This is a genomic window from Prosthecobacter sp., assembly GCF_044226605.1.
GTDB lineage: Bacteria > Verrucomicrobiota > Verrucomicrobiia > Verrucomicrobiales > Verrucomicrobiaceae > Prosthecobacter.
Genome location: NZ_JBGAGS010000014.1, coordinates 1 through 226,803, shown reverse-complemented (window position 1 = coordinate 226,803; position 226,803 = coordinate 1). Strand labels below are relative to the sequence as shown.

At 60.7% G+C, this 226,803-nt stretch carries 205 protein-coding genes, 1 tRNA gene and 3 pseudogenes (1 of these 209 only partly in view); 127 read left to right on the top strand and 82 right to left on the bottom strand.

The window, feature by feature from the left end; translation table 11 throughout:
- The 44 genes from ACILSO_RS20530 to ACILSO_RS20315 form a co-directional block, all read left to right on the top strand.
- Positions 1 to 482, top strand: the 3' portion of a protein-coding gene (locus ACILSO_RS20530) for a hypothetical protein (protein WP_395739338.1). The gene continues 121 nt to the left of window position 1, outside the view; the window shows 482 of its 603 coding nt (coding positions 122–603); its start codon lies beyond the left edge, outside the window; the stop codon is at positions 480 to 482.
- Positions 482 to 1,177 carry a hypothetical protein gene (locus ACILSO_RS20525; RefSeq protein ID WP_395739320.1) on the top strand — a complete coding sequence of 232 codons (696 nt, stop codon included), beginning with the start codon at positions 482 to 484 and terminating at the stop codon, positions 1,175 to 1,177. The genes ACILSO_RS20530 and ACILSO_RS20525 overlap by 1 nt, the downstream gene beginning before the upstream one ends.
- Before the next feature lie 14 nt (positions 1,178 to 1,191).
- Positions 1,192 to 1,644: a hypothetical protein gene (locus tag ACILSO_RS20520; protein ID WP_395739319.1), complete on the top strand. Its 453-nt coding sequence runs from the start codon at positions 1,192 to 1,194 to the stop codon at positions 1,642 to 1,644.
- Between the two features lie 232 nt (positions 1,645 to 1,876).
- Positions 1,877 to 3,250 carry a hypothetical protein gene (locus ACILSO_RS20515; RefSeq protein WP_395739318.1) on the top strand — a complete coding sequence of 458 codons (1,374 nt, stop codon included), beginning with the start codon at positions 1,877 to 1,879 and terminating at the stop codon, positions 3,248 to 3,250.
- A gap of 48 nt (positions 3,251 to 3,298) precedes the next feature.
- Positions 3,299 to 3,931: a J domain-containing protein gene (locus ACILSO_RS20510; protein ID WP_395739317.1), complete on the top strand. Its 633-nt coding sequence runs from the start codon at positions 3,299 to 3,301 to the stop codon at positions 3,929 to 3,931.
- Positions 3,932 to 3,967: 36 nt separating this feature from the next.
- The gene (locus ACILSO_RS20505) at positions 3,968 to 5,200 is read left to right on the top strand and encodes a CHC2 zinc finger domain-containing protein (RefSeq protein WP_395739316.1); all 1,233 of its coding nucleotides are present in this window, start codon (positions 3,968 to 3,970) and stop codon (positions 5,198 to 5,200) included.
- A gap of 55 nt (positions 5,201 to 5,255) precedes the next feature.
- Positions 5,256 to 6,296, top strand: coding sequence for a phage Gp37/Gp68 family protein (locus ACILSO_RS20500; RefSeq protein ID WP_395739315.1), 1,041 nt, complete (start codon positions 5,256 to 5,258; stop codon positions 6,294 to 6,296).
- Between the two features lie 34 nt (positions 6,297 to 6,330).
- Positions 6,331 to 8,523, top strand: coding sequence for a DNA methyltransferase (locus ACILSO_RS20495; RefSeq protein ID WP_395739314.1), 2,193 nt, complete (start codon positions 6,331 to 6,333; stop codon positions 8,521 to 8,523).
- A 42-nt stretch (positions 8,524 to 8,565) separates the two neighbouring features.
- The gene (locus ACILSO_RS20490; RefSeq protein WP_395739313.1) at positions 8,566 to 10,179 is read left to right on the top strand and encodes a hypothetical protein; all 1,614 of its coding nucleotides are present in this window, start codon (positions 8,566 to 8,568) and stop codon (positions 10,177 to 10,179) included.
- A 597-nt stretch (positions 10,180 to 10,776) separates the two neighbouring features.
- Positions 10,777 to 11,472: a hypothetical protein gene (locus tag ACILSO_RS20485; protein WP_395739312.1), complete on the top strand. Its 696-nt coding sequence runs from the start codon at positions 10,777 to 10,779 to the stop codon at positions 11,470 to 11,472.
- On the top strand, positions 11,469 to 11,705 hold the full coding sequence (locus ACILSO_RS20480) for a hypothetical protein (protein ID WP_395739311.1): 237 nt from the start codon (positions 11,469 to 11,471) through the stop codon (positions 11,703 to 11,705). The genes ACILSO_RS20485 and ACILSO_RS20480 overlap by 4 nt, the downstream gene beginning before the upstream one ends.
- Positions 11,702 to 13,573, top strand: a complete 1,872-nt coding sequence (locus tag ACILSO_RS20475; protein ID WP_395739310.1) for a terminase gpA endonuclease subunit — start codon at positions 11,702 to 11,704, stop codon at positions 13,571 to 13,573. The genes ACILSO_RS20480 and ACILSO_RS20475 overlap by 4 nt, the downstream gene beginning before the upstream one ends.
- Before the next feature lie 16 nt (positions 13,574 to 13,589).
- Positions 13,590 to 14,084 carry a hypothetical protein gene (locus ACILSO_RS20470; RefSeq protein WP_395739309.1) on the top strand — a complete coding sequence of 165 codons (495 nt, stop codon included), beginning with the start codon at positions 13,590 to 13,592 and terminating at the stop codon, positions 14,082 to 14,084.
- Positions 14,085 to 14,166: 82 nt separating this feature from the next.
- Complete coding sequence (locus ACILSO_RS20465; RefSeq protein WP_395739308.1) at positions 14,167 to 14,469, top strand: hypothetical protein; 303 nt, start codon at positions 14,167 to 14,169, stop codon at positions 14,467 to 14,469.
- 15 nt (positions 14,470 to 14,484) lie between these two features.
- Positions 14,485 to 16,113: a phage portal protein gene (locus ACILSO_RS20460; RefSeq protein WP_395739307.1), complete on the top strand. Its 1,629-nt coding sequence runs from the start codon at positions 14,485 to 14,487 to the stop codon at positions 16,111 to 16,113.
- The gene (locus ACILSO_RS20455) at positions 16,110 to 17,009 is read left to right on the top strand and encodes a S49 family peptidase (RefSeq protein WP_395739306.1); all 900 of its coding nucleotides are present in this window, start codon (positions 16,110 to 16,112) and stop codon (positions 17,007 to 17,009) included. The genes ACILSO_RS20460 and ACILSO_RS20455 overlap by 4 nt, the downstream gene beginning before the upstream one ends.
- Before the next feature lie 237 nt (positions 17,010 to 17,246).
- Complete coding sequence (locus ACILSO_RS20450) at positions 17,247 to 17,879, top strand: hypothetical protein (protein ID WP_395739305.1); 633 nt, start codon at positions 17,247 to 17,249, stop codon at positions 17,877 to 17,879.
- 57 nt (positions 17,880 to 17,936) lie between these two features.
- A complete protein-coding gene (locus tag ACILSO_RS20445; RefSeq protein ID WP_395739304.1) occupies positions 17,937 to 19,274 on the top strand; it encodes a hypothetical protein in 1,338 nt (445 codons plus the stop codon).
- Positions 19,275 to 19,389: 115 nt separating this feature from the next.
- Positions 19,390 to 19,809, top strand: a complete 420-nt coding sequence (locus tag ACILSO_RS20440) for a hypothetical protein (protein ID WP_395739303.1) — start codon at positions 19,390 to 19,392, stop codon at positions 19,807 to 19,809.
- 43 nt (positions 19,810 to 19,852) lie between these two features.
- The gene (locus tag ACILSO_RS20435) at positions 19,853 to 20,221 is read left to right on the top strand and encodes a hypothetical protein (RefSeq protein WP_395739302.1); all 369 of its coding nucleotides are present in this window, start codon (positions 19,853 to 19,855) and stop codon (positions 20,219 to 20,221) included.
- A gap of 106 nt (positions 20,222 to 20,327) precedes the next feature.
- The gene (locus ACILSO_RS20430) at positions 20,328 to 20,678 is read left to right on the top strand and encodes a hypothetical protein (protein WP_395739301.1); all 351 of its coding nucleotides are present in this window, start codon (positions 20,328 to 20,330) and stop codon (positions 20,676 to 20,678) included.
- Between the two features lie 9 nt (positions 20,679 to 20,687).
- Complete coding sequence (locus tag ACILSO_RS20425) at positions 20,688 to 21,236, top strand: hypothetical protein (protein WP_395739300.1); 549 nt, start codon at positions 20,688 to 20,690, stop codon at positions 21,234 to 21,236.
- A 55-nt stretch (positions 21,237 to 21,291) separates the two neighbouring features.
- The gene (locus tag ACILSO_RS20420) at positions 21,292 to 21,882 is read left to right on the top strand and encodes a hypothetical protein (RefSeq protein WP_395739299.1); all 591 of its coding nucleotides are present in this window, start codon (positions 21,292 to 21,294) and stop codon (positions 21,880 to 21,882) included.
- 48 nt (positions 21,883 to 21,930) lie between these two features.
- Positions 21,931 to 22,380 (top strand): hypothetical protein, encoded by a 450-nt coding sequence (locus tag ACILSO_RS20415; RefSeq protein WP_395739298.1) that lies wholly within the window; start codon positions 21,931 to 21,933, stop codon positions 22,378 to 22,380.
- Positions 22,381 to 22,515: 135 nt separating this feature from the next.
- Entirely contained in the window at positions 22,516 to 22,749 is a 234-nt protein-coding gene (locus ACILSO_RS20410; protein ID WP_395739297.1) for a hypothetical protein, read from the top strand.
- 47 nt (positions 22,750 to 22,796) lie between these two features.
- Complete coding sequence (locus ACILSO_RS20405) at positions 22,797 to 23,588, top strand: hypothetical protein (RefSeq protein ID WP_395739296.1); 792 nt, start codon at positions 22,797 to 22,799, stop codon at positions 23,586 to 23,588.
- The gene (locus ACILSO_RS20400) at positions 23,585 to 23,830 is read left to right on the top strand and encodes a hypothetical protein (RefSeq protein WP_395739295.1); all 246 of its coding nucleotides are present in this window, start codon (positions 23,585 to 23,587) and stop codon (positions 23,828 to 23,830) included. The genes ACILSO_RS20405 and ACILSO_RS20400 overlap by 4 nt, the downstream gene beginning before the upstream one ends.
- A 131-nt stretch (positions 23,831 to 23,961) precedes the next feature.
- Positions 23,962 to 24,618: a hypothetical protein gene (locus tag ACILSO_RS20395; protein WP_395739294.1), complete on the top strand. Its 657-nt coding sequence runs from the start codon at positions 23,962 to 23,964 to the stop codon at positions 24,616 to 24,618.
- Between the two features lie 272 nt (positions 24,619 to 24,890).
- On the top strand, positions 24,891 to 25,676 hold the full coding sequence (locus ACILSO_RS20390; protein WP_395739293.1) for a hypothetical protein: 786 nt from the start codon (positions 24,891 to 24,893) through the stop codon (positions 25,674 to 25,676).
- Between the two features lie 357 nt (positions 25,677 to 26,033).
- Positions 26,034 to 27,521, top strand: coding sequence for a hypothetical protein (locus ACILSO_RS20385; RefSeq protein WP_395739292.1), 1,488 nt, complete (start codon positions 26,034 to 26,036; stop codon positions 27,519 to 27,521).
- Between the two features lie 9 nt (positions 27,522 to 27,530).
- The gene (locus ACILSO_RS20380; protein ID WP_395739291.1) at positions 27,531 to 28,685 is read left to right on the top strand and encodes a hypothetical protein; all 1,155 of its coding nucleotides are present in this window, start codon (positions 27,531 to 27,533) and stop codon (positions 28,683 to 28,685) included.
- A 17-nt stretch (positions 28,686 to 28,702) separates the two neighbouring features.
- The gene (locus ACILSO_RS20375) at positions 28,703 to 29,062 is read left to right on the top strand and encodes a hypothetical protein (RefSeq protein WP_395739290.1); all 360 of its coding nucleotides are present in this window, start codon (positions 28,703 to 28,705) and stop codon (positions 29,060 to 29,062) included.
- Positions 29,063 to 29,090: 28 nt separating this feature from the next.
- The gene (locus ACILSO_RS20370) at positions 29,091 to 29,528 is read left to right on the top strand and encodes a hypothetical protein (RefSeq protein WP_395739289.1); all 438 of its coding nucleotides are present in this window, start codon (positions 29,091 to 29,093) and stop codon (positions 29,526 to 29,528) included.
- Between the two features lie 37 nt (positions 29,529 to 29,565).
- Positions 29,566 to 30,198 carry a hypothetical protein gene (locus ACILSO_RS20365; RefSeq protein ID WP_395739288.1) on the top strand — a complete coding sequence of 211 codons (633 nt, stop codon included), beginning with the start codon at positions 29,566 to 29,568 and terminating at the stop codon, positions 30,196 to 30,198.
- A gap of 6 nt (positions 30,199 to 30,204) precedes the next feature.
- A complete protein-coding gene (locus ACILSO_RS20360) occupies positions 30,205 to 30,612 on the top strand; it encodes a hypothetical protein (RefSeq protein ID WP_395739287.1) in 408 nt (135 codons plus the stop codon).
- A gap of 32 nt (positions 30,613 to 30,644) precedes the next feature.
- A complete protein-coding gene (locus ACILSO_RS20355) occupies positions 30,645 to 31,181 on the top strand; it encodes a hypothetical protein (RefSeq protein WP_395739286.1) in 537 nt (178 codons plus the stop codon).
- A 26-nt stretch (positions 31,182 to 31,207) separates the two neighbouring features.
- On the top strand, positions 31,208 to 32,824 hold the full coding sequence (locus tag ACILSO_RS20350; protein ID WP_395739285.1) for a hypothetical protein: 1,617 nt from the start codon (positions 31,208 to 31,210) through the stop codon (positions 32,822 to 32,824).
- 13 nt (positions 32,825 to 32,837) lie between these two features.
- Positions 32,838 to 33,236: a hypothetical protein gene (locus ACILSO_RS20345; RefSeq protein ID WP_395739284.1), complete on the top strand. Its 399-nt coding sequence runs from the start codon at positions 32,838 to 32,840 to the stop codon at positions 33,234 to 33,236.
- Positions 33,237 to 33,246: 10 nt separating this feature from the next.
- Complete coding sequence (locus ACILSO_RS20340) at positions 33,247 to 33,528, top strand: hypothetical protein (RefSeq protein WP_395739283.1); 282 nt, start codon at positions 33,247 to 33,249, stop codon at positions 33,526 to 33,528.
- Positions 33,529 to 33,557: 29 nt separating this feature from the next.
- Positions 33,558 to 33,971 carry a hypothetical protein gene (locus ACILSO_RS20335; RefSeq protein ID WP_395739282.1) on the top strand — a complete coding sequence of 138 codons (414 nt, stop codon included), beginning with the start codon at positions 33,558 to 33,560 and terminating at the stop codon, positions 33,969 to 33,971.
- Positions 33,972 to 34,096: 125 nt separating this feature from the next.
- Positions 34,097 to 34,681 (top strand): hypothetical protein, encoded by a 585-nt coding sequence (locus ACILSO_RS20330; protein WP_395739281.1) that lies wholly within the window; start codon positions 34,097 to 34,099, stop codon positions 34,679 to 34,681.
- Positions 34,682 to 34,727: 46 nt separating this feature from the next.
- Positions 34,728 to 34,922: a YHYH domain-containing protein gene (locus tag ACILSO_RS20325; protein WP_395739280.1), complete on the top strand. Its 195-nt coding sequence runs from the start codon at positions 34,728 to 34,730 to the stop codon at positions 34,920 to 34,922.
- Positions 34,923 to 35,331: 409 nt separating this feature from the next.
- Entirely contained in the window at positions 35,332 to 40,983 is a 5,652-nt protein-coding gene (locus tag ACILSO_RS20320; RefSeq protein ID WP_395739279.1) for an IPT/TIG domain-containing protein, read from the top strand.
- A tRNA-Ser gene (locus ACILSO_RS20315) sits at positions 40,978 to 41,059 on the top strand. The genes ACILSO_RS20320 and ACILSO_RS20315 overlap by 6 nt, the downstream gene beginning before the upstream one ends.
- A gap of 27 nt (positions 41,060 to 41,086) precedes the next feature.
- Here ACILSO_RS20315 and ACILSO_RS20310 read toward each other — a convergent pair.
- The gene (locus tag ACILSO_RS20310; protein WP_395739278.1) at positions 41,087 to 42,301 is read right to left on the bottom strand and encodes an MFS transporter; all 1,215 of its coding nucleotides are present in this window, start codon (positions 42,299 to 42,301) and stop codon (positions 41,087 to 41,089) included.
- 22 nt (positions 42,302 to 42,323) lie between these two features.
- Complete coding sequence (locus ACILSO_RS20305) at positions 42,324 to 44,444, bottom strand: acetylxylan esterase (RefSeq protein WP_395739277.1); 2,121 nt, start codon at positions 44,442 to 44,444, stop codon at positions 42,324 to 42,326.
- 57 nt (positions 44,445 to 44,501) lie between these two features.
- Here ACILSO_RS20305 and ACILSO_RS20300 point away from each other — a divergent pair, with 57 nt between their 5' ends.
- Both ACILSO_RS20300 and ACILSO_RS20295 read left to right on the top strand, forming a co-directional pair.
- Positions 44,502 to 45,785, top strand: a complete 1,284-nt coding sequence (locus ACILSO_RS20300; RefSeq protein WP_395739276.1) for a Gfo/Idh/MocA family protein — start codon at positions 44,502 to 44,504, stop codon at positions 45,783 to 45,785.
- A gap of 103 nt (positions 45,786 to 45,888) precedes the next feature.
- Positions 45,889 to 46,839: a hypothetical protein gene (locus ACILSO_RS20295; RefSeq protein WP_395739275.1), complete on the top strand. Its 951-nt coding sequence runs from the start codon at positions 45,889 to 45,891 to the stop codon at positions 46,837 to 46,839.
- Between the two features lie 66 nt (positions 46,840 to 46,905).
- On the opposite strand, the gene ACILSO_RS20290 is transcribed toward ACILSO_RS20295, so the two are convergent.
- Positions 46,906 to 47,094 carry a hypothetical protein gene (locus ACILSO_RS20290; protein ID WP_395739274.1) on the bottom strand — a complete coding sequence of 63 codons (189 nt, stop codon included), beginning with the start codon at positions 47,092 to 47,094 and terminating at the stop codon, positions 46,906 to 46,908.
- Positions 47,095 to 47,647: 553 nt separating this feature from the next.
- Between ACILSO_RS20290 and ACILSO_RS20285 the strand changes: the two genes are divergently transcribed.
- On the top strand, positions 47,648 to 47,929 hold the full coding sequence (locus ACILSO_RS20285) for a hypothetical protein (protein ID WP_395739273.1): 282 nt from the start codon (positions 47,648 to 47,650) through the stop codon (positions 47,927 to 47,929).
- A 202-nt stretch (positions 47,930 to 48,131) separates the two neighbouring features.
- Here ACILSO_RS20285 and ACILSO_RS20280 read toward each other — a convergent pair whose 3' ends face one another.
- Both ACILSO_RS20280 and ACILSO_RS20275 read right to left on the bottom strand, forming a co-directional pair.
- Entirely contained in the window at positions 48,132 to 48,917 is a 786-nt protein-coding gene (locus ACILSO_RS20280) for a DUF3313 family protein (RefSeq protein ID WP_395739272.1), read from the bottom strand.
- Positions 48,918 to 49,030: 113 nt separating this feature from the next.
- On the bottom strand, positions 49,031 to 49,537 hold the full coding sequence (locus ACILSO_RS20275) for a hypothetical protein (protein WP_395739271.1): 507 nt from the start codon (positions 49,535 to 49,537) through the stop codon (positions 49,031 to 49,033).
- Between the two features lie 85 nt (positions 49,538 to 49,622).
- Here ACILSO_RS20275 and ACILSO_RS20270 point away from each other — a divergent pair, with 85 nt between their 5' ends.
- Positions 49,623 to 50,816 (top strand): L,D-transpeptidase, encoded by a 1,194-nt coding sequence (locus ACILSO_RS20270; protein ID WP_395739270.1) that lies wholly within the window; start codon positions 49,623 to 49,625, stop codon positions 50,814 to 50,816.
- Between the two features lie 163 nt (positions 50,817 to 50,979).
- Complete coding sequence (locus ACILSO_RS20265) at positions 50,980 to 51,501, top strand: hypothetical protein (RefSeq protein WP_395739269.1); 522 nt, start codon at positions 50,980 to 50,982, stop codon at positions 51,499 to 51,501.
- A 121-nt stretch (positions 51,502 to 51,622) separates the two neighbouring features.
- On the opposite strand, the gene ACILSO_RS20260 is transcribed toward ACILSO_RS20265, so the two are convergent.
- Positions 51,623 to 52,042, bottom strand: coding sequence for an HD domain-containing protein (locus ACILSO_RS20260; protein ID WP_395739268.1), 420 nt, complete (start codon positions 52,040 to 52,042; stop codon positions 51,623 to 51,625).
- 124 nt (positions 52,043 to 52,166) lie between these two features.
- On the opposite strand from ACILSO_RS20260, the gene ACILSO_RS20255 reads away from it, so the two are divergent.
- The 7 genes from ACILSO_RS20255 to ACILSO_RS20225 all read left to right on the top strand — a co-directional run bounded on the left by ACILSO_RS20255 (position 52,167) and on the right by ACILSO_RS20225 (position 57,364).
- On the top strand, positions 52,167 to 52,457 hold the full coding sequence (locus ACILSO_RS20255; protein ID WP_395739267.1) for a hypothetical protein: 291 nt from the start codon (positions 52,167 to 52,169) through the stop codon (positions 52,455 to 52,457).
- Positions 52,458 to 52,649: 192 nt separating this feature from the next.
- A complete protein-coding gene (locus ACILSO_RS20250; RefSeq protein ID WP_395739266.1) occupies positions 52,650 to 53,105 on the top strand; it encodes a hypothetical protein in 456 nt (151 codons plus the stop codon).
- Positions 53,106 to 53,293: 188 nt separating this feature from the next.
- Positions 53,294 to 53,734 (top strand): hypothetical protein, encoded by a 441-nt coding sequence (locus ACILSO_RS20245; RefSeq protein ID WP_395739265.1) that lies wholly within the window; start codon positions 53,294 to 53,296, stop codon positions 53,732 to 53,734.
- An 18-nt stretch (positions 53,735 to 53,752) separates the two neighbouring features.
- On the top strand, positions 53,753 to 54,466 hold the full coding sequence (locus ACILSO_RS20240) for a hypothetical protein (protein WP_395739264.1): 714 nt from the start codon (positions 53,753 to 53,755) through the stop codon (positions 54,464 to 54,466).
- Positions 54,467 to 54,754: 288 nt separating this feature from the next.
- Entirely contained in the window at positions 54,755 to 55,072 is a 318-nt protein-coding gene (locus tag ACILSO_RS20235; RefSeq protein WP_395739263.1) for a hypothetical protein, read from the top strand.
- Between the two features lie 116 nt (positions 55,073 to 55,188).
- Positions 55,189 to 55,674 (top strand): hypothetical protein, encoded by a 486-nt coding sequence (locus ACILSO_RS20230; RefSeq protein ID WP_395739262.1) that lies wholly within the window; start codon positions 55,189 to 55,191, stop codon positions 55,672 to 55,674.
- A gap of 1,093 nt (positions 55,675 to 56,767) precedes the next feature.
- Positions 56,768 to 57,364, top strand: coding sequence for a hypothetical protein (locus ACILSO_RS20225; RefSeq protein ID WP_395739261.1), 597 nt, complete (start codon positions 56,768 to 56,770; stop codon positions 57,362 to 57,364).
- Between the two features lie 144 nt (positions 57,365 to 57,508).
- Here the strand turns inward: ACILSO_RS20225 and ACILSO_RS20220 are convergent.
- From ACILSO_RS20220 to ACILSO_RS20190, 7 genes and pseudogenes are all read right to left on the bottom strand, one after another.
- Positions 57,509 to 58,048: pseudogene (locus tag ACILSO_RS20220) on the bottom strand (IS630 family transposase); the annotation flags it as partial.
- The gene (locus ACILSO_RS20215) at positions 58,030 to 58,446 is read right to left on the bottom strand and encodes a hypothetical protein (protein ID WP_395739260.1); all 417 of its coding nucleotides are present in this window, start codon (positions 58,444 to 58,446) and stop codon (positions 58,030 to 58,032) included. The pseudogene ACILSO_RS20220 and the gene ACILSO_RS20215, both read right to left, overlap by 19 nt.
- 135 nt (positions 58,447 to 58,581) lie before the next feature.
- On the bottom strand, positions 58,582 to 61,266 hold the full coding sequence (locus ACILSO_RS20210; RefSeq protein ID WP_395739259.1) for a cation-translocating P-type ATPase: 2,685 nt from the start codon (positions 61,264 to 61,266) through the stop codon (positions 58,582 to 58,584).
- A 79-nt stretch (positions 61,267 to 61,345) separates the two neighbouring features.
- Complete coding sequence (locus tag ACILSO_RS20205; RefSeq protein ID WP_395739258.1) at positions 61,346 to 62,743, bottom strand: N,N-dimethylformamidase beta subunit family domain-containing protein; 1,398 nt, start codon at positions 62,741 to 62,743, stop codon at positions 61,346 to 61,348.
- Between the two features lie 7 nt (positions 62,744 to 62,750).
- Positions 62,751 to 63,248 carry a hypothetical protein gene (locus ACILSO_RS20200; RefSeq protein WP_395739257.1) on the bottom strand — a complete coding sequence of 166 codons (498 nt, stop codon included), beginning with the start codon at positions 63,246 to 63,248 and terminating at the stop codon, positions 62,751 to 62,753.
- 271 nt (positions 63,249 to 63,519) lie between these two features.
- Positions 63,520 to 64,041, bottom strand: coding sequence for a hypothetical protein (locus tag ACILSO_RS20195; protein ID WP_395739256.1), 522 nt, complete (start codon positions 64,039 to 64,041; stop codon positions 63,520 to 63,522).
- A gap of 57 nt (positions 64,042 to 64,098) precedes the next feature.
- Positions 64,099 to 64,773 (bottom strand): sigma-70 family RNA polymerase sigma factor, encoded by a 675-nt coding sequence (locus tag ACILSO_RS20190; RefSeq protein WP_395739255.1) that lies wholly within the window; start codon positions 64,771 to 64,773, stop codon positions 64,099 to 64,101.
- Between the two features lie 150 nt (positions 64,774 to 64,923).
- On the opposite strand from ACILSO_RS20190, the gene ACILSO_RS20185 reads away from it, so the two are divergent.
- The 6 genes from ACILSO_RS20185 to ACILSO_RS20160 all read left to right on the top strand — a co-directional run bounded on the left by ACILSO_RS20185 (position 64,924) and on the right by ACILSO_RS20160 (position 70,913).
- Positions 64,924 to 66,612 carry a TolC family protein gene (locus ACILSO_RS20185; protein WP_395739254.1) on the top strand — a complete coding sequence of 563 codons (1,689 nt, stop codon included), beginning with the start codon at positions 64,924 to 64,926 and terminating at the stop codon, positions 66,610 to 66,612.
- On the top strand, positions 66,609 to 68,435 hold the full coding sequence (locus ACILSO_RS20180; protein ID WP_395739253.1) for an efflux RND transporter periplasmic adaptor subunit: 1,827 nt from the start codon (positions 66,609 to 66,611) through the stop codon (positions 68,433 to 68,435). The genes ACILSO_RS20185 and ACILSO_RS20180 overlap by 4 nt, the downstream gene beginning before the upstream one ends.
- Entirely contained in the window at positions 68,435 to 69,187 is a 753-nt protein-coding gene (locus ACILSO_RS20175) for an ABC transporter ATP-binding protein (protein ID WP_395739337.1), read from the top strand. The genes ACILSO_RS20180 and ACILSO_RS20175 overlap by 1 nt, the downstream gene beginning before the upstream one ends.
- A gap of 231 nt (positions 69,188 to 69,418) precedes the next feature.
- On the top strand, positions 69,419 to 69,814 hold the full coding sequence (locus ACILSO_RS20170; RefSeq protein WP_395739252.1) for a VOC family protein: 396 nt from the start codon (positions 69,419 to 69,421) through the stop codon (positions 69,812 to 69,814).
- Positions 69,815 to 69,830: 16 nt separating this feature from the next.
- Positions 69,831 to 70,262 carry an ExbD/TolR family protein gene (locus tag ACILSO_RS20165; RefSeq protein ID WP_395739251.1) on the top strand — a complete coding sequence of 144 codons (432 nt, stop codon included), beginning with the start codon at positions 69,831 to 69,833 and terminating at the stop codon, positions 70,260 to 70,262.
- A 264-nt stretch (positions 70,263 to 70,526) separates the two neighbouring features.
- Complete coding sequence (locus ACILSO_RS20160) at positions 70,527 to 70,913, top strand: hypothetical protein (RefSeq protein ID WP_395739250.1); 387 nt, start codon at positions 70,527 to 70,529, stop codon at positions 70,911 to 70,913.
- A 17-nt stretch (positions 70,914 to 70,930) separates the two neighbouring features.
- Here the strand turns inward: ACILSO_RS20160 and ACILSO_RS20155 are convergent.
- Positions 70,931 to 71,464: pseudogene (locus ACILSO_RS20155) on the bottom strand (IS630 family transposase); the annotation flags it as partial.
- A complete protein-coding gene (locus ACILSO_RS20150) occupies positions 71,452 to 71,868 on the bottom strand; it encodes a hypothetical protein (RefSeq protein WP_395736237.1) in 417 nt (138 codons plus the stop codon). The gene ACILSO_RS20150 and the pseudogene ACILSO_RS20155, both read right to left, overlap by 13 nt.
- 878 nt (positions 71,869 to 72,746) lie before the next feature.
- Here ACILSO_RS20150 and ACILSO_RS20145 point away from each other — a divergent pair.
- The 3 genes from ACILSO_RS20145 to ACILSO_RS20135 all read left to right on the top strand — a co-directional run bounded on the left by ACILSO_RS20145 (position 72,747) and on the right by ACILSO_RS20135 (position 74,494).
- Positions 72,747 to 73,031, top strand: a complete 285-nt coding sequence (locus ACILSO_RS20145; RefSeq protein ID WP_395739249.1) for a hypothetical protein — start codon at positions 72,747 to 72,749, stop codon at positions 73,029 to 73,031.
- A complete protein-coding gene (locus ACILSO_RS20140; RefSeq protein WP_395739248.1) occupies positions 73,028 to 73,417 on the top strand; it encodes a hypothetical protein in 390 nt (129 codons plus the stop codon). Before ACILSO_RS20145 ends, ACILSO_RS20140 begins: the two co-directional genes overlap by 4 nt.
- A gap of 426 nt (positions 73,418 to 73,843) precedes the next feature.
- A complete protein-coding gene (locus ACILSO_RS20135) occupies positions 73,844 to 74,494 on the top strand; it encodes a LysM peptidoglycan-binding domain-containing protein (protein WP_395739247.1) in 651 nt (216 codons plus the stop codon).
- Between the two features lie 309 nt (positions 74,495 to 74,803).
- Here ACILSO_RS20135 and ACILSO_RS20130 read toward each other — a convergent pair whose 3' ends face one another.
- The 7 genes from ACILSO_RS20130 to ACILSO_RS20100 form a co-directional block, all read right to left on the bottom strand.
- On the bottom strand, positions 74,804 to 75,916 hold the full coding sequence (locus ACILSO_RS20130; RefSeq protein WP_395739246.1) for a hypothetical protein: 1,113 nt from the start codon (positions 75,914 to 75,916) through the stop codon (positions 74,804 to 74,806).
- A 76-nt stretch (positions 75,917 to 75,992) separates the two neighbouring features.
- A complete protein-coding gene (locus ACILSO_RS20125; RefSeq protein WP_395739245.1) occupies positions 75,993 to 78,722 on the bottom strand; it encodes a PVC-type heme-binding CxxCH protein in 2,730 nt (909 codons plus the stop codon).
- A 93-nt stretch (positions 78,723 to 78,815) separates the two neighbouring features.
- Complete coding sequence (locus tag ACILSO_RS20120; RefSeq protein WP_395739244.1) at positions 78,816 to 79,262, bottom strand: OmpA family protein; 447 nt, start codon at positions 79,260 to 79,262, stop codon at positions 78,816 to 78,818.
- A 78-nt stretch (positions 79,263 to 79,340) separates the two neighbouring features.
- Positions 79,341 to 80,558, bottom strand: a complete 1,218-nt coding sequence (locus tag ACILSO_RS20115) for a hypothetical protein (RefSeq protein WP_395739243.1) — start codon at positions 80,556 to 80,558, stop codon at positions 79,341 to 79,343.
- A gap of 7 nt (positions 80,559 to 80,565) precedes the next feature.
- The gene (locus ACILSO_RS20110; RefSeq protein ID WP_395739242.1) at positions 80,566 to 81,438 is read right to left on the bottom strand and encodes a TonB C-terminal domain-containing protein; all 873 of its coding nucleotides are present in this window, start codon (positions 81,436 to 81,438) and stop codon (positions 80,566 to 80,568) included.
- Positions 81,439 to 81,444: 6 nt separating this feature from the next.
- Positions 81,445 to 81,879: an ExbD/TolR family protein gene (locus tag ACILSO_RS20105; protein WP_395739241.1), complete on the bottom strand. Its 435-nt coding sequence runs from the start codon at positions 81,877 to 81,879 to the stop codon at positions 81,445 to 81,447.
- On the bottom strand, positions 81,876 to 82,718 hold the full coding sequence (locus ACILSO_RS20100) for a MotA/TolQ/ExbB proton channel family protein (RefSeq protein ID WP_395739240.1): 843 nt from the start codon (positions 82,716 to 82,718) through the stop codon (positions 81,876 to 81,878). The genes ACILSO_RS20105 and ACILSO_RS20100 overlap by 4 nt, the downstream gene beginning before the upstream one ends.
- A gap of 235 nt (positions 82,719 to 82,953) precedes the next feature.
- On the opposite strand from ACILSO_RS20100, the gene ACILSO_RS20095 reads away from it, so the two are divergent.
- The 3 genes from ACILSO_RS20095 to ACILSO_RS20085 all read left to right on the top strand — a co-directional run bounded on the left by ACILSO_RS20095 (position 82,954) and on the right by ACILSO_RS20085 (position 85,547).
- Positions 82,954 to 83,607, top strand: coding sequence for a lipid-binding SYLF domain-containing protein (locus ACILSO_RS20095; RefSeq protein WP_395739239.1), 654 nt, complete (start codon positions 82,954 to 82,956; stop codon positions 83,605 to 83,607).
- Positions 83,608 to 83,777: 170 nt separating this feature from the next.
- Positions 83,778 to 84,809 carry a class II fructose-bisphosphate aldolase gene (gene fbaA, locus ACILSO_RS20090; RefSeq protein WP_395739238.1) on the top strand — a complete coding sequence of 344 codons (1,032 nt, stop codon included), beginning with the start codon at positions 83,778 to 83,780 and terminating at the stop codon, positions 84,807 to 84,809.
- An 84-nt stretch (positions 84,810 to 84,893) separates the two neighbouring features.
- Positions 84,894 to 85,547, top strand: a complete 654-nt coding sequence (locus tag ACILSO_RS20085) for a histidine phosphatase family protein (protein ID WP_395739237.1) — start codon at positions 84,894 to 84,896, stop codon at positions 85,545 to 85,547.
- A 1,205-nt stretch (positions 85,548 to 86,752) separates the two neighbouring features.
- Here the strand turns inward: ACILSO_RS20085 and ACILSO_RS20080 are convergent.
- Complete coding sequence (locus ACILSO_RS20080; RefSeq protein ID WP_395739236.1) at positions 86,753 to 87,853, bottom strand: aminopeptidase; 1,101 nt, start codon at positions 87,851 to 87,853, stop codon at positions 86,753 to 86,755.
- A 68-nt stretch (positions 87,854 to 87,921) separates the two neighbouring features.
- Between ACILSO_RS20080 and ACILSO_RS20075 the strand changes: the two genes are divergently transcribed.
- Positions 87,922 to 88,785, top strand: a complete 864-nt coding sequence (locus ACILSO_RS20075) for a DUF3108 domain-containing protein (protein WP_395739235.1) — start codon at positions 87,922 to 87,924, stop codon at positions 88,783 to 88,785.
- Positions 88,786 to 88,877: 92 nt separating this feature from the next.
- Here ACILSO_RS20075 and ACILSO_RS20070 read toward each other — a convergent pair whose 3' ends face one another.
- The 7 genes from ACILSO_RS20070 to ACILSO_RS20040 all read right to left on the bottom strand — a co-directional run bounded on the left by ACILSO_RS20070 (position 88,878) and on the right by ACILSO_RS20040 (position 96,425).
- Complete coding sequence (locus ACILSO_RS20070) at positions 88,878 to 89,525, bottom strand: hypothetical protein (RefSeq protein WP_395739234.1); 648 nt, start codon at positions 89,523 to 89,525, stop codon at positions 88,878 to 88,880.
- A gap of 22 nt (positions 89,526 to 89,547) precedes the next feature.
- The gene (locus tag ACILSO_RS20065; protein WP_395739233.1) at positions 89,548 to 90,342 is read right to left on the bottom strand and encodes a class I fructose-bisphosphate aldolase; all 795 of its coding nucleotides are present in this window, start codon (positions 90,340 to 90,342) and stop codon (positions 89,548 to 89,550) included.
- Between the two features lie 85 nt (positions 90,343 to 90,427).
- The gene (locus tag ACILSO_RS20060) at positions 90,428 to 90,775 is read right to left on the bottom strand and encodes a hypothetical protein (protein ID WP_395739232.1); all 348 of its coding nucleotides are present in this window, start codon (positions 90,773 to 90,775) and stop codon (positions 90,428 to 90,430) included.
- Positions 90,776 to 90,841: 66 nt separating this feature from the next.
- Positions 90,842 to 91,576, bottom strand: coding sequence for a type II secretion system protein (locus ACILSO_RS20055; protein ID WP_395739231.1), 735 nt, complete (start codon positions 91,574 to 91,576; stop codon positions 90,842 to 90,844).
- A gap of 62 nt (positions 91,577 to 91,638) precedes the next feature.
- Positions 91,639 to 92,919 carry a type II secretion system F family protein gene (locus ACILSO_RS20050; protein WP_395739230.1) on the bottom strand — a complete coding sequence of 427 codons (1,281 nt, stop codon included), beginning with the start codon at positions 92,917 to 92,919 and terminating at the stop codon, positions 91,639 to 91,641.
- A 125-nt stretch (positions 92,920 to 93,044) separates the two neighbouring features.
- Positions 93,045 to 94,709, bottom strand: coding sequence for a GspE/PulE family protein (locus ACILSO_RS20045; protein ID WP_395739229.1), 1,665 nt, complete (start codon positions 94,707 to 94,709; stop codon positions 93,045 to 93,047).
- A 48-nt stretch (positions 94,710 to 94,757) separates the two neighbouring features.
- A complete protein-coding gene (locus ACILSO_RS20040; RefSeq protein WP_395739228.1) occupies positions 94,758 to 96,425 on the bottom strand; it encodes a GspE/PulE family protein in 1,668 nt (555 codons plus the stop codon).
- A 166-nt stretch (positions 96,426 to 96,591) separates the two neighbouring features.
- Here ACILSO_RS20040 and ACILSO_RS20035 point away from each other — a divergent pair, with 166 nt between their 5' ends.
- Both ACILSO_RS20035 and dnaA read left to right on the top strand, forming a co-directional pair.
- A complete protein-coding gene (locus ACILSO_RS20035) occupies positions 96,592 to 97,665 on the top strand; it encodes a DUF3500 domain-containing protein (RefSeq protein ID WP_395739227.1) in 1,074 nt (357 codons plus the stop codon).
- A gap of 350 nt (positions 97,666 to 98,015) precedes the next feature.
- The gene (gene dnaA / locus ACILSO_RS20030) at positions 98,016 to 99,449 is read left to right on the top strand and encodes a chromosomal replication initiator protein DnaA (protein WP_395739226.1); all 1,434 of its coding nucleotides are present in this window, start codon (positions 98,016 to 98,018) and stop codon (positions 99,447 to 99,449) included.
- Between the two features lie 362 nt (positions 99,450 to 99,811).
- Here the strand turns inward: dnaA and ACILSO_RS20025 are convergent, their stop codons facing one another.
- The gene (locus ACILSO_RS20025) at positions 99,812 to 103,759 is read right to left on the bottom strand and encodes a PVC-type heme-binding CxxCH protein (protein WP_395739225.1); all 3,948 of its coding nucleotides are present in this window, start codon (positions 103,757 to 103,759) and stop codon (positions 99,812 to 99,814) included.
- A gap of 132 nt (positions 103,760 to 103,891) precedes the next feature.
- Here ACILSO_RS20025 and ACILSO_RS20020 point away from each other — a divergent pair, with 132 nt between their 5' ends.
- From ACILSO_RS20020 to ACILSO_RS19995, 6 genes are all read left to right on the top strand, one after another.
- Positions 103,892 to 104,134, top strand: coding sequence for a hypothetical protein (locus ACILSO_RS20020; RefSeq protein ID WP_395739224.1), 243 nt, complete (start codon positions 103,892 to 103,894; stop codon positions 104,132 to 104,134).
- 147 nt (positions 104,135 to 104,281) lie between these two features.
- Positions 104,282 to 104,455 carry a hypothetical protein gene (locus ACILSO_RS20015; protein ID WP_395739223.1) on the top strand — a complete coding sequence of 58 codons (174 nt, stop codon included), beginning with the start codon at positions 104,282 to 104,284 and terminating at the stop codon, positions 104,453 to 104,455.
- 17 nt (positions 104,456 to 104,472) lie between these two features.
- Positions 104,473 to 105,690, top strand: coding sequence for a cysteine desulfurase (locus ACILSO_RS20010; RefSeq protein WP_395739222.1), 1,218 nt, complete (start codon positions 104,473 to 104,475; stop codon positions 105,688 to 105,690).
- Between the two features lie 36 nt (positions 105,691 to 105,726).
- Complete coding sequence (gene sufU, locus ACILSO_RS20005) at positions 105,727 to 106,164, top strand: Fe-S cluster assembly sulfur transfer protein SufU (protein WP_395739221.1); 438 nt, start codon at positions 105,727 to 105,729, stop codon at positions 106,162 to 106,164.
- A 3-nt stretch (positions 106,165 to 106,167) separates the two neighbouring features.
- Entirely contained in the window at positions 106,168 to 106,980 is an 813-nt protein-coding gene (gene mutM / locus ACILSO_RS20000; RefSeq protein WP_395739220.1) for a bifunctional DNA-formamidopyrimidine glycosylase/DNA-(apurinic or apyrimidinic site) lyase, read from the top strand.
- Between the two features lie 66 nt (positions 106,981 to 107,046).
- Complete coding sequence (locus ACILSO_RS19995) at positions 107,047 to 108,096, top strand: fructose-bisphosphatase class II family protein (RefSeq protein ID WP_395739219.1); 1,050 nt, start codon at positions 107,047 to 107,049, stop codon at positions 108,094 to 108,096.
- Here ACILSO_RS19995 and ACILSO_RS19990 read toward each other — a convergent pair.
- Together ACILSO_RS19990 and ACILSO_RS19985 are read right to left on the bottom strand one after the other, a co-directional pair.
- Positions 108,093 to 109,136: an SAM-dependent methyltransferase gene (locus ACILSO_RS19990; RefSeq protein WP_395739218.1), complete on the bottom strand. Its 1,044-nt coding sequence runs from the start codon at positions 109,134 to 109,136 to the stop codon at positions 108,093 to 108,095. The two genes, ACILSO_RS19995 and ACILSO_RS19990, sit on opposite strands and share 4 nt — an antisense overlap.
- Positions 109,137 to 109,203: 67 nt before the next feature.
- Positions 109,204 to 109,638: a c-type cytochrome domain-containing protein gene (locus ACILSO_RS19985; protein ID WP_395739217.1), complete on the bottom strand. Its 435-nt coding sequence runs from the start codon at positions 109,636 to 109,638 to the stop codon at positions 109,204 to 109,206.
- Positions 109,639 to 109,797: 159 nt separating this feature from the next.
- Between ACILSO_RS19985 and ACILSO_RS19980 the strand changes: the two genes are divergently transcribed.
- The 3 genes from ACILSO_RS19980 to ACILSO_RS19970 all read left to right on the top strand — a co-directional run bounded on the left by ACILSO_RS19980 (position 109,798) and on the right by ACILSO_RS19970 (position 114,181).
- Positions 109,798 to 112,494, top strand: coding sequence for a DNA translocase FtsK 4TM domain-containing protein (locus ACILSO_RS19980; RefSeq protein ID WP_395739216.1), 2,697 nt, complete (start codon positions 109,798 to 109,800; stop codon positions 112,492 to 112,494).
- Between the two features lie 230 nt (positions 112,495 to 112,724).
- Positions 112,725 to 113,714, top strand: a complete 990-nt coding sequence (locus ACILSO_RS19975) for an AAA family ATPase (protein WP_395739215.1) — start codon at positions 112,725 to 112,727, stop codon at positions 113,712 to 113,714.
- 17 nt (positions 113,715 to 113,731) lie between these two features.
- Entirely contained in the window at positions 113,732 to 114,181 is a 450-nt protein-coding gene (locus ACILSO_RS19970; RefSeq protein WP_395739214.1) for a hypothetical protein, read from the top strand.
- A 12-nt stretch (positions 114,182 to 114,193) separates the two neighbouring features.
- Here ACILSO_RS19970 and ACILSO_RS19965 read toward each other — a convergent pair whose 3' ends face one another.
- Positions 114,194 to 114,376, bottom strand: a complete 183-nt coding sequence (locus tag ACILSO_RS19965) for a hypothetical protein (RefSeq protein ID WP_395739213.1) — start codon at positions 114,374 to 114,376, stop codon at positions 114,194 to 114,196.
- A 331-nt stretch (positions 114,377 to 114,707) separates the two neighbouring features.
- On the opposite strand from ACILSO_RS19965, the gene ACILSO_RS19960 reads away from it, so the two are divergent.
- Positions 114,708 to 115,133, top strand: a complete 426-nt coding sequence (locus tag ACILSO_RS19960; RefSeq protein ID WP_395739212.1) for a hypothetical protein — start codon at positions 114,708 to 114,710, stop codon at positions 115,131 to 115,133.
- 75 nt (positions 115,134 to 115,208) lie between these two features.
- Here ACILSO_RS19960 and ACILSO_RS19955 read toward each other — a convergent pair whose 3' ends face one another.
- Positions 115,209 to 115,883, bottom strand: coding sequence for a hypothetical protein (locus tag ACILSO_RS19955; RefSeq protein WP_395739211.1), 675 nt, complete (start codon positions 115,881 to 115,883; stop codon positions 115,209 to 115,211).
- 226 nt (positions 115,884 to 116,109) lie between these two features.
- Between ACILSO_RS19955 and ACILSO_RS19950 the strand changes: the two genes are divergently transcribed.
- The 5 genes from ACILSO_RS19950 (at position 116,110) to ACILSO_RS19930 (ending at position 121,363) form a co-directional block, all read left to right on the top strand.
- Entirely contained in the window at positions 116,110 to 117,021 is a 912-nt protein-coding gene (locus tag ACILSO_RS19950) for a DUF58 domain-containing protein (RefSeq protein ID WP_395739210.1), read from the top strand.
- Between the two features lie 92 nt (positions 117,022 to 117,113).
- Positions 117,114 to 117,458, top strand: a complete 345-nt coding sequence (locus ACILSO_RS19945) for a DMT family protein (RefSeq protein ID WP_395739209.1) — start codon at positions 117,114 to 117,116, stop codon at positions 117,456 to 117,458.
- Between the two features lie 235 nt (positions 117,459 to 117,693).
- Positions 117,694 to 118,506, top strand: a complete 813-nt coding sequence (locus tag ACILSO_RS19940) for a hypothetical protein (protein WP_395739208.1) — start codon at positions 117,694 to 117,696, stop codon at positions 118,504 to 118,506.
- A gap of 42 nt (positions 118,507 to 118,548) precedes the next feature.
- Positions 118,549 to 119,892, top strand: a complete 1,344-nt coding sequence (gene xseA, locus ACILSO_RS19935) for an exodeoxyribonuclease VII large subunit (protein ID WP_395739207.1) — start codon at positions 118,549 to 118,551, stop codon at positions 119,890 to 119,892.
- A 37-nt stretch (positions 119,893 to 119,929) separates the two neighbouring features.
- Positions 119,930 to 121,363 (top strand): DUF1501 domain-containing protein, encoded by a 1,434-nt coding sequence (locus ACILSO_RS19930; protein WP_395739206.1) that lies wholly within the window; start codon positions 119,930 to 119,932, stop codon positions 121,361 to 121,363.
- 212 nt (positions 121,364 to 121,575) lie between these two features.
- On the opposite strand, the gene ligD (ACILSO_RS19925) is transcribed toward ACILSO_RS19930, so the two are convergent.
- From ligD (ACILSO_RS19925) to ACILSO_RS19915, 3 genes are read right to left on the bottom strand one after another with little or no spacing between them, the layout of a single operon-like run.
- On the bottom strand, positions 121,576 to 122,490 hold the full coding sequence (gene ligD, locus ACILSO_RS19925) for a non-homologous end-joining DNA ligase (RefSeq protein ID WP_395739205.1): 915 nt from the start codon (positions 122,488 to 122,490) through the stop codon (positions 121,576 to 121,578).
- On the bottom strand, positions 122,487 to 124,109 hold the full coding sequence (gene ligD, locus ACILSO_RS19920; protein ID WP_395739204.1) for a non-homologous end-joining DNA ligase: 1,623 nt from the start codon (positions 124,107 to 124,109) through the stop codon (positions 122,487 to 122,489). Before ligD (ACILSO_RS19920) ends, ligD (ACILSO_RS19925) begins: the two co-directional genes overlap by 4 nt.
- A gap of 9 nt (positions 124,110 to 124,118) precedes the next feature.
- Entirely contained in the window at positions 124,119 to 124,976 is an 858-nt protein-coding gene (locus tag ACILSO_RS19915; protein WP_395739203.1) for a Ku protein, read from the bottom strand.
- Positions 124,977 to 125,075: 99 nt separating this feature from the next.
- On the opposite strand from ACILSO_RS19915, the gene ACILSO_RS19910 reads away from it, so the two are divergent.
- Positions 125,076 to 125,273, top strand: coding sequence for a hypothetical protein (locus tag ACILSO_RS19910; RefSeq protein WP_395739202.1), 198 nt, complete (start codon positions 125,076 to 125,078; stop codon positions 125,271 to 125,273).
- Here the strand turns inward: ACILSO_RS19910 and ACILSO_RS19905 are convergent.
- The 5 genes from ACILSO_RS19905 to paoA all read right to left on the bottom strand — a co-directional run bounded on the left by ACILSO_RS19905 (position 125,267) and on the right by paoA (position 130,793).
- The gene (locus ACILSO_RS19905; RefSeq protein WP_395739201.1) at positions 125,267 to 125,863 is read right to left on the bottom strand and encodes an NTP transferase domain-containing protein; all 597 of its coding nucleotides are present in this window, start codon (positions 125,861 to 125,863) and stop codon (positions 125,267 to 125,269) included. The two genes, ACILSO_RS19910 and ACILSO_RS19905, sit on opposite strands and share 7 nt — an antisense overlap.
- The gene (locus ACILSO_RS19900) at positions 125,842 to 126,753 is read right to left on the bottom strand and encodes an XdhC family protein (protein WP_395739200.1); all 912 of its coding nucleotides are present in this window, start codon (positions 126,751 to 126,753) and stop codon (positions 125,842 to 125,844) included. The genes ACILSO_RS19905 and ACILSO_RS19900 overlap by 22 nt, the downstream gene beginning before the upstream one ends.
- Complete coding sequence (paoC, locus tag ACILSO_RS19895) at positions 126,750 to 128,960, bottom strand: aldehyde oxidoreductase molybdenum-binding subunit PaoC (RefSeq protein ID WP_395739199.1); 2,211 nt, start codon at positions 128,958 to 128,960, stop codon at positions 126,750 to 126,752. Before paoC ends, ACILSO_RS19900 begins: the two co-directional genes overlap by 4 nt.
- Positions 128,961 to 129,213: 253 nt before the next feature.
- Positions 129,214 to 130,173, bottom strand: coding sequence for an FAD binding domain-containing protein (locus ACILSO_RS19890; protein ID WP_395739198.1), 960 nt, complete (start codon positions 130,171 to 130,173; stop codon positions 129,214 to 129,216).
- The gene (gene paoA, locus ACILSO_RS19885) at positions 130,170 to 130,793 is read right to left on the bottom strand and encodes an aldehyde dehydrogenase iron-sulfur subunit PaoA (RefSeq protein ID WP_395739336.1); all 624 of its coding nucleotides are present in this window, start codon (positions 130,791 to 130,793) and stop codon (positions 130,170 to 130,172) included. The genes ACILSO_RS19890 and paoA overlap by 4 nt, the downstream gene beginning before the upstream one ends.
- Before the next feature lie 450 nt (positions 130,794 to 131,243).
- Between paoA and ACILSO_RS19880 the strand changes: the two genes are divergently transcribed.
- Both ACILSO_RS19880 and ACILSO_RS19875 read left to right on the top strand, forming a co-directional pair.
- Positions 131,244 to 131,417 (top strand): YetF domain-containing protein, encoded by a 174-nt coding sequence (locus ACILSO_RS19880; RefSeq protein ID WP_395739335.1) that lies wholly within the window; start codon positions 131,244 to 131,246, stop codon positions 131,415 to 131,417.
- 327 nt (positions 131,418 to 131,744) lie between these two features.
- On the top strand, positions 131,745 to 132,800 hold the full coding sequence (locus tag ACILSO_RS19875) for a fatty acid desaturase (RefSeq protein WP_395739197.1): 1,056 nt from the start codon (positions 131,745 to 131,747) through the stop codon (positions 132,798 to 132,800).
- A 20-nt stretch (positions 132,801 to 132,820) separates the two neighbouring features.
- On the opposite strand, the gene ACILSO_RS19870 is transcribed toward ACILSO_RS19875, so the two are convergent.
- Genes ACILSO_RS19870 through ACILSO_RS19835 form a run of 8 tightly spaced genes read right to left on the bottom strand, consistent with a single transcriptional unit; the run spans position 132,821 to position 146,948 of the window.
- Positions 132,821 to 133,741: a hypothetical protein gene (locus ACILSO_RS19870; protein ID WP_395739196.1), complete on the bottom strand. Its 921-nt coding sequence runs from the start codon at positions 133,739 to 133,741 to the stop codon at positions 132,821 to 132,823.
- Positions 133,742 to 133,747: 6 nt separating this feature from the next.
- Entirely contained in the window at positions 133,748 to 134,587 is an 840-nt protein-coding gene (locus ACILSO_RS19865; RefSeq protein ID WP_395739195.1) for a hypothetical protein, read from the bottom strand.
- A 12-nt stretch (positions 134,588 to 134,599) separates the two neighbouring features.
- Positions 134,600 to 135,502 carry a MotA/TolQ/ExbB proton channel family protein gene (locus ACILSO_RS19860; protein ID WP_395739194.1) on the bottom strand — a complete coding sequence of 301 codons (903 nt, stop codon included), beginning with the start codon at positions 135,500 to 135,502 and terminating at the stop codon, positions 134,600 to 134,602.
- A gap of 43 nt (positions 135,503 to 135,545) precedes the next feature.
- The gene (locus ACILSO_RS19855; RefSeq protein ID WP_395739193.1) at positions 135,546 to 137,309 is read right to left on the bottom strand and encodes a hypothetical protein; all 1,764 of its coding nucleotides are present in this window, start codon (positions 137,307 to 137,309) and stop codon (positions 135,546 to 135,548) included.
- 1 nt (position 137,310) lies between these two features.
- Positions 137,311 to 140,343, bottom strand: a complete 3,033-nt coding sequence (locus ACILSO_RS19850; protein ID WP_395739192.1) for a hypothetical protein — start codon at positions 140,341 to 140,343, stop codon at positions 137,311 to 137,313.
- Positions 140,340 to 142,325, bottom strand: a complete 1,986-nt coding sequence (locus tag ACILSO_RS19845) for a hypothetical protein (protein WP_395739191.1) — start codon at positions 142,323 to 142,325, stop codon at positions 140,340 to 140,342. The genes ACILSO_RS19850 and ACILSO_RS19845 overlap by 4 nt, the downstream gene beginning before the upstream one ends.
- Positions 142,322 to 145,096, bottom strand: coding sequence for a hypothetical protein (locus tag ACILSO_RS19840; RefSeq protein ID WP_395739190.1), 2,775 nt, complete (start codon positions 145,094 to 145,096; stop codon positions 142,322 to 142,324). Before ACILSO_RS19840 ends, ACILSO_RS19845 begins: the two co-directional genes overlap by 4 nt.
- Positions 145,097 to 145,100: 4 nt before the next feature.
- Positions 145,101 to 146,948, bottom strand: coding sequence for a hypothetical protein (locus tag ACILSO_RS19835; protein WP_395739189.1), 1,848 nt, complete (start codon positions 146,946 to 146,948; stop codon positions 145,101 to 145,103).
- 259 nt (positions 146,949 to 147,207) lie between these two features.
- Between ACILSO_RS19835 and ACILSO_RS19830 the strand changes: the two genes are divergently transcribed.
- A complete protein-coding gene (locus ACILSO_RS19830; protein WP_395739188.1) occupies positions 147,208 to 147,882 on the top strand; it encodes a hypothetical protein in 675 nt (224 codons plus the stop codon).
- 136 nt (positions 147,883 to 148,018) lie between these two features.
- Here the strand turns inward: ACILSO_RS19830 and ACILSO_RS19825 are convergent, their stop codons facing one another.
- Positions 148,019 to 149,032, bottom strand: a complete 1,014-nt coding sequence (locus ACILSO_RS19825) for a Kelch repeat-containing protein (protein ID WP_395739187.1) — start codon at positions 149,030 to 149,032, stop codon at positions 148,019 to 148,021.
- Positions 149,033 to 149,217: 185 nt separating this feature from the next.
- Between ACILSO_RS19825 and ACILSO_RS19820 the strand changes: the two genes are divergently transcribed.
- The 9 genes from ACILSO_RS19820 (at position 149,218) to ACILSO_RS19780 (ending at position 162,647) form a co-directional block, all read left to right on the top strand.
- Positions 149,218 to 150,342 carry a prenyltransferase/squalene oxidase repeat-containing protein gene (locus ACILSO_RS19820; RefSeq protein ID WP_395739186.1) on the top strand — a complete coding sequence of 375 codons (1,125 nt, stop codon included), beginning with the start codon at positions 149,218 to 149,220 and terminating at the stop codon, positions 150,340 to 150,342.
- A gap of 105 nt (positions 150,343 to 150,447) precedes the next feature.
- A complete protein-coding gene (locus tag ACILSO_RS19815; RefSeq protein WP_395739185.1) occupies positions 150,448 to 152,970 on the top strand; it encodes a PSD1 and planctomycete cytochrome C domain-containing protein in 2,523 nt (840 codons plus the stop codon).
- Between the two features lie 22 nt (positions 152,971 to 152,992).
- Positions 152,993 to 154,420, top strand: a complete 1,428-nt coding sequence (locus tag ACILSO_RS19810) for a DUF1501 domain-containing protein (protein WP_395739184.1) — start codon at positions 152,993 to 152,995, stop codon at positions 154,418 to 154,420.
- Between the two features lie 67 nt (positions 154,421 to 154,487).
- The gene (locus ACILSO_RS19805) at positions 154,488 to 156,032 is read left to right on the top strand and encodes a hypothetical protein (protein ID WP_395739183.1); all 1,545 of its coding nucleotides are present in this window, start codon (positions 154,488 to 154,490) and stop codon (positions 156,030 to 156,032) included.
- Between the two features lie 323 nt (positions 156,033 to 156,355).
- The gene (locus ACILSO_RS19800) at positions 156,356 to 158,806 is read left to right on the top strand and encodes a hypothetical protein (RefSeq protein WP_395739182.1); all 2,451 of its coding nucleotides are present in this window, start codon (positions 156,356 to 156,358) and stop codon (positions 158,804 to 158,806) included.
- Entirely contained in the window at positions 158,803 to 159,063 is a 261-nt protein-coding gene (locus ACILSO_RS19795; protein WP_395739181.1) for a hypothetical protein, read from the top strand. Before ACILSO_RS19800 ends, ACILSO_RS19795 begins: the two co-directional genes overlap by 4 nt.
- 9 nt (positions 159,064 to 159,072) lie before the next feature.
- The gene (locus ACILSO_RS19790; protein ID WP_395739180.1) at positions 159,073 to 160,488 is read left to right on the top strand and encodes a tubulin beta chain; all 1,416 of its coding nucleotides are present in this window, start codon (positions 159,073 to 159,075) and stop codon (positions 160,486 to 160,488) included.
- 52 nt (positions 160,489 to 160,540) lie between these two features.
- The gene (locus ACILSO_RS19785; RefSeq protein WP_395739179.1) at positions 160,541 to 161,818 is read left to right on the top strand and encodes a tubulin beta chain; all 1,278 of its coding nucleotides are present in this window, start codon (positions 160,541 to 160,543) and stop codon (positions 161,816 to 161,818) included.
- Between the two features lie 58 nt (positions 161,819 to 161,876).
- Positions 161,877 to 162,647: a tetratricopeptide repeat protein gene (locus tag ACILSO_RS19780; protein WP_395739178.1), complete on the top strand. Its 771-nt coding sequence runs from the start codon at positions 161,877 to 161,879 to the stop codon at positions 162,645 to 162,647.
- Positions 162,648 to 163,131: 484 nt separating this feature from the next.
- Here the strand turns inward: ACILSO_RS19780 and ACILSO_RS19775 are convergent, their stop codons facing one another.
- From ACILSO_RS19775 to thrH, 3 genes are all read right to left on the bottom strand, one after another.
- Complete coding sequence (locus tag ACILSO_RS19775) at positions 163,132 to 164,241, bottom strand: glycoside hydrolase family 3 N-terminal domain-containing protein (protein WP_395739177.1); 1,110 nt, start codon at positions 164,239 to 164,241, stop codon at positions 163,132 to 163,134.
- Positions 164,242 to 164,640: 399 nt separating this feature from the next.
- A complete protein-coding gene (gene trpE / locus ACILSO_RS19770; RefSeq protein WP_395739176.1) occupies positions 164,641 to 166,149 on the bottom strand; it encodes an anthranilate synthase component I in 1,509 nt (502 codons plus the stop codon).
- A gap of 59 nt (positions 166,150 to 166,208) precedes the next feature.
- Positions 166,209 to 166,817, bottom strand: coding sequence for a bifunctional phosphoserine phosphatase/homoserine phosphotransferase ThrH (gene thrH / locus ACILSO_RS19765; protein ID WP_395739175.1), 609 nt, complete (start codon positions 166,815 to 166,817; stop codon positions 166,209 to 166,211).
- A 115-nt stretch (positions 166,818 to 166,932) separates the two neighbouring features.
- On the opposite strand from thrH, the gene ACILSO_RS19760 reads away from it, so the two are divergent.
- The gene (locus tag ACILSO_RS19760) at positions 166,933 to 167,400 is read left to right on the top strand and encodes a pyridoxamine 5'-phosphate oxidase family protein (RefSeq protein WP_395739174.1); all 468 of its coding nucleotides are present in this window, start codon (positions 166,933 to 166,935) and stop codon (positions 167,398 to 167,400) included.
- A gap of 25 nt (positions 167,401 to 167,425) precedes the next feature.
- Here the strand turns inward: ACILSO_RS19760 and ACILSO_RS19755 are convergent, their stop codons facing one another.
- The 4 genes from ACILSO_RS19755 to ACILSO_RS19740 form a co-directional block, all read right to left on the bottom strand.
- Positions 167,426 to 168,481, bottom strand: a complete 1,056-nt coding sequence (locus ACILSO_RS19755; protein ID WP_395739173.1) for an MlaD family protein — start codon at positions 168,479 to 168,481, stop codon at positions 167,426 to 167,428.
- A complete protein-coding gene (locus tag ACILSO_RS19750; RefSeq protein ID WP_395739172.1) occupies positions 168,478 to 169,254 on the bottom strand; it encodes an ABC transporter ATP-binding protein in 777 nt (258 codons plus the stop codon). The genes ACILSO_RS19755 and ACILSO_RS19750 overlap by 4 nt, the downstream gene beginning before the upstream one ends.
- Positions 169,251 to 170,042, bottom strand: a complete 792-nt coding sequence (locus ACILSO_RS19745; protein WP_395739171.1) for an MlaE family ABC transporter permease — start codon at positions 170,040 to 170,042, stop codon at positions 169,251 to 169,253. The genes ACILSO_RS19750 and ACILSO_RS19745 overlap by 4 nt, the downstream gene beginning before the upstream one ends.
- 63 nt (positions 170,043 to 170,105) lie before the next feature.
- Positions 170,106 to 170,468 (bottom strand): YkgJ family cysteine cluster protein, encoded by a 363-nt coding sequence (locus ACILSO_RS19740; RefSeq protein WP_395739170.1) that lies wholly within the window; start codon positions 170,466 to 170,468, stop codon positions 170,106 to 170,108.
- 118 nt (positions 170,469 to 170,586) lie between these two features.
- Here ACILSO_RS19740 and ACILSO_RS19735 point away from each other — a divergent pair, with 118 nt between their 5' ends.
- A complete protein-coding gene (locus ACILSO_RS19735; protein ID WP_395739169.1) occupies positions 170,587 to 171,222 on the top strand; it encodes an urease accessory UreF family protein in 636 nt (211 codons plus the stop codon).
- Positions 171,223 to 171,509: 287 nt separating this feature from the next.
- Here ACILSO_RS19735 and ACILSO_RS19730 read toward each other — a convergent pair whose 3' ends face one another.
- From ACILSO_RS19730 to ACILSO_RS19700, 7 genes are all read right to left on the bottom strand, one after another.
- Positions 171,510 to 174,194 carry a beta strand repeat-containing protein gene (locus tag ACILSO_RS19730; RefSeq protein WP_395739168.1) on the bottom strand — a complete coding sequence of 895 codons (2,685 nt, stop codon included), beginning with the start codon at positions 174,192 to 174,194 and terminating at the stop codon, positions 171,510 to 171,512.
- 45 nt (positions 174,195 to 174,239) lie between these two features.
- Entirely contained in the window at positions 174,240 to 175,016 is a 777-nt protein-coding gene (locus ACILSO_RS19725) for a hypothetical protein (RefSeq protein ID WP_395739167.1), read from the bottom strand.
- A gap of 179 nt (positions 175,017 to 175,195) precedes the next feature.
- Positions 175,196 to 176,155: an acetyl-CoA carboxylase carboxyltransferase subunit alpha gene (locus ACILSO_RS19720; RefSeq protein ID WP_395739166.1), complete on the bottom strand. Its 960-nt coding sequence runs from the start codon at positions 176,153 to 176,155 to the stop codon at positions 175,196 to 175,198.
- A 31-nt stretch (positions 176,156 to 176,186) separates the two neighbouring features.
- Positions 176,187 to 177,146, bottom strand: a complete 960-nt coding sequence (locus tag ACILSO_RS19715) for a LysM peptidoglycan-binding domain-containing protein (protein ID WP_395739165.1) — start codon at positions 177,144 to 177,146, stop codon at positions 176,187 to 176,189.
- 23 nt (positions 177,147 to 177,169) lie between these two features.
- Positions 177,170 to 177,697 carry a hypothetical protein gene (locus tag ACILSO_RS19710; protein WP_395739164.1) on the bottom strand — a complete coding sequence of 176 codons (528 nt, stop codon included), beginning with the start codon at positions 177,695 to 177,697 and terminating at the stop codon, positions 177,170 to 177,172.
- Between the two features lie 95 nt (positions 177,698 to 177,792).
- A complete protein-coding gene (locus ACILSO_RS19705; protein ID WP_395739163.1) occupies positions 177,793 to 178,410 on the bottom strand; it encodes a 4'-phosphopantetheinyl transferase family protein in 618 nt (205 codons plus the stop codon).
- On the bottom strand, positions 178,407 to 182,423 hold the full coding sequence (locus ACILSO_RS19700; protein ID WP_395739162.1) for a Pls/PosA family non-ribosomal peptide synthetase: 4,017 nt from the start codon (positions 182,421 to 182,423) through the stop codon (positions 178,407 to 178,409). The genes ACILSO_RS19705 and ACILSO_RS19700 overlap by 4 nt, the downstream gene beginning before the upstream one ends.
- A 150-nt stretch (positions 182,424 to 182,573) precedes the next feature.
- Here ACILSO_RS19700 and ACILSO_RS19695 point away from each other — a divergent pair, with 150 nt between their 5' ends.
- Positions 182,574 to 183,857 (top strand): RsmB/NOP family class I SAM-dependent RNA methyltransferase, encoded by a 1,284-nt coding sequence (locus ACILSO_RS19695; protein WP_395739161.1) that lies wholly within the window; start codon positions 182,574 to 182,576, stop codon positions 183,855 to 183,857.
- Between the two features lie 337 nt (positions 183,858 to 184,194).
- On the opposite strand, the gene ACILSO_RS19690 is transcribed toward ACILSO_RS19695, so the two are convergent.
- From ACILSO_RS19690 to ACILSO_RS19665, 6 genes are all read right to left on the bottom strand, one after another.
- The gene (locus ACILSO_RS19690) at positions 184,195 to 184,740 is read right to left on the bottom strand and encodes a hypothetical protein (RefSeq protein WP_395739160.1); all 546 of its coding nucleotides are present in this window, start codon (positions 184,738 to 184,740) and stop codon (positions 184,195 to 184,197) included.
- Between the two features lie 245 nt (positions 184,741 to 184,985).
- Positions 184,986 to 185,216, bottom strand: a complete 231-nt coding sequence (locus ACILSO_RS19685) for a zinc ribbon domain-containing protein (RefSeq protein WP_395739159.1) — start codon at positions 185,214 to 185,216, stop codon at positions 184,986 to 184,988.
- Positions 185,217 to 185,325: 109 nt separating this feature from the next.
- On the bottom strand, positions 185,326 to 186,918 hold the full coding sequence (locus ACILSO_RS19680) for an MFS transporter (RefSeq protein ID WP_395739158.1): 1,593 nt from the start codon (positions 186,916 to 186,918) through the stop codon (positions 185,326 to 185,328).
- 119 nt (positions 186,919 to 187,037) lie between these two features.
- Entirely contained in the window at positions 187,038 to 188,621 is a 1,584-nt protein-coding gene (locus ACILSO_RS19675) for an MFS transporter (RefSeq protein WP_395739157.1), read from the bottom strand.
- A 198-nt stretch (positions 188,622 to 188,819) separates the two neighbouring features.
- Entirely contained in the window at positions 188,820 to 189,200 is a 381-nt protein-coding gene (locus ACILSO_RS19670) for a hypothetical protein (protein WP_395739156.1), read from the bottom strand.
- A gap of 62 nt (positions 189,201 to 189,262) precedes the next feature.
- The gene (locus ACILSO_RS19665) at positions 189,263 to 190,303 is read right to left on the bottom strand and encodes an aldo/keto reductase (RefSeq protein WP_395739155.1); all 1,041 of its coding nucleotides are present in this window, start codon (positions 190,301 to 190,303) and stop codon (positions 189,263 to 189,265) included.
- Between the two features lie 209 nt (positions 190,304 to 190,512).
- On the opposite strand from ACILSO_RS19665, the gene ACILSO_RS19660 reads away from it, so the two are divergent.
- From ACILSO_RS19660 to ACILSO_RS19630, 7 genes are all read left to right on the top strand, one after another.
- Positions 190,513 to 190,959, top strand: coding sequence for a hypothetical protein (locus ACILSO_RS19660; RefSeq protein WP_395739154.1), 447 nt, complete (start codon positions 190,513 to 190,515; stop codon positions 190,957 to 190,959).
- Between the two features lie 77 nt (positions 190,960 to 191,036).
- Positions 191,037 to 191,549: a hypothetical protein gene (locus ACILSO_RS19655; protein WP_395739153.1), complete on the top strand. Its 513-nt coding sequence runs from the start codon at positions 191,037 to 191,039 to the stop codon at positions 191,547 to 191,549.
- 199 nt (positions 191,550 to 191,748) lie between these two features.
- Positions 191,749 to 192,855: a serine hydrolase domain-containing protein gene (locus ACILSO_RS19650; protein WP_395739152.1), complete on the top strand. Its 1,107-nt coding sequence runs from the start codon at positions 191,749 to 191,751 to the stop codon at positions 192,853 to 192,855.
- A 99-nt stretch (positions 192,856 to 192,954) separates the two neighbouring features.
- A complete protein-coding gene (locus ACILSO_RS19645) occupies positions 192,955 to 193,488 on the top strand; it encodes a hypothetical protein (RefSeq protein ID WP_395739151.1) in 534 nt (177 codons plus the stop codon).
- 11 nt (positions 193,489 to 193,499) lie between these two features.
- On the top strand, positions 193,500 to 194,165 hold the full coding sequence (locus ACILSO_RS19640; RefSeq protein WP_395739150.1) for a tetratricopeptide repeat protein: 666 nt from the start codon (positions 193,500 to 193,502) through the stop codon (positions 194,163 to 194,165).
- A 41-nt stretch (positions 194,166 to 194,206) separates the two neighbouring features.
- The gene (locus ACILSO_RS19635) at positions 194,207 to 194,650 is read left to right on the top strand and encodes a hypothetical protein (RefSeq protein ID WP_395739149.1); all 444 of its coding nucleotides are present in this window, start codon (positions 194,207 to 194,209) and stop codon (positions 194,648 to 194,650) included.
- Positions 194,651 to 195,068: 418 nt separating this feature from the next.
- The gene (locus ACILSO_RS19630) at positions 195,069 to 195,392 is read left to right on the top strand and encodes a hypothetical protein (protein ID WP_395739148.1); all 324 of its coding nucleotides are present in this window, start codon (positions 195,069 to 195,071) and stop codon (positions 195,390 to 195,392) included.
- Positions 195,393 to 196,017: 625 nt separating this feature from the next.
- Here ACILSO_RS19630 and smpB read toward each other — a convergent pair.
- Entirely contained in the window at positions 196,018 to 196,479 is a 462-nt protein-coding gene (gene smpB / locus ACILSO_RS19625; RefSeq protein WP_395739147.1) for an SsrA-binding protein SmpB, read from the bottom strand.
- A gap of 69 nt (positions 196,480 to 196,548) precedes the next feature.
- Positions 196,549 to 196,752 (bottom strand): DNA-directed RNA polymerase subunit omega, encoded by a 204-nt coding sequence (locus tag ACILSO_RS19620; RefSeq protein WP_395739146.1) that lies wholly within the window; start codon positions 196,750 to 196,752, stop codon positions 196,549 to 196,551.
- A 131-nt stretch (positions 196,753 to 196,883) separates the two neighbouring features.
- Between ACILSO_RS19620 and gmd the strand changes: the two genes are divergently transcribed.
- Positions 196,884 to 197,906: a GDP-mannose 4,6-dehydratase gene (gmd, locus tag ACILSO_RS19615; RefSeq protein WP_395739145.1), complete on the top strand. Its 1,023-nt coding sequence runs from the start codon at positions 196,884 to 196,886 to the stop codon at positions 197,904 to 197,906.
- Positions 197,907 to 197,936: 30 nt separating this feature from the next.
- Positions 197,937 to 199,058 carry a Gfo/Idh/MocA family protein gene (locus ACILSO_RS19610; RefSeq protein WP_395739144.1) on the top strand — a complete coding sequence of 374 codons (1,122 nt, stop codon included), beginning with the start codon at positions 197,937 to 197,939 and terminating at the stop codon, positions 199,056 to 199,058.
- A gap of 4 nt (positions 199,059 to 199,062) precedes the next feature.
- On the opposite strand, the gene ACILSO_RS19605 is transcribed toward ACILSO_RS19610, so the two are convergent.
- Positions 199,063 to 199,476, bottom strand: coding sequence for a deoxycytidylate deaminase (locus ACILSO_RS19605; RefSeq protein ID WP_395739334.1), 414 nt, complete (start codon positions 199,474 to 199,476; stop codon positions 199,063 to 199,065).
- A 199-nt stretch (positions 199,477 to 199,675) separates the two neighbouring features.
- Here ACILSO_RS19605 and ACILSO_RS19600 point away from each other — a divergent pair, with 199 nt between their 5' ends.
- The 4 genes from ACILSO_RS19600 to ACILSO_RS19585 all read left to right on the top strand — a co-directional run bounded on the left by ACILSO_RS19600 (position 199,676) and on the right by ACILSO_RS19585 (position 204,932).
- Entirely contained in the window at positions 199,676 to 199,900 is a 225-nt protein-coding gene (locus tag ACILSO_RS19600) for a hypothetical protein (protein WP_395739143.1), read from the top strand.
- A gap of 131 nt (positions 199,901 to 200,031) precedes the next feature.
- Positions 200,032 to 201,744: an outer membrane beta-barrel protein gene (locus tag ACILSO_RS19595; RefSeq protein WP_395739142.1), complete on the top strand. Its 1,713-nt coding sequence runs from the start codon at positions 200,032 to 200,034 to the stop codon at positions 201,742 to 201,744.
- Between the two features lie 92 nt (positions 201,745 to 201,836).
- Positions 201,837 to 202,550 carry a polysaccharide biosynthesis/export family protein gene (locus ACILSO_RS19590; RefSeq protein WP_395739141.1) on the top strand — a complete coding sequence of 238 codons (714 nt, stop codon included), beginning with the start codon at positions 201,837 to 201,839 and terminating at the stop codon, positions 202,548 to 202,550.
- 192 nt (positions 202,551 to 202,742) lie between these two features.
- Positions 202,743 to 204,932 (top strand): polysaccharide biosynthesis tyrosine autokinase, encoded by a 2,190-nt coding sequence (locus tag ACILSO_RS19585; RefSeq protein WP_395739140.1) that lies wholly within the window; start codon positions 202,743 to 202,745, stop codon positions 204,930 to 204,932.
- A 21-nt stretch (positions 204,933 to 204,953) separates the two neighbouring features.
- On the opposite strand, the gene ACILSO_RS19580 is transcribed toward ACILSO_RS19585, so the two are convergent.
- Complete coding sequence (locus tag ACILSO_RS19580; RefSeq protein ID WP_395739139.1) at positions 204,954 to 205,841, bottom strand: LysR family transcriptional regulator; 888 nt, start codon at positions 205,839 to 205,841, stop codon at positions 204,954 to 204,956.
- Between the two features lie 83 nt (positions 205,842 to 205,924).
- Here ACILSO_RS19580 and ACILSO_RS19575 point away from each other — a divergent pair, with 83 nt between their 5' ends.
- Complete coding sequence (locus ACILSO_RS19575; protein ID WP_395739138.1) at positions 205,925 to 206,677, top strand: hypothetical protein; 753 nt, start codon at positions 205,925 to 205,927, stop codon at positions 206,675 to 206,677.
- 21 nt (positions 206,678 to 206,698) lie between these two features.
- On the opposite strand, the gene ACILSO_RS19570 is transcribed toward ACILSO_RS19575, so the two are convergent.
- On the bottom strand, positions 206,699 to 208,714 hold the full coding sequence (locus ACILSO_RS19570) for an SEL1-like repeat protein (RefSeq protein WP_395739137.1): 2,016 nt from the start codon (positions 208,712 to 208,714) through the stop codon (positions 206,699 to 206,701).
- A gap of 260 nt (positions 208,715 to 208,974) precedes the next feature.
- On the opposite strand from ACILSO_RS19570, the gene ACILSO_RS19565 reads away from it, so the two are divergent.
- The 8 genes from ACILSO_RS19565 to ACILSO_RS19530 all read left to right on the top strand — a co-directional run bounded on the left by ACILSO_RS19565 (position 208,975) and on the right by ACILSO_RS19530 (position 215,151).
- Positions 208,975 to 209,790, top strand: a complete 816-nt coding sequence (locus tag ACILSO_RS19565) for a sugar phosphate isomerase/epimerase family protein (RefSeq protein WP_395739136.1) — start codon at positions 208,975 to 208,977, stop codon at positions 209,788 to 209,790.
- Positions 209,787 to 210,419, top strand: coding sequence for a hypothetical protein (locus ACILSO_RS19560; RefSeq protein WP_395739135.1), 633 nt, complete (start codon positions 209,787 to 209,789; stop codon positions 210,417 to 210,419). The genes ACILSO_RS19565 and ACILSO_RS19560 overlap by 4 nt, the downstream gene beginning before the upstream one ends.
- A gap of 33 nt (positions 210,420 to 210,452) precedes the next feature.
- A complete protein-coding gene (locus ACILSO_RS19555; protein ID WP_395739134.1) occupies positions 210,453 to 211,604 on the top strand; it encodes a Gfo/Idh/MocA family protein in 1,152 nt (383 codons plus the stop codon).
- An 83-nt stretch (positions 211,605 to 211,687) separates the two neighbouring features.
- Positions 211,688 to 212,464, top strand: coding sequence for an MlaE family ABC transporter permease (locus tag ACILSO_RS19550; RefSeq protein ID WP_395739133.1), 777 nt, complete (start codon positions 211,688 to 211,690; stop codon positions 212,462 to 212,464).
- Between the two features lie 2 nt (positions 212,465 to 212,466).
- The gene (locus tag ACILSO_RS19545) at positions 212,467 to 213,273 is read left to right on the top strand and encodes an ABC transporter ATP-binding protein (protein WP_395739132.1); all 807 of its coding nucleotides are present in this window, start codon (positions 212,467 to 212,469) and stop codon (positions 213,271 to 213,273) included.
- Positions 213,270 to 213,749 (top strand): outer membrane lipid asymmetry maintenance protein MlaD, encoded by a 480-nt coding sequence (gene mlaD, locus ACILSO_RS19540; protein WP_395739131.1) that lies wholly within the window; start codon positions 213,270 to 213,272, stop codon positions 213,747 to 213,749. The genes ACILSO_RS19545 and mlaD overlap by 4 nt, the downstream gene beginning before the upstream one ends.
- Positions 213,746 to 214,324, top strand: a complete 579-nt coding sequence (locus ACILSO_RS19535) for an ABC transporter substrate-binding protein (protein WP_395739130.1) — start codon at positions 213,746 to 213,748, stop codon at positions 214,322 to 214,324. Before mlaD ends, ACILSO_RS19535 begins: the two co-directional genes overlap by 4 nt.
- Positions 214,321 to 215,151: a VacJ family lipoprotein gene (locus ACILSO_RS19530; protein ID WP_395739129.1), complete on the top strand. Its 831-nt coding sequence runs from the start codon at positions 214,321 to 214,323 to the stop codon at positions 215,149 to 215,151. The genes ACILSO_RS19535 and ACILSO_RS19530 overlap by 4 nt, the downstream gene beginning before the upstream one ends.
- 416 nt (positions 215,152 to 215,567) lie before the next feature.
- Here the strand turns inward: ACILSO_RS19530 and ACILSO_RS19525 are convergent, their stop codons facing one another.
- Entirely contained in the window at positions 215,568 to 217,922 is a 2,355-nt protein-coding gene (locus ACILSO_RS19525) for a secretin N-terminal domain-containing protein (RefSeq protein ID WP_395739128.1), read from the bottom strand.
- A 137-nt stretch (positions 217,923 to 218,059) separates the two neighbouring features.
- On the opposite strand from ACILSO_RS19525, the gene ACILSO_RS19520 reads away from it, so the two are divergent.
- From ACILSO_RS19520 to ligA, 3 genes are read left to right on the top strand one after another with little or no spacing between them, the layout of a single operon-like run.
- A complete protein-coding gene (locus ACILSO_RS19520; RefSeq protein ID WP_395739127.1) occupies positions 218,060 to 218,830 on the top strand; it encodes an ABC transporter ATP-binding protein in 771 nt (256 codons plus the stop codon).
- Complete coding sequence (locus ACILSO_RS19515; protein ID WP_395739126.1) at positions 218,827 to 220,458, top strand: hypothetical protein; 1,632 nt, start codon at positions 218,827 to 218,829, stop codon at positions 220,456 to 220,458. The genes ACILSO_RS19520 and ACILSO_RS19515 overlap by 4 nt, the downstream gene beginning before the upstream one ends.
- Before the next feature lie 49 nt (positions 220,459 to 220,507).
- Positions 220,508 to 222,493 (top strand): NAD-dependent DNA ligase LigA, encoded by a 1,986-nt coding sequence (gene ligA / locus ACILSO_RS19510; RefSeq protein ID WP_395739125.1) that lies wholly within the window; start codon positions 220,508 to 220,510, stop codon positions 222,491 to 222,493.
- Positions 222,494 to 222,653: 160 nt separating this feature from the next.
- Here ligA and ACILSO_RS19505 read toward each other — a convergent pair whose 3' ends face one another.
- From ACILSO_RS19505 to ACILSO_RS19490, 4 genes and pseudogenes are all read right to left on the bottom strand, one after another.
- Positions 222,654 to 225,314: an MGH1-like glycoside hydrolase domain-containing protein gene (locus tag ACILSO_RS19505; protein ID WP_395739124.1), complete on the bottom strand. Its 2,661-nt coding sequence runs from the start codon at positions 225,312 to 225,314 to the stop codon at positions 222,654 to 222,656.
- Positions 225,315 to 225,319: 5 nt separating this feature from the next.
- On the bottom strand, positions 225,320 to 225,817 hold the full coding sequence (rnhA, locus tag ACILSO_RS19500; RefSeq protein ID WP_395739123.1) for a ribonuclease HI: 498 nt from the start codon (positions 225,815 to 225,817) through the stop codon (positions 225,320 to 225,322).
- Positions 225,814 to 226,128 (bottom strand): DUF3817 domain-containing protein, encoded by a 315-nt coding sequence (locus ACILSO_RS19495; RefSeq protein ID WP_395739122.1) that lies wholly within the window; start codon positions 226,126 to 226,128, stop codon positions 225,814 to 225,816. The genes rnhA and ACILSO_RS19495 overlap by 4 nt, the downstream gene beginning before the upstream one ends.
- A 225-nt stretch (positions 226,129 to 226,353) precedes the next feature.
- Positions 226,354 to 226,803 (bottom strand): annotated as a pseudogene (locus ACILSO_RS19490) (3-hydroxy-5-phosphonooxypentane-2,4-dione thiolase LsrF); the annotation flags it as partial.

Here is a 226,803-nt window from a genome sequence, read left to right as displayed (position 1 = left end):
TGATGACTGATGGGAAGTGGCTTTTTTCTGGCTTGGGGCATGGCTGGAAATGCCCGTATGGGATACCTGGTGATCGGCTTTGGGTGCGGGAGACGTGGAGTCATACCGGAATTGCAGTATGGACTATTGAAGATGCACGTCGGGCTTCGGGAAATGGGCGAGTGATTTACCGAGCTACGGATGCGGAGCCATGTCCTGGTTGCTGGTGGCCATCCATCCACATGCCGCGGGAGTTTTCGCGCATCGCTTTGGAAGTGGTGGAAGTGCGGGTGGAGCGGCTGCAGGAGATTTCGGTGAAGGATGCGATCGCGGAGGGGTATCCGCATGTTGGAAAGCTGGGACGTGATGTTTATCACTGGGACCCGAGGGAGACGATCTTCTGGTATCGGGAACTGTGGGAGTCGATCAATGGAACGGGCTCATGGAAGGATAATCCATGGGTGTGGGTAGTGGAATTTCAACGGGTGGGAGGTGTGGCGTGATGAATGAGCAGCATGATGTGATCGTGCATGAGGGGGCGGTGGATCTGGACCATGATGTGGTGCATGGGCTGGCGCCGGATGAGTTGATCATGCGGATGGAGGATGGGGAGGAGATGCTGCGGCCAACGATGGCGGCGGCGCGGTGTTTGCTTTCGGTGCTGATGGCGATCTCGTGGCAGACGATTTCAGTGGGGCAGGTGCGGGATCGGCTGGCGGTGCTGGTGTCTCTGCGTGCTCCAGATCTCATCATGGGGGAGCATCTGTGGAAGGGGAAGGTGCAGTGGGGGGCGGTGCGGGAGCAGATGGCGATGTGCCCGCGTGTGGAGTGGCATGAGGAGTCGGGGCGTATCCTGGTGGCGCTGCTGATCGATGGGGGCTGGAGTGAGCGGGAGGTGGGGATGCGGGCGCTGTGCATGCTGTATGCGTTTCAGCCGAATCAGAATTCGAGGCCGGTGATCGCGCGGAGCTTTGCGTGCATCGGGAGGGCGGTGGGGCTGACGGATAGGAATCCGCGGAGCGGGGTGTGCGCGGCGATGAAGCGGACGGTGGGGGAGCTGATGCTGCGGATGGAGCGGCTGACGAGGGCGCGGGGGACGGGGGAGTTCTGGTTTAACAAGCGGCGGGGGTGCAAGGAGGCGCTGAGCAGGGCGATGATGGGGAAGAGGAATCGGGCGGGGAAGGGGAAGAAAGGATGAAGGATGAAGGATGAATGATGAAGCCGGAGAAATGCAGAGATGATTTTTTTATGAGAACGGAAGCGATCAACAATATGAAAATGAAATACTACATTGCGACGAAGTTAGAGAACCACGCGAAGCATAACCTTTTAATGCACAGCCTTTCAATGCTGGGGCATGAGTGCACTTATGACTGGACAAAACATGGTCCAGTCTACAGCCACGGGTTGCTTCGTGTGCGCGAGGTGGCGACGCTTGAGACTCAAGGTGTGCTTGATGCGGACATGGTGATCGTTCTTTGGCCATCAGGAAGAGGGACGCACGTTGAACTTGGCATTGCTCTTGGAGCTGGAATTCCAGTTCATTTCATTAGTGATGTGGATGGGCATCACGAAGCGACGGCGGAAACATGTGCTTTTTACCACCACCCTTTGGTCACTCGTCACAGGACCCAGATGGACTTCCTGGAAGCTATTACCGCGTAATTATTTCAAGCATTTTCTGAGATTAAATATTATGAAAACGGACACAACAGTAACAACGGCAACGGCAACGACGATGGTGGAGGGGAAGAGGGAGAGGATTGAGATTGGGTTGCTGGAGGGGTGGGGGGTGAATCCGCGGGGTGGGGTGTTGCGGGGGATTCTGGCTTTTGCGGGGCGGCTCTTGATTGAGGGGGTGAAGGAGGATATGCATGTGTTTCGGCTGAATGGGCGGATGACGATCATACAGGGGCATCGGCGGTTTGCGGCGTTGAAGGTGATCGCTGCGGCGGAGTGGAGGCACTTTCAAATGGCATGGTTCAAAGTGAAACTGAAGCTGGATGGTGAGGAGATGGTGGTGGAGACGTTTTTGAAGCCTGAGGATTTTCAGTCGGTGTGGTGCAAGGTTTATCCGTTTGATGAGAGGGAGGCGTTTCTGCATCTGCTGACGCTTCAAAACGGGTGTGATCCGTTTGATTCGCGGGAGCTGGCGAAGGCGGCGAGGGCGGCGGTGGAGCTGGACATTGATCTGGATAAACTGCCGGGGGTGATGCATCGGACGAAGGAGACGGTGCAGTTGTATCTGGACCTGGGGAAGCTGCCGCACCGGAGTCAGGAGGCGGTGTTTAATCGGGGGATGGCGCTGGAGACGGCTGGGCAGATGCTGCGGCTGATGGAGCTGACGGACAAGGAGACGGTGGAGGAGGCGACGCTGTTGGTGATGGACAATGCGATCACGGGTGAGCCGATGAGTGCGAAGCAGGCGGAGATCTATCTGCAGAATCATTACTTCAAGCCGTTGGAGTGGCAGCGGGCGTGGGTGAAGCTGGCGAAGGATCTTCAGAAGAGGAAGCACCTGGTGAGTGATGGGTTTAGTTATATCGATTGGGCGCAGCGGAAGGAGTTTGTGATGGAGGAGTCGCTGCCGCAGACGGCGTTTGCGCTGGCGGAGGAATACATTGATTCTGATGAGCTGGTGAATCCGCGGGAGCCGATGACGTGGGGGGCGCTGGCGAAGGTGCTGGGGGTGCCGGTGTTTGTGTGTCCGGCGCCGAGGAATGTGGAGAAGTATCTGCTGCTGGTGAAGCGTGCGGCGGTGCGGGATGGGGATAGTGTGAGTGATGTGCCGGTGCTGAGGGGGAAGGGTGATAAACGCAAGAAGCTTGAGAGGGAGTTTTTGGAGGGGCAGGGGGAAGCGGGGGATGAGTTTGAAGTTTCAGGTTTAAAGTCTCAAGTTGGGGATGTGGATGGTGCGGAGGGGGAGAGTGAGGCGGAGGTTTCCGGAGCGGCATGGGAGTGCCGCGCTCCCGGCCCGGAGTTTCCGATGGAGTTTTGGCGTGGGGTGCTGGCGAGGCTGATGGGGAAGCCGGAGGCGGTGATGCAGGATGGGCTGTGGCAGTCGATGATCGGGGCTGCGTGGAGGGCGGCGAAGGCTGTGGTGCCGGCGGAGGTGTATGTGAAGCTGCTGGGGGATGTGGATCGCGATGATGCGCGGCGTGGTGGTCTGCGCGGGGTGTTTATGGCGCTGCTGGCGTGCAGCCTGGCTCATGCTGATGAGGAGGATGAGGAGGCGATGGAGGATGTGAAGCGGGTGCTGGGGATGGAGTAGCCGGAGATTTACACCGCAGAGATTGGAACGCCGCAGAGATTTTTTTTTATGAGTGAAACCATTACATCTTATCCGCTGGTATGGCCGCGTGAATACAAGAGGTGTGCGAGTCCGCAGGATTCCAAGTTTGGGAAAGGCGTGCACCGTCGGCCTTCTGTGGCTGATGGTATTGCGCGAGTGCGTGAGCAGCTGGAGGCCTTTAACTCCAGGTGGACAACTCGGGTGAAGGATCTGGTGATTTCCACCAACATGCCTTTGCGTCTGGATGGCTGGCCGCGAAGTGATCGCAATGAGCCGCTAGACAGTGGGGTGGCAGTTTACTTCACGCTGGACAAGAAGAAGACGGTGCTGTGTTGCGATAAATGGCTGCGGGTGGGTGAGAATCTGGCGGCGATTGCTGCGACTCTGGAAGCGATGCGTGGTCTGGAGCGCTGGGGAGTGTCTGAAAGTGAGCGTGCTTTCACGGGTTTTGCAGCGTTACCGGCTCCCGGCCAAGTGATGGCGAGGACATGCTGGGAAGTTTTGGGCATCTCGGCAGTGAAGAGCAAAGGTGCTGTAGATAATGCTTGGAGGGCGCGCGCGAAAGTGTGTCATCCGGATGTTCCTGGAGGGAGTCATGATGCGATGACGGAGCTCAATACGGCGCGTGATCAGGCTTTGCTGACGGCAACGGAAGCATGAACAGCGAAGAAAACCGAGAACTAAAAACTTTAGAGCATGACTGACTGGGAGGACATTAAACGGGAGGTGATTGAGAGGGTGCCGATGAGGCGGGTGGTGGAGTGGTGTGGGATCGCGATGAGGAAGTCGGGGGCTTCGTCGTGGGTGTGTGTGTGTCCGTTTCATGCGGAGGGGACGCCTTCGTTTACGATTGGGGGGAGGAAGGGGATGGAGCATCGGGGGCATTGCTTTGGGTGTGGGTGGAGCGGGGATGTGTTTCAGTTTTGGCAGGAGCATCGTGGGGTGGATTTTAAGGTGGCGTTGAGGGATTTGGCTTCGCTGGCGGGGGTGCATTTCCCGGAGGCGGTGGAGTGGACGAGGCCGGAGGTGCGGAGGGTGCGTGCTCCGGAAAGGGGGCTTGTGTGTCCAGAGTATGTGGTGAAACCGTCATTGCCGCCATTGCGGCATATGCGGCGGGAGGAGTGTGCGGTGCTGGGGAAGGCGCGGGGGATCGATCCGGAGGCGGTGTGGGTGGCTGCAAGGGTGTTTAAGCGGGTGGCGTTTTCGATGTGGCCGATGTGGGAGGGGGATCGCGATGGGGTGTGGCGTGAGCGGACGGCGCGGAAGCCGGAGTCGGTGGCGTGCTGGCCTTCGTGGTGTGCGGTGGATGAGACGCGGAGCGGGGCGGAGTTTCGGAGGCTGGACAATGGGATGTATCCGAAGATGGATGGCGGGGAGATCAAGGCCTGGGGGATGAGGGGGAAGAACTGGCCGCTGGGGGCGGCGAGTCTGAATGGAAGAAAGCGGGTGCTGCTGGTGGAGGGTGGGCCGGATATGCTGGCGGCTTATGATCTCATCATGCGGTTTGGGATGCTGGAGAGTGTGGGGGTGGTGTGCATGCTGGGGGCGGGGAATCGGATCCGGGAGGAGGCGCTTTCGTTTTTTGCGGGGTGCCGGGTGCGGATCATGGTGGATGCGGATGCGCTGAAGGATGATGCGAATGCGGGGAGGCGGAAGGTGCCGGGGATGGAGGCGGCGCTGCGGTGGCAGGGTCAGCTGCAGGAGGCGGGGGCGGCGGTGGAGCCTTTTTGCGTGGGGCCGATCTATGATAAGGAGGATCTGAAGGCGTGGTATCGAGGGGAGTTGTCTGCCGATGAGGTGGGGATCGTGGAGGAGGGGTTGAAGGATCGGGAGGGGAAGGGGATCAAGGATGTGAATGATCTGATCCGATGTCCGGGGCTGCTGGAGCTGGAGGAGGTGAGGGCGGCGGTGAGGGCGTGGGATTTTTGAGATGGGAATGACTGAGAACTGAGAACTGAAAACTTTGAACCAATAGAAAAATTTTATGGCTGAGAACTCGAAGATTGAATGGACGGATCACACGTTTAATCCGTGGAGGGGCTGCACGAAGGTGTCGCCTGGGTGTGCGCATTGCTACGCGGAGACGCTGAGTAAACGGAATCCGAAGGTGTTGGGTGAATGGGGGCCGGGGAGGCCGCGGGTGCTGGCGTCTGAGGAGATGTGGAGGACGCCGCTGAAGTGGAACCGAGAGGCTGGAGTGCGTATGAACAATGCCGCTGTGATTCGCGGAAATGGCATTTCGTCGAATCGACTCGATGAACCTGAGAGGAGGCCGCGCGTGTTTTGTGCTTCGCTGGCGGACTGGCTGGATGAGGAGGTGCCGGTGAAGTGGTTGGCGAGGTTGTTGGGGCTGATCTATGAGACGCCGAATCTGGACTGGCTGCTGCTGACGAAGAGGCCGCAGAATTGGGAGGAGAGGCATGAACTCGCCACGAGTTATTTGATGCAGACTTCATCTGCCGCTGATTCGTGGGCTGTCGATTGGATGAATGGATATGCTCCGGAGAATGTGTGGATGGGGACGACGGTGGAGGATCAGGTGCGGGCGGATGAGCGGGTGCCTGAGTTGCTGAAGATTCCTGCGAGGGTGAGGTTTTTGAGTTGTGAGCCGTTGCTGGGGCCGGTGGATTTTGTGAAGGCGGGTGCGTTTTGGTCGGATTTGAATGGCGTGGTGAAGCCGGAATATCAGCAGACTCGAACGCACATTAACTGGGTGATCTGCGGCGGGGAGTCGGGGCCGAAGGCGAGGCCGATGCATCCGGACTGGGCGCGGGGGCTGCGGGATCAGTGCGCGGCGGCGGGGGTGCCGTTTTTGTTTAAGCAGTGGGGGGAGTGGGTGTATCCGCAGTATGCGGACCCCAGTGCTTCGTTTGATGATTTTCCGAAGGCGGCGCGTGGTCAGGTGTGGACGAGCACGGGCCCCGATTCACGAAAGGGCTATGACCTTCTGCGCCTGGGGAAGAAAGCGGCTGGCCGGCTTTTGGATGGTCGGGAGTGGAGTGAGTTCCCGAAGGTGAGGGGCTGAGGATATTTTTCAAACTTTGGAGACTGATCATTTTATGAAGAACAACGACTATGAGGCATTCATTGCGGCGAAGTTTCGCGTGCAAAGGGAGTGTGGATTTGAGCCGTATGAGATCGATGCGCCGCTGTTTGAGTGGCAGAAGATGATTGTGCGCTGGGCGATCAAGCAAGGCAGGGCGGCATTGTTTGAGGAGTGCGGTCTGGGCAAGACTCTGCAGCAGATCGAATGGGCGCGGCAGGTGAGCCTGCATACTTCGGGGGCGGTGCTGATTCTGTGCCCGCTGGCGGTGGCGGAGCAGACGGTGAACGAGGGAGAGAAGTTTGGCATCGAGATCAAGCATGTTCGGCAACCGGAGGAGATTGTGAAGGGGGTGAACATCACGAACTATGAGCGGCTGCATTTGTTTGATGAGGTGGCGTTCGCTGGGGTGGTGCTGGATGAGTCGAGCATTCTGAAGTCTTTCAATGGGAAGACGCGGCAGCAGTTGACGCAGCGGTTTACGGAGGTGGCTTTCCGGCTGTGCTGCACGGCGACGCCTTCGCCGAATGATTTTACGGAGCTGGGGCAGCATGCGGATTTCCTGGGCATCTGCTCTCCGGCGGAGATGCTGGCGACTTACTTTATCAATGATACTTTTGATACGGGGACGTGGAGACTGAAGGGGCACTCGCAGGAGACGTTTTGGCGGTGGGTGTCTTCATGGGCGGCGTGTGTTTCGAAGCCTTCGGACATTGGATTTGATGATGCGGGGTATGTGCTGCCGCCTTTGCACACGGAGGTGGTGACGGTGGCGGTGGATCATCGGGCGAAGGGTGGAGAGGAGCTTTTCCACCTGCCGAATACTTCGGCGACGAATCTTCACAGTGAGATGCGGCGGACGATGAAGGAGCGGGTGGAGGCGGCGGCGAAGATTGTGAATGGGACGGCGGAGCAGTTCATCGTGTGGACGGAGAGCAATGAGGAAAGCAATGAGCTGGCGCTGGCGATTCCGGATGCGGTGGAGGTGACGGGATCTGACAAGCCGGAGCACAAGGAAAAGAAGATGCGGCTTTTTGCGAGCGGTGAGGCGCGGGTGATTGTGACGAAGCCGAGCATCGCGGGTTTTGGGCTGAACTGGCAGCACTGCCGGAATGATATTTATGTGGGCATGACTCATTCGTTTGAGCGCTTTTACCAGGCGGGGAAGCGCATTCATCGCTTTGGGCAAACGCGGCCGGTGAACCGTTATATTGTGCAGGCGGACACGGAGAATGGCGTGATGACGGCGATCATGCGCAAGCAGGAGCAGCACGATACGATGCGTGAGCTGATGCGGTTCACGCGGGAAACTTTGGCAGGAAAATCAACCATTTCGATTATGAACTCAGGCATTCAAACAAAGGCGGAAAAGAACTGGACGATGCACCATGGCGACTGTGTGCGTGTGGCGCGAACGATGCAGAGCGAGAGTGTGGGATTTTCTGTTTTCTCGCCGCCGTTTGCGGATCTGTTTACTTACAGCTCGGACATTCAGGACATGGGCAACTGCGCGAGCATGGAGTCATTCATGAAGCAGTTTGAATTCCTGGTGGATGAGCTGATGAGGATCATGATGCCGGGGCGGGAGTGCGCGGTGCATTGCTGTGATCTGCTGGCAACGAAGTGGAAGGACGGGGACATCGAGTTTAAAGATTTCTCGGGAACGATTGCGCGATGCTTTCGTGAGCGCGGATGGCTGTTGCATTCGCGGGTTTGCATCTGGAAGGATCCGGTGACGGAGATGCAGAGAACGAAGGCGCATGGTCTGCTTTACAAGACGCTGCGGACGGACAGCAGCAAGAGCCGGGTTGGGAGTGCGGATTATCTGCTGGTGTTTCGGAAGCCGGGGGAGAATCCGAAGCCGATCACTCACACGGTGGAGACATTGCCGCTGGATCGCTGGCAGGAACTGGCATCGCCGGTCTGGATGACGGTGGATCAGGGGAAAGTCTTGAACGGGAAGATCGCGACGGAGGATAAGGATGAGAGGCACATCTGCCCGCTGCAGCTGGATGTGATCGAGCGGGCGCTGACGCTTTGGAGTGCGCCTGATGATGTGGTTTTCTCGCCGTTTGCCGGCATTGGCAGCGAGGGGTATTGCGCGCTGCAAATGGGCAGACGCTTTATCGGTGTGGAGCTGAAGGAGAGCTACTTCAAGGCGGCGTGCTGCAACTTGGAGAATGCGACGCAGCAGCCGGTGCTGTTTTGATATGAATCGTGAGGGGAGAGAAACAACCAACCGTTTTATTTTGTGGCTGAGAAGAAAACCAAAGGGGAGAAGAAAGCACCAAAGAATCCGCGCCGTGGGAAGATGGTGGCGGATGGGGAGGGGAAGGCGGTGTTTGAGAGTGGGGCTTCGGCGGCGGCGCCGAAGTTTTTTGATGCTGCGGCGGTGTGTGAGGAGCTGAGGCTGTGGTGGTATCCGGAGCATGGGGATGCGTTTGTGCGTCAGGGGCCGGATGGGCGATGGGCGCAGTGGACGAAGGATGCGGTGGTGGATGCGATGCGGGCGCTGCCGGGGCGGATGATCGCGATCAAGGCGCGGGAGAGTGAGATGCTTTCGGAGAGCAAGATGGTCTTAATGCATGCGCGGGAGCATCGTGCGCTGGATGCGGTGCTGCCGTCGCTGCCGGGCTACAAGAGCCGGATTCATACGCTGGACTCGGGGGAGAAGGTGGTGGTGAAGCATGAGCCGGTGCTGGTGGCGCCGGTGGAGCGGCCGTGGGAGAATGTGAAGCGGCTGATCGATGGTCTGCTGGACAGACGTGAGGAGGGTGGGGTGGATCAGGCGATTTATTTCCATGCGTGGTGCCAGGTGGCGGCGCGGGCGATTCGTGAGGGTGAGCCGGGGCACTGGAGGGCGGGGCATGCGCTGATTTTGACGGGGCCGGCGGGTTGCGGGAAGAATCGGCTGCAGGAGCAGATCATCACGCCGCTGCTGGGTGGCTATGGGAGGTTTGCGGACCCGGCGAAGTTTTTGTTTGAGAGTGATGAGTTCAATGGGGATGTGTTTGCGGCGGAGCATCTGATGCTGAGTGAGATCCCGCTGCCGAGTCAGCGGACGATGGACCGGACGAGCCTGGCGGAGAAGATCAAGCAGGTGGTGGCGAATCCGGCGCAGCGGATGCGTTTGATGAGGACGGAGCCGTGCTCGGTGAGTCCGTTTTGGCGACTGACGATTTCTGTGAATGATGATAAGGATAAGCTGCGCTCGCTGCCGCTGATCACGGGTGATTTTGGTGATAAGGTGCTGATTTTTCACTGCAAGAAGACGGTGCTGCCGATCATCGAGCGGGATTCGATCGAGAGTCAGAAGCGGTTTCGTGAGGTGATGGCGGAGGAGCTGCCGGGGTATCTGTGGTGGCTGCTGAATGAGTTCACGATTCCGGAGGAGATGCTGGTGTATGGGGATGGGCGGAGTGCGACGCGCTTTGGCTTCCGGGAGTATCATGCGCCGGTGATCAAGGAGGGGCTGTTTGATGATACGCCGCATGCGGAGATGCTGCGGCTGATCGATATGGCGGTGTTTACGCGGAAGGGCTGGGGCGAGTTTGGGGGTGAGGAGCCGATGGGGCTGCCGCTGTGGGATCTGCCTGGGGATAAGGAGCCGCTGGATGTGCGGACGGGTGAGAGGCTGCGGATGTGGTGGGGGAGGGCGGAGACGCTGCAGATGCTGCTGTGTAATGAGGACAAGGACTGGATGTGCTCGGTGGCGACGATGGCGAAGAAGCTTTTTCAGCATTCGAGCAAGTGTGGTGTGCTGCTGGGGAGGCTGTATGATGATGAGGTGGTGAGGAGCACGCGGATTGACAGGAAGAATACGACGCACTGGAAGGGATGGCTGATCGCGCCTCCAGGGGTGTGAGGTGATGGGGTGCGCGCTGCACGATTCGGCGCGGATGGGAAATGCGGCTTGTGACGGGTGCTGACGCACTTGGAAGCGTCACTCCGTCATTGTGGAACGCCTAATCTTCAAGCGTGGAACGTGGGCGTGACGGACTGTCGGCTTTCTGGAGGGGCTTGGCATGCACAACAAGCGGCGTTTCGTGATGTGGTGGAGCGTGGGGTGGAATGTGGGGTGATATGGAGATGAGGATGGGAAGTTAGCTGAAAGGGTAGTCAGTCCGTCAGGAGGGTGTTCTACGGTTGAGTTGGGCGTGTTCCACGATGACGGGGATGCCGTCATGGTGGGGAGTTGGGTGGCATGGCGCGGGCGTGAGCGCGAATGTGGGATAGAGGGTGGCGCGGGGCGGTATTCGCAGGCGAGAGGCTCAATTATGGGTCTCAAACGTGAAAAAATCGGAGGTGGGGTAAGGAATCTTTTTCCCAACCTGTGACCCAGTTGAGTTGTTTGTCTTAGCCCTTTTGCGTGAGCGGAAGCGCAAAAACCTTTACGCAATGGACCTGCGCAATGTTTGCGTTCCGGCGGTTGCGCTTTGCGTTTTGACACGCTTTCCGCAATGTGAAGCGCTCGCATGCTCAGTCTGGATTGATCAAGCTTTACGCTGCGGAGAAGGGCATTCCCCTCCGCACGGCGCAATATCACGCGCAAAAGCAATACCCCGACTACCTCGCCTTCGTCGCCCGCATGGGATCACAAGCCCTCAAGGCCGACACCCCCACGCAGCCGCAAAAACAAGCCCTCCTCGCCGTCGTCCAATCCGGCGCCGCCGATCCCGGCTCCGTCGCCAACAGAGCCGCCGCCGAATCCCACATCGCCCCGCCCGCCATGTCCATCCCCCGCGAGCGCTGGACCCCCGAGCAATACGCCGAGTGCGAAGCATGGATCGGCCTCGTCGAAGCAAACGCCCAGCGCAACGCCGCCCTCGCCCGCGGGGAGCCCATGGCCGCCCTCGGCTTCGTCAACCTCGCCGCCACCATGCTCAAAAGCTACCACCTCGCCCGCGCCAAACGCGTCGCCTCCGACATCGAAGCCGGACGCCTCAAGCCCATGTCCGCCTGGCAGTCCACCAAAGGCAGCATCAGCAAAGTCGTCGCCCTCCTCGCCGGACTCGAAGGCGAGCTCGCCCAGACCGCCAACCCCGACAACCCCCTCCACGCCCGCCGCGCCATCGCCCAATGGAAAGAGCGCAAATGGAACCCCGCCATCGAGTCCCTCCTCAGTGAACTCACCCAAGGCCACGGCCTCGCCGCATGAACTCCCCATCCGCCTTCTTCCTCCAAAAAATCGCGCGACAACTGGAGCTCCCACAAAGTGAATGGAGTGAAAACACAGTCCTGCAGGCCACTCAGGACTTGGTGCGTCGCTACAAACAAATCTGCAGCGCACTCCAGGGAGTCGTGAGCGAATACAAGCTCGGACTCGGCGGAGAAAAATGCGATGAACTCGTCATCGCCGAAATCCATCGGCTGCACGGCAAAAAGTCATGACCCCCCACGACGCCGAAGTCCAGGCCGAAATCCTCCGCCTCTTCCAGCTCACCCCGCACGCCGCCGTCGTCCCCTGGCTTGAGCAGCACATCGTCATTCCCGCGCGGATGTCCCCCAACTCCGCCGGACCCTTCCGCACCGCCCTCCGGCCCTTCATGCGGCCCATCCTTGAATGCTGGAATCCCGAATCCGGCGTCAACCACTGCGGCGTCTCCGGCGGCACCCAGCTCCTCAAGACCACCGTCCTCTGCCTCGGAGCCTCCTACCGCGTTTGCAACTCCCCACTCCCCGCCCTCATCGTCGGCAGTTCCAATAGCTGGACCAAAACCGAAATCAGCGAAAAGCGACTCCAGCCCCTTATCGACGAAAACCCCATCCTCGCCGCCGAAAAGCCCCACTCCTCAGATCAATACCGCGCCATGTCCATGGCCATGTCCGGCGGCCACATCAATCTCGTCGGCGGCAACTCCCCCGGCGCACTCTCCGGCGGATCGTATGGCATCGTCGCCATCGATGAAGCTTCAAAGCTCATCCACCAGGGCAGCGATCAGGCCCCCGAAGCCCACCCCTTCCTCCTCGCCGAAAAGCGCACCGACGGCTTCGGCGCCCTCGCCTTTCACTACCGATCCTCCACCCCCAACTCCCCCACTCACCCCTTCTGGCACTACATCCTCGCCGGAGACCAGACCCGCTTCCACGTCCCATGCCCACACTGCCATGAATGGTTCTACCTCGACTTCATCGGCCGCGTCGAAGACCGCGAAGAATACGCCACCAATCTCGGCATCACCCTCCCCAGCCACTACCAGTCCCTCATCTGGTCACCCGATGCCCGCGACAAATCCGGCCAGTGGAATGAAGACAAAGTCCGCGAGACCACCACCTACATCTGCCCCCACAACGGCTGCGAAATCCGCGAAGTCCACAAGCAGCCCATGATCGATGAATGCGCCGAAAAGCGTCACAACCACAACGCCGCCGCCAATCGCCGCTCCTTCATCATCCCCTCCTTCTACTCCCCCACCATGTCCTTCGGCGGCATGTCCTGGGCCTTCCTCGACTCCCTCAAAGACTTCTTCGGCCTCCAGGACTATCACAACTCCCGCCTCGCCCGCCCCTGGTCCGAGCAAGTCGCCAACGTCAAAACCGAAGACGTCCGCAAACTCCGCGACATCTCCCACTACCGCCGCGGCATCATCCCCTGCACCCCCGTCGCCCTCTTCTCCGGTTCCGATGTCGGAGACTACAAAACCCACTGGATCAACGCCGCCATCTTCGAAAACGACGAAATCGCCATCATCGACTGGGGCACCGTCCTCACCCCCGAAGACCTCATACCAGCCTCCACCACATGGAAATACCAAGTAGCCAATACCAGCACCACCCTGCAGGTATCCCGCGGACTCATTGACTCCGCCGACCAAAGCGTCCGCGTTTACAACATGTGCCAAGCCTCCCGCGGCTTCTGGTGGCCCGCCGCCGGTTCCGACTCCCGCTCCGGCAGCTGGGGCTTCACCCCCCTCAAAACCCACCAGCTCGATCGCTACACCTTCAACACCTTCCAGTTCAAAAAAGAACTCTACATCAACCTCATCCAAAAACAGAAATCCCCCCGTATCTACCTCCCCCAGGACGCCGACGAAGACCTCATCGCCGGACTCTCCGGCCAGCAGCTCATCACCGTCAAAGGCAAAGAAGAATTCAAAAAGATCCCCAACGACCACTACGGCGACTGCCTCCTCCGCATCCTCCTCGCCCGCATCATCTACCGCGCCGAGCACGGCCACGGCGCCCCCGACATCCCCCCCGAACCCGACCCATCAGACCCCACCCCCACCGGCCGCGACTACATCCTAAAACAACCATAAACCACCAGACAATGCTATGAACATCCCCACACCACCAGAAGGTTACACGCTTGTTATCGACCTTCAGCAAATCCCAAACACCAAAATCCCACCCGGATCTTTATACCAAACTCAACGGGACGATGAATGGCACTTTTCAACCGGGGCCACCGAAAACGAGTCGTTTGATACCGCAGGGAATGAGCCATATTTCTACGCTATACCCAAAGACAGAATGAACGGGTTGATTCCTTGGCGCCAAGAGAAAACCGAAACACAAATTCCACCCACTGACCTGCCCTCCATCACCCCACCCCGCTACAACAAAACCTTCCAAGGCGTCAAAATCGACCCCTACCGCATCCTCGTTTGCTACGGCATCACCCATCCCGCCCACCAGCACGCCATCAAAAAGCTCCTCCGCGCCGAGAACGATCCACACCAATCCCTCAGCGAAGACATCGACGAAGTCATCGGCGCTTTGACCCGGATGAAAGAAATGATCACCGAAGACACCTCCAAAAATTCATAAATCATAAATCCTTCATCCTTCCCCCCTCCTCGGCCCGGCGTCCCCAGACCCCGGGCCTTTTCTTTGACACCCGCCCTCCCCCGTGGACATCCAAAGCGCAACCATCCTCTCCCTCGTCGAATTCTACCCGGCGAACCAGATCCGCGCCATGTGGAAGCAAGCCATGGAGGCCCTCATCGCCCGCGCCACCAGCGTCACCATCATCACCAGCACCGGCTTCGATGGCCAGACCTCCAGTTCCATCGCACTCGCCAGCCCCGCCGAAATCGCCAACTTCATCGCCGCCTGCAGCACCGCCCTCAAAGAAAACGAAGGCGACACCACCGTCCATCCCTCCGAGCTCGGCACCCCCGTCAGCTTCGCCAACCGCGTCCTCACCGTTTAAACAACGCCCGCCGTCATGGGAAAAAAATACCGCCAGCCCCGCCAGCAAAACCCCGGACTGCAAAGCCCACGCGGCAACCGCGACCACGCCCTCGTAGACACCAGCGCCGGCTCCATGTTCTACCTCGCCAACAACGGCTTCCAGGCCGCCGGCACCTCCGCCTCCCGCGGATACATCTACTGGCCCACCACCGACACCCGCCGCCAGATCACCACCTGGACCCGTTGGGAAGTCGCCCGCAAGATCCAGTTCCTCTACAACCACTTCGGCTTCATCCGCCGCCTCGTCAACGGCATGGCCCGCATGCTCGGCTACCTCACCCCCCAGCCAGACACCTCAGACGAAGAATGGAACGAGCTCGCCTTCGAATCCTTCATGTCCATCGCCGGAGCCGCCCAGCTCTGGGACACCGCCGGAAAGTTCGACTTCTTCCTCGGCCAGATCATCGACAACCAGGCCATCTTCCGCGACGCAGACACCCTCTGCGTCAAAACCATGGGCCCCGCCGGACGCGCCCGCATGGCCTACTACGAAGCCCACCAGATCGCCAACCCCACCGGCTCCGCAGACGGCTGGACAGACGGCGTCAAAGTCAGCCGCGGCCGCCACATCGCCTACGGCATCAAAGACAGCGACAACCCCGGAGACATACAGGAAATCGAAGCCTGGAAATGCATCTACATGGCACGCTTCGAAAATCGCGGACAGGTCCGCCCACTCTCCATCCTCACCGCCGCCGTCCTCAACATGATCGACGTCCTCGAAGTCCGCGGCTTCAACAAGCAGAAGATCAAAAACTCCAGCCGCATGGGTCTCGCCATCGAGACCGACTACAACGCCCCGCCCCCGCCCCGCACCGGCGGCTTCGGCGGCGCCCAGGTCAAAGTAGACGCCCAGCTCCCCGACGGCACCACCCAGCCCCTCAACATGGAGCTCGTCATGAACGGCGGCATGACCCCCAACCTCGCCCCCGGCCAGAAAGTCAAAGTCATCACAGACGACAACCCCTCCCCCAACAACCGCGCCTTCGAAGAAGCCCTCCTCAAAGACTGCTGCGACGCCGCAGACATCAGCTACGAACGCCTCTGCAACATCGCCGGCATCACCGGCCCCGGCATCCGCGTCCTCAATGCCGACGACAAACGCTGGATCCTCCTCCATCATCAGGCCCAGGCCAAGCGCATCCATCAGCAGGTGATTTACACCCTCGCCATCGAGATGAACGCCGGACGCCTCCGCCAGCCAAAGCTCCGCCCCGGAGAACTCTGGACCACCCGCTTCCAATACATCGGCCTCGCCACCCCAGACATCGACGGCGGACGCACCGCCCAGGCCACCCTCTCAGACCTCCAGAGCGGACAAACCACCTGGCTCGAAACCTGGGGCCAGAAAGGCGTCTACTGGAAAAAAGCCATCCGCCAAAGCATCGCCGAAGTCATCTTCGCCGAAGTCGAATGCCGCCTCGGAGAAACCAAAGCCAAACTCCCACCCGGCACCATCACACCCGAACGCGTCTTCCCCGGCCGCTTCAGCATCACCTCCGCCACCGCACCCCCGCACGCCACCTCCGCCACCGCAGACCCGCAAACCCTCGACGGAGACGAACCCGACGCCGACAACCCACCGGAAGCCCCCACCGAATGAAGCCCGCCCTTCACGCCCACGCCCACGCACTCCCCCGCATCGCCGCCCGACTCTACGCCGAGCCCTGGCTCCTCCGCGATCTCTCCTACGCCTCCCTCCAGTCCCAGTTCCGCGCCGCCCTCCAGAACCGCAATCAGCCGAAGCTCGGCTACCTCAGCGAAGAAGACGACGACGAAGACGACGACTGCACCCCCACCAAACTCCAGCAGCAGGCAGACATGGACTGCCTCGCAGACATCATCATCTCCCAGGGCATCGCCATCGTCCCCATCACCGGCATTTTGGGAAAGCACCTCTCCCTCCTCGAAACCATGTGCGGCGGTTTCGATCTCGACGTCCTCAATGCCCAGTGCAACGCCCTCACCAACCGCGCCGACGTCCGCACCATCATTTTTCACTTCAACACCCCCGGCGGAGCCGCCGCCGGAGTCGCCGAAAGCGCCGAATGCATCCAATCCCTCACCGCCCACGGCAAGCATACCATCGCCTACTGTGACGAAGCATGCTCTGGTGGAATGTGGCTCGCCGCCGCCTGCGACGAAATCGTCTGCGGCCAGACCGCCGTCCTCGGCTCCATCTCCGCCCTTTGCGCCATCCTCGACGAATCCAAAGCCTTCGAAATGGAAGGCCTCCAGATGCAAGTCTTCACCGACGGAGCCTTCAAAGGCGCCGGCATCGAAGGCACCACCCTCACCGCCGCCCAGCGCGACGACATCCAGAACCGCGTCAACTACATCGGCGGCCAGTTCAAAACCTACATCACCACCCGCCGCCCTTCCGTAAAACCCGAAACCATGCAAGGCCAATGGTTCTACGGCCTCCAAGCCCAAGAATACGGCCTCGCCGACACCATCCTCCCCACCCTGGAACACTGCATCGCCGCCGCCATGATGTGAAGTAACGGGGGCATTCCTGCCCCCTCTGGAAACACCCCCGTTCCCCATCCTCCTCTTCCTCCCCCAATCTCCATAGCGGAGTCTCCACCTCCGGAGTCTTCACCACGATGATGATGCAGCGGCAGTGCACAAAGGCCGCTGCATCATCCTTTTCAAACTTGAAACCTGAAACTTCAAACTTGAAACTCCCGCCCTTAGCCTTTTGACACCCCACATCGTGCGTTCCCCACACGCACCATGTTCCTCCGCTACCTCCCACTCCTCGCGCTCTGCGCACCTGCTGGCGAAGCGCCAGAGTCCCACACCTCCGGCACCACCACAACACCGGAGACCCCCGAAGCCCCGCCTACAGGAACGCCTTTGGTCATCACTACTGATCCCGCTCCAGTAAAAGCGGAAGCCCCCAAGCCCGGCATCATGGCCCGCGCCGCCGCACTCCTCAACGGAGCCAATGGCAACGCCACCACCATCGCCACCCTCCGCGCCGATCTCGCCGCCCGCGACACCACCGTCGCCACCCTCACCGCCGATCTCGCCGCACGCGATCTCACCATCGCCGATCTCCGCTCCCAGATCGCCACCTACCAGGCACAGGAGACACAACTCCAGTCCGCCATCACCACCCTCGAAGCCCAGCGCCGCGACGTCCAGACCGAAGTCATCGCCCAGCTCGCCGCCTCCGGACTCCCCGAAGCATCCCTCCCCAAACCCGACGCCGGCACCACCTCCGCCGAAACCTACGGAGACCTCGTCGCCGCCGCCGAAGCCGAGACCGACCCACGCAAAAAAGGCGATCTCATGAACCGCGCCCTCGCCCTCCGCTCCAAAGAAAACGCCCGCAAAAACACCACCGCCCACGGCCTCAACTGATCCCTCGCCCCATCCCGCTCAGCCTCCCTTTTGACATCCCATTTCCATTACCCGCAAATGAAAACACTCCTCTTCTTCCTCCTCATCGCAGCCACCGCGCTCGTCTTCCGCACCCACGGCATCATCGCCGCCTCCGTCCTCTTCATGTTCGGCGGGTATTTGATCACACCATGGTCTGCCATGAAAGGCCAGCTCTGCGTCACCCTCACACCCACCGAGATCCTCGCCCTCCAGATCAAATCCTTCAAGAAGCGCGTCCCCGTCCTGCAGATGATGGGCACCGACTTCACCGGCATGAGCCTCCGTTACAATCAGAACGCCATCGCCCGCATCCGCACCCTCGGCACCGCCAGCACCTACAGCGCCAATTCCGGCGGTTATAAAAACGGCGCACAGTCCGGTCGCGGACTCCTCACAGACGTCCCCCTCGTCCTCGACCAGTGGGTCACCTACCCCATCCTCCTCGAGCACATCAATCACATCCAGGACGCCATCAATGACTACACCGGCGTCGTCGGAGACGGCGGTTACATCATCGGCAAAGGCATGGTCGACTACATCCTCGGCCTCGTCAGCTCCGCCCGCTTCAGCCAGGGCCAGACCATCGCCACCGCAGACTTCGACGTTGACGGACTCATCGCCGTCAACAAGTCCATGAACGCCGTCACCGAAGCCAACGACCGTTTCATGATCGTCAACTCCGACGTCGCCTCCACCCTCGCCGCAGACCAGCGCCTCATCAACAGCCAGTGGTTCGGCGAGAAGCAGGGTGGCGAGCCCATCCGCGTCTGGCGGAATGCCTACGGCTTCCGCGAGATCCGCGAATACGTCGACCTCCCCGCCGGCACCACACCCGCCCTCACCGGCGTCACCTGCACAGACACCGGCGACATCTTCACCAAGACCGCCCACGGCCTCGTCACCGGCCAGCGCGTCACCGCCGCCAGCTTCTCCGCCGGCTTCAGCAACAGCGGCAAGCTCTACGTCATCAAAGTCAGCGCAGACACCTTCCAGCTCGCCAGCTCCCTCGCCAACGCCGTCGCAGGCACCGCCCTCACCGTCTCCGCAGACGGCACCGGCGGCGTCGTCACCGGCGCCGAAAACATGTGCGCCTTCGCCTTCGAGCAGCGCGCCTTCGCCGTTCACGGCGGCGCTCCCGCCCCCGTCACCACCGAGCTCGCCGCCCAGTTCGGCATCCCCGTCTCCACCCTCGTGGACGCCATGTATGACTCCGAAACCCAGATCGCCATGGGGCAGGCACGCTGGCAGGAGCCCGGCACCGCAGACCTCTACATCTGCCCCACCATGATCTACGGCGCCAAAGTCGGCCGCAACGTCGGCACCGCCGCCGGTTCCGGACTCGACTACGCCGGACACATCATCCGCACCGCGTAATCCCCTCCGCAGCCGCTCCCCCTCACGAAGCCCGCGCCTCATCCCAGGCGCGGGCTTTTTCTTTGACACCACCCCATCATCGTTCCGCACCCATCCATTCATTCACATCATTCCCATGTCCCTCCGCATCCTCATCGCCCATTCACGCCCCGGCCAGCGGGGAGACGCCACCGCCATCTATTGCGGAGAATCCGGCAGCGATCTCGCCGCCGCCCAGTCCGCCGCCACCTGGGCGCCCAGCTTCTCCATCATCCATTCCCCCGACGCCATCCGCAAAAACAATCCCCTCTTCGATCCCAAGGCCCAGCCACCATCTTCCGCACCCGCCGCCCCCAAGATCGAACTCCCCGCCGATCTCAAAGGCCTCAAGAAAGAAGAGCTCGCCGCCGCCGCCCTCGCCGCCATCAATCGCATCGGCGAACTCGAAGCCACCATCGCCGAACTTCGCGGCAATCAGCAACAGCAGGAGCAGCAGCAGAACGAACCACCGCAGGACGAAAACAGCGATCCCAAGTCCAGCGAAGTCGCCGTCTGATTCCTCCGCCTTTGACTCCCGCCCCTAGTTTTCCCTCATTCCCATGAAAAAGCTCACCCTCCTCCTCGCCCTCATCGCCACCACCGCTTTCGCTGTCGATCACTTCGACATCATCGACAAGCCAAACGGCACCAAGTTCGGCGCGTCCGCCACGCAGAAATGCGCCTTCCACGGCGCCACACCCGTCGCCCAGCGTTCCGGCTCCGCACAGGCCGCCGTCACCAACACCGTCGGCGCCGCACTCGCCACCACCGCCGCCACCACCAGCACGCCCTACGGCTTCAGCCAGGCACAGGCAGACGGACTCATCGCCCGCGTCAATGCCCTCATCGTCGACAACGCCGCCCAGACCGTCCTCATCAACGAACTCCGCGCCGCCCTCGTCGAAAAAGGACTCGTCGCAGGCCAGTAGAAAAGATCACCGCAGGGTAACATCCCAGCGGTTTCATAGCACACACCACGCGCCGGAGCTTTTGGTTGGGGCTCCGGCGCGTCTGCTTTGACAGCACCTCCACAGCATGCCCAGCATCCAGGAGCAATTCGCCGCCCACGTCGCCCGCGCCCGCGCCGCCTCCCCGTTTGCCAACACCAGCGCCAAGCCCCTCATCTACCTCAAAGGCAGCACCCGCAAAACCCTCACCGGCTGTCTCGTCCGCCATCGCAGTTCCGGCGCACCCTTGGAAGAAACCGGACTCAAACCCGGACACACCCTCGAACTCCGCGTCCCCAAGACCCTCCTCCCCACCAAGCCCGACCACCAGCTCGACGCCTTCGAATACGACTCCCGCAGCTACACCTTCGATCCCGTCACCGGAGAAGAAACCCATCTCCCCGACTGGATCATCCGCGCCTTCAGCCCCCTCAAATAAAACACGTCGATGACCCTCGCAGAATCTACCATCGACTACTACTTCGCCGACATCATCCGCGGCTACCTCGCCCTCACGCATTCCGCCTGGATGGCACTCCTCGGCCGCACTCCAGACGAAGCCACCGCCGCGCGCGACATCCCAGACACCCTTCCACGCTACGGCATGGACGCCGGCAAAGACATCATCTATCCCTCCATCGTCATCGCCGCCAGGGAAGGGGACAACAACACCGGCATGCGCCGGCTCCTTCACGTCTCCTGCTATCTCCCCACCTGGCTCAAACCCGAAGACGCAGGAGCCGCCGAAGTCCCCGAGCAGCTCACCCGCGCCGAAGCCTCCGCCATCCAGATCGCCATCGAAACCCGCCTCCGCGATCGCGCCTCCTTCTACGCCTACCTCGCCACCCTCGACGCCGAGCGCCTCGAAGGCTGGCAGATAATGAGCCGCTTTCAAATCGCCACCGCCACCCCGCAGCGAAACCAAAAAGACCGCACCATCGACTACGCCACCACCATCACCGTCACCCTCGCCGTCGCCAGACTCGTCCCCGCCTGATTTGACACCCGCGCTCCATCGTCACGCCCCCACACTCTTCATCCACCTCCACTCCATGAAGTTCCTCCGCACACTCCTCGCCCTCACCCTCGCCTTCGCCTGCATCCCCGCAGCCCGCGCCACAGACCTCACCATCACCGCCGCCAGCGTCGTTCCCGGAGCACGCGCCAAGATCGATCACGGCACCGCAGGAGCCTCCATCACTCAAGGCCAGCTCCTCTACTACGACTCCTCCGCCGGCACCTACAAGCTCGCAGACGCCAACGCCTCCGCCACCACCGCCAACGTCGTCGGTTACGCCGCCAACGCCGCCTCCGCAGGCCAGCCCCTCTCCATCGTCACCGAAGACGACGACATGACCGTCGGCGCCACCCTCTCCATGTCCGCCCCCGTTTACGTCCTCAGCGCCACCGCCGGAGGCATCGCCCCATCCGCAGACCTCACCACCGGCTGGTATCCCATGGTCGTCCTCATCGCCAAAAGCACCACCAAGGCCTCCTTCAAGATCGTTCGCGGTTCCGCCGCCTGCGCCATGCTCCATCTCGATCTCCCCGCTTCCCGCATCGCCATGGCACCCACTGGTATCATCCACCAGTCCCGCTACCGGCGTGAAGACACCGAGCCCGCTCTCGCCCTCGCCGCCTGATCTCCCCGCCCATCCCGGACTCCATCACACCCTTCACCCTTTCCGCCCATGTCCGCCCCCTCCTTCGCCCCGGTCATCCGCACCGGCCCCCTCCCCGCCTACGATCTCGATGAAACCATCGAATCCGGACTCCTCACCGAAAGCGTGAAGTTCACCCCCATCGTCGACGTCCGGAAAAAGATGGCCCACGTCTCCGCCACCGCCATCGCCCAGACCGTCCAGACCCGCACCCTCAATCAAGGACTGCAGATCGACATCAAAGGCTCCATCATCCCAGACGCCAACGGCCTCGTCACCGGACGCGCCGCCGGCTTCGTCGGCGAGTGCATCACCTGCGCCCACTTCGCCTCCGCCTCCTCCGGCGCCATCATCCGCCACGGCTACACCCGCGACGACACCAAAGCCCTGCAGATTCAGGACATCTCCACCGACCTCGGCAACACCGACCCCGCCGACGTCTCCTTCAAAGCCGAATACCTGCCCTACGTCACCATCTAAGACAAAGCGCATCCGCCATCACATCGCTCCCGCCAGAGCCCCACCCCATTCTCTCCCCGCCCCCGCCGCGTGTCACGACTCCTCTCTCCAGTCTGACACGCGGCTTTGTTTTTTCCTCCATCAACCACTGCCGTCATGAATTTTTTTTACTGCTGGGTGGACTATCACCTCATGCCGCCGCGCCACATGGCATTTGCTTTTTACACGGCCCGCACAAACCGCGCTCTCTTCGTTCTTTTCCCATTTCATTATCTCATCGCGCTCGCGTGGTGGATTCAAGACAAATGGGCCAAAGCCGCTCTAGCGCCCTCCTGGATTGATCAGGAAGTAGAGCACCGCATGAAGCTCTACGACGCACTTAATCGCTGAATTCAGCATCCAGTTTCATCCTTCATCTTTCATCCTTTCCCCGCCCCATGTCTACCATCACCACCCCCTCCACCTTCAACACCAGCGACACCCGACTCGCCTCCACACTCGCCTATCTCGGCTATCCCGTGGAGTTCAAGCCCACCGTCCACGAAGCCACCCGGCAGAAGCACGTCCAGTTCTTCTTCGATCAGACCAGCATCCGCTTCACCACCCTCCCCACCCTCCACGAACTCCTCACCCAATACCGCAGCGACCAGATCACCGACGTCCACCATCTCATCAACGTCTGCGATCGCTCCCATCAGCGCTACGACGCCATCCTCCGCTGGCAGAAAGACCACACTCAGCAGCGTCTCCATCTCCACGAAAGCGCCAAAGCCTACACCTACAAAGCAGGCATACCACCGCCCACATCCGGTGCTTTGGAATACATCGATCACCTCCAGCTCGCCGCCGCCCTCGGAGAGATCGGCTTCCAGATCCACGACATCCGCGGCCCAGACCGCGCCCGCGAATACGCCCTCCCGTTCATCGGTCTCCCCATCATCGACTCCCACGGCGAAACCTTCTGCTATCGCCTCCTCGAAGTTACCCGCCTTTCCCCCACCAAAGAAGACCCACGCCGTCTCGCTCTCGAAGTCGAGCAGCCCATGCACCCCCTCGTCATCTCCTACAATCTCCTCCGCTGCCGCGCCCTTCTGAAAAAGCAGATCGAAGCCGCCCAGGCCAATCTCCTCATCGAAGACGGCCCCCGCCAGGCCCTCATCGCCCTCAATCCCAAAGGCCACGTCATGGACCACGTCACCGCCCACTTCAAAGCCCCGCCCCTCCCATGATCGAGCGCAAAGACAACTTCTTCACCCTCATCCAAGACCGCGACCTCCACGACAACGGCTTCTACTGCGCCAAGTATGCCCACAACGACCACATTGACATCACCATCCACAACAACGCCCACGCCCACCGCACCATCTCCCTCTGTGCCGGACGCTGTTATCAGTGGGGCCGCCGCCTCATCGCCTTCGCCCACGAAATCATCACCTCCCATCCCGACCGCGCCATCGACTACCAAATCTGACCACTCCCCACCCACCCACTGCTGCCGAAACATCCACTGCAGCTGCTGGAGCCAATAATCCATCCCACGCCACTCCAGCATCAAACCTGAAACTTTAAACTTCAAACTTTAAACTCTTTCCCCATTCCCCCATGTCCGATCCCCTCGCTGAAACCTTCACGGCTTACGAAGCCAGCGCCGAAGCCGCCCGCGCCGCCGCCCTCGCCCGGGACGTCACCGGCCACGTCTTCCAGAAACGCGTCCTCCAGCCCTGGACCGCCCGCCGCGACATCCTCTTCCAGTCCCTCGAAGCCCACGCCTGGGCCAGCAAAGACTTCGTCCAACAAATCGCCAACTCCATCGATCAGCTCGAATACATCCAGGCACAAATCCGCGACAAACGCGACATGGTGCAGGAAAAAATCGCCGAGCTGGAGCACGCATCCTCTGAACCACCGTCAACCACCGTCAACGCTCCGCAGGAGCCTTCAGCCACCGTCAACTCCGACACCGCCATCGCGATCCCCGACATCGACGCACTCACCAACTGGCACCGCTTCCTCCCCTCTGCCTCCCGCGTCCTCTGGCTCGCCTCCCACACCACCGCCGAATGGGCCCCGCTTCGCGGAGATCCCGACGCCTGGCTCCTCACCATTGAAGACTGGGCAGACGAAACCATCAGCCCCGAAGAAATACCCGGAGCCGTCCGCCTCGCCCATCTCCTCCGCACCGAGCACCGCCAGTTCCTCACCCTTCCACGACCCGACAAATCCAACCCCAAAGGCAAAGGCATCGACCCGGGAAACTAGCCCTGCCTGAGACCTGGGCATGGTATGAAGTCCAGCTCTCTCAGGCACTCCCCCACGCCAACCCCGAAGACATCTCCCTCGTCCGCGGCCACGCCGCCATCCTCGCCTGGAACATCATGCAAGGACATCCTCAGATCTGGCCAGACCCCCGGCTCTCCAAAATCGGCCGCCGCATGCTCCACGCCCAGCACATCATCCAAAACCCCGAAACCATCGAGTGCGATCTCTGATCCCGCTTTGACTCCCACGTCACAGCATCAGCCCCACTCCAGATGCCAGACGGACCCACCCTCAGCTTCGACCGTCACCAGACCGCCTTCGCGCGGATGGCCTCCACCTCCAAGAAAGACCTCGTCACCCTCTGGAGGCAGGAGGCCCGCATCTGTTTCGGCGGCACCGCCTCCATGCCCGGCGTCGCCGGCATCACCCCTCCTTATGGCGAAGGAAAGCTCCAGAACGCCTCCTCCGCCGAAAAGCACGCCAAAGCCAAAGTCGCCTCAGACATCCACGCCCTCTACGGCACCCCGTCGCAGGCCTACGACGCCATCCACGAAAAGAACCCCGCAGACGCAGACGCCTTCTGGTATCTCCGTCTTCACCACGACACCCGCGGCGCATCCGACATCCTCCGCCAAAACACCGGCTCCTGGCTCGCACCATTTGATGATGGGAAATACCACCGTCAAAACTTCCGCAAAAAGAACCGCCGCATCCGCTTCTACGTCACCGATCCCAAAGCCCTCAGCGACTACATCAAGCTCGAACAAGGCCTCATCTGGTGGCTCGCCTCCGGCTGGCACGAGCCTCTGGAAGCACTCGACGCCCGTCTCCCCGCCGGCATCAAACGCCACCCGTCCCCCGGCCATCTCGAAGTCAACATCACCGCCGACGACATCTCCATCTCCGCCGTCAACGAAGTCAGCTACGGCAGTTCCATCCGCGACATGAACCGCCGCCTCCAGACCGTCATGAACGACTACCGCGTCCAGCGTCTCGATCGCGCCTGGGAGCATTACCTCGACGTCCTCGCCAAACGCCACGGCCTCAAAAAAGAATAACCCCGGCCGCTCCGCTCCGGCTTCATCCCTCATCCTTCCCTTTTGACATCCCTCCTCCGCTAGCCCCGCCCCATCATGTCCGCCTCCCTCGTCGCCAAACTCCAGCTCGACATCGCAGGCTACCAGGCCGCCCTCGCACGCTCTGAAGCAGACATTCAGCGCTGGAAAGAACGCTCCAAGCAAGCCGCCAACGAAGTCGGCGCCGCCCACTCCGATCTCAATCGCAAAGCCGCAGGCGGTGGCTCCGGCGGCGGATCCCGAAACCTCGGCCAAGTCGCCATGCAGGCGCAGGACATCGCCGTCCAGCTCCAGATGGGAGCCAGCTACGCCACCGTCATCGGCCAGCAAGGCTCCCAGATGCTCTCCTCCTTCGGCACCGGCGGAGCCATCGCAGGCGGCGTCATCGCCATCGGCGCCGCATTTTTCACCATGGGGCAGAAGGCCAGCGAAGCCTTCAACAACGCCAAATCCGAAGCCGCCAAGCTCGACGCCGAACTCGCCCAGATCGCCGCCGGCACCCTACCCGAAATGGAAGGCGGCATCATCAAGATCGATGCCGCCACCAAGCACTGGACCGACGAACTCCAGAACCTCAGCGGACTCGCCATCGGCGCCAACATCGCCGACATCTTCGGCGGCCCCGGAGTCGAAGAGCGCATCCAGCTCGCCGCCGACATGCTCAACAAGCTCGGCACCCAGCGCGTCACCATGGCGAACAACATGCTCGATCTCTCCCAGAAAGAGCTCGCCATCGAAGTCGCACGCGCCAACAACGAAGAAGACAAGGCCGACTACCTCCAGCGCGAGCTCGATCTCGCCCGCGAATACGCCAAGATCCAGAACCTCCCGCTCCCCCGCAACGTCCGCAAAGAACTCCAGGACAACGCCTACAACAAAGACTTCGCCAAAGCCCAGCAGGAACAAAACAAAAAAGACGAAGCCGCCGCCAAGAAAGCCGAAGCCGCTGCGCAGGCCAAAGCCAAAAAAATCGAGAATGCTCAGGAGCGTCTGGCTGAAGCCAAAAAAGAATCCTCGATGGAGGAAATGACGCGGGAAGAAAAGATCGCTGCTTTGAGGCAGGAAATGGCTGACATCCAGCCAGATAAAAACGATGAACTTTCCAAGATCGAAGCCGAGACCAAACGGCTAGAGATCCAAAAAGAAATCAGCAGGCTCGTCAAAGAAGATAAAAAAGAAAAAGAAGCCGCCTCTAAAAATGCCGCAGATGAAGCCAGAAAAGTGGCGGAGCAGTCGAAAAAACGAAATTACGAGCGTGAACTATTTGCTTCTGAATTGGAAGTTCTGCGCCGCCGTGCTGCAGGCCAAGACAAACACGCGGACAATCTAGAACGCGAAATTCGCATTGAAGCTCAAGCTCGAAAAATCCACGAAGCTACACGCTGGAGTATTGAGCAATCCCGCAAGAGCGCTCGTAAAGCTGCAGACCTTGAGGATAAAATTGAGCGTCGCAGATCAGGGAAAGCAGCTCACATCGGCGGAGTCAAAAACCGGCATTACATGCCCGGAGCTGATCCCAACAAGACCGACCATGGGCTTGATCAATTTTATCGGAACCAACGCAAACGTGAACTTCGTCCTGGGGAAAAACCACCTCCTGGGGTGAAGCCTGGCGGACTTGTTCCAGAGTTTGATGATAGCCTTTCTGGGCGTGGACGCGCAGACCGCCGCGGCCGCTGGATGGGGGGAAGTGATCCAGGCTCTATTGCATGGAGAGCCTCAGAAGCGGTCAATAATAAAGATGCGGCAGCAGTCCAAAGTGGATTCGTGGATGAATTGGGTCAGGTGATCAAAATCCTCAATGATATTGCTGATTTGCTTAAATAATTTCACACCATGTCCGCCCCCGTCTTCGCCACCTGCATCATCACCGGACAACGCGGCACCTTCCAGCTCAGCGATCCCGCCCCGCGCTTCAGCTTCAACCGCACCGACGTCGACGAACTCGACGACTCCTGGCACTCCGACTATCTCGACAATGCCACCCTCACCGAAGGCAGGCCCCATCCCAAATATCCCGGCCTCATCCTCGACGTCGCCACGCCAACGCAGGAAGTCCCCGAGTTTGAAGTCGACGGCGCGACGGTCCCCGGCTCCTACACCTTCGCCTGCAAGTGGATCGGCGACGCACGCGGAAAGACGCCCACCAAATTCATCGGACGCAGCAGCACCCGCACCGTCGGCATCGGCTTCGATCAGTTCACCGAAAAATACATCTCCTGGAATGCCGAGCCCGCCGCCATCACCGGCACCGCATCCACCAAGCTCATCAACCATCCCGGCAACAACTTCAGCGACGGCCTCCGCATCTGCTTCCCATCATTGACCGGCGGCAGCGGCATCGCAGGCGGATCCATCACCGTCCTTCCCACCGTCTACTACGTCATCAATCGCACCGCCGACAACTACCAGATCGCCACCACCCTCGGCGGCACCGCCGTCGATCCCGTCACCAACATCACCGCAGGCTACGTCATCGACGCCCGCTTCTGCCCCGGCACCGTTCATCCGCTCTGGCCCGCGATGTATGTCACCGCCGTCAGCACCAGCGACAACTACACCGCCTGGAAAAACGTCGAAGTCACCTACAGCGGCAAACAGTTCGACCGTCCCTTCCATCGCATCGTCACCAGCGCCGGCGTGCAGATGTCCAGCAGCGCTCCGATTGCCTGGGACTTCCCCGACGGCTGGACCACCGAGCTCAACAGCAACGTGCAGATGCCCGAAATCGTCTGCACAGACACCTACCTCACCACCAACACCCTCGCCACCGACACCATCCCCGGCTCCAACTCCGAAGTCGGAGATCCGCCCAACGCACCCCTCATCCGCAGCGTCTTCATCTTCGGGGATGACACCACCATCATTTACAACTGGCCCAACGGCTGGAGCCGCCTCGGAGAAGACCACGTCGAAACCCTCAACTCCCAGATCAGCGTCCACATCAAAAAACGCGTCTCCCGCTACATCTGGCCCATCAGCCTCAAATAAAGAAAGCCGCATCCTCCATGACTCCCACCGCACTCAAGCTCGGCCTCACCCAATTCTGCGGACATCTCCTCTCCGCCCTCGGAGAACCCGTGCTCAAAGAACCGCACATCCTGCAGACAAAGCCCCTCAAAGTCCGCGTCGGCATCACCATCCCAGACGTCCCGCCGCAAACCGTCCTCGCCGCCTGCAGCATCAGTTCCGAACTTCACGCCGCCTGGCTCGCCGTCTGGCCCTACAACACCCCCGGCGGCTGCAATCCCAAATCCATCACCATCGCCGCCGACGGCGAAACCGTCATCTTCGATCTCACCTTCTTCGTCCCCTACGAAGCCGAAGACACCCTCCGCCCCGCCGAGCCCGCACCGCCCGCCGAGTGAAGCAATCATCTAAACTGAAAATCAAATTATGAAAACAGGGGTTGAACTCATTAAAGAGGAACGCCAACGCCAAATTAAAGAGGAAGGGTGGACACCCGAACATGATGATGGTCATGATTGCGGCCAAATGGGAAATGCTGCGGCCATATATGCGCTCGCGTCTTCTTATCTTTCTTCTGGAAACGATCTCAACGAAACATGGACCCAAATGATAGATGAAAGGCTAATGCGTTTTTGGCCATGGGAACCGGAATGGTTAAAAATAAGCCCTGACGCAGTTCGCAATCTCACCAAAGCAGGAGCACTTATTGTTGCTGAAATTGACCGCATCCAACGCCTTCAATCAAAGTCGTCACCTACAAAGCGTTGCGGCACATGCTTCGGCACCGGGCAGGTGGAAATTCAAAGCGGTCCTTATGAACGCCCTTGTCGCGAATGCGATGGGACGGGCGAAGTTGCAAAATGATCTTGCTTCGAAGGTGATACTTTAAAAACCGACAGCCATGCCCCTTTCCCAGAGCGCCGAATCACAACGCCGCCTCCGCATCCAGAAGCCACCGGGCACCAAGCAGCTCGTCAAGTGGTCCATCCTCACGCCTCTGCTTCAGACCCTGTTTCGACAGATCGGCTACCAGCTTCAAATCGACGGCGCCGAAAGCCTCCGCACCGACTCCAACGGCGGCATTCAGGCCAAGATCGTTCCCAGCACTACCACACCCGCCGTCGTCAATACCCACAACTGGACGCCCACCAAAGTCGACGCCACGCATCTCACCATCAGCGCCAGTTCCGCCGCCGGAGGGTATCCCACCATCGGCGGCACATCCATCGCCGCCGGCACACCACCGCAGCTCACGGTCAGTTCCTCCGCCCTCGTTTACGTCTATCTCAAAGTCACCTTCTCCCTCACCATCGATGCCTCCGGCTATGTCACCGGCTCCAGCGTCAGCAGCCGCGTCATCACCGCAGAAAGCACCACCAAAACCAGCAGCGGCACCGATCGCTACTTCCTCCTCTTCACCTGGCAGGCCGGAGCCATCGTCACACAGACCACGTTTTGGAACTTCGACATGGACGTCAAAGACGACGGCACCGCCACCAGCACCGCCGTCTATCGCGCCTGGATCAGCGCATAACGCGCCATGAGCAATCCCAAGCCAAACGTCAACGCCAGTCCCGCCACCGTCGCCGTCCCGCAGACGCGGGACATCTACATCGAAGCCACCTTCGGCCCCGGAGCCTTCGACAAAGCACCCACCACACTCACCGAACAGGACGCCCGGCTCGACTACAGCAGCGGCAAGCCCTGCGGAGGAAGCCAGGCCACCTGCGACCACACCACCGGACTCAGCTTCAAGATCCGCGACAACACCAACTTCTGGCCCGTGATGCTCGGCTTCCAAGTCGTCACTCGCACCGGCGGCGTCATCACCACCACACAAGGAACGCCCGTCCAGCTCTCCACCACCGCCACCACGTATCCCTGGGTGGATACCAGTTCCGGCACCTACACCTACAAGCAAAACTTCAAAGTCTGGCGCAAGCATTGATCATCCCGCGCTTTTGACACACGCGCTCCCGCGTGGAATTCGCCTTCTTTGTCAACACGCTCAAAAATCAGGCATGCAGATCTCTCACCGACTCCTCGCCGCCCCTCATCACACCCGTCGGGCAGACGCATCTTCGGCTGAAAGTCTCCTTCTTTGAAACCCCCGCCGCTGCCGCCCTTCTCGACGGCACTCCCACCTTCCGCGCCGCATTGGTGGACGTGAACGATACCACCAACGTCCTCGCCCTCCTCACCGCTCCCACAGACACCGGAGCAGATTATTACATCTTCGAATGGGCCTCGCTCAACCGCGCCTCCCTCATCACACTCCTCGGCAACGCTGAAAGCGTCGAAGCCAAACTCGTCATCGCCTGGATCATTGACGGCGTCACCGAGCGCGTCGTCATCCCCGTCACCATTCAAAACGGCTACCTGCAGGACAGCTCCACCGAGCCCGACTTCGCGCCCTTCCAGGTCCGCATCACATCGCTCGGCTTCCTCGAGATCGTCGACACCGCCGGCAACGTCTACAACCTCGGCCTCAACACCGGCGCCGCTCCCACGGTTTAACGCACCCACCTTTCACCGCCCCTTCCATGCTCCGCTTCCTCACCGCCCTCCTCCTCCTGCAGTCCTTCGCCCTGGCCCAAAGCATCGGCCAATACGAAATCCGCAAACGCACCAGCACCGGCTTCCAGCCTTTCGGCGTCACGCTAACCGATGGCCAGGTCATCGGCCAAAGCGGCGGCATTCCCGCCGCCATCACCCTCACCGGCGGAGTCTGGGGCAGCATCACCGGAACGCTTTCCTCTCAAACAGATCTGCAAACAGCACTCGACGCCAAGCTCTCCACCGCCGCCGCCGCACTCACGTATCAGCCGAAAAACGACAACCTCACCACCTACGCCGGCATCACTCCATCCGCCGACGTCCAGAGTTTGATGGCCGCCGCCAATTACACCGCGATGCGATCACTTCTCGGACTGGTGATCAACACCAACGTCCAGGCTTATGACAGCGATCTCACCACCTGGTCCAGCATCACCCCGTCAAGCAACGTTCAAACCTTCCTCAATGCCGGCACCTTCTCCAGCATGCGCTCCGCACTCGGAGTCGCCCTCGGCGTGAACGTTCAGCCCTACGATGCAGACCTCACCACCTATGCCAGCATCACACCTTCAGCCAACGTCCAAAGCGTTCTGGGCGCTGCCGATTACGCCGCCATCAAAACCTTGCTCAGTCTCGGCAGCGTCGAAAACACCGCCCTCTCCACCTGGATCGGAAGCACCAGCCTCACAACCCTCGGAACCATCAGCACCGGCACCTGGCACGGCACAGCCATCGGACTCTCTTACATCGCCCAGGGCGGAGCCACCAGCGGGCAGGCAATCGCATGGAACGGCAGCGCGTGGGCGCCCACGACCATCAGCTCAGGCATCACCATCGGCACCACCGCCACCAGTGGAGCAAGCGCAGGCGACATCCTCACCAGCGATGGAAGCAAAGCCACAAAGCTCACTCCCGGCACCGGCATCGCCACCTGGCTCGGCACACCCACCCTCGCCAATCTCCAGACAGCCATCAGCGCCACGCTTGTCACTCAGACAAGCAACGGAATTGCATGGACCTCCACAGATGCCGGAGGAAGCCTCGGGGTGATCCATGGATTTTATGGCGACATCTCCATAAGGACAGACGGCTCCGCCTCATTCAAGGTCAATCGTGACATTATCGCTGAAGACGCCGGGCTCGGCATCTCCGCCGCCTCTGGCACGCAAGGCGGGCGCTTTTACTCAGACAGCGCCCTTGGCGCTATCATGTTTCAGACTTCAACCACCGCATGCCGCTGGCGCGTTGCCAACACCTACACCAGTTCCAGCAACTGGGAAGCCGCCGTCCTCGACTGGAAAACCGAAAGCAACATCCTCCGCATCGGTTCCGATGTCGGACTCAGCGGTGGCACGGCTCGCGACGTAAAAATTGTTCGTGGAGGTGTCCCGATCGTCACCCTTGGAGCCACCACCACCGATTTCGCAAAACCCGTTCGCTTCCCGCATTGCACAGTCGCGGAACTCCCTTCCGCCGCAGACTGCCAGGACGCAGCCATCATCGTCACAGACGCCAACACGCCCGCCTGGGGAAACTCCGTTGTGGGAAGCGGCACAAGCCGGGCGCTCGTCATCAGCGACGGCGCCAGCTGGATCGTTCACTAATCGCATTCACCGCATGAAAGCCATCATCCTCATCGTCACCCTTTTCACTGTCAGCCTGCAGGCGCAGCTCATCGACTCGCCCAAGCCGCAACCCTCCACGGTGCAGCTTGCCGCACAAAGCATCGTCGATGCCGTGAATAACGAGATCGCACACCGCGTCGCCGTCCACCGCATCTGCTTTGAAACCCTCTGGCGCAATCCCCGCCCTGGCGTGACTCCCGCCGCCATCCTCTCCGAACTCGGCACGAAAGCCACACTCGTCTTTGCCTTCGCATCTGAAAACCTCGATCACATCGATCGCTGCGCTCGCATGGTCGGCAAAACACGCGCCGATTTTATCAGCGATGCCGACTGCACCCCGCCGCTCGCCTTCACAGCGCATGCTGATGGCACCGTGACGATCAACCCTTGATTACTGCCCCATGAGCATCAAAGACGGCAACGATAAAGACGTGGTCCGCTTCTCCGGACTTTGGGATCCGTTTGCCAAGTTTGCCCTCTCCCTTTCCGTTCCCAGCTTCTTCCTCGGCGTCAGCTGGGCCGTGTGGGTCACCAACACCAACTTCCGCCACGACTCCGAAATCGCCGTCCTCCATGCCAACATGGATGAAGTAAAATCCCGCCTCCATGGAGTCGCCTCCCAGATGGGAAAGCTCCCAGGGAAGGTGGCCACAGCGATCAAGAGTCCACCTTCCGACGACTGAAATAGAATTGACACCCGCGAAGCACTGTCATGAAAAACTACCGCACCACCATCGCAGGCGCACTCCTCGCCGCCGTTTCCTCCGTTGCTCTTTATCAAAACAACGGCGGCAACCTTTCCGACTGGAAGCTCTGGATCATTCCCGCGTTGATCGCCTTTTTGAGCTACCTCGCCAAAGACGCCGGAGTCTCCGGCACCATGAAGGCCATGCCATTCACGCTCGCTCTTTTCAGCCTCTTTACCCTCGCCAGCTGCGCCGATCCACAAACACCCGCCGAAGCCCTCAAACGCCAAAGAGAGCTCGCCATCGCCGACAAGCTCCTCACCCTCGGCACCACACGCGGCATCCTCACCCCGGATGAAGCCGCCACCATCCGCGACGTCGGCACCCTCGCCGTCCCAACCAATCCACCCGCCGCCATCGAAGTCACCAGCGGGAAGTAAAGTTTACCCCACACATAATGAGACAGAACGTGCCGTGAAGCGCGCCCCAAAAGCTAAGGCAGTATTCACAGCGCCCCGGTTCCCCAAAGGAGCCGGGGCGTTTTCTTTGACACCTTTTGAATGTCATGAAGTCCGGCCGTCCAGAATATCAAATCGCATACGGGAAATGGGTAGTGAACGCTGAAGCCAGGCGGGATAGTAAAGGCCGCATCCGCGTTTATCCACTGCCTGCGTCGGATGGTGGTGGCACCTATGAAGTAGCCGGCATCAATGATCGCTACGACCCCCAGATGGCCCCGCATCTGCGCAACCTGGTGCAACTAGGCCAGCAGGCGCAAGTGGAAATCGATGCGGCCGATTACATCCTCGGAAACACGGATGGGGTGCAGTCCTGGTCAAAGATCCCAGCCATCGAGATCTACCTCCGCGATTGCTGCTTTAATCGCGGCCTCGGCGGGGCATCGCAGATCCTGCAGATCGCTCTCGGACATGCTCACGCCGACGTGAAAGTGGATGGCCATGTGGGGCCGATAACGCTCGGTTATCTGAGCCAGGTCACGAACGTGAAAGAGTTCCTCGGCTTCCTCCGCTCTGCACGTGAGATCTATGAGCGCCGCGTCGCTCCCCCTGTAGGCAAGCGGGCAGAAATGTGGAATGGTTTGGTGAATCGCTGGAACAATAGCCTAGCGTTCGCTCTTAAGTTCGCTTGATTTTACCATTGACGATCTAAGGAGAATTCCATAGCATCGCCCCGCTATGAAGTCCCACACTCTCCTCATCCTCGTCCTCACCTTCTCCACCATCACCCTACAAGCCCATCCCGGCGGACTCGACAAAAACGGCGGCCACAAAGACAAAGACGGCAACTACCACTACCACAAGCCACAATCCAAAGAACCACCCAAAGCCCCCGCCAAAACCCCCACGAAAAAATCCTCCGCCAAAAAATAACTCCACCCCATCTCAATCCCCCCAAGCGCCCCGGCCATCCCGCCGGGGCGTTCTCATTTTCCCACAAGCACATTCCCATTAGCACACCTACCCCCATTCCCCTTCGCAAACCACCCCTAACCCTCCTTCATGGGGTGCAAGAGGTCGTGAGTTCGAATCTCGCCAGCCCGACCACGGTTAACGTCGTCCGACATCAAATTGCGGACGATCCCGAGGGGTTCCTTCGATGCCCCCACGCCCCTGCTTCGCCACTCGTTTTTCTTTGAAGAAAAAGCCACCAACCGGCAATTGACGCGGCAATGGCTCTACCCTAGGTGACATTGCTTTTTTGACGGGTCCCGCGCATCGCTGGGGTTTCCAAATAAGCGAGTCGCCTAAGTAACAGCTTATCCGATTCTTGTGCCACCCCATGAACTTTCCGTTCCCCCTCCTCTCCACGCGTCCGCCCACACGCCACAGCTGCGCGGACTCCGGTGCAGCCTTACCAGTCCTGCGTCATCTGCTGCTGACGGTACTCCTGCTGGGCTTGCTTGCCCAGTCGGCGAAGGCGGACATCGCACCTGCCATCACGCTTACTGGTCTCAACTCGCCACAGGCTCTGGCCTTTGACAGCTCAGGCAATCTTTTTGTGGCAAACCTCGGGTCCGGAACAGTGAGCAAGTTTGCGCCCGGAGCCACCACAGCCTCCGCCACCCTTACCGGTCTCAATCAGCCTTTTGCACTGGCCTTTGACGGCTCCGGCAACCTCTTTGTGGCCAACTCCGGTAACAACACCGTGAGCAAATTCGCGCCGGGAGCTACCACAGCAACAGCCACCCTCACCGGCCTCAGCGCACCGCAGGCCCTGGCCTTCGACAGTTCCGGCAATCTCTATGTGGCCAACAACTCCGGCGGCACCGTGAGCAAGTTTGCCCCCGGGGCCACCACGGCCACAGCCACGCTCACCGGCCTCAATGGGCCCGTCGCCCTGGCGTTTGACAAGTCCGGCAATCTTTTCGTGGCCAATTATTTTAACAGTACGATCAGCAAGTTCGCACCGGGAGCCACCACAGTTTCGGACATACTCTCCAATCTCAACAGCTTTGCCTACCCGTATGCCCTGGCCTTTGACAGTTCCGGCAACCTCTACGTGGCCAACAATGGCAGCACCGTGAGCAATGGAAACGATACGGTGGACAGGTATGCGCCGGGGGCCTACAGGCCTTCTGCTACTTTGACCGGGGTCTTTCATCCTTACGCCATGGTTTTTGACAGTGCCGGCAATCTCTATGTAGCCAATGGCGGCAGCACAGTGAGCAAGTTTGCGCCTGGCGACTCGGCGCCCTCCGCGACTCTCAGCGGCCTCAATCAGCCCCGCGCCCTTGCCTTTGACAGTGCCGGCCACCTCTTTGCGGCCAACTTCGGTGACACGACGGTCAGCGAGTTCATCCTCTCCGCCGCCCCGGTCGTTCTTGGCGTCAGCCCCGGCACGGGCAGCACCGCAGGCGGCACCAGCGTGACCATCACAGGGGTCAGCTTGGCTGGAGCCACTGGAGTGACGATCGGCGGGACGGCTGCAGTCCTTGGCACAAACACCGGCACCACGCTTGTGGTCACGACCGGTGCTCATGCACCGCAGGCTGGCGCCAGCGTGCTGGTCACCACACCCGGCGGAACGAATGCCGCGAACACCTTTTTTACCTACGCGGCACCGGCGACAATCGCCAGCAGCACCGCCAATCTGCTGAGCGATGCCACGACCCTGACCATTACCGGCACTGGTTTCGATGCCACAGTTCCCGGTCATAACACGGTGAGCTTTAACAATGGCACTGTGGGAGCCGTCACAGCGGCCACTGCCACCACGCTGACGGTAACGTTTTCCACGGCTCCCATCGCCACCGGGCCTCTGCTGGCCACTGTCACGGTGAATGGAGTCGCGGCCGTCTCCTCTGCCGTGCAGGTCGCCACGGTGGTGCCGGGCTACTCGGTCACGGCGCTGGGCGGTCTCACCATGCCCTATGCGCTGGCCTTTGACGGTTCCGGCAATCTCTTTGTGACGAATGCTGGCGACACGGCGGTGCGCAAGTTTGCGCCGGGAGGTACCACCGTGGCCGCCGTGCTCGTCGGCACCAGCGATCCTCGCGCGCTGGCTTTTGACAGCTCGGGCAACATCTTTGTGGCCAACTTCTCCGGCAGCACTGTGACCAAGTTTGAGCCGGGAGGCACCACCCCAGCCGCCACCCTGACGGGACTCAGCGGCCCTGCAGCGCTGGCATTTGACGGCTCCGACAACCTCTTTGTGGTCAACTCTGCCGCCAACACGGTGAGCAAGTTTGCACCGGGAGCCACCACGGCGACGGCGACGCTCACGGGGCTGAGCACCCCGCAGGCCCTGGCCTTTGACAGCGCGGGCAACCTCTTCGTGACAAACTTTGCCGCCAACACGGTGAGCAAGTTTGCGTCGGGAGCCACCACGCCTTCAGCCACGCTCACCGGCCTCAGCGGACCACGTGCCCTCGCTTTTGACGGCTCTGGCAATCTCTTCGTAGCAAACACCACCTCAAACACGGTGAGCAAGTTTGCACCCGGAGCCACCACGCCTTCAGCCACGCTCACCGGACTCACGTGGCCTTCGGCACTGGTCGCCGACAGCTCCGGCAATCTCTTTGTGGCGAATCGCGACGCCAACACCGTGAGCCTGTTTGCCCCGGGAGCCACCACACCCACCGCCACGCTCACGGGCCTCAGCTATCCTACGTCCCTGGCTGTTGACAGCTCTGGCACCCTTTTTGTGGCCAACTATACTGCGAATGTGGTGAGCAAATTCGTCTTTACCACGCTGCCGATCGTCTCCGGCATCACTCCCAGCCACGGCAGCATCGCAGGAGGCACCAGCGTGACCATTGCCGGCGTCAATCTCACCGGAGCCACCTCCGTGACCATCGGCGGCACGGCGGCATCCATCACCAGCAATACAGACACCACCCTCGTCGTCACAACCGGGGCGCATGCCGCGCAGGCAGGTGCCAGCGTGCTCGTCACCACTCCTGCCGGCACCAATGCGGGCAACACCCTGTTCACCTACGCCGTCCCTCCCACGGTCAACACCAGCACCGCGAATCTGTTCAACGACGCCACCACGCTTACCATCACAGGCACCGGCTTCGATGCCACCAAGCCGGGCAACAACACGGTGGTCTTTGACAACGGTGCGGTCGGGACCGTGACCACGGCCACGGCCACCTCGCTGACGGTGACGCTCACCACGCCGCCCAACACTCCGCCCAGCACGGCTGGAGCGTTGCTGGCCACCGTTTCAGTCAACACGGTCTCCGCAGGTGCGGCCGTTCAGGTGGCCACGCTGGTGCCGGACTACAGCGTGACTTCCTTTACCGGTCTCCGAAACACCACCGCCATCGCCCTCGACAGCTCAGGCGCCCTCTATGTGGCCAGCACCTGGGACAACACCGTGAACAAGTATGCGCCGGGATCCACCACGGCCACGCCCTACCTCACTGGCTGCAGCTCGCCCAATGCCCTGATCTTTGACAACGCGGGCAACCTCTACGTCTCCAACAACTCGGCCAACACCGTGACCAAGTATGCCCCAGGCTCCGCCACTCCTGCGGCGGTGCTCACCGGCCTGAGTTCGCCAGCCGCCCTAGCGCTCGACAGCTCCGGCAATCTCTATGTGGCCAACTACGTGGGCAATACCGTGAGCAAGTTTGCGCCTGGAGCCACCACGGCGACGGCCACACTCACCGGTCTTACCGCTCCCACGGCCCTGGCCTTTGACAGCACTGGCAATCTCTTCGTGGCCAACCTCACGGCCAACACGGTGAGCAAGTTCGCACCGGGCGCCACCACTGCTTCCGCCACGCTCACCGGCTTCAACGGGCCCTACGCCCTGGCTTGTGACAGCGGCGGCACTCTCTTTGTGACCAACAACGGCAGCAACACCGTGAGCAGGCTCGCCCCTGGAGAGACCACGGCCTCCGCCACGCTTACCGGCCTCGTCGCACCTCGGGCTCTGGCATTCGACAACAGCGGCAATCTCTTCGTGGCAAACGGCGGTGGCAGCACGGTCAGCAAGTTTTTGCCAGGAGCTTCCACGCCAGCCGCCACGCTCAGCGGCCTCCTCGGGCCTTACGCCCTGGCCTTCGACGGTTATGGCTGCCTCTTCGTGGCCAATGCCGGAGGCAATACGGTGACCGAGTATGTCCTCACAGCGCTGCCGATCATTTACAGCGTCAGCCCCGGCAAAGGCAGCACGGCAGGAGGCACGAGCGTGACCATCAGCGGGCACAATCTGTCCACCGCCACCGGCGTGAGCATCGGCGGCGCAGCGGCGGCGGTCGCCAGCAGCACGGACACCGCGCTCGTCGTCACCACAGGACCGCATGCCGCGCAAGCCGGGACCAGCGTGTCCGTCACCAACGCCGCAGGCAGCAATGCCGCAAACACGCTTTTCACCTATGTCACGCCGCCCACCGTTACCAGCAGCAGCGCGGCTCAGCTTGGCGATGCCACCACGCTCGTCATCACAGGCAGCGGTTTCGATGCCGTGACACCTGGCAACAACACGGTGGTCTTCAATAACGGTGCCGTCGGGGTCGTGACTGCAGCGACACCCACCACGCTGAAGGTGACCTTCACCACGCTTCCTGCCACGAACGGGGCTTTGCAGGCCACAGTCTCTGTCAATGGCATCCCGGCCGCCACGGTGCAGGTGGCCACCGTTTTGCAGGACTACACGGCGGGCATGCTCACCGGTTTCAGCGCCCCGGTGGACCTGGCATTTGACAGCGCGGGCAATCTCTTTGTGGCCAACCTCAATGGCAATACCGTGAGCATGTTTGCGCCCGGGGCCAGCACGCCTTCCGCCACGCTCACCGGTCTCAGCTCGCCGCAGGTTCTTGTCTTTGACGGTTCCGGCAATCTCTTTGTGATCAATGGCAACGCTGCCAACACGATCAGCAAATTTGCGCCCGGGGCCACCACCCCCACCGCCACGCTGACCGGCCTCAACGCGCCTTTCTCCATGGCCTTTGACAGCGCCGGCAATCTCTTCGTGAGCAATGTTGGAGACGGCACGGTGAGCAAGTTTGTGCCTGGGGCCACAACGCCCTCTGCCACGCTGACCGGCCTCAACGGGCCTTTCTGCATCACCTTTGACAGCAACGGCAATCTCTTGGCGGCCAACACCTTTGGCAGCACGGTGAGCCTGTTCGCACCGGGAGCCACCACGCCCTCCGCCACTCTAACCGGCCTTAACGCTCCCGCCGCCATGGCCTTTGACGGCGCGGGCAATCTCTTCGTGGCCAACAACAACGACGGCACGGTGTGCCGGTTTGCTCCAGGGGCCACCACACCCGCCGCCACGCTGTATGGCCTCAACGGCCCCGCCGACATGGCCTTTGACAGCGCAGGCAATCTCTATGTGACGAACTATTGGAACAACACCGTGAGCAGGTTCGCACCCGGAGCCATCACCCCCACCGCCACGCTTACGGGTCTCAACAATCCCCGCTCCCTGGCCTTCGACAGCTACGGCAGCCTCTTTGTGACCAATATGGGAAATGGCACAGTGAGCACATTCACCTTCACGCGAGGCATGCCAGATTTCACATCCTGGAGGTTCACCCACTTCGGCACCAACATCCTCTCCGGCAAATTCGCCGACACAGCTTCCTATACCGGCGATGGCATCCCCAACCTCCTGAAGTATGCGCTCGGTCGCAGCCCGCTGGTGGCTGCGCCTTCCTCCGTGCTGCCGGCCATCGTGCAAGGCTCCGGGCATCCGCTGCTCAGCGACCGGCTCTCCATCAGGTTCACCTTGCCCAATCCCTCCGCCAGCGATGTCACCTACACCGTCCAGGCCACGTCCGATCTGGTGAACTGGACCACCGTGGCCACCAAGCAGGGCACTGCTGCCTGGCAATGGAACACCGCCGCCGGAGGCAGCACTCCACACATCGTCGATCCCGGGACCAGCCCGGACACGGTGCAGATCGGCGACGTGGTGCCCTCCAGCGGCAATGGCTTGCGCATGATGCGCTTGAAGGTGTCGGGGCCGTGAGATGTGCGGGAGCAATCTGAGTAGAACGCTTGCTTTGGGAGCAAGAGGCCGTGAGTTCGAATCTCGCCATCATGGGCAAGCGGCTATGCCGCGCACCATAAGCTCACCTTTCAGAAACCTTCCGCGGCTCACGGAAAAAGACCACAAACACCACCAGCACCCCCACGGCGATCCAGGCAGGCGTGGCCCAGATGGCGGACCAGTCGTGGGCGATGCCGCCTTTGGGCTCGGCCAGTTTGTGCTGATCCATGAAGTAGCCGGCGAGGTAGGTGCCCACCAGGGAGCCGAAGCCCCAAAGGATGATGGCGATGAGTCCCTGCGCGGCTCCGCGAATGCGTTCGTTGGCTTCGCTATCGACGTAAAGCTGTCCGGCGATGAAGAGGAAATCATAGCACACGCCATGCAGCAGGATGGCTCCGTAGATGAGCAGCGTGCCAGTGTCCGTGCCGGAAGCGCTGGAGCTGAGCATGAAGTAGCGCGCGGCCCAGGAGAGGATGCCGATGAAGATCGTCTTTTTGTAGCCGAGCTTTTTCAGCATCAGCGGCAGCAGGATGAGGAAGAGAATATCCGAGACCTGCGCCAGCGTCATCTTCTGCGCCATGTCCTCCCACTTTAGCTGCGTCAGGTAGCTGCCCATGTTTACAAAGTAGAAGTAAAGCGGGATGCAGATGAGAAACATGCACAAGATGAAGATGGCAAAGGTGGGCTTCTTCAGCAACGCCAGCGCATCGAGGCCGAGGACTTCGCCCAGCGGCACATTCTGCCCCTTCTTCCTCGGAGGCGTGTGCGGCAGCGTCAGGGCAAACAGGCCAAACACCAGCGAGGTGCCGCCTGCCAGATAGTATTGCAGCGCGGACTGCTCGCCCTTCAACTGGCTGAGCACCACACCTCCGGCGATCCAACCCACGGCGGAGAAGATTTTCACGAAAGGAAAATCCTTCTTCGCGTCTGCCAGATGCGTCATGGAAATGGAGTTGCCCAGCGCCAGTGTGGGCGCATACAGCGTGCAGTACACGATGAGCGTGGGGTACACGCTGCCAAACGTCCTCAGCTGCGGAATGTAAAACATCACCAGCCCGCCCGCGATGCCGAGCACGGCGATGATTTTCTCCGAGGCAAAGAAGCGGTCGGCGATCAAGCCCACGATGAAGGGCGAGAGGATGGCGCCCCAGGCGAAGGCACCATACGACGCGCCGATCTCCGTGCCGCTGAAGTTCAGCGTGCCGAGGTAGCTGCCCAGCGTCATGTACCAGCAGCTCCAGATGAAGTACTGGAGAAACATGAAGAGGGAGAGCTTGATCTTGAGGGAGGATTGCATGTCGGGCGTGTGTGGAAAAATCTCATTTCATGCCATCTGCAGCGCCCCACGGCTCGATGAGCTGCAGGTTCTGGGCCTTGAGCGCCGCATAGCACTCCGGCAGGTCAAAATGCTGCAGCACCTGCGGCACCATCACGGCGGCGGGCCACTGCTGATCTTCATGGACAGCCAGCTCATGGAAGGAGCTGAGCGCATGCTTGAGCGTGACCTGCTTCACCTGCGGACTGAGCACGGCGGCAAAGGCGGCGGGCAGCGCACCCCAGCCCTGAGCAGCCAGATGAATCTCCGTGTGCCCCGCATCCGCCAGAAGCTGCAACACGCGCAGCACATCAAAGGCACGCTGCCCCGGCAGCGGGCGGTCGAGCATCTGGCTGAAAGCTGCATAAAAGTAGTGGCTGCCATAGCGGCCGAGGAACTGATTCGCGCCGCAGGTATCCGGCTGCGAGTCGCCCATGCCGCGCACATCGCAGGCGAAGACTGCGGCGTCGGGCGAGGCGGCGATAAGCTCCTGCACGAAGGGATCGCTGCGCAGTTCGGCATCGGCGGAGCGGTGGGAGATGTAGAGCACCGCCTTGCTTTGCCCACGAGGCAGGCGGGAGGTCAGCGCCTCATCGCTCAGGCGTGTGACCAGCGCGTGGATCAGCGGCTCCGTCTCCACCGCGTAGGTGCAATAGCCCTTGGCGGGATACTTGCGCTGACCGGCGCTGCGCAGGATGCGATAGTCCGGTGCGGTGTCTGCAACCGCGGGCAGCCGCAGCACCTGACGCACGGCTTTTCGCAATGCATCGCCAGTGAGCGGCTTGCGCCTGGCGGCCAGCGCTTCTGCTCTCTCCTTGGTAAAAGTCATGAGTGTGCGCGATCCCTCCTCCGCCACCTGCCCCTTCGGCGTGCAGAGCAGCTCCTCGTCTTTCTCGATGGTGAGCGCAGGCTCGGCAGCCACGGCGGGAATGCCGGTGGCCTTGCCAAAGAACTGGTACATGGCCTCGCGATTGGACTGTGTGTAACCGTGCGGATCCGGCCCGATGTGCAGCTGGATGTTCTCCGGCCTGCCGAGCAGCGTGTAGAGTTTCTTCAGCCGCTCGTAGCTTTCTGTGGAGCCGCGATTGTCAAAAAAGTCCTTCTCCTGCGCGAGGATGATCACCGGCTTCGGAGCCATGGCGGCGAGGAAATCGCAGTGGTCCAGGTCCTGCGCCAGCACACGCGGCGGGCACTGCTCCATGTCCTGCGGCAGTTCGTTTTCAGCATCGCGGCGGAAGGTGGTCACAAAGCAAGACGGTGCAGCCATCGTGAAGCGCGGCTCCATGCCGCACAGCCAAGTGGTCTGCGTGCCGCCGCCGGAGTTCCCGGTGATGCCGAGGTGCTTCGTGTCGATCTCCGGACGCGTGATCAGGTAGTCCAGCGCACGCATCGCATCCCACACAAACCAAGTCCCGAGAAATTCGCCCACCAGCGCCTGCGGCACGCCCATCTGGTTGTGCTCCGAGGTGCCGCCGCCGAGGCGTGAGCCAAGCTTTTCATTCAGATATTGAAAGCGCTCACCCTGGCCCACGGGATCGACCAGGAAGCAGGCCTGCCCCTGGCGGGCCAGACCCTGCGCAAAGCTTTGGTAAGCCTCGGCCGCCTTGCCATTGAGCGAGTGCCCGCACACGCCGATGACACCCGGCACCTTGCCTTTGCCCTTCGTCGGCAGGTAGAGATTTCCGGTGACCTTGTAGCCAGGCCTGCTCTCAAAAACCACGTTCTCGATGCGGTAGCCGTCGCGCTCCAGGGTCTTCGTCACCTGCGCGTTGAGCGGCGTCTTTTCCGGCAGCGGACCAAAGCATTCGCGGATGCGCTCCTGCGCGGACTTCACATAGGCCTCGGCATCCGCCTTGGTCTTCAAAGCTTCGCGTCTGGCATTCCCACGCGCCTCCGCCGCACGCACCTCCGCCACCAGCCAGTCCTGCAACATGCGCGGAAAACGGTTCAGGGCGGGCAGGGGGGCGGCAGCCGCACCGGCTCCCGCTTTGGTCGTAGGAGCCGCCGTTTGTGCCAGAACACTCTCCGCAGTGCCGAGCACCGACGACAGCAGCGGCCAGCCCATCAGGCCCAGGCCGGTGGTTTGCAGAAAGTCACGACGGCGGGGTAGGGGAGAAGGTTCCATGAATAAGGCGGGATAGGAGGAATGATGAATATCGGAAACAAGCGGCGTTTCTTTCCCATGCCCACGCCTGCTTCTCCCACTCGTCGTCAATTTCTCAGCACCGCCGTCCCCTTCATCGTCTCCGCCGCCACATTGGGGCGCGCGGGAGCGGTCTCTCCGAATGAGAAAGTACAGCTCGCCTGCATCGGCGTGGGTGGTCAGGGCACGAGCAATCTGCGTGCCCTTATGGCCGACGAGCGCGTGCAGATCGTCGCCATCTGCGACGTGGATTCCCAGCACGCCTCCGCTGCCGCCAAGCTGGCGGGACTGCCCGAGACCGCGGTCTTCAAAGACTTCCGCGAAGTGCTGGCCCGCAAAGATATCGATGCAGTGATGAACGCCACGCCCGACCACTGGCACTCGAATGTGGCCATCGCCGCCGCCAAGGCCGGGAAGGACCTGTATTCAGAAAAGCCCCTCGGTGCCAGCATCGTGGAAGGCCGTGCCATCTGCCGTGCGGTGGAGGAAAACAAGCGCGTGCTGCAGTGCGGCACCTGGCGGCGCTCCGGCCTGAAGGTGCGCATGGCCTGCGAGCGGGTGCGCAATGGCTACATCGGCCAGCTCAAAGAGATTGAAATCGGCGTGCCGGGGAAATTTGCCATTCGCGGCGGCCACACCGGGCTGGAGGCCACCGAGCCCGTGCCTGCCCACCTGGACTACGCCATGTGGCTGGGCCCTGCAGCGGAAAAGCCCTACACGGCGGCGCGCTGCCATTTTAACTTCCGCTGGATAGAGGAATACGCCCCCGGCTACATCACCGACTGGGGCGCGCACTTTCTGGACGTGGCCCAATGGGGTGCTGGCATGGACGAAACCACTCCCACCGAAGTCAGCGCCACCGAGGTCAAACGGCGTGACAAGGGGATCTACGACGCCGCCGAGAGCTTCCGCATCGAATACCACTACGCCAACGGCTTGCGCGTCGTCATGACCAGCACCGACGACAAGACGAAATGGGGCACCCGCTTTATGGGCAGCGAGGGCTGGATCTACACTGAGTCGGAGGTCCTCAAAGCGAGCAACGACGACATTCTCCGCGCCAAGCTCAAGGACAGCGACGTGAAGCTCTACGAGTCCAAGAATCACCACCGCAACTTCATCGACGCCGTCTATTCCCGCGGCTGCACCGCCGCCACGGCCGAGATCGCCCAGCGCGCCGCCACCACCTGCCACATCGGCGCCATCTCCGCCGCTCTCGGCCGCCCTCTCAAGTTTGACCCCAAGGCCGAGCGTTTCGAAAATGACGACGCCGCCAACCAGATGCTGCTGCGACCGATGAGAGAGGCCTGGAAGATTGCGTAAACCGCAACTCCTGGCTTGTTCGCCTCAAGAGCTATTGACGTGTTTTCTCTATTCGCCAATGCCGTCTTGACGAAAGACAGCGCCTGTGGTGCAGTGGCGCACTATGCGAACAATTCTTGCGGTGGTGTCGTTGTTTTCCTGCACACTGGCGGTCAAAGCTGCTGATGTCTATCCCCAGCTCAATACCTTGGATGGCAAGACCTTCACGCAGGTCAAGGTGATGAAGGTCTCGCCCACCGAGATCCGCATCATGCATTCGGATGGCTTTGCCACCATCACGCTTTCCAATCTGCCGCCGGATGTGCGCACGAAGTACGGTCAGGCCGACCCCGCCGCCGAGGCACAGGCCGAGCAGCAGCGGAAAGCAGGAAACGCTCAAGCGGCCATGCTGCAGCGTCAGGAACGGGAGGCCCTTCAGCTCATGGACCTCACCGGCCAGTCCCTCGCCACCCTCAAGCAGGCCATTGCCACCCGCGACTGGTGCCAGGCCAATCCCAACGGCGGCACTTTCAATGGTGCCGTCGTCACCCCCACAGGGCGCTCCAGCCTGCTCTCGCAGGCCATGGAGGTGCTCAATGCCCGTCGCGTCGCCGTCGTGGAGGCTCCCCCTGTGCCCATGCCCGGAGCGGTTCCTCCCGGTGCCGTCCCTCCGGGGGCCGTCCCACCCGGAGCCGTGCCACCCGGTGCCGCCCCCGCCGTCGCAGGAGGATTCATTCCCGGCACCATTCAGCTGATCAGTGCTCGCTACTCCCTGCCCAATGAAGCCGCCAGAAACGTGAAAAACCGCCTTGGCAAGCTGGTCCCCAGTGGAGTGATCAATGCCCCCGTCTCCATCCTCGTCACGGACCAGCTCAGCGATGCTGCTTTGGACCAAGGCAACTCCACTGTCGCCACCGGAGCCGCTGTCGCCGTCACAGATGGCACCACCACAGCGGGTGTGGCCCAAGTCGTCGTTCAGGAACAGGGGCGCAACATGCTCACCGTCGAATACATGTACAACGGGCAGAAGTACAAGAAGCAAGCCATCGAAGGCAGTTACCTCGTCCTACCATGAGGCTTGGGGGAGGGGCGGACCGCTCGTTTTGAACTACTTTGCGAGCCTTTCTCCCGCCGTCTGCACTCACTTGGCCGCCTCTCCAGGCTCATTGGGGAAGTCCCGCTCCTCGATCTTTTGCACCCAGGGCGCGGCAAATTCCGCGATCATCGAGCCGTCTCGATAAAACTTGAACCAGTCGCCATCCTTTTCCCAGCGATCCGCCGGGATAAAGGACGCGCCGCCGATATTGAGAAACACTTTATAGGTTTTCATGGGGTCTTTATCTCCTAACACCCTGAATTCGCAGCAGACGGCCTAGGTCAGCGGCTAAAAAATTTGCGAAAAGATCGAGCAAAAAGCGGATGTATCGATTTACAGAATCGTTCATCTGAACATTGAGGGCCGGTGGCAGGGAATCCGCCTTGCGCCGACGTCGGTTTTCTGCCGCCGCACCTGCTGCCGGTGTGCTCCGCTGTGGGACCGCCATAGGGGCATTGAGCGGCCTCAACGTCCCCGCCCGAATGTGACGCCTCGTTGCGCCGATGGTTCTGTTTCAGCGCTTCATCCATCTCATGACAAAGCATCCGTTGGCCCCGGAAAGCGCTGGTGACTTCCGCTGCCACTGCTGCTGCTGAGAGAGGCCGGATGGAAGCCGCATTCGAACCCGCCTCGATGCCTATCGACGCTCTGGGAGATCGCCACTTCCGCGCATTAGGTCATTTCTTTACGCTGTAAAGGTATTAAGCATGAGAGCGTATGATGAATACTTTGTCATCTCCGATTAAAACCTTGGTCTTAAAAATCCCCCGCTCAAACTAAACTCGCCATGCAGAAGGAGGCCGCCCTAGCAGCACTGAGAACGATCGATGTGAAGGTCTTTGCCAGCGAGTACCAGGATCTCACCTCGGAGGAGGTCGATCAGCTCAAGTCCGCTTGCAGCACCCTGATCAGCAGCATGAGCGACGACCACGCCGCCACCCGCAAAGCCGCTTCTCTGGTTGATCTCATCCTTGCTACGCTGGAAAAGCCTGGTCTCGCGAAAAGCACCCGCGGCATGATTTTGGAGCAAGGCATCTCACTCTCTCTCTACCTCCAGCAACTCCACTAGGGGCGGAAAAGGCCTCGGAATCGTTTTATCGAAAAAGCATAACATACCAGAATAAAGAATTCATATTGAGTCTATAAAGCGGTTTTATATTCACCAAAAAAGGTTCTTTTGTCACGGAACCTGCCGCTGCCGGCTTCCCGCCGTTCCAAAAGTTTTCTGCCCCCGCCTGGCCGAAGGGGCGAGCCGCACGCGACCGCCCGGCCTAATAATTGAAAAGCACCGCCGGCGAACTGTCCGCCACTCGTTCTCCGGCACGCGAGCGAAGCAGTTTTTCCAGCTGGGCGGCCCATTCCTTCACGGCAAAATGCGCCTGACCGTAGCGGCGAAAGTCCTGGATGGAGATCAGGATCACCACTTTTGCGTACTCCTTGTCGGCAAACTCAAACACCGGCTGCTTCGACTTCGGCTCCACCACCCGGCCCTCGATGGCCATGTAGCCCCGCGTGTTCCGCAGTGCCACCTCGCCCCCGACATTGAAGGTGAAAAAGTCCACCGCCTGCCGCGTGATCACCCCCGTGTAAGTGTTCGGCCCCCACTCCAGCAGGTTCAGTTCCAGCGTCAATGCATCCGCCGCCGGGGCCTGCACCACGGCATAGCGCGGTTCTTTGGCCTTGCTGAAAGCCGCCTCAAACTGGTCCTTCATGTAGCCCGCCAGCACCGGCAGACGGCGCCGCCTCCAGCCTGCGTCGTGCTCCACAGCCGCCACCAGCGTCTTGTCCGGCCGCACATTGGCGTACAACACCGGAGCCACGTAGATCTTCCGGCAGCGATCCGCTGCCGCAAGAACACTCTTGTCCCTGTTCCACCAGTTGCCAAGGAAAGGCGAGTGCTTGCGATCCTCCTTCAAGTCCTTCGCGTGGGTCAGAAAGCTCGAAGGCTGCACCTCCACGGCCTCCACCACGCTCTTCGCCGTGCGGCAGGAACTCAGCACCGCCGCCATGTTAGCCAGCAGCACCAGCGCAAGCCAGCGGGGAGGGGAGGCTTTCATGCCTGCAAGCTACCGAGGACCGGCCGCATTGCATTGGCAAATTGTCCTCCTGACCTGTCATCCCCCCTCTCTCGGGCCCACCAGTATCACGCCCGAATTTCCAACCGCCCCCCTCATCCTGCCCGCTTTCTCCCACGTGTCCCAATCCGCACCCCGCTGCCGACGATCTGATCCCGCAGCCGCTGCAGGCAAGCCTTCCAGGTGGCCTTGTCCAGCGGGATGTAGCGTTCCGTTCCATCCGGGAAAATGCGGACCTGGAAGAGATTGCTCGGCTGCTGGATCAGTTCTTCGTACAGGCCATGGATGAAAAAGGTGCGCATATCCGCGCCGTCCGGCCACGGGCTGGGGCGCCCCTCCGCCTCCTGCAGGGCGGCGTCCACCGCCGAGAGGATTTCCACCGGGTTCAAAACCACGTCGATATGCCTCCCGCCCTCGAGGTAGTCAGCCATGCTGCTGCTGATCCTCCCCAGCACTTCCGCCAGCTGTGCGGTATCAGCCTTGCCCTGGCCGGACATCAGTTTTCTCAGTTCACCTTCGCTGCGTAGCACTCCCGGCGGGGACACTGGATCGTAAGCGTCCGAAGGGTGGGGGACCGGGGTCTGGTTTGGGCGTCGCCGCATGATTCTCAAACTAAGTCCTTACGTCTCAGGCACCAGGCCAGGATTCACGCACAGCCGCAGAACCTCGCAGGGGCGAATGCTGGGCATGACTCTCTCCCTGCTCCGTGTGTTGTCAGCCCTCAGTCTGCTCGGAGGGCTGCCTCTTTCTGCCGCTGATTCCAAAGCAGCCACACTGCCCGCCAACCATGAAGCCGCCACCCGCCTTCAGGTCTTCCTCGACCGCGCCAACTTCGGCCCCGGCAAGATCGACGGGCGCTTCGGCGGCTTCTCCGAAAAGGCCCTGGGCCTCTACCGCGAAGCCCACGGGCTGCCTCCACTGCCCGCCCCGCCCGCTCCCACCAAGGAGGCAGGCCAGCACGAAAAAACCCTCCCGCTTCCCGATCTTTCCGACATGGATCTGAGCAGCGTGAAGGACGTTTTCACCACCTACACCGTCACCGAGGCCGACGTGCAAGCCACCGGAAAGCCGCCCGCCCAAGTGCCTGAGATGTCCCACCTGAAATGGCTGCCCTATGCCACTGTTGCCGAGGCCATTGCGGAGAGATTTCACGTGGATATCGACTATCTTAAAGAACTCAATCCAGGCAAGCTTGAAGCCCTCAAAGCCGGGGACAGCCTGCAGGTGCCGAACGTGGAGCCCTTCGACCTCGCCGCCGTGAAATCCCTGCCGTTGCTCGACCTTCAGGCCGAGAAGGCGGGAAAGGCAGCGCAGCATAAAAAGGGGAAGGGGAACCACCCACCCAAAGCCTCCACCACCCCCAAACAGCCCACCTCCAAGGACCAGAAAAAAGACAAGGCCACCGAAGCCAAAGCCGAGCCTCAGTCCGCCAAACAAGCCCCGGCACCCGCCGCTGCCGGCATTCTCTCCCCTGACCAGATCTCCATCAAAGTGGACACGAAGGACAACATGCTGCGCCTGTTTGAAAACGAAAAGCTCGTCGCCGCCTATCCCGTCACCATCGGTTCGGCGCAGACAGAGTCCCCCCTTGGCGAGTGGAAGGTCAAGGGCGTCGCCCTGCTGCCCGACTTCCGCTACGACCTCTCCTTCCTGAAAACCGGCGAGCGCGGGGACAGAACCTACCTCCTCCATCCCGGCCCGAACAACCCCGTCGGCGTCATCTGGGTGGCCCTCAACAAGCCCGGCATCGGCCTCCACGGCACCAATGACCCCGACGCCATCGGCCGCAGCGCCAGCCACGGCTGCGTCCGCCTCGCCAACTGGGACATCGCCCGCCTCGCCACCCACGTCCGCGCCGGCGCCGTGGTGTCCATTCATTGAGTCCTGTCAGACAGGCCGGTACGGCACGCCTGCGCTTCTGGCCGGAAAATGTTTCCATGTTTCCACCTATAGTGTTGGAAACATGGAAACATTTTTTCACCCCCCAGCGCAGGGTGGTAGCGCAGGCTTGACGTCCAGCACGCCCTGTGATGCACTTCGCCCCATGAGAAGAGCCATGGCCTTTCTTGCCTTGGGCACCTGCATACTCACCGCTCCCGATGCCGCAGCCGGCCCTTGGCTGCGCAGTCCGTTCCCCGCTGTCTATGAAGGTGGCTTGCACTGGGACACCTCTTTTCCCGTGTATGAGGTGGAAACCCGACTTGCAAGAATAAGAGACATTCAGGGTGTGGTGCTCTTGTCCACCTCCCAAACCTTGCGCCATCACCCCTTCACCATGGGCTACTTCTCAGCCTTCATGAGCAAGGTCACGGGGACGGGTTGGCCTCTCCGCGACACCCTGATCACGGACAGCCTCACCGCCCAGATGTCTGGCGACGGAAGAGCTGAAAGCCTCGCCCCCCTCACAGAGCCATACCTCGGTTACTACCGGAACGGTCTGTTTCACCAAATTGCCGACGAAAAGCGCCCCCGATCACATCATCTCGATATCATCTCCACCTTCGGCACTTTTCCAGCTCTGCTGCCCCCCAAGGGAAAACCAGGCAAAATCACAAAAAGGTACTGATACTAAAACCGCCAGCCCAGCAGCCCCCAGTGGCCGGACGGGAGCACCATATGCTTTTGGGAGATAACTGGCAGTCCGTGTGCGCCGTGGTCAAAGTGAATACCTGCCTGCGTAGAATAAGTCACACCGTTAGCAGCTGAATCAGCGACCCCGCATACTTCGCCACCTGCTTCGGCGACGGGCTGTCAGACAGATTCGCCAGATTGTCCGCCATCTTCACCTTCCGTGAAATCGGGTTCGCCTTCGCGCGCAGCACCGCCGTGGGGTAGTCCTCTCCCTCCGCATGCGTCAGCGCCTGCACCGCCTCCGCGATCTCCGGGCCAAACAGCTCCATCAGCCGCTCGTGTGTCATCTCCGTGTCCTCCACCGTGTCGTGCAGCCACGCCACGATGATCTCGGTCTCGCCGCCGCCCAGTTTCTCCACGATCTCCGCCACCTTCTCCGGGTGCACGATGTAAGGCGTCACCCCATCCCGCCGCGTCTGCCCCTCATGGCACTCCGTGGCGATTTTGCGGGCAAGTTCGGTGCGCTCTGTTTTCATATCGACATTCTGGTGAACTTTGCGCAAAATCGCAACTGATCCGTCGGCTTGTCGAGCTCGTCAGGACGAGCACCGCAAGTCTCCTCGACCGCCCCACTTCAGGCGGCAGCCCCATCACGAGATTATGAACACTCAACAGAAGACCCTGACCTATGTCGCGGTTGTGGCGATCGCACTCACATCGCTTTTCGCGGCGTGGGATCTGACTGGCAGCCCGAACCACATCAACGTCACCCGCTTCGCTCCCATCTTCGCTCCGCCAGACCTTGGCCCCTGGGCAAACCGCGAGCTGGCGAGCTCGGTGTTTTGGTCGTGGTTCGTCATTGGCGCCATGTATGCGCTGATGTTCACCGCACTGCGCACCCCAGCCACGCGGACCAGGAGACAAATGGAAGAGCAGACCTCAGCCGCCTGATCCTTCTCTGCAACGACCGTTCACCGCGCGCCGCCTGTTCGGGCGTCTTGGAGCCATGGCGATTTTACCGTCTGCAGGTGAGAATCACTTGCGGCGTGGTTCAGCGGCTAAAAATGAAACGTATCAGCTCCGAGATTCCCAATGAACGATGAACCCCAGTCTGAAATGCGACGCCGCTGGTTCCCGATCCACATGATCAAAACATCCGGCGGTGTGTTTGAGGTGACGATTGACGGATTTCCAGATGTGATGTGTTCCGCGCCGACCTCGGACGCGGCGCTTTCCCTGGCCGCCCAAGCGCTCCAGCGCCTGGAGAGCGAGGGGGCCGTTGTTCCCGACCGGGTGCGGTATCCGTGGGGTGACCAGGATCCGTGGGAGGAATACGTCATCAACAATTTGTGCCCGATGGGAAAAATGCCCTTTGCGGAACTGCCGACTGGCCAGCGCTTCCTGCGGCAGAATTTTCCCACCATGTGGGACAAGAGCTCCGCCACCACCGCCCATCCGCTGGCAGGTGCAGTCGCAGACACAGAAATCCCCGGCGAAGAGATCGTGTGGCACCATGTCTGGGCGCTGTCAGATGAACTTTCTCCCAGTGAAAGGCAGGAGCGCCTGGCATGGTCAGGTTATCCGGATCTGCATTTCTGACAGGGAGTCCATGCCGCCGGTTCCGAGGCTTCTGGCACTCGGTCGCGATCTGGCACCCTCTCTCACATTGCCCTGTTGTCATCTCCAAGCTCTTGGCAACCTTGCGCAATATCGGAAAAAGCCTTCAGCTTTAGTGCCATTGGCAAATGTCTCCATATCATCGCCCCCTGTCCAAGTGTTATACATCCATGAACGCCACAGAAGTCATTCAGTTGATTGAGGACGCCTGGCGTGACGCTGTGTATCCAGGAGACAGCAAGATTTTCACATCGGAGTCAAACGACGACGAAGACATCACTCGGTATTTTTGCGGGACGACGTGGCGCGGGCATGAGCCTTCCAATTTGCGGGCGCACAGTTCGGCGTTCACCTTCTTTACCCCGGAGGCATTCCACTACTGGCTGCCAGCATTTATGATTGCTGCGATCACGAGTCCTTGGGAAGCCGATGTCATCCTGCATTACATACCTCGGTCCGTGGGTGATGGGTATGCCGCTCAGCGCTTGCTGCTTTTCTCGCAAAATCAGAAGCTGGCGACGGCTGAATACATGCGCTGGCGGATTGAGCTCCGCCCAAATGGATCATACGATGAGCGCAAAGCACTTGCTGTTCTGGAGCGTTCAGCCTAGCCAACACCACCACCCCAAATGACCCGCATACGATATTTAGCCAGTTTGCTGCTCGGTATCTTCATCGGTGCGGGGTTCACCGCAGCTTACCTCAAGCAGCCTGGAGAGGGGACAAGGGCCCCATCCAAACACGCTGCAAACGATGCGCCCGGGGTGGTTTCAAAGGAGCCGCCCAAGGAGATGTCCAAGCGCCGTCAACTGGCCCTCAAAGTCTTCCACCCCCATCCCGCCGGGTGGCTGTTTCCGCCCGATTTCCACATCGAAGCCATCATCCCGGATGCTTCCGATCTCCAGGTGCTGCAGGCGCCGGACCGCGTCACCCTTCACCCGGTCTGCAAGGCGGATACCCCGGGTGCCATCACGATCGCGGGATTCCATTTTTCGCCTCAGGGCACGGCCCTTTCCGGCGACCCACGGTCGGACCTCCTTGAGGTGACACGGTCCCTCGGCGCCTATGGCCCGCCCTCCATGTGCTCGTTCCGCCCGGGTGTGCTGATGCACTGCGAGAGGAGCGGCCACGTCCTCGACCTGCTCTTTTGCTTCTCCTGCGACGACGTCTACGCCTTCAAAGGAGAGAAGCACGAGCGGGCCTTCGGCGCCGGCATGTCAGATCTCGGCCGCCGGCTCTTCCTGGAGCACTTCACGAAGGCCCTCCCGCAATTCACCGAACTGAAGGACCTTTACCAAGCCTACGACCTGCCAGCCAGCACACCACACGTGGAGCTGCGATGACCACGGGGCAGATGCCTCGGCACTGCCTCCTCCTGCGCTCCATTGCCACGACTGAAAAAGTTTCCAAGTTTCCATCGCTAAGCACGGAAACTTGGAAACTTTTTCAGGCCATGCCGCAGTTGAGTCGCGGGATCGGAATACCGCGCACGTCCCCGCGCGTCAGTTTGGGAGAACGCGAGGGCAGGGGACGCCCTTGGCTTCCGGCAGAACCTAGCCAAATCTTTAAAGCGTCGTGATAAAATCCACGACACACCTTCGTAGGTACCAGTACAACATCCGCCAAATCCCATGCGCTGGTGCCTGCTCATTCCGAACCTCTTTGTCCTGCTCATGCTGGGCATGGAGCAGTGCTGCTGGTCCGGCACCCCGGTGGCAAAGGACGCTTCCCACCTTGTCTGCGTCTTGGATGATGATGAATCTGAGCTCAAGCAGGGCCTGCCGCATGAGCAGGCTCTCTCAGAGTGCGACCTGCCACCCATGCTGGGCTGGCATGGGGAGACCCGGCTGGAGACTGCAGCCAGCCTTGCGCCTTTCATAGGAACTGAAAACGGGAGAACCCACCCCGGGATACGCCGACACCGCTGGCTGTGCCAGGAGCGCTGCTGAAGAGGCCACCTGCTTCCGCCTGCCAATCAGCGCGGCTGAGTTGATCCGATCTCGTCACCTCCTGCCGCCGTGTCTGTCAGCCCAAGTGAGGTCATCACTCCACACGTCCTGCTCCTATGAAAACTCGTCTTGCGATCCTATGCACCCTCCTGTTTGCCAGCGCCGCCATGGCTGGCTCCGTCACGGTCACCGTTAAGCCCGAAGTCGAAAAAAAATCCACCGACCTCGTCAAAGAAGAATACGTCACCGCGCACTGGCTCAGGGTGCGCATCACCAACTACACCGGCACCAAGCTCGAAGGCGTGACGCTGAAATGGGCCTTGTACGCCGCCAACCTCCGGCGCGGCGCAGACACCCTCGCCGTCGAGAAATCTGGCGAAATGACCGTCAGCGTGGACTCCAGCGGCCGCTACGTGGACATCGAAACTCCCAAGGTGGCATTTGACTACGTCCGCACGCACAGCGAGCGCTCAGGCCGGAGGAGCTACAAGCTCGTGGAAGAGTCAGGGAAGAAGTATCACGGCTTTCACGTGCAGGTGCTCAGCGGCAGCCAGGTGCTCGGAGAGGCTGTTAGCGAATCTGTCCGTAAACACCTCAAGTGATCCACGCTCTGTTCGAACCAGGTCTGTGAGTTCCTGCCCAAACTTCAAACAGGGGTGGCACAGGCTGGATCGGATCGTAGGACGGGCGTGGCGACAGCCCGCCCGTCTGCGAGCGTGCCGAAAGCACCGTTGCGCCCAAACCAAAAACCCTCGCGGCCGGTCGGTCGGTGTGGCGAATGCAGCGCAGGAGCTTGGGAGCACGTGACACCTGCTGCGGACGTGGAGTGCCCGTGCTCCAGCGGAGGCCCTACATTCCTCTTCCTGCGCTCCGTTGCCACGCCGCAAAATGTTTCCATGTTTCCACCCTATAGCATGGAAACATGGAAACATTTCTAGCCATTATGAAGATGACCGGGGCAGGGGAGATAGCCGCCCGCCAACCCCCAGCGCAGGTAGGGCGCTTGGTCCTCCAAGCGCCGTCCCTCTCAGGCTCACAGGCCCCCTCGATGCCGCAATGATACTCGACACCCCAACGCCCCCACGCGGCTGATTGAGGACAACAAGCCCTACCTACAAGCCCAGCGCAGGTAGGGCGCTTGGTCCTCCAAGCGCCGTCTCTCTCAGGCTCACAGGCCCCCTCGATGCCGCAATGATACTCGACACCCCAACGCCCCCACGCGGCTGATTGAGGACAACAAGCCCTACCTACCAGCCCAGCGCGGGTAGGGCGCTTGGTCCTCCAAGCGCCGTCTCTCGCAATCTCACTGGCTCCCTAGACACCCCATGCCCCTCGTGCTGGTTGGCGGCCTACGGAACACGCGGAACAAATGGAAAATCGGACAATCATCCAAGTTCTGATGCCTCATCTTTGGATTGTACTGCCTGGAAGGCTTCTTTCCGAGTATTCCGTGTGTTCCGTAGGCCATCAATTTCCCGTTTTCGGTTGAGGACCACCAGCCCTGCCAGCTTCCCACCACTTCCTCCTCCTGCGCTTCGTTGCCACTCCCCAAAAAGTTTCCAAGTTTCCACGCTTAGGGATGGAAACTTGGAAACTTTTCCCCACATCTCTCAAGCCCGCGCCTCCTCGTGATCCACGAGACCCGACGCCCTCTGAACGACGCCGAGAGGCGACTGCTCAAGAGGCCGTTCGGCCATGCCCAAGGAGGGCAGCGTTGACTGGATGCGGGACGAACGGCGTGCCGCTTTCGTGACCCTGGCCGTTTGCGCCGCGGTGGTTCTGATCGGCGTGATCACCCACCATCCCAAGGCCGGGGCAGTTGTTGCGGGAACGTTTGGGCTGATGCGCTTGAGTGGCTATCGGGACAGGCGTCGGCGGCTGCGGGACGCCCTGGCGCATCGCCAGAGGATCGCGGAGGAGCTGGAGGCTGGGCAGGTCCGAGTCATCCGCTGCCAGCCCACCCGCATCCTCGAGCGCGAGGAGTTCGAAGACGAGGGCGCCTTCTGGATCTTCGACGGCGGCGACGGCCACTATCTGGCGATCTGCGGCCAGGACTACCACGAAACCCCTCGGTTCCCATCCGCCGATTTCGAAGTCCTCATCACTCCACGCCACCGCCTGGTGTTGGGCATTCGATCGCGGGCACCGCGCATGCCGTCGACGCTGGTGGTCAAAGGCGAGGAGATTGAATGGGACAGTTTTCCCGAGCAGGAGATCACCGCCTTCTCAGCGGCGCCGAATGCCGAGGTGCCGGTGATTTTGGAGGCATTGGAGAACGCCTCGTCAGTCTGATGTTAGAGCGTTTTAAATAATACTATAGCCACAAGAGGCAAACCAGCCCGCGGCGTCTTTTTCTGTGATTTTTGAGAATGCCTGACTGATCGCCGCATCGAGCTCGGGTGGCGTGCGCGCCTCCGCAGTGCGCAGCAGAGCGTTTTAAATAATACTATAGCCACAAGAGGCAAACCAGCCCGCGGCGTCTTTTTCTGTGATTTTTGAGAATGCCTGACTGATCGCCGCATCGAGCTCGGGTGGCGTGCGCGCCTCCGCAGTGCGCAGCAGCGCTTTGATCTTGCTCCACATCTTCTCAATTGGGTTGAGGTCGGGCGAGTAGGCCGGCAGAAATCTCACCTCCGCTCCTGCACCTGCCACCAAGCGCTGCACTTCCGGGCTCTTGTGCACCGCGAGATTGTCCATCACCACGATGTCGCCCTGTTTCAGCGTGGGACAGAGCACCTGACCGATGTAGGCCACAAAGGCTGCTGTGTCCGCTGCTCCTGAGAGGTGCATGCAGGCCGTGGTGCCATCAAGCCGGATGGAGGAGATCATCGTGGTGCTCTGCCAGCGGCCGCAGGGAGCGGCGGCGTGCAGTCGCTTCCCGCGCGGCGCTCTGCCACGCAGGCGCGTCATGTTGGTCTTGGCGCCGCTTTCATCGAGAAAGACCAGCCGCCAGGGCTCTAATCCTCCTTGCTTGCGCTTCCAGCTGCGGCGTGCTTTGCGGACGTCCTCCCGGTCCTGCTCGGCGGCGCGGAGCGTCTTTTTTTATATGTCAGCCCCATGTCCGCAAGCACGTAGTGGATCGCCGGCAGCGTGCACTTCACCCCCAGGGCCTCGCGCAGTTCGGCCAGCGTCATGTCAGGCTTGCCCTTGAGATGCCGGCGCATGGCGATGCGATGCTCTGCCACGATGGTCTTCTTGCGTCCTGCAAGATGATGCCGGGACTTGATGCAGCCAGTCTTGCTGCGCTGCTGAAGCAGCTTTTTGACCATGCCCAGGGAGACGCGAAAGCGCCGCGCGATCTCATCACGGGTGCCTTCGCCTTTGTCATAGGCACTGACAATCCGTTCACGTAAATCCAGAGAGAGTGTTGCCATGCCGTTTGATAGCATGCCTTGATCCCCATGGCTATATAATTATTTAAATTGCTCTAGCGCCTGCTATCTCTCCAGCCTTGAGTGGGCACGAAGCCTCTCGCTGAGTTTTGTTGTTGTGCGTAGCATCGCTGGATCTCATTCCCGAGTCTTTGCCCTTCGAGCCATCCATTTCCGCGCTTCTTCTGCCCACAAAACGCTGCTGCCTGCGAGTCCCAGAAGGAGCATGTTTTTCAGGGGTATCGGGGTGGTGTGGAAGAATCGGTTCATCGCCTCTGTGTAGATCACCAGAAACTGCAGGACGATGCTCAGCCCGAGCCCGCCGATCAGCCATCGGTTCTTGAAAACATCGAGGCTGAAGGCGGACTTCAATGCGCTGCGGCAGTTGAGCAGGTTGAACCACTGGCAGATCACCACCAGCGTAAAGGTTTCGCTTTGCACCAGCGCAAAGGGCGCGGCGCTCGCCTGCCTCCAGACGAAGAACCCAAAAGTGACGATGATGGCCGTCGTGGCCATCAGTACAAGTCGGCGCAGCATCGGCCGGGTGATGAGCGCTTCATTCACCGGCGTGGGCTTTCGGCGCATCTCATCTCCTTCCGGCCCCTCCAGCACAAGGTTGATCGTCACCGTGCCTTCGGTGACCATGTTGATCCACAGGATCTGCACCGCGGCCAGGGGCAGGGGATAGCCGCATAGCAGGGCCAGCAGCAGCAAAAAGATCTCGTCAATCGATGTGGCGAACAAGAACAGGATGACCTTCTTGAGATTCTGATACACCAGCCGGCCTTCCGCGATCGCTTTGACAATGGTGGCAAAGTTGTCGTCCGTGAGGACGATCTTCGCCGCGCCTTTGGCCACCTCCGTTCCAGTGATCCCCATGGCCACGCCGACGTCAGCCGCCGCCAGCGCGGGTGCGTCATTCACTCCGTCTCCAGTCATGGCCACAACCTTGCGCCGTGACTGGAAGGCCGAAATGATGCGCAGCTTTTGCGTGGGATGCACGCGCGCAAAGACGGAGATGCGGTCCAGGCTGGCGCGCAGGTCCTGCTCCGGCATCCGCTCAAGTTCCTCTCCGTCCAGCGCAAGATCTCCCTCTTTGGCAATGCCCAGTTCGGACGCAATCGCGAGTCCTGTGGCCTTGTGGTCGCCTGTGACCATCACGGGACGGATGCCCGCTGCCAGGCATTCCGCCACGGCTCCGCGCACTTCATCGCGTGGAGGGTCCATCTGTCCGAGCAGGCCGAGAAATCGAATGCGCCCACGAAAGGGTTCGAAGCCCGCGCTCTCGTCCAGCACGGCGTTCCGCACCTCACCCACGGCAAGCACCCTCAAAGACTGCGCGGCAAGATCATTCGCCGCTTTCCGCACCTGCGCTGGATCAAAAGTTGCCGGGTCGCACAGATCGAGCAGCATTTCGGGAGCACCCTTGAAGAAGACGCGCCGGTCTGTACCGCTGTGGTGCAGCGTGGCCATCATCTTGGTGGCGGCATCAAACGGAATTTCTCCATGGCGCGGCCACCGGTGCCGCAGTGTTTGCGGCTCCACGCAGCCTTTGAGGGCCACCGTCAGCAGCGCCGCTTCGGTGGGATCTCCCAGCGCCCTCCAGCGGTCGTCTTCGGCATTCGGCGGCACCAGCTGTGCGTCGTTGCAGAGCACCACCGCCTCCAGCAGTGCGCGGAGCGCCTCATCCTCCTCCGCGGTGACTTCGGCATCCGCGGTTCGCAGTTTTCCTGACGGCGAATAACCGGCTCCGCTGACTCCGATCTGTCTGCCATCTGCCAGCAGAAGGGTTGTCACCGTCATCTCGTTTTTGGTGAGGGTGCCGGTCTTGTCGCTGCAGATGATGCTCGTCGCCCCGAGCGTCTCCACCGCGGCCAGGCGGCGCACAATGGCACCGCGCCGTGCCATGCGTTGCATGCCCACCGCCAGCGCGATGGTCATGGCCACCGGCAGCCCTTCAGGCACCATCGACACCAGCTCGCTGACCGCCACCATGAAGATTTGGGTGAAGGGAATGCCGCGCAGCAGGCCAAACGCCAGCATCACCCCAAACAGCAGCACCGCCGCCACCACCAGCCACTGGCCAAACTGCTGCAGGCGCAGTTCCAGTGGCGTTTTCGGCTCCTGCGCCGTCGCCGTGAGACCAGCGATCTTGCCCACCTCCGTCTGCAAGCCGGTCGCTATGACGACCGCCCTTCCGCGCCCTGCGGTGAAATGCGTTCCCGAGAAAATCATGTTCTTTCGGTCTCCCAGCGTTGTCTCTTCAGGCAGCACTTCGGTGTGTTTCAGCACTGGCAGGGACTCCCCGGTCAGCGCCGCCTCGGTGGCTTCCAGCGCAGTCGCCTCCACCAGCCGCGCATCCGCTCCCACCGCGTCTCCCGCGGCGAGGAGCAGGATGTCTCCCGGCACCAGATCGCTCGCCTCGATCACTGCTTCACGTCCCTCTCGGACAGTTCGCACAGTCAAGGCAGACATCGATCTCAGCTCGGCCATGGAATGCTCCGCACGTCCTTCCTGCACCGTGCCAATCACGGCGTTGACCAGGAGCACCGCCAGGATCACCACCGCATCGCTGGCATGCCCCATGGCGAACGAGATCAGCGCCGCCACCAGCAAAATGTAAATCAACGGGCTGGCAAACTGGCTGCCAAAAATCCGCCACAGCGCCTTGCGCGGAGCTTCAGGCAGCGTGTTCGGGCCAAACTGCGCGCGGCGCGCTGCCACCTCTGCCTGGCTCAAACCGCTCCGCACATCCGTCTGCCACGCATCGGCAGCAGTGCGGGCATCGGTGGCATGCCAGTTGAGCGAAGGATTCACAGGCATGATTCATCATAACGTTTGCGGCTCGCACGGCGACGCCGCCTTTGCCTTTTGATCATCGCTTTTGGCCCTGAACGGCCCGTCACTTGCCCAGGCGCTCGATGACATTCCGCGTGATCTTCATCACCGCTTCATCGCCGCCCATCAGTCCATGCGACCAGTCCGTCGTCGCAGCGGTAAAGACCGTGCCTCCACGCGTATACACACCCATGCAGGCCGCGCCAGTGCGCCCTTTCTCCCATTTCTCATACCACTCCGCATCATCGGGGTGCCAGCGCACCGGGCATGTGGCCAGCACTTCAAAGGTCTTCGGAGTTCCGTCTTTGCAAGTAGGGAAGGGGAGTCCGTTCCTCCATTCCAGTTCACAGCCGTCACACTCATAGCCCACCACGGTGTCCTTGCCGCCAAACTTGTCCCCGCGCTTAAGCCCCGTCCCCGCCAGCGCCCAGTGCTCGGGCCGGTGCACTTCATATTCCGCCGGATCCGTCATGAACTGCCCATGGCTCTTCCGGTAGCCTCCCCACAGGAATCCCACGCCCGTCATTTCATTCTCGGGCCTCTTCAGCAGCTCATGACTCCACAGCGTGCTCAGCGTTTTGAATTCACGCGCCGCAAACATCGGATCCAGGTGGTAGTTCTGTTTGCAGCACGTGAAGGCACGGCCGCCGTCCTCCGCCCTCACCTGCCAGCAGCACGTGTTTCCGCTGAAGAACGCCACATTCCCGCCCTTGCCGATCCACGCCTCCAGATTATCCCGCATCGGCGTGCTCCAGTACTCGTCATGCCCCACGCTCAGCACCAGCTTGTAGCTCGCTAAGATCTCCGGCCGAAACTCCAGGTCATCATTCGCCGCAAACTCCAGCGCATATCCGTTCTTTTCCGCCCATTGCACAAACGGCAGCTCCCACCGGCTGTACTGCGACGGCCCCGGCCTCTCAAAGCTCGCCCGGTGCCCCTGGTTGCTCGAAAGGCTGTTGTACGCATACACCGAAAATCCTCCCCAGTTGTTGTACGCATTGTACGTGTTCGTGCAAAGCTGCATCAGGATCTTCGAGCTCGTCCCCGGCTTGGCCTCCCTCACGATGAACCACGCGCTGCTCTCCGCCGTGCGTTTGCCACGGTGCGTCCATTTGCCGCCCACGTCCGCGGCACGGAATACCACTTCATAGTAGCCGCTCTTCCACTTCTCTCCGCACGGCACCCTCACGCTCTCCGGCCACCGGCATCCGTTTGCCGAAGCATCCTCCGGCACCGCATACGCCGCCCCGGGCACATCTGCCTTCTTCCACACCACCTCCCTCGTCACCCCCAGCCTCGCCACCTCGATCTCATACTTCGCCGCCGTCGTGCTTACATGCATCCCAATCTCCTCCCCCTGCGCAATGCTCCGCAAACTCGCATATCCTTCGATGAAAAGCGGCGTCGGCTCCGTCGCATACACGGCGGAAACAGTGAAAAGGAGTGCAAAGATGGAACGCATCACACCGTTACGGCGGAGATGGGGAGAGGCTTTCAGGCGCGATGGCCGGTGTGACGGCCGAAAGTCGCGGGTTGCAACGCAAATATTCTCGAAGGGCCGTTAAGGCGAATTCATTGAGATCACTCTCTGGCTGGGCGCTGAAATACCGAAGTTGATCGGAAACTTGGGTTGCAGCCCGCTTGTATTGGAGATGGGTGAGGCAGAATGCCGCAACACCGGCTCTTGCCGGCTTGCGCGATGCGACCGCATCCAGCAGGTAGGGAATGGCCTCATCACCATGCGCAATGACTGTCTTCATCTCGAGGGTGAGACGGATGCGGGGCGTTCCCAAATGGACCTCAACTCCAGGCCCCTGCCTGTCAAAAGACCGGATGCAAGTGGTCAGCACCACATTGGGCAGCAAGCTGGGGAACCGCTTCCTGACCAGTTCATAATTCAGAATGGCCATGAGAAGACACACAAATACCAGAGAAACGGTTAGCTTGGCGGCTGCGTTCGTATGCATGGTTGGTTGAACGTGCTTTCACAGTTGAAGTTGCAGCGGTCATTCGTCATTCGCCAGCCTTCCTCTACTCCTCCGCCTCGCGAGCCTCGCCACCTCAATCTCATACTTCGCCGCCGTCGTGCTCACATGGATCGGCACCTCCTCCCCCTGCGCAATGCTGCGCAAACCCAGTCACGTGATGTGACGCGTGTTGCGTCACCACACACACACCCTTTCCGCCCCATTCTCTTGCTCCTTCATTCCTTTGCCAAAAACAAAGCATCCTCTCGCCTCACCTCAGCAGCGGCACCACCCTCCCATCCTCCAGCTTCACCTTCGCCTGGGACAAATCTCGCAGCGTGCACCGCGCATGGATGACCTTGAAATCGACCGTCGGAAGATAAATGCCTGTCCCCCCAGTCACCAGGCCGATCATCTCCAGCGTGCCCTCCTTGCAAGCCAGCGGGTACATCTCGTCTTTGTCCTTTGCCACCTTCCTGGCATTTTTCTCCACCCGGTAGCACACCCGCAGCAGCAGATGAATCTGGGAGGGCTGGTACGCGGTGCCATCCCGGGTGAGTCCGGCACGGGTGTCGCGCAGCCAGTCCTGATACCCCTGCACAGCCGCCTTTCGCTCCGCCCCCGTCGCCGCCTGAAACTCCTGCGCACAGGCACCACACATGCGCCACTCCTCCAGCGTCCACAGCCGGTCAGACCTCCACAAAGGTGTACGCCGTATCGTCTCAACCAATCTCGCCACCACTTCCGCTGCAGCTTCGTCCTTCTCGGCCGCAGCCGCAAAGTTGAGTCCCATAAAAAAGACGGCTCATAAAACAAAAAGGCGCGTCTTCATGTTCTCATTCCAAAGCGGTTACTCCTCCGCTTCCGCCAGCTTCGCCGCTTCCCGCTTCAAGATCCGCCCCACGCGATGCTTCGCCAGATACACCTGCGCTGCATTCACACCCAGCTCTTTCTTCACACGCTCCGGGCTCCAGCCCTTCAGCACATAGCAGGAGAAAATCTGGAACTGTCTCGGCGACACAAGCGCGCGCACACGCCGCAGCGCGATGTCCATCACCTTGTCCTGCCACTCCTTCTCCCACAGCTTTTCCAGCGCCACGCCGTTCGGATCCGCGCAGCGGTCGATCGGCGCCGTGCGCCGCTCGTCCGTTTCATCCGCATAGAGGTTCGCCTCACGGCTCTGCTGCTTCTTGCGCCGGCGGAACTGGTCCAGAATGCGCCACCGCGCCTGGTTCAGCAGAAATGATTTAAAAGACCCCAGGCTCGTGTCGAATTTCTTCTTCTGCAGATTCTTCGCCACGCCGATGAACGTCTCCTGCACCACATCATTCGCCTCGTCATCGCTCAGGCCCGTCTTGCGTGCCACGTGAAACACAAAGCCTGAATACGTCCGGTAAAATTCATCCCAGCTCGCCCAGTCATCCCAGTTGTCCAGTTTTTCGATGAGCGTTTTCCGGGTCGGGGGCGATCCGGAGGTCTCCTTCAGGAGTTCTTCTGTTTCAGCGACTTTCGGGAGATCGGACATGCACGGTGGGAGGTCAATAGTAACGGCGCCTTCGTGGTAGGCAACGATGTTTTGTCATCCATTCGATAGATACTTGGCCAAAATGGCGTATTGCAAGGCCCCCCAAAACCAACCTTCCGGCCAACCACCCCAATGCCGGTCAGCCATCCCATGCCAAATCATCGCCCCTCCCAGCCCGCCATCGCGTTTCTCACGCTGCTGGCCCTGGGACTGAGCGCCTGCAGCACGGGCTTCTATAAGAAGTGGGCCGACAAGGAAACCTACGCCATCCTGCGCAAGAAGGCCAGCAAGGTGCCGAATGCCGGTCAGTCGTTTTTGGATATCTCCGTCCCTCCCCCCGTCCGCATGGAGGAACTCCGCAAGAGCATGCAAACCGAGGAGTTCCTCGGCGATCGCGCCTTCATCGAGAAAGACGCCCGCAAGATCAGCCTCGCCGAGGCCCTGAACTTCGCCGTCCACCGCAATCGTACCTACCTCACTCAAAAGGAGACCGTCTACCAGACAGCGCTGGGTCTCACCCTCACTCGCCAGCAGTACTCGCCCATCTTTGCCGGCACCGCCTCCGGCACCAAGGCCAGCACCGTTTCCCTGGCCGGGGTCAACAATCTCGTCCGCAGTTCCACCCAGACCACCACCTCCGGTCTCGGCGTCTCCGGGCTCACCCGCACCGGCGCGCAGATCGCCACCAATCTCACTACCAATTTCGTCCGCTTCCTCACCGGCGGCGGCAAGGACAATGGACTCTCCGCCCTCGGCTTCTCCCTCACCCAGCCCCTCCTCAGTGGCGCCGGTTATCTCTCCGCCTCGGAGGCCCTCACTCAGAGCGAGCGCAATGTCCTCTACGCCATCCGCACCTTCGCCCAGTATCGCAAGGCCTTCGCTGTAGACATCGCCTCCCAATACTTCGGCGTCATCCAGTCGCGCGAGACCGCCCGCAATGCCTACCTCGCCTTCAAGGCCTTCGATTTCGTCGTGGCACGCGAGACCGCCATGCAGAAGGAAAACGCTCCCGGCAGCACCAAATCCTCCGTCTTCCGTCTCGTCCAGTCCCGCATCGTCTTCGAGCGCGCTTGGTACAGCGCCATCCGCGACTACGAGCAGAACCTCGACGACCTCAAGGTCAATCTCGGCCTCCCCGTCACCGCACGCTTCGTCCTCGACTACAGGGACAAGGATGCCCTCCAGATCATCGACACCCCCGGCACCCTTGACGAAGCCATCACCGTCATGCTCAACAGCCGCCTCGATATCTTGAACCTTCGGGATCAGGTCGAAGACACCAGCCGTAAGGTCCTCATCGCAAAGCAGCAGGTCCTCCCCACCGTCAACGCCCTCGTCAATTACAACATCCTCGACAACCCCGACCGCCAGGACTTCGCCCTCAAGCCGGGCAATCGAAACTCCAGCATGGGCTTCAATGCCGACCTCAATCTCAATCAGAAGCCCGAGCGCAATGTCCTCCGTGCCTCCATCATCGCCGAGCAGCAGGCTCGCCGCGCTGCCGATCTCGCCGAAGAAAACGCCCGCAGCGATGTCCGCACCGGCTTCCGCGACCTCCAGCTCGCACGCAAGCAGTATGAACTCGCCAGGATAGGCATGGACATCAGCACCCAGCGTCTCGAAGTCGAAGAATCCTTCAATGCCGAAGGCCTCGGCACCGCCATCAACCTCGTCGACGCCCAGCGCGACATGAACACCACCCGAAACCTCATGGTTTCCACCACCATCAATCACACCCTCGTCCGTCTCCGCCTCTGGCGGGACATGGGAGTTCTCTTCATTGAGAAAGACGGCGGCTGGGTGGACGTATTGAACAAAGAGCAGCCACCAGGAGAATGAAGAAGGGAAAATCCAGCAAAGGACTTATCATCGCAGGCGTCAGCGTCCTCGCTGTCATCGCCTGGTGGAGCATGTCCGGCAGCACCACCACTGCGGAAAAGGTGCCCACCTTCATCGTCCAGCGCGGCCCGCTCGAGATCAATGTGCTTCAGGGCGGGGAAATCCGCGCCCTCCAGAACCACGAGGTGAAGAGCGAGATCGAGATCCCCACCAAAATCCTCAGCCTCATCCCCGAAGGCTATCTCATCACCGAAAACGACGTCAAGGACGGCAAGGTCCTCATTGAGCTCGACAGCACCGATCTCAAAACCAAGATCGAAAACCACGAGATCGAGTTTCAGACCACGGTTTCCAACTACATCGACGCAGACGAAAACCGCGAGATTCAGAAGAGCGAAAACCAGACCCTGGTGCGTGATGTAAAGCAGATCGCCATCTTCGCCCTCATGGATTTTGAAAAATACCTCGGTCGCGAGGTCACCGGCGCCATCCTCACCGCCGCCCATCTCCCCCCGGATGTCGAAGCCTTCGAAAAATTCGCCGATGTTCTCGAAACCCAGGCCAATGCGCAGGTCTCTTCCGAAGCCGCCATCGCCAAGCGCGGCACCACCACCGGCAAGGTTGGCGCTGCAGGCACCACCAAAAAGCCCGCCGCTCCTGCTCCCGAAAGCGAGATGATCGACTTCTCTCCTTTCCTCGAGCAGAAAGGCCAGAGCGATGGCGAAGCCCAGCAAAAGCTCCGCCAGCTTGAAGACGACCTCCTCCTCCATCGCTCCGAGCTCGCCCTCGCCAAGCAGAAGGCCGAATCCTCCAAGCGCCTCGCAGAGAAAAAATTCGTCACCGCCGCCCTTCTCGAAAACGACCTCGTCAGCTTCGATAAAGTGCAGCTCTCCGTCAAGACCTCGGAAACCGCCCTCGGCCTGTACAAAAAATACGAGTTCAGCAAGCAGTGCGCCACCTACCTCGCCGCCTACCGCGAAGCACTCAACAAGCTCCAGCGCACCATCCGCGCCAACCGCTCCCGCATGGCCCAGGCCGAAACCAGGTTCAGCACCGCCAAGCGTCGCTATGAAATGGAGCTCGCCCAGCGCGAAAACCTCGAGCTCCAGCTCAAGGCCTGCGTCATCAAGGCTCCCCAGGCCGGCCTCGTTGCCTACGGCGACTTGAACGCCAGCTCCTCCTACAATTACAACAACAGCATCGAAGAAGGCGCCACCGTCCGCCTCCGCCAGACCATGCTCACCATCCCGGACATGAGCCAGATGGGCGTGCGAGTAAACGTGCATGAATCCCAGATCAAAAAAGTCCGCATCGGCCAGCCCGTCAAAGTCCGCGTCGATGCCGAGCCCGGCAAGGAGCTCGACGGCCGCGTCGCCGAGCTCGCCGTCCTTCCAGACTCCAGCAGCAGCCGTTACACCCCCAATCTCAAAGTCTATCCCTGCACCATCCACATCAACGGCTACCACCCCTGGATGAAGCCCGGCATGAATGCCAAGGTCGAGATCATCGTCGACCAGCTTGCAGACGTCCTCTACGTCCCCGTCCAGTCCATTGAGGTCGAGCAGGACCATCACTTCTGCTACATCAGCAACAACGGCGCCCTCGAACGCCGCCAGATCAGCACCGGCCTCTTCAATGACGAATTCATCGAAGTCCGTGACGGCCTGAATGGCGGAGAAGCCGTCGCTCTCGCCCTGCCCAAGAAGGCCGAGGCAGACATCAGCGCACCCGGCAGCAGCAAGCCCGAGCAGCCAGAGGGCGGCGCCCCCAAGTCCAAACCTTCCAAGCCCAAGGAAAAAGCCGTGGCTGCCGCCAAACCGTGATGCCGCCAGACACTGCGCCCATCATCCAGCTGGTGGACATCTGCAAAAGCTACCAGATGGGAGAGACCCTCCAGCACGTCCTTCAGGGCGTCTCCCTCTCTATCTATCCCGGCGAGTACGTCTGCATCATGGGCCCCTCCGGCTGCGGCAAGTCCACCCTCCTCAATGTCCTCGGCTGCCTTGATCAGCCCACCTCAGGAGACTACTACCTCGGCGGCCTCAATGTCGCCCATCTCGAAGACGACGACCTCTCCGCCGCGAGAAACAAAAATCTCGGCTTCATCTTCCAGAGCTACAATCTCATCCAGCAGCTCTCCGTCATCGAAAACATCGCCATCCCCATGTACTACGGTGGCGCCAAGGAGTCAGACATGCTCGAGACCGGCACCCGCCTCGCCACCCAGGTCGGCCTGGAGCACCGCCTCCATCACAAGCCCACCGAACTCTCCGGTGGTCAGCAGCAGCGCGTCGCCATCGCCCGCGCCCTTTCAAACAGCCCCCTCGTCATTCTCGCAGACGAAGCCACCGGAAACCTCGACTCCAAGTCCGGCAAAGAAATCCTCGATCTCTTCGACGACCTCAATCAGCAGGGCAAGACCCTCGTCTTCGTCACCCATGACGAGCGCATGGTCCAGCGCTGCACCCGCATCATCCGCCTCCGCGACGGCGTCATCGAGCACGACCAGGCTGGCGCCAAAGCCGACCGCCTCCGCGGCAAAGTCATCGGCCAGCACTACGGCCTCGCCGCATAGTAGCCATCTCGCTTCGCGGGATGATCTCAGCGTTCCCGCCACCCCAAACAGAGACTCCAGCGATGCCCGCAGCGCATCCCTGTTCTCCAGCTTACCGCGTGACACAGGGCTGGGTCCAGATGAACAGTCCAGATGGGTCCTCTCCTTGGCCTTGATCGCGGCAGCGATCATAGCCGGGCACAGACTTGGATTCAGACCCGGCACACGCCCCATTTAAATTACCCCCCCACCATGACCCGCCAGATCTTCATCCATCTCTCCACCAAGGACGTCCCCAGAGCCCAGGCCTTCTACACCGCCCTCGGCTTCACCCTCAACCCAGGCTTCAGCGGAGAAAACCACATTTGCATCACCATCAGCGAAGCCATCCAGCTCATGCTCTCCGCAGAGTCCGCTTTCGCCACCTTCTCCCCACGCGCCATCTGCGATACCTCCCAGTTCCTCGAAGTCCTCAACTGCCTCACCTGCTCCAGCCGCGCCGAAGTGGACTCACTCATCCAGAAAGCCCTGCAAGCCGGAGGCACCACCGTCGAAGAAGCCGAAGACCACGGCTTCATGTACCAGCACAGCTTCCTCGACCCCGACGGCCACGCCTGGAACCTTTTTCACATGACCGGAACACTCTGACCAGCCTCTTGCCACCATGAAAGCCTCGCTCACCGTTTGGATCATCGTCCTTCTCGCGTGCCAGCACGCTCCAGCCGAAGACCGTGCCCCGTCCAAATCTGAAGTGCAGTTCCTTCGCGCGGACATCACCCGCCTCGAATCAAGAATCAAGGAGCTGGAGGCAATCCTGAAAGCGAAGGGTGTCCTGCCGCCACCCAAAGCCCAAAACCCGGAGGCGTGGACTGAGGTCGAAGCTCGCTTCGACAAAGACGGCAATCTCCAGCTGGACGGAAAGCCAGCCACCGACCAGGAATTGCGCCAGCGAATCGCCGCCATTTTCCAGTCCGGAAAGTTCCCCGAGGTCAGGATAGCTGCCCCGGCTGCAGTTTCCTTTCCAAAGATGCAAACCCTGCTCACCACACTGGGCGAGTTGGGCGTCCCCAATGTCTCCTTCGCAACCCGGGGGTGATCATGTCTCCCTGCAAGCCCACACTCCTGACCATCCGCGGTGCCAAAAGGCTCCGCAGTTACTGACTTGGCTTCACGACTCACCACAGCCATGAGTAACATCTTCAAATGGATATCCCTGCTTCTGTGCACCCTCACGCTAAGTGCCAAAGATCCTGACAAGGGGCTTTCAAAGTCTGTCTTGGAGCTGCCATTCACGTTATACGATGAGGTCCAGGTGCTGCGTGCAATCACAGCTTCTCACACCCCAAATTTGGAGAAGGCCATGAGCTTGGACTCTAAGGAGTTCGGCATGCGGCTGAAATGGCAGCAGCGTGTGACCTTGAAGGATGCTGCCGACCATGTTCTCTGCCTGTTCGACTCCCCCTTCCATGCTTTCCCCGGCAAAAATCCGCGGATTCTGATTCTGTTCACACTAAACTATGAAGTGGCCGCCTGGGGCTCCTTCACCTGTGAGCCCTTCTTTGAGCACGGCTCCATCCTCAACTCAAGCACACAGCCGGGCACACGCTTCATCACCATCAACTCTTCATTACGCTCCGGTGGCGCATTGTGGTTTGAGGAATACCTGATCTCCCCCAGGAAGATCGAAAAGCTCGGCGAGGGGCCACGCTACCCGGTCAAACCGGAGCAGCAATCCGGCACAAAATAGTCTCGTGCTAGAGCATATTAAAAAATACTATAGCCACAAGAGGCAAACCAACCCATGGCGTTTTTGGCCGTGATTTTTGAGAACGCCATGGTGATGGCTTCATCAAGCTGCGCGGGCGTGCGTGCCTCCGCGCTGCGCAACAGCCCCTTGATCTTGCTCCACATCTTCTCAATCGGGTTGAGATCCGGTGAGTAGGCCGGCAGGAACCGCACTTCAGCGCCAACCGCCCTCACCAGCTCCAAAACTACGGGACTTTTGTGCACCGCGAGGTTGTCCATCACAACGATGTCGCCCTGCCGCAACGTTGGGCAGAGCACCTGGCCGATGTAAGCCACGAAGGCGGCGGTGTCGGCCGCTCCAGAGAGGTGCATGCAAGCCGTGGTGCCATCGAGACGGATGGAGGAGATCATGGTGGTGCTCTGCCACCGGCCACACGGCGCTGCTGCATGCAGCCGATGACCGCGCGGAGCTCTGCCACGCAGGCGGGTCATGTTGGTCTTGGCACCGCTCTCGTCGAGAAAGACCAGCCGCCAAGGCTCTAGCCCGCCTTGCTTGCGCTTCCAGAGGCGGCGCGCTTTGCGGACGTCTTCGCGTTCTTGCTCGGCAGCGCGGAGCGTCTTTTTTTATATGTCAGCCCCATGTCCACGAGCACGTAGTGGATCGCGGGCAGGGTGCACTCCAGCCCCAATGCATCACGCAGTTCGGCCAGTGTCATGTCGGGCTTGCCCTTGAGATGCTGCCGAATGGCCATGCGGTGTGCGGCTACAATGAGCTTTTTGCGCCCGGCAAGGTGATGCCGTGGCTTGATGCATCCGGTGTGGCGCCGCTGCTGCAGGAGCTTTTTGACCATGCCAAGGGAGACCTGAAAGCGGTGCGCAATCTCATCGCGGCTGCCTTCGCCTTTGTCATAAGAACTCAGGATGCGTTCACGCAAATCAAGGGAGAGTGTGGCCATGTGCCTTCATAGCATGTCATCGCCACAATGGCTATATAATTATTTAAAATGCTCTAGTCTCCATCTTTGCATGATGACCGACATGAATGGCACTCGGTTAAGGCAGCTTCTCTTGCATTCCACAGTGCCAGAAACTCCGCGTGTTGTGGTTGGAGTGCCGTTCACATTTTGTCACTTCACTCCGCCATACATCAGCCCTGAAGGGGCTGCGGAATATAGCCCCGGGTCGCCGAGCCTCAGCGTGGCCACCCGGGGTTTTGCAGGCAATTCCGGGGAAGCAGACCCATCGCTTCGCCGGTGTTTGCCAGGTGCCAGCAGCCTGCCCTTCGTAGCACGCAGTGCGAAGAATGGGCGTCCGCAAAACGCCCCCGCCACACGCCTGGGTGCGACAGTGCTATCCCTCGTTTATCCGCCTTAACCACATGACATTGATGACCGATATATCCCCCATCATCTCAGAAATTGAGCAGCTGCCCCATTTCCGCACCTTCAAGTGCAGGGGTTGCTCAGAGCAGCTTCGAGTTCATGCGCTACAAATGGATGCACGATGTCCAAAGTGTGACGTTCAGTTTAAATGTCGCTCTTTCGGAGCTGTTGGCACCGAGTTGGAGGATGTCATAGACGCCGTTCTTGCATGGGCAGGTGAGGGTGAAAATTTTGAAGCCGTCATGAGACGGCGACAGGAAATTTTAGCCGGCCGAGATGACGATTGCGTCTAAACACCCACGCTGACCGCCGCCTACGGCGTGGCAGGCAAAGTTTCGCCTTGTGCTCTGCAGCCCAGCGCAGTGCCCGCCCCCGCGAACTTCCCCCTTGCACCGCCGAGCACGCTGACTGAGCCTTGACCCACTCCCGGCTCCACCCATTCCCATTCCACCATGATCCCATACATCATGCTAGTTTTGGCTCTCGCCGCACCCGTCCTCCTGCGCCTTCACGGAAAGCGTTGGCTCGGAGATCAGACCCATCCCGCAGCCATCTTCATTCTCGCCTGGATGGCCTGCGCCTTCTTGCTCGGCTCGGTCGATTTCATAACAGTTTCCAGCGGCGCTCTGGCGCTTGTCTGGGTGTCGATGATCTTCACCGGCTTCGCTCTTGCTGCCAGACCGCGGAAAAAATCGGCAGTGGAACCTCAGCCAGGTGAAGCCCCAAAAATTCCATGAACAACATAGAACAGTTCAAGATAGTGCTCGCTTCGTTGCTGACGCAACTGCCCATCCTCCTCGTTTCTCTGGTGGCCGTCATCATGGTGGTCACCAGATGGAATGAGTTGCCGAAAGCTTCCATGTGGGCGCTTCTCGGGTTCGGGCTCACCTTGCTGCTTTGCATCGTCATTCCAGTGGTTCAGAACAGCGTGCAGCATTGGGCCATTGAAAACCGCGATCTCTCCCATGATCAGCGTGCATCGATTTTTACCGGTCTTTCGATTCTCTGGTCCGTGCTCCGTGCTGTCTCGTATGCCCTGCTTCTGGCGGCGGTCTTCGCTGGACGCCGCGCTCCTCAGCCAGCTTTGGCTGCAGTCGATGTCCCCCGCCATCCAAATCCATAAAGAAGCGCTGAATCAAGCAACCCCACAAAACACGGAAAATCGCAGCGCTCTCACTCAAAAAGTACTCTCCTGAGTAACTGCGCTTCAAATCTGCAGCCATTCCTTTGCCAATCCATTCCTTTGCCAAAGAGCAGCGCACCTTCCTCACACAGCCTCCTCAGTTACTCCTCGTTTCACATTCAGCGCAGCGGAGTTCGGTTGCTTTCCAAATAACGTCCCCCGTTATTCTCATGTCTCCCCTCTGGAAAAATCATTTTACCCCCAATCATTTTACCATTCCTCAAGATGTCTGCCCTCATAACAGCAGCACGGTAGCAGCGGTCGAAGGGAAAGTCCCTCTTCCGTGTGTTCCGTAGGCCATCCCTCCTCATCTTTAAGCCAAAATCCCCCCTCGCTTTTCCCCCACCTCCACCCATCATCCCACCCATGGCTCAATACTCCGTCCGTTCCGGTGACAATCCTTCCAAGATCGCGGCAGCCTTTGGCATGACCCTCGATCAATTCCAAAACGCCAACCCCAACCTCGTCGAATGGGGCACCGGCAAATGGAAAGTCCTCTTTCCCGGCCAGCTCGTCAACGTGGACGACGCCGGTGCCGCCGGTCCCATCGAAGCCCCCGCGGAAAACGCGCCCCAAAACTTCGTCGCACCACCACCATGGATGCAGATCGCCATCATGGAAGTCGGCGTCCAGGAGTGGGCCCAGGGCGACAACCCCCGCATTCTCGAGTACCTGCAGAGCTGCGGCATCGGCGGAAATCTCCTCCACGACGAAACCGCCTGGTGCGCCGCCTTCGTCAACTGGTGCGTCCAGCGCGCCGGTTTCAAAGCGCAGCACAGCGCCCGCGTCTCCGACTGGTGGAGCTGGGGCCGCCCCGTCGTTCCCACCTACGGAGCCATCTGCATTTTGCAGCCCCTCACCGTCGATCAAGCCGGCAGCGGCCACATCGGCTTCCTCCACGCCGAAGACGACACCAACGTCTGGCTCCTCAGCGGCAACTCCCACAACCAAGTCCGCATCGCCCCCTACCCCAGAGCCAAGCTCATCCCCAACGCTCCCTTCCGCTGGCCGTTCTAAAAGTACGATAGACTCCAGTCTGTCGCCCGACCGCACGTCTCACCGCAAAAAAACACCACACCCCGCCGCGAACCCCGTCGCGTAGTGGTCCACACTCTCCGAGTGCGGTAGGTAGCCTCCCGCCCATCCAGCGCCGCCTTCCGGTCGTAGGTCGGTCGTGTTTGGCGTCGCAGACCTCGAGACACTCCACACCGCTCTCCGCCAAACCGCCCGACTGCGAGGACGTCCGGAACCCACAAACCCAGCCTTACGCCCACAGCCCTCTGGGAGCGCGGCACTCCGATCCGCAGCGCACCCATCCTCCCTGCCTCACTTCTCTGTCGGCGCCCTCATCAAATTTAGCAGCCGCGAACGGTCCACCGCAGGTGCCGGTGCAGCCTTGGGTTTCTCCGCGGGGGCAGCGCTCGGTTTCGCCGCAATCTTCGCCTTCGGTTGGGCATCGGCAGCCTGTTTCTTCTTCACAGCGCCGCTGCTCGACGAGGTCGTCGATTTCTTTTGCTTCGCCGCCGTCGCACCAGCCATCCGGCTGTGAGCTCTCTCGGCATCCCTCATTTCAGCTTCGGCTTCCGCCTTTTCCCTCTTCGCCGCCGCATCCATCTGGGCTCGTTCCGCAGTGGTTCTTGCTTCCGCATCTGCCTTCGCTTTGTCCGCCCTGGCCTTCTCCGCCAGCGTCTTTGCTTCCGCATCCGCCTTGGCCTGCGCCTTCGCTTCAGCCTTCAGCCGGGCTTCTTCTTCGCCCTTGGCTTTCGCCTCTGCCTTGGCCAGAGCCTTCGCATCCGCCTTCGCCTTCGCTTCCTCATCAGACTTCACGCGCGCCTCGGCCGCCGCTTTCGCCTTGGCCTCCTTGGCCTGCGCCAGTTCCGCAGCCCGCACTTCCGCCTCTTCAGCCGCCTTCACCTTGTCGGCCTCAGCCTTCGCTTTTGCCTCAGCCTTCGCCAGCTCCCTGGCTTCCGCCTGCTTCTTCGCTTCCGCAGCCGCTGCCTCATCAAGGATCCCACGCACCGCCACCGCGCCTTCCGGCACAACCGCGCCGCCATCGATGCGGATCTTCGCGGCTTCGTCCTGCCCAATGTAAAGCCGGTCGCCCTTTTTCACCGTGCCCTTGCCCAGCACATCCGAGTGGTCAGGCGTGATCGAAATGCGCGGCGCCATCGCATAGATCGGCGTCGAGGAATCCTTCACCAGCAGCGCTCCGCCGCTCGCCTCATGCGTCTCCCGGCCCCACTCGTCCTTCGTGCTCTTGATCTCCTGCGCATACAGCCGCACCACACCCGTCTTCCGCGTGGCGCGGTACTGCTTGCTCAGCGCCTCGGCCGAAAGCTTGAACTCCGCAGGCTCGGGGACGGTGGAAACGGTGCACTGGCTCAGGCTTAGAATCAGGCTGAGGGCGGCGGCAAATCTGCCGGGGCGAAAGAAGGTCATGGTAGGATTCAAAGAAACGTGGGACCGCGAAATCCTTCGTCGGAAAAGGCTTTCGGCGGGCACATATGTTCGCCGATTATTTCCCCGTACGCAAATACGCGACGATGTCCGCCACTTCTTGAGCGTTCAGTCCCAGTTGTGTAGCGCTCAGCATCATGCTGTGGTCGAGTTTTTTCCGGCTCTTGATCCGCGTTTTAGCCACGTACTGGTTCTGCCCGCCCATGCTGCGGATGATCATGATGTTGCCTTCGGTCAACACCATCCCGTGAATAGTCACGCCGTCCTTCGTCACGATCTCCTGCCCATCATACCCGTGCGCAATATCCTTGCTCGGTTCGATCAACGCCTGCGCGATGATCTCCCCCGGCTGGCTGCGGCCCCAGCCTTCCAGGTTCGGCCCAAACTCCACCCCCTGGCCGTTGATCTGGTGGCACATCACGCACCGCGTCACCAGTTGCGCGCCGTTCTTGGCATTGCCCTGCAGCTTCACCACATCCTCCAGCTTCACCGCGCTCGGGATCGCCGCCGGCGTCACGATGGTGATCAGCTTGGCGTTCTCAGGGTCGAAAATCCCTTCCTTTTTCAAATTCTCCGCGATGCCAAACGTCGCCCACTCATCCGTGCTGCGCTTGATCAGCCACCACAGGACGTCCGCATGGATCGGAGATTCCTTGTCCTTGGCCAGTTCCACCACCGCCGCCGCCGCACTGGCGTCCGGAATGAAGGCCAGCGTATCCAGCGCCAGCTTCCGCTGCTCCGCGCTCAGCTTGTTGTCCGCCACCCGGTTTTGCAGGTCCGGCACCGCCGCCACCGGATGCAGCCGCCAGGTGATGTGCGCAAAGTCATCGTTCCACGCACCCATCGGCTTCAGCGCCTTCCACACCGCCTCCTCCTTGCCCTCACACCCGATGCCCCAGGCCTCCAGCAGCGAGCGGTCTCCGCCATCGATGTGATGGCTCAGCTTCACCAGCAGCGGCACGCTCTGCACCGCCGGCACATCCCGCAGCGCCACCGCGATCTCGCTGCGCACCATCGGCGAGAGGTCCGTCGTCAGGTTGCTGTAAATGTCGATGCCATCATTCGTCGCAGCGCGGATCGCCCGCAGCGCCACCAGCCTCTTGGTTGCATCCTCAGACTCCAGCCAGATCCGCGCCGTGATCAGCCCCTGCTCTCCCAGCTGCGCCATCAGCCACACCGCACGCGCCGCGACGTACGGATTCGCATGCTCGCGCAGCTTCAGCAGCGCCGGCATGTTCACATCTCCCGCCGCCTTCAGCCGCGTAAAGGCCACCTGCCGCACATTCGTGGCGGGCGATTGCAGCGCCGCCAGCTGCCCCTCCACCGTGTCCAGCTTGTACACCGGCACCGTCGGTTTGAATCCCTTCGGCGCGATCCGATAAATCGTCCCGCTGCACGTCTCATCGGTGTCCTGGTGCCCGCCCGTGCGTTTGTCGAACCAGTCGCTCACATAGATCGCCCCGTCCGTGCCCACGCACACATCCGAAGGGCGGAACAGCGTGTGCCGGTCATCGGAAAGGTTGTTCGCTCCACCCACAAAATCACTGCCCTTAAAGACACCCGTCGTGTTCGTCGTGCAGAAATCAAAGCGCTCCAGCTTGAAGCCCGCCCCTTCAGGTTTCGGCAGGTAGCCAAACACCACATTCCGCTCCGTCTCGCAGCTCAGCAGCAGCCCGTTCCATTTGTCCCCCAGCGCCCCGTTTTCGTAGAAGCACATCCCCGTCGGCGCACCGCCGCCATACACATCCCCCGCCGGAATGCTGCCCGGATCTTCCTGCCGCCACTCCGCTGTCGGAATGCTCTGCCCCGGCCGCTTGTCCGCACGCCACTGCCGCTTCCCATCACGCGAGAAAAACCCAAAGCTGCCCCCTTCAATCAGGTGGCTCACCCGGCACGCAGGCGGATCATCGTTGTCATTCAGAAACATGTCCCCAAAGCTCGTGCGCACGCCTTCAAAGCTGTTGCGGTAGTTGTAGCCCAGGATCCGCGCCTTGTGCCCGTCCGCGTCAATGCTCGCCGTAAAGCCGCCCACATACACATGGCCGTCATCGCTCTTGGCACCCGCATACGGATTGTTCAGGTAAGCCCCGCCAATGCGGAAAGTCGTTCCGCTCTTGTCACTAAACTCCGCACCGCAGTTCCCATTGCTGAAATACAGCCGCCCGTCCGGCCCCGCGTACACACTGTGCAGGCTGTGGTCATGCTGCGGCTGTTCAAACCCTGTCAGAAACACCTCCCGCTTGTCCACCGCCGGATCAAACTTCAAATCCCGGTTCACATCCGTGTACTTGATGATGTTCGGCGTGTTCGAAACAAACACCACATTGTCAAACACCGCCACCCCCAGCGGGCACTCCAGCTCCTTCTCCCGCACAAACACATGGCTGCTGTCGCACTTGCCATCCCCGTCCTTGTCCTCCAGCACCCGCACACAGTCCCCCTCACGGCTGCGCCCGCTGTGCCGCCGGTAGTTCACCCCCTCCGTCACCCAGATCCGCCCCGCGGCATCCACATCCATGTTCGCCGGATTGAACAGCTGCGGTGAAGTCGCCCACACCGAAATCTCAAAACCTTCCGGCACCCTGAACGCGCTCGGCTCCAGATGATCCGGCTTCACCTTCGTCGGATCAAACTCCGCCGTGCCCGGGTCCGGCGTGAAGGCAGGCTTCCCTGCCACAAACGGGCCTTTGTCCTTTTTGGCTTTGGCAGGTTTGTCCGGATTTGCAGAGATCAGAGCTATCGGCGCGACCAGGGCGAGGACGACGAGGAGGTTGGATCGGTTGGGCATGGTTGGGGGGTCGGAAGGAACGAATTAATTGCAATGATCTTGCGCCACGACCCGCCGACTTGCGGAATCCGACACACAAGTACGGTCGCCCGCTTAGTTTTGACGGTAGATCACCACCACATCCGAAGACGGTCCGCTCGGGGAAAAATCATTCCCAAAGCCCACCGTCTGCAGATTCGCCGCCTCCAGGCCGTTCTCGATCAGCTTCTGCCTCACCGCCAGCGAGCGTCGCTCCGAGAGAGAGCGCGCATGATCATGCGGCAGATTCGGCGGCGCATAGCCCGCGATCAGCAGCCTGGCCTTCTTGTTCGGCAGCATTTCCTTGGCAAAATCGTGCAGCGCCTGCTGATGCGTGGAATTCAGGTGAAAATCAGCACTGTCAAACACCAGCGCCGGACACGCCGGCTTGAGGTCCGCGTTCAGCGGAGACGTATAACCATCCCGCGGCCCGAGGGCAAACACCACCGCCTCCGAAGCCGGGCTCTTCATGAACGACGGCACAGGAAGACTGCTGCAAGAAGAGGCAAGCAGAGGCAGCATGACTAATGCCATGGCACTCCATGAGGCGGAAGAAAGCTGCAAACGGGTGCTCATTCGGGGCTCGGGTGGCGGGCGTGCTCAGCGCATCCAGCGGGGTTCAGTGATCCTTCCATACCCTCGCAGAATGGAACGCCTGTTCCCGCTGCGCAAATCATGAACATACAGTTCACCATGCTGCACATAGGTGATGAAATGTCCGTTCGGACTCCAGGAAGGATGCTCCGCCCCCCCGGTCTGCACCACATGCACGCTGCCATTGGGATAAGGCTTGATGGCCACCGCCCATTCACCACTCGTCCGGGTGGTGAAGGCGATGTGCCGCCCATCCGGAGACCATTCAGGATCAGTGCAGAAATGATAACCCGTGCGCCACCGGAACAAGCGCGAGGACTGCCCTTCCTTCTGCGGTACTTCCACGATATACAATTTCGGGCCATCCCCGTCATCGCTGGAAAACACGATCTGCTTTCCATCTGGATGCCACGAGGGGCTGGAAGGCGCTCCTACTGAATCACTTACGCAGGCCGCCGTGTTGGTGTTGAGATCACTCACAAAGATCTCAGGATTCCCGATAAAGCTCATCACTGCCGCGAGGTGCGTGCCGTCGGGAGAAAAGGCCGAGCCAAAGCTGCTGCCAGGTGTGTCCGTCACTCCGCGTTCCCAGCCCACATTCAGATCCAGCAGGCGGATGATGGGAAATCCGCTCCGATAACTGGTGAAGGCGATCATGGACGAGTCTGGCGAGAGCGAAGGCGCCACCGCGGCATGCTTGTCATGGGTGACCTGGTGTACCTCTCCGCCTTCCGCATCGCAGACGTAGATCTGGCGTTTGCCAGTGACATCGCTCACAAAAACAATGCGGCTGGTGGCCAGGCCGGGCCTGCCGGTGATGGTGTAGATCACGTCATCGGTCAGCGCCTTGAGGTTCTCATCCAGTCCCGGCGCCGCGTAGCTGCGTTGAAACAGGTCCTTGCCCTTGGCATCGCGCAGCCGGCCGGTCACGCGTCCGCCCACGGAGGAGCCTTCCACGACAAAATCTGCTTTCTCATCGGCTCCGGCCACGAAGAACTCCCGCGAGTCGAGCAACTCCTTCCGCAGGGCCTGCTGAGCACTGGCGCCGGTGCCTCCGGAGAAGGCTCCCACGCGGATGTGGGGCATGTTTTTCCGAAATTCCTCCACTTTGCCTCTCCCGCCCAGGCCGATCCATCCGCGAATCCGGTCCACGACACCAGCCTCCGTCCGCGTGCCGTTGCACACAGCAAGGGTGAGAATGAGCAGGAGCGCGCGGTGTTTCATGCGGAGATCAGGGCAGCAGGAGGAAGTTCAATTCCAGATCGTAGCTGTCTTTGGGATAATTTGAAGGCAGTGTCGCAGAAATTTTTTTAACCTTGGCCGCTGCCTCGAGAATGGACTGGTCCAGGGCGTGCGATCCTGAGAACTTGTTCATCTGGACTCGGACCAAGGTACCGTCTTTGCCGATGGATATTTTCAGCCGAGCCTCGCGCTGGCCCTCCGGAACGCTTTCCAGCGAAGGAGCCACCCAGCTGCTGTGGAAGGCGGTATTGACCGCTTCGTCCACGGCATCCAGGTTGACTTCTTCGTCCTTCTCCACGCCGGGGGTGCCATCCGGCGGGATCGCCGCAGGACGCAGGGCATTGAGCCGCGCCACGTCCATCAGTTTGGGATTGGTCATTGGAGGGACGGGAGGGCCAAAGGTGGTGGTTCCTGGGCGTTTTTCGTGGGCCCGGCGCAGAGTTATGCTGCGATTGGCGGACGGTTTGGCGGCTGGAGTGGCGGGGGCAAACAGCGGGGCCGCAGCAGGGTTGGGCACGGGCTCCATGGCATGCTGCTGCGGTGGCGCGGCCACCAGGGTGGCTTTTTGCACCGGCGGCTCCAGCGGCACGGGGGGCGGCTTGGGAGGCTCGACCGGGGCTTTTTTGGCGGCCTTGGGCGCTGCAGCCACGGTCTTGACCGGGGGCGCCGGGGTCGCGGGCCCGAGGTCCTTGAAGTCTGCAGGGTTCATCCACGCCAGCTTCGTCTGCTGCGCCGCACGTTGGGAATTCTGGGCGTTCTGCCACCACCACCAGACGCCGAAGCCTGCCGCCAGATGCAGCGAAACGATGACAATCGCGGCCGCGGAAATCGGCTCCAGCGTTGTTGGACGTTTGCGTTTCATCTTCGGTCAGGGTTCCTCTGCATGGGTCGTCACAGCGGTCTTCTGAATGCCCGCTTGTTCGAGCATCTGCATCGTTTCCGCCAGTTGCTGCACTGGAAGATCCCGATGCATGCGAATTTCAATTCCGATCTCCGGATTGCGCTGGGCGATCTGTTTGAAGGAGACTGGCAGGTCTGCCCTGGCCAGCATGGCTCCGTTGAGAGTCACGGACTGGTCGCGGTTGATTTGAAGCGTCATCGTTTCCTTCGGCGCAGGCGAGACGGGGGCGGCGGGGGCGGCAACCGTCGCAACGGGGGCTGCGGCGGGCACGTCTTTGTCCGCCTTGAGCAGCGGGGCTGCCAGCAGGAAAACAAACAGCAGGATCAGCACGAGATCCATCAGCGGCGTGATGCTGATCTCGGTGATGAGCCTGAGCTGATGCCTGTTGGAGTGGCGTTTCATGCGCGGGCATGCACCGCGTGCATGGTGGTGGGCAGGGGCGAGGAACTGGAGCCGGAGAAAGCGGGCATGGAAGGACTGCCCATGGCGCTCATGCTGGGCAGGGCTTCATTGGTGAAGCGGTGGTCCACAAAGGTGCGGTCAAAGCCGGCATTCAGCTCGCTGGCAAAGTTGTCCAGCCGCACCACCATGCCGCGGATGCGGTTCACCAGGGCGTTATATCCAAACATGCTGGGAATGGCCACCAGGAGGCCCAGCACGGTGGTGACGAGCGCGGTGGTGATGCCCGGTGCCAGCGTGGAGATCGTCGCGGCGTTGCCGGCGGTCGTCATGGTGCTGAAGGTGTCCAGAATGCCCCACACGGTGCCCAGCAGTCCGAGAAACGGAGCTCCGCTGAGAGCGGTGGAAACCCAGCTCATGCGGGCTTCCAGGCGAAGAGAGGCCTCCGCCACGCTGCGCTCCATGGCTATCTGCACCGCTCCCATTTGCGTCGGAGTGATGCGGCCCGCACCCTGCAGGCGCGCGGCAAAGGTGCTGCCAGGCTCGTCTTCTCCCAGCAAATACCAGGACATCTCACGGCAGGCTGCATGATAAATGTGGTAGAACGAGGAGAACTCATGCGGCTCGCGCTGCTGATAGAGCTCCAGCGCATGATTGCTTTCACGGTATTCCCGCAGGAAGGAAAGGTTGGCCTTGTGCACGCGGGAGAGCAGGAGGTGCTTGCTGAGAATCACCGCCCAGCTGGTGATGGAGAGCAGCCCCAGGATGCCGCAGATGATCCAGCAGGTCAGGGTGCCATGTTCGAGGCCATACTGCAGGCCGGGCGAGAGAAAGGATTCCATGGGCGGCATTGCGGGTGAAGAGTAATTGCTAGTTAATGTACCTTAATAGTCGGGCGTCAACCTGCGAGTACGGGGAGAAGCAAGGCGGAGACCGAGGGGCAGGGGACTGCTATTCGACTGCGCGGGAAGGTTCGGCGGTATCATTTCCCACCGTGATCCTAAGGGGCTTCTGGTGAAAAAACAGAACCGTTTTGGCGGAAGGCTACGATTTAAAGAGAGAAAAGGAAACCCTACTATGAACAAATCATCTATCGTCCTTATTACCTCCATTCTGACGCTGGCTGCATCCGGAACCGCGCTGCAGGCAGGCACCCGGGAAGACTGGGAAGTGCAGCAGGCCAACGCGATCATGCAGCGGTTCAAGTCCATGCCCGAAAAGAGCATTCCCAAGCGTGTGATGCGTGATGCCAAAGGACTGGCCATTCTCACCGTCACCAAAGGTGGGTTCATCTGGTCGGTCAAAGGCGGCCACGGCATCGTGATCGCCCGCAACAAAAACGGCTGGTCTGGTCCTGCCTTCATCCGCACCGGCGGTGTGGGATTCGGCGCCCAGGTGGGCGGTGAAGTCACGGAATACGTGCTGGTGCTCAACACCCCGGAAGCCGTGCGGGCCTTCTCACAAAACGCCAACGTGGAGCTGGGTGGCGCGCTCAGTGCCGCTGCGGGTCCCGTGGGGCGAGCTGCCGAGGCGGGCGTGATGCCCAAGGCGGCCGTCTATACCTACAGCCGCAGTCAGGGGCTGTTTGCCGGAGCCTCCCTTGAAGGTTCTGTGATTACCGCGAACAAGAAGGCCAACCAGAACTACTACCACTCCAACATTACCCCGGGTCAGATCCTGGCGGGCCAGGGCGGCCACCATTCCTCCGGTCCCATGGTTACCAGCCGGTAAACCCATCCGCCTCATGAGCCCATGCGCTGCATAGGCTCCAAGCTTAATCGCAAAAGCGGCACCGCAGGGTGCCGCTTTTTTGCTGGCCGCGGGCTGAAACGAAGCACTCCTTGCACCCGGCCCGTTTCTTGCTTCCCTCACCGGCTCAACTCCTAAAACATACCCCAAAGATGCCCGTAGCCACACCCGCCCAGTACCGTGCCATGCTTGATGCCGCCCAGAAAGGTGGCTATGCCTATCCTGCGATCAATGTCACCTCCCTCCCCACGATCAATGGCGCACTGAAGGCCTTCGCGGAGTCCAAGTCTGACGGCATCATCCAGGTTTCCACCGGCGGCGGTGAGTTCGCCTCCGGCACGTCCGTGAAGGACATGGCCCTCGGTGCCATCGTTCTGGCTGAAGCCGTGCATATCCTCGCTGAGCGTTACAACGTCCTTGTGGCCCTGCACACGGACCACTGCCATCCGAAGAACGTGGAAAAGTTCCTCAAGCCGCTCCTTGCCGCCACCAAGGCGCGCCGTGAAGCTGGCAAGGGCAACCTGTTTAACTCCCACATGTTTGATGGCTCCGAACTGCCGCTGGAAGAAAACATGCGCGTTTCCAAAGAACTGCTCACGCAGTGCGCAGAACTCGACATCATTCTTGAAATCGAAGCCGGCGTCGTCGGTGGTGAAGAAGACGGCCACGACACCTCCGGTGTGGCCAATGACAAGCTCTACACCACCCCTGAAGACATGCTCACGGTGTATGAAACCCTCAACGGCATCGGTCGCTTCATGTTTGCCGCCACCTTCGGCAATGTGCACGGCTCCTACAAGCCCGGCGCAGTGAAGCTGAAGCCCACCATCCTGCGCGATGGCCAGGCTGCGGTGACCGCCAAGTATGGCGAGAAGGCCGAGATGGACCTTGTCTTCCACGGTGGCTCCGGCACTCCTCTGGAAGAAATTCGCGAGACTCTCGGCTACGGCGTCATCAAGATGAACATCGACACCGACACCCAGTACGCCTTCACCCGCCCGATCGTGGGCCACATGATGAAGAACTATGACGGCGTCCTCAAGATCGACGGCGAAGTGGGCGACAAGAAGGCCTATGACCCCCGCAGCTATCTCAAGAAAGGCGAGCAGGGCCTGTGCGACCGCATGAAGGAAGCTTGCAATGACTTGCTGAGCACTGGGAAGACGATCTTCGGCACCGTCTAATCTTCTCTGTTTCATCCGCGCTTATTCTGGAAGGCAGCGTTTTGGCGCTGCCTTCCGTTTTTTCCACACTCTTCGTCAGTCATCGTGAAATCCCATCTTCGCAATCATCCCATGCAGCTCTACCTCATCCGTCACGGGGAGGTGGAGGAGAAGTATCACAAGGTGTTTGGGGGCTCGCGCATTGACATGGGGCTTTCTGCTTTGGGGAAGAAGCATGGGGAGGCGGTGGCGGAGTGGCTGAAGGACACGAAGCTGGATGCGCTGTATGCCAGCCCGATGCTGCGGGTGCAGCAGACGCTGGCACCGCTGGCGGAACAGCGGGGCATGCAGCCGACGCTGATGCCGGGGCTGCGGGAGATCGATTTCGGTGACTGGACGGGGCATCGCTGGGATGAGGTGCAGACGCATTTTGGTGCCAGTGCGTTTGACTGGCTGGAGATCATTGAGAGCAATGGCATCGCCAATGGCGAGAGCATTGACAGCCTGATGGATCGGGTGCGCGAGAGTTTGCTGCAGATCATTCAGGCGCATCCGCACCAGAAGGTGGCGGTGTTCTGCCATGGCGGGATCATTCGTGCGGCGATCGCGCTGCTGATGGAGATGCCGCTGCGGCACATGGCGCATTTCAATATTGAGTACGGCAGCATCAGCGTGGTGGAGCTGCTGCCGGAGCGGAAGCATGCGGTGGAGATTGAGCTGCTGAATTTTCAGCCGCCGCTGGTGGTCACAAGAGAGTGATTGCTGAACAAGGGCTGTCGATACAACGATGGATGGAAAGACCCGTGGCTCCGGTGGCCGGCTTTGATGCCAGCTAGCTGGCTTATTTCACAGGAGCGGGTGAAGACGCCAGATGATATCTAAGCTGAGTCAACCCTGGGGCTAACCGCGAGGGATCTCAGCAGCAAAGATAGGAACTGTCACGGACGGATACGAAGCGGGGGAGTTAAGTATACGACATGCCACTCCTGATTTCCGTGTTCGACGCCCAGTTTTATTGGTTAATCGATGAGCTTCTTTCCAAGCTTGTAGATGCCATATCCAATTCCGGCAGCAATTACGAATGGTGCGGCAGCCGGTCCGACGGTAGCAGCTACAGCTACTTTTAATGCAGTCGCTCCAGCTGCGATTGTCCCGCCAACTCCAGCGCCTGTTGCGCCTGCTGCGCCCATCGCAGATCCAACGGCAGCGGCCATAGCTCCGCGACCATGTGGAGTCGATGCGTGCTTGGTGATAGCGCCACCAATTGCGCCGCCTGCAAATGCGCCTGCGTTGGTTCCGATTGATCTAGCCGTCTGAGAGTCCATAACGTTTATTTGTAGTTTGGCTGAGGTGAAGAATTGGGATGGAATCTTAGATAACTCTAGCTAAACAGCAAGTCGTTAATTGGCCTGACGTGCGAGTTCGAGAACTGCCGCGACGCCTCTTCTGGGTTCCTACACCGCATGGCAGGCTCCAGTCGTCATTACCTGTCGTGTTGTACAAAGCAGTCCATCTAGACGCCGTTAAACCAATATTCTCTCTCGTACGTCCTAGCTCGCCGCCCATGTGAAAGCCATAAAAACCTGTCGGACTGTGCCTAGGGATAAGAGACTGAACTCGAAACACGTCCCGCGCAGCATCAAAAGTCTGGCGCACCATCAACCTATCCAACCGACAACCATCTCTAACCCCAAACGACTCAACATCCTGCCTTCGCACCCGAATCACTTCCTGAAATGTCTGCGCGCGACCAACTTTCGCTGCACAGTCCGCAGTCCGAGGAAGGATCGCCTTGGCGACAATCTCGTCTTTCAGGTCGGGAGGCGGACGTGCTCGTTAGCGACAGGCATGGGTGAATGGAGCAAACAGTTGCATGGGGCACCCAAGCGTGGGTTTTGCGCTCATGCTAAGCCATCGTCCACACTTCATAGCCAGATGTCCAGTTGCGGCGCAACGGGTCAACTTTAGTAATTCAGCGGCTTCAGTTCGGGCAACAGGAACTTGCCGTCTTTGCGGATGACTTTGCCGTCAAAGCGGATTTCGCCGCCGCCGTATTCGGGGCGTTGAATGTTGACGAGGTCCCAGTGGACCTGGCTGCGGTTGGTGTTGTCGGCGACGCCTTCGTAGGCCTGGCCGGGGGTGAAGTGGAAGCTGCCGGCGATCTTTTCGTCGAAGAGGATGTCGCGCATGGGCTCCTTGATCTCGCGATTGAAGGCGATGGCGAATTCGCCGATGTAGCGGGCGCCTTCGTCGCTGTCGAGGATCTTGTTGATGGCGGCGGTGTTGTTGGCGGTGGCGTTGACGATCTTGCCTTTGCTGAACTCAAGCTTCACGCTGTCAAATGCGATGCCTTGGTAGATGGTGGGGGCGTTGTAGCTGATGACGCCTTCGACGCTGGTTTTGACGGGGGCGGTGAAGACTTCGCCGTCGGGGATGTTGTGGTTGCCGCCGCAGGCGATGGCTTTGAGGCCTTTGAGGCTGAAGGTGAGGTCGGTGCCGGGGCCGATGATGTGGACGTGCTTGGTTTTGTCCATGAGCTTCTTCAGCTCCTTCATGGCGGGGAGGAGGGCGGCGTAGTCGAGCAGGCAGACGCGGAAGAAGAAGTCTTCAAAGGCCTGGGTGCTCATGCCGGCCTGCTGGGCCATGGAGGCGGTGGGCCAGCGCAGGACAACCCAGCGGGTGTTATTCACGCGCTCGTTCTGCAGGGGGCGGAGCTTGGCCATGACCATCTTCATCTGCTCGGGCGGGACGTCGGCGGCCTCGGTGATGTTGTGGCTGCCGCGCACGGCGATGTAGCAGTCGGTCTGCTTCATCAAAGCGAGGTTGTTTTCCGCGATGATGTCGTACTGCTTTTCCGTGGCATGAATCATCTGCTCGCGGGTGAGCACGGCGTCATTGATGCGGACCATGGGCATGCCGCCGGCGGCGACGACTTCGCGGATGAGGCTCTGGCCGACGGTGCTGGGCACATCGAAGAGGTCGATCCAGACAAGGTCGCCTTTTTTGACCTTGGTGGAATAGCGGACAAGCTGGCGGGAGAGGGCGTCGATTCGAGGGTCGTGCATGGTGAAAGGGGAATGTGGCGGAAAAGACACAGGCTGGCAAAAGGGAAAATTGGGGGAATATTGGCCGCATGTGCCGTCTGCTTTTCCTCCTCATGGGTGTGCTGGGATGTTCCGTGGCATTTGCCGAAACTCCGGAATGGGTGAAGGAGCTGACGGTGGGGACGGCCGGGGCGCACCGGTATGTACCGACGTGCAAGCTGACCTTTGACGTGGGCTGGAGCAAGGTGATGACGGCAGGCAAGGCGACGCTGACGGTGCGCGAGGCGGGTGACTTTCTGCGGGCAGATGCCTCGGCCTCGAGCACCGGGCTGGCGAGATCTCTGTGGAAATACGACTGCGAGATGACCTCGATCATGCACCGCAAGGACCTGCGGGCGCACTTTCTGCAGCACCGTGAAACGGACAGCGAGGAGACCTGCAAATACCGCGTGGCGTTTGAGCGGCACCAGGTGGTCACGGAGACGGAGGTGCTGCCGGTGAAGGGGACGAACACGAAATCGAGCGCGGTGTGCCCCTATGGCCCGATGGATGACATTCTCTCCGTGATCCTGTACCTGCGCAGCCAGGACCTGACGAACGGGAAGAAATACACCCGGGTGGTGCAGCCGTGGGACACGCCCTACCTGACAACGTTTGAGGTTCAGGGGCGTGAGATGCTGACGTATGCGGGAGCGAAGCGGCCGTGCATCAAGCTGAGCCTGAAGATCCGGAAGATCGACCGCACGACGCTGGCGCTGAGCGCCTACAAGAAGATGAAGACGGCGACGATCTGGGTGTCTGATGATGAGCTGAGACTGCCCATCGAGATGCACGCGAACGTGTTTGTGGGCTTTATGTTTGCGAAGCTGACGGGGTTTGAAATGCTGAACGGCAAGGATGCGAAGGGCAGCCTGCCTGGGAGCATGGTGGTGAAGGCGCCGGCAAAGCCGTGATATAACGAACCACCGGACCGGCTAAAGCCGGTACTACAATACGAAGAGTCAGAGCCAGAAGGGGCTACGATCCCGAACTACGCACGAAAAGATCAAGGAGCGGCGGGGGCGGCTTCGACGGCGATGTGGATGTCGTCGAAGAAGACGGGCTCGCCGGAGAAAGGGGTGGCCCAGATGGCGCATTTGCCCTGGCCTTTGAGGGATTTCTCTTCGTGCTTGATGAGTGGCTCTGCGGGTTCGGCGGCGTCTGCAGGCCAGGCTTTGCCGGTGATGGTCCAGGCGTCTGCCGCGCCTTTTTTGGCTTCGAGTTTGACCTTGACCCAGACTTCGCTGGTCCAGGTGAAGGGAACGGTGGCCAGGGTCTGATCTCCCTTCATGAGGTCGAGAGACTTTTTGGCGGGATTGACGATGAGGCGGTGGCCGCTCATGCCATGCACGCTGACGCCGAAGCGGGGCGTGCTGCGGCCGCGCTTGATGGCGAGGATCCTGGCCTCGATGCTGGCACTGCCTGCTGCGGAGCTGCCAAGCTGGGCGCTGGCGTCGGTGATGGGATTGGGATCGATGACGATGGCCTTGTTGCCATCGCGTGCGGCGATCTTGATGGTGCCATCGACGACGAAGACTTCCTTGGGCGGCTCGCCTTCCGCCCAGTCGTCTGCTTTGAAATCAAAGGTCTGAAACTGCTGGGCGTGGAGAGCGGTGGCGGCGAACAGGCTGGCGGCGAGAAGCAGGCGTTTCATGGTGGGGTGAAACGAAACTGGATTACCGCACGGGTTCTTTCAGCAGGGCGAGGGCTTCGAGCGCGGAGGCGTCTTCATGCACGATGGCGGCGAGGCTGCGGGCAATGGCGGCAGGGTTTTTGTGCTGCCAGACATTGCGGCCGATGGCGATGCCGGAGGCTCCGGCTTCCATGGCGTTTTCGACCATTTTCAGAAGGCCGGCGTCGTCGCCCATGGCGGCACCGCCGAGGATGATGACGGGGACGAAGCTCTGGCCGACGATGCGGCGGAAGTCTTCGACCGTACCGTTGGTGGGGTAGGGGGTCTTCACGACGTCAGAACCCAGCTCAGCGGCGAGGCGAACGGCGAAGCTGACGTTTTCCACGGTGTATTTGTCCGGAGCGCCGAGGGCGTAGGGGAGGGACTCGAGAATGACGGGGATGTCCGTGTCGAGGCTGAGGCGGATGAGGTCGGCACACTCCTGGAAATTGGCCTTCTCACAGGAAGAGAAGGGGTAGAGCATGTTCATGACGGCGTTGGCGCCGACCATTTCCGCCTCTTCGACGCCGAAAACGCCGATGGAGCCGGCACCCTCGCCGGTGGTGCGGGTGTTGTAGATGTCCGTGCGGAGGATGATACCCTTGCCCGCGAGGCTGTCTGCAGCACGCAGGGCGACGCCGAGATTCATGACATAGCCGTCCACGAATTCATTGACCTGATCGATGAGCTGAAAGGGATTTTCCAGACCGGGCACGGGAATGGCGCAGCCGTGATCGATGGGGAGGATGACGGTCTTGTTGTTGCGAAAGAGAGCTTCGAGGTTTTCCTGGCGGTTCATGGGGTCGGAGGGGGTGAAGGGTTCCTTCGCAGCGATGCACGCCGGGTGCAAACCAAAAACAACCCGGTGCCGGGCTCGGGCGGCTTCAGCGTTTGATGCTCTGAGGCTTGTTTTGGACCTTTTCGATTTCGCGGTTGGAGCTTTCCACCTCGCGCTCAAAGCGTGTTTTGTCCCGCTTGTATTCGCGCACCTGATCGATCGTCCAGAAAGCACCGGAGAGGCTGGTGGCAAGCAGAAGCAGGAAGAGGGTGTAGCAGACGAAGGACATCTGACGCTCCTGGCCGCGGCGCTGATCACGGTCCAAATCCACATCGAGCACGCCCAGCAGGTCCATCCACCAGAGACGCCAGACGCTGGGATCGCGCGCGACGTTCAGGACCCAAAAACTGATGAACAGCATCAGAATGGAAGCGATGGCAAGGCCGATGGGCATGGGTATCAATCTTGGCCCATCAACCCGCCGTCAATATCGTTTTTCGCAGGATCGTGGGGCTTCGGCTCACCAGTTTTTGATCCACTTGATCGAAATCGTGGAGTCAGTCAGAGTGTCGATGCTTTTCTTCGTGGTGTTCACTTCATCTTCCGAATAGGACCAGAGGTCGTAGGTGGAATTGATGGTGGTGGCGGTGGCGGTGGCACCGGAGCCTGAGCTGGAACCGGAACTGCTGCCGGCAGCTCCGGAGCCTGCGGTGGTGGCGGGGGCCGCAGCCTTCACGTACTGGAAGGGGTGGCCGAAGCCGTCGATGAGGACGTAGGTGGAGCCCTTGCGGGTGAAGATGGTCTGCGGCATGTCCGCGAACATCTTGTTCTTGATCTCGGCGGTGCCTTCCACCTTGCCGTCAGATGTGCCGTCGGACCCACCCGAGCCGCCGCCTGTGCTGGAACTGGCGGAGGTCACGCCTTTGATCTGGTCGTAGCCGTCTCCCGAGAGGGCCTGGTAGAGGCAGGCCGCACCGGAGGTGTCATAGGCGGCTGTTCCTGGAGGGAACTGCACCATCTGGTTGCTGGAGGCAGGCTGCGGGAACTCGGCGAACTCGGTGTTGTAGCGTTCAAGGGCGAGCTTGATGGTCTCAAAGGTGCCGGTGGTGACGCGGCGCTTTGAGGAGCGCATGGCGTAGGTGTAGCCGCCCATGGTGAGGGCGGCGAGCATCGAGATGATGGCTACGACGATGAGCATCTCCACGAGCGTGAAGGCGCGTGAGCGCGCATGGGATATGAAGAGGGTTGATTTCATGATACCAAGGGGGTGGGGAAGGAGGACGAGACGGGGAGGGCCGGGGCACAGGACCTGGAGGCCTAGCCGCCGGAGCCGCCGCTGAGATTCTTGATCACGTCGATGAGCGGGAGGAAGAGGGCCATGACGATGGTGCCGACGACGACTGCGAGCACGACGATCATCAAGGGCTCCAGCATGGAGGTGAGGGCGGAGACAGAGTTGTCCACTTCGTCTTCGTACACGTCGGCAATCTTGAGAAGCATCTCGGGCAGCTGACCGGTTTCTTCACCCACGTCCACCATGGAAATAACCATGGGCGGGAAGACGCCGCTGGACTCAAGCGGGGCCACCATGGATTCACCTTCCTTGACGGCATCGTGCACTTTGTTGATGGCGTCTGAGACGATGGTGTTGCCGGCGGTGTCCCGGGTGATGTTCAAGGCCTGAAGGATCGGCACACCGGAGGTGACGAGGGTGCCCAGGGTGCGGGTGAAGCGGGAGATGGCGGTTTTGCGCTGCACATCGCCGAAGAGCGGGAGCTTGAGCTTGGTGCGGTCGATCCAGCGGCGTCCGCCGGCGTTGGAGGCGAGCACACGCCAGCCGACGAAGACAGCGATCACGAAGGCGATCAGGTAGACGATATTATCCATCATGCCGCGGCTGAAACCGATGACGAACTTGGTGAGGGGAGGCAGCTTGTCCTTGCTGCCGAGCATGTCCTGGAAAATGGACTCGAAGCGGGGCACGATGACCATCATGAGGAAAACCATGATGCCCGCGGCGATGAACATGACGATCATCGGATACACCATGGCGGCCACGATCTTGTTTTTGAGCTTCTGCGCCTTTTCCTGGTATTCAGCGAGACGATTGAGAACGAGCTCGAGCACACCGCCGAGTTCGCCGGCCTTCACCATGTTGATGTAGAGCTTGTTAAAGATGCGCGGGTACTGCTGGAGGCTCTCGGAGAAGGTGCTGCCGGTCTGCACGTTGTCCGCCAGGGTGTTGATGGTGCCTTTCATCACCAGATTTGGCTCCTGACGGCCCAGCACGGTGAGGCCGCGCAGCAGAGGCAGGCCGGAGTCGATCAGGGTGGCGAGCTGACGGGTGAAGATCATCAGGCTCTTGCTCTTGACCTTGGCATTGGCGCCGACTTTGACACTTTTACCCTTGGTCTTGGTCGAAGTTTTGGCGCGTTTTTTGATGGCGGCAGCCTGCCCCTGGCCTTCCGCAGCGATGTTGGTCAGATACAGCCCGGACTGGCGAATCTGGTTCATGGCGTCTGCCTCGGTGGCGGCCTCCAGATCTCCGGTGGTTTCCTGTCCGTTTTGATCCAGGGCAATGTAATGAAACGTGGGCATAGGGCGTTGCGTGTCTGCGTTTGTTCAGTGTAAAATGAGAATACCGGGGCGGCGGGTGTTCTGTCCATCAAATAATGTGCTGGAAAGCACTGGAGCAGAACGAGCGAACGCGGGCCGGGGAGAAATCAGGTGTACTTCAGGACTTCTTCAATGGTGGTGGCGCCATCGTAGATGCTGCGAAGACCATCCTCACGCAGGGTGACCATGCCGAGCTCGATGGCCTTTTGCTTGAGAACGATGGACGGAGCGCGGCCGGTGATGAGTTCGCGGATGGGATCGGTGACATCCAGAAGCTCGTAGAGGCCTTTGCGGCCTTTGTAGCCGCTGCTGCCGCAGACGGAACAGCCGGTGCCGGTGTAGAAGTGCTTGCCACCGATGTCCTCCGGGGTGAGGCCGAGCTGATTGAGAATGTGCAGGCTGGGCTCATACGGAGCGCGGCAGCCTTTGCAGATGGTGCGCAGAAGACGCTGGGCGAGCACGCCCTCCAGCGTGGCGGAGACGAGGAAGGGCTCCACGCCCATGTCCACCAGACGAGTGACGGCACCCGCGGAGTCATTGGTATGCAGAGTGCTCAGCACCAAGTGGCCGGTGAGGGAGGCCTGGATGGCGATCTGCGCGGTTTCGAGGTCGCGCATTTCTCCCACCATGATGCGGTCCGGATCCTGACGCAGGAAGGAACGCAGCGCCTTGGCAAAGGTCAGGCCCACGGCGTCGTTGATGGGCACCTGCATGACGCCGTCGAGTTCATACTCGACCGGGTCTTCTGCGGTAAGGAGCTTGGAGTCCACGGTGTTGATGCGGCGCAGGCAGGCGTAGAGGGTGGTGGTCTTGCCAGCACCGGTGGGACCCGTGACGATGAAGATGCCGTTGGGCTTGTTGATGGTCTCGACAATGTAGTCCTGAAGGAAGGGCTGCATGCCGAGAGCTTCGAGCTCAATATTGATGGAGGAGCGGTCGAGAACGCGCATGACCACCGACTCACCGTGCTGTGTGGGCAGGGAGTTCACGCGCATGTCCACCGGCTTGCCACCCACGTTGGTCATGATGCGGCCGTCCTGCGGGATGCGGCGTTCGGCGATGTTCATGCTCGCCATGACCTTGACACGGGAGATGATGGAATTGGCCAGATGGATGGGCGGCGGGGCCATTTCATACAGGGCGCCGTCCACGCGGTAGCGGATCTTGAACTCTCGTTCGAAGGGCTCGAAGTGAATGTCGCTGGCACGTTCTTTGATGGCCTGCTGCATCACGAGATCGACGAATTTGACGATGGGGGCGGAGTTGGCCTCGGCCTCGGCGGTCATGCCGTCTTTGCCCGACTTGCCGATCTGGCCGAAGATTTCCTCGATGCTGGGAGCGCCGGCGCCGTAGAACTTCTCGATCAAATTGAGCACCTGGCTGCGGCGGGCGACCACGGGCACGATGGTTTTTTCGAGTCCGAAGCGCAGATCTTCGACGAGCTGGGGATTGAGCGGATCTGTGAACGCCACGTGAAGGCCCTGAGCGTCCAGCGTGATGGGAAAGGCGCCGTAGAGACGCGCCATGCCAGCCGGGATCAATGCGATGACCGATGGAGGTGGCGTGAAGTTTTCGAGATCGAAATGGTCGGCGCCCAGTTCATCGGCCACCTGCGCCCAAAACTCATCTTCATTGGTGTAGATGCCATAGGACAGGAGCACTTCGACGATGTCCTTGCCGTTTTGCACGGCGTCCTGCTCAATGTCATACGCGAGGCCTTTGTCGATCACGCCGCGGCTTTTGAGCATCTCTACCACATTATGGGGTGTCATAGTCGTCTGTAAGAAAAGAATTTCGTTGGGGCTTCGAGAGGTGAAAAATCAATCAGCGTCAGCCATGGTGGCCTCGATGACTTCGTCCGCGGTGGTGAGGCCGGCGAGCACCTTGCGGATGCCGTCCTCGCGCAGGGTGCGCATGCCCAGCTCGCGCGCACGTTTGCGGAGCTGCGGGGTGGTGAGCTGCTGGTTGATCATGCCGCGTACTTCATCGTCGATTTTGAAGATTTCGACGATGGACATACGTCCGCGGAAGCCGCGCTGGCGGCATTTCGAACAGCCGACGGCATTCATGATGGTGGCCTCCGCCATCTGTGCGGCTTCGAGGCCGAGAGAGCGCAGCTCGTGATTGGAGAGCACGCCTGGCTGCTTGCAGTCGGGGCAGAGCTTGCGGACGAGGCGCTGGGCCTCGATGGCGCGCACCGCGGAGGCCGTGAGGAAGGGCTTCACGCCGATGTCGCTGAGACGGGCCACCGCGCTGGGGGCGTCGTTGGTATGCAGCGTGCTGAAGACCAAGTGGCCGGTGAGGGAGGCCTGGATGGCGATGGAGGCCGTCTCCAAGTCACGAATTTCCCCCAGCATGATGATGTTGGGCGCCTGACGCAGCATGGCGCGCAGCGCGGCGGCGAAGGTCATGCCGACGTCTTCCTTCACCATGACCTGATTGATGCCCGCGAGCTCGTATTCGACCGGGTCTTCCACCGTGATGATCTTGCGGTCGGGCCGGTTGATGAAGTTGAGGCAGGCGTAGAGGGTGGTGGTTTTGCCGGAACCTGTCGGACCTGTGACGAGAATGATGCCGTCCGGGAGGGTGATAAGCTGCTCGAAGCTGGCCTGGTCATCGCTGAGGAAGCCTAGGTCCACCAGGCCGAGCTTGAGACTGCTCTTGTCAAGCACACGCATGACCACGCTTTCGCCGTGGTTGGTGGGGATGATCGACACACGCATGTCGATCTCCTTGTCGTTGAATGACATCTGGATACGGCCGTCCTGCGGGATGCGTTTTTCATCCAGCTGCATGGTGCCGGTCATGATCTTGATGCGGCCGATGATGGAGGAGTGCAGGCGTTTGGGGTGGTGCCCGACATCCACCAGCACGCCGTCCATGCGGTAGCGGATGCGGATGTCCTTCTCCAAAGGCTCAATATGAATATCCGAAGCCTTCTGCTTGAAGGCCTCCATGAGCATGTTTGTCACCAGCTTGATGACCGGCGCATCTTCATCCGTGGTGCTGTTGTCCGCATTCTTGTCATTCTTGTTTTTCGGAGGCCCCATAACGGCTTCGTTGCCATAGATGTTGGACTGCAGGGTCTTAATCAGGGCAGGGGTGGAGCAGTAGTACTCAATGTCGGGCTGCAGCACGTGGGGCAGCGCATCGAGCGTTTCGAAATCGTAGGGGTCCGCCACCACGATCTGCAAAGTGCTGTTGTTCATGCCCAGCGGGGCGATCTTGTACTTCAGGGCCTCCTTCAGGGGGACCAGGGCTTTGAGCGCCGGATTTCCATCAAAGCCATGCAGGTCCACGTATTCCATGCCGGAATTGACGGCCACCATGCGCGCGATCTGCTCATCCGAGACCGTTGCGGATTTCACCAGCACCGCAATGACGCTTTCTCCGGGTTTGAGGCCGGTTTTGGCCTGCTGGATGTCGCGCTCGGTCAGCAGTCCGTTTTCGAGGAGCTGTTCGAGGAGGTATGCTTCATTGGAGTACATGAATTCGGATCTGCTTGGCGGGTGGTACGTGGAGACGGTAATTTACGATATTAATCAGACTACAACCTCACGCGGGAAAGTGTCAACGAATCGGCGCGGGCAAGATGAAAAATGATGACAATGAATGACAAACCGGCGGCGATATGAGCGTTCGACTTGCCCCGCCATGCAATCACGTCGAATCAACCCCATGCACCTCGCTCAGCGACTCTCCCTTCCTTTCCTCGGCATTTGCCTTGCATTTTCAAATTTGTCTGTCCGCAAGGCCGAGGCCCATGAGGCCGGCGCGCAGATGTCCGCCATCGCCAAGGTCTTTCTCGCGGCGCTGACGCCGGAGCAGAAAGCAAAGGCGAGTTTTGATTTTGCAGCGGAGGAGCGCGAAAACTGGCACTTCATTCCGCGTGAACGCAAGGGGCTGCCGCTCAAGGAGATGACGCCGCAGCAGCGTCTGCTGGCGCACGCCCTCCTGAACACGGGCCTGAGCTTCCGCGGTTCCGCCAAGGCGGTCACCATCATGAGCCTGGAAGAAGTCCTCTACCAGATCGAAGGTGCGGATGAGTCGAAGCGTGCTGCCACACGCGAAAAGCGCGATCCTGAAAAGTACTACGTGTCGATTTTCGGCGAGCCTGCTGACAAGGGCGCCTGGGGCTGGCGTGTGGAAGGCCACCATCTCTCGCTGAACTTCACCATCAAGGACGGCCAGATGCTGCGCGCCACGCCTTCATTCATGGGCACCAATCCGGGCGAGATCCGCCAGGGGCCTCTCACCGGGCTGCGTGTGCTCGGCGTGGAAGAAGAACTGGGCCGCGAACTGGTGAAGTCTCTCACACCGGAGCAGTTCAAGACGGCGTATGTGGACACCGTGGCGCCGAAGGAAATGATCACCGCTGCTGAACACAAGGTGAGCGCTCTTTCGCCCGCAGGTCTCGCGGATACTGCCCTTGACGAAAAACAGAAGGCCATGCTCACTCGTCTCATTGACGAGTACATCGACCGTCTGCGTCCTGAGATCGCTGATGCAGCACGTGCGGAGTTCAAGGCCGCAGGCACCATCTATTTCGCCTGGGCTGGTGGCAAGGAGCGCGGTGAGCCGCACTATTATCGTGTGCAGGGCAAGACTTTCCTCCTTGAATATGACAACACACAGAATGACGCCAACCACGTGCACAGCGTGTGGCGCAGCTTTGACGGCGACTTCGGCCGTGATGTGCTTGGAGAGCACGTGAAACAGGCCCATTGATGCCAGCCGCAGGCCCGGATGCGATTTTCAGCCGGGACATTTTGATCAGGCACGCAATTAGCGTGCCTGATTTGCGTTTGCACAGCTATTCGCAAACTGTTCACATCTTGTACACGCAAGATTGAAGACATCTTCACATTCGAGTGGCAATTAATTTTGAATCTTTCTCGGGAAGGCTTCAAAACTTTAAAAATATATCAAGGAAGAGCTTGTTTCACGTGTCGGTTTCGTCATACAAAGAGGTGTCATTTAAAAAGATGTTCGGTGGTCTCTCGGTAGCTCCCATCTGAATCTCTTGCAGCACAGCTTCTCAATCCAACCTCGACCTCACTCTCCCAGAAAAACTCATCATGGCGCGCAACGATGAAAACTCGAATCACTCTTCCCTCAATGGATCGGCACAGCATGCGCACACAGAACTCTTCACGGCCGTTCCCAGTGTGTGGGACCAGGTCTGCGAAGTTCTGGTGAAGCGCCTCGGCGGCGACAATTTTCAGCGCTGCTTCAGCGGCACGACCGCACGTCTTTCGGACGACGGTCGTTTCATCATCACGGTGCCGAATCCGATTCATCAGCTGTGGATTGAAAGCAATCATACTGCTGCCGTGGCCGATGCCGTGGCGGAAGTCACGGGCGTGCCTGCCGTCATCGAGTTTCATGTGGCCACGGAGCCCGCGCCGGTTTCCTACACGCCGCTGCCTGAAATGAAGGCCGCACGCGTCCAGAACGCGGATCAGGCGCCCATCCGCTTCTTCAGCGAGGCCGGACTGAACGCCAAGTTCAACTTTGACAGCTATGTCGTGGGCACCAACAGCGGCTACTCCGTTGCGGTGGCCAAGGCGGTGGCTGAGAAGCCGGGCAAGATCTACAATCCACTGTTCTTTTATGGCGCCACAGGCCTTGGCAAGACGCACCTGCTGCAGGCCATTGGGCAGGAAGTGCTGGCACGCAAGCCGCGTGCGAATGTGCGCTACGTGACTTCCGAGCAGTTCACCAATGAATTTGTGGACGCCATCAAGCGCCAGACCTTCACGCAGTTCCGCCAGAAATACCGCAAGGTGGATGTGCTGCTGATCGACGATGTGCAGTTTTTTGAAGGCAAGGACAGCACGCAGGAAGAATTCTTCCACACCTTCAACGAACTCTTCAACAGCCAGAAGCAGATCGTGCTGGCCAGCGACCGCCCGCCGAGCGAGATCAAGAACCTGGAGAGCCGCCTGGTCTCACGCTTCGAGTGGGGCCTTGCCACGCAGATCCAGGTGCCGGATTTTGAAACCCGCATCGCCATCCTGCGCCGCAAGCAGAGCGACTTCAATGTCTCGCTCGAACCCTGGATCCTGGAATACATGGCGCAGCGCATCCGCTCCAACGTGCGCAAGCTGGAAGGTGCGCTCATGCGCGTGGCCGCCCACGTCTCCCTGGAAGGCGCCGTCACCACGGAGTCCGCGCTTGCCACCATGCTGCATGACGTGATCGACGAAGATCCGTCCAAGACCGTCACGGTGGACCGCATTCAGCGCATCATCGCCACCCATTACGACCTGCGCGTCAGCGACCTCACCGGACCGCGTCGTCCGAAGAACATCGCCGAGGCGCGCCAGGTGGCCATGTACCTCACCCGCACGCTGACCAAGCTGCCGCTGGTGCAGATTGGCGATGAATTCGGCGGCCGCGACCACGGCACAGTCATTCATGCCTGCAAGGTCGTCGGCAATCTGATCACGGGATCAAACGACTTTAAGCGCACACTGGACACGCTGGCCGGGAAGATCCGGGAAAGCTGAGGCGGGGTGTCGCCATGCAAGGTGCATGGCGAAAGGGCAGGGGCGAAAAGCCGTGGAGCTGGCTAAAGTCGCGGCAGCGTTTTGGAGTGCTCCAGACCTCTGGAGCTTTGCAGAGGCCGGCGGACGTTCGAAAGCGCCGGAGGACCGGCGCAGTCCAGGACGCTCTCGCGCACATGACGCAGCAGATCGTGTTGTTGCTAAAAATCGAAAAGGCTTTTCGCATGCTTTCGATGTTCAAGAGTCGCAGCAGCGTTTAAGAGTGCTCCAGACCTCTGGAGCTCTGCGGAGGCCGGTGGACGTTCGAAAGCGTCGGAGGACCGGCGCAGTCCCGTGCGCTTTCGTACAGATGGTGCCTCGATTTCTCACTTCCCCACGCTCAGCGTCCCCCACATCAGCACCGCATGGCCGGGGAAGGTGCACACAAACTCATATTCACCCGGCTGTGAGGGCGCCTTAAGCTTGAGGGTTTCACGCTGGCCGGGCTCGAGGAGCTTGGTGCCGGCGAGGATGTCTTTTTCAAAGGCGGTGGGAATGTAGGCGCGGCCCTGCTTGTCCAGCTTGTCGGGCGTCATGGTCATGGCTGCGGTGCCGATTTCCATGTGCTTTCCTGGGGGAACGATGACGAAGTTGTGCGGCATGACGTCGTCATTTTCGAAGATGACTTCAAACTGCTTGCCGGCGGTGACTTCAAGCCTTGTGGTGTCAAAGCGCAGCTGCTCGTGCACGGTATGCACCACAAAGACATCCACGCTGATGGTTTTCAGTTCGGCGAGGACGGCCTTGCCCGCGTCTCCCTGCAGCGCGGCCATCTCCTTTGCGGCGGTGATGATTTCCACGTATTCGGGCTTGCTGCGGTCGGCGGGCTTCACGGTCTTGCCGTAGGCGAGTACCGCGTCGGTGACGGGCTTTGCCTTGGCGGCGTCCCAGCTGGCTTTGGGGAACTTGATGAGGGCCTTGGCGGCGGCGTTGCGCTCTCTGCCGTCGATGAGGTGCTGCGCCACGATCTGGAAGTTTGCGCCGGCATGGTCTGCGCCCATGAGGGGCAGGGCGGTGAGCACGGCACGCAGGCGGCCGCCATCGAGGCTGGCATCCCCAAGCAGGGCGGTGAGGTGAGGCTGAAACTTGGCGCGTAGCGCGGCCTCGTTGGCAGGAATAAGCGCGATGGATTCCACAAGGTAGTTGAGTTCGCCGCCGTCGGTGGTGGCCTTCCAGAGATGGTCGGGAGTTTTGTCGCCAACGATGTAGGCGGCGTAGCAGGCACGCTTCACCGGCGCTTGTTTCGCCTCCATGGCCAGGGTCTTGATAAGCGTGCCGTGACGGGCAAGCATGCCGGGTGATTGCGCGAGCAGGAGCTTGCCGAGATCATCCGCAGTGGCGTTGAGCCTGCCATCGGCGGCCTCGATGCGCTTGAGCATGTTCACCAGCACCACGGGTGCGTCGTTGCCGCTGTTCTTGGCGAGTTCTTCAAGGGCCTTCGCGCGGACATCGGCGGTGAGCTTGGGGCGTGTGAGTTTTTCGATGAGCACGGGTTCCAGATCAGGCAGGCCTTTCAAATCGGCGTCGGTGGTCTTGGCGATAAACTCGGCGAGCGCTCCGGGATCCTTCGGCAGCACTTTGGTCTTCAGCACGGACTGCAGGCCTTTGCGGCATTCGCTGAAGACGTGATCAATGTAGGAGTCGGTGGGATGCTTGAGCACATCATAGGCGATCTCCAGCGCCTTCTCCGCATCCGGCGTCGGCTGGTAGAAGCTCAGCGCGCGCACGGCGTGCATGCGCACGGGCATGGCGGGATCGTTGACGGCGGCTTTCAGCAGGTCGAGTGCACCGGGGACGCGGTCTTTCCAATAGCACAGAACGCGTGTGGCGGCGGCACGGGCGCGGGGCTCGGGAGAGGAGAGGACCTGGTTGAGAAGGTCCACGTCCACCACATCCACCCACTGATGCACCCACAAGGCTTCAAGGCGGTGGTGCTCATATTCTTTGTCCCCCTTGTCGAGCTTGGCGGCCCACGCTTTCGCTGAGGCGGCTACCTTGGCCGGCTCGTATTTAGCGAGTTCGATCTTGCTCCGCATGCGCACGTTGTCCTCCCAGGCCTTGAGGTTTTCGAGGAGGCTTTCGATGCTCTGGCCGTGGATCTTGGCGGGTTTGAGCAGCGGGCGGCCCTCATAAGTGAGCTTGTAAATGCGGCCGTGAAGGTGGTCGCGATTCGGATCGCGCAGATGGTGCTGCATGTGGCCGATGATGGCATTGGACCAGTCGCAGAAATACAGCGCGCCATCCGGGCCCACGCTGACCGCGCTGGGGCGGAAGGTGGGATAAACAGCGGGGTCCACCTTCACGAGTTCATGGCTGACTTCTCCTTTCAGAGCGGAGCCGTCCGGCATGAGCGGCACGCGCCAGATGCCCTGGAAGCTGATGACGTTGCAGTTGAGGAAGTTGTTCTGCCAGTCATCGGGGAAGTGGCGGCTGGAGATGAGGTTGTTGCCTGCGGCTGGGCGAGCAGGGCGCTTCCAGAATTCCTGCAGCTTTGCGCTGCCGCCGCCTTCGCGTGGCAGGTAGCAGGAAGAAGCTTCGGCAAAGGTGTTCACGTTGCCGGTGGCATCGGTGAAGAAGGCATTGCCCCAGCGGTCCCAGACCTTGCCGTGGGGATTCACTGTGGCATCGGTCGTGAAGCGCTCCAGGGTGCGGCGGTTCAAGTCAAAGCGGTAGATGCAGCCGTTGGTGTTGCGCACCGGGCCATAAAGCGTCTCCACCTGTGTGCGATGGAAAACGCCGTCGCTCGGGTACAGCGCGCCGCCGCAGTCGTAGCTCAGCGCATTCGTTTCGTGGTGGGAGTCTGCGGCGCACAGGCCCATGAGCAGGATGGTGCGCTTGTCGCTTTTGCCATCGCCATTCGTGTCCTCAAGGTACACGAGATTGGGCGACTGCATCACGATCACGCCGTCTTTGTAGAAATTGAATCCGGTGGGGCAGTTCAGGTTGTCGGCAAATTCCGTCATCTTGTCCGCGGTGCCATCACCGTCGGTGTCTTCGAAGACGAGGAGACTGTCGCCCTTGGTGCTGGTGGGAGTGCGCTCGGGATAGTTTCTCCAGGCGCTGATCCACAGGCGGCCGCGTGTGTCCCAGGCCATCTGCACCGGCTTGGCGAGTTCGGGGAATTTCTTCTCATCGGCGAAAAGCGTGATTTTCAGGCCGGCTTCGGGCTGGATGTTCTTCATCGCTTCTCTGGCGTCTGGAAAATCCACCAGCCCTTCGGCGGTGAAGGTCATGCCGGTCATGGGAACCTTGTTGAATTCTTTGCCCTCTTTTGGGTTTGGCATGTTGGTCGGCACCTTCTCCACGGGCGGTAGATTGTCGTCCTTCACCACCAGGTCTCCGCCTTTGGCGATGGCATGCACGCGCAGGTCGCGGTTTGCCGTTTTCACATCGCGCTGGGCCATCTCCTCCATCATCACCTGGTAGTTGGAAATGTAGGGCTTCTCGGGATTGCGCTCGTTCTGCTTGAAACCGCCCACGCCTGCAGCGTAGGCGAGGCCGGAGCGGCCGCCGTACACATTGTAACCGTCGACGGTGCGGTAGCGCTGGTGCCACTCCCAGTTTTTGTCATTGATGGCCTGGCGCAGCTTTTCATTCACCTGCGGCGCGTCTTTGCCAGTGAGGGCCTTGAAGGCGGCCTCGGCGAGTGCTTTTTCGCCGCTGTCAGTGATGTAGAGGCCGTCGAGCGTGGAGCCTTCTGGCAGGCCCTTGGCGCTGGGCTGGAAGAGATCCACAAACGTCACGCCCTTGGCGGCAGCGACCTCGTTCATGGCGGCGGTGTAGTTCTGCAGGTTCGTGTTCTTTTCCTCCACCGGCGGCAGGCTGGGATTGGCCAGCTTTTGCAGGGCCATGGGAGAGAAGAGCACGATGCGCGGCGCGCCTTTGCCGCTGTAGTTTTGCGCCTTCGCATCATCGAGGAACTTGGCCAGATTCTTTTTAAACTCTTCGATCCCTTCGTATCCTTTGAACGACTCGTTGTAGCCGTAGAAGGCAAAGATGACATCCGCCTTCACCTTGCTGAGCCATTCATCGCGCGTGCCAAAGTTGTCGATGCGATGCCACGTCTGCACTTCGTCGCCAGAAAAAGCCAGATTGCGGAAGGTGAGGTCCTTTTCGGGATTGGCCTGCGTCAGCATGGTTTCCAGCCACCCGGAGTACTGTGCACGGTCGGGCAGGGCATTGCCTAGAATGGCGATGCTGTCCCCCTTCTTGAGGTCTATCTCTGCGTGGAGCGAGACGGTGAGGGACAGGAGGAGGGGGAGCAGTTTCTTCATGGCGGTGGGACGGGAAGGCTGTGCAATACGGCGTGCCAAAGGCAATGCTTGCCGCGGAAAGCGCAAGTTTGGGCATTCCTTGTGGAGATCAAAAATGTTTACTCTTGGAGGCGGGTGTGATAAACCAAACAAATGCCCTCGAAATCCCGTCTGGTTTATGCCGTCACCGCCTGCCTGTTGCTCAGCAACTGCGGGCTCATTGGTACGGCCATCAGGCTGGCTCCTTATGCCCTGCTGTTTGCGGATGAAAATGGCAAGGCTTCGGTAAACGGCAAGACGCAGGAAATGCGCGGACAGGAGATCCAAAACAGAGGGAGCCGCGGCATGCTGCCAGCGCAACGCAGCACCGCCCCCCAGGTGGCTTTCCGGCGCTGAGCATCTTGTTGTTTACAGAATCGCAACGTCATGATAAACACGACTTTAATGAAAATCGCTCGTACAAGCTTTTTAGTTCTGCTTTCTTTCGGCCTGACCAGTTGCCAGACATGGAATGCCCTCAAAAATTGCTATCCGGTGAAGTTCATGGACCAGACAGGCTCTGCCATGCTGGGCTGGCTCGGTGAAAACAATCTGCCCACGGACGGCAAGCCTGCCACCATGCAGGAGCGTGCCCGCGAGATCGAAAGCCGCGGCCACTATGCTGGCAAGCTGCCCGCCACCGTGGGTGATGCTGGACAGCGCACGGCGGCTCGCTAAGTGTGCTCTCCGCACACATGGACTGGCACCGCATACGTTCTGACTTCCCCATCCTCGATCAGCAGGTGCATGGGCACCCGTTGGTGTATCTGGACAATGCCGCCAGCAGCCAGAAGCCACGCGCCGTCATTCAGACGCTCTCGCACTACTACGAGCGGGACAACTCAAATGTGCACCGTGCGCTGCATGAGCTGAGCAACCGCGCCACGGAGGCCTTTGAGGCCGCGCGAAAAAAGGTGGCGCATTTCATCGGTGCCGCCTCGGAGGACGAGATCATTTTCACCCGTGGGACCACCGAGAGCATCAACCTGGTGGCAAACACCTGGGGCACTCAAAATCTGCGCGCTGGGGATGTCGTTCTCATCACCGGCATGGAGCACCACAGCAACATCGTGCCGTGGCAGCTGCTGGCTCAGCGCACGGGCGCAACGCTGAAATACATCCCGGTGCTGGACGATGGCACGCTGGATGCCGAGGCCATCGATGTGCTGCTCACGGAGCAGGTGAAGCTCTTCGCCTTCGTTCACATTTCCAACTCGCTGGGCACCATCAATCCCGCCAAGGAACTTATCGCTCGCGCGAAGGCTCTGGGCGCGGTGGTACTGCTGGATGGCGCGCAGAGCGCCGGCCACATGCCGATCAATGTGCAGGATCTCGGCTGCGATTTCTTTGCCTTCTCGGGCCACAAGATGTGCGGCCCCACGGGCATCGGCGTGCTGTATGGCCGCATGGCCCTGCTGGAAAGCATGCCGCCCTGGCATGGCGGTGGCGAGATGATCCTGAGTGTGACGATGGAGAGCAGCACCTACAAAGCGCCGCCGCACCGCTTTGAAGCAGGCACGCCGGACATCTCCGGGGTCATCGGCCTCGGCGCTGCCGTTGATTATCTGCAGGCCATCGGGCTGGAAAACATCCAGCGCCATGACCACAATCTGGCCAACTACGCCGTGCAGCGCATGGCGGAGGTGCCCGGCATCCGCATCCTGGGCCCGCAGAACGGGCACCGCGGCGCGCTGGTGGCCTTCCATCTCGATTTCGCGCATCCACATGACCTTGTGGAGTTTGCCAACAGCCACGGCGTGGCCATGCGCGGCGGACACCACTGCACGCAGCCGCTGATGAAGCGCTTCAAGGTGCCCGGCACCACCCGCGCCAGCTTTTATTTCTACAACACGCTCGAAGAGATCAATCGCCTCGTCGAAGTGCTGCTCCTCGCGCGTAAGTTCTTTGCGTGATGCAGGCCGCCAGCCTGTGCTATACGTTTCCCGACCATGCTCTCCGACGACCTCCGCGACCTCTACCAGCAGGTGATCCTGGATCACTCCCGGAACCCGCGCAACCGCGGCGAAATCCCGCCGCCCTGCCTCCACGCCCACGGCGACAACCCCTCCTGCGGCGACGAGATCGACGTGTGGGTGAAAGTGGCTGACAACGGCCACATCGACGACCTCAAGTTCACCGGCCAGGGCTGCGCCATCAGCCAGGCCAGCGCCTCGATGATGACGCAGAAGATCAAGGGCAAATCCAAGGACGAAGCCGCCGCCGTGCGGGAAGACTTCCGTCGAGTGGTCATGGGAGACGGTGCCCCGGCGAATGAGGATGCGCTGGGAGAGCTAATACTGCTGGAAGGCGTGCAGAAATTTCCGCAGCGCGTGAAGTGTGCCATGCTGGCGTGGAGAGCGCTGGAGCAGGCGCTGGAGGGGAAGTAGGCCATGCCTGAACTCCCCGAAGTCGAAACCACCCTGCGCGGCGTTTCGCCGCACGTGCTCGGTAAACGAGTCCGTGAGGTGATCGTGCGGGACAAGCGGATGCGCTGGCCGATTCCAGACACGATTCATGAAATGGAGGGCTGTGTGATTGAGTCAGGCACGCGGCGGGCGAAGTACATGCTGTTTGGGACGAAGAAGGGGACGCTGCTGCTGCATCTGGGTATGTCGGGAAATCTGCGGGTGCTGCCGGCGGACACGCCGTTCAAGAAGCATGATCATCTGGCGATCACGATGGACGGGGGCAAGCAGTTGCGGCTGCACGATCCGCGGCGCTTCGGTGCGGCGCTGTGGATTCACGGAGATGTGATGGAGCATCCGCTGCTCAAGGAGCTGGGGCCGGAGCCGCTGGGGGATGAGTTTACGACGGAGCATTTGCAGTCAGATTGCAAGGGCAAGACTGCGGCGATCAAGCAGGTGATCATGGATGCGCATGTGGTGGTCGGGGTGGGGAACATCTATGCGAGCGAGGCGCTCTTCATGGCGGGCATCAATCCACGGCAGGCGGCGGGGAAGGTGGCGAAGGTGAAGCTCGCGAAGCTGGTGCAGGCGATCCGCAAGGTGCTGGCGGCTTCGATCGAGATGGGGGGCACCACCCTGCGCGATTTTTTAAACGAGAGCGGCGAGCCCGGTTACTTCAAGCAGACGCTGCGCGTGTATGACCGCGCGGGTGAACCCTGCCGCGTGTGCAAGACGGAGATCAAGCGCATCGTCCAGGGGCAGCGCTCCACGTTCTTCTGCCCGACGTGCCAGAAGTAAGCGCCATGCAAATGACGCAATTCTTTCATTCGTCATTGCGGCTTCATCGGTCAAGATTGCCCCATCATGGCTTCGACTCTTCCCCCTCTGCGCAGCACCCACGATCTGGAACGCATCCTTGAATTTGAATTTGTGCGCGCCACGGAGAATGCGGCGCTGCAGGCGATCCACTGGCTCGGGCGCGGTGAGAAGGAGCTGGCGGATGGCGCGGCGTGTTCGGCCATCTACGGTGTTTTCGACATTCTCGATATCCGTGGCGAGGTGGTCATCGGCGAGGGGATCAAGGACAATGCGCCGGGAATCTTTGTGGGCGAGCACCTCGGCACGTGGCGCGATGGCTCTCCGCGCTTCAACATTGCTCTCGATCCCATCGACGGCACCAGCAACATCGCGAAAGGCCTGCCAAACAGCATCTCCGTCATCGCGGCCGCGCAGATTCCGGATGGCGCACCGTGCGCGATGAAAAACATCCCGAGCTTTTACAGTCACAAGATCGCCTACGGCCCGGCGGTGAAAAAGGCGCTGGAGGGCAGGGGAGACCGCTGCTTCCTGGACATGCCGCTCGGAGAGGTGATCGCCTTTGTGGCGCAGGCTCTGGGCAAGCGGGAGCGGGATGTGGTGGTTTCTACCATGGACCGCCCGCGCCATCACGAAATCGTGGAGCAGATCCGCAGTTCCGGGGCCGCGCTGCGCATGGTGACAGATGGCGACATCGCGGCGGCGGTGGCTCCCTCGATGCCTGAGCCTGCCTGCGATCTTTACGTGGGCATGGGCGGCTCGCCTGAGGGCATCCTCGCGGCGGCGGCGCTGAAGTGCCTCGGGGGCGACATGCAGCTGCGCATGTGGTTTCACAATGAAGCGCACCGGGCCGAGGTGGCGGAACAGACGTCTGCCGAGGAGATGAACCAAGTCTTCCGCGTGCATGAGCTGATCGTGGGAGAGAGCGCTCTGTTCTGCGCCACAGGCATCAGCGACAGCCCGCTGCTGCCCGGCTGCCGTCTGGTGGGGCACCGCGTGGAGACGCACTCCATCCTGATGCGCTCGCGCAGCGGCACGGTGCGCCGAATCCAGGCCACGCATGATCTGGACCGCAAGGTGGTGCCGCTGCGGGTTTAACCGGCGCAGACACAGATCTCCCGGCGATTGCCCGCGAGCTGCGTGGCAAACACAGGGGCGGGGGCGAACTCGCGGATGGTTTCGATGAACTCGTGGGCGCGGTCTTCCAGGGCTGGGGTGTTGAGCTTGACGGTGAGGATGAGCCGGCGGGCCTGCACGGCATCCACGATGCGGCGGAGGTCGGGCAGGATTTCGGGCGGGGCGAGATTGATGTCGCAGAGGAGCAGGGCGACTTCCTGTGGCAGGGCAGTGAGGTTCAGGCGGCCGGCGGCGGTGCGCCAGTGGTCGAAGCGCACGCCTTGCTTCCTGGCCAGGTCGAGCACGCGCGGGTCCATCTCGCCGGTGTCCACGCCGAGGACGTTCATGCCGCGCTGGAGGAGGGCATAGGTGGCTCCACCGGGGGCGCAGCCGAGATCTAGGGCGGTCTGGCCGCGCAGATCGAGCTGATCCCAGCCGCGCCAGGCGAGGGCTTGCTCGAGCTTGAGCCAGGCGCGTGAAGGCACGTCCTCCGGCAGGGTGAGCCGGGGCAGGCCGCCGGGCTGGGCGTGCATGCCGGGCTGGTGCTCGTGGCAGCCGAGGAAGAGAGGTTCTTCATTCGTCTCTCCGACGATGACGTCGAGAACGAGATCGCCATGGGCGAGCGGGCGCTGTGTTTCGAGCGCGATGCCTGCCTGCGCGAGTGCGGCGGCGATTTCAGCGCCGAGAGTGTCGATGCGCTGCCAGGTGGCAGGCTCGATGCCGTCCTCTGCGGTGATGCGGGGAAAGACGTGCAGGTGCAGCGGCCTGGCGGGGGCGAGCTTGCGGGTGTGCTCCACGAGATCAGGAATCGTCTTGCACAGGCCGAGGGAGGTGCCGCTGACGCGGGCAAAGTGGCTGAGATTTCGTGGCGGAATGAAGCCCGGAGAGCGCACCTTCCACGTGATGAACTGCGGCTTCATGAAGGCAGGCGTTAGCTCGCCGGCAAAGTGGCTGGCGATGTCCCGCTTGAGCGTGGGTTCAGATCCGGCGCGGCAGGTGGTAAAGCGGAAAGGCGTGTTCATGAAGAGGAAAAAGAAAGGCGGAGCCTAGGCTCCGCCCTTCGTGGTGAGATGTGGTGATGCTGAAAAATTATTCCACGCCTTTCCAAGCTCCGAAGCTGGCGCCTTCGGTGATCCACTTCTTGATCAGGGCGATGTTGGCGGCGCTCACGCGGTCGCCTTTGCCTTCAGGAGGCATGGCCATGTCGTCGGTGTCTGGCAGGGCCATGGTCTTGACCAGCCAGCTGGCGTCAGGCTTGCCGGCCACGACGTTTTCATCCGGATATTCCTTGCCGCCTTTGGTGATGGCTGCGGCGCTGTCCAGGCGGAGACCGCCCTTGGGCTTCTTCATCTTGCCGTTCTCTTCGTGCTCCTTTTCGTGGCACTTGAAGCAGCTTTCCTTCAGCACGGGGAGGATCTGCTTTTCAAAGTCCACCTTGCCCGCGTCCTGCGCGCTGGAGGTGGTGGTGACGGAGACGCCGAGGGCGAGCACAGCGGCGAGGGTGAGGGCGAGTGTGGTTTTCATGAGTGTGGTGTGACGAGAGCGGTGGTAAAGATGTTCGAGGGAATATCGCGGTCAAGCTGCATCCCGGATGGGATCGAAGCCGAATCACAAAAGTGAAGCAAGGTAAATATTTTGGTAGCCTTAAATAACTTCGTCTGCCAGAATTACCAGATTCTTGTCATGAGCCGTGCCGCCGCTGCCCGCCCCCCTCGCGCCCGATCCACGGACGAGAAAGAAGGTCCGTGGAATGACGCCATCGGCATCGCGCTGCTCATGGTCGCGGCCATGATGCTCCTGGCGCTCGTGTCCTACGATCCCCGCGACATGCCTTCGGGCTCATTCCTCGCGCTCTCAGAATCCTCGGGCGAAACGCACAATTTCATCGGCGGCGTCGGCACGCTGGTGGCGGGTTATTCGCTCTATTTCATGGGCTATGCCGTCTTTCTTCTGCCGTTTAGCCTGACGTGGTTTGGCGTGTGCAAACTGCACTCCAAAGTGCGGATCACGCTCCCGGCCATTCTGGGCGTGGTGATGCTGATTTTCAGCGGTGCCGGTTTGCTGGATGTGCTGAACCTCCTGAACGAGCGCGACCATTACACCCCTGTGGGCGGCGGGGGCGGGCTGGGCTATGTGCTTGGCGGACTGGTTTTGAAGAAGCTGCTGGGCAATGTGGGGGCCTCCATGGTGCTTGGCGTGTCGTACATGGGCGGTCTGTTTCTGGTGACCGGCCAGCATCCGCTGATGGTCATCCAAAACATCCGCGCGGAGATCACCCGCTGGAAGATGGAGCGTGAGGCGCAGCGCCTGGCTGAAGAGAAGCTGGCGGAAGAAGCGGCGAACACCATTCCCGGCACGCTGACTCCGGTGCCGGAGGGCCTGCGGAAAAAGAAAAAGGACAAGGGTGCTGGCGCGGAACTGCGTGGCGACACACCTGCCCCTGTGCCGGCCACCAACATGGAACTGCCGCTGCAGTTTGACCCGCCTGCGCCCAAGATCATCGACTCCTCCATCTCCCGGCCTCACGAAGACAACAGCGACAAGCCAAAGCTGGCCGAGGTGTGGGAGAAAAAGCGCGCGCAGAAGATCGAGCAGGCCCCGCACGGCTCGCTGGGAAATCTCACCAAGCTTTTCAAGGACTACAAACTCCCCTCCATGGACCTGCTCAAGTGGCCTGAGGAGAAACACCGTGCTCCCACCAACAAGGGCGAACTGCTCGCCATTCAGGCCACCATTGTGAAGGCGCTGGCCAGCTTCGGCATCACCGTGGAGCCAGGAGACATCACCCGCGGACCGGCCATCACCCGTTACGAAGTGCGGCCCGTCGATGGCTTGCGCGTGAGCCGCATCGCCAATCTGGACGCCGACATCGCCCGTGCCACACGCGCCGAGCGCATCAACATTCTCGCTCCGATCCCAGGCAAGGACACCGTGGGCATCGAGCTGGCGAACTCGGAGAAGACCATCGTGCCGCTGCGCGAGCTGCTGGAGGACGAAGTCTTCGTGAATGGCAAGTCCAAGCTGCCCGTCGCCCTCGGCAAGGACGTGTATGGCAAGACGATCATCGGAGACCTCGCCGTGATGCCGCACCTGCTGGTGGCCGGTGCCACGGGCAGTGGTAAGAGCGTCTGCATCAACAGCATCGTCACCAGCCTGATCTGCCGCTTTGCGCCGGATGAACTGCGCTTCATCATGATCGACCCCAAGGTGGTGGAAATGCAGAGCTATGAGGAGCTGCCACACCTCGCGCTGCCCGTGGTTACGGATCCGAAGAAGGCGCTGCTGGCCCTGCGCTGGGTGGTGAAGGAGATGGAAAACCGTTATCAGATTTTCGCACAGGAAGGCTGCAGGAACTTCGAAGCGTTCAACAATCGCAATCTCAAGCGCAAGGCCGAGGCGGATGCTGCCCGCGCCGCTCGCAATGCCGTGCTCGCCGCCGCCCTGGCGGAAACCGCCGCCTCTGACGCTGCCAATGCCGCCGCGGCAAACGCTGCCGCCCCTGCCAAGCCGAAGGCCAAGACCAAGGCCGGTGTGGATGACGCCGCAGTCTCCGCCGCCTTTGCCAAGGAAGCCGCCGAAGAATCGCCTTCCTCCGCACCCAAGACCGCTGAGATCGAAACGGTGGATGGAGAGAACAGCGAGCTGCGCGATGCCAGCGGCACCTGGCTCGGCGATTCCCAGGCACCCCCACCACGCCGCCAGGAAGTGGTGATTCCTGACACCATGCCGTACATCGTGGTCATTGTGGACGAGCTGGCCGATTTGATGCAGACCGCGCCTGCAGACATCGAAGTGGCCATCGCCCGCATCACGCAGATGGCGCGCGCGGCCGGCATTCATCTCATAGTGGCCACGCAGACGCCGCGTGCGGACGTGATCACAGGGGTCATCAAGGCGAACATCCCCACCCGCATTGCCTTCCAGGTTTCCTCCGCGCTGGACAGCCGCGTTATTTTGGACCGCAAAGGCGCCGAGAATCTGGTGGGCAAAGGGGACATGCTCTACGTGCCGCCGGGCGGTGCCCAGCCTGTGCGCAGCCAGGGTGCACTCGTGACCGATGATGAAATCCACGCGCTGGTGGAGCACTGCGTCGCCCAGGGCAAGCCGGTCTTTGATGTGAAGGTCGATGACGAAAGCGGCGATTTCGGCGACGAAGATGACATGGGCGAAGACGGCGTGAGCTCCGAGGAGCAGGACTGCCTGGAGAAGTGCCTGGAAGTCATCCGACAGGAGAAAAAAGCCAGCACCAGCCTCCTCCAGCGCCGCCTGCGCCTCGGCTACGGCAAGGCCGCCCGCATGATCGACATTCTGGAAGATCGTGGCATCATCGGCCCCGGAGAAGGCGCGAAGCCGCGTGAGATTTTGGTGCAGATGGATTGACCCTCCCAGGAGCCCCGATGTTTCATCGGCCCCTGAGGACTGTCCCGGGGCTTTTGGCAGGGTATGAGGCTCACTCAGAGCACGGCGCGTGTTCACCCTGCGGAACTCCCAGAGGCCGGTGAAACACCGGCGCTCCCAGTGCCTCCTTGGCGCATGCCATTCTCCCAATCTTTTCACGAAGAGCACGAAGCCCTCTTGCGCAAACAAAGCCGCTGGCGAGAGTCCGCCCCATGTCCGACCCCGCCGACTTCCGCACCCTGTTCACCAGCCTGAAGACCGAGATGCAAAAAGCCATCGTCGGTTATGATGAACTCCTCACGGATGTGCTGGTGGCCATTTTCTCCGGCGGGCATGTGCTGCTGGAAGGCGTGCCCGGGCTGGGCAAAACCTACCTCGTGCGCACGCTTTCGCAGGTGGTGGGCCTGGAGCCGGGGCGTGTGCAGTGCACGCCCGACCTCATGCCGGCGGACATTCTGGGCACCCACATCGTCGGTGAAGATGAAAAAGGCCACCGCACCCTGCGCTATGAAAAAGGCCCGGTTTTCAAGAACCTGCTGCTGGTGGACGAAATTAACCGCGCCACGCCCAAGACGCAGGCCGCGCTGCTCGAAGTCATGCAGGAGCGCTCGGTGACCACGGGTGGCGAGCGCCACGCCGTGCCGGAGCCGTTTCTCGTGCTGGCCACGCAGAACCCCATGGAAATGGAAGGCACCTACCCGCTGCCGGAAGCGCAGCTGGACCGCTTCATGTTCAAGATCAAAGTGCCCTTTCCGGATCTCGATGCGCTGGTGGAAATCTCCCGCCGCACCACCGGCTTCACCGAGCCGAAGCTGGCCACGATGACCGACGGGCCCAAGCTCATCGAGTGGCAGCAGCAGCTTTCCAAGATTCCCGTGGCCGATCCCGTGGCGCACTACGCGTCGCGCCTTGTGCTCAGCAGCCACCCCGAGCAGCCGGATGCGCTGCCGGAAGTGAAGCGCTACGTCAGCTACGGTGCCAGCCCACGCGGCCTGCAGGCGCTCATTCGCGGCGCCCGCGTGTGGGCCTCCATCCAGGGCTCCACAGCCGTCTCCACGGAAGACGTGCGCGCCATTGCGCACGTGGCCTTGCGCCACCGTATCATCCTGAATTTTGAAGGCGAAGCCGGTCAGGTCAAGGTGGACGACATCATCACCAAGCTGCTCGATCAGGTGAAGACGCCTGCGCAGCAGGCGGCGTGAGTGAAGCTCAGCGCCTTATGAAATGCTTCGGATGGATCTTTTGCAGCCTGGGCGTCCTTTGCGGCTGTCATCACTCCGGAGGTGAGAAGCTCAACCTCCCGTCTCTTTACAATGACATAGCGCCGGTGCCTGCGGAAAACTTCAGCCGCGCTTATGTGGGCTTCATGACGGCCACCCCTGAGTGGCAGAAATCAAAAGACAAAGAGGTGATCGTCTGCGGTGCCTTAGGCACCAGAATTTTCAAGCCCGGCACCTCGGTTGAGGCAGCGGTGCAAAAGGTTAGCAAAGGACCCTTTTACCCTTCCTTTTATCACGTTGCTGTGTGGAGGGCTCGAACGGCGGCTTTTTACGGCGTTCGCTTTCCTCCACGCCTTGCCGTCCAGCCTTCGATCAGAACCCTTTCTTCAAGGGAACCTTTGGCTGCGGGCGATGTCATCGTGATCTTTGAGAAGGCAGTCAGCTTTTAGCCCAGAACAGATTTAAGCTGGCCTCTGGAAGTATGATCCATTCCGCGTCCGGCTTCCCGCAATCCAGTCTTTGGCGCTGATCTCCAGGGGGGCGCGATTGTTGAGCGCCACCTGGAGGCCCTGACCGCCAAACCACAGCATGGCGATGACAAAGAGATCGACCAGACAGCCAAAAGTGAATGGTTCCGCAAGCATGGCTGGGAGGGTGGCTTCTTACTAAAATATTCTTGTCTGCCGCAAGACGAATTCTTGCCATGCATGTGAAAACCTGCTTCAAACGCTGCTTTTTATTCTCATGAGCACGCCGCCTCCCTTGCCTTCGCCTGCAAATAACGATGCTCCCCCGAACACGTATTCCCCACCGAATACGTATGCTCCTCCAAGTGCCTATGCTCCGCCGACTGCGTATGCTCCTCCCAATGTTTACGCACCCCCGGCTGCGGCGGCCTCTCCTCAAGACAATGTCTTCGTTTTTCCAGACCGACCGCTTCCGGATCAAGGGCTTCCCGTGGCAGGGACGGAAGGCATGTCCATTCAGCAGATCGAAGAGGACGTGCTTCGTGGCGGCCGCTTCAGGATCTTCCGCTATAATTTTTCAGTCATCGTGATGAGCTTTCAGCGCGGCTCCGACGTTCGGTACTTTCGCACGGGGCAGGGGATCGGTGCGCACGCCTGGCCGTGGACGCTGCTCTCTCTGGCGGTGGGCTGGTGGGGCATTCCCTGGGGTATCCTTTTCACAATCCAGACGCTCTTTACCAATTGCATGGGCGGCAAGGATGTGACGCTTGAGTTGCTGACCGCCGTGCTGGGACAGCAGCGTGCCGCCGCCACCATGGCACGCGCGGCCAAGCCAAAGGCTGACATTTGGCTCTGGTGCCTGCGTATTTTCATCCTGCTGATTCCGTTGAGCATCTTTGCAGCAGTCGCGAGCGCCGAACACCCAAGGCGCTAAGATGACCTGACTCAATCTCCTCCCGTCCCCCGCCAAAGCTCTTTTTCATCTCAGGCTCACACAAAGGTTTTCAGATCACCGGCTGATGCGGCGATGCTTCCGGTGCCGCCAGTGCCACTCGGCGATCCGGATGGAGTCGCACAGCATGAAAAACCAGATCAAAAGAGCACCGGCCACCATGGCGACAGGGAGGTAGGCGGTGGGTCTCTCTCCGTCATCCAAAATGACAAAGTCGTCCGCCAGCGGCAGGTCCAGCCGCATGAGCCTGAATCGTGTGATGATGTCGGAGATCAAGCCGTAGCGGATCAGGCCCGGGAGCGTTCTTTCCATGAACAGCCTCTCGGAGTGCCGTGCGGCGGCGGCCACCGTCTTTTCCTTGGTGCCGCCGTAGTCGCGCAATTTTTTCAGCGCAGAGATGACGGCAGGGTCATCGGTGGAAAGCAGGATGTGTATTGGTTCAGTGGTGGACTGCCCCCTGGCTCGCACCGGGATAAAAACCTCCGAGAGGTTTCCCATCCATGCCTTGTAAGCTGCTTCCGCCAGGCTGACTTCGGCGTCCTCCAGCACCACCCACTGCGCATCCGGCTTTTCCGCGATAAATTCAGCCGTCGTAAAATGCGCGGGCGCCCGGTTCTTCAGGCTCATGTAGATTCCCTGGCAGCCGGCGATGGTCAGGAGAAGGGCCGTGAGATGTCCCAGAAAGCTCAGGCTGCTAAAGCCACCAGGGTGAATGGAGGTGCGGATTCTCATGGGCGAGCCACTGCCTGGCAAAAAACCTTAACAGACGCAAGGCAGTTTCTGCGAAATATTCAGCATCCTGCACGGAAACTCAAAGCTGTGCCCCATTGTGAATGAAGTTCCGCTGATGAACCTCTTGTCTGGAGCACGGCCTTCTGCTTTGGTCAGCCATTGATCATTCCTCGTTTGGTTTCGTCATTTGCCGCCGTTTTTTCTTCCATCGCTCAACTGCTGCCCCATGCCCGAAACCCTCGAACGCGAAGACCTCTTTGACGCCTCCTTTCTGGACCGGCTGCGGGTGCTGGCATTGCGGCTGCGCAAGCGGCGGCAGCTCATGCGGCGTGGCTCGCAATCGACGTCGGCCACCGGTTTCACACGTGAGTTCAAGGACTACCGCCACTACACACCGCGGGAGGATTACCGGGCCATCGACTGGCGTCTCTATGCGCGTCTTGATAAGCTCTTCGTGCGCCTTTACGAGGAAACGCAGGAGCTGAACCTGCACATCATGCTGGATACCAGCACCTCCATGGCGCAGCCCTTTCCGGAGAAGCGGCGGCAGGCGCTGCGCTTTGCGGTGGCGCTGGCCTACCTGGCGCTGAGTGCGCAGCAGCGCGTGAGCTTGTACTCCATGAGCAGCGGCGTGCATCAGGAGCTTCCTCCTCTGCGCGGGCAGGGGAACATCGAGAAAGTTATCCAGGCGGTGATGAAGCTGAAATTTGAAGGCCTCACCGACATGAAGCGTTGCTTTGAGGAATTTCGTCCCAGCAAGCAGCGTTACGGCATCATCTTCATCATCAGCGACTTCTTCGGCCGCGAGATCGGCAGCGCCACAGAGGCCGTGGCCCGCGTCTCCGCTTGGCCTGGGGAGAACCACTTTCTGCAGATCGTCCACCCGGAAGAGCGCCTGCCGGAGATTGAAGGCGAGCTCGAGCTCACCGAAGTGGAAACCGGCGAGCGTCGCCGCTTCTGGCTGACCAAGCGCGATGTGCAGCGCTACGTGGAGACCTTTGACGCCTTCGTCACCAGCCTTGCCAGCGAGTGCGCCAGCCACAGCGTGGACTTCATGCAAGTGACGAGCGAGGAAGCGTTTGAGGAAAGGTTCCTCGACCTTCTCGTGCGCGGCTCTGCGCTGGCCGGTGGGGTGTGAGGCAGCGGCTGCTGGAAAGCCCCATGGCTTGATCAGGCGGCATCTCTTTCTGCCACGCTTGGCATCTGGCATTTGCATGCTCTCATGCACCGATGAACTGGCCTGTGATCAAAGCGGTGGGACTCCTCGTGGGGTCGAATATTTTCATGACTTTCGCTTGGTATGCTCACCTGAAGGACTTGAAGGCAAAGCCCTGGTTCATCGCCGCCCTCATCAGCTGGGGCATCGCGTTCTTTGAATACATGCTGCAGGTGCCGGCGAACCGCATTGGCAGCACGGCGCTGACGTTGCCGCAGCTCAAGATTATTCAGGAGGTCATCACTCTCACGGTCTTTGTGCCCTTTGTGGTGTTTTACATGAAGGAGTCGTTCAAATGGGATTATGTGTGGGCAGCGCTGTGCATGTGCGGGGCGGTGTACTTCATTTTCCGCAAGTGAGGCGGGTGGAAAGGGGCCCATTTGAGCTGCGACTGGGGCTCTGAAGTTCGGTTGTGCTGCTACAGGGGAGCGGAGGTGGCCCTCGTTCGTCTTGGGTGGGTAAAAATGACGCTATTGAGGGTTTTGGCAGTGTGGAAAAGCGGGCGAAGTTGTGATAATTGCACACATTATTATTCACATATTCACATTTAAATTGTTAAGATCTTTAACAAACGTTAAATAACTCATTGTTCCCATGTCCACCGCGAACGTGCGCAGACATCTTCATGAGACCCGCAATCGCCCCGCCGGAATAAGAAACCGGCAGGATGCGAAGAGGGATCTTTTTCTTTTGCGGATGAAGCGCTGGATTGGCGGCGCGGTGCTGGCTCCGGCCTGTCTGGTCACAGCGATTACGCTGATCATGATGCTCTGGCGTGCGTTTGCGCGGATGGATTTCCTGAAGTCGGAGGAGTTCATCTTTTTCACCTTTGGCGGCGTGGTTTGGGGCGTGGCCTATCTGGCCGGGGTACGGCCTGTGACGGCGTATGTGTTTGGGCATGAGTTCAGCCATCTCGTGACGGCGCGGCTGTTTGGCGGGCGTATTTTTGACTGGAAGGTCAGCGCCGAGGGCGGCTATGTGGAGACAGACAAGTCGAACACCTGGATCACGCTGGCGCCGTATTTGGTGCCGTTTTACACGCTGATCATTGTGCTGGTGTTTGGCCTGGTGGGGCTGGCGCTGGACATGCAGCAGGCGCATGATGTGCACCTGTGGAAGTGGACGGTGCACCTGAAGCCCATGCGTTTTCTCTATGCGCTGGTGGGGCTGACCTGGTGCTTTCATGCCACCTACACGGTGAAAACAGTGATCGCCGAGCAGGGGGACTTGAAGCGCAATGGCGAGTTCTTCTCCATGATGCTGATTTTCCTCATCAATGCCTTCCTGCTTATCGCGTTGTTTCTGGCTTCATCGCCTGCGCCAGGGCTGGGCGTCATGGAGGTGGCGCGCTGCTGGTGGTCGGTGGCCACGGGGATGATCGGCTGGCTGTGGCATCTGGTGTTCTGAGGCTGGACTTTGCCTGCTTTTTCGGTCAAAGGATTGGTGACCATGCCTGAAGACCCAGACGTCCTTTCCGTGACCCAGCTCACGCGCGAAATCCGCGACGTGCTGGAGGGCCACATCGGCAGCGTGTGGGTGGAGGGGGAGATCAGCAATCACCGCCTGCAATCCTCCGGACACCAGTATTTCACGCTGAAGGACGCCGGGGCGCAGTTGAGCTGCGTCATGTTTCGTGGAGCTGCTGCGCGCAGCAGTGTGCGCATTCAGGACGGAGCACTGATGCAGGTGCATGGAGAGATCAGCGTGTATGAGCCGCGCGGGCAGTACCAGATGGTCGTCAAACAGGTGCAGGCCAAGGGCAAAGGCTCGCTGCAGGAGAGGTTTGAGGCGCTGAAGCGCAGGCTGCATGCGGAGGGCCTGTTTGATGGCGACCGCAAGCGTGCGATCCCGCGCTTTCCACGTGTCGTCGCGCTCGTCACTTCGCCCACCGGAGCGGCGATTCAGGACATGCTGAACATCCTCACGCGGCGTGCGCCGTGGGTGCGGGTGATGGTTTTTCCGGTGCGCGTGCAAGGGCAGGGGGCCGAGCTGGAAATCGTGCGCGCGCTGCGTGTGCTTGGCGATGCGGAAAGCTTTGGTCTGCCCGTGCCGGACACCATCGTGGTGGGCCGTGGCGGGGGCAGCCTGGAGGATCTGTGGTGCTTCAATGAGGAGGTGCTGGCGCGAGCCATCGCCGCCTGTCCCATTCCTGTGATCTCCGCTGTGGGGCATGAGATCGACTTCACCATCGCGGATTTCGTGGCGGACCTGCGTGCGCCCACCCCCAGCGCTGCGGCGGAACTGCTGGCGCCAGATGTTAGCGAGCTGCAACGCCACTTTGACAGCATCGCCCGCACGCTGAAGGCGCGGGTGGGCACGCTGCTGGAGCATCATCAGCACGTGATCGAGCTCACCGCGAAAGGACCGCTGCTGCATGCACCCGGCCGCCTTCTTCAGCAGGCGGAGCAGAATGTGGATGAGCATGAGCAGCGCCTGCGAGACTCTCTGCGCGAGCGTCTGCAAACCTGGGCGGACGACCTGACGCAGAAGCAGCATGTGCTGGCTGCGCACCATCCGCGCGTGCAACTCACGGAGGCCGTGCATCGTGCTGAGACGAGCGGTCGTAGGCTGCAGCAGGGCCTGCAGCATCGGCTGGACCGTCTGGCGGACCGGCTGCAGTCTCGCGCGGAACTGCTCAAGCACATCGGCCCGCAGGCGGTGCTGGCACGCGGATTTTCCTTCACCACGAATGCCGAGGGGAAGGTACTCAAGGACGCTGCCGAGGTGAAGGCGGGGGAGGAAATCATCACCCGGCTGCCGCAGGGGACGGTGAGGAGTGTGGTGAAGGGATAAGAGGAAGATTTGGCCCCCTAGCTGCGTAGGTAAAGGCATGCTCTCACGCCGCTCCATTTTGAACCGCTCCGCCTACGGCATCGGCGGGATTGCTTTGGCCTCGCTGCTGAAGGAGCAGAATTTGCTAGCCAGTCCGGAGCAGATCGGGCCGAAGCATTTTGATCTCAAGCCCAAGATACCGCACGGTTTTGGCCAGGCGAAGGCGATGATCTCCATGTTCATGCAGGGCGGGCCGAGCCACATGGACTTGTTTGACCCCAAGCCCGAGCTCACCAAGTACGACGGCAAGGATTTCCCCGGTGAAGTGAAGTATGACGACGCCGCCGGCGCCAGCCGCGAGTGCATGGGCAGCCCGTGGAAGTTCAAAAAGTACGGCCAGTGCGGCATGGATGTCAGCGAACTGCTGCCGCATTTCTCCAACATCGTCGATGATGTCACGCTGATCCGCTCCATGCACACGGGCGTGAACAATCACGGCCAGTCCATCTACGCCCTGCTCAATGGCCAGGTCACCGGCGGCCGCCCCACGCTGGGAAGCTGGCTCACCTACGGCCTCGGGTCGGAAAATCAGGATCTGCCCGCCTACGTGGCTCTCACCGATCCGCGCGGCCTGCCCGTGCTCGGCGTGGACAACTGGAGCAACGGCTGGCTGCCCTCGCTGTATCAGGGCACCGTCATCCGCCCCAAGGAGCCGCGCATCCCCAACCTCGACGCGCCCCTCAGCCTCAAGGGCGATGCGCAGTCGCGTTACCTCAATTTCGTGCAGCGCCTGAACAAGGAGCACCTGGAAGCCCGCCCCGGCGAGGCTGACTTGGAGGCACGCATTCAGAGCTTTGAACTCGCCGCCCGCATGCAGACTGCCGCCAAGGAGGCGCTGGACATCGATCAGGAAAGCGCCGCCACCAAGAAGCTTTACGGTATCGACAATCCCGCCGCTGCCGAGTTCGGCACCCGCTGCCTCATTGCGCGTCGTCTGGTGGAACGTGGGGTGCGCTGCGTCTCGCTTTTCACCGGAAACCAGACCTGGGATAATCACCAGAACATCCGCACCGCACTCCCTGCCGCCTGCCAGTATGTCGATCAAGGCGCCGCTGCCCTCGTGATCGATTTGAAGCAGCGCGGTCTGCTGGACACCACCGTTGTCCACTGGGGCGGTGAGATGGGTCGTCTGCCTGTCATTCAAAACCGTTCCGGCTCCAAGGACCGCACGACCGTGGGTCGCGACCACAACACCTACGGTTTCAGCATGTGGGTTGCCGGCGGCGGCTTCAAGGCCGGACACATTCATGGGGCGACCGATGACTTCGGCCACCACGCCGTGAAGGATGTCGTGAACCACTTCGACTACCACGCCACGCTGCTGCACCTCTTTGGCCTCGACGCCAAGCACCTCAGTTACCGCCGCAATGGCACCGAGCAGGTGCTGGTGGAGAATCCGCAGGCGCGGGTGGTGAGCGAGATTCTGGCGTGAGGGTGTTTGGAAGCTGAGGGGCCCGCAGGGCTTTGAGGCCGAGGGCACGTAGTAGCCAGGTTTTTGTCAAATTTCTATACCTAGTCTAAAAATGTCGAGAAAAACGCGTGGGATGAGGTGTCTCGCGGGACAGAGTTGTGTGTCGGATTCGGCAATAAATGGGGGTGTGGGGGCGGAATTTGGACCCCCATTTTGCAGACTGGCCTGGCTCCCTATTTCCCGATTTGTTTCAGGAGGGGCAGCTTTTGTTTCAGGGTCAGAACTGGGGCGAAGAGGTCGCCGTGTTTTTTGACGCGGGTCAGGACTTCGCTGGATTCAAAGCTGAGCCTCTTTTTGCGCTTCACGGCTGAGGCGACTTCGTCCCAGGTCAGAGGGGTTGAGACGGTGGGGTGGTCTTTGGCGCGGAGGGAGTAGGCGCAGACGGTGGTCTTGTGATCATCGTTCTGGCTCCAGTCCACCAGCACCTTGCCTTTGCGGAGCTTTTTCAGCATGTTTGAAACTACCAGATCCGGGTATTGGCTTTCCAGGGCCTGGGCCACGGTGCGTGCAAAGGTCTTGGTGCGCTCATAGGTGACCACGGTGTTCAGGGGCACGTAGACCTGCAAGCCTTTGGAGCCGGATGTTTTGGGGAAGGACTGGAGGCCGAGGGAGTCAAAGCAGTCCTTCAGCAGCAGGCCCACCTTGCAGCAGGTGAGGATGTCGGCTGGTGTGCCGGGGTCGAGGTCGAAGGCCAGGGCGGCGGGGCGTTTGATTGAGGTCTTGCGATGGAGAAAGGTGTGGAACTCCAGATTGGCAAGGTTCGCGGCCCAGACGAGGGAGGGAAGATCGCCGATGATGCAGTAGTTGATGTGTCCGTCGGACTTGGCCACCTGCGTCGTCTTCACCCATTTGGGGCGGTGATCGGGGCATTCCTTCTCATAAAAGAAGAAGCCTTTCACGCCATCCGGGTAGCGCTTCAAGGTGAGGGCGCGGGCCTGCAGATGTGGGAGAAGGCACTCTGCAATATGGATGTAGTATTGAATGACGTCGCTCTTGGTGAAGCGAGCGTCCGGATACATCATTTTGTCCAGATTGCTCACGGGCACCTGCACGCCATCCACTTCGAGCTGGGATTGGTTGCGGCTCATGACTTTTTGAGGCGTTCGCGTACCACCTCGCTGGCAGGTTTGTCTTCGCGCATGCCGAGGAAGACAGGCTGGCGCAGGCGGTTGTCTTGCGTCCATTCGGCAAACTTGACCTGGCAGACGAGCCTAGGTTTCAGCCAGGTGCAGTGTTTCATTTCGGACATGGTGATTCCCTGGCCCCAGCGACCGCTGCTGTCTGCGGGCAGATTGGCAAAGGGGCACTTCTCCTGAATGAGCGGCTGGAATGTCTCATGCAGGGTGCGAAGCAGTTTGGCGTCGAAGCCGGTGCCGACCTTGCCGGTGGACACCAGCTTTCCGTCTGCATGAACTCCGACGATGAGAGCGCCGATGTGCTTGCGGCTTCCTGTTGGCTGGGTGTAGCCGCCGATGACCACCTCCTGCTCGTGGTGCAGCTTGAGCTTGATCCACTGGCCGCTGCGGCGACCGGCCTCGTAAGTGGAGTCGGGCCGCTTGCCGATGATTCCTTCCAGTCCCAGCTTTTGCACATGCTTGAGCAGGACTTCTACATCGCCTTCGAGGGAGTCGGAGAAGCGGATGACGTGGGACTTTTTGATGAGCTTCCGCAGAGCCTCTTTGCGTTTGAGCAAAGGCAGTTCGGTGAGATCACGGTTCTTCAAGCGGAGAAGATCAAAGACGTAGTAGCACAGTGGTGGCTTCTCACGGCCGAGATCGTAGGCCTGCAAGCGCTGGAAGGATGAGCGGCCTTTTTCATCGAGCGCCACGATCTCACCATCCAGAATGCAGTCTGGCAGGGAGAGCTCATCCAGAGCCTCCGTGATGGCGGGGAATTTGTGCGTCATGTCCTTCTCCGTGCGTGAGATGAGCGAGGTCTGGCCGCCCTGCTGGATGGTGAGTGCACGGAAGCCATCGAACTTCACTTCGTAGATCCAGCCATCGTCTTCAGGCGCGGCGGACACGGGCTTGGCCTTCATGGGCTCGACGAACCAAGCGGAGGCGGCTGCCGATGGCTTGGAACTCTTGATTGGTTTGGGTGCCCGTTTTGTCTTGGGAAGAGATTTTGGCTCAGGCACTGCTTTCTTTCTCGAGCTCGTCCATGGCTTGGCATCGGCCAGCTGCTTCATGTTGCGGCCGGAAAGAGCAGAGGTGTCATCCATGCGCTTGGTCACGGGCTTCATGTCTTCTCCGCCGCGGATGAGCAGCCACTGCTTCGCGTCGCGCAGCCTGACCAAATACCATTCTCCCTTCAGCTTTTTGCCGCTGAGGGTGAAGTGCAGCTTTCCTCCGGCCAGCTCTTTGAGAGGTGCCTTGGATGCAGGCTCGTATGTTCCCGTGTCCCAGACCATGACGGTGCCACCGCCATACTGCCCTTGGGGAATGGGGCCTTCAAAATCGATGTAGGAGACGGGGTGGTCTTCGACTTCCACAGCTAGACGCTTTTCTCCTTTGGCAAACGGCATGCCTTTCGGCACGGCCCAAGACTTCAGGGTGCCGTCGAGTTCCAGACGGAAGTCGTAGTGGAGATGAGAGGCGGCGTGTTTTTGAATCACGAAGCGCCGTGCTGCGCCGCGTTTCTCCTTTTTGCCCGGGGGCTCGGCGGTCTTTTTGAAGTCCCGTTTCTTTTTGTATTCGCGAAGGGACATAAGGTGACTTTATGCCGCCTTCTTGCGGCTTTTGGCATGCTTGGTCGATGCCGTTTTATGTGCGGATTTGGTGCTGTGCGAACTGCTGCGTTTGGACTTGGATGCTGCCAGGCTTTCCTGGAGCACTGAAACGAGATCGATCACGTTGGATGGTTTTTTGGCCTTGGCAGCCTTGACCGATTTACTATCACCATGCTTGACCTTGTCTTCGATCATGGCCTCCACGGCTTCGCGGTATTCGTCTTTGTATTCCTCCGGCTTCCACGGAGTGGTCATGCTCTCGATAAGCTTCTCAGCCATGTTGATCTCCGCCTTGCCGGGAGCCTTGCCTTCGGGGGCTTTAAGTTCGGACCGGTCCCGCAGTTCATCCGGGAAATGCATCAGCTCCAGCATGAGGTTTTTGTCCTGCGGCCTGATGGCGGCGAGATGCTGGCGCGTTTTGATGACGACATGAGCAATGGCGATCTTTTCGCTGCGGTTCAGAGCATCCCGAAGAAGCATGTAGGCCTTGCCACCGCCCTTTCCCACTTCGAGGTGATAAGGCTTGTAGAAGAGCAGGGGATCCACATCTGCCTCAGAGACGAAGTTCATGATCTCAACGGTCTGCGTGGCCTCCACATCGACGCGTTTGAAGTCCTCCTCCTTGATGATCACAAACTTGCCCTTTTCGTATTCGTAGCCTTTGACGATTTTGTCCCAGGGGACTTCCTTGCCGTCTTTTTCGGCCACGCGTTTGTAGTTCACCGGACTGTGATCCGAGCTGCGCAGGAGACGGAACTGCAGCTCTTCGCGACGGATGGCCGGATAGAGCGAGACGGGGATGGAAACGAGTCCAAAACTGATGGTGCCTTTCCAGATGGCTCTCATAGGATTAACCCATGTATCGCGGCTCGGAGATGACGCGCGCCGGTCTTTTTTCACCTTGGATACGCGCAAGGAGGCACTGGGCGGCGAAACAGGAACAATATGAAAAGCAATTCTGTCCTCGAAGCTGTCTCCCTGGCAGCCATGCTGGTGGTCTCATCCTGCATCTCGTTTGACGATCATGATGACAGGCCGATCTCCACCACCGTGAGGAGAGAGACGGTGGTGCCAGGTCCGGTGACCACCACCACCACCGTGGCGGAAACCACTGAGACGACGACGACCCGCTCGAGCTACTGATCGGCGGGACGGGAGCTGTTCTGCCAGGCCGTCACGTCATCGGGTGAATCGAGATCGATGGCGCCGGCTGGGAACTGAATGGACGCCACGCGGGCGGGAGCGGTGTGAATGACTGACTTTGCGCCGCGATCGTCAGGAAGGTTGATGAGTTCGGGAAAGCAGGAGCTGTCAAACAGCGCGGGAATGCCAAGCGTCTGGGCATAAGCAGACGCAACGACGGGCTGGCCGGTCTGCTGGTAGCGCTCAATGAGAGCGCGAATGACCTCCGCAGTCACGGCAGGCTGATCGCAGGCCAGAACCACGACGGCGGAGAGGGAATCAAGAGCCTGGAGACCAAGGCGGATGGAGCTGCCCATGCCGCGCTGCCAGTGCTCGTTGTGCACGATTTGCGGGTGCAGCAAAGCAACGGCGCTTTCCACCTCAGAGGCTGCATTCCCGGTGACGACGCAGACGACATCGCAGCCGCCGTGCTGCGCTGCATGCACGGCAGCGCAGACCAGGGGGATGCCGTTGGGTGCGAGGAGCTGCTTTGGCTGGCCCATGCGTGTGGAGCCACCAGCGGCGAGCACTATGCCGCCGATGCGGTGCATGGGGCGAGGGCGGCGGGGAGGGCCTGATGGATCGGCGCGCTGCGGTGGCGGAGCTGCTGCGCCGTACCGGAGGCAAACACGCACTGAATTTCTGTGACGATGGAAAGCGCGATCTCCTCGGGAGTTTCAGCGCCAAGGTGCAGGCCTGCAGGGGCAAAGAGTCCGTCGCTCACCGTGAGTCCTTGGTTCAGCACATCGAAGAGGATGTCGTCACGACGGCGGCGGGAGCCGACGAGGCCGAGGTAGCGAAGCTGTGTGGGGAGGAGATCGCGCAGCGCGGCGCAGTCGCGGCCGAAATGATGGGTGGCCACGACGACGGCGGTACGATTGTCGATGGCATCCGCAGGCACGGGCGGGGCTTCATATTGAAGGATATTCCAGCCGAGCAACGCCGCCTGCGTGCGAAGGGCGATGGTGTCCGAGCTGTCTCCCACCAGGACGAGGCGCAGCACGGGCTCAAGGTTCTGCACAAAGCTGTCCGAGCGTGTGTGAAAACCAGCCAGCCGTGTGCCGAGCGTGTTTCCGCGCAGAAGGGTTTCAAGGCGGCAGTTCTGACGATTGGCGATGCATTCGCGCACTTCATTCATGACGTCAGCGCGGGCGACTTCGACGAAGATCTGGATGGTGCCATTGCAGCCGAAGCGGAGGCGGGTGTCAAAGGTGAGGAGCTGGGGTTCGCCATTGCGGAGGACTTTGCGGGAGCAGGCGATGACCTCATCCTCAATGCAGCCGGCGCTGACGCCGCCGGCGTAGTCGCCGGAGGCATTGATGAGCATGCGGGCGCCGGGACGGCGATAGCTGGAACCCTGGGCGGAGACGAGGGTGGCGAGGGCGAGGGGCTGGCCATTCCGGGCGTCCCAGAAGCGGATGAGGTCGCGGATTTCCTTCATGATACAGGAGGGAGGTGGTCGATGAGTTTGTCGAGGGTGATGGGGTATTCGCGGACGCGGATGCCGGTGGCGTTGTGGATGGCATTGGCGACGGCGGCGGCGGCGCCGCAGATGCCGAGCTCGCCGACGCCTTTGGCTTTCATGGGGGAGGAGGCGGGATCGGTTTCATCGAGGAAGATGACTTCCTGATGGGGGATGTCTGCGTGGACGGGAACTTCGTAGCTGGCGAGGTCGTGATTGACGAAGAAGCCCTGGGTGGTGTCCACAACGAGGTCTTCCATCAGCGCTGCGCCCACGCCCATGGTCATGGCGCCGATGACCTGGCTGCGGGCGGTCTTGGGATTGAGGATGCGGCCGCTGGCGCAGACGGTGAGCATGCGGCGGACGCGGGTAACGCCGGTGTAGAGATCGACGCCGACCTCCACGAAATGCGCGCCGAAGGTGGACTGCTGGGCTTTTTTGGCGAGGTCGCCGTACTCAATGTGGTCTTCGGCGCTGAGGCCTGCTTCTCCGGCGAGTTCGGCGAGGGACCAGCTGTTGGAACCCGCGGTGACGCGGCCGTCTTCGAAGTCGAGGTCTTCAGGTTTCACTTTGGCCTTGGCGGCGATCATTTCGCGTAGCTTGGTGCAGGCAGCATAGACACCCGAGGTGGAATTGTTGCCGCCCCACTGGCCGCCGGAGCCGCAGGAGGGTGGAAGGGTGGAGTCGCCAAGGCGGACGATGACGTTTTCGGGAAGAACTCCGAGCATCTCGGCGGCGGTCTGAGCGATGATGGTGTAGCTGCCAGTGCCGATGTCTGTCATGTCTGTCTCGACGGTGACGATGCCGCGTTTGTCCACCTTCACGCGGGCGGCGGATTTGGTGAGGAGATTGTTGCGGAAGGCGGCGGCGACGCCCATGCCGATGAGCCAGCGGCCATCGCGGGCCTGAGATGGGGCGGCTTTGCGCTTGTCCCAGCCGAAGTGTTTGGCTCCGGTGCGGAAGCACTCGATGAAGTGGCGCTGGGAGAAGGGGCGCTCGGGTTTTTCGGGATCGACCTGGGTGTCGTTGAGAATGCGGAACTCGATGGGATCGAGGCCGAGTTTTTCGGCCATTTCATCGATGGCGATTTCGAGGGCCATCAAGCCGGGAGCTTCGCCGGGGGCGCGCATGGCATTGCCTTCGGGGAGATCGAGTTCGGCGAGGCGCATGGCGGTCATGCGACCGGCTCCGGCATAGAGGAGGCGGGTCTGAGCGACGGCGGTTTCGGGTTCGCCTTCGGGAAGATTTCCGGACCAGCTCTCGTGCGCGATGGCGGTGAGCTTGCCGTCTTTGCCAGCACCGAGGCGGATGCGCTGGATGGTGGCGGGCCGGTGGGTGGTGTTATTGATCATCAGCGGGCGCTGGAGCGCGATCTTGACGGGGCGCTTGGTGGCGCGGGCGCCGAGGGCTGCGAGGACGACTTCGGCACGGAGGAAGAGCTTGCCGCCGAAACCGCCGCCGATGTAGGGGGAGAGGACGTGGACGTTTTCTTTGGGGATGCCGAGGGTTTTGGCGAGGTCTGCGTGAGCCCAGCCGATCATCTGATTGGAGGTCCAAACGGTGAGCTTGTCGCCGTCCCAAGCGGCAGTGGAGGCGTGGGGCTCCATCATGGCGTGGGTCTGGTCCGGGGTGGTGTAGGTGGCGTCTAGCTGGACGGGGGCAGCGGCGAAGGCGCTGTCGAAGTCGCCAGCGGCGGTGTCGGGTTCTCCCGCGATGCCGGGCTTGGGCTTGATGGCGGAGTCTTTGGCGGCGGCGAGGTCGTAGGCGCCTTTGGCGGGTGCGTATTTGACTTTGATGAGGTGGGTGGCGTCGCGGGCTTGCTCGAAGGTTTCGGCGATGACGACGGCGATGGCCTGGTGGTAGTGCTGGATCTCGGGGCCGCCGAGGAGGGGGGCGATGTTGTGCTCGCCTTTTTCAAGTTTACCGGCGTTCTCAGAGGTGATGATGGTGAGGACGCCGGGGGCGGCTTTGGCTGCGGCGAGGTCGATGGAGAGGATTCGGCCTTTGGCAATGCCGGCGCCGAGGATGTGGCCGTAGGCGGGGTTTTTGACTTCTTCGTCGTGCCGCTCGTAGGCGTAGGGGGCGGTGCCGGTGGTTTTGAGGGGGCCATCGATGCGGCTGATGGGTTTGCCGATGACGGTGAGCTGGTCGATGGGGTTGGTGGCGGCCGGGGTGTCGAATTTCATGGGGAGAAGCCGCTATGAGGGCGCTTCTCTATTCGAAGTGAGGTGGCGTGGCGGATGGGCGAAGGGAGTCAGGGGCGAGGATGAGAGGAGGGTGGGGAGGGGGGCAGCGATTTATGATTTATGATTTTTGATTTATGATTTGGGAGAGCGGCGAGGCCCGCAGCATGGCACAATCGGGATGGATTTGTGGTGAGGGGGCGCTGGGTGGCCGGAGCCGGCTGAAGCCGCTACTACAATACTCAGAAGGTGCGGGCTAGGGGCGGGGGCCTTGGGCGTCGTCGAGGATGGAGGCGAGGGCGCGTTCGACGAGGGGTAGCTTGAAGGCGTTTTGGGGGGTGGGTCTGGCGCCGGCGAGGAGACGGGCGGTGACGGCTTTGGCACCGTGGGGGATCTCGGCTTCGGCGGCTTCGACGCGCCAGGGGATGTGGGCGATGCCGCCGACGGCGATGCGGCCGGTGCCACCGGGCTGGATGACGGCGGCGATGGAGACGAGGGCGAAGGCGTAGGAGGCGCGGTCGCGAATTTTCAGGTAAACGTGGCGGCCGCCGAGGGGCGGAGGGAGGGTGACGGAGGTGATGAGTTCGCCGGGGAGGAGGGTGGTGTCGTGCTGCGGGGTGTTGTCGGGGAGGCGATGGAGATCGGCGATGGGGATGGTGCGGAGGGTGCCATCGGGCCGGACGGTGTGGATGGTGGCATCGAGGAGGCGCATGGCGACGGCCATGTCGCTGGGGTGGGTGGCGATGCAGGAGTCGCTGACGCCGATGATGGCGTGCTGGCGGCTGTGGCCATGGAGGGCGCCGCAGCCGCTGCCGGGGGTGCGTTTGTTGCAGGGTTGGTTGGGATCGTAGAAATAGGGGCAGCGGGTGCGCTGGAGGAGATTTCCGGCGGTGGTGGCCATGTTGCGGATCTGGCCGCTGGCGCCGGCGAGGAGGGCGCGGGCGAGGACGGCGTAGTCGCGCCGGACGCGGGGATGGGCGGCGAGGTCGGTATTGCGGACGAGGGCTCCGATGTGGAGTCCGCCTTCGGGGGTATCTTCGATTTTGTCGAGATCGAGGCGGGTGACATCGATGAGATGGGCGGGGGTCTCGACCTGGAGCTTCATGAGATCGAGGAGATTGGTGCCGCCGGCTATGAATCTGGCACTGGGATGGTGGGCGGTGGCTGCGGCGGCCTCAGCGGGGGTGGAGGCGTGCTGGAGGGTGAAGGCTTTCACAGGACGCCCTCCTTTTCGATTTCGGTGATGGCGGCGTGGATATTGGAGTAGGCACCGCAGCGGCAGATATTGCCGCTCATGCGCTCGCGGATTTCCGCCGGGGTGAAGGGCGGGTGCTCGGTGAGGTCTGTGGTGACGTGGCTGGGGATGCCGGCTTTGATTTCTCCGAGCATGGCGAGGGCGGAGCAGATCTGGCCGGGGGTGCAGTAGCCGCACTGGAAGCCGTCGTGCTTTACAAAGGCGCTCTGCATGGGGTGCATTTTTTCGGAAGTGCCGAGGCCTTCGATGGTGGTGATCTCCTTTCCCTGATGCATCGCGGCGAGGGCGAGGCAGGAGACGATGCGGCGGCCGCCGACGAGGACGGTGCAGGCGCCGCACTGGCCGTGATCGCAGCCCTTTTTGCTGCCGGTGAGGCTCAAATGCTCGCGGAGGGCGTCGAGGAGAGTGGTTCGGGTGTCGACTTCGAGGTCGTGGGCCTGGCCATTAACTGTGAGGGTCAGTTTCGTGGTGGTGCCAGGGCCGGTGAAGGCGGGGGGCTCGGGTGGCGGCGCGGGCTGCTGGGCGTGGAGGGAGGGGGAGAGGAACTGGGCGCCCCAGATGCTGGCGGCGCAGGTGCTCATGTGGGTGACGAATTCGCGGCGGGTGGGGCCTTCGCTGCCGGAAGAAGTGGGTGGCTGTGTCTGCTGCTGCTTATAGGGCCCGACATCGGGGGAAGAGGGGTGATCGTCGGGCGGGTTCATGGGGAGCGGCTGTGAGCGGTGCTCCTCGATTTCGAAGCCGGGGGCGGGGGTGGATGGGTGGGAGACGGGGCGGGGTGTCAGGGTGGTGGATGAGAGAGGGGGAGGGGGAGGCATCCGGTGGGGGGATTTCAAACGATCTGGGGATGCATCAACAACCGTTCAGACGATGCCATGAGGAGAACAGGCGAGAACCTAGGGACAAGCGGAGGAGCAGGTGGTGGTGTTTGCTGCGCGCCGTGGATCCGAAGGTGATGAAGGGTAGGCATGACGATATTGGAGCGATGTTGACGACTTCTTTGGACTGGGCCGCGCGGCGCAGGAACCGAACTTCTGGCAGATGAGGTGGTGCGGGAGGCGACGCTGAGGAGGCACCACGTGAGCGAGGATGACCTCTCGAAACAGCTGCGGCTGAAAGCGAAGATGACGGAGCCGAATCAGGTGAAGCTGGCGTGCCTGGAGCGCAGCGGTGAGATCAGCTTCATACCGAAAGATACCGGGAAGTGACAGGACGTGGCACGCAGGAGAATGGCGGTGGATCTGGTTTACGCGCCTTTTTTTGGAATGAAGCAGGGAGGCAAAAAAGTGGGCGTGCAGTCTTCTGCAGACCCACGCCCTTGGATCAAGACGCCGCGCTTTTCGGTGAGGATTTGCGCGAGGTGCTGAACAATGAAGAGAACGCTCAAGGGCCTCGTCGTGGATGCATGAGCGTGTGTTTTTTATTCTGGGACTTAGTCTCAATCCAGGTTTGTTATTTCTCTGGTGGCGGAAGTATTGAACGATCGAAAAGACGATCTGTGGCGTTATTCTTTATAGACTGATGAAAGGAACGTTATGAATACTAGTGGAGCGACTTTTCCGACGCTGACGGCTCGGTTTCCGACGGTTGCAGAATGGAAGGCGATCGTAGCGAGGTTTCAGGTGCCATCGCTATGGCGCGCTGTGGTGCAGCTGGTGAACACGCTGGTGCCGTATGTGCTGCTGTGGGCGGGCATCTACTGGGCGCTGCAGATTTCGTGGTGGCTGGTGGTGCCGCTGGCGGTAATGGCAGGAGCGCTGGTGGTGCGGGTGTTCATCATTTTTCACGACTGCGGGCATGGCTCTTTTTTCAAATCGAAACGAGCGAATGACATCGTGGGCTTCATCACGGGCATGCTGACGTTTACGCCGTACTACCAGTGGCGGTGGGAGCATTCGCTGCACCATGCGACGACGGGGAACTTGGACAAACGCGGCATCGGGGATGTGTGGACGATGACGGTGCAGGAGTACATCGAGTCTTCGCGGTGGAAGCGGTTTGCGTACAAGCTGGCGCGGAATCCTTTTGTGCTGTTTGTGATCGCGCCGTTTGTACTGTTTGTGATTTTGCAGCGGATTCCAGCCAAGGGCGGGGATGCTCGTGAGAAGAACTCGGTGTGGTATATGAATCTGGCGCTGCTGGGGCTGGCGGTGGTGATGTCGTGGATCTACGGGCTGGGGAATTACCTGATCGTGCAGGCGATCATCACTGGGGTGTCGGGGGCGTGCGGGGTGTGGCTGTTTTACATTCAGCACCAGTTTGAGGATGCGTACTGGGAGTCGCACGAAGAGTGGGACTTCACGGCTGCGGCGCTGCAGGGGTCGTCTTATTACAAGCTGCCGCGGGTGCTGCAGTGGCTTTCAGGGAACATCGGGTTTCATCACATCCATCATCTGAGCTCGAGGATACCGAATTATCATCTGGAGCGGTGCCATTACTCTCATCCGGTGTTTCAGCAGGTGAAGCCGATCACGATTCGTGTAAGCCTGAAGTCGCTGGCATTTCGGCTGTGGGATGAGCAGCAGAAGAAGCTGGTCGGATGGAAGAGGATGAGAGAAATCAGAAGGCAAAAGATGAAGGACGGGCAGTAGATTTACCCTTCGACTTTTGATCACAACGGCTTCGGCGATGTTCCCTTCGGACTGAAGGTGATGATGAAGTGTTCGGGGATGACGTCGAAGCCGTAGTCGAGGCCGGCTTCGAGGATGAGTTCCTTGAGGGCACGGAAGGTGTCGTAGGAGTCGGGGTAGACGTTGAGGCTGACGTAGCCGCCCCAGCGCTGAAAGCTGGCGAGGAGGCGGCGGACGGCGGCGGTGTCGGTCATGGCGATGCCTTCGGATTTTTTTGGGATGGCTTCAAAAGCTTCGTCGGCTTTTTCGACGCGGGTGATGCCGGGGAAATTTTCTCCTGAGGCGTCCACGAGCGGGTAGATGGCGCCGTATTTGAGGAGGACGTTCATGGGAGTCTTGGTGATCTCGCGTTCTTTGGGGAAGCGGACGTGCTCGGTCTGTTTGGCGTTGTTGTCCGTGATCTGGCTGCGGATGCTCTGGATCTTGGCGGCGAGATCGCGGCCTTTTTGCTGGGCGGCCTCCTTGCGCGCCTTGGCGTCGGCGTCGCGCATGTCGAGGGCTTTGACTTCGGCGCGGAGTTCTTTGATGTCGCCGACGGGGTCCTTGGTGGAGGCGTCGTTGGCGTTCATCTGGGAGGCCTGCAACTGGCGCAGGCGCTCCTGAGTGGCGCGGAGTTCATCGCGCTCCTGGAGGAGGGCCTGGAGCTTGTCCTGGCCGGTGTCCTTCATTTTTTTGCTGAGCTGCTGGATGCCGGCGAGTTCTTTTTTGGCGGCATCGAGACGTTCGGCGAGGAGGCGGCCCTGGGTGCCGGTGATTTCGGTGGGGTCTCCCGGGGTGGGGGTGTTGTTGTGGGTGAGGAGAGCGAGGAGGCAGGAGATGAGAATGATGCCGCCGAACATGTTGCACAGGGTGTCGAGCAGCAGGTCGAGGCTTTCACTGGAACTGGGGCGGAGCTTACGCATGGGTGGTCACTCCTTGGCGGGGGTGGTTTCAAGCTGGATCTCCTCGGGGATGAGATCGTAGCCGATCTCGTAACCTGCACCGCGGATGCGCTTGTTCATGTCTTCGAACTGGATGGAGCCGGAGGGCTTGAAGTAGATAACGGCGTAGTGGGTGGCGGGCGGGAAGGCGGTGAGCGCCTGCATGAGTTCGTCCTGAGAAGAAATCTGGCGGGCTTTGGAGCCGTCAAAGAGGAGGATGCGGTAGGCGGATTTTTCGACGACTACGAGAACGGGGTCTTTGTTGGTGGAGCTTTTCTGGGGGATGAGGCGTAGGATGTTTTTCTGGTCGTAGCTTTGGGCGAGGCGGCTCTCGACTTCCTTGAGCTCGCTTTCGAGGGAGGCGAGTTTTGATTCCGCGTCGGCGGCTTCCTTGGTGTGGTCGGGAAGAAGCTTTTTAAGCGATTCGACGGTGGTGAGGAGCTTTTGCTTTTCGATGCGAACCTCGATGTCGAGGCGGGAGTCCTCGGTTCGTTCGGTGGCCTTGGGGTTGGATGCGGAGATGAGGCGCTCGATGGAGAGCTTGAGCTCCGCGATCATGCGCGTGAGGGTTTCGGGGGTCTCGTTGGAGGGGAGTTCGGTCAGGGGAGCGGCGCGTTTGGCCTGGGCGATTTCCTCGAGAGTTTTCCGCAGGGCGGAAGCGAGCTCGGCGTGGGGGTCCGGGGTGCTGCTGGTGCTGAGGACTTCATCCAGATTCAGCGCGAGAAAGATGGTGATGATGACGAGAAAGCCGGTGGTGCCAGTGATGACATCCTGGAAGGCGAAGAAGCTGACGACGCTGCCGTCTGATTTGTTGAACCGGCCTCTCATGCGGGGTGTGAATCAGGTGGACTGGAGGCGGAGCTTGCCAGCGACGTGCTTGCTGCAAACGTCGTTGCAGTCGTCAAGGAACTGGGACTCGAGGGCCTGCATGAAGCTGACGAGGAGCTGCAGGATGAAAGCGCAGACGAGGGCGACGAGGGTGGTCTCGAAGGCGGTGGAGAGTCCGCCTGTGACGGTCTTGAGGGAGGCGCGGATGGCGGCGAGATCGCCCCCGGCGGTGAGGGTGTCTGTGAAGGCGCCGATGGCCTGGCTGAGACCGAGGACGGTGCCGATGAAGCCGAGGACGGGAATGCCCCACATGAAGCCCTGAACGATGCCGTAGCTGGAGGCGACCTGGGCCTCGTCGTTTTCAGCCTGCACTTTGAGAATGGCGGCGACGTCCGCGGTGTGGCCGATGTTGTGGAGATTGGCGAGGGCGAGATCGATGCGATTGAAGAGGACGAAGTGGTGGGGATTGTCCACCATCATGCACATGCGGTCGCGGACTTCGCGGGCGGTTTCGGGGGTGAGGACGAACTCGGGCTCCTGGGGCATGATGTGGAGGCCGAGGGCGCGGCGCTGGAGGATGAACTTGCGCCATTTGACCCAGAGGAGAGCGAGCGCCCAGAAGAAGAGGAGCATGGTAGGGTAGGGGCAGGGGCCGCGCTCGAGAAACATGGCGGCGAACCAGTGGGTGTCCGGCCAGCGCTGCTGCATGACGACGATGACGGCGTAAAAGGCAGCGGTGAGCAGCACGCCGAGGACCATGGACATGAGCTTGCCGGGATTGGTGAAGCGTCCGCCGTGGAAGCCCCATTTGCGCTCGATGTCAGAGCGTGACCAGTCGAGGGTCTTCTTCGGGTCTTGGAAAGGATTTCCGGAGACGGGGGCGTGGCTGGAGGGCGGGACCTGGGGAATGCTCATGGAACTGGTAATAGGGTAGGCGAGCGCATGGAGAGTTCACGACTCATTTGTCGCCCGTGTAAGGAATGGGATCGATGCCGTTCTGGCGTTCATCCTCGATGGAAATGAGACGGTATTTGGGAGTGCCCTGGCCTTCCAGATTGCGGGCGCAGGCCTGGATCCTGCTGCTGCCGATTTCCAGGGCGGTGACAAACGTTTTGGCGGAGGCGAGGTTTTCCTTGGACTGCTGTTCGGAGGACAGGAACTCCATTTTTTTCACATCGGTGATGTCGTCATGTCCGAGCATGGTGGTTTCCAGGCCGGTGGGCATGGCGGCGCTGTTTGGAATTTCATCGAAAGCGAGGAAGCAGTGCCCGGGGACGAGAACGAGGTAGGATTGAATGCCGATCTTATGCAGCACGGAGGCCATGAGCACGGTGCCGTCCACGCAGTTTGCCTGATGGTTGTCGATGGATTCCTGCAGGAAGCGGACGCTCTGGCTGACGACACGGTCGCCCGGGCGGGTGGTGACGACGTTGCTGTATTTGATGCCGCGGCGCTGCAGTGCGTTCCAGATTGAAAAGACCTGAAGACGCACCTGCTTGCGGATCTTTTCCGGATCATCGCCCTGATAGCCGTTGAACTTTTTCACCAGGCCGGAGTCGAGGGCCTCTTTGAGGATCACCTGAACCTGGGGGTGGTCTTCGTTGACGTAGGCGGCAAAGAGAAAGGAGAGATTGGTGCCGCCTTCGCCACTCTTGTTGAGCAGGAGCAGGGGGCAGTCGTTGATGGAGCGCATGGTGTAGGTTTCGGTGACCTGCCGAAGCTCCTTGTCATCGACGGAGGCTGAGAAGATGACGTTGATGGGGCGCTGCTGGCGGACTTTGGTCAGGGCGTCGAAGTTCCAGACGATCTTGGGCATGATGAGGGCACTGCCATCCTCGCCCAAGGTGTTCACGATCACCTGCTCTTTCGAAGGCTGCATGAAACCTTCGGCGGAGATTTCGACATTGATCTTGGCGCCTTTTTTCAGGCCTTCGAATTCGAGGCCAAGCCAGCTGTTTTCATCGCCGTAAAGGGGGCGTTCGTTTTTGCGAAGCTGGGCGTCGTCCTCAGTCTTCTTGTCCTCCGCAGCCTGGGCATCGCCATTCCAGTCGACCTTGGCAGTGGAAACGAGAGCGCTGGGGTAGAATTCCTTTCCAGTAAGAGAGTAGGGGCGGAACTTGACGGGGCCTTCCTTGGACTCCGGTTTTCCCTTCGTGGTCGTGGCGCTGCCACTGCTGTACTGGCTGTTGGACTTGTGGGTGGCAATGACGTACACAGCCACAATGGCCAGCAGGATGCAGACGGTGGCGGAGATGATTACGACCGGCCACACCCAGACCGCTTTATGAGCAGGGGGCTTTGAGTGCGGGTTGTGCGGCATGGGCACGGTGTGACCGCCTTTTTGCAGAGGAGGGGGCGGCGGCGGCATGGCATGCTGCGATGGGGCTGCCTGCGGCTGCTGAGGAAATGGGACCTGCTGCGGAGGGTAGGCGTAGGGGGCGTGCTGGGGAGGATAGGAATAAGGGGCGGCCTGCTGAGGCGGGTAGGAATAAGCTGCCTGCTGCTGCTGCGCGGCCTGGGCGCTGCGGGTGGCTGCAGCGGCGGCCTGAGACGCGGCGCGATGCTGCTCCAGGAAGTCACGGAGGACGAGCCATTTGCCATCCACCTGGATTTTGTAGAGGGAATGGATGTCACCGGCGGAGAGGCCGGCTTCGATGTCGGCGTAAGTGAGCCCGGATTTCTTGGTTCCGCGCCATTCCAGGGTGTAGGTGGTGTCACTCATATCAAGGAGCTGTTAGGAAGACGGATTCGTTGAGAACAGGCTTGGACTCCATGCCGGGGGAGGTGAGGGCGTCCTGATACTGTTTGGCGAGAGCTTTGCGATCGACGCTGACGATAAACACCGGGCTGAGGGGGACGGATGCGGAGGCGATGATGGGGCTGGCGGAGTCCGAGGCGGCGCTGCCGGCGGAGGGGTTGGGAACCAGAAGAGGTTTGCCGCCTTCTTTGCCAACGACCCAGAGCTCCGCAGCGGTGCGGCCCTGGGTATTGAGTACGAGGGACAGATCTGTCTCGACGTAGCCGGCGAATTTCAAGCCGGCATTGGCAACGGCACGAAGGTAGGCGCGGCGGGCGGAGGCCTCCTTCATGTAGGAGCGGTCTTTGATGGATTTGAAGAAGGCGGTGAGCGGGGCAGTCCACTTGTCCCGCATGGCAGGGACGAGCCAGTCCTCGCTGCGCAGGGCGGTGGAGGCGAGAATGCGCTGGAGCTCGCGGATGTCCTGCTGGAGGGATGGGCAGAAGTGATCTCCCCAGGAATAGGGGCGGAGCTTCACCATGTCGTAAAGCTTGAGCATGACATAGGCTTTGGCGACGGGGCTGGCGCCGGTGTCCCGGTTCAGCTTGTCAAAGACGTCCAGGAGCGGGCGCTGCACGCGCTCGCCTTTTTCATCTGCGATGCGGCCGAACTCCATGAAGTTCATGAATTCGCTGGTCTGGCTGAGGCGGGTGGACTGGACGGCGTCTCCCTGATAGGAGCCGGCGGTGCCGGCGCGGGTGAAGCTCTGCTGGATGAACATGACGGAGGTGAGGGAGGGCTCAGGCACGTAGAACTTGGAGCTCCAGCGGGTGGCGCCACCGATGACGGTCTCCTCGGGCTTGCTGGTGGACCAGATGGTGGTGGAGGGCTTTTTGCTGGAGTAATGGACGAGGGTGTTTTCGAAAATGTTGTTCAGGCGCTCGTCATGGAGGAAGCTGAGGATGACCTTGAGGTCCGCCTCCAGCAGGGTGTCCGGGTACATCTGGCGGCCGGATTTGTCATCGAGAATGGCCTGAAGCATGTCCTGGTCCCCGCTGGTATAAAGTGCTGCCTGGAAGGCTTTCTCCGAAGGCATGGTGTCGAGCATTTTGGTGGCCGGGGCGGCTTCGGCGAACTTGACGGTCTGCCACTTGGCGACGGCCTTGCGGTAGTCTTCCAGCGTCTTTGAGGCGGCGGTCTCGGTGCGCAGGGTGGCGAAGGACTGGAGGTCATCCTTGTAGGAGTTGAGGCGCTGGCGCAGGGCCTTGATGCGGGTTTCGAGATCCGCCGGCAGGGCGAGGGCGGGGACTTCGGGCTTGAGCAGGGCTTCAAGCGGCTGGAGCTGCTGGTCGAGGGCATCCCGGCTGGTGCGTACTTTGGCGGCCAGCTTTTCATGAGTGAGCTCCTCGGTGCTGGTTTTTTCGATCTGGCCGAGCGTGGCGCTGGTGCTGGTGGAGATGCCCTTGAGGACGGTGGCGAGGTGGAGATCCGCCTTGGTCTTGAGAGCGGTGAGGCGGTTTTTCTGCCTGGAAGCCAGATCTCCCGCGAGCTGTTTCACCAGAGCTTCGGCATCGGCAAGCTGCCGCACGAGCTGAGGAGCGGGAAGCTTGGTGCTGTCTCCATCGAAGGATTTTTCGAGGGCGGCGAGGGCATCCTGGGCCTGCTGATCGGTGCCCCTGGCCTTGGAAGCCCAGGCGCTGACTTCCTCGATCTTGGCCTGGAGGTAGGGCCAGCGGAGAAGTAGCTCCTCCTCGCTGCGGAGTTTTTTGATGAGATCCTGCGCCGCGCCGGTGCTTTCTTTTTTCTGATAAGAGGCAAGCTCCTGAGTGAGTGTCCAGGCCTTCCAGGCATGGAGGCCGAGGGCGGAGATGAAGCAAAGGACCAGCAAGGCGGCTGCGGCCATGGACATGGTGCGGATGCGCCGGGCGCGCTGCATGCGCTCCAGGCGGGAGCGCAGCTCCTGACCTGCGGTGCGGAGGCGCTGCAGGGCCTCATTGGCGACGGGAAGCTGGTAGCCCTCCAGCTCCTTCCAGCGTTTCACAAAGGTCTCGTCCTTTTCGGCGACCTCGGCAAAGGTGACGCCAGAGCCGGTGAGAAGGCGAGTCTCCACCTCCTCGACAAACAGGATGAAGCTCTTGAGTGCGCGGTCAAAGCTGCGCTGCTTTTCGTCCGCGGCTTTCTCCTTCTGGTAGTAGCGGGAGAGCTCCGTCATGGCGGACTGCTGAGCATCATCGGCAGGGACGAGGCCGTGCTCCGCGATCAAGGCGTCCAAGGTTTCGAGCAGGCGGCCGACCTGGCGCCACTGGCCTTCGGACTTGAGAGTCTGCAGGGTGGCGATCATGCCGGGCACGCGGGCCTCGGCCTGCCTGCGGCGGAGGGCCTGGCGGATGTCCTCCCCCTGATGATAAACGTCCAGGCGCTCGAGCTTTGCCGGAGGTGCGACGGCCCTGATGCCTTCCGTGAGAGCGGCGATGCGTTCTTCGTCATCGGTCTTGAGGGCCTCGCGGAGCAGGTCGATTTTTTCCTGCAGGCCTTTGTTTTCGAGGCGCTGGAGTTCTTTGCGCGCGTTCTCGTCCTGGGGATTGAGCTTGAGGATGGTCCTGACAATGCGGAGAGATTTCTCGTCGTCACGAGAGAGGACGGCTGAACGAAAGTCCTTGTAGAGCGGGTGATTGGCGGAGATCCCCTTGGCGTAGAGGTTTTCCAGATCCTGGATCTGCCGCGCATTGAGACGGACGGCGGTCTTGAGGCCGTGAGATTCGCAATAGGCGTACCAGTTCTTTTCTTCGCCAAAGCTGAGGATGGCGGCGAGGTCGAGCAAGGGCGGTTCTTCCTCGGCGACCTGGAGAGCCTGGTAGTCGCTGCCTTTCTGAAGCATGGCGGAGACGCGGTCCAGGCGGCGCTCGGCATCGGCGCAGGACTGCGCGTAAGTTATGGCAGCGTCTTCAACGGAAGAGGGAGGAGATTCCTCTTTGAGGACAGCGCGGATAACCTCGATGGCATGGAGCAGGGGTTTCACAGGGGAGAAGGCTTGGAAGTGGAGGGCTTGGCAGCGGGAGAGACGTTCAGCTTGCAGAGCTCGTATTTGCCGGAGGGCTGGTCCAGCAGGAGGGTGTAATGACCGGGCATGAGATCAAAGTGGGGAGACTGCCGGCCTTCGAGGCTTTGAAGCTGCGCGCGCAGAGACTGAAGCTGGTTCTCTTTCTGGAGCTGGGTGTTGAAGTAAGCGCCGACGCGAGCGTCCTTCTCGGCCTGGGAAAGTTTGGAGGTGGCCAGAGCAGCGATGTCCGCAGCGTCTTTTTGCAGGCCGGCTTCGAGCTCGGCAATCTTTGACCGGACCTGCGCAAGATTGCCCAACAGACCCGATTTGGCATCTGGCGAGACGACCTCGAAGGACGAATCCGCCGTGAGTTTGAGATCAAAGATCCGCTGCTCCGAAGCGGTGCCATCAAGCCGCAAGCAATAGACCACATCCCCCATTCCAAGAAGGTGCAAACGGGGAATGAAGCCTGGCGGCATGCGCAGGGTGGGAGATGAAGCATTGTCCGCCGTGGCGGGAATCTCCTGCGTGAAAACGGGGCGTGTGACGACGGTGCGGGCGGGGATGAGGCGGAGATCAAAGAGCACCTGCCTGCCGTCATTGCTGCGACCCACGAGGCGGAGGCCATGGTCAGACATGCGGTAGTGATCCGGAATGGAACGCAGCGTGCCGACGATGGAAAAGCGGACGAATTCGTTTGGCTGGGCGACCACGCTGGCACCGAAGACGAGGGTCTCCTTGTCCCCCATGCGGATGGGCATCATTGGATTCATCCGGCCTTTTTCGATGACGGTCCTGCCCTCGGGAGCGGGGCTGGCATCCCAGGCATCGCCAGCGAGCAGTTGCATGTCAGGAGCGACATTTAGTCCGGCGATTTTGCCCGAGAGGTCTTCACCGAATTTAAACAGGAGGACATGGATGTCGTGCGTGGGTGGAAAGGCGTCCGCATCTTCAAACACCACGCCGGGCTTTGGCGGTTCTGGCGGGCGGGCGGGGACGGTTTCCTTGTTTTGTTCCGCCTGCAGGTCCGTGCCGTCCTTGTCCTTCTGAGTTTTAACGGCCAGCGCCCTGGCACGCAGCCATACGGGCAGCGAGCTGTCGGCGAAGATCTTCTCCAAAGCAGCTGGGTAGGCGGGGCCTCCAAGATCCAGCCACAGCCTGAGCCAGAGGCGGGCTTCAGGATCCATGAGGCTGTTCTGACGTTCCATGAGATCGAACAAGTCCGACCATTGCATGCAGGTGTAACGGTCAGGCTCCGTGCGGCGCAGCGCCTCTTTGGCGATGTTTTTCAGGGGTTGAACGACCGTGCCCGGAGGCAGGGGAAGGTTCTGCAAATCAAGGAAGGTGCGAAGCTGTTTCCAGGTGGCATGGCGCGCCTGCTCCCACTCGTGTGCGGCTGCGTAGAGAGATTCGGCCGTGGCCCTGTCTGCCTCTGCCTGCAGTTTTTTCCAAGGGGCCGCATGCAGGGCTGACCACGCATCGAGGAGGTCTTTGAGTTTTGAGAGGTCCTCTGCTTTTTCCGAAGGCAGGACGAGCGGGGTCTCTTTGTCCGGAGAGTAAAGCACCTGCTTCGTGGCGCGAAAGAATTGCGCGTGGGATTTGAGCCGTTTTTCTCCTTCCTCCAAGTCGGGCTGATCGAGAAGAAACTTTTTGGAGTCGTCGAGAATGAGGCTGTTTTCTGTCCAGAGTCTTTCGATGGCTGCTGCGTAGGCGGCGCGCGCCTGCTGCTCCTGCTGCCGCTGGAAGTGCCAGAGCAAGCCGCCGCCAACAGCCGTGATCAACAGCGCCGAGACAACGAGGGAGATGGCAATGTAGGCCGGATTTGCCTTTGGAGTTTCGCGACGCGCTTCAGGAGGCCAGCCGCCCATGGAGCTTCCGCCTGCACCTTCCGCGGAAGGTGGAGGCACCTCCTCGCGGAGGGCGGCGCGGAAGGCCGCGATGGCTCTGAGCAGACGGTTCACGGAGCGGGAGGCTTGGGAGCGGAAGACTTGGCAGCGGCGGTGACGATGAGTTTGCAGAACTCGAGTTTGCCGTTTGGCTGATCAAGCAAAAGGGTGTAGCGGCCGGGCATGAGATCAAAGTGGACGGTCTGCTGTCCTTCGAGGCTTTGGAGTTTGGGCCGCAAGGTCTGAAGCTGAATCTCTTTTTCGGTCCGAGCTTTTGTGTATCCGGCTTTGCGGGCCTCCTTCTCGCGAGCTGAAAGCTTGGTGTTTTCCAGTGCGGCTGCATCGGCATCATCCTTCGCGATTCCTTTTTCCAGCTCGGCAATCTGCTGGCGGATTTCCTGAAGGCTGAGTCCGAGGCCCACCTTTGCCTGCGGCGGGACGACCTCGAAGGAGGAGTCTGTGACGGGCTTGAGATCGAAGGTTTTTTGTTCGGAGGCAGTGCCGTCCAGGCGCAAGGAGTAAACCACGCCGGGCAGGCCCGTGATGTGAATGCGAGGGATGAAGCCTTCGGGAAGGCGGAGAGTGGCGGCGGCGAAATTGTCCGCAGAGGCGGGGATCTCTTTGGCGAGGATGGGTTTTGAGACGGCGCTGGCGAGGGGGATGAGGCGCAGATCAAAAAGCACGTGCACGCCATCCTTGCTGCGACCCACCATGCGGAGGCCGCCGGCGGTGCCACGGTATTTTTCGGGGAGGGCCAGCAGGCTTCCGGAGCTGGAGAAGCGGATCATTTCGTGCAGAGGCGAAAATTTGCCGGGGCCGAAGGTGATGTCGTCTTTGCCTTCCATGCTGATGGAAGAGAGAGGCTTGAGCTGGCCGTCCTTGGGCTCGGTGTTTGCTGCTGGAGCGGGGTGGGCGTCTGCTGCTTCACCGATGAAGAGCTGCATGTCGGCGGCCACTTTCAGCCCCTGGATTTTGCCGGTGGGATCGTCACCGGTCTTGAGCAGGACAATGTGGATATCGTGCTTGGGAGGCAGTGCGTCCGCGTCGTCCATGACGACCTGGGGCTTGGGCTGCTCGGCGGGCTGGCCGGGGCTGTCTTTTTTGTTTTGCTCCGCCATCTGGCCTGCGCTGGCCTTGTCCTGCTTTTCCTTCACGCTCTTTGCCTTGGCGAGCAGCCATGCAGGGAGGGAGTTGTCGGCGTGGCTTTTTTCCGCCGCGTCCCGAGGCGTGGGTCCGCTGAGATCTTCCCAAAGCTTCAACCAGCGCAGAGCTTCGGCATCTGCGGGTGTTTTGTGCATGCCGAGGCTGTCGAACAAATCAGTCCATGCGATGCGGGATTCGGCGCTTGGTTCTGCGAGGCTGAAGACTTCCTTGGCGAGGGTTTTCAGGGGATCGAGCAGCTGGGCGGAGGGCGGGGGAGGGGCATCGAGCTCGACGAAGGCGGCCAGTTTTTTCCAGGCGGCGTTGCGTGAGCTTTCCCACTTGCGGTAGGCTTCGTAGAGGCTGGCGGCTGTGGCTTTGTTTTTGTCGGACAGCAGTTTCTCCCACGGGCGGACATGCAGGGCGGCAAACTCCTCCAGCTTGTCCTTGAGGGTGGCGAGATCGTCTTTGTTCTCGGTTGGAAGGGAGAGCGGTGGAGCGTTTTCCGGCTGCGCCAGAGCCTTCTTCATGCTGCGGAAGAAATCTTCGTGGGATTTCAGCAGCTTCCGGCCGTCTTCAAGAACGGGCTGCTCCACGAGGAACTTCTTGGTGTCGTCGAGGATGAGGTGGTTCTCCTTCCAGACTTTTTCGACGGAGGCCTCATAAGCATTGCGCGATTTTTTCTGCTGCTGCTGCTGATTGAACTGCCAGAAGAGCCCGCCGCCGACACCGAAGATGAGGAGGGCGGCGATGACCAGGGAGATGGCGATGTAACTGCGGCCTTTTCTGGGTGCTTTTTGACGTGAGTCGGGGGACCAGCCGCCCATGGTGGAGATGGGGGCGGAATCGGCGGTGGGCAGGGCCATCTTTGGTGCCGCCTTGCCCTGCACGAGGGGCGGAGGCAGGGAGGGAACCGCGGGCGCGGCTACTTCGGAGGAGGCGGCGGGTTCGTCGAGTTCCGGAAGCGGAGGAAGGGAGGAGGGATGGGTGAGATCGAGGACGAGGCGGCTGGAGTTTTCCACCTGGGACCGCATGGGGGAGGAGGAGGCAAGAGCGACCCAGCGGAAGTCGGCGAGGTCGTCATTGGGCTCCAGGCAGGTGGTGAAGCGTGTCTGCCAGGCCTGTGCCTGAGATGCGAGCAAGGACTCGCGGAAAAGCTCCAGGACGTTCGCGCCAGGAGGGGTGATGAGGTAGCAGCCTTTGAGGGCTTCGCGCGACCAGAGGAGGCTGGCGGAGGCGGGATTTCCCGTGACGGCGGACCATGCGTGGGAGGGGCGGGAGGCGAAGGAGGCGAGATCGATTTCCTCCGCAGAGTCGAGGAAGCGGGGGCCTTCGCTCCAAGTGGTGCGCCAGGACATGCCGAGGAGAACGTCCGCCGGGGTGATGCCAGCGGCGGCGAGGGCGCGGACCTCCCGCGGCTCTGCGATGAGGTGATGCGCGATGTGATTGGTGCGGCCGGTGTAGTCTGAGCCGGCATCCTGCAAACAACTCAGCACATGATAGGTGCTGGAACCGACGGTGAGAATGCGGCAGGTGTGAACGACGCGGCGGGGATCGTGCCCGGGAAGGCGGGCGAACTGGCTGAAGCGCTCGACGGCGGCGGCGAGCATGCCGCTGACGGCGCGATGACGAGCGACGGTGCCGAAGCCGGTGCGGCCTGCCTCAAGGAGGCGGGGAGCGCTTGTGTAGATGAGCTGCCAGGCCATGAGATCAGTGCGCGGAGGGTGAAGACGGGATCATATCTGGAGTGGCCTGGGCGAGGACCCAGAGCGTGGGCGCCTCCACATGCCGGGGATTGAGCTGCTTGGGATCCGGCCCGATGCGGGGCGTGCCTTCGCGGTCGAGGAACTCGACGGGAGAACAGCCGAGGGGGCTGACGGCGAAGTAGCAGACATTGGAGGAGATGGCCTCCGCATTGGCGACGATGGAGGGGCAGGAGCGTACCATGAGCTCGCGCACGCGGGCGGAGTTTGCCTTGATGTTGTCGAGCCTGACGGCGCCGTCCTGGATGGCAGGAAGGAGAGGGGCGTCTCCGAGCAGGTAGGACCAGGTGTCGTATTTGCCGACCATGACGGCGAGCGGTGTGGCGACGCGCTGGCGGGAGTCGAGGCCGAGGAGGCTCTTGATGCGGACTTCGGTTTCGGCGAGGATGACGTCCTGCTGATCGGTGCGGTGCTGCTTGATCTGGGGATCCGTGACTCCACTCATCATGGCGCGGAACTCGGTATTGTGGAGAGGATCGAAGAGGAAGAAAATGCCGGAGGCGACGGCGATGTGCTGTGCGCCGGGGGAGTCGGCGCTGTTGCGGGTGGGCTCGAAATGCTCGCCAGCATTGTCATAGAACACCATGGAGAAGCCGCTCTCGGGTGTGGCAGGGTGGGAGAGCTTGAAGATGAAGGGCTTTGGCAGGCGGACCTTGCGGCCCTGGCGGGGGAGGGTTTCGTAGAGGGCGCCTTCGAGGTCGGTCTTGGCGAGGAAGGCGTCTTCCGGAGACGAAGAGGAAAACAACTGTGTTTTCATCTGCGTGAGGATGACGTTTTCGGAGGGATCGGCATCGCGGAACGTGATGCCGAAGTTCTGGAAGAGGGTGGACTGGAGGAGCTTGACGAGGACGCTGAGGTAGTAGGACTTTCCGGAGGAAGGCGCACCGACGATGGAGAAGATGTGATGCGGGAGATCAAGGAAGCCCGGGGGGAGCTTTCTGCGGCAGTGGGGGCAGGCGAGGTCCGAGGTGGCGAGGCCCATGGCATCGAGGGCCTGGCCGCGATCATTGAAGCGGGTGGCGTGGAAGCGCTGCATGGCTTCGTCTCCGAGCATGGGATCGCCGCGCAGGCTGTTGTGAACGGCGATGTTCATGACATCACCGCGGTCAAATTTGAACCAGCAGATGGGGCAGGTGAACTCGCCGTATTCGCTGTTGAGCTCCATGCCGAGAGGGGCGGGCTCGGACTCATGGCCGTGGGCGGCGGCGTCGCCGGAACTGTGGCGATCATACCAGGCAGATTTTTCCGCCGGTGGTGACGAGGGCGGAGGGATGCTGAGGATGTCCTTGGCATCCTGCAGGTAGAATCCCATCTGCTCCATGCCATTTGGGATGAGGAGCATCTGCTTGCGAGAGTTGGCGGAGAACTGGCCGAGCCAGGAGCGGAGGTATTCCGAGCCGAAAGGGCCGCTCCAATCGTGTGTTTCACTGCTATAAACGAACCAGGAGTTGTCCCGAGCCAGCGCCATCCAGGCCTCCGGCTGAGGGGTGTTTTTGAAGGCCAGCAGGTGACCGCCGCCCATGACGGTGTGCTCTTCCCCGGGCATGGACCTGAAGAAGGCAGCAAGGGTGCCATTGATGAGGACCGGGGTGCTGAAGTTCAGCTCCATGACATCCCCGCGCCTGGCGATTTTGCAAAAGACCTGGGGGCATTGGGGAGAGCTCAGCTGAAGGTCAGAGCCAGGAGCGGAGCCGATGACAAAGCTGGCGCCTTCCACCGCTGCGCGATCTCCCGTGGTACAGTTTAAGATGCAAAGGGAGCTCTGATTGCTGCGCATTCTTGCCTGCTGGGTCATGTGGAAGCTGGAAGTAAACGTGAACTTGGGAAATAAGGTCTTTGCCTAGAAAACAGCGAGTTTTCTCTGCCGATTAGACCACTGACGAACCAACGTGCAATCAGATTCCCATTGAAGCTTGAGGATATCGCCGAACGTTAAAATCAGGAAGAAAAGGAAGCTTGAGACATGCGTTCGGTAAACGGAGTGGTGAACAAATGAGCGCAAGAAGGCCGCCCGCACGTTCTTTATGGCGTCAGCGAACTTTTCCCACCGCACCATGATCCGTTCCATCCTCGCTTTTGCCGCTTTCTCCCTGCTGCCTGTGGCGGCTTCTGCTCACTCTCTTTGGATCGAAGAACTGCCGGAGCATGCAGGGCTGGGGGTGCGCTTTGCGCAGTGGGGGGATGAGTATGAAGTTTCGCCGGGGCACCTGGACTCCTTCTGGCAGGTTTCTGGCTGGACGGTCGATGACAAAGGGGAGCCGCAGGTTCTCGACGTGGTGAAAAAGAAGGATCACTTCTTCCTTGGCAAAACCGACGGGACCATGCCGGTCTTTGCGCAGGCACACTTCACGGTGCGCAAGCTGCATGAGGACAAGCCGGCGAGGGCACCGATTTTTTACTGCCGCTGGCAGCCTGAAGGGGCGGGGGCGGGAACTCCGATGATGACGATGGATGTGGTGCCGACGGGGAAGCCGGGAGAAGCGCGGGTGTATTTCCGGGGCAAGCCACTGGGCGGTGTGGAGCTGCTGTTTTTCTCACCGAAGGTGACGGATCAAAAACTGCAGGCGGATGCTGATGGCTATGTGCGTGCGCCAGACATTTCCAAGCCGGGGCAGTATCTGCTGGCGGTGGCCCGCTACAGCGAAGAACTGGCAGGCTACTTTCAAGGAGTGCCGTATGGCATCACCAGCCACAGTGCGTCGCTGTATTGGACGGTGAAGGAGAAATAAAACCACGCTCCATTGGAAACGTGTCTGCCCGGTGCTGTTGGTTGCGCAGACTCTCCTGCGAACGAGATTCCACCGATCCGTTTACCACGGCTCATGGTATAGAGAAGGGCCTGTTTTGTGAGCCGACCTTTCTGTTTTACTGTTTCGCTTCCGAAGTTTTTGCAGAAGGCTCCGGGGGAAGTGGTGACGAGTCTGGGGCGGGGAGGGGGATGACTTCAGGCGGGGCTTTGCCGCCTTTGCCGCTTTCACCGCCGATGGCGACGAGTCTGCCGGGGGCGCCATTGAGCAAGCGGTGGAAATAACGCGGGTGGGTCAGTTTTGACACGGCGACCCATTGGTCGTTTCGCAGCTCTAGCAGGCGGCCGGGAAGACCGCTGGAAAAGAGCCTGCCATCGCTCGCGGCAGCGGCGAAGCCGAAGCCGCCGATTTTGTCGGCAGGCAGAGAAGGGCCATCGCTCCACTGGCCGGTCTTGGTGTTGAGCACGGAAACGGCGCTGGTGGTCTTGCTGTCATCGGTCATGCCGCCGATGGCGTAGACTTTGGTGCCGATGGTTTGAACTGCGAGGGCGCGGCGTTTGAAGGGCTGGGGATGGCTCTCCCATTTTGCCTCGGGTTTGGAGAGATCGAGCGTGAGATAGGTGTCGTGCCAGACGGAATCGGCTTCGCCTTCCATGCGCCAGCCGCCGATGACGTAGAGGACGTCTCCACAGACGATGCTGTCATGGCTGGAACGGCGCTGAGGAAGTTTGGGGAGGGGAATCCACCTGCCGGTGGCAACGTCATAGCGGGCGGCGGTTTCGCTGGACCAGAGATCCTGCTCTTCATCCCTGGCATTACGAGCGGCCATCCCGCCGATGCGGATGACGCCACCTTTTACGGCGACAAGAGAGGCACCTTGGGCGGGTTCATCTTTGGCCAGTGGCTCCCACTGGTCCGCGCCTGGCTTCCAGCGAAACAGATCGCCATGAACTTCATCGCGATTGTACTTGTGACGCCTGCCGCTGTGACCGCCGTAAAAATAGAGAGAGCCATCCGGCATGCCGGCAGCACCAAAGCTCGCCACGGCGAGCGGCATTTCTGGTGGAGTCTCTTCTGCGGAGAGCGGTGAGGCCAGAAAGAGAAGCAGGGAGAAGAAGGGAAGGACTTTCATGCAGAGGTCTTCGATACAGCGAGGTGACGCGGCCGCTTGGGTTGGGGGGATGAAATGATGAAGGCAAAAAGCCATGAGCTGTAAACGACCGGAATGGGGCTGGAATGGTCAAAAACAGTTCAGCGGGGGATTTTTTCGATACGTCCAGCTTGAGAAGGAAGCCCGTAATGTTGCAGTCTGCCGCCATGAAAACGATTTCCTTCGCCTTCTTTTTGCTCGCAGGTGTGGCCACGGCACAGACGAAACAGGAGGTGCAGGCCGCGATCTCGCGAGGGGTGGATTTTTTGAAGGGGCAGCAGAACAAAGACAGCGGCCACTGGGTGACGAAGGAGGATCCGGCGCTGAGCGCCCTGGTGCTTTCCGCCATGATTCAAAATCCCGCGGGTGCAGGCGACTCGGACGAGCTGAAGCGTGGCTATGATTTCCTTTTGAAAAATGTGCAGCCGGACGGAGGCATCTACACCAAGGCGCGGGCCAACTACAACACGGCCATCTGCCTGATGGCGCTGGTGCTGCGAGCACGGCACGAGGATGAGGAGGTCATCCGCCGCGCGCGGAACTTTGTGGCGCATCAGCAGAACGATGCGGACACGCCGGGCAAAACAGACAATCCATTTGATGGCGGGATTGGCTATGGCGGGCAGCAAGGCGGAGCGCATGCCGATCTCTCCAACACATCCTTTGCACTGGAGGCACTGTATTACTCGAAGAAGCTGTTTCAGGACACGGGCAAGCCGGTGGAGAAAAAGGACGATCTGAACTGGGATGCGGCGATCCAGTTCGTCTCGCGCTGCCAGAATTTCAAAGCCACCAACGACCAGCCTTGGGCGGGTGTGGACAAGGAGAATGTGGGTGCATTTGGCTACACGCCTGTGCCGCAGGCTCCGCGGGGAGGGAAGAAGGAGGGCGGGCCGGTGCCGATGCGCTATTACGGAAGCATCAGCTATGCGGGCATGCTCAGCTTCATCTATGCCGGGCTTACGCCGGAGGATCCGAGGATGAAGGCAGCGCTGGAATGGCTGGGTAACAACTACACCGTGGATGAGAACCCGGGCATGGGAGCGGAGGGGCTGTACTATTACTACCACACGATGGCCAAGGCGCTGGCGACTGCGGGGGTGGCGACTTTGAAAACGAAATCAGGGTCTGCCGACTGGACGAAGGACCTCTCGCAGAAACTGATCAGCCTGCAGAAAAGTGACGGCTCCTGGGCGAACAAAGAGTCCGGGCGGTGGATGGAAAGCGACCCGGTGCTGGTGACCGCCTACACGGTGCTGGCGCTGGAGCAGGTGCACCGGGCGATGAAGTAGCGTCGGGACCAACCTGCCAGAGGAGGACAGGAGAGGGCCGCACAAATTTTCGGCAACCTTTCCCGGGATGTCGTGTTCAACGCGACAACCTGCTTCACCCCTCCCATGAAGAAACTGACCTTTTCCCTCCTGCTGCTGGCGCCTGCCGCGCTGAATGCTGCTGACGCCGCTGAGACGGCGCATGCAGGCATTCCACCGGATCAGCTGCAGTTCTTTGAGAAGAACATCCGGCCGGTGCTGGTGCAGTCATGCTACAAGTGCCACTCCAGCGAGTCCTCCAAGGTGAAGGGCGGGCTGACGCTGGACACGAAGCAGGCGACGCTGCTGGGAGGCGAGTCGGGGCATCCGGGGGTGACGCCGGGCAACATCGCGCAGAGCAGCATCTACGAGGCCCTGACCTGGAAGAACGAGGACAACCAGATGCCGCCGAAGCAGAAGCTGCCGGACGAAGTGATCGCCAATTTTAAGAAGTGGATCGAGATGGGAGCGCCGGATCCGCGCGAGAACAAAGTGGCCAATGCGAGCGGAGGCAAGCGGGTGATCAACATGGATGAAGGACGCAAGCACTGGGCTTTTCAGAAACCGGTGAAGCACACGCCGCCTGAAGTGAAAACCGAGGGCTGGGCTAAGACGGACATCGACAAGTTCATCCTGGCTGGCATGGAGTCCAACGGACTGCACCCGATGCGGGATGCCGACCGGCCGACGCTGATCCGGCGAATCGCCTTTGATCTCACCGGGCTGCCGCCGACACCCGATGAGGTGAAAGCCTTCGTGGCCGACCAGTCGCCTGAAGCGGTGAAGCGTGTGATCGACATGTATCTGGACTCCGAACGCTATGGCGAACGCTGGGCGCGGCACTGGCTGGATGTGGCGCGGTATGGCGAGAGCAGCGGCAAGGAGGTGAACGTGCTCTACCCGCACGCGTGGCGCTACCGGGACTACGTGATCGAGTCGTTCAAGAAAGACAAGCCGTACGACCAGTTTCTCAAGGAGCAGATTGCCGGAGACCTGCTGAAGTTTGACGGCAAGCGCGACCAGGCGAACAAGATTGTGGCCACGGGATTTCTGGCGATTGGCCCCAAAGGGCACAACAACCGTGACCGCCGCCAGTTCTCGATGGACATGGTGGACGAGCAGATTGACGCCGTATCCCAGTCGATGCTGGGGCTGACGCTGGCCTGCGCGCGCTGCCATGACCACAAGTTTGATCCGGTGACGCAGCGTGACTACTATGCGCTGGCGGGCATCTTTCTGAGCAGCGAGACCTTGTTTGGCACTTACGAGCAGCTGCAGAACAACAACACGGCCGGATTGATCGAGCTGGACCGCAGCGCCGGACAGACGGCCGCGGTGGCGAAGATCTCCACGGCGGAAGTGGCGGAGCTGAAGGGGAACTACCAGCGGGCCAAGCTGGCTGCCGACGAGGCGCAGAAAGAGGTGTTTGCCATGCGGCAGCAAGACCGCAACAAGGCGGGGGCGGCGAATTTCCTGCGCATCCGTGGTGCGCGGGATCGTGCGGAGGAGGTGAAGGCGGATGTGGATCTCTTTTATGAAGATGGAACGCCACGCACCCTGGCCATGGGAGTGCTGGACCGCTCCATGCCATTCAACAGCCCGATCCTGATCCGCGGGGACATCAAGCAGCCGGGTGAAGTGGTGCCGCGCGGGCTGGTGGAAGTGCTGTGTGCGAAAGGCGAGCCGCTGAACATTTCTCCGCAGAGTGGCAGCGGTCGGCTGGACCTGGCGTACTGGATCGCCTCGAAGGACAATCCGCTGACGGCGCGAGTGATGGCCAACCGTGTGTGGCTGAAGCTGATGGGAAGCGCGATCGTGGCGACGCCAGACAACTTTGGAGCGATGGGGCAGAAGCCCTCCCATCCGGAGCTGCTCGATCACCTTGCCGTCTCGTTCATGGAGAACGGCTGGTCGGTGAAGAAGCTGATCCGTGAGATCATGATGAGCCGCGCCTACCAGATGGGCTCTGGCTATGATGCGGCCAACTTCGCTGTGGATCCTGACAACAAGTACCACTGGCGGATGAACCAGCGCCGCCTGGAGGCGGAGGCGATCCGCGATGCCATGCTGGCGGTAAGCGGGACGCTGAACCTGTATCCGGTGGATGGATCGCCGGTGGCGCGTGCTGGAGAAGGAAGGCAGGGACTGATCTCGATCTTCCGCGGGGAACTGACCAGCAAGGCCTACACCTACCGCTCGATCTACATCCCGATCGTACGAGACATGATTCCTGAGATGCTGTCTGTCTTCGACTTTCCCGATGCCAGTCTGGTGAACGGGGACCGGGACACGACGAATGTTCCCTCGCAAAGCCTGTATCTGATGAACAACCCGCAGGCGCAGAATGCCGCAGACGCTTTTGCGACGAGGATTGCCAAACATCCGGGGAGCGCCGCCGAGCGTCTGAGCTATGCCTACGAGCTGGCGTTTGGGCGCGAGCCGACGGCGCAGGAGAAATCGGCGATCAGCAACTTCTGGATGCGTTTCCCGCAGCAGTTCGCGAAAGGGAAGGGCAGCAGCAAGGAGACGAAGGAGAGGGCGGAGTTTGCCGCGCTGTCCGCCTTCTGCCAGAGCCTGATCGCCAGCGCCGAGTTTCGATATCTCAATTAACGCAACGCATTCAACTGACGTCATGAAAAAGCCACCCTACTCCCGCCGCGAGTTTTTGAAGACCACGTCCAACGGCTTTGGCTACCTGGCCTTTGCCGCGATGGCGCAGCAGCAGGCGCTGCGCGCCAACCCTGGAGCGGCGAGCGGACCGCTGGCACCGAAGGCACCGCATTTCCCCGCACGTGCCAAGCATGTGATCTTCCTCTGCATGCAGGGAGCGCCCTCGCATGTGGACACGTTTGACTACAAGCCGAAGCTGATCGCGGACAATGGAAAAGGAGCGCCTTCCGCGGCCGGCCGGTACGGGACGGCGAAGCTGATGGCATCGCCGTGGAAGTTCAGCCGGCAGGGCAAGAGCGGCCTGTGGATTTCCGAGCTGTTTCCAAACCTGGGCAAGCACGCGGATGATATGTGCATCCTCAATTCCATGGCCACCGATCTGCCGGCGCATCCGCAGGCGTTTTCCCAGCTGCACACGGGGACGACGCAGTTTGTGCGGCCGTCGCTGGGTTCCTGGGCCTTGTATGGGCTGGGGACGATGAATGAAAACCTGCCGGGATTCATCACAGTGAATCCGCCTGGAAATGCGACACGGACCTATGGCAGCGCCTTCCTGCCGGCGATTTATCAGGGCACGAAGATCGGCGGGAATGCTTTCCCTGGAGGTGGCGGCGGAGGACGGCGGTTTGGAGGTGGCGAGCCTGCCACAGTGGCCAACATCAAGAACGAGCGCTACACGACCGATGAGCAGAGGACGCAGCTGGACCTGGTGCAGGCGCTGAACAAGTCGCGCATGCAGCAGGACGGGGGAGTGAGCGCTGAAGTGGAAGGGGTGATCGAGTCCTACGAGCTGGCGTTTCGCATGCAGGCGGAGGTTCCGAAGGTGATGGACCTGAGCAAGGAGACTGCGGCGACGAAAGCGCTCTACGGCATCGATGAGCAGGAGACGGATGCGTTTGGCAGGCAGTGCCTGATGGCGCGGAAGTTTGTGGAAGCAGGGGTGCGCTTCATTGAGCTGACGAATGGCAACTGGGATCAGCATTTCAATCTGAAGGCCGCGCTGGAACGCAACACCGGGGCGATCGACAAACCCATCGCGGGACTGCTGACGGATCTCAAGCAGCGCGGGCTGCTGAAGGACACGCTGATCATATGGGGTGGTGAATTTGGCCGTACGCCGCACAGCCAGGGGGAAGACGGACGTGACCACAACAACAAAGGCTTCAGCATGTGGATGGCCGGGGGCGGGGTGAAGGGGGGGATGAACTACGGCATGACGGACGATTACGGCTATGAGGCGGTGCAGAACAAAATGCATGTGCACGACTGGCACGCCACGGTGCTGGCACTGCTGGGCCTTGATCACGAACGGCTTACCTACCGCTATGCGGGACGCGACTTCCGCCTGACGGATGTGTATGGGACGGTGGCGAAAGAGATCATTGTCTGATAGATTTGGCATCTGAATGACGCACGCGTTGCATCTGACGTGATCCGTCTTATCAATGGCGCTGAAAATGGGAAATCGCGCCTCAGTCTCGTCCGCAAAATCGTCCTCCAGTCTTGGACTGGAGTTCGCGTCTGGCGGGGGGAGCGAGGCGCCGCCGAGTGAAGAAACCCTGAAAATTGAGGCATGGATCGGCACGGAACTGCCGGAAGAACTGCGTGGGAGCGCCAAGGCGCTGCTGCGGGCGGTGGCCAGCAAGGTGGCTGTGCCGGGGCATTTTGACGCGTTTTGCTGCCAGGCCTTTTCGAAGCCGGAGTGGGCGGCGGCCAGCAGCCTGCTGATCGCGGAGATCTTTGAACAAGACGAGGACCAGCTGGCCGAGCTCGCACGCATTCCTGACCTGATCATTGAGATGGGCAGCGGTGAGGTGAATGTGACGTGCATGGTGGCCTCGCGCTGGGCGGCGCGGGGGGAGACGCACCGGCTGTCCCGGCTGGCGGATGCGATCGTGGCGTCCTATGCGTCCAAAAGCGTCTGCGCGGTGGATGTGATGCTGGCGCTGGCGGCGACGCTGGCGGTGACGCGATTTTCCCGTGCGGAGCAGCTGTACAATGCGGCGCTGCCGCTGTCCGGTGAAGACCATCAGGAAGCGCTGGCGGATGCGCGGCGCTGGCTGGCCGCGGGGCGAATCGTGTGCAGCGTCGTTCAGGAAGAGCGGGATTTCTGGGACGTGCGCCTGAGAAAGCCGAAGGTGGCCTGGACCTGGAAGAGCAAGGCGGAACGGGATGCGCTGGACCATCTGTCCGAATGCCTGACGTCCGAGACGGAGGGCACGGAGTTTTTCCGCGCGGTGCTGCCGGAGTGCTGGTGGGAGCTGGCGATGAAGTTTGCGCAGCAGCAGGAAAAGCTTGCGTCTGCGACGGCAAAGCTGGAGGCGAGCAAGCAGGAGCAGGGAGCGCCTGCGCGAACGACTCCCGAGGCTGCGCCGACAGTGGAGAAAACTTTGCGGGAAATCCCGCCCCACCCGCAGCCCGGGCCGCTGGCGCGCTTTGGGTTGATCTGGCTGTGCGGCTGCTTTGCCACCCTGATGACGCTGGTGATCATTCCGAGGGGGTACGTGGAGCGTGTGCTGGACGCCCTGAAGCCTGTGGACATGCGCGCCACCCCCGCCCAGCTGGAGGCATGGCGGAAGGAAACGCTGAAGAAAAAGACCGCCGAGATGGCGGAGTATGAGAAGCAGTACCTGCTGGCCAGGATCGGAACGTGGAAGGAGAACGAAGAGGTGCTGAGCGGGAAGAGCGTGGAGCTGCCGTTTGACAGCCCGCAGTACATGAACCTGCTGATCTGCCTGCATTTGGACCCGCCGAAGGACGAAGAAGTGCGATCCCGTCTGGGCAAGCTGCTGCTGGACCGGGTGAAGGGAAATGCGATCTCCCTATGGGAGTACCTGATCTACCCCGGTTCTACGAACTCGGCGGACGTGAAAAAGGCGGCGAAGGACGCGCTTGCGGACACCGCCATGAAGTGGAGCGCCGAGGAGAAGAAACGCCTGGGGATGATCGCTGCAGGCCAGATGGGAGATCTGGTGCTGCCGGTCGAGGGCGGCAAGAAGTAAAGCTGGCCCTAAAGGTGCTCTTGAGGCTGAGACGCGCCGCTGTGAAAAGTCGCGATTTTGATTGTGGTATTCCACTTGGAATTCTTAGGAATGACTCACTAAAAGAGCGTGTTTTTATGGTGGTAGCGTCAAAAAACAGCTGACGAAGCGTATAAAATTACCAGATTTTTCAGAATTGACGTTGCAAATTTGAGCCACAACCCTTAGAATTAAGAATATGAAAGTGAGGACTTAAACCGAAATCTCTGCTCGGCTTAGCCCTGAATGTATGGTTCATTTACTTTGCTATGATTGAAGAGCTACAGCAATTTGGAAGCCTGTCCGTGGCGCACCGAACCGGTGGGGCACCGGTGGAGCTGGTGCGTTCCAAGGACGAGGTGGTCTTTCTAGCCTTCGACAATCGCATTCACCGTCTGGTGGAGCTGCACGTGCTGCGTGGTGGCAGCACCCTGGATGTGGCGATGAAAAAATCGGCCTTTGAGCGTGCGCGCCAGGCCTCAGAGATCCGCGGGCATGCGTTTATGCGCATCCTGGAAGTAGGGGAAGACCAGGGGCTGGTGTATTATACGAGCAATTTGAATGACGGGGAGTTTGTGGAGGACTACACCAAAAGGCGGGGAGCTGTGGCGCCGGCCACGGCACTGGCCTTGGTGTATCAACTGCTGGATGACCTGCTGCAGTTGCAAGGTTTTCAGCGGCTGGTTTCGCGCATGCACCTGGATCGTGTGCTGGTGACCACGCTGGAGGACACCTTCCTGCAGCTGCGTGTGTTTGACTACGGGCTGTCCCAGATGGATGCGGGGACCGAAGGTCAGAGCGGAGCGCGCCTGGTGGTGGAAGCCTGCCGATTGATCTTTCTGCTGCTGACGGGGCAGGCGTATGCGGGTGAAAATCCGGACCGATTCCCGGCGCTGACCCAGCTGCCGATGGGGCTTAGGACGGCGGTGCGGGCGGCGCTTACGGACCCGGCGAACTCGCCGGCCTCGATCGAAAAACTGCGTGATGATGTGAGGGAGGCGTTCAGCGCGCTCTCGAGCAACATCAAGGCGCGCAACTTCCGCAAGCACCTGGTGGTGAACTCCTCGCTGCTGCCACAGTCTCAGCTGCAGGAGCTGCTGCTGGAGAATGTGCCGGTGGAGACGATCCTGGGAACGCGCTTCCGAGTGGAAGATGCGGAGCATGCGCGGCGGTACCCTTTCTCCATCCCTGCGATCAACACCAAGCTTTCCCAGGCGGTGACGGTGCACCTGCTGCCACCTTCACGGATCGTGGACAAAAGCCGGTATGAGGCGGTGCCCTTGCAGATGTGGCGCTTCAATCCGGAGCGGCACCCGAACATCCTGCGCTCGCTGAGCCTGTGGGAAAGTCCGGACTGGACCTTTCTGACAGAGGAGCGGGAGCCGGGCTTTGCGCTGAGCCGTCTGATGGCGGAACGGATCACGCTGAATTCTGCGGAAGTGATGGTGCTCATGAAGCAGATCCGCGCGGGGCTGGACCAGGCGGTGGAGTGCGGTGTGCAGCGTGTGGACCTGCACCCTTCGAACATCCTGCTGCGGGTGGGAAAAAACGGGCCGCTGCTGGCACGGGAGCTGGAGAGGCTGATGCAGAAGCGGCTGGACGCGTGGCCTCCTTTTGTGGTGAAGCTGCGTCCGCACATGACCATGCGCAGCCTGTATGAGCCGCTGCTGGTGGACATGGACCTGACGGATGGACAGGTGCAGGAAGAACACCTGCAGAATCGTGATTTCCGCCATCGCTCCTTCGTGGCGCTGGCGGGCTACCTGCTGACGGGCGAGCGGCAGAGCGGAGGCGTGCCGCAGTTTCCAGAATCTGTTCCTGAAGCGGCGGCGACGTATGTGCGCGAGAGCCTGGAGATGACGAGACGCGCGGGCAAAGCGCCGAGTCCGGGAGATTTCCTCGATAAATTTGAGGGGCTGCTTTCCGCGCCCACGGTGGATCTGGCCACGCGGCTGCGTGGCAGTGCGGTGGCAGTGGAAGAAATGGAAAGCGTGGGCTCGGTCTCTGACTTTGAAGACGACTGGAACGCGAATGATGCAGAGGGCGGTGCGTTTGATGACGAGCCGGTTTCCCCGATCAAGCGCGGGATCAAAACGCATGACTTCAACCCACTGCATGCGCAGAAGCGCAGCCTGCCGTGGGGCGCCCTGGCGGCCGCAGCGGCGGTGGTGGTGGGCATCGGGTCGTGGATTTTCCTGGGAGGCAAGGAGCCTGCGAAACAGACGCCGCCGGTGGCCGCCTCCTCCCCCGAGTCTGAAGGCCCGGAAGTGGCTGAAAAGAACGCGCCTGAACCGGTGAAAACTGTGACCCAGAGCGCTCCGGCACCTGCGAAGTCGAATGAAGCGAGCCAGCAGCCTGCCGTGGCTGCCGTGGTGACGACTCCTGCGGCCACTGCCAAGCCGGTGATGGCCGTGGCGGTGCCAAATCCGACCGTGCAACCGATTGCCGTGGCTGAGGAAAAAGCCGCCGCCACGCAGACTGCTGCGGTGCAGTCAACTGAAGTGAAGTCAACGGCCAAGCCGGAGGATGAAAAACCGGTGGAAAAACCAACGGCCACCCCGCCTGCCAGCAGCACGCCGCCTGTGACAGCAAGCAAGCCGTCCGACCGTGACCCTGTGACCATTCGCCGTGCCATCGTTCCTTCCAAGGAGGAGATCGACCGCATGAAACAGGGGCAGGTGGAAAACAGAACGGGGCAGCTTCCTGTGATGTCCACTGCTTCTCCTTTGCCGCCGAAACGCACCGCAACACCGTGATCCAGGCCCTCGACCGCATCTCTATTTTGCAGCGAATTTGGCGTGTGATTCCACACGAAAGCACGGAATTTGCTTGGACTCCCGCCGCACTCACAGGTAAAAGTACTTTTGTGGAGATGAGTGCCGCAGACAACGCCACTTTGATTGAGAAGTCCGGAGCAAGCCGGATGATGGATCAGTGGCTTGGTGCGGCTGGTGGCTTCACCCCCGATCCCATGCAGGCAGTATACATCACATTAGAAACCGCGAAAAATTAGGAGAGACTGATGAAGGTCAACAACACAATCGTCATTTCAATCGGTCAGGCAGGCAATCAGATTGCCGCGTCTTTCTGGAAAACCATCTGCCAGGAGCACGGCATTGATCCGCTTTCCGGTCAGACTGCTCAAGGGCAGGGGCCGCGGGGGAACTGGAGCGCTTTTTTTAGCAAGCTGGGTGAGTCGAGTTCGGGAAGCTATGTGCCGCGTGCGGTGATGGTGGACCTGGAGCCGAGTGTGATCGACAACGTCAAGGCAACTTCGGGATCGTTGTTCAACCCTGCCAACCTGATCAGCCGCACGGAAGGTGCGGGAGGCAATTTCGCTGTGGGATATCTGGGCGCAGGCCGTGAAGTGCTGCCGGAAGTGATGGGCCGCCTGGATGCGGAGATCGACAAGTGTGACAACGTGGGCGGCATCATCGTGCTGCACGCGACGGGTGGTGGCTCCGGCTCTGGCTTTGGAGCGCTGCTGATTGAATCGATCAAAGAAAAGTATCCGGAGTTTCCGGTGCTGAGCTGCGCGGTGCTGCCATCTCCGCAGGTTTCCTCGGTGGTGACCGAGCCTTACAACACGGTCTTCACCCTCAACACGCTGCGCCGCTCTGCCGATGCGTGCCTGATCTTTGACAACGAGGCGCTGTTTGAACTGGCGCACCGCAAGTGGAACATCGAGAGCCCGACGGTGGATGATTTGAATTTGCTGATCACGGAAGCGCTCGCCGGCCTGACGGCCTCAATGCGGTTCAGCGGATTCCTGACAGTGGAAATCAGCCTGCGCGAGCTGCTCACGAATCTGGTGCCGCAGCCTTCGCTGCACTTCCTGATGTGCGCCTTTGCGCCGCTGACGCCGCCTGACCGCAGCAAGTTTGAGGAAATGGGCGTGGAGGACATGATCCGCAGCCTGTTTGACAACGGTTCCGTGTTTGCCGCGTGCTCGCCGATGGAAGGCCGCTTCCTGAGCACGGCGGTGCTGTACCGAGGCATCATGGAAGACAAGCCGCTGGCAGATGCTGCACTGGCCGCCATGCGCGAGCAGCTGCCGCTGACGTACTGGATTCCGACGGCATTCAAGATCGGGTATGTGGAGCAGCCCGGCATCTCCCACCGCAAGAGCATGGTGCTGCTGGCGAACAATACGGAAATCGCCCGCGTGCTGGACCGGATCTGCCACAATTTCGACAAGCTCTGGCAGCGCAAGGCGTTCGCCAACTGGTATCTCAACGAGGGGATGTCCGAAGAGCAGATCAACGCCCTGCGTGCCTCCGCCCAGGAGCTTATCCAGAGCTACCAGGTGGCCGAGGAAAGCGGCGCCAAAGCGAAGGTGCAGGACACCGCGTCCGACTATCCGCGTGGTGGCGGCAGCAGCGATGACAGCCGCAGCGGAATGAGCCTGCGTGATCTCGTGGACCGGCGTCGCGCATAACAACAGCAAATCAGGCAATCGTAGATAAACAAAAGTTTGGAGGAGAACACCCGTGAGAGAGATTCTGAGCATTCATGTCGGACAGTGTGGCAATCAAATCGCCGACCGTTACTGGCGTCTGGTACTTCGTGAGCATGGTCTGACCGAGTCCGGCACACCGAAGGATGGCAACACAACAGCCGCGACCAATGCGAACCTGGAGGTTTTCTTCCACAAGGTGCGGGATGGGAAGTACATCCCGCGTGCCGTGCTGATCGACCTGGAACCGGGAGTGATTGCCCGTATTGAAGGCGGAGACATGGCGCAGCTGTTTGATGAGAGCTGCATCATCCGCAAGATCCCCGGTGCGGCCAACAACTGGGCCCGTGGTTACAATGTGGAAGGCGAGCGCATCATCGACCAGATCATGAACGTGATCGACGCGGCGGTGGAAAAGACGAAGTCTTTGCAGGGTTTCCTGGTCACGCACTCGATCGGTGGCGGATCTGGATCGGGTCTCGGCTCGCTTATCCTGGAGCGTCTGCGCCAGGCCTACCCGAAGAAGCGGATCTTCACTTTCTCGGTGGTTCCGTCTCCGCTGATTTCGGACTCCGCCGTTGAGCCGTACAATGCCATCCTCACCCTGCAGCGCATTTTGGACAATGCGGATGCGGCCGTGCTGCTGGACAATGAGGCGCTCTTCCGCATCGCCAAGTCCAAGCTGCACCGCAGCCCGAACTACATGGATTTGAATCACATCATCGCTCTGATCATGAGTTCGGTGACTGCGTCCCTGAGATTCCCCGGGAAGCTGAACACGGATTTGAGCGAGTATGTGACGAATCTGGTGCCGTTCCCCGGCAACCATTTCCTCACGGCTTCGTTTGCCCCGATGCGTGCTCCCGGCCAGGAAGGGCAGGTTCGCATCAACTTCCCGGACATCGCCCGGGAGACCTTTGCCCAGGACAACTTCACGGCGGCCATCGACTGGACCAACGGCGTGTATCTTTCCGCATGTGCTCTCTTCCGTGGCGATGTGAAGGCCAAGGAAGTGGAGGAGAACATGGCTGCGATCCGCAAGAGCCTGAACTTTGCCAGCTACGTGCCCACGGGGGTGAAGCTCGGGGTGGCGGAAACGGCTCCGGAGGGTTTTGCCTCCAGCGGTCTTGCGCTGGTCAACCACACCGGCATCGCGGCGGTGTTTGAGCGCCTGATCACGAATTTCGACATCATGTTCGACAACCATGCCTACACGCACTGGTATGAGAACAACGGAGTCTCGCGTGAGATGATGGCCCATGCGCGCAACACCATCGTGAACCTTGCCCAGTCGTATCGCGACGCCAGCTAAGCTGAATTTGGCCGGCGTGAGCGTGTGCGGCCCGTGTGACCCAGCCCTATAACCCAACGTGGAAACAGTCTTGGAGCGCCAAATTGCCTCCGCCTCTCGCAGCGTCGAAGAGGCGAGGCGGCTCGCATACCACGATCCGGTGAGGGTGGGGGCGCTGGTGGAGCAGATCAGCGTGCTGGCCGACCTGAGGCAGAAGGAAGGGGATTTCCGCAAGGCGGAGTCGCTTTACCGTGAAGCGCTGTTTCGTGCGCAGGAACTGCGCAAGCAAGACCCGGATCTGCTGACCGGCATTTATTCGCTGCTGGCGCATCTCTACGACCGGTGGGGACGCATGGACAAGGCCGCGGAGTTTTACGAGATGGCGCTGAACATCAGCGCCAAGAACGGGCTGGAGGACAGTGACAAGGTGGCCACGATCAAGAACAACCTGGCCATGATCTTCAAGCAGCTGCGCAAGTTTGAAAAAGCCGAGGGCTACTACTGCGAGGCGCTGGAAACGTTTCAGCGGCTCGATGGCGAGCAGAGCTCACGGGTGGCGTCTGTTTACAACAACCTCGGCGTTCTTTATTACAGCAGCATGGATGTGGACCGTGCGCAGGCCATGCATGAGCGGGCGCTGGCGATCCGACAGAATTTGAATGAAGGGCAGATGGATCCGGCGGATCTGTCGCAGACTTTTATTAACCTGGGTGCGGTGTACAAAGCGTCCGGAGATTTTCAGAAGGCGGAAGCTTGTGTGGATCGTGCGAAGCGGATTCGTGCGGCAATGAACGGGTATCATCCGAATCCGCGGCGCTCGGCGTCGTTGTTGATTGATAAGAGTCTTTGAGGTGTGGGGGGCTGTCTTTTGGAGGGCGGGTGCGAAGTGACGAATGAACGCAGCTACTGCTTTCGCAGGCCGGACGGGCGTTGAAGGGTGCATGCGCTCCAAGCACATGGGCACTTTGTGCGTGCGTCGGCTTCGTGGCTTGTGTGCGCTCGGAGTCGTTCGAAAGCGGTAGCTTCGATGGAGGCTTGCGCCTTGCATCTGCGCGACCGCACTCCATATCCCGCGTGCGTGGCCTGCTTTGAGTTGGAGTGCGGTCTCGGAGTGAAGAAGGCACGCAGGACCGCTTTTGCAGGGCGGACGGGCGTTGAACGGCGAATGCGCTCCAAGCACATGGGCACTTTTGTGTGCGTCGGCTTCGTGGCTGGTGTGCGTTTGGAGTCATTCGAAAGCGGTAGCTTCGATGCAGGCTTACGCCTTGCATCTGCGCGACCGCACTCCAGAACGCTGTCGCGCTAGCGTGTGCGAGTTTGAGGGTTTCTGAGGGTCAATACAACTCCACGGGGGAGCGTTTGCCGTCTTCGACGCTGAGGTTTTTGGCGGCTTCTTCGCCGAGGGTGTCCACGCGGAGCTGCCAGATGTCTCGGTTGATGGCGGCGAAGCGGTCGAGGTCGAACTTGTCGGGAGCGACGAGGCGCTTTTTGGTTTTGTGGACGCGCTCCAGAGCGTCATGCAGCGCCGGGGCTTCGACGCCTTCGAGGTGCTGGCGGGCGAGCTCCACCATTTCGACGCGGTGGCAGATCATGACGAGGTCGTTGCCGGCGCGCACGGCTTCCTGGATGGCCTGCTCAAAGGTGACTTCATTGAGGATGGCGCCCATGTCGAGGTCGTCGGTCATGGCGAGGCCGTCGAAGGCGTACTGATGGCGCAGGAGCTTGGTCACGACGTTGTAGCTCAGGCTGGCGGGCCAGCGGCCGCGATCGGGATCGTAGGCGGTGTAGTTGCTGTGGCAGGTCATCACGCTGTCCAGCTCTGGGAGCAGCGCGGAGTAGGGGAGGAGCTCGCTGCGCTCCATCTCCTCGCGGCTTTTGGTGATGACGGGAAGGAACTCATGAGGATCACACTCGGCGGGGCCGTAGCCGGGGAAGTGTTTGCCGCAGCTGAGGATGCCCTCCTTGCGCATGGCGCGGTTGAAGATGCCGGCGTTGTCGATGACCTGCTGCGGATCGCGGCCATAGGTGCGGCCTTTGAGAGAGTTGTCCGCGGCATCATCATAGGAGATGTCCAGCACAGGGCAGAGATCGAGGTTGAAGCCGAACAGGCGGAGGATCTGGCCGGTGAGCTTGCCATGGCGCTTGATCAGCGCGGGATCGCCTTTGTCGCGCAATGATTGAGCGTTGGGGGGTTCTTCGCCGATGAGGCGGAGGCGCGAGACGCGGCCGCCTTCCTGATCGATGGTGATGAAGGGTTCCACATCGGAGATGTCGCGCAGATCATCGATGAGTTTGCGCAACTGCTGCGGTGACTGGATGTTGCGGCCGAACAAAATGAAGCCGCCTGGCTGGAGTTTTTTGAGGCGGGCGGCGGTTTCGGGAGTGAGTTCGGCGCCGGGAACGCCCATGAGGAGAAGCTGGCCGAGTTCGTTATGATTGGGCATGACGGATGGTGTTCAGGTGAATAGTGAAAGGGCCTAAGTTACAAATGAGGTGTCAAGGCGCGTTTTGCTAAATTTTTGAGAACAATGGGGTGTTTTAGGCTCTCATAATTGAGACTCAGCGGTTTCTTTTTGCAAAAGAAGGGTGGGCAGGTTGACGGGAGGGACAAAACTTTTTAACATGGTCGCGTCCGTGGGGCAACTCGCGGGCCACGTTTGCAAGCTTCCTCAGCTAAAGCATTTCGTGCCAATCGGTCCTCCATCGTTGTTGGTTGCTGGATCGCCAAACAGAACCCTCCGGCTCCGCATGCCGGAGGGTTCTCTGTTTCTGAGGGATGCCTCCGAGCATTGTGAGCAACTTTGTGATCAATGTGTGATTAGAGTGTGAGCAAGTGAACCGGTTCACGAAACGCTCAACTGACGCGCCCACTGGATGGCACGCAGCATGCCGGTCGCTTTGTTCACCGTCTCCTGATACTCGGCAGCCGGAACAGAGTCTGCGACAACGCCAGCGCCTGCCTGCACATAAGCCTTGCCATCCTTCACGACACAAGTGCGCAGCGCGATGCAGGAGTCGAGATTGCCATCAAAGCCGAAGTAGCCGACAGCGCCGGCATAGGCGTTGCGCTTGCTCTTCTCGCACTCATTGATGATCTCCATGGCACGCACCTTGGGCGAGCCGCTGACAGTGCCGGCGGGGAAGGTGGCGCGCATGACGTCGTAAGCGGTCTTGTCGTCGCGCAGGTGACCGTCCACGTTTGAAACGATGTGCATCACATGCGAGTAGCGCTCGATGATCATGAGATCGCTGACGCGCACGGTGCCGTAGTCGGCCACACGTCCGACATCATTGCGCGCGAGATCGACGAGCATGATGTGCTCGGCGCGTTCCTTGGGGTCGTTGAGCAGTTCCTGGGCCAGCGCATCGTCTTCGGCGGGAGTCTTGCCCCTCCAGCGAGTGCCGGCGATGGGGCGGATATCGATGCGACCGTTCATGCACTTCACATGAACCTCAGGTGAACTGCCGACGAGGGCGAATCCCTGCGGGAAGTCGAGGCAGAACATGTAGGGGCTGGGGTTCACGTGGCGCAGAGCGCGGAAGAGATCGAGCGTGGTGCCGGTGTATTCCGTCTCGAAGCGCTGGGAGGGGACGCCCTGGAAGATGTCTCCTGCGCCGATGTATTCCTTCATCTTGAGGACCATCGCCTCGTATTCTTCGCGGGTGGTGTTGCTGACCGGCGGCGGCAGATCGCCCACCGGGGCAAAAGTTTGCAGCGGCTTGGCAGCGAGAGGCAGTTCCAGTTTGGCAATGACGCCTGCAATCTGCTCGCGCGCCCATTCGTAGGCCGCCTCAAGCGTGGCGTGTTCATCGGTGTGGACATTGGCCACGATGGAAAGGCGGCGGGTGCGATGATCGAACACGAGCACGGTGTCTGTGACCATGAAGACCATGTCCGGCAGGCCCAGCTCATCCTTCGGCGGAGGCGGAAGCGTCGGCTCAAAGAAGCGCACCATGTCATAGGCGAGATAGCCCACGGCACCGCCATGGAAGACAGGCAGAGGTTGTTTTTCGAGCGGGGAAAAGGGCTTCATCAGCTCCTGCAGCTCCGTCAGCGGGTCGCCAGCGGTGGTGTAGCTGCGCTTCCTGCCACGCTCCTCGATTTCGATCTCGCGGCCACGGGCGGTGAAGATGATGCGTGGCGAACTGCCGAGCAGGGAATAGCGGCCCGAGTGCTGGGTAAGCTCGGCAGACTCCAGCAGGAAGGCGCAGCGGCCATCATGGATCTTTTGGAAAGCGGAGAGCGGCGTCTCGTAGTCGGCGGCAAGCTCCGCCATCACGGGCACGAGATTGCCCTGCTGCGCGAGCGATTGAAAGGTGGCGAAGTCGGGCTGGAGATGGAGCGGAGGCATGAGCGGGCGTGAAACGAGCCCGCATTCTGGACGCGAAATCGCCTTGTGGCAACGATGCTTCAAAGCACGGCCTTCATGGCCGCGAGAAGCTCGTTGTAGTCATCGAACGGTTTGAACTGCGGGAACTGTGCCTTGATGCCGTCGGGGGCGTGGAAGAAGAAGCCCACGTCAGCCTCGCCCAGCATGGTGGTGTCATTGAAGGAATCTCCCGCGGCAATGACGCGATAGTTCAGGCCTTTCAGTGCTGCCACGGAGACCTGCTTCTGGTTCGGCTGGCGCAGCTTGTAGTCCACGATGCGGCCGTCCGTGGCGACTTCGAGCTGATGACAGAAAATGGTGGGCCAGCCGAGCTGACGCATGAGGGGCTGGGCAAACTCGGCGAAGGTGTCGCTCAGAATGATGACCTGGGTGATGGAGCGAAGTTCGTCGAGGAACTCCTTTGCGCCTGCGAGCGGAGTCAGAGTGCCGATGACTTCCTGAATGTCCGGCAGCTTGAGATTGTGCTCGTCGAGAATTTTGAGCCGGCCCTTCATGAGCACATCGTAGTCGGGCTCTTCGCGGGTGGTGCGGCGGAGTTCGGGGATGCCGGTCTTTTCGGCAAAGGCGATCCAGATTTCGGGGACGAGAACGCCTTCGAGATCGAGGGTGACAATGGTCTGCTGCTTCATGCGGGGAGATGTCATGCACGGGCGGCAGGATCAGTAAAGCGGTGATCTGCAAAAAAGGCACGAACACGGGCAAGCGAAGCGGAGAAGCAGGAGGCGGGCAGGCGTTTATTGGAGCATGATCATAGGAAACGAAGTGACAAGAGACGCCGCCCAGCTGGTGGCGAAGTGCCGCAATGCGGTGCTGGCCACATCCGATGCCGAGGGGCACCCGCATTCGGCGTGGATGACCACGCAGGTGACCACAGACATGGAGGAGATCATCTCGATCACAGCGCCCACCTCGCAAAAAGCCGCCATTCTTCGCGCGAACCCGCATGCGGAGTGGATGTTTGCCTCGCCCTCGATGGAAACGATCGTGTACCTCTCCGGAAGGACACGCCTGATCGAAGGAGATGCGGCGAAACGCTACTGGGACCAGATGCCCGGGAAATCCAAGGCGTACTATCGCAAATACTGCGAGACGGAAGACTACCACAAGTTTGCCGTGATCCGCACGGAGGTGAGCAAGGTGGTGCTGTGCAAGCCCTATGCGTACACCAAGGCGGTGCTGTGGGACAAGACGGCGCCTGCTGCGGCTGCGTAGCGCTGGCCGGCGGCTGACGAAATGCTCACCTGGGTGTGGCGTGAAACCGGAATGGCGAATGGTTTGGTGACGCAGCTTTTTCGCCTGCCTTGGTGGCCGGCGGCCGGGCACCCGACGGACTGGTTTCGTCGGGATATTTTTTGGTGGTGGGCCAGATGAGCCGCCAGGGCTGGTGCTTGAGAGTATCGCTGCCTTCCTTCAGATTTTCTGCGGTCGCAGTGAGCCTGCCGGTGACCTGCTTGAGCTGGCTGTCGAGGTTGGCGGTGGCGGAGCGGAGGTTGCGAAGCATGGCCTCGATATCTTTGTTATTCTCAAGCTTGCCGGTGAATTTCTCCGCATGCGCAAGCGCCTTGGCGAGATCGCCGTCCGGGCCGGTCAATTTGGCAATCTGGTCAAAGGCGGTGGCCAGCTTGCTGTCGTCGGCGGTAAGCTTTTTGATGTTCTCCAAGGAACCACGCAGGGCGCCGTCGGGGCCAATGACTTCGTTGAGATGGGTGGTGAACTTCTTGAACTCCGCGAGGGCCTTGGGCAGGTCGGAATTGTCTTTGGTGAGATTGTTCAGATTGTCCGCCGTCTTCTGCAGTCCGTCGAAGGTTTCGGTGGCCTTCTTCAGGGCGGGGTCGAGCTTTTCCAGCAAGGTGGGAACGGCGTCTGCCAGACCTGGATCCCGCTCGCCGACGAAGGCGGTGTTTTCAGGGGCCAGACCGCTGGATTCCTGACCGGTGGTGAAATCGATCACAGGTTTTCCCAGCACGCTGGGGAGCGTCATGCGTGCTTTGACTTTTTTGAAGATCTTCGCGGATTGGTCCACTTCAATTTCCACCACGGATTCGAGCTTGGGGTCGGGCCGCTCCTTCTCCGGCACTGGCGAGTAGAGATCGACCACCTGGCCGATTCTGCGGCCGGCGAGGAGAACCGGAGCGCCGGGAGCGAGGCTGGAAGCGTTCTCAAGGTAGATGCGGAATTTTTTCTGCGGTACAAAAACACCGGGCGAGCCGAGGTAGAGGAGCAGGCACACGAGCGTGGTGACGGTGATCACAACGAGCAGGCCAGTGCGGATTTCATTGCGGAAAATAGTCATGATGGAGTTGTCTGAAGGATGGGACCCTGAGTGTCGCCCGCGATGAACTGGGCAACGACGGGATCGGTGGAAGCTTTGAAATTCTCCGGGGTGTCGCAGGCAATGATTTTACCCTGGTAGAGCATGGCCATCTGCGTGGCGACTTTGAAGGCGCTGCCCATTTCGTGGGTGACGATGATGGAGGTGGCGCCGATTTTTTCGCTGAGACTGATGATGAGTTCATCGATGACGGCGCTGATGACGGGATCGAGACCGGCGGTGGGTTCGTCATAGAGGATGAGCTCCGGATCCATGATGATGCCGCGGGCAAGGCCGATGCGCTTGCGCATGCCGCCGCTGAGTTCGGCGGGCATTTTATCGCGCGCGTCCGACATGCCCACGAGCGCGAGCTTTTCATCCACGAGGCGGTCGATCTCCGAGCGCGACTTGGTGGTGAGCTCCTCCAGCGGCAGCGCCAGATTATCCCGGACGCTGAGAGAACTGATGAGGGCGCTGTATTGGTAGACCATCCCGATCTTCTGGCGCATGCGGTTGAGGCGAAGGCGGCCCATGCGGTTGACCTTGAGATTGTTGAAAAGGATTTCGCCGCCGGAGGGTTTGAGGAGGCCGAGGATGAGGCGCAGCAGGGTGCTCTTGCCGCCGCCGGACTGGCCGAGCACGACCAGACGTGAGCGGGAGGGCACGGACAGGCTCACTCCTTTGAGGATTTCCTTTTGATCGAAGGCGAGGCGAACGTCCCGCAGCTCGATGCTTGCTTTGGATGGGGCCTTCATGATCTGAAAAGGGCGACGAGCACGATGTTGCAAAGGGTGTCAAAGGCGATGACGACGGTGATGGCCGTGACGACACTCTGGGTGGTGGAGGTGCCCACTCCGGCGGCGCCGCCGCGCACGGAAAGGCCCTTGTAGCAGGCCACGAGGCCGATGATGAGGCCGAAGAGAAAGCTTTTCACCGTGCCGGCGATGATGTCCCGCACCAGCATGCTCTCCAGGGCGGCGTGAACGAAATGGTGGAGCGAAATATTGAAGGCCCAGCGGGAGATGAGGGCGGCGCCGACCATGGCGGTGAAATTTGAAACGACGACGAGGCACGGGAGCAGGAGAAAGACCGCGAGAGCGCGGGGCCCCACCAGGAAACGCAACGGGCCGATGCCCATGGCCTCGATGGCCTCCACCTCCTCTGACACGACCATGGTTCCCAGTTCGGCGGTGTATGCCGCCCCGATGCGTGCCGCGACCATGATGCCGCTCATGAGCGGGCCGAGCTCGCGGGTGAAGGAGATGGCCACGAGGCCGGGCACCATCTGCTCCTGGCCGAAGGTCTGGAGCTGATAGCCCGTGAGCAGCGCCATGGTCAGCCCGATGAAGAAGGAGACGAGGGACACCAGGCCGATGGAGCCGACGCCGGTGCGGTCTGTCTGCTCAAAAAAGACGGCCATGCGAAAAGGCATGCGCCCGCGCACAACGCGGTCCCCCATCTCCTGCAACGTATCCACAAAGAGCCAGACGATGCTGCTGAGATGCTGGAGAGACGAGCGGATGACGGGCCAAAAACCAAGCATACGCCCAAGCATCGTGCATGGGCGGTTCACCGGATGTTTCTTATTGCGGAGCGGGGCTGGCGTCTAGCGGCCGGCGGGGCGGGGGGCTTCGACCGCTTCACACTTCTCGCGCCAGCCGGGGAAGTTCCAGGTGTTGGGAAAGCCCTCGCACTGCACCGGCTTCACCGGCTGGATGCGGCAGACGTTTACACCCTCGAGGAACAGGCACTCGCCATTCGGTTTGTCGATGATGCTGAGGCCGGTTCGGTTGGCATTGAGGCGGGTGCACTGCTCGATGAACTCGATGCGCGGCATCTGGAGAAACTCAGCAATGCGGGTGATCTCGTCATCTGTGACACGGACATCTCCGGGCCAGCGGCAGCAGTTGCCGCAGCGCTGGCATGCGTACCATGGAGTGGAGGTGTCAAGTGGGGAGGCCGGGCTCATGAAAAGTATTCTGTTCGCGCAATGCCGCGGAAGAGGGCATAGTTCGTGCGATGATCGAACTCATGCAACGAAGGAATGAACAGCGCCGCGCGGCGGGCTGGAGAGAGTTTTTGTGGCGATGAAACTGCACATGCTGCCAACGATCACACTGCTGCCAGCGCCGCATGACAAGGCGGAGGACGAGCAGATCATCGAAGACTGGTCCCGCGGTCTGGACTGGGTGAAGTGGATGCTGGGCAGCGTGCGCGCACGGCTGGAGACCTTGGTGGCAGGGGATGTTTCGGCGTGGAACGTATTTGCGGAAGGCGTGCTGCGCGAGGCGATCGGTCCGGCGCTCAAGGCTGCGTGGCGGAGCGCGCACACGAATGATCTGGCGGGCCTGATCGAGGCGGCTGCCAGGCTTTCATCCCAGCTGCCGGCTGAAGCCTGCCAGCGCAGCCTGCTGGCGGGTGCGGTGCTGCTGAAATCGACCCGGCATGCCCGCTACCAAGGCGTGCTGGGGCGGCTGCGTGAGGCTGTGGAGCAGGGGAGGTGTGACGGGCACATCGCCATCGTGTGGGCGGCAGTGGGACATTTTTTCCAGCTGAGCCTGACGAATGTGATCGCGGAATATCTGCGGCTGGAGTGGGACATTGCCACGCGTGATGAGGCCGTGCCCGCACCTTATGCCGGGAAGTACAGCATCGCGGGGCTCACCAGCCAGGTCATGCGGGATGCGTCTGCGGAGTCGGCGCTGCGGGTGGTGGATGCGTGAGGAGGTCATGTATCGAGGATTTTGAAGAAACGCGAGAGCGTCTTGGAGTGCGGTGACAGAGATGCAAGGCGCAAGCCTGCATCGACGACACCGCTTTCGCAGGGTATTGAGTGTTCTCATGTCCTGCCACGCCGTCCGGCCTGCGAAAAGCGGCGTGGCGCTACGCTTCCCGCACGCATTGATTCGCTAAAGCTCACCCCTTCGGGGCAGCCTGCGGCTGTCTATCTCCGCTGCGCTCCGGTGCCAAGACGCTGTCGCGCTCGCGTGTGCAACTGGGGTCGCGTTTATCACCGTGCTTCCAGGCGGAAGAAGGCGGCATTGTCCGGGGCCGTGAAGCTAAACTCCACCTCGCCTTGCGCATTGATCACTGTGGAGGGAGAGGTCATGGGGAAGGCGGTGTAGTGTATCAAGTCCGTGCTCTTGCGGATGCCGAGGGTGAGCTTGAAGGTTTTCGTTCCTGGCGTCTGCTGCAGCAATGTGGTGCCCACGTTCAGGGCCTGCACCTGGCTGGGCGTGTAGAGCCCCGCGCCGGAGGCATTGGTGAGCAATGTATTCACCAGGGATGTTTGCTTGACCTGCCAGTCAAAGCCGAGGGCGGCCATTTGGAATTCGGAGGCGTCGTTGAGTCCGTCTCCATCGCTGTCCTGGGAAAAGGTCAGGGCGTTGCCCGCGATGTTGACGATGAACGGCGAGTGCGTCGCGTCGTTGCTGGTGAGTTGCATGACGGCCGTTTTCGCGCCCGCTGACGCCGGTGCAAAAACGACGCTAAAAGTGGTGCTGCCTGAGGCTGCGACGGTGGCTGACGGCGCGACGCTCAGTGAAAAGTCCCCGCTGTTTGTGCCAGTGAAAGAAGGCGTGCCGAGGGTGAGTGCCAGATCGCCGCTGTTGCGCACGGTGAAGGTGGTGGTGGCATTTGTGCCGAGAATGACCGTGCCCATGTTCAGAGTGCCGGTGCCGCTGGTGAGCGGCGTGCCTGCCGGCGCCTCGACCACAATGGTCTGCGGGACGATCGTGCGAAAGGTGGCCGTGAGGTTTCTCGGGCCGCTGACGGTGAAGGCGTAAACCGCCGACGTGCTCACTGGCGTGCCTGCCTCCGTCCAGTTCACGAAGAGGTAGCCTGAGTTTGGCGTGGCCGTCACTGTGGCCTGGGCGCCATTGGAATATTGCGCACCGCCGGTGACCGTGCCGCCAGCGGGTGGCGAGGCCGCAACAGTGATCGTTCCATTGAAGACTTCAAATGCACCGATGTCGCTGCCATCTCCGCCACTGGCATTGGTGATGGTGAGGATGTCAAAAGGCCTCTGCTGGCCGCGCTGGTCCTGGGTGGCTGCAAGGCCGGTGACAGGGTCGGTGGCAGACTTGCCGGCGTCCACTGCGGCGCTGCCGACCAGCAGCGCGACGGTTTGAGTGGGGCCGGTGCTGGACTGCAGGAGAGGTTTGCCAGTACCATCGACCTGCAGGCCGGCTGCCGTGCTGTTCAGGTCTCCCGGCTGGGTCATGAAAGCCGCGCAAGTGGCGTCGTCAGAGAGATTGAAGCCGCTCGAAATACCAACGCCATTAGTCGCTCCATAGTTTGCTCCGGTGGGGTTGAGGGCGAGAAGGGTATTGGCAAGGGTGACGGTGGCCGTGCTGGCACCGCCCGAGGGTTTGTCGTTGGCGATGCCACCGCCCACGGCGAGTGCCGAGTTTCCGCAGATGGTGCTGTTGGTGAGGGTGGCGGAAGCGGTGCTGCTGAAGTTGTACTCATCCGCATTGTAAATGCCGCCGCCCCGCTGAGTGGCGCTGTTCAGTGCCACGGTGGAGTTGTTCAGCCGGAGCGTTCCCGTGCCCTGGCTGGCCCAGTTGAGAATTCCCCCGCCGTTGGTGGCCGCGGTGTTGTTGTTGATTGTGCACTTGCTCACCGTCAGTGTGGTGGTGCTAAGCCAGCCAAAGTTGCTGATGCCCCCTCCCTGCCTGGAAGATGTATTTCCGCTGATGGTGCAATTGGTCAGTGTCATCACGTTGGTGGAGTTTGATCCGCCGCCGTGCAAAAGTCCGCCGCCGCCACTCGTGGTGCCGCCACCGGTTGAACTGGCCGAATTGCCAGTGATGATGCAGCTGCTCACCGTCATTGAAGAGGTGCCCCCGGAGCTGTCTCCAGTGCTTGAAATTCCGCCCCCGCCGTGGTAGCCGGCCGCCGAGTTGCCGCTGATGGTGCAGTTGCTGATCGTGGCGTTCGCCGGGCCGGTGCCGAGGCCGTAGTTATAGATTCCGCCGCCATCTCCGCCGGTGGTGTTGTTGCTGATGACGCTGTTGCTCACACTGAGAGTGCCGGTTGCGCCAAAGACGTAATTGTAGATGCCACCGCCGCCGTCGTCATAGCTGCCGCCGATGTTGCCTGTGACGGTGCAGTGATCCAGCGTGAGCGTTGCGCTGCCTCCGCGTGCGCGGTTGCAAACGCCTCCGCCGCTCAGATTGGCGAATTGCTTGGCCTTGTTGGCGGTCAGCGTGCAGTTGTTCATCGTCAGCACGCTTTGATCATTGAGCACCGCTCCGCCGTATTGGTCGATGTAGTTTCCGCCTGTATCCAGTCCGAGCAGGTCGTTGCCATAGCCATTCCCTTTGGTCAGCGTCATTCCCGAAAGGGTGACCGTATGGCCAGGGGTGATGTAGATGACGCGGCTGGCATTGTTGCCGCTCACCGTCAGGCTGGACTCGCCGGGGCCGTTGATCGTCACGTTCGAATTGATGACGAGTTCGTGCCCGCTGAGCGTGATGGTGCCCGCGACTGAAAAGTTGATGGTATGGGTGGAGCCTGCCGCGCCGTAGTTGGCCTGGACGATGCAGTAGCGCAGGTCACCACTCGTTCCTGATCCCACGCCCAGCGTGGTGCTGGCGTCTGTTAGTGTGGTCACCGTGAACGTGGTGGCGTGCAGCCGTGCTGCGAAAAGGATGCAGAAAAGGGCGGCGAGTATGATTTTAGGAGAACTCATGTCGGTTCGGTCAGGGGTTGCGTTGATGGGCGCGGATCGCTGGGATTACCGGATGAAAGAAGGCGGGCGCGCGAATGGGCCTCTGCCACTGCTCGGGGGCTGGAAGCCGGGTGGCTGCATGCCGTTCTGCGCGGCATTTTGCATCGCTGCTTGGTTCGTCTGCGGTGGGACGTCTTTGCCCAGAACTGCCGCCAGTTTGCCGAGGCTCTCACGCTGGTGCTTGAGGCTGCCCTCCAGGCCACGGGCTTCGGCTTCCTTCTTTTGTGCCACGGGGATCCACCCGCTGATCCGTCCGATGGAGCGTGCGTAGTAGTGCTTCTGCCAGGCTTCGGCGGCCTCGGCAAGTGCTCTGCCAAGGGCGTCACTCGTCCGGGCGATGGAAGCCACAAGTTCGTCAAATTCCATCTCAAGCGCGGCACGCTCGTCCGGGACGTCTGGATTGACGGTCGGGCCCGCATCCACGCGGTCCAGGCTGGTGCGGCTGCCGTTGCTGGGCAGTTCCAGCGTAAGCTGGCGTTTGTACCTGCCGGTCGTCACGTAGTAAAAGCTCCTGGGATTGGCGCCATTGAAGCGCAGCACATACCGGGTGGAACCGCTCAGGCGCTCCCAGCGGGCGATGGGGACAGACTCTGCGGTGACGCTGCCGTCGGGCTTGAACTCGACGAGCGACTGGTCGGGCTTTCGCCAGGTGCCCACGATGTCCTCTGTGGCTGCCTTCGCGGCGGCGGAGGAGAGGATCAGCAAGGCTTGGATGATGATTGCCAGCCGAACGATGGGCGCGAGGCGTGCAGCCGTGGGAGGAAGGCGATGGGAAGGATTCATGCGAAGGGATTGAAGGGGTTCAGTCAGATTCTTCGCAAAGCCCGCGAGAGGGTTGCAGACCGGGTGAAATTATTTTTCGAGTGCATGCCCCCCGGACTTCCCCGCACTGCAGCGCAACAAAAAAAAGGCGGTGCCCGAGGGCACCGTCTTTTGTGATTAATGAACTCTGTTGACAGGGCTCAGCCTTCGGTGAACTGGCCGAGGGCGCGGAACTTCTGGTAGCGCTGCTCCAGCAACTGGGAGGTGGGAACGGCGTTGAGCTCCTTGATGGTGGTGAGGAGGGCGTCCTTGAGCGCGCTGGCCGCGGCGAGGTGGTCATTGTGCGCTCCGCCGAGGGGCTCTGGGACGATGGAGTCGATGATGCCGAGCTTGGAGAGATCCTGGGCGCTCAGCTTGAGCGCGGAGGCAGCCTCAGGCGCATGCTCGCGGTGCTTCCAGAGAATGGCGGCGCAGCCTTCGGGGCTGATGACGGAGTAGTAGGCGTTTTCCATCATAAGCACGCGATCTGCGATGCCGATGCCGAGAGCGCCGCCGCTGCCGCCTTCACCGATGACGGTGGCAATGACGGGCGTGCGGAGGGTCATCATTTCACGGAGATTGAAGGCGATGGCTTCGGCGATGTTTCGCTCTTCCGCGCCGATGCCGGGGAAGGCGCCAGGGGTGTCGATCAGGGTGACGATGGGAAGGCCGAACTTTTCCGCCATGCGCATGAGGCGGAGGGCTTTGCGGTAGCCTTCGGGATGGGCGCTGCCGAAGTTGCGCAGAAGGTTTTCCTTGGTGTCTCGGCCTTTCTGGTGGCCGAGAATGGCCACGCGCTGGCCGCCGATGGTGGCGAAGCCGGCGGGCATGGCGTTGTCATCGCCGATATGGCGGTCTCCGTGCAGTTCGACGAACTCGTCGCAGATATGCTTGACGTAGTCGAGCATGAAAGGGCGGCCGATGTGGCGGGAGATCTGCACACGCTGCCAGGGGGAAAGATTGGCGTGAATGTCCCGCTGCATGGCTTCGGCCTTGGCCTCCATGTCGGCGATCTGCTGGGCCAGCTTGTCGCTGGGCTTGGCGGCGAGCTTCTTTTTGGCCTCCTCGATTTCTTCGCGGATTTTGACGATGGGTTTTTCGAATTCCAAAACTTGTTTCATGGCGGTCGGGTTGGGAAAGGGGTGGGCGGGACTACCTGCCCAGGCGCAAGATTGACCCTCTGCGAAGGAGCGCAAAGAGTTCTTCGATGTCTTCGCGGGCGAGGAAGATGCCTGTCTCAGCCGCCGGGGCGGGGGCAGGGGCAGGCTCGGGAGCAGGCGCTGGTGCGGCTGCAGGGGCTTTCGATTTTTTGGATGCGGGGGCTTTGGCAGGCTCCTCCACAGGGACGGCGCGGGCCACTGGAGGCGTACGGATGGTGACCCCCGGCTTGGTGGCGGCGATCCATTTTTCTGCTTCGAGGTAATTGGGGTCTGTGGAGAGAACCGGCTTGCCGTCGAATATGGAGTTTTTTCCAGCGATGGTCATTTCCACCGGCAGGCGTGTGCCGGGTGGGAGGCGGATGTCCTTGGCCTCATAAACTTTGAAGGGGTATTCCACGTCTCCGACTTTGCGCAGCAGGATGACCTGCTTCTTGGCGACGTACACGCCCAGGTGGAAATCCATCGGGATGATGGTGAGGTGGTCGCCGGGCTGGAGATTGAAGCTCATGAGTCCGCTGCTGCGGATGATGGAGTCCACGGTGGTGCCCTGCTTGTCGGCGATGCGATTGAGCGAGTCTCCCGGTTGGACGATGTAGTCCTTTTTTCCCGCCTTGGAGTTGGGCGAGAAAAGCTGGTCCATGTTGATCTCTCCGATGATACGCATGGCATCAGCACAGGTCGAGGAGTCCGGGAACTGCTTGCGGAGCTTGTAGAGGGCGTCCAGGCCTTCTTCGGTTTTGCCGTGCTGTATGAGTTCGACAGCGGCCTCAAAACGACGGAGCCCCGGGTCGATGCGGGGGCGGTCCTGGGTCTTCATCGAGGCGATGTCCTGCTCGACCTGGCTTTCCTTCAGCAGAATGTTCGTGTAGACCCAGTAACCCACGCCGAGGGTGCCTGCCACCAAGCCCACGGTGATGAGGAAAATCAGCAGTTTGATCTGGGTCTTTGCCATTGCGCGAAATGAACAAACGATGCTCAGCCCAGCAGGCCGCGGCGTTTGAAGTCAAAGAGGTTGATGTTCTGGGACTTTTCAATCATCTCAACGGTGAACTTGAGCAGGCAGATTTCCCAGGTGTCGTCCACGCCCTGAATGACGGCGCGCATGGGATTGCCGGAGGAACGGATGTCGCTGAGGAGCTTGCCGCAGACGTGCTCCATGGATTCATGGACGATCTGCTCGCTGATCTCGCCTTTGCGGAATTTGAAACCGTATTTGAGGATGGCGAGCTTGTGCAGGTTGTCCCGGAGGAAATCGCCAAATCCGGCGACCTCGGGGCCAAAGCCTTCGAAGTCAAACTGGCCGGGCATCTCGGGGCGCAGGATGAGGGGCTTTTCGGCCTCGATGCGGCCCTCGCGCACGCGCACGGCACCGACGGTATCCATGAGTTCGGTGACGATCTGGAACTCGAACTGGGTGCTGCCAAAGGTGTCAATGCGGCGGTCCGGCTCATGGAGCACCTGGGTGTTTTCCAGGGCGTATTGAATATCGAACTCGGTGGGCATGTCTGGGGGGTGGGTGAGAGTAAGCTGGTTCCACGCTGGGGCCAGTGATTTCTTGGCGGTGGGGGCAATGCCGGCCGGGGTAGATTTTTCTCGAATTATCCGCCGATGACGATGGCGCCGGTGAATCCCGGGGCTGGGGTGAGATGCTGCCAGATGTACTCGGTAGAGGTGGCAGGAAACGCGAGTCCATCCGCGGTGAATGAGGCGCCGATGCTCTGCGGGGATGAGGCCAGACCGATGCCACGCGCTTTCAGCACGGCCTCCTTGATGGTCCATGCCGTGGTGAAGGCGTGGCGGCGGACGATTCCAGCCGGGAGGCGCAGCCACTGCTGGAGTTCCGGCTCAGAGAAGACGTGCTCCAGAAGGTTCCATGTGGGGTCGTCCGTGATGATGCGTTCGATGTCCACGCCGATGTGAGATGATGGGCCGAACACTACGCATGCATGTGGCGGTGCATACGAGTAGCTGAAGCTGAGACCGGCGGATTCCGCCTGAGGGCAGAACGGTTTGCCATGGGCGGAAAACGCGAGCTGCAAATCTGCGGCCGGCATTTTCAAGTGCTCTCCCAGCATATCCAAAAGGAGGCGGCGAACATGCACACGCATCTCCATGCGCGGTGCGTCGAGGGTGAGCAGGCGGCACTGCAAGCCCGGTGGCATCTCGGCTGCCAGCGCGATGGGCTGCACGTGCGGGCCATGGTTCGCATCGTTCATATCGCGGTGTCGATGCGCTGGGCGGGCGAGCCGTGCCAACGGGTGTGGGGTGGCAGCGTTTCGCCTTTCATCAGCAGGGAGTGGCCGTCGAGGCGGGAGCCGGGTTTCATTTCCGAATCGTAGAGCACCACGGCGAGCGGGCCCACGGAGCAGCTGTCTCCGATGGTGACGGTGGACATCTTCATGACGCGGTCTTCAAAGAGATGCGTCTGGGGATCGGCATGGTACCCCAGGCACACGTCATCGCCGAGGTGCACGAGATCAAACTCCGTGAGGTACGGTGTCTCCAGGCAGCAGCGCCTGCCGATGTGTGAGCCCAGCAGGCGGAAGTACCATGGCAGGAAAGGCGTGCCGATGAGCATGCTGCCGAGCGCCGGCATGGCGAGGTGCTCATGCACGGCAGCCATGAGCTCCGTGCGCCAGACAAAGTGGCTCCAGAGCGGATGCTCCCCTGGACGATAACGGCCGATGACGAGCCACTTGATGAGGATGGTGCAGACCATGCAGAAGAGGCCGAGCAGAAACAGGAAGACGGGAAAGAGCAGCACGGTGCCTGCAAACTCGAGCTGGTGGTAGTACAGCAGGTCCGAGAGGAAGAGGAACATGATGAAGGCCCCGATGATGGCGATGCTGGTGGGCAGGATGACGCGGATGAACTCGATGGTGGCGCGCAGCAGGCGGAGGCGCGTGGTGGGCTTGTAGGTGCGCTCCATGCCAAAGCCGGTGTTCTTTTCGCGATGCGGCAGTGCGAAGGATGGAATGCCAAGCCATGAGCTGTCCTGCCGCAGGGCGTCTGCGGGATCCTGCGGCGGCATGGAGAGGACGCCCACGAGAGAATCCGAGGCCAGCGTGGTGCCGCCGGGGATGACGGCGCTGTTTCCCAGAAAGCTGTTTTTTCCGACGGTGACCGTTTGCAGTCGCACCCAGCCTTCGCGGATCTCGGAAGCGCCGAGGCAGACGGCATCCGCGACGAAGACGCCCTCGGAGAGATCAATGAGATCGGGATTAAAATTCTCCGCGGTGGAGACCTCGACATTTTTGCCGAGGCGTGAGCCGAGCATGCGCAGCCAGGGCGGCAGGTAGATGGAGGCATACAGCGGGAAGAGCAGCTCCAGGCTCATGTTCATGAGGCAGCCGATGAACCAGTGGCGAACATACCAGAGGCTGTGCAGGGGATAGATGCCGGGCCGCACACGGCCGAGCAGCAGCTTCTTGGCCAGCGCGATGATGAGGCAGAGCGTCAGCACGTAGGCGGCGCCGGCAAGCGGCGCTGCCATGACGATCTTCCAGAAGCCGGACTCATAGGAGAAGATGTGCTGGAGAGAGTCGCCGTGGAGGTTCACTCCTTCCTCGATCCAGCCGATGAAGAACGCGCCGGGGAGAATGGCCACGGTGGGAATGAGCGAGATGAAAAACAGACCCACCATGTAGGCCAGCGTCATCGCGCCCATGCTGTTGCGCCGCTCCGCCTGGGCGGGGTGCCAGCGGTCGGGGCTGCGCGAGGCGCGTGCGGGTGCACCATGCCAGTACTCGCCGGCGGGAATGACGCCGCCGGGTGGCAGCATGGAGCCGTGGTCCAGGGAGGAGTCCGGCTCCATGCGGGCGTCACGATTGACGAGCGCCTTGGAGCCGATGAAGCAGTCGGCTCCGATGGTGACGGGGCCGATGATGAGCCAGCCGTTTTCCAAGGTGTAGCCATTGAGCACGGCATCATGCCCGATGCTGGTGCGATCTCCGATGCTGACGACATCGAACGCGGCGAAGCTGGCGCTGCCGAGGTGCACCTTGCGGCCGATCTTTGCCCCCATGAGGCGGAAGTAGAGATTGATCATGGGCGTGGCCTTGAAGTGGCCGAGGCTGAAGACGGAGTGGATGCGCTGCACCAGCCAGAAGCGGAAGTAATACCAGCCCCAGAGCGGGTAGCGTCCCGGACGGATGCGGCCGATGATGAGCCACTTGCTGGCGATGCAGATGGCCGCCTGCACGACCTGCATGTTGAACAGCAGGGACACGGCCACGATGATGGCCACGAAGAGCTGGTACTGCATGTCCTGCGCCACCATTTCATCCCACACAAAAAAGCTGGCGAGCCAGACGGGGGAGGCCAGGGCAAAGAGGAGGTAGAGCGAGAGGAACTGGCCAAGGCCGCAGAGAAAATGGCGTGCGCTGAGATCTGGTCCCGGCATGGTACCCGGAGTGGCGGGGACGTGGTCGCCAGTGTGGTCGGGCTCAGCCGTGGCGGCGGGATGGGTGAGGCGCCATGCGGCCTCCAGTTCATCCAGCTTCTGGGCAAAGGAGGCCAGCGTGCGGTGGCGGTACACGTCCATCACGGAAACATTGGCCCAGCGCGACTGCGTGCGCAGCTGTGAGACGACGCGAGTGGCCAGCAGCGAGTGGCCGCCGAGGTCGAAAAAATCGTCTGTGAGATCAAGCGAGGCGCCGGGAAAGCAGGCCTGCCAGTGCTGATGCACGATCTGCTGGGAGGGCGTGAACTCAGGCGGTGGTGCCGAAGCTGTGCTGCTGAGCGGCAGGGTGATCTCCGGCAGCGCCTTGCGGTTGATCTTGCCGCTGGGCAGCGTGGGAAGCTGCGGGAGGACGGTGAAGACCGCGGGCATCATGTAGGGCGGCAGGCGCTCTGCGATGCTCTGACGCGTGGTCTTTTCCACCCATGCGGCGTCGTGTTTCAAGGTGAGGTAGGCCGCCAGAAACTCGGTGCCCGCGGCGTCCTGCTTCACGGCAACGGCGGCAGCGGCCACGCCTGCGGAGCTCATGATGACGCTTTCGATTTCGCCGAGTTCGATGCGGAAGCCGCGCAGTTTTACCTGGTCGTCGATGCGGCCGAGGAACTCAAGGGCATCGCTGGCATCCAAGCGCACGAGGTCACCCGTGCGGTACCAGCGCGCGCCCTCCGCCCAAGAAGGGGAGATGAATTTTTCAAGGTTCAGCTCGGGGCGGTTCAGGTAACCGGGGGTGAGGCAGGGGCCGCCGATGAGGAGCTCGCCCGGCTGGCCGGCGAGCAGCGGCTGGAGGTGCTCATCCACCACACAGGTGCGGTAGCCGGGAAGAGGCTTGCCGATTTTCACGGGTTCGTCGGGAAGAAGATCCTGCCAGGTGGCGACGACGGTGGCTTCGGTGGGGCCGTAGGTATTCACCATGCGGCGGCCGCCACGGGTCCAGCGCCGCACGAGATCCTGCGGGCAGGCCTCGCCACCGACGATGAGGAGGCGCAGCGAGGGGACGTCATGCTCCAGCATGGCCAGCAGGGTGGGCACGCAGGAGAGCACGGTGATGCCGAGCTTTGCGAGCCTTCCTGCGAGGGCGGTGGTGTCCTGCACCACCTCGGCGCTGCCGCAGACGAGGGCGGCGCCGTTGCTCCATGCGAGCCAGAGCTCCTCCACCGAGGCATCAAAGGCGAGTGAGAAGCCCTGGAACACGCGGTCCTCGGCAGCCACAGGCAGCACCTGCGACTCTGCATTCACAAAGTGGCAGGCGCAGGCGTGTGGGATGGGCACGCCTTTGGGCCTGCCAGTGGAGCCGGAGGTGTAGATGATGTAGGCGAGATCGTCCGGAGTGACGTCGGGCGTGGAAAGCGGAGCGGCGAGCTGTGCTTCCCAGGCCGCATCGAGAACGAGGAGAGGGGGACTGTCCGGACCGAGCGTGGCGGCCAGATGCGGGAGGGTGATGAGCAGGCTGATTTCGGCATCGCTGCTGATGAACTGCACGCGCTCGGGCGGGTAGGCGGCGTCCATGGGCACGTAGGCGGCGCCGGCCTGCAAGATGCCAAGCAGAGCGGCATAGGCCTCCAATGAGCGAGGCAGCCAAAGGCCTACGCGACCGCCACGCTGCACGCCGGCCTGCTGCAGGCGGGAGGTGATGAGGCTGGAGAGGGACTGCAGCTCTGCGTAGGTGATGCTGAGCTCCGCCACGATCACCGCCGGGTGCCGGGGGTGCTGGGATGCTGAACGGGTGAAATAATCATGCAGCCGCGTGGGCTGCGTGACGAAATCCTGCATACGGGAGAAGTGGCGGAAGGTGGTTGGGGCCGCAGAGACGCTGGCGGTATTAAAACCCGCTGCATAGTGAAAGTTCTCTCATCTGCGTCCCGCTGGCCGCCAGATGAATGGCGGCTTGCAAGCCGGGGAGGCGGGCTCTATCGACGCAGGATGAAACTCCCGCCCCATCTGCTCGACGAAATCATTCTCTCACTCGGAGAGGTGTTTGTGGGCAGGAGGTATGCGGACAAGGTGATCGAGTACACCTTCAAGCGGCACCGCAAGTGGGGCAGCCGGGACCGGCGCATTTTCGCGGAGTCCATTTATGAATGCGTGCGCTGGTGGCGCTGGTTCTGGTTTCTGGCCGGACTGCCGGATGAGGAGCACACGCAGCCGGAGGCCATCACGCCTGAGAGGCTGTGGCGTGTGTGGGCGGCGTACTGGATCACCAACGGGCGAGATTTGCCCAAGGATGACGCCGCCCCCGATGTGAAGCCGGGCGATGTTTTGAAGCGGGCAAAGGAGGGTGCTCCGCCTGCCATTCGTGCCGCGATCCCGGACTGGCTGGAGGCGCGCGGCAGCAAGGAACTCGGAGCCTCATGGCCGGTGCTGCGCGAGGCGCTGAACCAGCCTGCGGATGTCTTCATGCGGGTGAACACGCTCAAGAATGATCGCCGCGCATTGCGCGAAAAGCTTGGGCAGGAAGGCTATGAAACCGAGGCGGTGGAGCAGGTGCCGAGCGCACTGCGACTGAAGCAGCGGGCGAACCTGTTTGGCACGGCGTCTTACAAGGCCGGGCTGTTTGAAGTGCAGGACGCGGCGTCCCAGCTGATCGCGCCGTTTTTGCAGCCGGAGCCGGGCATGCGTGTCATTGATGCGTGCGCGGGCGGTGGTGGCAAGGCGCTGCACATCGCGGCGATCATGCGCAACAAAGGCAGGCTGCTGGCGATGGATGTGCATGCGTGGAAGCTGGCGGAACTGCGCAAGCGCGCTTCACGCGCCGGGGTGGACATCATTGAAGCGCGGGAGATCGAGGGCTCCAAGACGGTGAAGCGTCTGGCGCAAAAAGCGGACCGCGTACTGCTGGATGTGCCGTGCTCCGGATTGGGCGTGCTGCGCCGAAATCCGGACGCGAAGTGGAAGCTGAGCGATGCGGAGATCGACCGGTTGATCGCGCTGCAGGCGGAGATTCTGGAAAGCTACAGCCGCATGGTCGTGCCCGGTGGCAAGCTGGTGTATGCGACGTGCAGCATCATGCCGAGCGAGAATGAGGAGCAGGTGAAGGCGTTCCTGGCGAAGCACGGGGAAGAGTGGACGCTGGAGGAGGAACTGCACCGCACGCCGGAGACGGGAGCGTTTGACGGGTTTTATGCGGCGCGGCTGGGGAGGAAGGGGGCGGTGGTGAAGGAGGCCGATGCAGTCTTGCCTGCGGAAGACACGGAACGGGCGGAATGACCGGAGGTATGAGTTTTCGTGTCTTCTGAAAGTGGCTGCACAAAGTGGTCCACACCTGCGTAGCCCCGAAGGGAATCCTCTGTGCGGTTCGAGTCAGCCAGTGTTTCCTTCTCATCCAGATTCTCGTTCGATGGCCTGGAGTCTTGGGTTCTACGCAGCTTGGTGTGGCTCGCGTATCATAGAGCTTGCGTGCCGCTCAGGGGACTGAGCGGACCACTATGGGGAGCTGGCATCTTTCAGTCGCGCCGCCAGTAAAAAAACTCGCCTTTGCGTAGCCCTGCTTTTTGTGGGTTTTCGGCGATGTAGGTTCGGAGTTTGTCGAATGAAGCTTGGTGTCTTACCAGGTGATCGAAGCTCTCGTCCTGCCAGAATTTGCCGCTTCGACCCAGGGCTTCGTTGATTTTGAGGGCCGACCATTTTTCCAGGAGGCCACCTGCTTGAGCATAGTGTGTCTTGCGAGCCCGCCGACCAGCAGGTGAACATGGTTGGGCATGATGACGAAATCACCCAGCGTGTAACGTGAGCCGTCGAAGAAACGCAGGGTTTGCTCCACATGGCAGGCGATTGCGGGCTGTCGCAACACGCATTCGCCGTGGCATGAATCCATCTCGTATTCCAGCCTGCGGGAGAATTGGCGGAAGTCGTTTCGCTCCTCTTCGGAAAGGTCTTCGACCTGTCTGCGCCAGTCTTTGGCGAGGGGCGAGATGCCATTCTCCAGCAGCCAGCCATCGCGTTCATGCCTCCATTTTAACCAGACGTCCCGTGGCATGGAATCTGCCGTGCGCCAGGTGATGAAATAGGTGGCTTCCGCTTGATCCCAGTGCGGCAGGTGACCTTGGGTGACTTCGACTCTTTCTGCCGGATTGAAAAAGCGGAAAGTCATGATCAGTCGGTGGCGTGCTTCGAAAAACACAGGCCGTGAGAGGCCGCACTATAGTGGTCCGCACAGTCCTCTGTGCGGCTCGAGTCAGCCAGCGTTTGCTTTTTCGGCCCAGCCGTCGCGTCATTACTTTGGAGTGCCGACGCAGCATGCAGAGCGTGTCTGGTAGGCTCTGGATTTTGCGCGGCCCAGTGTGGCGCGCGCATCATGGAGCTTGCGTGCCGCTCAGAGGACTGAGCGGACTACTATCAATGGCATCCGCAGCCGCTGCCGCAGGAGCCGCCGCCGGAGGAGGACTGGGAGCTGGCGCCGCTGCTGCCGCCCATGATGCCAGTGCCACCGATGGGGACGCGGCGGATGGGCTGGCCGCTGTCCGGGTGCTGGGTGAGGGCGGCGTCTTTCATGCTCTGGCGGACTTCGAAGCGCTTGGTGGGCTCGCCTTCAAACTGGGGGATGGTTTCGTAAACGTAGGTTGGCATGGGGATCAGAGTGTGAAGTTTAAGGTTCGAAGTTTCAAGTTTCTTGCACCGGCGGGAAATAAAAACGGCGTCCCGGTGAGGGGACGCCGCGTGGGGAAAGGGGAGAGGATCAGGCCTTGGCGGCGGCTTCTTCTTCGGAGATGGTCAGGGCCTTGTAGCCGCCGATGGACTTGAAGTAGAACAGCAGCAGAAGGTAGATGATCGCCATGCCGATGGGCAGCATGGCGTCCGTGCGCAGGAGCTTGCGGCAGCCGGCGATCTCAGCCTCGGCCATGGCCTTCTGCTCGGGGGTGCGCTTGTCTGCGGCGACACCCTTGGCTTCTTCCAGCTTCTTGCCGTCCAGCGCGGACACTGCTTCGAAATCGAGCCACTGGCTCGACTTCTCCGCCTTGTTGGCTTCGAGGATGGCGGTCTGGCCATTGGCCTTCATGTGCTCCGCGGTGAAGCGGTCTTTGCCATAGCCCAGGCCGGGGCCGCCAAGCTGGCCCACGGAAAGCATGGCGATGCCACCCATGATGCTGATGGCGACGGCGCCGGTGCTGGGGAAGCGGTCAGACACCACGGCGAGCATGGTGGGCCAGAAGAAGGTTTTGCCGATGCTGTAGATGAGCATGGCGCCGAAGGCCATGCCGATGGCGGTGACGCCGGAAGCGGCATACAGGCCGCCGATGGCGCAGAGGGAGCAGACAAACAGGATGGTGACGGGGGAGAACTTCAGCTTGTCCTCGATCCAGTGGGCACAGAAGCGCAGGGCAAACATTACGGCGCAGGCGAAGATGAAGAGGATCTTGCCTTCCATCGGACTGAGGATGGTGCCGTTGATGGTTTCGATCCAGGAGTCGGTGCCGAGCTCCAGCGAGCCGATGATGGCATGGGCGAGGAAGAGCACAAACAGCAGCCAGTGGCCGATGGAGAACTTTGTGATGACCGCCACCCAGATGAGGAAGCCCGCGCCTGCCGCCATGGAGATGTAGTTCCAGTTTGCGCTGACGAAGAATTCAGAGCCGGTCAGACCTTTGAGGATGTTGCCGCCCAGGGCATCGCGGGTGAAGAGGTAGAGGAAGAAGCCGGCGACAGCGCCGCCGAGGATGCCGACGTCCTTCATCATCTCGCCGAGGGAAAGGCCCTTGGCGGAGGCTTCGGAGCGGGGGAAGGACTGGCCGAAGAACATGAAGCCGTAGATGACGGTGGGCACAAGGTAGAGGGCAAGCTGCGCCTTCCAGCTCCAAGAGGAGCCGACGGCAAGGGTGATGAGCGCGCCGAGGATCATGCCCGCAGGCCAGGAGGCGTGGAGGATGTTGAGGTAATGGGTGCGGTTCTCAGGGAAGAGGGTGGCCACCAGCGGATTGGCCACGGCTTCGAGGGTGCCGTTGGCCAGCGAGAAGGTGAAGGTGCCGATGAAGAGGGCCAGGAAGGCGCTCTGCTGGGCCATGCCCGCGGAGGGGATGAGCGTGATGGCGGCGGAAAGCAGATGCAGGATGAAGGCGGCGACGACGAGCTTGCCGTAGCCGATCTTGTCCACAATGATGCCGCCGATGATGATGCCGAAGCAGAAGCCGCTGAAGCCCGCCCCGCCGATGAGGCCCACCTGCAGGCCGGTGAATCCAAACAGGCCGGTCCATTGACTTCCGATGCCGTTGCGGATGCTGAAGCCGACGCCTGCGGCAAGAATGGCCATGAATCCGGCCCAGAGAAGTCTCATTCGGTTTTTGTCGCTCATAGAGGATGTGTGGTGGTGCTGATGCGGGTGTGTTGTGTGGGTGAAAAAAACGGGGCGGCCGCCCGTGAGGACAGCCGCCCCGAAAAGGAGGGGGAGTGGTGCTAGTGGGAAGCGTTGATGTCCACTGCTTTATAGCCGCCGCGTGATTTGAAGTAGAAGAACATGGCCAGATAGCAGGCGAGCATGAAGGATGGGAACATGGCCATCTTGCCGAGGGCGGTGAACTGGCCGTGCTTAGTGGCCTCGTCGATGGTGGTCTTGTCCGCCTCGCTGGTCACGGCAGAGGCCTTGGCGGGGTCCACGGCCTTGTAAGGCCCGAGCACGTAGCTCTTGTCCACGGTGATCTGCTGCACCAGCGCGGGGTTCTTCGTGGCGATCAGCTTGGTGGTGGTGTCTTCCTGCAGGCCGCCGATGAAGGGGAAGCCCAGAATGCCGACGGCCAGCATGCCGATGCCGGAGATGGCATTGAGCGTGAGGGCACCGCCCTTGGGGCTCTGCTCCGCCGTGATGCCGAGCATGGTGGGCCAGAAGAAGGTCTTGCCAAAGGCGTAGAGCGTGGCTGCGGCAAAGATGGCGACGAGGCCGGAGTTGCCGGTGAAGGAAAGCGCGGTGAGGCCGGCGATGGCGAGGATGGCGCTGATGACCAGCAGGCCGACGGCGGAGAACTTGTGGACGATAGGACCGGCAAAGAAGCGCAGCACCATCATGATGGCTGAGGTGTACACCAGCACGAAGCCCGGGTTTTTGCCGGCGGCTTCCATGGGCTTTTCCATGAGGCCGCCGATCCAGCCGTCGGTGCCGATTTCCGTGGTGGCCAGGGGCATCATGATGATGATCATGAAGGCGAGCAGGGGGCGACCGAAGCTCTTGGTGATGACGCCGAAAATGATGGCGACGATGGCCGTGTAGATCCATTTGGCATTCGCGCTGAAGAAGATGGGCTTCAGCTCGGGCACCTGGTCAAGCTGGGCGAAGATGAGGGCGAAGGCCACGAAGGCACCGAAGACGCCGAGCTCGCTGAGCATTTCCACGTAGCCGACACCGGCGGCTTCGCGTTCGTTCGTGGGGAATTTCGCACCGATAAGCATGAAGAGATACACAACGGCGGGGGCGAGGACCAAGCCCAGCACGATGCGCCAGTCGCCAGTCTTCGCCACATCGGCGAGGGCGATGGTGCAGAGACCGCCGACAACCAGGCCGCCGGGCCAGCCAGCGTGGAGGATGTTCAGCCACTTGGTCTTGTCCTTGTTGAACATGGTGGCGACCACCGGATTGATGAAGGCTTCCACGGTGCCGTTGCCGAGGCCGAGGATGACGCTGCCCCAGTACAGGAGATTGAAGGCGGTTTTCTGCCCGGCCACCAGCGCATCACCCGTCACGCCATGGATGGCGCTGTAGGCCATGAAGGCCATGCCGGCGTAGATGAGGTAGCTCACGAAGGAGAAGAGCATGGCGATCTTGTAGCCGATGCGGTCAATGATGAGGCTCCAAAGGATGATGGAGATGGCGAAGGGCCAGATGCCGGCTCCTTTGAGCGCGCCGATGGTGCCCTTGTCGATGTTCAGGTCGATGCCCAGGCGCACATCGCATAGGTACATGCGCGAGAAGAACGCATATGAAGTGGTGATCAGGGCGATGAAACAGCCCCAAAACAAGGCCATGGATGGTTTGCCGTCGTTGCTCATGAGGATGATTGCGAGTGGGTTGGTTGTCGGGAAAGCGCGTGTTTTAGGTGGCACGCCTGCGAGCGACAAGAAAAAAGTGTTCTCAAGACTGAGAACTTGGCAGGGGGCACAGTGCGGGAGAGGTCCGCAGATGTGACGCCCTGCACAGGCTGCTACCGGGAGCGCCTTCAGACGTGCGGCACTCTAATCGCTGGGCGGCTAGACGATCTTGCAGTGAATCCAGGCGTCTTCGTCGAAGTTGTAGATGGCGCAGAGGCGGTGGTAGCCGTCTGCAATGATGACTTTGCCATGGAGCGGGTCGCGGACCAGGAGCAGGGGAGAGAGCGCCTTGCCATCGCGGATCTTTTTGCTGTCCTTTTCTACGTGGGAATTGCTGACGCCGAGCAAGGAGAGGCCGGAGGCGCGGAAGATGTCCTTGGATTTGAACTGGGTGACGTCCGCGGCTTTCAGGCGGCTCACGAACTGCTTTACCTGCTTTTTGTCATAGAGCAGCAGCAGGTAGGACTGGGCGGCGGGGTAGTCATGCTCCTCGACCTTCTTGAGCCACTGGATGCCGGCAGGTTTGGATTTCTTGCTCATGGGAGAACGAGGGAGGGCAAGCGTCGCGCGTCAAAGAGAGAGCTTTATTGTTGGTGAGCATTTTACAGCCGCCGCAGCCCATCCTCCGTCATCGCGCACGGAATCTCGGCATCAATCGCATTGATTCGTGCCAGGGTTTCGGCGCTGAGGACGAGGTCGGCGGCGGCGAGGCTTTCGTTGAGCTGGGCGACGGTGGTGGCGCCGACGATGGTGGAGGCGACGAAGTCGTGCTGCTTGCTCCAGGCAAGAGCGAGTGCAGTGACGGAGACGCCGAGGTCCTGGGCGATGACTTGCAGGCGCGCGGTGGTTTCAAGGCTGCGCTCATTCACGAAGCGGGCGGCCATGAGCTTCTGGCGCGGGCCGCCGTTTTGGATGTAGTCGGTGAAGCGTGCGCCTTTGGGGAGTGCGCCGCCATTGTACTTGCCGCAGAGCACGCCGCCGCCGAGGGGCGAGTAGGGCAGGAGGCTCACGCCTTCTTTGCGGCAGACCTGGGCGAGTTCGCTCTCGCAGCGGCGGTTGATGAGGGAGAAATTGTTCTGCACGGTGGCCATGCGGGCGAGGCCGTGCTTCTCGGCTTCCCAGAGGTTTTTCATGACGCCCCAGCAGGTCTCATTGCTGCCGCCCCAGGCGCGGATTTTCCCCTGGTCGATGAGATCGGTCAGTGCGCCGAGGGTTTCTTCCTGCTGCATGCCGTGGTCCGGCCAGTGGGTCTGATACAGGTCAATGTAATCGGTCTGCAGGCGGCGCAGGCTGTCCTCGCAGGCCTGGAAAATCTGGCGGCGGTCCAGTGCGGTGAAGCCGCCGCGTACTGGCGGGCGGAACCAGCCGTGGCCCGGGCCGGTGACTTTGGAAGCGATGATGATCTCGCCGCGCTTCTGCCCTTTAAGCCACTTGCCCACGATCTGCTCCGTCACGCCGAACAGCTCCGCACTCGGCGGCACGGGATAAAGCTCGGCGGTGTCGAAGAAATCGATGTCGGCCTCCAATGCGCGGTCCATGATCTCGAAGGATGTTTCCTCATCGGCCTGCAGGCCGAAGGTCATGGTTCCCATGCAGATGTCAGTGACAACGATACCCGTGCGGCCAAGGCGTTTGCGATTCATAAGGCGCGGATGCTAACGAGCCGCGCGCGCAGGGCAAGGGCGTGGATGGAGCGCACGCGTCCTTGCGTGCTGTTTCCCGCGTCCGTGGTCCTCGACAAAACTGGCGGCCATTCAATAGTTCGTCCAACGACGCAGCACCGCCCAAGTCTCAGAAATCTTTACCCCCATTTTACAGACACAAGGCACCGAGTTGCTCAAACTGATCGTGTATGAAAACTTTATTCACCCTTATTGCCTTCTCCGTTTTGGTGTTGGGCACATCCATCCACGCTGCATCAGATGCCGACGTTACAATCATCAAAGCTACCAAAGTGGTCATCGAGGAGAAGACCATCACCATTTCCGCAGAGGCACGGAGCACCATCCGGCTCTACAGTGGCGAACACGACCCGAACTACCAAGGCAAAACTTTGTATGGCATGCCATTCTCCGCCATTCAGGTTTACTCCCGTAACGCCACGTTTATCATCAAACGCCCCCAGCAAGAGGGAGAGATCATCGAGAACGGCTGGAAAATGTCCGTGGAAGCAGCGAAAAGCCTCCAAGCTGGTAACGAAGTCGGGCGGATTGGATATTACGTCCCCGACATGACCATCAAGGAGAACATGATTGATTCCATGACAGGCTTTGGCTTCCTTTACCCCAAAGGCAAGTGACCCCACAGCAGACCATCGGCCACACAAGGCTGAACAAAACGGATGCGGGCAGGGGGCTCGTATGAATCAAAACAGAGATGGCATCATTCTTTAAAACATACCGTGTTACGCCTGAGGGGGAGCGCATTGATGGAGTGTTCGCCATGGCGTTCATTCACAATGACCAGTACCACCTGACGCCTATCCGCATCTATCGCGATGGCATGGTCGATTGCTGGACATGGGTCACGTTCGAGGAATTCAAAGAAAAGGTGAGATCCGGCTGGGTTGTCACTCAGCCGCCGCCGGATGCCTCGGTCAGTATCTGGCCTTTGGCCTCATTTACAGCCACGGATGCGTCTTATGGGATCGAGCCAGAACAATTTATCCGTGAGGTTGCCGATGAGATTGAAGCGCTGAACGGACGGCCGACGTCGAGGGATCGGTGTTTGGAAGCGTGGCGTGCCTATGACGCAATGCCATCCGAAGATACCAAAGAAGCGCTGCGCCTGGCTTACAGGGCAGTTCCCGAACACAATCGGAAGTTTATTTTGACTGGCATAGATCGCAAAGATCACCCTCTTCACCACGTTCTTTACTCCGAGGAGTAGCGGCAGGACTAGTCATGCCATTCCAACCCGGCCCAATCGGTGAAAACGAATTCCACTGCCATCCTCGCCACCTTGGCTCTGATGACCTTTTCTGTCGGTGCTGCGCCGCCGCCGACAGTGGCCACTCAATGCTGCCCGTCCCATGTGGAGAAAAATTGTAACCGAGAGCGCCATTTCCGGCAGGTATAAGCATATGAAGATGATTCCCACCGCCATCCTCACCACGCTTGCTCTGGCCTTCTTTCCTGTCCGTGCTGCTCCGACGCCTCCGAAGGATGTCTCGACGCTGCTTGCCCCCATCATTCAAAAGAATGACCTGCCAGGGATGGCGGCAGCCGTGGTTCGCAAAGGCGAAGTCGTCGCCCTCGGTGTGGCGGGAGTGCGCACGCGGGGCAGGGGAGACAAGATCGCGGTCGATGACCTGTTTCATCTCGGCTCCGACACGAAGGCGATGACCGGCTTTCTCTGCGGCATTCTGGTGGATGAAGGAAAGCTGAAGTGGACTCAGACCCTTGGCGAAACTTTTCCCGAGTTGAAAAAGAGCATGAGCGCGGAGTATCAGGCTGTGACGCTTGAGCAGTTGCTTACGCATCGCGGTGGTGCTCCTGCTTCCCTCGAAAAAGATGAGCTTTGGGGAAGGCTTCGCCAGCATCAGGGGGCTGCCACGAGTGCGCGTCGGCTGCTCCTGAAGGAGGTCACCTCCAAGCCGCCCGAAGCGGTGCCGGGCGGGAAATACATCTACTCCAATGCCGGCTACGCCATGGCCGGGCACATCGCCGAGAAGGTCACGGGCAAATCATGGGAGGACCTCATGCGGGAGAAAATTTTCCTCCCGCTCGGCATGACCTCCGCAGGCTTTGGCGCTCCGGGCAAGCCCGCGAAAAACGACCAGCCTCGTGGCCACAAAGCTGATGGCACGCCCGTGCAGCCCGGCCCTGAAGCGGACAATCCCGCCGCCATCGGCCCTGCCGGCACCGTGCACTGCTCCATCGGTGACTGGGCCAAATTTGTCGCGGCCCAGCTTCCCTCCGCCAAGATCAAACTGGTGAAACCCGCCACCCTCGAAAAGCTGCATACGCCCGGCGCTGGCGAGCCGAAATACGCCATGGGCTGGATCATCGCCGACGGCCAGCCGTGGGCCGGTGGCCGTGCTCTGTCCCACAATGGCAGCAACACCATGTGGATGGCCTGCGCCTGGCTCGCTCCGGCCAAAGATTCCGCCATTCTGGTCACCTGCAATCAGGCCGATGCCAAGGCCTGCAATGAGGCGGTGCTGGCGATGATTGCGGATCAATTCGAAGATTAAGGCAGCACGCTGTATCGCTGGAGGCCTTCATTTCGCGGTGGCCAGAAAGGCTTGGTATGATGTAGGATTTTCCGAAGCAGGCACCACATCATCCACCTCATGAGACTCGCGCTGATCTTTTTATCCATCATCGTTTGTGTGATGCTTCATAGTCCCGTGTGCCACGCGGCTGATCCCGCAGGCAGCGTCAAACGCACCGAGACGACACCTGAGGAACTTCGCGATCTCAGCATCACCTTCGAGCGCCTGTCGTTCACCTTTCCAGAGGCGGTGCAGGGACGCTTCTGGATCGAGGCGGAGAAGGATGGCAAGGAGGTCAAAAAGCACGACATTCCCAGCGATGCCGTGCCTGCCTCCACGAGCTTTGCCCTTGGCTACGTGCACACCGCCGACCATTCCGTCTTCGTCTCGGTCACCACCACGCATGATGGGCGTGCCGACCGCAGGACGGGCAGCTATGGCGCGGGTGTGAATGGCGGCACGCGCACGGTGACCTACACGCCGACCTCCGACCAAGTCCCCCTCGGCGTGCCCTTTGAGCTTTTCAGTGCCGAGGTGAAACCGGGCTGGAGGCATGAGAAAGATCCCACGTGGCGTTTCCGCATCATGGCGCAATTCACCGCACCTCAATAACATCTACCGCCATGCCTTCCTCCGACGATCCGCTTGTCATTCGCAGTCAGCATCTGGATGGGCAGTCGCATTTCCTGTGGCTGCCGGGCCGGAGACAGAGGCTGGCGGCTGAAAGTTATGACGTGGGATACGCCTGCCGTAGCAGCGGCAATGTGCCCCTGGCAGAAACCAATTTCCGCCGGGTGCAGACGCTGCTGCAAGGCGTGCGCCCCTCCAGATTCAAGCGAAGCATGGCTACGTGCAGCCTCCTCGCGGCCTCCCACAATCATCTTGGCATGCTGTGTCTGGATACAGGACGGCCGGCGGATGCACGGCCTTCGTTTGACCGTGCCATTGAAATCCGGAAAGAGCTGCTCCGCCTCTTCCCGAAGGAGCGTGAAAACGAGATCTACCTCGGCGGCGCGCTGTGCAATCGCGCCCACTCCGTGGCGGACTCAGACGCAGCTGAGGCGCGCGATTTCTACCAGCAAAGCCTGGCCATGCTGCGCCAGCCTGACAAGCCCTGTGAGTGCGCCTACTGGGACGAGGAGCGGCAGTCCTGGTGGTGCACGCAGATGGAGGCGCTGGGGAATGCCCTTGGCATGCCGTGGGTCTTTCTGGCACCGCAATTCATTGACAACGCCATGCGCGGCCTCGACTCCCTGAAGGCGCCTGACTCAGAAAAATCGGCGTCCTAAAATCCAATCTTCAGGCCTTCAACTCCAACACCCTCATTCCCATGATCCTTCGCAGATTTCTCTTCGCCATCGCCCTGCTTGGCACCGCCATCGTCTCCGCAGCCCCCGGAGACCCCATCGATCCGAAAACGTTTAAAGACACCGTGTCACTGCCGCTCGGCACGCAGGGCACCATTCAGTTCAAGCAGGAGGGGGCAGCGATCACCGCCGCCACGCTCGTCGCGGATCCTGACGGAAAGTTGCCGGGCATCCGGGTGGACTTCAAGCAGCAGCATGAATTCCTGGGCCTGAAGGTCAAGAACGCCCTGACCAAAGCGCTCCGTTACCGGGCCGCCATCCGCCTGAAAGGCAGCAAAGATTTTCAGGAAACGAGCCTGATCAATCCCATCATGGCCGGTCTCCTGGGGTATGAGACGTGGAAGGACCCCATCGAGGAGCTGGTGCTGTTTGATTTCAAACTCACCGCCGAAAAGCCCGAGCTGTAAGTGCCTGCCTCCCCGCTGGTTGCCGGTTGCCCACCCTAAGCACGGCAACTCGGCAACCGGACACCTCGCCGCCTGTTTTGGGATGCGCATGAATGGGCATTAGAGAGCAGCAAGTGGTATGTCGTGGCACTGAAGGGCAGTATTTTTGCTATGTCAGCATTTGCAGGGGCGGCAACCGGAGCCCTCCTCAAGTTGCCGTGGTTTTGAGGGGCGGAGCCGGAAGGGACAGGTGGAAAACATCTCCTCTCTGAAATGGAATGGCGGTGAAGGACCGTTGCATTGGAATGAAAAAGTCCCCGCCTGCAGCCGGACAGGGGGTATACCATCCTTCTTTGATCCAAGAAAGACTTAGTCCATTATCTCGTTGTCGCTGTCGGCTGCACACACGCGAATGCGCGCATACCTCAAGATCTCTTCCATGAATGCCTCAACTCCTCCGGAACTCCCGCCTGTCTTCTCTCAACCAACTCCTGGTGGCATGGCAGGCACGCCAAAGCCGCAGGATGACCCCAAGGCCGCTTATAACATCCTAGCAGACAAAATCGGCGGTGTGCCCAACCTGCGGAAGAAGGACAATGTGTTTCAGGCGAAGATGGTGGGGGTGTTTCTGCTGATCGGTTGTGGCGCGGGCTGGGGCCTCGGCAGCTGGCCCTCGGGAGTGGGGATCGGTGCGCTGGGCGGCTTGATCAGCGGCACTCTCATCAGCGGCTTTGTGCTCATGATCCGGGGGCTGCGGCGCTGAGGCTTCCACTGGCTGGATGCCGGTTGCCAAGTTGCCGTGCTTAGGGTGGGCAACCGGCAACCATGGTGCTGATACGGCTCTCTGCGGAGTGTGCAACGGAGCGCAAATGGAGGAAGCCAAGGGAAGGGGAGCGCGCGAGGAGGAAGCAATCTGACGCCGGGGCGCTGCGAAATCATGGCAACCAGCAGGCCTCTCAAGTTGCCGCCGTTTCTGCCGGATGATAAGGTGGCGCGTCAGGCGAATCACCCCGGCAACCCATTCCCATGAAAACATCAGGCACTCTTGAGCACGCCATGAGAACCACGCGAATTCTCCTCTTCAGTGCTGTGCTTTTATCAGGCACCGGTTTTATTTCGGGATGTGCCACGACGAAGGGCAGTGCCTCCTATGCCCAAAGTCAGGGAGCTGATGAGGAGGAGGTGTCGGGGGTGAAAAAAGTGGGCGGTTACTTCCTGGGATTTCTCTGCGCCTCAGCCCAAAGCATTTTAGGGCAGGGCGGTTCGTTTGGTCTCTGAAGGCCGCAAGTCTTCACGGTAATTGTGAAGAAGGGATGGGATGAAGTTTATCTGGCACGAGATCCCACAGGTCGGGGCGGATGGTCGTCAGATGCCAGAGCGGCATTTCTCTACCGCCGGTTCTTGTCATTGAAATTGGCCACGGTCCTGGCGGCTTCGCGCTTCTCGGCCTTGTCCTTGAGGTCCTGGCGCTGGTCGCCGTGGGTTTTGCCTTTGCCGACGCCGATTTCGACTTTGATGCGCGGGCCTTTCCAGTACATGCGCAGAACGGGGAGGGCGAGGCCCTTCTGCTGGGTCTGGGCCAGCAGCTTCATGATTTCGTTTTTATGAAGCAGCAGCCGGCGGGTGCGGCGGGGCTCGTGGGTGGTGTGGCTGGCTTTGTCGTAGAGCTGGATGTCACAGCCATACAGCCAGACCTGGCCGCGATCCACGCGGGCGAAAGCATCGGCGATGTTGAGCTTGCCGAGGCGGATGGATTTGACCTCGGTGCCGCGGAGTTCGACGCCAGCCTCGTATTTTTCGAGGATGTGATAGTCGCGGGGGGCTTTGCGGTTCGTGGCGATCTCGGACATGGGTCGCGCGGGGGGAACCGCTGAAAACTGACAAATGAACGTGCGGTTCTGCCGGGGGAGGGCAGGGGCCTAGTTCTTGTCGATGCTGGCGATGGTGACTTTGCCCTGGATGATTTCCATGAGGGCGAGGTCGGCTTCACGGAGGCCGGGACGGCGCTCGACGAGGACGGCATGGCCTGCGGCGATCTGACGGACTCGCTTGGAGACCATGTTGATCAGAACGGGGTGATCTTTGACGATTAGCGCGGCTTGTTCGACGAGGTCAGCTCTCATGATGTGGATTTTGGGCCTGGATTGGGGGGATAGAGAATATAGGGGGCGGCGTGGGGTGCAACTGTTATGTTCCTGCTTTTCCCCTTGCGAAAATGGAGGCGGTACTGTCTGATCGGCGCTCGATTTGACTCATGAAGAAAGCGCTCATCACCGGCATCACAGGACAGGACGGCTCGTATCTCACGGAACTGCTGCTCGAAAAGGGCTATGAAGTTCACGGGATCATCCGCCGCGCCTCGTCCTTTAACACGGGACGCCTGGAGCACCTGTTTCAGCCGGAGTCGCATCTGCCGTCGAAGAATCTGCACCTGCATTATGGGGATCTGATGGACTCGGTGGCACTGGTGAAGCTGCTCTACGATTTGAAGCCGGATGAGGTGTACAACCTTGGCGCTCAAAGCCATGTGCGGGTGTCTTTTGACGTGCCGGAGAGCACCGGGGACATTGTGGGCCTGGGCACACAGCGTATTTTGGAGGCCATCCGTGAGACCGGGCTGGTGGGCAAAGTGCGCTTCTATCAGGCGTCTTCCTCGGAAATGTTTGGCAAGGTACAGGAAGTGCCGCAGACGGAGACGACGCCTTTCTGGCCGCGCTCTCCATATGCCTGCGCCAAGGTGTACGGCCACTGGCTGACGGTGAACTACCGTGAGAGCTACGGGCTGCACGCGAGCAGCGGGATCCTTTTCAACCATGAGTCGCCACGCCGTGGGGAGACCTTTGTGACGCGCAAAATCACCCGGGCTGCAACGCGCATCAAGATGGGCCTGCAGGACAAGCTTTTCCTCGGGAACATGGATGCCAAGCGCGACTGGGGCTACGCGAAGGATTACGTGGAGATGATGTGGATGATGCTCCAGCAGGACGAGCCGGATGATTATGTGATCGCCACGAACGAGACGCACAGCGTGAAGGAATTTGTGCAGGAGACCTTCGGCGCGCTGGACCTGGACTGGGAGAAACACGTGAGCTACGACGCGCGCTATGAGCGGCCGGCGGAGGTGGATCTTCTGATTGGTGACCCGGCCAAGGCGCGCAAAAAGCTGGGCTGGGAGCCCAAGGTGAAGTTCAAGGAACTGGTGCAGATCATGGTCGAGGCCGATCTGAAGCTGGCGAAGCATGAACTCGCCGTGAAGAACGCGACGACGGCTGTTTGATTTGGCCGGACCGCTGCGTTTGAACCAGCTATGAAAAAGATTGGGATCGGGATTATCGGCGGCGGCCTGATGGGCCGGGAGATGGCGAGCGCCTTCGCACGCTGGTGCGCCCTGACGGATGTGGAAGTGCAGCCGGAACTGGTGGCGGTGGCGGATCTGGTCGAGGACGTGCGGAACTGGTTTCGCCGCATCCCCTCCTGCACCCAGATCACCGGCGGGTACCAGGAACTTCTGCTCAATCCTGCGGTGGACGTGGTGTATGTGGCTGTGCCGCACAACCTGCACGAGAAGATTTACTGCGACGTTTTGGCGGCAGGGAAGGATCTGTTTGCGGAAAAGCCGTTCGGGATCGACCTCGCGTCTGCGCGGCGCATCGCGGAGGCAGCGCAGGCTTCAGGCCGCTTTGTGCGCTGCAGCTCAGAATTTCCCTTCCTGCCCGGCGCGCAGCGGGTGATGCAGCATGTGAAGGAGGGCAAACTCGGCCGCGTGCTGGAAGTGGTGGCCGGCTTTCATCACAGCAGCGACCTGGACGCGACGAAAGCGGCGAACTGGAAGCGCAAGTCGGCGAGCTGCGGAGAGATCGGCGTGCTGGGAGATCTGGGCATGCATGCCTGCCACATTCCTTTGCGCCTGGGCTGGCGGCCGCAGCGGCTCTTTGCGCAGCTGCAGAAGGGCTACCCGAAGCGGCCGGATGGCAAGGGCGGGATGGCGGACTGCGACACCTGGGACAACGCCCTGCTGAACTGCTGGACGGAAATCGGCGGGAATGAGGTGCCGCTGCGGTTTGAAATGAAGCGCATGGCGCCCGGAGAGACGAACACGTGGTTTCTGGAGGTGCTAGGGACAGAGGGAGGGGTGAAATTCAGCACCAAGGAGCCGAAGACGCTGTGGATCTTTGAGAATGGCAAGGAGCAGTACTGGAAGAAGACTGACCTGGGATTTGGCATGCCGTTCAAGACCGTGACTGGCGGTATTTTTGAGCCGGGATTTCCGGACATGATCCAGCAGATGTGGGCGACCTATCTGATGGAGCGCGAGGGGCTGCTGGCAGGGCGGTGCGGCTGCGCCACGGTGGAGGAGGCGGTGGCCACGCAGGAGATCTTTGCGGCGGCGCTGGCCTCCCACCAGCAAGGGGCGGTGACGGCGCTCTGATCCCTCACAATGAGCCCGCTGGAGAGATGATCTGCGGGTAGTCAGCCAGTTGCAGGAGCGGGATGCCGTAGCGTGCGGCGATGGCATCTGCCTCGGACTCAGGGTAGTCGTCGCGGAAATACACCTCTTTAACGCCGTAGGCGCAAAGCATCTGCATGCAGCTGGTGCAAGGCTTGGTGGTGCAGGCGACGAGGCGGACATTGCCACGGGTAAAAAGGCTGCAGAGGTTCACCTCGGCGTGCAGCATGAATTTGCGCCGCGCATCGCGGTCCGCCCAGAAATCAGCGTCGGCATTGTAGCCGGGAGCGAGACCATTGTAAGCCGTGCCGATGACGCGGTTGTCAAAATCAATGGCCACGGCGCCCACTTTTCGGAACGGGTCCTCGGACCTCAAGCTCGCGACATGAGCGAGGGCCATGGCATACTGGGGGATGGTGAGTCGCGCTAAAGGTGGCAGATGGCCTTCGATATTAGACATGGCAGCACATGAACTTTGATGGTGGTGACGTCAATGGAGAGAGGTGACGTCGATTTTGGAATCAAAGTAAAAATTCATTTGAACACGTGTTATTGAACATATAGTGTTCATATGAGTTATTTAATCCAACGCCGATGCCATGAATTCATCCAATTCCAAGCGTGTTCCGATCCTGAAGATCTTCAGCAAATTGCGTCAATTGATTGCTGTCGTACCCGAGGCAAACGCGCCTTATCGTTCGTGGGACAGAGCGTCGACCCGGGAGATTCAGCTAGAGTTTGATTTTGAGCATCGGAGACGAATTGGCCTTAAGCGGCTGCAAATTCCCCTGTCGGCCAAAGTCGGCTTGGAGGGGAAGAAATAAGGATTTTCTTGAGACTGAAGCCCAATAATGGAGCGGAAGAGGCGATGTGGCAAAATCGGGACAAATTTAGTATGGACAAAGGCATCCAAAATTGCTTCTATCGCTTTTAATCCCGATCCAACTCTCCCGTCATGCTGATCAAACACTCTCGACTCCTGCCCTGCAATGCTCTTCTGATGGCGTTTACTCTTACGGTAGGCTGCTTGCTGCCGCAAAAATCGAGCGCGCAGTTTGGTGTTTCTCCCTCACAGACCAGCAACTTCTTCAATGACCTGCGTTCCCGAGCCGGTCAGCTCAAAAAGAGCGCCCAGTCAGCTGCGCGTTCCCAGGATGTGGTCTACGACTATAATAAAGGAGCTTACGTGAGCCAGGAAGATCAGGAGGGCTACCAGAGCCTGCAGCAGCTCCTGCGTTCTGACCGCCAGATTTCCCAGCCTTCGGTACGAAGCGGCAGCTCAGCGTTCGCAGCTCGTGCGGTGGGTGACTATACCACCTATTCGGGTCAATATTCCCAGGCGCTCAGCTATTTTGCCCCCACCTACACTTCAGATCCGTTTTTGTCGGGAAAGCGCAACCTGATGCTCGGGCCGGTCAACATTGGCTTGGGACTTTATCAGGGTTTTGAGTACAACAGCAACATTCGTCGTACCGCCACCCCTGTTTCTGACATCATCAGCAGCACACTTCTTAATGTGAGCGCCAACTACCGGATCTCGCAAAACAATGTGCTGAGCATCACCGGTGGCATCGGCGTGGACCATTATTTCAACCATCCGGAGCTGGCGGCTTACGGCAACGGCAGCTATCTGATCAACGTTCTGCCCGGTTCCACGATCGCCTTCGATATCAAGGCTGGCCCGGTGAACATCACCATTTATGACCGCATGTCCCTGCGTCCGGCGCTTAACAACGCCTTTGTGGGAGCAGCAAACAACTCGAGCTTCGGTGTGTTCCAGAACGACTTCGGCATTGCAGCCAACTGGCAGATCAACTCGGCATGGGCGCTTGCCACGAACTACACGAACACGATTTCTGAAGCGCTGGGCAGCGCCAACCAGCAGTTCAGCCGTACGATGAACTCCTTCCATGCGTCCCTGACCTACAGCCCCACCGCGACGTGGATCTTGGGAACGGAAGGCGGCGTCTCTCTTCTGCGCTACGTCAAGCCCGTGCTCAACGACGGCACCCTGGTCAACTGGGGCGCATTTGTCAGTGTTCCGATCGGCAAATCGACCGTCATCAAGATGTCCGGTGGCTTGCAGAACTTCACCTTCAAGGCACCCACTGTGCTTCCGCCAGCCGGTCCGGGAGACAGTTCCAATCTTCATGGTTACTATTACAACCTGAGCATCACGAACCAGCTCAATGCACGCTTCAGCCACACCCTGACTGTCGGACACGAGTCCTCCATCAACCTTGCTTCAAACTTCATCACGGCTGACTTCATCAACTATGGTGTTTCGATGGTCGCCTGGAAGGGTGGTCGTTTCTCGATCTCGGGCTACTATGAAAACGCCCGTCCTTCTCTGACCGACCTGTCTCCGGTGCCTGCCTTCCCAGGCACGGGCTACAAGCTGACCCAGTTCGGTGTTGACGTTTACTACACGCATCAGATCACCACCAAGCTGCGCGCTGGCACGGGTTATCACTTCGGTCGTGCAGACTACTATGGTGTGGCCGGCCGCGATGCCGACCAGAACGGCTTCTCGTTCGATCTGAACTATGCGCTTACACCCAAGGCAGGTGTGAACCTTGGCTACCGTTACTTCGTGACCAACTACAAGCAGTCCGCCGGGGATTCGACACAGACGCGCGTGATTTTGGGCCTGAATTACAATTTCTAACGAAACGGACCAATATTGGTCTATGAACTTCGAAATCAGCCAGCCGGTAAAAACGCCGGTGGCTGGAGGCGTCAAAATCGATCTTCAATACCATGAAAAAGCTAGCACTGTCGTTTCTTCTCCTGTCCGCAGCCCTGCCAAACCTCTCGGCACAAGACCCTGGATTCCGAATTCCTGAGCAATCGAGATCACGACAGGCCGCAGCACCGTCCGGGCCAATCAACGCAGGGGCTTCGCTTCTGTCCTCCATGGACAACCTGGACAACAATCAGCCCATTTCGTCAGGGGACACCATCAGCATACGCGTGCTGGAAGACCGCCGTGATGCGGTGCAGCAAAGAGTGGCGGTGACCGGGGAAGTTCAGGCTCCGTACGTGGGTCTGGTTTCGGCGAGAGGAAAAACCTGCCGAGACCTTGCTTTCACCATCAAAAAAGAGCTCGAGAAGAACTTCTTCCAGCACGCCACGGTTCTGGTGGCGATCGACCAGTTCGATCCTGAGACAGCGATTAAGACAAAGGAATACGAACTCGACTTCTATGTGATGTTCGGAATCGTGGCCCGCCAAGGGAAGTATGATCTCCCGGCCAACGAAGACATTTCCATCAGCCAGGCCATCCTGCGTGCGGGCGGTTTTGCCCAGTTTGCAGACAAAAAGAAAGTAAAAATTATCCGCAAGACGCCTCAGGGCAACAAGACCATCCTGGTGAACGTGGACGGCATCATGCGCCAGGGAGATCTGGCTCGCGACGTGTTCATCCGCAAGGATGACGTGATCATCGTCGAGGAAAAGACCGTGAACTTCTAAGGCAGGTCGTGGATTGACACAGGTTCTTCGATTTAATCGAGATGAAGTTGAGATAAAATCGAACAGTCGGGCTGCCGAATAAATCAAATGGCTTAATTGCGTTTTTGAGCGAGTCTGCGCTCCCGGGAAATTGTCGGGGGAACAGCAGGCTCGCCTGGCAGCCTGATAGAACAAATTTGGATAATCGAAATCATGGAACAAAACCTCACTCTCCCAGGGCAGGCGCAATCGAGCACGCTGAGCCGCATTCACGAGGCTTCAGCTAAATTCCAGCGCTACAAAATTCTCCTGCGCCGCCGCTGGTGGTTCTTGCTTCTGACGGCGAGCATTGGGGTTTGTGTGCAGGCATTGCGCATCACCGGTCGGCCTCAGGAGTTCCGCTCGCTGGCGAAGCTGGTGGCAGGCGGCCAGATGGTGTTTAACGACAGTGTTTCGTGGCGTGAGCAGCAGGCCGACTTCTACGGCACGATTATCGAAACGGTGGAAAGCGCTGAAATGAAACGGCGCGCACTGGAACGTGTGCGGGCGCTGAATCCCGACGTGAAGGACTCGGACGTGGAAATTCGTGTGGCTCAGACCAAAGGGTCGGCCATTTTCAACATCCTCGCGACCGGGTCGGAGCCAAAGTATACCCGCATCTTTTTGGACGCGCTGCTGGATGAGTTTATCGCGTTCCGGCAGAGCATCCGCGAAGCCGCGCAGGGAAAGGTGCTTCAGCAGTTTCTTCAGGAGGTGGTGAACAAGCAGAAGGTCATGGAGGAGAGCCTGGACCGGCTGACGAAGTTCAAGGCTGCCAACAACATCCTTACCATCACCAACGGCAACAATCTTGCCGCCCAGTACCTCGTGAATCTGGAAAACCAGCGGGATACGCAGCGCACCGCGCTTGAGGATCTGCGCCTGGCCATCGCCAACGTGAACGCCGCGATGGAGGCGCGCGAACGCATGCTGAACGCCACCGGTGCGGCCCCTGCCAACGCGGCCGCCAAGGGAGCCGAAGGAGCGCCCACGCCGGGAGTCAAATCCGAAACGTCTCCAGGCAGAAATGGCATGACGATGGCCGAGCAGGATTATCTGCGCACGAAGTCAAAGATCACCGAGCTGAAGACCAAACTGGATTCTTTGCTCACTCAGTTCAAGCAGCAGCACCCGATGGTGCAGGATGTGTCGGAGGATCTGGCGGCGCAGAAGGCTCTTCTTACCTCCTACGCGGAGCAGATCCAGCAGGAGATGCACACTCAGATGGCTGACATTCAGCGCCGTGTGCAGGTGCTGGACGCGCAGATTGCCGAGAAGCAGAAAGAAGCACTCGATCTGGGTGGCAAGATTGCCGAGCATGACAAGTATGAGAAGGCGGCTGAGACGGCCAAAATGGCCTATGACAAGCTGTTTGAGAAGGTGGAGCAGATTCAAAACATCTTTAACACCCAGGCTGACTACGTCGCCATTCAGGAGCGCGCCACTCCCGCCTCTGAAAACGTGGAAGACTGGGTCATGCCCATCGTCATCGGTCTGATTGCCGGCATGGGCGCGGGCATCGTGATCCTGCTGCTGTTTGACCGTCTGGATGACCGCATGAACTCCTACAGCGAGTTCCAGGCGCTGTTCCCCGGCGAAGCCGTTCTGGGACAGGTGCCGGAGCAGAGAAACCGCGGAGATGTCGCGCTGCTGCGTCCGAACGATGACCGCCATCTCTATGCGGAGGCGTTTAGGAATGTCCGCTCGTCCATTCTCTTCAAAAACTGGCAGGGCAAGCCCCCGAAGACCATCCTCATCACCAGTGCGGTGCCGAACGAAGGCAAGACCACCGTCACGTCCAATCTGGCGGTGACCATGGCGCTGGCGGGCGCTCGTGTGCTGCTGGCTGACTGTGACTTGCGTCGTGGCGGTGTGAGCGAGCTTTTCAAGCTGCCTTCCACCCCCGGTCTCAGCGAAGCCCTGCGTGGCAAGCTCCACTGGCGCGACGCCGTGCAGGAAACCAGCACGCGCAATCTGGACCTCCTGGCCCGTGGCGATGTCTTTGACCAGACCTCCGAAATGCTTCTCTCCAAGACGGCGGAGGAAATGCTGAAGGAAATGTCCGAGGAGTATGACTATGTCATCTTCGACAGTGCTCCAGTGCTTGTGGCTGACGACACGGCCAGCTTTGCTCCGAAACTGGATTCCGTGCTCTTCGTGGTGCGCATGTCCTCCACGATGGCCCGCCTCTCCGGCAAGGCGCTCGATCTGCTGTATGAACGCCAGGTGAACATTGGCGGCGTGATCCTCAACCGCTCCAGCTCGAACCTCAAAGAGTACACTTACTACAACTACGCCAGCTACTACTACGCTCCGGCCAAGACGCCAAACCAGCCCGCGGAGCCTGCTGCTGCCAAGTCCTGATTTTGCGCCTGCGGAGGGGAGCTATTGAATGCTCCCCTTTGCGAGCAAGTCGGTCACGAGTTTTAGAAGGGCACCCGCCGCCGGCGAGAGCATGCTGTTTTTCTGCCACACGGCCGCTATCTGACGCTGCATTTTGGGTTCACGGATGGCCACAGTGCGAATGGTGTCCGGAAGATTTCTTGCCGCAAGCTGGGGCACGATGGCCAGTCCAAGACCAGCCGCAACGAGCGAGCGCACGGTGCCCAGTTCACCACTTTCACAGACGAGCTGGGGTTCGAATCCGGCTTTACGGCAGGATTCCGAGGCCATGTCGCGCGCACGGCCTTTGTAGAAAATGAAGGATTCAGCAGACAACTGCTCCAGCGACACCGCCTTCTGTCTGGCCAGAGGATGGGATTGAGAAACCAGCAGCACGAAAGGCTCGGTCAGAATGGTCTGAGCCTTGAACATTGACTTGCTGGCCGGGAGCTGGAGGAAGCCAATGTCCGCCAGCCCGGACTCAACACAGTCGGCCACTCGCTCGGAACTGTCTTCGATCAGCTGAAGTTTTACCTTCTCATGCTGGCGGCTGAATTGATGGACGACCTCCAGCAGAAGGCAGGCGCTGACGCTGGGAATGGTGGCGATGACGAGCTTGCCCCCACGGAGCTGTGCGACCTCTGAAACGACCGCCTTGGCTGCCTCTGCCTGCATGAGGAGCCCTTCCGCTCGAGGGAGGAGTGCTTTGCCGGCGGCGGTGAGCTGAGTCTCTTTGCGGCCCCGAATGAAGAGCTGGGTGCCGAGTTCGGTCTCGAGGTTTTTCATCTGCTGGCTCAGCGCAGGCTGTGCCATGTGCAGACGATCCGCTGCCCGGGTGAAGCTGCGCTGGCGTGCGACTTCCAGGAAATAGCCGAGTTGGTAGAATTCCATGATGCACTGGCTAGATTGAAGCAAGCTGCGGCGTTTCCAAGCGGGAAACGTCTGGTGCGTGGTGGGACAACCTCCGAACTCTCATGAGAACTTCGCTTTTTGCTTTGCTGCTTCCTTTGTTGCTTGGCAGCTGCCAGGGACCAAGATTGAAGGTCGTCATCAACAACCTGCAGCCTGGAATGCTGAAAGGCAAAACGGTGGGACTTGATGGTCTGGTGATCACCTCCTCGAACTGGCCGGGGAAGGGGATCGACGCGCCAGTTTTATCGCAGGCGGAAAAAGTGCTGCAGAGCGACTTGAAGGAGGCCCGGGTTTCGATCCTGCCCGAAGCGATCAGTGAGGAATCCGGAGCGGCGGAGTATCAACGCATGGTGGCTGGAAAGCCCTATGAAGCACGCCCCAGGGACACGGATTACATCTTCAAGATCATGTTGAGAGCCAATTCGGTTTCCAACGCGGTGAATCTGGGAAGGGACCTCGATTTCTTGCGTCTTAGAAACGTGAGCGGAGCATCCGGAACCTACAACGCCCTTGGCTGGAACAACCCCAACCCTCGCAGCGGTGTGAGTCCCTTCCGCGGCGGGCCTTTCACCCGAAGGGAGCTTACGACGCGCACGGTCAGAGCCGACTATGTGCTGACCGACGCCCACACCCATAAGATCCTCTGGAGGGCCCAAGGAACCGCCTCCGCTCAGCGCGTAAACCTCAATAACACGGCCACGAATTACCAAACACCTGCCGAACTGGCGGAGAGGATCGCTCTCGAACCCCTCTGGATTTCGATGAACACCGCCGCTGCCCGGAGTCTTAAAAAATCGGGTGCTTCAAGTCATTAAGGGGAAGGGGATGGCGGTTTTCTACCGCGCCCCCGTCGGTGGCTTCTCCTGCTCGAATTTGCCTTCAAGCGGCCGTGGTTCGCGGGGCAGCTTGTCTGTGCGAAGTCTCTCCACCCGAATCTGCACGGCCGTGACCTGGGAAGGGGTGAGCTCAGGTTTGAGTTTGTCGGCCTGGGGAGTGGCATCGGGATCGCCTCCGGCAGCGGAAAGAAGGAACCATTGGAGGGCCTCGACCGGATCTTTCTTCACGCCTTCGCCCTGCATGTAGCTCTGGCCCAGCCGGTACTGCGCCTTGGCATGCCCCTGTTCGGCCGCTTTGCGCAGCCACTCGATGGATGTGGTGAGGTCCTTTTTCACGCCGGCGCCGTCGTGGTAGCACACGCCCAGGTGGAACTGGCCTTCCGCGTACTTTTGGGCCGCCGCCTTTTCATACCACTTCAAGCCGGAGGCCGGGTCTTTCGCCACGCCAAGTCCCACCTGGTAAAAATTGCCCAGTTCATCCTGTGCCTGGGCATTGCCCTGCATGGCGGCTTTGCGAGTCCACTGCACCGCCTCCGCTTCGTTCTTCTGCACGCCGTCTCCGGAGAAGCAAACACGGCCCATTTCCAGCTGAGCCAGCACCAGGTTTTGTTCGGCTGCTTTGCGGTACCAGTATGCCGCTTCCGCGGCATCGAGGGCGGTGCCTTCGCCTCTGCTGCAGGCTGCGCCAAGCCGGAACTGTGCCATGGCATCGCCGTGCCCGGAGGCGATGCGCAGCCACTTGACGCCTTCCTTTGCATCATACGGCACGCCGATCCCTTCCAGGTAGCGCTGGCCGAGATCGCTCTGTGCACCGACATCTCCCAGTCGGGCCGCAGCGATATGCCAGCTCATGAATTCCTCCAGAGTGTCCGTTCCTGCGGGACTGTGCTCGATGTACCGGGCGTACCACTTCAAACCTTCCCCCGGACTTCTGCGCACGCCTTCGCCTTGGAAATAAGCCACTCCCAGTGCGTATTCGGCCTTGGCGTCTCCCTGCTCTGCGGCTTTGTGGTACCACTTCACGGCTTCCACCTGGTCCATCGGCAGGCCTCTGCCTTTCATGTAGGCAGACGCCACTTCGCTCTGGGCCAGAGACACGCCATGCTGGGCTGCTTTGAGAAACCACTGGACCCCTTCTTCCTCGTCCCGCTTGACGCCGGCGCCCCGGAAGTAGGCAAAGGCCAGTTCGACTTCAGCGAAGACGTCGCCACGAGCAGCAGCGCGGCGGCTCCATCTGGCGGCCTCCACCGGATTATTTTCAACGCTTTTGCTCAATCCCACGGCCTTGTGGTGCCACAGGAGCGCCGCGTCCGCGCTTTGAGCGACGCCCTGGCCTTTGATGTAAGCCCGCGCCACGGCTTCCTGCGCGTCTGAATCTCCCTTCTCGGCCGCTCTTCGGTACCACTGCACTGCCTCCGCTGCATTCTGCGCCACACCGTTGCCGCGCAGGCAGGCGTGCCCCATCTCCACCTGAGCTTTGACATGACCCAGCTCCGCGGCCAGGAGGTACCACTTCGCCGCCTCCGTTGCATCCTTGGGCATGCCGGTACCCTGGGCGCTGCATCTGCCCAGGCTGTAAAGAGCATCGACATTGCTCTGGTCCGCAGCCATGCGGAACCACTTCACCGCCTCAGCGGAGTCCGGAGACACCCCCGTGCCCTGAAGAAACGCGCGGCCCAGGGCATACTGCGCTTTGGCCAGGCCTCGGTCAGCGGCCTGGCGCAGCCACCGGACGCCCTCCGTGGCATCCTTCTTCACGCCTTTTCCCAGCAGGTAGCTCTGGCCCATGGCAAACTCCGCCTCCGCACTGCCGCCTTCCGCCAGTGCCTGCACGCTGGCCACGGGCATTTTCTCATGGACCACCACCGCCGCTGCGCGTGGCGGAGCCTGCAGCGCGAGGAGCGTGATCAGGCAAGCCACCGTGGACAAGTTTCCGGCGGGACCTGCCAGATGTTTGGATATCTGGCCGGCAGGAATGACAAATCCGAAGATCCGCAAGGATGTGGTGATATTCATATATGACCCCCGCCGCCAATCCAAGCATCAAAACGGCGGGTGTCATCCGGGTTTTTTCTTGAGATAAGACGGGGGATCATGCGTTCCGCCCTGCGGAAAAACATGGGGGCGGAGGGCCTTCCGCTTTCCATACCAGTCGCTGCCATAAAGTGGTTCTGCACTCGGGCCCGCGCTCTCCACCCCGCTGCCATCAGCATTTCCAATGGTGGCGATTGAAAAGAACTCTTTTCCAATGCTCCAATGCGGCACAGGTTCCTCCCATGCGCCGACTTTGCGTCCACACCATCACCACCAAGCCCCTGAGCATCGAAGAATGCCTCATGCAGTTCCCGAAGCGGGGCGTGACTGGCATCACGATCTGGAGGCAGGCGCTGGACGGGCGTGATCTGGGCGGCGTGGCGCGGCAGACTCGCGATGCAGGCCTTGAAGTCGTCAGTTTGTGCCGTGGCGGCTTTTTTCCGGCCAGTGCGCCGACGGGGCGCCAGGCGGCGATCGATGACAACTTGAAAGCCATCGAGCAGGCGCATGCGATTGGTGCGCCTCTCATTGTGCTGGTGTGCGGCGCTGTGCCAGGGCAGCCGCTGATGGAATCGAGAAAGCAGATTGCGGACGGGATCGCCGCCGTGCTGCCTGCGGCGGAGCAGGCGGGGGTGAGGCTGGCCATCGAGCCGCTGCACCCCATGTATGCGGACGACCGCAGCGCGGTGAACACGATGCGGCAGGCGCACGAGATTTGCGATGCGCTCGGTTCGCCCAAATCGGTCGGCATTGCCGTGGACGTGTACCATGTGTGGTGGGATCCGGAGCTGAAGTCGCAGATTGATCACGCCGGGCAGACCGGCCGCCTGCACGCCTTCCACATCTGCGACTGGAAGACCCCCACCACGGACCTGCTCAACGATCGCGGCCTCATGGGGGAAGGCTGCATCAACATCAAGGAAATCAGCGACTGGGTGGATGCGACAGGATTTACCGGGCATCGCGAAGTCGAAATCTTTTCAAACAAGTGGTGGAGCGGGGACCAAGGGGAGTTTTTGGACAAGATTGCCGCCAGCTACGCACAACTTTACGCATGAAAGCCCGCACCCTCCTGCTGCTTCTTGTCAGCTGTCTTTCCGCGGCAGGCGCTGAGGCTGTTCTGCTGCGGCGCGACCAGTGGCAGCTGGAAGATCCGGCCGCATGGGAGTGGCAGGGGAATGGCGCGGAGACGATGCTGGTGCTCAAAAAGCACGCGCAGTACAAGCCGAAGGTCCGCAGGCCGTTTGGCATGGCCTGGTATGGCGGCGGAGAGTGGGACTCGTTCACGCTGACCTGTGAGGCGCGGCTCGATTCATTCAACAAAGGCAACAACGACGTTTGCATCGCCTTTGGCGGCAGGGGCGAGTCGGAGTTCTACTATGCCCACCTGGGAGAGAAGGCGGACGGGGTGCATCTGCAACTGCACGTGGTGAACCATGCCGACCGCAAGGCCATCACGACGACTCGTGCCGAGACTTTGCCGTGGCAGCCCGACCACTGGCACTCCATCAAGCTGGAGCGCGATGCCACATCCGGCAGCATGAAGGTGTGGTTTGACGGGAAGCTGGTGCTGGAGGCCAGCGACAAAACCTTTGGCAAAGGCCGCATCGGACTCGGATCCTTCGATGATCTGGGTGCGTTTCGGAAGGTGCTCGTCACGCCGGGCGCAGCCGCAGTGCAGCCTTGACCGGGCACTCTTTTTTCATCCTCATTTCCAACCATGAACACACGTAGAATCGGCATCATCATGAACGGCGTCACCGGGCGCATGGGTACGAACCAGCACCTGATCCGCTCGATCAAGGCCATCCGGGACCAAGGCGGGCTAAAAGTGAGCGATGACCTCGTCATCATGCCCGACCCCATTCTTACCGGGCGCAATCACGACAAGCTGAAGGCCCTGGCCGAGCGTACGGGAGTGACTCGTTACACCACGGACATTGATGCCGCGCTGGCCAACAAAGAGGATGAGATCTTCTTTGATGCCTCGGGCACGCTGCAGCGCGCGGGTTTTGTGGAGAAGGCCGTGAAGGCCGGCAAGGCCATCTACTGTGAAAAACCCACCGCTGTGGAAACGAGCGAGGCGCTGCGCCTGGCCAAGCTCTGCGAAGACGCGGGCGTGAAAAACGGCGTGGTGCAGGACAAACTGTGGCTGAGCGGCATCCGCAAATTCCGCACCCTGAGGGACCAGGGTTACTTTGGCCGCATTCTCAGTGTGCGGGGTGAATTTGGCTACTGGGTCTTCACCGGAGAAGACGGCGACCAGCCGGTGCAGCGGCCTTCATGGAACTACCGCAAGGAGGACGGAGGGGGCATCATTGTGGACATGCTGTGCCACTGGCGCTACGTGGTGGACAATCTTTTTGGCAAGGTGAAGGCCGTGAGCTGCCTCGGGGCCACACATATTCCAAAGCGCATCGACGAACGTGGCAAGCCCTACGACTGCACCAGCGATGACGCCTGCTACGCCACGTTTGAGTGTGAAGGCGGAGTGATCTGCCAGTTCAACAGCTCCTGGACGGTGCGAGTGCGACGCGATGACCTGCTGACCATGCAGGTGGATGGCACCCACGGCAGCGCCATCGTAGGCCTGCGGAAGTGCTGGGTGCAGAGCATTGGCACCACGCCACGTCCCACGTGGAATCCTGACATCGACCAGCCGATCAATTTCTTTGCCGGGTGGCAGGAAGTGCCGGACACCACGACCTACGACAATGCCTTCAAGATCCAGTGGGAGGAGTTTCTCAAGCACGTCGTGCTGCACACACCTTTCCCATGGACTCTTCGGGAGGGGGCCAAGGGAGTGCAACTCGCCGAACTGGGCCTGCAGAGCTGGGAACAGCGCAAATGGCTGCCAGTCGGGGATCTGTGATCCGGCGCCCGCAAGAATAATTGCGGGGGGACGCGCTGTGTGATTGCGCAACTTCGGTGCGTGGGTGAAGGTACCTGCACCGCATGCTGCGCACCGTAGGACGTTTCACACTTTCCATCGTTCATGATCTAGGGGACTTTGCTCTTTTCACCGGGCAGTCTTTTCGCTCGGCCGTCGGAGCGCGGCGGCTGGGAAGGCGCATCATGAGGGCGGGATTTGAGCAGGGTGTGCGCTGTCTCCCGGTGATTTTGATCGTGGGCATGTTCACCGGGCTGGTTCTGGGCCTGCAAGGGTACTATGTTCTGAACCGGTTTGGGTCCGAAAGCCTGCTGGGCACCCTGGTTTCTTTGAGCCTGGTGCGGGAGCTGGGGCCTGCTCTGGCGGCGCTGATGCTGGTGGGGCAGGCGGGTTCCGCCCTGGCGGCGGAACTGGGCATCCAGCGGAATTCGGAGCAGATCGCCGCGCTGGAGACCATGGGAGTGAGCAGTCACGCCTACCTGGTGACGCCACGGCTGCTGGCGGCACTGGTGGTGTATCCCATGCAGACGGCGCTGTTTGTCACGGTGGGCTTGCTGGGGGGCAGCCTCTCAGGTTCGGTGCTTCTAGGGCTGGAGCCCGGGGTTTACTGGTCGTCCGTGGAGCATGCGATCAAAGCGCAGGATGTGCATGAGTGTTTTACCAAGGCAGTCACCTTCGGCCTGCTCACCGTCGCGTTGTGTTCCTACCACGGCTTCAATGCGCACCGCTGCAAATCGGCCACCGGAGCGCGAGCCGTCAGCGCCTCCACGACGCGGGCCGTGGTGCAGTCCAGCATCATCGTGCTGGCGGCCGACTACGTCATCACCTCCTTCCTTGTCTGATCATGGGCGCCGACTCCACCCCGCTTCTGCGCATCGAAGGCCTGAGCAAGCGCTTCGGCGGAAACGTCGTGCTTGATGGTGCGAACCTCGAGGTGCCGCGTGGCAGCCTCGTCACGGTGCTGGGGCGCAGCGGTGCGGGAAAATCCGTGCTGCTGAAATGCCTGGCGGATGTCGAAAGCCCGGATGAAGGTTCCATCTCGTTTGATGGCAGGCCGCTGAAACCGGGGAAGGGCGGGACGCGTGCCGACTTCCGCCGCCGCTGCAGTTTTTTGTTTCAGAGCAATGCGCTTTTCGATTCCCTCACGGCGCTGGAAAACGTGGCGCTGCCACTTGAGCAGACAACGGATTTAAAAGACAAGGAAATCTGTGAACGCAGTCTGGAGGCGCTGCGTCAGCTTGAGCTGGAGGCGCATCAGGACCGCTACCCAAGCCAGCTTTCCGGGGGGATGCAGAAGCGTCTGGCCCTGGCGCGCGCGATCGTGACCCGGCCGGAACTGGTGCTGTTTGACGAGCCTACCGCCGGGCTGGATCCGCTCCGGCGCAATGCCGTCTTTGCCATGATTGCCAAGTACCAGCGGCAGTTCGGATTTACCGCTCTGGTGGTGACGCACGACCTGACCGAGGCGCTGATCGCGAGCGACCGGGTGGCGCTGCTTGACAAAGGGCGGATGTGCTTTGAAGGCACACCGGACGAATTTTCTGCTTCCACTGCCGCCGTGGTGTGTGATTTTCGCGACAGTGCAGCGGCACTTGGCCGTACACTTGCTGCCCTGCGCCGTGGTGAGGCGCTCCAATCTGAAGAATCATGAAACAATCCAAGCTGGAACTCTACGTCGGCCTGTTCGTATTGATGGGGATCGCCGCCATCGTGTATTTGACGGTGAAGCTTGGCGCTGGCGCAATCGTGGGCGGCGACACCTATGTCATGGAGGCACGTTTCACCAATGCGGGCGGTCTCAATGCCGGCAGCACCGTGCTGGTGGCTGGCGTGCCCGTGGGCCGTGTGGAAAGCATCCGTGTGGACGACACCGACTACAGCGCGATGGTGACCCTGCGGGTGCAATCGGGCCTGAAACTGCCGACAGACACGATGGCTTCCATCAAAACAACCGGGCTGATCGGTGATAAATATGTGGCGCTTGCTCCAGGTGCAGACGAAACGTACCTTAGTGCAGGTTCGCGTATTACGATGACTGAGTCCTCCGTGGATCTGGAGTCGTTGATAGGTAAGATGGCCTTTGGCAGTGTTGAAAAAGGTAAAGAAGCCCCCCCTCCCGCCCCATGACCCTTCGTTTTTTGATCCCTCTCGTCCTGCTGGCCGCACCGCTGGCCGCGTCCGCGCAGCTGGCCGAGGCACAGTCGCGCCTCCAAACGGCGGTCACCGAGGTGCTGGGAGTGGCAGATCGCACGGGCAACCGCGCCGCCCTGCCCAACAGCCTGCGCCCGGTGCTGCATAAGTACGTGAGCTTTGAGACGATGACGCGTCGTGCGGTGGGCCCTGGCTGGAAGCAGTTCACCCCGGCCCAGCAGCAGGAGGCCACCCAGCTTTTCTCGACGCTGATCATCCGCAGCTACAGCAGCAAGTTCACGCCTGGAGAGCACCCGGCCATCACGTACAAGGCGGCGGTGGCCACCGCGGCGGACCGGATCGATGTGCCGACGAGCATGGTTTACAAAGGCAGCCATTACACCGTGATCTACCGCATGGAGCAGGTGCAGGGATGGCGCATCACCGATGTGGTAATCGAAGGCGTCAGCCTGGTCGCCAACTACCGCACGCAGCTGGATGCCCAATTTAAAAAAGGTGGCGCGGCCGCCGTCATCAGCTCTCTTACACAATCCGTCTCACGTCCCCAATGAAATACCACGCACTCACACTCCGCCTGCTGCTCCTGGCAGCTTCTCCGCTGCTGACTGACTGCAGCACCACGGGGAAAACGAACGCCGCCCAGCCTTCGGCTGAAGCCGCGTCCACTGCCAAAGCCGCCAAGGGCAAGGCGCTGGACAAGGTGGGGCCTGAGAAAATCGAGGACGAAAAAGATGAATATGCCACGGCGGATCTTGCCGACCCTTTGATTCCGCTCAACCGCGGCACCTTCTGGCTCAATGACCAGCTCTACACTTTCGTCCTGCGTCCGATCTCGAAAGGCTATGAGTTCATCCTGCCACGGCCGGTGCGCAAGGGGATCGACAATGCCTTTGAGAACGTAAAATACCCAGTCCGCGTGGTGAACTGCACACTGCAAGGCAAGCTGAAGCGCGCAGGGCAGGAGACAGGCAAGTTCGTCGTGAACACGGTGGGCGGCGTCGGCGGCATTTTCCGGCCGGCTGAGCGCATCCCCGCGCTTGCCAATGTGCCGGAGGAAGACACGGCGCAAACCCTGGCCAAATGGGGATTCCCGAATGGTCCTTACCTTGTGCTGCCGCTGCTTGGCCCGAGCACCTTCCGAGACACCGTGGGACTGGCCGGGGATTACGCTCTCAATCCTGTCAACTGGCCCTATCTCTACTGGTACGGAGCCAGGTCCAAGCATGACTGGGTTGTCGTTCCCCCCTTTTCCAACACGCTGCGTTCACTGCCGACTCAGCTGGACAAGTACGACACGATCACCAAAGACGCCGTGGATCCCTACCTCTCCGCTCGCAGTGCCTATGCCCAGAACCGGGCAGAGGCTGAGAAGAAGTGAGGTGGCGGTGATTTAAGCAAGCGACAGATTCAGCGCAGCAAAACGCGATCATAGGAAGGGGGATCTTTTGGATCCCCCTTCTTTCTGCAATCATCCGCCTCTCCGAGTTGATGCAAGCTGCGAAGGTGACGAGCGAGAAAAGACCCTTCCCTGATTGCTGGACGCGCGGTCGGCGCAGGTCGATCATGTTTGGCGCGCTGAGCATTCAGCAGCTCCAGCGCCCCTCGCCAAACCGCCCGACCACGAGGGCATACGCAAGGTTCCAGCGCCTGCCGTACGCTCAAGGCTGCCATAATGCTCGCAGGCTTAAGGCGCTCGCCTCACGCTGCCTGCTGACATTGCGAATGCTTACACTCTCTCCAGACCCGTTTTCAACGGCGCATGGTATTACCACTCGTTCTCAACTGTCCGCGGTATTATTCGCGCACTGGAAGCGCCCGGGGAATGTTTTCCAGGCCGGGGGCGCCGAACTGCATGGACTCGTCGTAGATCTTGCTGCGGCCGCTCTCGATGTTGTTGGGAGTGTCCAGAGGATCTTCCGAACGCACGATGTGGGGCTGGATGAAAATGAGCAGCTCGTCGCGGGTGGTTTGATTCTGTGTTGTGCCAAAAAGCTGGCCCAGAATGGGGATGCGGTTGAGGCCGATGACGCCGTTTTTGCCTTTGGTGACACGTTCGGTGATGAGACCGCCCAGCACCACGGTGGCGCCGTTTTTCACCGCCACTTCCGTCACCAGCTTCTGGGTGCCGATGGTGGGCACGGTGTTGTTGCCGATGGTCTGCGAGCCGACGATGTTGTCATTGATCTGGGCGATGTGCAGGGTGACTTCGTTGTCAGAATTGATCAGCGGGATCACCTCCAGCTTGAGGAGGACATCGCGATAGGTCACGCTGGTCTGCGTGCTGGCGATGCCGGCGGAGAAACCGCCATTGGAGAGAATGTTGGCCGGCACGGCGATGCTCTGGCCGGAGGAGATCACCGATTTGGCGGCGTTCTTGGCGTAGATGCTTGGCGTGGCGAGCACCTTGAAGTTGCTGTTGGTGTCGATGACCTTGATGTAGTTGCTCAGAGAGCCGAGCTGGCCGTAGAGATTGAGCTGGCCGAACTTGGCAGGGAACTGCACGATGCCGGAAGCGGACGTGGTCGTGGTGCCTCCGGAGACGGTGGTCGTTGAAGCATTGCCGTTGCGGCTGACGCTGAAATCCGTGAGCAGCTTGAGGAAATCGAAGCCGTAGTTGAAGTTTTTGCCGAGGCTGAGCTGGCCGATGATCGCGGAAATGTAGATCTGCTGCGGGCGCACATCCATTTCCTTCAAGAGCATGTCTATCCGGGTGATGTGCTCAGGAGATCCCGAAACGACCAGGCTGTTGGACTGAGGGTCGGCGATGAGCAGGGTTTTTCCCACCACCATGGATTCTGGCGCGCCAACATCTTCGGGATTGTCCAGCAGGCTGCGGTCTGCGTTGCCACCGCTGTAGTTGGAGCCGGAGTTGAAGCCGCCGAAATTGGAATTGGTATTGAAGGCTGTGCTGCTGCCCATGTTGCCGCTGTTGCCTGAGTCACGGTTTGCGTCTGAAGACGAAGAATTGGATGACCGGGATCTGCGACGTCCGCCGCCGCCACCACCACCACCACCGCTGGCAATTCCGCCTTCTCCAGACTGGATGTCTGTGTCTTTCGCCAGCGCATTGTAAGCCACTGGCAGGAAATCCTGAACGTCCAGATACCTCAGGCGGCGTTTGAGAAAGCTGGTGCCGTCGTCCTGCTTGTCGAGTTTCTGCACCAGGCCTTTGATGTAGGTGATGTCCACAGGGCGTCCGATGACCAGCAGTTCATTCGTGCGGCGGTAGGCGAAGACTTTGACGCGGGCCGCCGCGGGGTTGGAGCCGGAGGTGCTGGCGAAATTTGCGGGGGCTGCGGCTGGCATAGCAGGCACGCCGGGGCGGGTGACCGCGTTTGGCATTGCGGCAGGTGCAGGAGAGGCGGCGGTGCTTTTGACCTTCTCCTGCTGCTCGAAGATCTCGTTCACGATCTCGGCCACGAGCTCCACATCGGAGCGCTCCAGCTTGATCATCTCATTGGAAGTTTCGGCAGGGGGCACGTCGATGATCTGGGCGATCTCACAGATGCTGCGGATGGTGGCGCTGTTTTCCGTGATGATGAGGGCCGTGTCGTTTGAGACTCCGGACATGGCCCCATAGGTGTTCAATTTGATGACCTGCTGGAAGGCCTTGGACGCTTCGTCTGCAGAGATGAACTGCAGAGGTAGAACGTAGTGGCAGATCTCCTCATTCTGCGGCAGGTCACGCACGGAATTGTACACTTTCAAACCAGCGGCCGTGGTGCTTTTGCCACCGGTCTGGTTGATCAGCTTTGCGGTGGTCGCATCAATGTGAATGATGACATAATTGTTCAGCAGCAGCGTGGCTTCGATGAAGGCGATGGCGTCCCTCTTGGTGAGAAGCTGTGGGCAGCTGAGGTGAAGGGGATCACCTCCGAGTGAGGAGTCGAGGATGAGCTTCTTGCCAGTGAGCTGGGTGTAAACAGGGATGATGGCCTGGATAGGGGCCGTCGGGAAATTGAGTTTTACGGTCGCACCTTCCCCTACGGGCACGTAAGTCCCAGGGCTCGGCTGCGCAGCAGGCGGTGGCAAATTCGGGGCCAAGGCAGGTGCCTGGGCCTTGGAGGCTTGCTTTATGCCGAGAATCAAGAACACCAGTAGCACGGCAAAACGCAGACGCGTTGGAAGGTGGGAAGGGTGCTTTGACATATTATTGAAATTATGATCAGTATATTGAATTTAGTCTTAGCGGCAAGGGTTTTAGTTAATATCTATTAAAATTCACGGCTTTTGGCCCCTCGGATTGCTGGCTTGCAAGCCTTCCCACCCCATGGAAGGTCGGGGGCATGATCTCCATTCAGGGTCTCACCAAGCGTTTCGGTGCTCAACTTGCCGTCGATCAGCTGACCTGGGAGGTGCCGCCGGGCAAAATCGTCGGGCTGCTCGGGCCTAACGGGGCAGGGAAGACCACCACCCTCAAAATGATCACCGGCATGCTGCAACCGGATGCGGGCACCGCCTTGATCTGCGGGGTCAACATTGCCACTCATCCCATCGAAGCCAAGCGACTGCTCGGGTTCGTGCCTGACTCCGGTGCGGTCTATGAATCACTCACCGGCCTCGAATTTCTGCTGATGATCGGGGCGCTGTACGGACTGCCGGAAGAGGAGGCACGACCGCGCATCCGGCAGTTCCTGGACTTTTTCGAACTGGATGAGCAAACCCTCACGACCAAGCTGCTGGGGGCCTACTCCAAAGGCATGCGGAGAAAAGTCGTGATCACCGCCGCCTTGCTGCACAACCCCAAAGTGGTGCTGCTGGACGAACCGCTGGACGGGCTGGATGCCAACGCCGCCGTGGGATTCAAAGCCCTGCTGGAAACCCTGGCCCGTGAAGGAAAAACGATCGTTTACAGCTCGCATGTGCTGGATGTCGTGGAGCGTGTGTGCAATCGCGTGGCCATCATGGCCCAGGGTCGGCTGCTGGTGGAGGGCTCGCCGCAAGAACTGCAGCATCAACACGGAGCCGACACCTTGGAGCAGCTCTTTACCCGGCTGACAGGGCTCAGCGGCCTGGAAGCGCGGGCGGAGACATTTGCCAAAAGCATGCTGTCATGAGTGCCGCCGCTCCGCCGCCCGCGAAGGTCCTGCGCAAACTGTTCTGGAAGCTGCTCTTCAAGGGGCGGGCGGCGCAGCAGGCAGGCATGAACCAGACGCGCCGGCAGATGGGACTGGGGGTCACCATGCTGGTTTACGCCTTGCTGGGCCTCGCACCGGCGTTTCTCTCCCAGTTTGCGAACAGCTTTGTGTTTGCGGTAAGTCTGCACAGCCTGACGATGATGTTTGCCTCTCTCACGCTGGCCTCCAGCGCAGGCACCATGCTCTTCATGAAGGAGGAGGCGGAGATCCTGCTGCACCGGCCCGTGACGCCGCAGCAGATGCTCCGCGCCAAGTGCTCTGTGCTGGCAGGTTTTGCCTTTCTGTTGGCGCTGGCGCTGAACCTGGCCGGCTTGTTTACAGGCACGTGGAGCAAGGGGGCCACCTGGCGCTTCATCCCGGCGCATTTGTTTTCGACGGCGCTGCTCATGCTGTTTTCCGCCGCCTGCATCGTCCTGGTTTACAATGCCTGTCTGCGATGGTTTGGCCGCGAGCGCCTCGACAATCTTCTCGCCACGCTGCAGTCACTCCTGACGATCGTCATGGTCATGGGCGGACAGATCATGCCGCGCATGCTGCAAATGGATGCGCTCAAAAACTTCGAGCATTTCAGCGCCTGGATGCTGGCGCTGCCGCCGGTGTGGTTTGGTGCGCTGGACGCCCTGCTGGGCGGCAGCACGCTGAGTCCCGCCAGCCTTGCCTTGCCTGCTGCTTTTGCGGTGATCGTCACCGCCGTCACCAGCTGGCTGGCGCTGGAAAAGCTGGGAGGCGCCTATGGCCAGGGACTCATGCATTTAAACGAGGCGGCGGGAGCCACCAAAGAGCGCAGGAAGCCGAGGGGCGTGTGGCTGGCGGCCTTCGTCAAACTACCGCTGCTGCGCTGGTGGCTGCGAGATCCGGTGGAGCGGGAGGCCTTCAAGCTGACCACCGCCTACCTTTTTCGTGACCGTGAGGTCAAGCTGCGTCTCTATCCGGGCATTGCGCCCATGATCATCATGCCGCTGGTGGTGCTGTTCTCCGCTGGCAAGGATCGCGCCGAGATGCCGGCGATGCCGATGATGGCGCAGGGGTTTGCCACGTGCTTTCTCGGCATGGTGGCCCTGCAGGCCATGATGTTTCTCGGCTGCTCCGAGCACTGGCGTGCCTCCGCCTTCTTCCACGTGGCGCCGCTGCGGCACTGGACGCCGCTGTATCATGGCGCGCGCAAGGCGGTGCTCTGCTGCCTGAGTTTTCCCGTGCTGATCCTGCAAACCGCGCTGGTCTGCGGGCTGCAGCGCTCCTGGGAACCTCTGATGCTCAGCCTGCCGGCGGTGGTGTTTCTGCCTGCCTTCTCGCTTTTGACCGGCCTCACAGGCCAGTGGCTGCCCTTTTCCAAACCCTCCGAAGACATCAAGAACACCAGCGCCGGCTGCCTGATGATGGCGGTGTCCATGATTGCCGCAGGCATTGTCGGCGGGCTTTCCAGCTGGATGTGGCACATCGGCCATTTCTGGAGCTTTCTGGCCGGAGAATCGGTGCTGATGATCGGTGCCGGCGTCCTGATGAAACATCTCATGCGAGATACTCCGTGGGTGGCGCAGCAGGAATGACGATTTTTCGTTTCCTTGCGCCGCTTTGCAGCTATGCAAGGCGCCAACCATGACCCACGCCGAAGCCGCCAGCCGTGCCGCCTCTCTCAGCGCCGAACTTCACCGCCACAACCGCCTCTATTATGTCGAGGCGAAGCCTGAAATCAGCGATCAGCAGTTTGATGTGCTGCTGAAGGAGCTGCAGGAGATCGAGGCGAAGTTCCCCGACCTGCTGACGGCGGATTCCCCAACGCAGCGTGTGGGCGGAGCGCCGTTGGAAGGCTTCACGCAGATCACGCACACGGTGCGCATGATGAGCCTGGACAACACCTACTCCGAGGAGGAGCTCAGCGCGTTCTTTGCCCGCGTGCAGAAGGGGCTGGGGCGCGAGAAAATCGACTGCGTCATCGAACCGAAGGTGGATGGCGTCGCGATCACGATCCGCTATGAAAACGGCATGCTGAAGTACGGCGCGACGCGTGGCGATGGACAAACCGGTGACGATGTGACGAACAACCTCAAGACCATCAAGCGCCTGCCCCTGCGCCTTCCCAAGGATGGACCGCAAAATTTTGAAGTGCGCGGTGAGGTTTTCATGACGAAGAGCGGCTTTGCCAAGCTCAATCAGGAACGAGAAGAGGCGGGAGAGGCGCTGTTTGCCAACCCGCGCAACTCCACTGCTGGCACCTTGAAGCTGCTGGATCCGAAGATCGTGGCCAAGCGTCCGCTGGACATCGTCTTCTATGGTCTGGCGGAGGCCAGTCATGTGGAGTCACAGACCGATGTGTACGCGCTGCTCGATGCCGCCGGACTGCGCAAGGCGGATCTCGTCTGGCATGCGGACAGCGCGGAAGGACTGCTGCAGGCGATCCGTGAACTGGATGAAAAACGCAGGACGCTCCCCTACGAAACCGACGGGGCGGTGATCAAGGTGAACAGCTTTGCCGATCAGCGGGAACTCGGTGTGACCAGCAAGGCGCCGCGCTGGGCCATCGCTTACAAATACCAGCCGGAGCAGGCGGAGACAAAGATCACCGCCATCGACATCCAGGTGGGACGCACTGGGGCTCTGACGCCTGTGGCGCGGCTGGAGCCGGTGCTGGTGAGCGGCAGTACCGTCAGCAATGCCACGCTGCATAATTATGAGGAGATCGAGCGCAAGGACATCCGCGTGGGGGACACCGTCATCATTGAAAAAGCCGGTGAAATCATTCCTGCCGTCGTTTCCGTGAAAAAGGAGCTGCGCAGCGGAAATGAAGCCGCTGTGATCGTGCCCACCCACTGCCCAGTCTGCGGGACGGCAGTGCACAAGGATGAAGAGCAGGTGGTCATCCGCTGCCCAAATCCGCACTGCCCGGAAGTGGTGAAACGCCGCATTGAGCATTTTGTAAGCCGCGCCGCTATGGACATCAGCGGCCTGGGAGAATCTGTCATCGCGCAATTGGTGGAGCTGAAGCTCGTCAAAGACGTGGCGGACCTCTACGATCTCAACGAGCTGAGCCTGGCAAGGCTGGAGCGTGTGGGCACCAAAAGCATCGACAACTATTTGAAGGCCATTGCCGCAAGCAGGCAGCAGGACCCCTGGCGTCTCGTCTTCGGCCTCGGCATTTTGCACGTCGGTGCTGGCGGCGCACGCAAGCTCATCGAGCATTTCAGTGGCATCGACGCCATCGCCAACGCCAGCGTGGAAGAGCTCGTCCAGTGTCCGGACATTGGGGAAATCGTGGCGGTCAGCATTCACGCCTGGTTTCGTGAAGAGCATAACCTTGCGTTGCTGGACCGGCTGCGCGCAGCGGGTCTCAACTTCACACAGAAAGCCGTCACGGCTGCTTCCGACAAGCTCAATGGCACCACCTGGGTCATCACCGGCACGTTGAGCGAAGACCGCGAATCCATCGCTGACACCATCCGTGCGAACGGCGGAAAAGTCAGCGGCAGCGTGAGCGGCAAGACGACCTATCTGCTCGCTGGCGAAGATGCCGGCAGCAAGCTGGACAAAGCGACAAAGCTGGGCGTGAAGATCGTGAACGAACCCGAGTTCCGAGCGATGATCTGAAGGTGCGATGGGCGCTCCTCCCCTTCGATGAGCGATCTCGCAGGCTCCTACTGGCCCCGTCGTCCTTCCTTGCGTGCACCGGCTGGAACGTAGGGATGGCTCGCTCACGACGGTGCTGGCCATGCACTGTTCGACGGTCAGGTGTGAGTAGGGTACTTTTCTAACGCTTCCTCACCATCCTTGCCACAAGGGCAGTCCATCCTGTTTGATGTGAGGCTCCACAACCACGGCCGCTTTCCGCATGGAAGTATTCATGAAAGAGCAGCAGGTCCTTCCAGGCGGGATGCGAGGCGTAGCGCTCATCGCCGTTGTGGCAGGGGCGGTGGCCGGTGGGGCCGGGTTCAAACAGGCGGGTCAGGCGCCGGGAGATCTCATTGGCGGCGCCTTGCAGAGTCATGAGCCGCCCGCTGCCGGTGGGCAGTTCCACGGTGAAGTCATTGCCATAGAAATGGTGGTAGCGCTCCAGCGCCTCGACAATGAGATAAGCGATGGGAAACCAGACGGGGCCGCGCCAGTTGGAGTTTCCGCCGAACATGAGGCTGTCGCTTTCTCCGGGCACGTAGCTGACGGTGAGGTCTCCACCGTTGAGCTGCAGCCTGAAGGGATGAGCTTCGTGGTATCGGGAAAGAGAGCGGATGCCGAACGGCGAGAGAAACTCGTTTTCATCCAGCAAGTAACGCAGCAGCCGGTGCAGGCGCTCGCGTGAAGGAATGGCAAGCAGGCGATGGCCGTGTGCGCCGCCGCTTTCGCAGTAGCTCACATGCTGGGCGAGGTCGGCCCGGTGGTGCAGAAACCAGTCCATGCGCTTTTTAAATCCGGGCAGCCGGGCGATGCGCCCTGCATCCAGCAATTCCACGGCGATAAGCGGGAGCAGGCCCACGAGGGAGCGTGTGCGCAGAGGCAGGGGCTGCTGGCCTTCAGCGTGCAGTTCATCGTAATAAAAGCCGTCGGTTTCGTCCCACAGGCCATCGTTACCGATGTTGTTGATGGCATCGACAATCTGTACGAAGTGCTCGAAGAACTTGGAGGCCATGTCTTCATAGGCGGTGTTCACCGTGCCATCCGGCCGCTGCGCGAGTTCCAGCGCCATGTTCAGCATGGTGAGTGCGTAGAAGGCCATCCATGCGGTGCCATCCGCCTGCTCCAGGCGCTGGCCGTCTGGCAGCGGCTGCGAGCGGTCGAAGATGCCGATGTTGTCCAGGCCGAGGAAGCCGCCGGAAAAGAGGTTGTGTCCTTCGCTGTCCTTGCGGTTCACCCACCAGGTGAAATTGAGCAGCAGTTTCTGAAAGCAGCGCTCCAAAAACTCCCGGTCCCGTGCTCCGGCAGGCGTGCTGATTTTATACACACGCCAGCAGGCCCACGCATGCACGGGCGGATTCACATCGCTGAACTTCCATTCGTAAGCCGGGAGCTGGCCGTTTGGGTGCATGTACCATTCACGCAGAAAGAGCAGCAGCTGTTCTTTGGCAAAGTCGGGGTCCAGCTCTGCAAAGGGCAGCATGTGAAAAGCGGCGTCCCACGCCGCAAACCATGGGTATTCCCACTTGTCTGGCATGGAGAGCACGTCCCGCGCATAGATGTGCTGCCAGTGATGATTGCGCCCGCCCTTGCGGCTCTCCGGCGGCGGCGGGTAGGCGGGGTCTCCCTGCAGCCACTCCGGCACCACATAATAATAAAACTGCTTGGACCACAGCAGCCCCGCAAAAGCCTGGCGCTGGATCTGCGCATGCACCGCATCCGGGGCATTGAGCGTGTGGTAAAACGCATCCGCTTCCTCAATTCGCTGAGTGAAGACCGCATCAAAGTCAGCGGTCGCGGTGAGTGAATGTTCCCGCAGCCGCAGTTTGAGCGTCGCGCTTCCGCCTGCGGGGATTCGCAGGCAATAAAGAGCGGCGGCCTTCGTGCCTGTTTGTGCCGGATTTACCGCATGGGTTTCTCCATCGATCACATAGCGATGGAACGCATCCTTGGTGAAAGGGGAGTCATTCGGCGTGCCATACAACAGATGATGATTCGTATCGTTTTCAGTAAAAAGCCATTGTGGCTGCGTGCCATCACTTGCGGTCAGGGCTTGCAGGCAATGCTGGCCGAGATCATCCACCATGGAAGACTTCAGTCCGCTGTGTGTGCCGAAGGCCATGCCTTCTCTGAGCGTGAGCTGCGGCCGCGGAGAACCTTCCTCCCACGACCAGGTGTTGCGATACCAGAGCGTGGGCAGCACATCCAGCGCCGCATCCTCAGGGCCGCGATTGTGCAGCGTGATGCGTATGCAGATCTCCTCCGGCGCGGCCTTGGCGTATTCCGCGAAGACATCGAAATAACGTTCTTCAGCAAAGGCGCTGGTGTCGGTAATTTCAAACTCGGGGTCGTTCAGCCCGCGACGTTGGTTCTCTTCTACCAGTTTCTGGTAGGGGAACTCCCATTGCGGGTATTTGTACAACGCCTTCATGTAGGAATGCGTCGGCGTGGAGTCGAGGTAGTAGTACAGCTCCTTCACATCTTCCGCATGATTTCCCTGCGGTCCGGTGAGTCCATAGAGCCGCTCTTTGAGAATGGGATCGCGGTGATTCCACAGCGACAGCGCAAAACACAGGCGGCACTGCCTGTCCGTGATTCCCAGCAGTCCGTCTTCTCCCCAGCGATACGCCCGCGAGCGCGCCTGCTCATGTGGAAAGGAATCCCAGGCGTCTCCCTGCGGCGAGTAGTCCTCGCGCACGGTGGACCACTGGCGTTCGGAGAGATAAGGGCCCCAGCGTTTCCAGTTCGCCTGGCGTTCGCGGTCAGCGCGCAGGCGTTGGTGTTCTGGGGTGGTGGAGGTCACAGCAGCTAAGCTTCGGTCTCTGCCTTGAATTCTTCAAGCAGCGCCTTTAACTGATGCGGTGTGTACGCCGCTTTGACGGCGGCGATCGCTTCGTTGGCCAGCTGGTCGCAGCGTTCGTTTTCCGTGTGCCCTGCATGGCCTTTCACCCAGTGCCACTGGATCTTGTGCTGCGAGGTGGCGGCATCCAGCGCACGCCAGAGGTCCGCGTTTTTCACCGGCTGCTTGGTGCTGGTGCGCCAGCCGTTGCGCTTCCATCCCGCAATCCACTGGCTGATGCCCTGCCGGACATACTGCGAGTCGGTGTGAAAATCGATCTGACAGGGCTCCTTGAGAATGCGCAGGGCCTCGATCGCAGCCTGCAGCTCCATGCGGTTGTTCGTGGTGGCGGGTACGCCGCCTTTGAGTTCGCGCACGTGTTTGCCGTAGGCCAGCACAGCGGCCCAGCCGCCGGGGCCGGGATTGCCATGACAGCCGCCGTCGGAATGAATGAGTACCTTCTTCACGCTGGCGCTTGGGAGGAGTCTTCCGCCGCCCACGCACGCATGCGGCGGTCGATGAAAAAGGGAACGAAGGGGAGCAGTGAGGCGACGAAGAGCAGCAAAGCCCGGCTGAAGGGCCACTTGGTGTGCATCAGCACGCGGTAAAGCGCGAAGCAGAAAGTCACGAACAAAAGGCCATGCGCCATGCCCACGATCTTAACCGCCATAGGCATCCCCCAGGCATACTTCAGCGGCATGGCGATGAAGAGCAGGATCAGGAACGAGATGGCCTCCAGCAGGGTGATGGTGCGCAGGAACGAGACAGGGTGTTTCATCGCAGGGGCTTTAGCACGGGGTGATTCGGGCGGGAAGGGAATTCGGATCGGATTTTGAAACCACTAATCGCACACTAATGGAACACTAATTCCGGAATCCAGAATGGGATTTTCCGGTTCATTATTAGCGTGGGATTAGTGGTTCCAAAAATTTGGCTTTTCGGGAAAAAAGAAGGGGGATCAAGATGATCCCCCTCCTGTGAATGCGTTCGGTGGCTCGAAGTCTTACTTCTTCTTCAGCTCCTTCTTCTTGAGATCGTTGTAGAGTTCGAAGGCCTTTTTGGCATTGAGGCCACCGTGCACCACGCCGTGGACGGCCTGCATCATGGAGACGGGGGCGTCGCTCTGGAAGATGTTGCGGCCCATGTCCACGCCGCTGGCGCCTTGCTTGATGGCGTTGGCGCACATCTTCAGGGCGTCGAGTTCGGGGAGCTTCTTGCCACCGGCGATGACGATCGGCACGGGGCAGCAGCTCGTCACGGTGTCGAACTCCTTCTCGGTGTAGTAGCACTTCACCACGTTGGCGCCGAGCTCTGCCATGATGCGGGTGGCGAGGCGGAAGTACTGCGGCGTGCGGGCCATCGCGCGACCCACGGCGGTCACGCCCATGACGGCGATGCCGTAGCGGCTGGCGGCGTCCACAAGGTCGGTGAGGTTCTTGAGGGACTGGCGCTC

Excerpts from the sequence above, each read along its gene's own strand:
- ACILSO_RS20525 (WP_395739320.1), top strand. The coding sequence starts at position 482 with ATGAATGAGCAGCATGATGTGATCGTGCATGAGGGGGCGGTGGATCTG.
- ACILSO_RS20520 (WP_395739319.1), top strand. The coding sequence starts at position 1,192 with ATGATGAAGCCGGAGAAATGCAGAGATGATTTTTTTATGAGAACGGAA.
- ACILSO_RS20515 (WP_395739318.1), top strand. The coding sequence starts at position 1,877 with ATGACGATCATACAGGGGCATCGGCGGTTTGCGGCGTTGAAGGTGATC.
- ACILSO_RS20510 (WP_395739317.1), top strand. The coding sequence starts at position 3,299 with ATGAGTGAAACCATTACATCTTATCCGCTGGTATGGCCGCGTGAATAC.
- ACILSO_RS20505 (WP_395739316.1), top strand. The coding sequence starts at position 3,968 with ATGACTGACTGGGAGGACATTAAACGGGAGGTGATTGAGAGGGTGCCG.
- ACILSO_RS20500 (WP_395739315.1), top strand. The coding sequence starts at position 5,256 with ATGGCTGAGAACTCGAAGATTGAATGGACGGATCACACGTTTAATCCG.
- ACILSO_RS20495 (WP_395739314.1), top strand. The coding sequence starts at position 6,331 with ATGAAGAACAACGACTATGAGGCATTCATTGCGGCGAAGTTTCGCGTG.
- ACILSO_RS20480 (WP_395739311.1), top strand. The coding sequence starts at position 11,469 with ATGAACTCCCCATCCGCCTTCTTCCTCCAAAAAATCGCGCGACAACTG.
- ACILSO_RS20475 (WP_395739310.1), top strand. The coding sequence starts at position 11,702 with ATGACCCCCCACGACGCCGAAGTCCAGGCCGAAATCCTCCGCCTCTTC.
- ACILSO_RS20470 (WP_395739309.1), top strand. The coding sequence starts at position 13,590 with ATGAACATCCCCACACCACCAGAAGGTTACACGCTTGTTATCGACCTT.
- ACILSO_RS20460 (WP_395739307.1), top strand. The coding sequence starts at position 14,485 with ATGGGAAAAAAATACCGCCAGCCCCGCCAGCAAAACCCCGGACTGCAA.
- ACILSO_RS20455 (WP_395739306.1), top strand. The coding sequence starts at position 16,110 with ATGAAGCCCGCCCTTCACGCCCACGCCCACGCACTCCCCCGCATCGCC.
- ACILSO_RS20450 (WP_395739305.1), top strand. The coding sequence starts at position 17,247 with ATGTTCCTCCGCTACCTCCCACTCCTCGCGCTCTGCGCACCTGCTGGC.
- ACILSO_RS20445 (WP_395739304.1), top strand. The coding sequence starts at position 17,937 with ATGAAAACACTCCTCTTCTTCCTCCTCATCGCAGCCACCGCGCTCGTC.
- ACILSO_RS20440 (WP_395739303.1), top strand. The coding sequence starts at position 19,390 with ATGTCCCTCCGCATCCTCATCGCCCATTCACGCCCCGGCCAGCGGGGA.
- ACILSO_RS20435 (WP_395739302.1), top strand. The coding sequence starts at position 19,853 with ATGAAAAAGCTCACCCTCCTCCTCGCCCTCATCGCCACCACCGCTTTC.
- ACILSO_RS20430 (WP_395739301.1), top strand. The coding sequence starts at position 20,328 with ATGCCCAGCATCCAGGAGCAATTCGCCGCCCACGTCGCCCGCGCCCGC.
- ACILSO_RS20425 (WP_395739300.1), top strand. The coding sequence starts at position 20,688 with ATGACCCTCGCAGAATCTACCATCGACTACTACTTCGCCGACATCATC.
- ACILSO_RS20420 (WP_395739299.1), top strand. The coding sequence starts at position 21,292 with ATGAAGTTCCTCCGCACACTCCTCGCCCTCACCCTCGCCTTCGCCTGC.
- ACILSO_RS20415 (WP_395739298.1), top strand. The coding sequence starts at position 21,931 with ATGTCCGCCCCCTCCTTCGCCCCGGTCATCCGCACCGGCCCCCTCCCC.
- ACILSO_RS20410 (WP_395739297.1), top strand. The coding sequence starts at position 22,516 with ATGAATTTTTTTTACTGCTGGGTGGACTATCACCTCATGCCGCCGCGC.
- ACILSO_RS20405 (WP_395739296.1), top strand. The coding sequence starts at position 22,797 with ATGTCTACCATCACCACCCCCTCCACCTTCAACACCAGCGACACCCGA.
- ACILSO_RS20400 (WP_395739295.1), top strand. The coding sequence starts at position 23,585 with ATGATCGAGCGCAAAGACAACTTCTTCACCCTCATCCAAGACCGCGAC.
- ACILSO_RS20395 (WP_395739294.1), top strand. The coding sequence starts at position 23,962 with ATGTCCGATCCCCTCGCTGAAACCTTCACGGCTTACGAAGCCAGCGCC.
- ACILSO_RS20390 (WP_395739293.1), top strand. The coding sequence starts at position 24,891 with ATGCCAGACGGACCCACCCTCAGCTTCGACCGTCACCAGACCGCCTTC.
- ACILSO_RS20385 (WP_395739292.1), top strand. The coding sequence starts at position 26,034 with ATGCTCTCCTCCTTCGGCACCGGCGGAGCCATCGCAGGCGGCGTCATC.
- ACILSO_RS20380 (WP_395739291.1), top strand. The coding sequence starts at position 27,531 with ATGTCCGCCCCCGTCTTCGCCACCTGCATCATCACCGGACAACGCGGC.
- ACILSO_RS20375 (WP_395739290.1), top strand. The coding sequence starts at position 28,703 with ATGACTCCCACCGCACTCAAGCTCGGCCTCACCCAATTCTGCGGACAT.
- ACILSO_RS20370 (WP_395739289.1), top strand. The coding sequence starts at position 29,091 with ATGAAAACAGGGGTTGAACTCATTAAAGAGGAACGCCAACGCCAAATT.
- ACILSO_RS20365 (WP_395739288.1), top strand. The coding sequence starts at position 29,566 with ATGCCCCTTTCCCAGAGCGCCGAATCACAACGCCGCCTCCGCATCCAG.
- ACILSO_RS20360 (WP_395739287.1), top strand. The coding sequence starts at position 30,205 with ATGAGCAATCCCAAGCCAAACGTCAACGCCAGTCCCGCCACCGTCGCC.
- ACILSO_RS20350 (WP_395739285.1), top strand. The coding sequence starts at position 31,208 with ATGCTCCGCTTCCTCACCGCCCTCCTCCTCCTGCAGTCCTTCGCCCTG.
- ACILSO_RS20345 (WP_395739284.1), top strand. The coding sequence starts at position 32,838 with ATGAAAGCCATCATCCTCATCGTCACCCTTTTCACTGTCAGCCTGCAG.
- ACILSO_RS20340 (WP_395739283.1), top strand. The coding sequence starts at position 33,247 with ATGAGCATCAAAGACGGCAACGATAAAGACGTGGTCCGCTTCTCCGGA.
- ACILSO_RS20335 (WP_395739282.1), top strand. The coding sequence starts at position 33,558 with ATGAAAAACTACCGCACCACCATCGCAGGCGCACTCCTCGCCGCCGTT.
- ACILSO_RS20330 (WP_395739281.1), top strand. The coding sequence starts at position 34,097 with ATGAAGTCCGGCCGTCCAGAATATCAAATCGCATACGGGAAATGGGTA.
- ACILSO_RS20325 (WP_395739280.1), top strand. The coding sequence starts at position 34,728 with ATGAAGTCCCACACTCTCCTCATCCTCGTCCTCACCTTCTCCACCATC.
- ACILSO_RS20320 (WP_395739279.1), top strand. The coding sequence starts at position 35,332 with ATGAACTTTCCGTTCCCCCTCCTCTCCACGCGTCCGCCCACACGCCAC.
- ACILSO_RS20310 (WP_395739278.1), bottom strand. The coding sequence starts at position 42,301 with ATGCAATCCTCCCTCAAGATCAAGCTCTCCCTCTTCATGTTTCTCCAG.
- ACILSO_RS20305 (WP_395739277.1), bottom strand. The coding sequence starts at position 44,444 with ATGGAACCTTCTCCCCTACCCCGCCGTCGTGACTTTCTGCAAACCACC.
- ACILSO_RS20300 (WP_395739276.1), top strand. The coding sequence starts at position 44,502 with ATGCCCACGCCTGCTTCTCCCACTCGTCGTCAATTTCTCAGCACCGCC.
- ACILSO_RS20295 (WP_395739275.1), top strand. The coding sequence starts at position 45,889 with ATGCGAACAATTCTTGCGGTGGTGTCGTTGTTTTCCTGCACACTGGCG.
- ACILSO_RS20290 (WP_395739274.1), bottom strand. The coding sequence starts at position 47,094 with ATGAAAACCTATAAAGTGTTTCTCAATATCGGCGGCGCGTCCTTTATC.
- ACILSO_RS20285 (WP_395739273.1), top strand. The coding sequence starts at position 47,648 with ATGCAGAAGGAGGCCGCCCTAGCAGCACTGAGAACGATCGATGTGAAG.
- ACILSO_RS20280 (WP_395739272.1), bottom strand. The coding sequence starts at position 48,917 with ATGAAAGCCTCCCCTCCCCGCTGGCTTGCGCTGGTGCTGCTGGCTAAC.
- ACILSO_RS20275 (WP_395739271.1), bottom strand. The coding sequence starts at position 49,537 with ATGCGGCGACGCCCAAACCAGACCCCGGTCCCCCACCCTTCGGACGCT.
- ACILSO_RS20270 (WP_395739270.1), top strand. The coding sequence starts at position 49,623 with ATGACTCTCTCCCTGCTCCGTGTGTTGTCAGCCCTCAGTCTGCTCGGA.
- ACILSO_RS20265 (WP_395739269.1), top strand. The coding sequence starts at position 50,980 with ATGAGAAGAGCCATGGCCTTTCTTGCCTTGGGCACCTGCATACTCACC.
- ACILSO_RS20260 (WP_395739268.1), bottom strand. The coding sequence starts at position 52,042 with ATGAAAACAGAGCGCACCGAACTTGCCCGCAAAATCGCCACGGAGTGC.
- ACILSO_RS20255 (WP_395739267.1), top strand. The coding sequence starts at position 52,167 with ATGAACACTCAACAGAAGACCCTGACCTATGTCGCGGTTGTGGCGATC.
- ACILSO_RS20250 (WP_395739266.1), top strand. The coding sequence starts at position 52,650 with ATGATCAAAACATCCGGCGGTGTGTTTGAGGTGACGATTGACGGATTT.
- ACILSO_RS20245 (WP_395739265.1), top strand. The coding sequence starts at position 53,294 with ATGAACGCCACAGAAGTCATTCAGTTGATTGAGGACGCCTGGCGTGAC.
- ACILSO_RS20240 (WP_395739264.1), top strand. The coding sequence starts at position 53,753 with ATGACCCGCATACGATATTTAGCCAGTTTGCTGCTCGGTATCTTCATC.
- ACILSO_RS20235 (WP_395739263.1), top strand. The coding sequence starts at position 54,755 with ATGCGCTGGTGCCTGCTCATTCCGAACCTCTTTGTCCTGCTCATGCTG.
- ACILSO_RS20230 (WP_395739262.1), top strand. The coding sequence starts at position 55,189 with ATGAAAACTCGTCTTGCGATCCTATGCACCCTCCTGTTTGCCAGCGCC.
- ACILSO_RS20225 (WP_395739261.1), top strand. The coding sequence starts at position 56,768 with ATGCCCAAGGAGGGCAGCGTTGACTGGATGCGGGACGAACGGCGTGCC.
- ACILSO_RS20215 (WP_395739260.1), bottom strand. The coding sequence starts at position 58,446 with ATGGCAACACTCTCTCTGGATTTACGTGAACGGATTGTCAGTGCCTAT.
- ACILSO_RS20210 (WP_395739259.1), bottom strand. The coding sequence starts at position 61,266 with ATGCCTGTGAATCCTTCGCTCAACTGGCATGCCACCGATGCCCGCACT.
- ACILSO_RS20205 (WP_395739258.1), bottom strand. The coding sequence starts at position 62,743 with ATGCGTTCCATCTTTGCACTCCTTTTCACTGTTTCCGCCGTGTATGCG.
- ACILSO_RS20200 (WP_395739257.1), bottom strand. The coding sequence starts at position 63,248 with ATGCATACGAACGCAGCCGCCAAGCTAACCGTTTCTCTGGTATTTGTG.
- ACILSO_RS20195 (WP_395739256.1), bottom strand. The coding sequence starts at position 64,041 with ATGGGACTCAACTTTGCGGCTGCGGCCGAGAAGGACGAAGCTGCAGCG.
- ACILSO_RS20190 (WP_395739255.1), bottom strand. The coding sequence starts at position 64,773 with ATGTCCGATCTCCCGAAAGTCGCTGAAACAGAAGAACTCCTGAAGGAG.
- ACILSO_RS20185 (WP_395739254.1), top strand. The coding sequence starts at position 64,924 with ATGCCAAATCATCGCCCCTCCCAGCCCGCCATCGCGTTTCTCACGCTG.
- ACILSO_RS20180 (WP_395739253.1), top strand. The coding sequence starts at position 66,609 with ATGAAGAAGGGAAAATCCAGCAAAGGACTTATCATCGCAGGCGTCAGC.
- ACILSO_RS20175 (WP_395739337.1), top strand. The coding sequence starts at position 68,435 with ATGCCGCCAGACACTGCGCCCATCATCCAGCTGGTGGACATCTGCAAA.
- ACILSO_RS20170 (WP_395739252.1), top strand. The coding sequence starts at position 69,419 with ATGACCCGCCAGATCTTCATCCATCTCTCCACCAAGGACGTCCCCAGA.
- ACILSO_RS20165 (WP_395739251.1), top strand. The coding sequence starts at position 69,831 with ATGAAAGCCTCGCTCACCGTTTGGATCATCGTCCTTCTCGCGTGCCAG.
- ACILSO_RS20160 (WP_395739250.1), top strand. The coding sequence starts at position 70,527 with ATGAGCTTGGACTCTAAGGAGTTCGGCATGCGGCTGAAATGGCAGCAG.
- ACILSO_RS20150 (WP_395736237.1), bottom strand. The coding sequence starts at position 71,868 with ATGGCCACACTCTCCCTTGATTTGCGTGAACGCATCCTGAGTTCTTAT.
- ACILSO_RS20145 (WP_395739249.1), top strand. The coding sequence starts at position 72,747 with ATGATCCCATACATCATGCTAGTTTTGGCTCTCGCCGCACCCGTCCTC.
- ACILSO_RS20140 (WP_395739248.1), top strand. The coding sequence starts at position 73,028 with ATGAACAACATAGAACAGTTCAAGATAGTGCTCGCTTCGTTGCTGACG.
- ACILSO_RS20135 (WP_395739247.1), top strand. The coding sequence starts at position 73,844 with ATGGCTCAATACTCCGTCCGTTCCGGTGACAATCCTTCCAAGATCGCG.
- ACILSO_RS20130 (WP_395739246.1), bottom strand. The coding sequence starts at position 75,916 with ATGACCTTCTTTCGCCCCGGCAGATTTGCCGCCGCCCTCAGCCTGATT.
- ACILSO_RS20125 (WP_395739245.1), bottom strand. The coding sequence starts at position 78,722 with ATGCCCAACCGATCCAACCTCCTCGTCGTCCTCGCCCTGGTCGCGCCG.
- ACILSO_RS20120 (WP_395739244.1), bottom strand. The coding sequence starts at position 79,262 with ATGCTGCCTCTGCTTGCCTCTTCTTGCAGCAGTCTTCCTGTGCCGTCG.
- ACILSO_RS20115 (WP_395739243.1), bottom strand. The coding sequence starts at position 80,558 with ATGAAACACCGCGCGCTCCTGCTCATTCTCACCCTTGCTGTGTGCAAC.
- ACILSO_RS20110 (WP_395739242.1), bottom strand. The coding sequence starts at position 81,438 with ATGAAACGCAAACGTCCAACAACGCTGGAGCCGATTTCCGCGGCCGCG.
- ACILSO_RS20105 (WP_395739241.1), bottom strand. The coding sequence starts at position 81,879 with ATGAAACGCCACTCCAACAGGCATCAGCTCAGGCTCATCACCGAGATC.
- ACILSO_RS20100 (WP_395739240.1), bottom strand. The coding sequence starts at position 82,718 with ATGGAATCCTTTCTCTCGCCCGGCCTGCAGTATGGCCTCGAACATGGC.
- ACILSO_RS20095 (WP_395739239.1), top strand. The coding sequence starts at position 82,954 with ATGAACAAATCATCTATCGTCCTTATTACCTCCATTCTGACGCTGGCT.
- fbaA (WP_395739238.1), top strand. The coding sequence starts at position 83,778 with ATGCCCGTAGCCACACCCGCCCAGTACCGTGCCATGCTTGATGCCGCC.
- ACILSO_RS20080 (WP_395739236.1), bottom strand. The coding sequence starts at position 87,853 with ATGCACGACCCTCGAATCGACGCCCTCTCCCGCCAGCTTGTCCGCTAT.
- ACILSO_RS20075 (WP_395739235.1), top strand. The coding sequence starts at position 87,922 with ATGTGCCGTCTGCTTTTCCTCCTCATGGGTGTGCTGGGATGTTCCGTG.
- ACILSO_RS20070 (WP_395739234.1), bottom strand. The coding sequence starts at position 89,525 with ATGAAACGCCTGCTTCTCGCCGCCAGCCTGTTCGCCGCCACCGCTCTC.
- ACILSO_RS20065 (WP_395739233.1), bottom strand. The coding sequence starts at position 90,342 with ATGAACCGCCAGGAAAACCTCGAAGCTCTCTTTCGCAACAACAAGACC.
- ACILSO_RS20060 (WP_395739232.1), bottom strand. The coding sequence starts at position 90,775 with ATGCCCATCGGCCTTGCCATCGCTTCCATTCTGATGCTGTTCATCAGT.
- ACILSO_RS20055 (WP_395739231.1), bottom strand. The coding sequence starts at position 91,576 with ATGAAATCAACCCTCTTCATATCCCATGCGCGCTCACGCGCCTTCACG.
- ACILSO_RS20050 (WP_395739230.1), bottom strand. The coding sequence starts at position 92,919 with ATGCCCACGTTTCATTACATTGCCCTGGATCAAAACGGACAGGAAACC.
- ACILSO_RS20045 (WP_395739229.1), bottom strand. The coding sequence starts at position 94,709 with ATGACACCCCATAATGTGGTAGAGATGCTCAAAAGCCGCGGCGTGATC.
- ACILSO_RS20040 (WP_395739228.1), bottom strand. The coding sequence starts at position 96,425 with ATGTACTCCAATGAAGCATACCTCCTCGAACAGCTCCTCGAAAACGGA.
- ACILSO_RS20035 (WP_395739227.1), top strand. The coding sequence starts at position 96,592 with ATGCAATCACGTCGAATCAACCCCATGCACCTCGCTCAGCGACTCTCC.
- dnaA (WP_395739226.1), top strand. The coding sequence starts at position 98,016 with ATGGCGCGCAACGATGAAAACTCGAATCACTCTTCCCTCAATGGATCG.
- ACILSO_RS20025 (WP_395739225.1), bottom strand. The coding sequence starts at position 103,759 with ATGAAGAAACTGCTCCCCCTCCTCCTGTCCCTCACCGTCTCGCTCCAC.
- ACILSO_RS20020 (WP_395739224.1), top strand. The coding sequence starts at position 103,892 with ATGCCCTCGAAATCCCGTCTGGTTTATGCCGTCACCGCCTGCCTGTTG.
- ACILSO_RS20015 (WP_395739223.1), top strand. The coding sequence starts at position 104,282 with ATGGACCAGACAGGCTCTGCCATGCTGGGCTGGCTCGGTGAAAACAAT.
- ACILSO_RS20010 (WP_395739222.1), top strand. The coding sequence starts at position 104,473 with ATGGACTGGCACCGCATACGTTCTGACTTCCCCATCCTCGATCAGCAG.
- sufU (WP_395739221.1), top strand. The coding sequence starts at position 105,727 with ATGCTCTCCGACGACCTCCGCGACCTCTACCAGCAGGTGATCCTGGAT.
- mutM (WP_395739220.1), top strand. The coding sequence starts at position 106,168 with ATGCCTGAACTCCCCGAAGTCGAAACCACCCTGCGCGGCGTTTCGCCG.
- ACILSO_RS19995 (WP_395739219.1), top strand. The coding sequence starts at position 107,047 with ATGGCTTCGACTCTTCCCCCTCTGCGCAGCACCCACGATCTGGAACGC.
- ACILSO_RS19990 (WP_395739218.1), bottom strand. The coding sequence starts at position 109,136 with ATGAACACGCCTTTCCGCTTTACCACCTGCCGCGCCGGATCTGAACCC.
- ACILSO_RS19985 (WP_395739217.1), bottom strand. The coding sequence starts at position 109,638 with ATGAAAACCACACTCGCCCTCACCCTCGCCGCTGTGCTCGCCCTCGGC.
- ACILSO_RS19980 (WP_395739216.1), top strand. The coding sequence starts at position 109,798 with ATGAGCCGTGCCGCCGCTGCCCGCCCCCCTCGCGCCCGATCCACGGAC.
- ACILSO_RS19975 (WP_395739215.1), top strand. The coding sequence starts at position 112,725 with ATGTCCGACCCCGCCGACTTCCGCACCCTGTTCACCAGCCTGAAGACC.
- ACILSO_RS19970 (WP_395739214.1), top strand. The coding sequence starts at position 113,732 with ATGAAATGCTTCGGATGGATCTTTTGCAGCCTGGGCGTCCTTTGCGGC.
- ACILSO_RS19965 (WP_395739213.1), bottom strand. The coding sequence starts at position 114,376 with ATGCTTGCGGAACCATTCACTTTTGGCTGTCTGGTCGATCTCTTTGTC.
- ACILSO_RS19960 (WP_395739212.1), top strand. The coding sequence starts at position 114,708 with ATGTCCATTCAGCAGATCGAAGAGGACGTGCTTCGTGGCGGCCGCTTC.
- ACILSO_RS19955 (WP_395739211.1), bottom strand. The coding sequence starts at position 115,883 with ATGAGAATCCGCACCTCCATTCACCCTGGTGGCTTTAGCAGCCTGAGC.
- ACILSO_RS19950 (WP_395739210.1), top strand. The coding sequence starts at position 116,110 with ATGCCCGAAACCCTCGAACGCGAAGACCTCTTTGACGCCTCCTTTCTG.
- ACILSO_RS19945 (WP_395739209.1), top strand. The coding sequence starts at position 117,114 with ATGAACTGGCCTGTGATCAAAGCGGTGGGACTCCTCGTGGGGTCGAAT.
- ACILSO_RS19940 (WP_395739208.1), top strand. The coding sequence starts at position 117,694 with ATGTCCACCGCGAACGTGCGCAGACATCTTCATGAGACCCGCAATCGC.
- xseA (WP_395739207.1), top strand. The coding sequence starts at position 118,549 with ATGCCTGAAGACCCAGACGTCCTTTCCGTGACCCAGCTCACGCGCGAA.
- ACILSO_RS19930 (WP_395739206.1), top strand. The coding sequence starts at position 119,930 with ATGCTCTCACGCCGCTCCATTTTGAACCGCTCCGCCTACGGCATCGGC.
- ligD (WP_395739205.1), bottom strand. The coding sequence starts at position 122,490 with ATGAGCCGCAACCAATCCCAGCTCGAAGTGGATGGCGTGCAGGTGCCC.
- ligD (WP_395739204.1), bottom strand. The coding sequence starts at position 124,109 with ATGTCCCTTCGCGAATACAAAAAGAAACGGGACTTCAAAAAGACCGCC.
- ACILSO_RS19915 (WP_395739203.1), bottom strand. The coding sequence starts at position 124,976 with ATGAGAGCCATCTGGAAAGGCACCATCAGTTTTGGACTCGTTTCCATC.
- ACILSO_RS19910 (WP_395739202.1), top strand. The coding sequence starts at position 125,076 with ATGAAAAGCAATTCTGTCCTCGAAGCTGTCTCCCTGGCAGCCATGCTG.
- ACILSO_RS19905 (WP_395739201.1), bottom strand. The coding sequence starts at position 125,863 with ATGCACCGCATCGGCGGCATAGTGCTCGCCGCTGGTGGCTCCACACGC.
- ACILSO_RS19900 (WP_395739200.1), bottom strand. The coding sequence starts at position 126,753 with ATGAAGGAAATCCGCGACCTCATCCGCTTCTGGGACGCCCGGAATGGC.
- paoC (WP_395739199.1), bottom strand. The coding sequence starts at position 128,960 with ATGAAATTCGACACCCCGGCCGCCACCAACCCCATCGACCAGCTCACC.
- paoA (WP_395739336.1), bottom strand. The coding sequence starts at position 130,793 with ATGAGCACCTGCGCCGCCAGCATCTGGGGCGCCCAGTTCCTCTCCCCC.
- ACILSO_RS19875 (WP_395739197.1), top strand. The coding sequence starts at position 131,745 with ATGAATACTAGTGGAGCGACTTTTCCGACGCTGACGGCTCGGTTTCCG.
- ACILSO_RS19870 (WP_395739196.1), bottom strand. The coding sequence starts at position 133,741 with ATGCGTAAGCTCCGCCCCAGTTCCAGTGAAAGCCTCGACCTGCTGCTC.
- ACILSO_RS19865 (WP_395739195.1), bottom strand. The coding sequence starts at position 134,587 with ATGAGAGGCCGGTTCAACAAATCAGACGGCAGCGTCGTCAGCTTCTTC.
- ACILSO_RS19860 (WP_395739194.1), bottom strand. The coding sequence starts at position 135,502 with ATGAGCATTCCCCAGGTCCCGCCCTCCAGCCACGCCCCCGTCTCCGGA.
- ACILSO_RS19855 (WP_395739193.1), bottom strand. The coding sequence starts at position 137,309 with ATGAGTGACACCACCTACACCCTGGAATGGCGCGGAACCAAGAAATCC.
- ACILSO_RS19840 (WP_395739190.1), bottom strand. The coding sequence starts at position 145,096 with ATGGCCTGGCAGCTCATCTACACAAGCGCTCCCCGCCTCCTTGAGGCA.
- ACILSO_RS19835 (WP_395739189.1), bottom strand. The coding sequence starts at position 146,948 with ATGACCCAGCAGGCAAGAATGCGCAGCAATCAGAGCTCCCTTTGCATC.
- ACILSO_RS19830 (WP_395739188.1), top strand. The coding sequence starts at position 147,208 with ATGATCCGTTCCATCCTCGCTTTTGCCGCTTTCTCCCTGCTGCCTGTG.
- ACILSO_RS19825 (WP_395739187.1), bottom strand. The coding sequence starts at position 149,032 with ATGAAAGTCCTTCCCTTCTTCTCCCTGCTTCTCTTTCTGGCCTCACCG.
- ACILSO_RS19820 (WP_395739186.1), top strand. The coding sequence starts at position 149,218 with ATGAAAACGATTTCCTTCGCCTTCTTTTTGCTCGCAGGTGTGGCCACG.
- ACILSO_RS19815 (WP_395739185.1), top strand. The coding sequence starts at position 150,448 with ATGAAGAAACTGACCTTTTCCCTCCTGCTGCTGGCGCCTGCCGCGCTG.
- ACILSO_RS19810 (WP_395739184.1), top strand. The coding sequence starts at position 152,993 with ATGAAAAAGCCACCCTACTCCCGCCGCGAGTTTTTGAAGACCACGTCC.
- ACILSO_RS19805 (WP_395739183.1), top strand. The coding sequence starts at position 154,488 with ATGGGAAATCGCGCCTCAGTCTCGTCCGCAAAATCGTCCTCCAGTCTT.
- ACILSO_RS19790 (WP_395739180.1), top strand. The coding sequence starts at position 159,073 with ATGAAGGTCAACAACACAATCGTCATTTCAATCGGTCAGGCAGGCAAT.
- ACILSO_RS19775 (WP_395739177.1), bottom strand. The coding sequence starts at position 164,241 with ATGCCCAATCATAACGAACTCGGCCAGCTTCTCCTCATGGGCGTTCCC.
- trpE (WP_395739176.1), bottom strand. The coding sequence starts at position 166,149 with ATGCCTCCGCTCCATCTCCAGCCCGACTTCGCCACCTTTCAATCGCTC.
- thrH (WP_395739175.1), bottom strand. The coding sequence starts at position 166,817 with ATGAAGCAGCAGACCATTGTCACCCTCGATCTCGAAGGCGTTCTCGTC.
- ACILSO_RS19760 (WP_395739174.1), top strand. The coding sequence starts at position 166,933 with ATGATCATAGGAAACGAAGTGACAAGAGACGCCGCCCAGCTGGTGGCG.
- ACILSO_RS19755 (WP_395739173.1), bottom strand. The coding sequence starts at position 168,481 with ATGACTATTTTCCGCAATGAAATCCGCACTGGCCTGCTCGTTGTGATC.
- ACILSO_RS19750 (WP_395739172.1), bottom strand. The coding sequence starts at position 169,254 with ATGAAGGCCCCATCCAAAGCAAGCATCGAGCTGCGGGACGTTCGCCTC.
- ACILSO_RS19745 (WP_395739171.1), bottom strand. The coding sequence starts at position 170,042 with ATGCTTGGTTTTTGGCCCGTCATCCGCTCGTCTCTCCAGCATCTCAGC.
- ACILSO_RS19740 (WP_395739170.1), bottom strand. The coding sequence starts at position 170,468 with ATGAGCCCGGCCTCCCCACTTGACACCTCCACTCCATGGTACGCATGC.
- ACILSO_RS19735 (WP_395739169.1), top strand. The coding sequence starts at position 170,587 with ATGAAACTGCACATGCTGCCAACGATCACACTGCTGCCAGCGCCGCAT.
- ACILSO_RS19730 (WP_395739168.1), bottom strand. The coding sequence starts at position 174,194 with ATGAGTTCTCCTAAAATCATACTCGCCGCCCTTTTCTGCATCCTTTTC.
- ACILSO_RS19725 (WP_395739167.1), bottom strand. The coding sequence starts at position 175,016 with ATGAATCCTTCCCATCGCCTTCCTCCCACGGCTGCACGCCTCGCGCCC.
- ACILSO_RS19720 (WP_395739166.1), bottom strand. The coding sequence starts at position 176,155 with ATGAAACAAGTTTTGGAATTCGAAAAACCCATCGTCAAAATCCGCGAA.
- ACILSO_RS19715 (WP_395739165.1), bottom strand. The coding sequence starts at position 177,146 with ATGGCAAAGACCCAGATCAAACTGCTGATTTTCCTCATCACCGTGGGC.
- ACILSO_RS19710 (WP_395739164.1), bottom strand. The coding sequence starts at position 177,697 with ATGCCCACCGAGTTCGATATTCAATACGCCCTGGAAAACACCCAGGTG.
- ACILSO_RS19705 (WP_395739163.1), bottom strand. The coding sequence starts at position 178,410 with ATGAACGATGCGAACCATGGCCCGCACGTGCAGCCCATCGCGCTGGCA.
- ACILSO_RS19700 (WP_395739162.1), bottom strand. The coding sequence starts at position 182,423 with ATGCAGGATTTCGTCACGCAGCCCACGCGGCTGCATGATTATTTCACC.
- ACILSO_RS19695 (WP_395739161.1), top strand. The coding sequence starts at position 182,574 with ATGAAACTCCCGCCCCATCTGCTCGACGAAATCATTCTCTCACTCGGA.
- ACILSO_RS19690 (WP_395739160.1), bottom strand. The coding sequence starts at position 184,740 with ATGACTTTCCGCTTTTTCAATCCGGCAGAAAGAGTCGAAGTCACCCAA.
- ACILSO_RS19685 (WP_395739159.1), bottom strand. The coding sequence starts at position 185,216 with ATGCCAACCTACGTTTACGAAACCATCCCCCAGTTTGAAGGCGAGCCC.
- ACILSO_RS19680 (WP_395739158.1), bottom strand. The coding sequence starts at position 186,918 with ATGAGACTTCTCTGGGCCGGATTCATGGCCATTCTTGCCGCAGGCGTC.
- ACILSO_RS19675 (WP_395739157.1), bottom strand. The coding sequence starts at position 188,621 with ATGAGCAACGACGGCAAACCATCCATGGCCTTGTTTTGGGGCTGTTTC.
- ACILSO_RS19670 (WP_395739156.1), bottom strand. The coding sequence starts at position 189,200 with ATGAGCAAGAAATCCAAACCTGCCGGCATCCAGTGGCTCAAGAAGGTC.
- ACILSO_RS19665 (WP_395739155.1), bottom strand. The coding sequence starts at position 190,303 with ATGAATCGCAAACGCCTTGGCCGCACGGGTATCGTTGTCACTGACATC.
- ACILSO_RS19660 (WP_395739154.1), top strand. The coding sequence starts at position 190,513 with ATGAAAACTTTATTCACCCTTATTGCCTTCTCCGTTTTGGTGTTGGGC.
- ACILSO_RS19655 (WP_395739153.1), top strand. The coding sequence starts at position 191,037 with ATGGCATCATTCTTTAAAACATACCGTGTTACGCCTGAGGGGGAGCGC.
- ACILSO_RS19650 (WP_395739152.1), top strand. The coding sequence starts at position 191,749 with ATGATTCCCACCGCCATCCTCACCACGCTTGCTCTGGCCTTCTTTCCT.
- ACILSO_RS19645 (WP_395739151.1), top strand. The coding sequence starts at position 192,955 with ATGAGACTCGCGCTGATCTTTTTATCCATCATCGTTTGTGTGATGCTT.
- ACILSO_RS19640 (WP_395739150.1), top strand. The coding sequence starts at position 193,500 with ATGCCTTCCTCCGACGATCCGCTTGTCATTCGCAGTCAGCATCTGGAT.
- ACILSO_RS19635 (WP_395739149.1), top strand. The coding sequence starts at position 194,207 with ATGATCCTTCGCAGATTTCTCTTCGCCATCGCCCTGCTTGGCACCGCC.
- ACILSO_RS19630 (WP_395739148.1), top strand. The coding sequence starts at position 195,069 with ATGAATGCCTCAACTCCTCCGGAACTCCCGCCTGTCTTCTCTCAACCA.
- smpB (WP_395739147.1), bottom strand. The coding sequence starts at position 196,479 with ATGTCCGAGATCGCCACGAACCGCAAAGCCCCCCGCGACTATCACATC.
- ACILSO_RS19620 (WP_395739146.1), bottom strand. The coding sequence starts at position 196,752 with ATGAGAGCTGACCTCGTCGAACAAGCCGCGCTAATCGTCAAAGATCAC.
- gmd (WP_395739145.1), top strand. The coding sequence starts at position 196,884 with ATGAAGAAAGCGCTCATCACCGGCATCACAGGACAGGACGGCTCGTAT.
- ACILSO_RS19610 (WP_395739144.1), top strand. The coding sequence starts at position 197,937 with ATGAAAAAGATTGGGATCGGGATTATCGGCGGCGGCCTGATGGGCCGG.
- ACILSO_RS19605 (WP_395739334.1), bottom strand. The coding sequence starts at position 199,476 with ATGGCCCTCGCTCATGTCGCGAGCTTGAGGTCCGAGGACCCGTTCCGA.
- ACILSO_RS19600 (WP_395739143.1), top strand. The coding sequence starts at position 199,676 with ATGAATTCATCCAATTCCAAGCGTGTTCCGATCCTGAAGATCTTCAGC.
- ACILSO_RS19595 (WP_395739142.1), top strand. The coding sequence starts at position 200,032 with ATGCTGATCAAACACTCTCGACTCCTGCCCTGCAATGCTCTTCTGATG.
- ACILSO_RS19590 (WP_395739141.1), top strand. The coding sequence starts at position 201,837 with ATGAAAAAGCTAGCACTGTCGTTTCTTCTCCTGTCCGCAGCCCTGCCA.
- ACILSO_RS19585 (WP_395739140.1), top strand. The coding sequence starts at position 202,743 with ATGGAACAAAACCTCACTCTCCCAGGGCAGGCGCAATCGAGCACGCTG.
- ACILSO_RS19580 (WP_395739139.1), bottom strand. The coding sequence starts at position 205,841 with ATGGAATTCTACCAACTCGGCTATTTCCTGGAAGTCGCACGCCAGCGC.
- ACILSO_RS19575 (WP_395739138.1), top strand. The coding sequence starts at position 205,925 with ATGAGAACTTCGCTTTTTGCTTTGCTGCTTCCTTTGTTGCTTGGCAGC.
- ACILSO_RS19570 (WP_395739137.1), bottom strand. The coding sequence starts at position 208,714 with ATGAATATCACCACATCCTTGCGGATCTTCGGATTTGTCATTCCTGCC.
- ACILSO_RS19565 (WP_395739136.1), top strand. The coding sequence starts at position 208,975 with ATGCGCCGACTTTGCGTCCACACCATCACCACCAAGCCCCTGAGCATC.
- ACILSO_RS19560 (WP_395739135.1), top strand. The coding sequence starts at position 209,787 with ATGAAAGCCCGCACCCTCCTGCTGCTTCTTGTCAGCTGTCTTTCCGCG.
- ACILSO_RS19555 (WP_395739134.1), top strand. The coding sequence starts at position 210,453 with ATGAACACACGTAGAATCGGCATCATCATGAACGGCGTCACCGGGCGC.
- ACILSO_RS19550 (WP_395739133.1), top strand. The coding sequence starts at position 211,688 with ATGCTGCGCACCGTAGGACGTTTCACACTTTCCATCGTTCATGATCTA.
- ACILSO_RS19545 (WP_395739132.1), top strand. The coding sequence starts at position 212,467 with ATGGGCGCCGACTCCACCCCGCTTCTGCGCATCGAAGGCCTGAGCAAG.
- mlaD (WP_395739131.1), top strand. The coding sequence starts at position 213,270 with ATGAAACAATCCAAGCTGGAACTCTACGTCGGCCTGTTCGTATTGATG.
- ACILSO_RS19535 (WP_395739130.1), top strand. The coding sequence starts at position 213,746 with ATGACCCTTCGTTTTTTGATCCCTCTCGTCCTGCTGGCCGCACCGCTG.
- ACILSO_RS19530 (WP_395739129.1), top strand. The coding sequence starts at position 214,321 with ATGAAATACCACGCACTCACACTCCGCCTGCTGCTCCTGGCAGCTTCT.
- ACILSO_RS19525 (WP_395739128.1), bottom strand. The coding sequence starts at position 217,922 with ATGTCAAAGCACCCTTCCCACCTTCCAACGCGTCTGCGTTTTGCCGTG.
- ACILSO_RS19520 (WP_395739127.1), top strand. The coding sequence starts at position 218,060 with ATGATCTCCATTCAGGGTCTCACCAAGCGTTTCGGTGCTCAACTTGCC.
- ACILSO_RS19515 (WP_395739126.1), top strand. The coding sequence starts at position 218,827 with ATGAGTGCCGCCGCTCCGCCGCCCGCGAAGGTCCTGCGCAAACTGTTC.
- ligA (WP_395739125.1), top strand. The coding sequence starts at position 220,508 with ATGACCCACGCCGAAGCCGCCAGCCGTGCCGCCTCTCTCAGCGCCGAA.
- ACILSO_RS19495 (WP_395739122.1), bottom strand. The coding sequence starts at position 226,128 with ATGAAACACCCTGTCTCGTTCCTGCGCACCATCACCCTGCTGGAGGCC.